This window comes from Paenibacillus sp. FSL R5-0407 (assembly GCF_038009185.1).
Taxonomy (GTDB): Bacteria; Bacillota; Bacilli; order Paenibacillales; family Paenibacillaceae; genus Fontibacillus; species Fontibacillus vini.
In genome coordinates, this window is sequence record NZ_JBBPAX010000001.1 from 2,662,501 (window position 1) to 2,893,186 (window position 230,686).

At 50.1% G+C, this 230,686-nt stretch carries 207 protein-coding genes, 1 pseudogene and 1 riboswitch (2 of these 209 running past the window's edge); of the genes and pseudogenes, 40 read left to right on the top strand and 168 right to left on the bottom strand.

What is annotated here, in order from left to right; genetic code table 11:
* From NYE70_RS12940 to NYE70_RS13030, 19 genes are all read right to left on the bottom strand, one after another.
* On the bottom strand, positions 1-1,211 hold the 5' portion of the coding sequence (locus NYE70_RS12940; RefSeq protein WP_341046254.1) for a glycosyl hydrolase family 18 protein. Its footprint begins 514 nt before the window's first position; the window shows 1,211 of its 1,725 coding nt (coding positions 1-1,211); it begins with the start codon at positions 1,209-1,211; its stop codon lies beyond the left edge, outside the window.
* 91 nt (positions 1,212-1,302) lie between these two features.
* Positions 1,303-1,728, bottom strand: coding sequence for a Fur family transcriptional regulator (locus NYE70_RS12945; RefSeq protein WP_211026121.1), 426 nt, complete (start codon positions 1,726-1,728; stop codon positions 1,303-1,305).
* A gap of 124 nt (positions 1,729-1,852) precedes the next feature.
* Positions 1,853-3,697: a DUF4097 family beta strand repeat-containing protein gene (locus NYE70_RS12950; protein ID WP_341046256.1), complete on the bottom strand. Its 1,845-nt coding sequence runs from the start codon at positions 3,695-3,697 to the stop codon at positions 1,853-1,855.
* Between the two features lie 179 nt (positions 3,698-3,876).
* Positions 3,877-4,344 (bottom strand): GNAT family N-acetyltransferase, encoded by a 468-nt coding sequence (locus NYE70_RS12955; protein WP_290406636.1) that lies wholly within the window; start codon positions 4,342-4,344, stop codon positions 3,877-3,879.
* Between the two features lie 42 nt (positions 4,345-4,386).
* The gene (gene gatB / locus NYE70_RS12960; protein WP_211026115.1) at positions 4,387-5,826 is read right to left on the bottom strand and encodes an Asp-tRNA(Asn)/Glu-tRNA(Gln) amidotransferase subunit GatB; all 1,440 of its coding nucleotides are present in this window, start codon (positions 5,824-5,826) and stop codon (positions 4,387-4,389) included.
* A gap of 24 nt (positions 5,827-5,850) precedes the next feature.
* Positions 5,851-7,305, bottom strand: coding sequence for an Asp-tRNA(Asn)/Glu-tRNA(Gln) amidotransferase subunit GatA (gene gatA / locus NYE70_RS12965; protein WP_213655861.1), 1,455 nt, complete (start codon positions 7,303-7,305; stop codon positions 5,851-5,853).
* 46 nt (positions 7,306-7,351) lie between these two features.
* On the bottom strand, positions 7,352-7,639 hold the full coding sequence (gene gatC / locus NYE70_RS12970; RefSeq protein WP_211026111.1) for an Asp-tRNA(Asn)/Glu-tRNA(Gln) amidotransferase subunit GatC: 288 nt from the start codon (positions 7,637-7,639) through the stop codon (positions 7,352-7,354).
* 215 nt (positions 7,640-7,854) lie between these two features.
* Positions 7,855-7,983 carry a DUF6254 family protein gene (locus NYE70_RS12975; protein WP_244861613.1) on the bottom strand — a complete coding sequence of 43 codons (129 nt, stop codon included), beginning with the start codon at positions 7,981-7,983 and terminating at the stop codon, positions 7,855-7,857.
* 110 nt (positions 7,984-8,093) lie between these two features.
* Positions 8,094-8,477 carry an ATPase gene (locus NYE70_RS12980; protein ID WP_211026109.1) on the bottom strand — a complete coding sequence of 128 codons (384 nt, stop codon included), beginning with the start codon at positions 8,475-8,477 and terminating at the stop codon, positions 8,094-8,096.
* 83 nt (positions 8,478-8,560) lie between these two features.
* Positions 8,561-9,211: an MgtC/SapB family protein gene (locus NYE70_RS12985; protein WP_341046258.1), complete on the bottom strand. Its 651-nt coding sequence runs from the start codon at positions 9,209-9,211 to the stop codon at positions 8,561-8,563.
* A 76-nt stretch (positions 9,212-9,287) separates the two neighbouring features.
* Positions 9,288-10,064 carry an ABC transporter permease gene (locus NYE70_RS12990; RefSeq protein WP_211026105.1) on the bottom strand — a complete coding sequence of 259 codons (777 nt, stop codon included), beginning with the start codon at positions 10,062-10,064 and terminating at the stop codon, positions 9,288-9,290.
* On the bottom strand, positions 10,061-10,984 hold the full coding sequence (locus NYE70_RS12995; protein WP_341046259.1) for an ABC transporter ATP-binding protein: 924 nt from the start codon (positions 10,982-10,984) through the stop codon (positions 10,061-10,063). Before NYE70_RS12995 ends, NYE70_RS12990 begins: the two co-directional genes overlap by 4 nt.
* On the bottom strand, positions 10,981-11,184 hold the full coding sequence (locus NYE70_RS13000) for a PLDc N-terminal domain-containing protein (protein WP_247682072.1): 204 nt from the start codon (positions 11,182-11,184) through the stop codon (positions 10,981-10,983). Before NYE70_RS13000 ends, NYE70_RS12995 begins: the two co-directional genes overlap by 4 nt.
* A gap of 40 nt (positions 11,185-11,224) precedes the next feature.
* On the bottom strand, positions 11,225-11,455 hold the full coding sequence (locus tag NYE70_RS13005; protein WP_211026101.1) for a hypothetical protein: 231 nt from the start codon (positions 11,453-11,455) through the stop codon (positions 11,225-11,227).
* Positions 11,445-11,783: a YxlC family protein gene (locus NYE70_RS13010; protein WP_341046260.1), complete on the bottom strand. Its 339-nt coding sequence runs from the start codon at positions 11,781-11,783 to the stop codon at positions 11,445-11,447. The genes NYE70_RS13005 and NYE70_RS13010 overlap by 11 nt, the downstream gene beginning before the upstream one ends.
* The gene (gene sigY / locus NYE70_RS13015; RefSeq protein ID WP_341046261.1) at positions 11,773-12,309 is read right to left on the bottom strand and encodes an RNA polymerase sigma factor SigY; all 537 of its coding nucleotides are present in this window, start codon (positions 12,307-12,309) and stop codon (positions 11,773-11,775) included. The genes NYE70_RS13010 and sigY overlap by 11 nt, the downstream gene beginning before the upstream one ends.
* Before the next feature lie 293 nt (positions 12,310-12,602).
* On the bottom strand, positions 12,603-13,229 hold the full coding sequence (locus NYE70_RS13020) for an MBL fold metallo-hydrolase (protein ID WP_341046263.1): 627 nt from the start codon (positions 13,227-13,229) through the stop codon (positions 12,603-12,605).
* 6 nt (positions 13,230-13,235) lie between these two features.
* A complete protein-coding gene (locus NYE70_RS13025) occupies positions 13,236-13,802 on the bottom strand; it encodes a thioredoxin family protein (protein WP_341046264.1) in 567 nt (188 codons plus the stop codon).
* Positions 13,803-14,417, bottom strand: coding sequence for a DedA family protein (locus tag NYE70_RS13030; RefSeq protein WP_211026090.1), 615 nt, complete (start codon positions 14,415-14,417; stop codon positions 13,803-13,805).
* A gap of 167 nt (positions 14,418-14,584) precedes the next feature.
* Here NYE70_RS13030 and NYE70_RS13035 point away from each other — a divergent pair, with 167 nt between their 5' ends.
* Positions 14,585-14,896, top strand: coding sequence for a dehydrogenase (locus NYE70_RS13035; RefSeq protein WP_341046265.1), 312 nt, complete (start codon positions 14,585-14,587; stop codon positions 14,894-14,896).
* Positions 14,897-15,052: 156 nt separating this feature from the next.
* Here NYE70_RS13035 and NYE70_RS13040 read toward each other — a convergent pair whose 3' ends face one another.
* Positions 15,053-15,859, bottom strand: coding sequence for a hypothetical protein (locus NYE70_RS13040; protein WP_341046266.1), 807 nt, complete (start codon positions 15,857-15,859; stop codon positions 15,053-15,055).
* A gap of 225 nt (positions 15,860-16,084) precedes the next feature.
* Here NYE70_RS13040 and NYE70_RS13045 point away from each other — a divergent pair, with 225 nt between their 5' ends.
* Positions 16,085-16,549 carry a hypothetical protein gene (locus tag NYE70_RS13045; RefSeq protein ID WP_341046267.1) on the top strand — a complete coding sequence of 155 codons (465 nt, stop codon included), beginning with the start codon at positions 16,085-16,087 and terminating at the stop codon, positions 16,547-16,549.
* Here NYE70_RS13045 and NYE70_RS13050 read toward each other — a convergent pair.
* Positions 16,494-16,946: a hypothetical protein gene (locus tag NYE70_RS13050; RefSeq protein ID WP_341046269.1), complete on the bottom strand. Its 453-nt coding sequence runs from the start codon at positions 16,944-16,946 to the stop codon at positions 16,494-16,496. The genes NYE70_RS13045 and NYE70_RS13050 overlap by 56 nt on opposite strands.
* 270 nt (positions 16,947-17,216) lie before the next feature.
* On the opposite strand from NYE70_RS13050, the gene NYE70_RS13055 reads away from it, so the two are divergent.
* Positions 17,217-17,408 (top strand): hypothetical protein, encoded by a 192-nt coding sequence (locus NYE70_RS13055; RefSeq protein WP_341046270.1) that lies wholly within the window; start codon positions 17,217-17,219, stop codon positions 17,406-17,408.
* A gap of 144 nt (positions 17,409-17,552) precedes the next feature.
* Here the strand turns inward: NYE70_RS13055 and NYE70_RS13060 are convergent, their stop codons facing one another.
* Together NYE70_RS13060 and NYE70_RS13065 are read right to left on the bottom strand one after the other, a co-directional pair.
* Entirely contained in the window at positions 17,553-18,773 is a 1,221-nt protein-coding gene (locus NYE70_RS13060) for a class I SAM-dependent methyltransferase (RefSeq protein ID WP_341046272.1), read from the bottom strand.
* 88 nt (positions 18,774-18,861) lie between these two features.
* Positions 18,862-19,521: a DUF6483 family protein gene (locus NYE70_RS13065; protein WP_341046273.1), complete on the bottom strand. Its 660-nt coding sequence runs from the start codon at positions 19,519-19,521 to the stop codon at positions 18,862-18,864.
* A 559-nt stretch (positions 19,522-20,080) separates the two neighbouring features.
* Here NYE70_RS13065 and NYE70_RS13070 point away from each other — a divergent pair.
* Positions 20,081-20,248, top strand: a complete 168-nt coding sequence (locus tag NYE70_RS13070; protein ID WP_341046274.1) for a hypothetical protein — start codon at positions 20,081-20,083, stop codon at positions 20,246-20,248.
* Between the two features lie 85 nt (positions 20,249-20,333).
* Here NYE70_RS13070 and NYE70_RS13075 read toward each other — a convergent pair whose 3' ends face one another.
* A complete protein-coding gene (locus NYE70_RS13075; RefSeq protein ID WP_341046275.1) occupies positions 20,334-21,137 on the bottom strand; it encodes an alpha/beta fold hydrolase in 804 nt (267 codons plus the stop codon).
* A gap of 89 nt (positions 21,138-21,226) precedes the next feature.
* Positions 21,227-21,766, bottom strand: coding sequence for a spore protease YyaC (gene yyaC, locus NYE70_RS13080; RefSeq protein ID WP_373316837.1), 540 nt, complete (start codon positions 21,764-21,766; stop codon positions 21,227-21,229).
* Positions 21,767-21,897: 131 nt separating this feature from the next.
* Here yyaC and NYE70_RS13085 point away from each other — a divergent pair, with 131 nt between their 5' ends.
* The gene (locus NYE70_RS13085; protein ID WP_213655848.1) at positions 21,898-22,122 is read left to right on the top strand and encodes a DUF1128 domain-containing protein; all 225 of its coding nucleotides are present in this window, start codon (positions 21,898-21,900) and stop codon (positions 22,120-22,122) included.
* A gap of 14 nt (positions 22,123-22,136) precedes the next feature.
* On the opposite strand, the gene NYE70_RS13090 is transcribed toward NYE70_RS13085, so the two are convergent.
* Positions 22,137-22,850, bottom strand: a complete 714-nt coding sequence (locus tag NYE70_RS13090) for a pirin family protein (RefSeq protein WP_341046277.1) — start codon at positions 22,848-22,850, stop codon at positions 22,137-22,139.
* Between the two features lie 204 nt (positions 22,851-23,054).
* On the opposite strand from NYE70_RS13090, the gene NYE70_RS13095 reads away from it, so the two are divergent.
* The 3 genes from NYE70_RS13095 to NYE70_RS13105 all read left to right on the top strand — a co-directional run bounded on the left by NYE70_RS13095 (position 23,055) and on the right by NYE70_RS13105 (position 24,171).
* The gene (locus NYE70_RS13095) at positions 23,055-23,498 is read left to right on the top strand and encodes a YtxH domain-containing protein (protein WP_211026066.1); all 444 of its coding nucleotides are present in this window, start codon (positions 23,055-23,057) and stop codon (positions 23,496-23,498) included.
* A gap of 87 nt (positions 23,499-23,585) precedes the next feature.
* Positions 23,586-23,906, top strand: coding sequence for a DUF5665 domain-containing protein (locus NYE70_RS13100; RefSeq protein ID WP_247682070.1), 321 nt, complete (start codon positions 23,586-23,588; stop codon positions 23,904-23,906).
* Between the two features lie 40 nt (positions 23,907-23,946).
* Positions 23,947-24,171, top strand: a complete 225-nt coding sequence (locus NYE70_RS13105; RefSeq protein ID WP_211026064.1) for a hypothetical protein — start codon at positions 23,947-23,949, stop codon at positions 24,169-24,171.
* Between the two features lie 79 nt (positions 24,172-24,250).
* On the opposite strand, the gene NYE70_RS13110 is transcribed toward NYE70_RS13105, so the two are convergent.
* From NYE70_RS13110 to NYE70_RS13160, 11 genes are all read right to left on the bottom strand, one after another.
* Entirely contained in the window at positions 24,251-25,225 is a 975-nt protein-coding gene (locus tag NYE70_RS13110; protein ID WP_341046280.1) for a magnesium transporter CorA family protein, read from the bottom strand.
* Between the two features lie 31 nt (positions 25,226-25,256).
* Complete coding sequence (locus tag NYE70_RS13115; RefSeq protein ID WP_211026060.1) at positions 25,257-26,033, bottom strand: sigma-70 family RNA polymerase sigma factor; 777 nt, start codon at positions 26,031-26,033, stop codon at positions 25,257-25,259.
* Positions 26,030-26,482, bottom strand: a complete 453-nt coding sequence (rsbW, locus tag NYE70_RS13120; RefSeq protein ID WP_341046281.1) for an anti-sigma B factor RsbW — start codon at positions 26,480-26,482, stop codon at positions 26,030-26,032. The genes NYE70_RS13115 and rsbW overlap by 4 nt, the downstream gene beginning before the upstream one ends.
* Before the next feature lie 16 nt (positions 26,483-26,498).
* Positions 26,499-26,837: an STAS domain-containing protein gene (locus NYE70_RS13125; protein WP_211026056.1), complete on the bottom strand. Its 339-nt coding sequence runs from the start codon at positions 26,835-26,837 to the stop codon at positions 26,499-26,501.
* Between the two features lie 59 nt (positions 26,838-26,896).
* Complete coding sequence (locus NYE70_RS13130) at positions 26,897-28,546, bottom strand: response regulator (protein WP_341046282.1); 1,650 nt, start codon at positions 28,544-28,546, stop codon at positions 26,897-26,899.
* A gap of 18 nt (positions 28,547-28,564) precedes the next feature.
* Entirely contained in the window at positions 28,565-29,440 is an 876-nt protein-coding gene (locus tag NYE70_RS13135) for a CheR family methyltransferase (protein WP_445323774.1), read from the bottom strand.
* 122 nt (positions 29,441-29,562) lie between these two features.
* Entirely contained in the window at positions 29,563-33,228 is a 3,666-nt protein-coding gene (locus NYE70_RS13140; protein ID WP_341046283.1) for a response regulator, read from the bottom strand.
* Positions 33,225-34,394: a PP2C family protein-serine/threonine phosphatase gene (locus tag NYE70_RS13145; RefSeq protein WP_341046284.1), complete on the bottom strand. Its 1,170-nt coding sequence runs from the start codon at positions 34,392-34,394 to the stop codon at positions 33,225-33,227. Before NYE70_RS13145 ends, NYE70_RS13140 begins: the two co-directional genes overlap by 4 nt.
* A gap of 217 nt (positions 34,395-34,611) precedes the next feature.
* Positions 34,612-34,956 (bottom strand): general stress protein, encoded by a 345-nt coding sequence (locus NYE70_RS13150; RefSeq protein ID WP_211026048.1) that lies wholly within the window; start codon positions 34,954-34,956, stop codon positions 34,612-34,614.
* A 112-nt stretch (positions 34,957-35,068) separates the two neighbouring features.
* A complete protein-coding gene (locus tag NYE70_RS13155) occupies positions 35,069-35,620 on the bottom strand; it encodes a hypothetical protein (protein WP_341046285.1) in 552 nt (183 codons plus the stop codon).
* Positions 35,621-35,716: 96 nt separating this feature from the next.
* Positions 35,717-36,226: a DUF948 domain-containing protein gene (locus NYE70_RS13160; RefSeq protein ID WP_211026044.1), complete on the bottom strand. Its 510-nt coding sequence runs from the start codon at positions 36,224-36,226 to the stop codon at positions 35,717-35,719.
* Positions 36,227-36,500: 274 nt separating this feature from the next.
* Here NYE70_RS13160 and NYE70_RS13165 point away from each other — a divergent pair, with 274 nt between their 5' ends.
* Positions 36,501-36,665, top strand: coding sequence for a DUF1328 domain-containing protein (locus NYE70_RS13165; protein ID WP_211026042.1), 165 nt, complete (start codon positions 36,501-36,503; stop codon positions 36,663-36,665).
* Between the two features lie 94 nt (positions 36,666-36,759).
* On the opposite strand, the gene NYE70_RS13170 is transcribed toward NYE70_RS13165, so the two are convergent.
* Positions 36,760-37,332, bottom strand: a complete 573-nt coding sequence (locus tag NYE70_RS13170; protein ID WP_341046286.1) for a hypothetical protein — start codon at positions 37,330-37,332, stop codon at positions 36,760-36,762.
* Positions 37,333-37,466: 134 nt separating this feature from the next.
* Between NYE70_RS13170 and NYE70_RS13175 the strand changes: the two genes are divergently transcribed.
* A complete protein-coding gene (locus tag NYE70_RS13175) occupies positions 37,467-37,793 on the top strand; it encodes a hypothetical protein (RefSeq protein WP_211026038.1) in 327 nt (108 codons plus the stop codon).
* Between the two features lie 80 nt (positions 37,794-37,873).
* Here the strand turns inward: NYE70_RS13175 and NYE70_RS13180 are convergent, their stop codons facing one another.
* Together NYE70_RS13180 and NYE70_RS13185 are read right to left on the bottom strand one after the other, a co-directional pair.
* Complete coding sequence (locus tag NYE70_RS13180) at positions 37,874-38,905, bottom strand: C40 family peptidase (RefSeq protein ID WP_341046287.1); 1,032 nt, start codon at positions 38,903-38,905, stop codon at positions 37,874-37,876.
* 296 nt (positions 38,906-39,201) lie between these two features.
* Complete coding sequence (locus NYE70_RS13185) at positions 39,202-40,086, bottom strand: cation diffusion facilitator family transporter (protein WP_211026034.1); 885 nt, start codon at positions 40,084-40,086, stop codon at positions 39,202-39,204.
* A 199-nt stretch (positions 40,087-40,285) separates the two neighbouring features.
* Between NYE70_RS13185 and NYE70_RS13190 the strand changes: the two genes are divergently transcribed.
* Positions 40,286-40,474, top strand: a complete 189-nt coding sequence (locus NYE70_RS13190; RefSeq protein ID WP_211026032.1) for a hypothetical protein — start codon at positions 40,286-40,288, stop codon at positions 40,472-40,474.
* Positions 40,475-40,556: 82 nt separating this feature from the next.
* Here the strand turns inward: NYE70_RS13190 and NYE70_RS13195 are convergent, their stop codons facing one another.
* From NYE70_RS13195 to NYE70_RS13210, 5 genes are all read right to left on the bottom strand, one after another.
* The gene (locus tag NYE70_RS13195; RefSeq protein ID WP_211026030.1) at positions 40,557-42,182 is read right to left on the bottom strand and encodes an ABC-F family ATP-binding cassette domain-containing protein; all 1,626 of its coding nucleotides are present in this window, start codon (positions 42,180-42,182) and stop codon (positions 40,557-40,559) included.
* Between the two features lie 1,417 nt (positions 42,183-43,599).
* Positions 43,600-44,547 carry an MBL fold metallo-hydrolase gene (locus tag NYE70_RS13200; protein ID WP_213655836.1) on the bottom strand — a complete coding sequence of 316 codons (948 nt, stop codon included), beginning with the start codon at positions 44,545-44,547 and terminating at the stop codon, positions 43,600-43,602.
* A gap of 152 nt (positions 44,548-44,699) precedes the next feature.
* Positions 44,700-44,801: a cytochrome bd oxidase small subunit CydS gene (gene cydS, locus NYE70_RS26020; protein ID WP_373316835.1), complete on the bottom strand. Its 102-nt coding sequence runs from the start codon at positions 44,799-44,801 to the stop codon at positions 44,700-44,702.
* Between the two features lie 7 nt (positions 44,802-44,808).
* Positions 44,809-45,840 (bottom strand): cytochrome d ubiquinol oxidase subunit II, encoded by a 1,032-nt coding sequence (locus NYE70_RS13205; RefSeq protein ID WP_341046289.1) that lies wholly within the window; start codon positions 45,838-45,840, stop codon positions 44,809-44,811.
* A complete protein-coding gene (locus NYE70_RS13210; RefSeq protein WP_341047590.1) occupies positions 45,837-47,204 on the bottom strand; it encodes a cytochrome ubiquinol oxidase subunit I in 1,368 nt (455 codons plus the stop codon). The genes NYE70_RS13205 and NYE70_RS13210 overlap by 4 nt, the downstream gene beginning before the upstream one ends.
* Before the next feature lie 283 nt (positions 47,205-47,487).
* Here NYE70_RS13210 and NYE70_RS13215 point away from each other — a divergent pair, with 283 nt between their 5' ends.
* Both NYE70_RS13215 and NYE70_RS13220 read left to right on the top strand, forming a co-directional pair.
* The gene (locus NYE70_RS13215; protein ID WP_211024375.1) at positions 47,488-48,627 is read left to right on the top strand and encodes a virulence factor; all 1,140 of its coding nucleotides are present in this window, start codon (positions 47,488-47,490) and stop codon (positions 48,625-48,627) included.
* A 128-nt stretch (positions 48,628-48,755) separates the two neighbouring features.
* Positions 48,756-48,950: riboswitch (Lysine riboswitch) on the top strand.
* Between the two features lie 165 nt (positions 48,951-49,115).
* Positions 49,116-50,585 (top strand): amino acid permease, encoded by a 1,470-nt coding sequence (locus NYE70_RS13220; protein WP_341046292.1) that lies wholly within the window; start codon positions 49,116-49,118, stop codon positions 50,583-50,585.
* Between the two features lie 50 nt (positions 50,586-50,635).
* Here NYE70_RS13220 and NYE70_RS13225 read toward each other — a convergent pair whose 3' ends face one another.
* A complete protein-coding gene (locus NYE70_RS13225; protein WP_341046294.1) occupies positions 50,636-51,769 on the bottom strand; it encodes a transglutaminase domain-containing protein in 1,134 nt (377 codons plus the stop codon).
* A 308-nt stretch (positions 51,770-52,077) separates the two neighbouring features.
* Here NYE70_RS13225 and NYE70_RS13230 point away from each other — a divergent pair, with 308 nt between their 5' ends.
* Positions 52,078-52,275 (top strand): hypothetical protein, encoded by a 198-nt coding sequence (locus NYE70_RS13230; protein ID WP_211024367.1) that lies wholly within the window; start codon positions 52,078-52,080, stop codon positions 52,273-52,275.
* Between the two features lie 287 nt (positions 52,276-52,562).
* On the opposite strand, the gene NYE70_RS13235 is transcribed toward NYE70_RS13230, so the two are convergent.
* The 23 genes from NYE70_RS13235 to NYE70_RS13345 all read right to left on the bottom strand — a co-directional run bounded on the left by NYE70_RS13235 (position 52,563) and on the right by NYE70_RS13345 (position 80,607).
* Positions 52,563-52,799: a glutaredoxin family protein gene (locus tag NYE70_RS13235; RefSeq protein ID WP_213655831.1), complete on the bottom strand. Its 237-nt coding sequence runs from the start codon at positions 52,797-52,799 to the stop codon at positions 52,563-52,565.
* A 48-nt stretch (positions 52,800-52,847) separates the two neighbouring features.
* A complete protein-coding gene (gene trxB, locus NYE70_RS13240; protein ID WP_341046295.1) occupies positions 52,848-53,798 on the bottom strand; it encodes a thioredoxin-disulfide reductase in 951 nt (316 codons plus the stop codon).
* A gap of 156 nt (positions 53,799-53,954) precedes the next feature.
* Complete coding sequence (locus tag NYE70_RS13245) at positions 53,955-55,913, bottom strand: heavy metal translocating P-type ATPase (protein ID WP_341046296.1); 1,959 nt, start codon at positions 55,911-55,913, stop codon at positions 53,955-53,957.
* A gap of 336 nt (positions 55,914-56,249) precedes the next feature.
* A complete protein-coding gene (locus tag NYE70_RS13250; protein WP_341046297.1) occupies positions 56,250-57,542 on the bottom strand; it encodes a homocysteine synthase in 1,293 nt (430 codons plus the stop codon).
* Positions 57,543-57,748: 206 nt separating this feature from the next.
* The gene (locus NYE70_RS13255) at positions 57,749-58,594 is read right to left on the bottom strand and encodes an ATP-binding cassette domain-containing protein (RefSeq protein WP_211024355.1); all 846 of its coding nucleotides are present in this window, start codon (positions 58,592-58,594) and stop codon (positions 57,749-57,751) included.
* Positions 58,591-59,451, bottom strand: coding sequence for a hypothetical protein (locus tag NYE70_RS13260; RefSeq protein WP_341046300.1), 861 nt, complete (start codon positions 59,449-59,451; stop codon positions 58,591-58,593). Before NYE70_RS13260 ends, NYE70_RS13255 begins: the two co-directional genes overlap by 4 nt.
* Positions 59,435-60,055 (bottom strand): RNA polymerase sigma factor, encoded by a 621-nt coding sequence (locus NYE70_RS13265; RefSeq protein WP_290406669.1) that lies wholly within the window; start codon positions 60,053-60,055, stop codon positions 59,435-59,437. Before NYE70_RS13265 ends, NYE70_RS13260 begins: the two co-directional genes overlap by 17 nt.
* Before the next feature lie 35 nt (positions 60,056-60,090).
* Positions 60,091-60,807 (bottom strand): hypothetical protein, encoded by a 717-nt coding sequence (locus NYE70_RS13270; protein ID WP_341046301.1) that lies wholly within the window; start codon positions 60,805-60,807, stop codon positions 60,091-60,093.
* Positions 60,791-62,971, bottom strand: a complete 2,181-nt coding sequence (locus tag NYE70_RS13275) for an ABC transporter permease (RefSeq protein WP_341046303.1) — start codon at positions 62,969-62,971, stop codon at positions 60,791-60,793. Before NYE70_RS13275 ends, NYE70_RS13270 begins: the two co-directional genes overlap by 17 nt.
* The gene (locus NYE70_RS13280; RefSeq protein ID WP_341046304.1) at positions 62,964-63,854 is read right to left on the bottom strand and encodes an ABC transporter ATP-binding protein; all 891 of its coding nucleotides are present in this window, start codon (positions 63,852-63,854) and stop codon (positions 62,964-62,966) included. Before NYE70_RS13280 ends, NYE70_RS13275 begins: the two co-directional genes overlap by 8 nt.
* A gap of 94 nt (positions 63,855-63,948) precedes the next feature.
* Positions 63,949-64,290, bottom strand: coding sequence for a hypothetical protein (locus tag NYE70_RS13285; RefSeq protein WP_341046306.1), 342 nt, complete (start codon positions 64,288-64,290; stop codon positions 63,949-63,951).
* Between the two features lie 322 nt (positions 64,291-64,612).
* A complete protein-coding gene (gene deoC / locus NYE70_RS13290) occupies positions 64,613-65,290 on the bottom strand; it encodes a deoxyribose-phosphate aldolase (RefSeq protein ID WP_211024340.1) in 678 nt (225 codons plus the stop codon).
* A 16-nt stretch (positions 65,291-65,306) separates the two neighbouring features.
* Complete coding sequence (gene def / locus NYE70_RS13295) at positions 65,307-65,888, bottom strand: peptide deformylase (protein WP_211024338.1); 582 nt, start codon at positions 65,886-65,888, stop codon at positions 65,307-65,309.
* 90 nt (positions 65,889-65,978) lie between these two features.
* A complete protein-coding gene (locus NYE70_RS13300; RefSeq protein ID WP_211024336.1) occupies positions 65,979-66,338 on the bottom strand; it encodes a hypothetical protein in 360 nt (119 codons plus the stop codon).
* Positions 66,339-66,430: 92 nt separating this feature from the next.
* On the bottom strand, positions 66,431-67,177 hold the full coding sequence (locus tag NYE70_RS13305; RefSeq protein ID WP_244861610.1) for a sulfite exporter TauE/SafE family protein: 747 nt from the start codon (positions 67,175-67,177) through the stop codon (positions 66,431-66,433).
* A 68-nt stretch (positions 67,178-67,245) separates the two neighbouring features.
* On the bottom strand, positions 67,246-70,824 hold the full coding sequence (locus NYE70_RS13310) for a glycosyl hydrolase 53 family protein (RefSeq protein WP_341046308.1): 3,579 nt from the start codon (positions 70,822-70,824) through the stop codon (positions 67,246-67,248).
* Positions 70,825-70,930: 106 nt separating this feature from the next.
* Positions 70,931-73,012, bottom strand: coding sequence for a beta-galactosidase (locus tag NYE70_RS13315; RefSeq protein ID WP_341046309.1), 2,082 nt, complete (start codon positions 73,010-73,012; stop codon positions 70,931-70,933).
* Between the two features lie 56 nt (positions 73,013-73,068).
* Positions 73,069-74,661, bottom strand: coding sequence for an ABC transporter substrate-binding protein (locus tag NYE70_RS13320; RefSeq protein ID WP_341046311.1), 1,593 nt, complete (start codon positions 74,659-74,661; stop codon positions 73,069-73,071).
* 70 nt (positions 74,662-74,731) lie between these two features.
* Positions 74,732-75,628, bottom strand: coding sequence for a carbohydrate ABC transporter permease (locus NYE70_RS13325; protein WP_244861615.1), 897 nt, complete (start codon positions 75,626-75,628; stop codon positions 74,732-74,734).
* 66 nt (positions 75,629-75,694) lie between these two features.
* A complete protein-coding gene (locus tag NYE70_RS13330) occupies positions 75,695-76,615 on the bottom strand; it encodes an ABC transporter permease (RefSeq protein ID WP_211024327.1) in 921 nt (306 codons plus the stop codon).
* A 174-nt stretch (positions 76,616-76,789) separates the two neighbouring features.
* Positions 76,790-78,544: a response regulator gene (locus tag NYE70_RS13335; RefSeq protein WP_341047591.1), complete on the bottom strand. Its 1,755-nt coding sequence runs from the start codon at positions 78,542-78,544 to the stop codon at positions 76,790-76,792.
* Positions 78,522-80,249, bottom strand: coding sequence for a sensor histidine kinase (locus NYE70_RS13340; protein WP_211024324.1), 1,728 nt, complete (start codon positions 80,247-80,249; stop codon positions 78,522-78,524). The genes NYE70_RS13335 and NYE70_RS13340 overlap by 23 nt, the downstream gene beginning before the upstream one ends.
* A 100-nt stretch (positions 80,250-80,349) precedes the next feature.
* Positions 80,350-80,607 carry a YqkE family protein gene (locus NYE70_RS13345; protein WP_211024323.1) on the bottom strand — a complete coding sequence of 86 codons (258 nt, stop codon included), beginning with the start codon at positions 80,605-80,607 and terminating at the stop codon, positions 80,350-80,352.
* Between the two features lie 191 nt (positions 80,608-80,798).
* Between NYE70_RS13345 and NYE70_RS13350 the strand changes: the two genes are divergently transcribed.
* Positions 80,799-81,368 (top strand): type II toxin-antitoxin system PemK/MazF family toxin, encoded by a 570-nt coding sequence (locus tag NYE70_RS13350; RefSeq protein ID WP_211024322.1) that lies wholly within the window; start codon positions 80,799-80,801, stop codon positions 81,366-81,368.
* Between the two features lie 284 nt (positions 81,369-81,652).
* Here the strand turns inward: NYE70_RS13350 and NYE70_RS13355 are convergent, their stop codons facing one another.
* Together NYE70_RS13355 and NYE70_RS13360 are read right to left on the bottom strand one after the other, a co-directional pair.
* On the bottom strand, positions 81,653-82,222 hold the full coding sequence (locus NYE70_RS13355) for a TetR/AcrR family transcriptional regulator (RefSeq protein WP_213655818.1): 570 nt from the start codon (positions 82,220-82,222) through the stop codon (positions 81,653-81,655).
* Positions 82,200-82,970 (bottom strand): MBL fold metallo-hydrolase, encoded by a 771-nt coding sequence (locus tag NYE70_RS13360; protein WP_213655817.1) that lies wholly within the window; start codon positions 82,968-82,970, stop codon positions 82,200-82,202. The genes NYE70_RS13355 and NYE70_RS13360 overlap by 23 nt, the downstream gene beginning before the upstream one ends.
* 172 nt (positions 82,971-83,142) lie before the next feature.
* Here NYE70_RS13360 and NYE70_RS13365 point away from each other — a divergent pair.
* A pseudogene (locus tag NYE70_RS13365) lies at positions 83,143-83,774 on the top strand (LysE family transporter).
* Here the strand turns inward: NYE70_RS13365 and NYE70_RS13370 are convergent.
* On the bottom strand, positions 83,771-85,153 hold the full coding sequence (locus NYE70_RS13370; protein ID WP_445323775.1) for an amino acid permease: 1,383 nt from the start codon (positions 85,151-85,153) through the stop codon (positions 83,771-83,773). The pseudogene NYE70_RS13365 and the gene NYE70_RS13370 overlap by 4 nt on opposite strands.
* A 206-nt stretch (positions 85,154-85,359) precedes the next feature.
* Between NYE70_RS13370 and NYE70_RS13375 the strand changes: the two genes are divergently transcribed.
* Entirely contained in the window at positions 85,360-87,000 is a 1,641-nt protein-coding gene (locus tag NYE70_RS13375; protein WP_341046314.1) for a GGDEF domain-containing protein, read from the top strand.
* A gap of 72 nt (positions 87,001-87,072) precedes the next feature.
* Here NYE70_RS13375 and NYE70_RS13380 read toward each other — a convergent pair whose 3' ends face one another.
* Positions 87,073-89,307, bottom strand: a complete 2,235-nt coding sequence (locus NYE70_RS13380; RefSeq protein WP_341046315.1) for an MMPL family transporter — start codon at positions 89,305-89,307, stop codon at positions 87,073-87,075.
* Positions 89,308-89,658: 351 nt separating this feature from the next.
* Here NYE70_RS13380 and NYE70_RS13385 point away from each other — a divergent pair, with 351 nt between their 5' ends.
* Together NYE70_RS13385 and NYE70_RS13390 are read left to right on the top strand one after the other, a co-directional pair.
* Entirely contained in the window at positions 89,659-90,276 is a 618-nt protein-coding gene (locus NYE70_RS13385; RefSeq protein WP_290406679.1) for a TetR/AcrR family transcriptional regulator, read from the top strand.
* A gap of 38 nt (positions 90,277-90,314) precedes the next feature.
* On the top strand, positions 90,315-90,617 hold the full coding sequence (locus tag NYE70_RS13390; RefSeq protein ID WP_211024307.1) for a hypothetical protein: 303 nt from the start codon (positions 90,315-90,317) through the stop codon (positions 90,615-90,617).
* Between the two features lie 106 nt (positions 90,618-90,723).
* Here the strand turns inward: NYE70_RS13390 and NYE70_RS13395 are convergent, their stop codons facing one another.
* Positions 90,724-92,160: a SulP family inorganic anion transporter gene (locus NYE70_RS13395; protein WP_211024305.1), complete on the bottom strand. Its 1,437-nt coding sequence runs from the start codon at positions 92,158-92,160 to the stop codon at positions 90,724-90,726.
* Between the two features lie 184 nt (positions 92,161-92,344).
* A complete protein-coding gene (locus tag NYE70_RS13400; RefSeq protein ID WP_341046316.1) occupies positions 92,345-94,567 on the bottom strand; it encodes a PAS domain S-box protein in 2,223 nt (740 codons plus the stop codon).
* Positions 94,568-94,876: 309 nt separating this feature from the next.
* Between NYE70_RS13400 and NYE70_RS13405 the strand changes: the two genes are divergently transcribed.
* Together NYE70_RS13405 and NYE70_RS13410 are read left to right on the top strand one after the other, a co-directional pair.
* The gene (locus NYE70_RS13405; RefSeq protein WP_211024301.1) at positions 94,877-96,142 is read left to right on the top strand and encodes an MFS transporter; all 1,266 of its coding nucleotides are present in this window, start codon (positions 94,877-94,879) and stop codon (positions 96,140-96,142) included.
* A 56-nt stretch (positions 96,143-96,198) separates the two neighbouring features.
* Positions 96,199-96,480 (top strand): hypothetical protein, encoded by a 282-nt coding sequence (locus NYE70_RS13410; RefSeq protein ID WP_341046317.1) that lies wholly within the window; start codon positions 96,199-96,201, stop codon positions 96,478-96,480.
* Between the two features lie 329 nt (positions 96,481-96,809).
* Here NYE70_RS13410 and NYE70_RS13415 read toward each other — a convergent pair whose 3' ends face one another.
* Complete coding sequence (locus NYE70_RS13415; RefSeq protein WP_213655810.1) at positions 96,810-97,742, bottom strand: manganese-dependent inorganic pyrophosphatase; 933 nt, start codon at positions 97,740-97,742, stop codon at positions 96,810-96,812.
* A 204-nt stretch (positions 97,743-97,946) separates the two neighbouring features.
* Here NYE70_RS13415 and NYE70_RS13420 point away from each other — a divergent pair, with 204 nt between their 5' ends.
* Both NYE70_RS13420 and NYE70_RS13425 read left to right on the top strand, forming a co-directional pair.
* Positions 97,947-98,633, top strand: a complete 687-nt coding sequence (locus NYE70_RS13420) for a response regulator transcription factor (RefSeq protein WP_213655809.1) — start codon at positions 97,947-97,949, stop codon at positions 98,631-98,633.
* Positions 98,630-100,216 carry a sensor histidine kinase gene (locus NYE70_RS13425; RefSeq protein WP_341046318.1) on the top strand — a complete coding sequence of 529 codons (1,587 nt, stop codon included), beginning with the start codon at positions 98,630-98,632 and terminating at the stop codon, positions 100,214-100,216. The genes NYE70_RS13420 and NYE70_RS13425 overlap by 4 nt, the downstream gene beginning before the upstream one ends.
* Positions 100,217-100,519: 303 nt before the next feature.
* On the opposite strand, the gene hflX is transcribed toward NYE70_RS13425, so the two are convergent.
* Positions 100,520-101,833 carry a GTPase HflX gene (gene hflX / locus NYE70_RS13430; protein WP_341046319.1) on the bottom strand — a complete coding sequence of 438 codons (1,314 nt, stop codon included), beginning with the start codon at positions 101,831-101,833 and terminating at the stop codon, positions 100,520-100,522.
* A 455-nt stretch (positions 101,834-102,288) separates the two neighbouring features.
* Complete coding sequence (locus NYE70_RS13435; RefSeq protein ID WP_290406685.1) at positions 102,289-103,896, bottom strand: glycoside hydrolase family 43 protein; 1,608 nt, start codon at positions 103,894-103,896, stop codon at positions 102,289-102,291.
* Between the two features lie 241 nt (positions 103,897-104,137).
* On the opposite strand from NYE70_RS13435, the gene NYE70_RS13440 reads away from it, so the two are divergent.
* Together NYE70_RS13440 and NYE70_RS13445 are read left to right on the top strand one after the other, a co-directional pair.
* Positions 104,138-105,181 carry a LacI family DNA-binding transcriptional regulator gene (locus NYE70_RS13440; RefSeq protein WP_290406686.1) on the top strand — a complete coding sequence of 348 codons (1,044 nt, stop codon included), beginning with the start codon at positions 104,138-104,140 and terminating at the stop codon, positions 105,179-105,181.
* Between the two features lie 177 nt (positions 105,182-105,358).
* Complete coding sequence (locus tag NYE70_RS13445; protein ID WP_290406687.1) at positions 105,359-110,125, top strand: carbohydrate binding domain-containing protein; 4,767 nt, start codon at positions 105,359-105,361, stop codon at positions 110,123-110,125.
* 61 nt (positions 110,126-110,186) lie between these two features.
* On the opposite strand, the gene NYE70_RS13450 is transcribed toward NYE70_RS13445, so the two are convergent.
* Genes NYE70_RS13450 through NYE70_RS13470 form a run of 5 tightly spaced genes read right to left on the bottom strand, consistent with a single transcriptional unit; the run spans position 110,187 to position 116,802 of the window.
* The gene (locus NYE70_RS13450; protein WP_290406688.1) at positions 110,187-111,956 is read right to left on the bottom strand and encodes a glycoside hydrolase family 2 protein; all 1,770 of its coding nucleotides are present in this window, start codon (positions 111,954-111,956) and stop codon (positions 110,187-110,189) included.
* The gene (locus NYE70_RS13455; RefSeq protein WP_290406689.1) at positions 111,953-113,734 is read right to left on the bottom strand and encodes a glycoside hydrolase family 2 protein; all 1,782 of its coding nucleotides are present in this window, start codon (positions 113,732-113,734) and stop codon (positions 111,953-111,955) included. Before NYE70_RS13455 ends, NYE70_RS13450 begins: the two co-directional genes overlap by 4 nt.
* A gap of 30 nt (positions 113,735-113,764) precedes the next feature.
* On the bottom strand, positions 113,765-115,195 hold the full coding sequence (locus NYE70_RS13460) for an ABC transporter substrate-binding protein (RefSeq protein WP_341046320.1): 1,431 nt from the start codon (positions 115,193-115,195) through the stop codon (positions 113,765-113,767).
* A gap of 53 nt (positions 115,196-115,248) precedes the next feature.
* A complete protein-coding gene (locus NYE70_RS13465) occupies positions 115,249-116,082 on the bottom strand; it encodes a carbohydrate ABC transporter permease (protein ID WP_290406691.1) in 834 nt (277 codons plus the stop codon).
* 15 nt (positions 116,083-116,097) lie between these two features.
* Complete coding sequence (locus tag NYE70_RS13470; RefSeq protein WP_341046322.1) at positions 116,098-116,802, bottom strand: carbohydrate ABC transporter permease; 705 nt, start codon at positions 116,800-116,802, stop codon at positions 116,098-116,100.
* A 561-nt stretch (positions 116,803-117,363) separates the two neighbouring features.
* Here NYE70_RS13470 and NYE70_RS13475 point away from each other — a divergent pair.
* Positions 117,364-118,386: a GntR family transcriptional regulator gene (locus tag NYE70_RS13475; RefSeq protein ID WP_341046323.1), complete on the top strand. Its 1,023-nt coding sequence runs from the start codon at positions 117,364-117,366 to the stop codon at positions 118,384-118,386.
* Between the two features lie 83 nt (positions 118,387-118,469).
* On the opposite strand, the gene NYE70_RS13480 is transcribed toward NYE70_RS13475, so the two are convergent.
* From NYE70_RS13480 to NYE70_RS13530, 11 genes are all read right to left on the bottom strand, one after another.
* Positions 118,470-119,471 (bottom strand): aldose 1-epimerase, encoded by a 1,002-nt coding sequence (locus NYE70_RS13480; RefSeq protein ID WP_341046325.1) that lies wholly within the window; start codon positions 119,469-119,471, stop codon positions 118,470-118,472.
* A gap of 24 nt (positions 119,472-119,495) precedes the next feature.
* Complete coding sequence (locus tag NYE70_RS13485) at positions 119,496-120,359, bottom strand: MBL fold metallo-hydrolase (RefSeq protein ID WP_341046326.1); 864 nt, start codon at positions 120,357-120,359, stop codon at positions 119,496-119,498.
* A gap of 55 nt (positions 120,360-120,414) precedes the next feature.
* A complete protein-coding gene (locus NYE70_RS13490; protein ID WP_341046327.1) occupies positions 120,415-122,925 on the bottom strand; it encodes a family 43 glycosylhydrolase in 2,511 nt (836 codons plus the stop codon).
* Positions 122,926-123,027: 102 nt separating this feature from the next.
* Positions 123,028-124,791: a glycoside hydrolase family 2 protein gene (locus NYE70_RS13495; RefSeq protein WP_341046328.1), complete on the bottom strand. Its 1,764-nt coding sequence runs from the start codon at positions 124,789-124,791 to the stop codon at positions 123,028-123,030.
* A gap of 27 nt (positions 124,792-124,818) precedes the next feature.
* The gene (locus NYE70_RS13500) at positions 124,819-125,850 is read right to left on the bottom strand and encodes an acyltransferase family protein (RefSeq protein WP_341046329.1); all 1,032 of its coding nucleotides are present in this window, start codon (positions 125,848-125,850) and stop codon (positions 124,819-124,821) included.
* 17 nt (positions 125,851-125,867) lie between these two features.
* Positions 125,868-126,674: a carbohydrate ABC transporter permease gene (locus tag NYE70_RS13505; protein ID WP_211024260.1), complete on the bottom strand. Its 807-nt coding sequence runs from the start codon at positions 126,672-126,674 to the stop codon at positions 125,868-125,870.
* A 2-nt stretch (positions 126,675-126,676) separates the two neighbouring features.
* Entirely contained in the window at positions 126,677-127,564 is an 888-nt protein-coding gene (locus NYE70_RS13510; protein WP_211024258.1) for a carbohydrate ABC transporter permease, read from the bottom strand.
* 79 nt (positions 127,565-127,643) lie between these two features.
* Positions 127,644-128,999 carry an ABC transporter substrate-binding protein gene (locus tag NYE70_RS13515; RefSeq protein ID WP_341046330.1) on the bottom strand — a complete coding sequence of 452 codons (1,356 nt, stop codon included), beginning with the start codon at positions 128,997-128,999 and terminating at the stop codon, positions 127,644-127,646.
* 283 nt (positions 129,000-129,282) lie between these two features.
* The gene (locus NYE70_RS13520; protein ID WP_211024254.1) at positions 129,283-130,221 is read right to left on the bottom strand and encodes an ArsR/SmtB family transcription factor; all 939 of its coding nucleotides are present in this window, start codon (positions 130,219-130,221) and stop codon (positions 129,283-129,285) included.
* 237 nt (positions 130,222-130,458) lie between these two features.
* A complete protein-coding gene (locus tag NYE70_RS13525; RefSeq protein WP_341046331.1) occupies positions 130,459-131,424 on the bottom strand; it encodes a glycoside hydrolase family 43 protein in 966 nt (321 codons plus the stop codon).
* A 31-nt stretch (positions 131,425-131,455) separates the two neighbouring features.
* Positions 131,456-134,224 (bottom strand): glycoside hydrolase family 2 protein, encoded by a 2,769-nt coding sequence (locus tag NYE70_RS13530; RefSeq protein WP_341046332.1) that lies wholly within the window; start codon positions 134,222-134,224, stop codon positions 131,456-131,458.
* Positions 134,225-134,369: 145 nt separating this feature from the next.
* Here NYE70_RS13530 and NYE70_RS13535 point away from each other — a divergent pair, with 145 nt between their 5' ends.
* Positions 134,370-135,305 carry an ArsR/SmtB family transcription factor gene (locus NYE70_RS13535; protein WP_341046334.1) on the top strand — a complete coding sequence of 312 codons (936 nt, stop codon included), beginning with the start codon at positions 134,370-134,372 and terminating at the stop codon, positions 135,303-135,305.
* Positions 135,306-135,628: 323 nt separating this feature from the next.
* The gene (locus NYE70_RS13540; protein ID WP_341046336.1) at positions 135,629-136,063 is read left to right on the top strand and encodes a DUF2500 domain-containing protein; all 435 of its coding nucleotides are present in this window, start codon (positions 135,629-135,631) and stop codon (positions 136,061-136,063) included.
* Between the two features lie 97 nt (positions 136,064-136,160).
* On the opposite strand, the gene pgmB is transcribed toward NYE70_RS13540, so the two are convergent.
* The 7 genes from pgmB to NYE70_RS13575 all read right to left on the bottom strand — a co-directional run bounded on the left by pgmB (position 136,161) and on the right by NYE70_RS13575 (position 144,211).
* On the bottom strand, positions 136,161-136,835 hold the full coding sequence (gene pgmB, locus NYE70_RS13545; RefSeq protein WP_290406701.1) for a beta-phosphoglucomutase: 675 nt from the start codon (positions 136,833-136,835) through the stop codon (positions 136,161-136,163).
* A 2-nt stretch (positions 136,836-136,837) separates the two neighbouring features.
* Positions 136,838-137,716: an alpha/beta hydrolase gene (locus NYE70_RS13550; RefSeq protein ID WP_290406702.1), complete on the bottom strand. Its 879-nt coding sequence runs from the start codon at positions 137,714-137,716 to the stop codon at positions 136,838-136,840.
* Positions 137,717-137,731: 15 nt separating this feature from the next.
* Positions 137,732-139,435: a glycoside hydrolase family 3 protein gene (locus NYE70_RS13555; RefSeq protein WP_290406703.1), complete on the bottom strand. Its 1,704-nt coding sequence runs from the start codon at positions 139,433-139,435 to the stop codon at positions 137,732-137,734.
* Positions 139,436-139,467: 32 nt separating this feature from the next.
* Positions 139,468-140,448, bottom strand: a complete 981-nt coding sequence (locus NYE70_RS13560) for an ABC transporter permease (protein ID WP_341046338.1) — start codon at positions 140,446-140,448, stop codon at positions 139,468-139,470.
* Between the two features lie 66 nt (positions 140,449-140,514).
* On the bottom strand, positions 140,515-141,663 hold the full coding sequence (locus tag NYE70_RS13565) for a sugar ABC transporter substrate-binding protein (protein WP_341046339.1): 1,149 nt from the start codon (positions 141,661-141,663) through the stop codon (positions 140,515-140,517).
* 25 nt (positions 141,664-141,688) lie between these two features.
* Positions 141,689-142,642, bottom strand: coding sequence for an ABC transporter permease (locus NYE70_RS13570; RefSeq protein WP_341046340.1), 954 nt, complete (start codon positions 142,640-142,642; stop codon positions 141,689-141,691).
* A 21-nt stretch (positions 142,643-142,663) separates the two neighbouring features.
* Positions 142,664-144,211: a sugar ABC transporter ATP-binding protein gene (locus tag NYE70_RS13575; RefSeq protein ID WP_290406707.1), complete on the bottom strand. Its 1,548-nt coding sequence runs from the start codon at positions 144,209-144,211 to the stop codon at positions 142,664-142,666.
* Positions 144,212-144,637: 426 nt separating this feature from the next.
* Here NYE70_RS13575 and NYE70_RS13580 point away from each other — a divergent pair, with 426 nt between their 5' ends.
* Both NYE70_RS13580 and NYE70_RS13585 read left to right on the top strand, forming a co-directional pair.
* Positions 144,638-147,157 (top strand): GH39 family glycosyl hydrolase, encoded by a 2,520-nt coding sequence (locus NYE70_RS13580; protein ID WP_290406708.1) that lies wholly within the window; start codon positions 144,638-144,640, stop codon positions 147,155-147,157.
* A 31-nt stretch (positions 147,158-147,188) separates the two neighbouring features.
* Positions 147,189-149,288 carry a methyl-accepting chemotaxis protein gene (locus NYE70_RS13585; RefSeq protein ID WP_290406709.1) on the top strand — a complete coding sequence of 700 codons (2,100 nt, stop codon included), beginning with the start codon at positions 147,189-147,191 and terminating at the stop codon, positions 149,286-149,288.
* Positions 149,289-149,372: 84 nt separating this feature from the next.
* On the opposite strand, the gene NYE70_RS13590 is transcribed toward NYE70_RS13585, so the two are convergent.
* Positions 149,373-150,266, bottom strand: coding sequence for an SDR family oxidoreductase (locus NYE70_RS13590; RefSeq protein ID WP_341046341.1), 894 nt, complete (start codon positions 150,264-150,266; stop codon positions 149,373-149,375).
* Positions 150,267-150,396: 130 nt separating this feature from the next.
* On the opposite strand from NYE70_RS13590, the gene NYE70_RS13595 reads away from it, so the two are divergent.
* Positions 150,397-151,374, top strand: coding sequence for a helix-turn-helix transcriptional regulator (locus NYE70_RS13595; RefSeq protein WP_341046343.1), 978 nt, complete (start codon positions 150,397-150,399; stop codon positions 151,372-151,374).
* A 28-nt stretch (positions 151,375-151,402) separates the two neighbouring features.
* Here the strand turns inward: NYE70_RS13595 and NYE70_RS13600 are convergent, their stop codons facing one another.
* The 18 genes from NYE70_RS13600 to NYE70_RS13685 form a co-directional block, all read right to left on the bottom strand.
* Positions 151,403-152,029, bottom strand: coding sequence for a TVP38/TMEM64 family protein (locus NYE70_RS13600; protein ID WP_211024242.1), 627 nt, complete (start codon positions 152,027-152,029; stop codon positions 151,403-151,405).
* Between the two features lie 117 nt (positions 152,030-152,146).
* Positions 152,147-152,752 (bottom strand): response regulator transcription factor, encoded by a 606-nt coding sequence (locus NYE70_RS13605; RefSeq protein ID WP_213655794.1) that lies wholly within the window; start codon positions 152,750-152,752, stop codon positions 152,147-152,149.
* 14 nt (positions 152,753-152,766) lie between these two features.
* Positions 152,767-153,897 carry a sensor histidine kinase gene (locus NYE70_RS13610; RefSeq protein ID WP_211024238.1) on the bottom strand — a complete coding sequence of 377 codons (1,131 nt, stop codon included), beginning with the start codon at positions 153,895-153,897 and terminating at the stop codon, positions 152,767-152,769.
* Positions 153,898-153,985: 88 nt separating this feature from the next.
* Positions 153,986-155,068, bottom strand: a complete 1,083-nt coding sequence (locus NYE70_RS13615) for a fatty acid desaturase (RefSeq protein ID WP_213655793.1) — start codon at positions 155,066-155,068, stop codon at positions 153,986-153,988.
* An 82-nt stretch (positions 155,069-155,150) separates the two neighbouring features.
* A complete protein-coding gene (locus NYE70_RS13620; RefSeq protein WP_341046345.1) occupies positions 155,151-155,387 on the bottom strand; it encodes a hypothetical protein in 237 nt (78 codons plus the stop codon).
* Positions 155,377-155,817 carry a hypothetical protein gene (locus tag NYE70_RS13625; RefSeq protein WP_213655791.1) on the bottom strand — a complete coding sequence of 147 codons (441 nt, stop codon included), beginning with the start codon at positions 155,815-155,817 and terminating at the stop codon, positions 155,377-155,379. Before NYE70_RS13625 ends, NYE70_RS13620 begins: the two co-directional genes overlap by 11 nt.
* Positions 155,810-156,862: a discoidin domain-containing protein gene (locus NYE70_RS13630; protein ID WP_341046347.1), complete on the bottom strand. Its 1,053-nt coding sequence runs from the start codon at positions 156,860-156,862 to the stop codon at positions 155,810-155,812. The genes NYE70_RS13625 and NYE70_RS13630 overlap by 8 nt, the downstream gene beginning before the upstream one ends.
* A gap of 25 nt (positions 156,863-156,887) precedes the next feature.
* Complete coding sequence (locus NYE70_RS13635) at positions 156,888-157,442, bottom strand: putative phage tail protein (RefSeq protein ID WP_341046348.1); 555 nt, start codon at positions 157,440-157,442, stop codon at positions 156,888-156,890.
* Between the two features lie 13 nt (positions 157,443-157,455).
* On the bottom strand, positions 157,456-158,517 hold the full coding sequence (locus tag NYE70_RS13640; protein WP_341046350.1) for a baseplate J/gp47 family protein: 1,062 nt from the start codon (positions 158,515-158,517) through the stop codon (positions 157,456-157,458).
* Between the two features lie 2 nt (positions 158,518-158,519).
* On the bottom strand, positions 158,520-158,933 hold the full coding sequence (locus tag NYE70_RS13645; RefSeq protein WP_341046352.1) for a DUF2634 domain-containing protein: 414 nt from the start codon (positions 158,931-158,933) through the stop codon (positions 158,520-158,522).
* Positions 158,933-159,382 carry a DUF2577 family protein gene (locus tag NYE70_RS13650; protein ID WP_341046354.1) on the bottom strand — a complete coding sequence of 150 codons (450 nt, stop codon included), beginning with the start codon at positions 159,380-159,382 and terminating at the stop codon, positions 158,933-158,935. Before NYE70_RS13650 ends, NYE70_RS13645 begins: the two co-directional genes overlap by 1 nt.
* Entirely contained in the window at positions 159,382-160,398 is a 1,017-nt protein-coding gene (locus tag NYE70_RS13655; RefSeq protein ID WP_341046356.1) for an XkdQ/YqbQ family protein, read from the bottom strand. Before NYE70_RS13655 ends, NYE70_RS13650 begins: the two co-directional genes overlap by 1 nt.
* On the bottom strand, positions 160,395-161,054 hold the full coding sequence (locus tag NYE70_RS13660) for a LysM peptidoglycan-binding domain-containing protein (RefSeq protein WP_341046358.1): 660 nt from the start codon (positions 161,052-161,054) through the stop codon (positions 160,395-160,397). The genes NYE70_RS13655 and NYE70_RS13660 overlap by 4 nt, the downstream gene beginning before the upstream one ends.
* Positions 161,054-163,234: a phage tail tape measure protein gene (locus tag NYE70_RS13665; RefSeq protein WP_341046359.1), complete on the bottom strand. Its 2,181-nt coding sequence runs from the start codon at positions 163,232-163,234 to the stop codon at positions 161,054-161,056. The genes NYE70_RS13660 and NYE70_RS13665 overlap by 1 nt, the downstream gene beginning before the upstream one ends.
* 213 nt (positions 163,235-163,447) lie before the next feature.
* On the bottom strand, positions 163,448-163,846 hold the full coding sequence (locus NYE70_RS13670; RefSeq protein ID WP_213655783.1) for a phage tail assembly chaperone: 399 nt from the start codon (positions 163,844-163,846) through the stop codon (positions 163,448-163,450).
* Between the two features lie 118 nt (positions 163,847-163,964).
* The gene (locus tag NYE70_RS13675; RefSeq protein ID WP_211024213.1) at positions 163,965-164,399 is read right to left on the bottom strand and encodes a phage tail tube protein; all 435 of its coding nucleotides are present in this window, start codon (positions 164,397-164,399) and stop codon (positions 163,965-163,967) included.
* 40 nt (positions 164,400-164,439) lie between these two features.
* Positions 164,440-165,495: a phage tail sheath subtilisin-like domain-containing protein gene (locus tag NYE70_RS13680; RefSeq protein ID WP_341046361.1), complete on the bottom strand. Its 1,056-nt coding sequence runs from the start codon at positions 165,493-165,495 to the stop codon at positions 164,440-164,442.
* 16 nt (positions 165,496-165,511) lie between these two features.
* A complete protein-coding gene (locus NYE70_RS13685; RefSeq protein WP_213655781.1) occupies positions 165,512-165,958 on the bottom strand; it encodes a hypothetical protein in 447 nt (148 codons plus the stop codon).
* Positions 165,959-166,220: 262 nt separating this feature from the next.
* Between NYE70_RS13685 and NYE70_RS13690 the strand changes: the two genes are divergently transcribed.
* Positions 166,221-166,808, top strand: coding sequence for a response regulator transcription factor (locus NYE70_RS13690; protein ID WP_211024207.1), 588 nt, complete (start codon positions 166,221-166,223; stop codon positions 166,806-166,808).
* A gap of 6 nt (positions 166,809-166,814) precedes the next feature.
* Here NYE70_RS13690 and NYE70_RS13695 read toward each other — a convergent pair whose 3' ends face one another.
* The 8 genes from NYE70_RS13695 to NYE70_RS13730 form a co-directional block, all read right to left on the bottom strand.
* Positions 166,815-168,287: a sensor histidine kinase gene (locus NYE70_RS13695; protein ID WP_213655780.1), complete on the bottom strand. Its 1,473-nt coding sequence runs from the start codon at positions 168,285-168,287 to the stop codon at positions 166,815-166,817.
* Positions 168,288-168,430: 143 nt separating this feature from the next.
* A complete protein-coding gene (locus NYE70_RS13700) occupies positions 168,431-169,402 on the bottom strand; it encodes a ring-cleaving dioxygenase (protein ID WP_341047593.1) in 972 nt (323 codons plus the stop codon).
* 26 nt (positions 169,403-169,428) lie between these two features.
* Positions 169,429-169,851, bottom strand: a complete 423-nt coding sequence (locus NYE70_RS13705; protein ID WP_247681968.1) for a MarR family winged helix-turn-helix transcriptional regulator — start codon at positions 169,849-169,851, stop codon at positions 169,429-169,431.
* Positions 169,852-170,021: 170 nt separating this feature from the next.
* A complete protein-coding gene (locus NYE70_RS13710) occupies positions 170,022-171,314 on the bottom strand; it encodes an MFS transporter (RefSeq protein ID WP_341046365.1) in 1,293 nt (430 codons plus the stop codon).
* Between the two features lie 104 nt (positions 171,315-171,418).
* On the bottom strand, positions 171,419-172,585 hold the full coding sequence (locus NYE70_RS13715; RefSeq protein ID WP_341046366.1) for a winged helix-turn-helix domain-containing protein: 1,167 nt from the start codon (positions 172,583-172,585) through the stop codon (positions 171,419-171,421).
* Between the two features lie 172 nt (positions 172,586-172,757).
* On the bottom strand, positions 172,758-173,957 hold the full coding sequence (locus NYE70_RS13720; RefSeq protein ID WP_213655776.1) for an MFS transporter: 1,200 nt from the start codon (positions 173,955-173,957) through the stop codon (positions 172,758-172,760).
* 165 nt (positions 173,958-174,122) lie between these two features.
* Complete coding sequence (locus NYE70_RS13725; RefSeq protein ID WP_341046368.1) at positions 174,123-174,716, bottom strand: TetR/AcrR family transcriptional regulator; 594 nt, start codon at positions 174,714-174,716, stop codon at positions 174,123-174,125.
* Positions 174,717-174,875: 159 nt separating this feature from the next.
* Positions 174,876-175,604 (bottom strand): ThuA domain-containing protein, encoded by a 729-nt coding sequence (locus NYE70_RS13730; protein ID WP_211024193.1) that lies wholly within the window; start codon positions 175,602-175,604, stop codon positions 174,876-174,878.
* Between the two features lie 224 nt (positions 175,605-175,828).
* Between NYE70_RS13730 and NYE70_RS13735 the strand changes: the two genes are divergently transcribed.
* The gene (locus NYE70_RS13735) at positions 175,829-176,704 is read left to right on the top strand and encodes an AraC family transcriptional regulator (RefSeq protein WP_341046374.1); all 876 of its coding nucleotides are present in this window, start codon (positions 175,829-175,831) and stop codon (positions 176,702-176,704) included.
* An 11-nt stretch (positions 176,705-176,715) separates the two neighbouring features.
* On the opposite strand, the gene NYE70_RS13740 is transcribed toward NYE70_RS13735, so the two are convergent.
* Entirely contained in the window at positions 176,716-178,437 is a 1,722-nt protein-coding gene (locus NYE70_RS13740; RefSeq protein ID WP_341046375.1) for an ABC transporter ATP-binding protein, read from the bottom strand.
* A 261-nt stretch (positions 178,438-178,698) separates the two neighbouring features.
* On the opposite strand from NYE70_RS13740, the gene NYE70_RS13745 reads away from it, so the two are divergent.
* Entirely contained in the window at positions 178,699-179,091 is a 393-nt protein-coding gene (locus NYE70_RS13745; RefSeq protein WP_211024187.1) for a CopG family transcriptional regulator, read from the top strand.
* 328 nt (positions 179,092-179,419) lie between these two features.
* Here NYE70_RS13745 and NYE70_RS13750 read toward each other — a convergent pair whose 3' ends face one another.
* From NYE70_RS13750 to NYE70_RS13815, 14 genes are all read right to left on the bottom strand, one after another.
* A complete protein-coding gene (locus tag NYE70_RS13750) occupies positions 179,420-181,180 on the bottom strand; it encodes an alpha-glycosidase (protein WP_290406729.1) in 1,761 nt (586 codons plus the stop codon).
* A 161-nt stretch (positions 181,181-181,341) separates the two neighbouring features.
* Positions 181,342-183,516 carry an ATP-dependent helicase gene (locus NYE70_RS13755; protein WP_290406730.1) on the bottom strand — a complete coding sequence of 725 codons (2,175 nt, stop codon included), beginning with the start codon at positions 183,514-183,516 and terminating at the stop codon, positions 181,342-181,344.
* A gap of 114 nt (positions 183,517-183,630) precedes the next feature.
* Positions 183,631-183,960, bottom strand: coding sequence for a YnfA family protein (locus tag NYE70_RS13760; protein ID WP_213655769.1), 330 nt, complete (start codon positions 183,958-183,960; stop codon positions 183,631-183,633).
* A gap of 129 nt (positions 183,961-184,089) precedes the next feature.
* Positions 184,090-184,263 (bottom strand): hypothetical protein, encoded by a 174-nt coding sequence (locus NYE70_RS13765; RefSeq protein ID WP_211024181.1) that lies wholly within the window; start codon positions 184,261-184,263, stop codon positions 184,090-184,092.
* A 75-nt stretch (positions 184,264-184,338) separates the two neighbouring features.
* Positions 184,339-185,163 (bottom strand): class I SAM-dependent methyltransferase, encoded by an 825-nt coding sequence (locus tag NYE70_RS13770; RefSeq protein ID WP_290406742.1) that lies wholly within the window; start codon positions 185,161-185,163, stop codon positions 184,339-184,341.
* Positions 185,164-185,188: 25 nt separating this feature from the next.
* Positions 185,189-186,109 (bottom strand): ketopantoate reductase family protein, encoded by a 921-nt coding sequence (locus NYE70_RS13775; RefSeq protein WP_290406731.1) that lies wholly within the window; start codon positions 186,107-186,109, stop codon positions 185,189-185,191.
* 22 nt (positions 186,110-186,131) lie between these two features.
* The gene (gene thrS / locus NYE70_RS13780) at positions 186,132-188,045 is read right to left on the bottom strand and encodes a threonine--tRNA ligase (protein WP_290406732.1); all 1,914 of its coding nucleotides are present in this window, start codon (positions 188,043-188,045) and stop codon (positions 186,132-186,134) included.
* Positions 188,046-188,448: 403 nt separating this feature from the next.
* Positions 188,449-189,399, bottom strand: coding sequence for an alpha/beta hydrolase (locus tag NYE70_RS13785; RefSeq protein WP_290406733.1), 951 nt, complete (start codon positions 189,397-189,399; stop codon positions 188,449-188,451).
* 148 nt (positions 189,400-189,547) lie between these two features.
* Positions 189,548-190,552: an RsiV family protein gene (locus tag NYE70_RS13790; RefSeq protein ID WP_341046378.1), complete on the bottom strand. Its 1,005-nt coding sequence runs from the start codon at positions 190,550-190,552 to the stop codon at positions 189,548-189,550.
* Positions 190,542-191,063, bottom strand: a complete 522-nt coding sequence (locus NYE70_RS13795; protein ID WP_341046379.1) for an RNA polymerase sigma factor — start codon at positions 191,061-191,063, stop codon at positions 190,542-190,544. The genes NYE70_RS13790 and NYE70_RS13795 overlap by 11 nt, the downstream gene beginning before the upstream one ends.
* Before the next feature lie 134 nt (positions 191,064-191,197).
* Complete coding sequence (locus NYE70_RS13800; RefSeq protein WP_341046380.1) at positions 191,198-192,151, bottom strand: SDR family NAD(P)-dependent oxidoreductase; 954 nt, start codon at positions 192,149-192,151, stop codon at positions 191,198-191,200.
* A gap of 72 nt (positions 192,152-192,223) precedes the next feature.
* Positions 192,224-192,877 (bottom strand): hypothetical protein, encoded by a 654-nt coding sequence (locus tag NYE70_RS13805; protein WP_341046381.1) that lies wholly within the window; start codon positions 192,875-192,877, stop codon positions 192,224-192,226.
* Positions 192,878-193,048: 171 nt separating this feature from the next.
* Complete coding sequence (locus NYE70_RS13810) at positions 193,049-193,327, bottom strand: DUF6171 family protein (protein WP_213656574.1); 279 nt, start codon at positions 193,325-193,327, stop codon at positions 193,049-193,051.
* Positions 193,328-193,334: 7 nt separating this feature from the next.
* Positions 193,335-194,831 (bottom strand): alpha-N-arabinofuranosidase, encoded by a 1,497-nt coding sequence (locus tag NYE70_RS13815; protein ID WP_341046382.1) that lies wholly within the window; start codon positions 194,829-194,831, stop codon positions 193,335-193,337.
* Between the two features lie 180 nt (positions 194,832-195,011).
* Between NYE70_RS13815 and NYE70_RS13820 the strand changes: the two genes are divergently transcribed.
* Positions 195,012-195,935, top strand: a complete 924-nt coding sequence (locus tag NYE70_RS13820; RefSeq protein ID WP_213656576.1) for an ArsR/SmtB family transcription factor — start codon at positions 195,012-195,014, stop codon at positions 195,933-195,935.
* A 29-nt stretch (positions 195,936-195,964) separates the two neighbouring features.
* On the opposite strand, the gene NYE70_RS13825 is transcribed toward NYE70_RS13820, so the two are convergent.
* Positions 195,965-196,789, bottom strand: coding sequence for an AraC family transcriptional regulator (locus NYE70_RS13825; RefSeq protein ID WP_341046388.1), 825 nt, complete (start codon positions 196,787-196,789; stop codon positions 195,965-195,967).
* A 124-nt stretch (positions 196,790-196,913) separates the two neighbouring features.
* Here NYE70_RS13825 and NYE70_RS13830 point away from each other — a divergent pair, with 124 nt between their 5' ends.
* Positions 196,914-200,024: a glycoside hydrolase family 2 TIM barrel-domain containing protein gene (locus NYE70_RS13830; protein WP_341046390.1), complete on the top strand. Its 3,111-nt coding sequence runs from the start codon at positions 196,914-196,916 to the stop codon at positions 200,022-200,024.
* 74 nt (positions 200,025-200,098) lie between these two features.
* On the opposite strand, the gene NYE70_RS13835 is transcribed toward NYE70_RS13830, so the two are convergent.
* The 6 genes from NYE70_RS13835 to NYE70_RS13860 form a co-directional block, all read right to left on the bottom strand.
* Positions 200,099-201,949 (bottom strand): methyl-accepting chemotaxis protein, encoded by a 1,851-nt coding sequence (locus tag NYE70_RS13835; RefSeq protein ID WP_341046393.1) that lies wholly within the window; start codon positions 201,947-201,949, stop codon positions 200,099-200,101.
* Complete coding sequence (locus tag NYE70_RS13840; protein WP_290408452.1) at positions 201,946-202,110, bottom strand: hypothetical protein; 165 nt, start codon at positions 202,108-202,110, stop codon at positions 201,946-201,948. Before NYE70_RS13840 ends, NYE70_RS13835 begins: the two co-directional genes overlap by 4 nt.
* A gap of 68 nt (positions 202,111-202,178) precedes the next feature.
* The gene (locus NYE70_RS13845) at positions 202,179-202,523 is read right to left on the bottom strand and encodes an STM3941 family protein (RefSeq protein ID WP_341046396.1); all 345 of its coding nucleotides are present in this window, start codon (positions 202,521-202,523) and stop codon (positions 202,179-202,181) included.
* A 405-nt stretch (positions 202,524-202,928) separates the two neighbouring features.
* Positions 202,929-203,663 carry a hypothetical protein gene (locus NYE70_RS13850; RefSeq protein ID WP_341046398.1) on the bottom strand — a complete coding sequence of 245 codons (735 nt, stop codon included), beginning with the start codon at positions 203,661-203,663 and terminating at the stop codon, positions 202,929-202,931.
* A gap of 161 nt (positions 203,664-203,824) precedes the next feature.
* On the bottom strand, positions 203,825-204,199 hold the full coding sequence (locus NYE70_RS13855) for an MmcQ/YjbR family DNA-binding protein (RefSeq protein WP_341046400.1): 375 nt from the start codon (positions 204,197-204,199) through the stop codon (positions 203,825-203,827).
* A 50-nt stretch (positions 204,200-204,249) separates the two neighbouring features.
* Positions 204,250-204,744, bottom strand: a complete 495-nt coding sequence (locus NYE70_RS13860; protein WP_211025857.1) for a glutathione peroxidase — start codon at positions 204,742-204,744, stop codon at positions 204,250-204,252.
* Positions 204,745-204,861: 117 nt separating this feature from the next.
* On the opposite strand from NYE70_RS13860, the gene NYE70_RS13865 reads away from it, so the two are divergent.
* Positions 204,862-205,308, top strand: a complete 447-nt coding sequence (locus NYE70_RS13865) for a MarR family winged helix-turn-helix transcriptional regulator (protein ID WP_280520404.1) — start codon at positions 204,862-204,864, stop codon at positions 205,306-205,308.
* Between the two features lie 80 nt (positions 205,309-205,388).
* On the opposite strand, the gene NYE70_RS13870 is transcribed toward NYE70_RS13865, so the two are convergent.
* From NYE70_RS13870 to nagA, 10 genes are all read right to left on the bottom strand, one after another.
* Positions 205,389-205,859, bottom strand: coding sequence for a DinB family protein (locus NYE70_RS13870; protein WP_341046403.1), 471 nt, complete (start codon positions 205,857-205,859; stop codon positions 205,389-205,391).
* 200 nt (positions 205,860-206,059) lie between these two features.
* A complete protein-coding gene (locus NYE70_RS13875) occupies positions 206,060-206,914 on the bottom strand; it encodes a carbohydrate ABC transporter permease (protein WP_341046404.1) in 855 nt (284 codons plus the stop codon).
* Positions 206,907-207,890: a carbohydrate ABC transporter permease gene (locus NYE70_RS13880; protein ID WP_341046405.1), complete on the bottom strand. Its 984-nt coding sequence runs from the start codon at positions 207,888-207,890 to the stop codon at positions 206,907-206,909. Before NYE70_RS13880 ends, NYE70_RS13875 begins: the two co-directional genes overlap by 8 nt.
* 62 nt (positions 207,891-207,952) lie before the next feature.
* The gene (locus NYE70_RS13885) at positions 207,953-209,368 is read right to left on the bottom strand and encodes an ABC transporter substrate-binding protein (RefSeq protein WP_247682059.1); all 1,416 of its coding nucleotides are present in this window, start codon (positions 209,366-209,368) and stop codon (positions 207,953-207,955) included.
* Between the two features lie 202 nt (positions 209,369-209,570).
* The gene (locus NYE70_RS13890) at positions 209,571-210,149 is read right to left on the bottom strand and encodes a hypothetical protein (protein ID WP_341046412.1); all 579 of its coding nucleotides are present in this window, start codon (positions 210,147-210,149) and stop codon (positions 209,571-209,573) included.
* Positions 210,150-210,381: 232 nt separating this feature from the next.
* The gene (locus NYE70_RS13895; protein WP_341046414.1) at positions 210,382-211,185 is read right to left on the bottom strand and encodes a DeoR/GlpR family DNA-binding transcription regulator; all 804 of its coding nucleotides are present in this window, start codon (positions 211,183-211,185) and stop codon (positions 210,382-210,384) included.
* Between the two features lie 114 nt (positions 211,186-211,299).
* Positions 211,300-212,229 carry a 1-phosphofructokinase family hexose kinase gene (locus tag NYE70_RS13900; RefSeq protein ID WP_341046416.1) on the bottom strand — a complete coding sequence of 310 codons (930 nt, stop codon included), beginning with the start codon at positions 212,227-212,229 and terminating at the stop codon, positions 211,300-211,302.
* Complete coding sequence (gene fba / locus NYE70_RS13905; RefSeq protein WP_290408442.1) at positions 212,226-213,092, bottom strand: class II fructose-1,6-bisphosphate aldolase; 867 nt, start codon at positions 213,090-213,092, stop codon at positions 212,226-212,228. Before fba ends, NYE70_RS13900 begins: the two co-directional genes overlap by 4 nt.
* Before the next feature lie 43 nt (positions 213,093-213,135).
* The gene (locus NYE70_RS13910; protein ID WP_341046417.1) at positions 213,136-214,098 is read right to left on the bottom strand and encodes an ROK family protein; all 963 of its coding nucleotides are present in this window, start codon (positions 214,096-214,098) and stop codon (positions 213,136-213,138) included.
* Positions 214,095-215,339, bottom strand: a complete 1,245-nt coding sequence (gene nagA, locus NYE70_RS13915) for an N-acetylglucosamine-6-phosphate deacetylase (RefSeq protein ID WP_341046420.1) — start codon at positions 215,337-215,339, stop codon at positions 214,095-214,097. The genes NYE70_RS13910 and nagA overlap by 4 nt, the downstream gene beginning before the upstream one ends.
* 258 nt (positions 215,340-215,597) lie before the next feature.
* On the opposite strand from nagA, the gene NYE70_RS13920 reads away from it, so the two are divergent.
* Complete coding sequence (locus NYE70_RS13920; protein WP_341046422.1) at positions 215,598-216,641, top strand: SIS domain-containing protein; 1,044 nt, start codon at positions 215,598-215,600, stop codon at positions 216,639-216,641.
* A gap of 186 nt (positions 216,642-216,827) precedes the next feature.
* Here the strand turns inward: NYE70_RS13920 and gnpA are convergent, their stop codons facing one another.
* The 5 genes from gnpA to NYE70_RS13945 form a co-directional block, all read right to left on the bottom strand.
* On the bottom strand, positions 216,828-219,002 hold the full coding sequence (gnpA, locus tag NYE70_RS13925; RefSeq protein WP_341046423.1) for a 1,3-beta-galactosyl-N-acetylhexosamine phosphorylase: 2,175 nt from the start codon (positions 219,000-219,002) through the stop codon (positions 216,828-216,830).
* A gap of 15 nt (positions 219,003-219,017) precedes the next feature.
* The gene (locus NYE70_RS13930) at positions 219,018-219,200 is read right to left on the bottom strand and encodes a DUF6903 family protein (protein ID WP_211025881.1); all 183 of its coding nucleotides are present in this window, start codon (positions 219,198-219,200) and stop codon (positions 219,018-219,020) included.
* A gap of 6 nt (positions 219,201-219,206) precedes the next feature.
* Positions 219,207-220,100, bottom strand: coding sequence for a carbohydrate ABC transporter permease (locus NYE70_RS13935; RefSeq protein WP_213656599.1), 894 nt, complete (start codon positions 220,098-220,100; stop codon positions 219,207-219,209).
* Between the two features lie 11 nt (positions 220,101-220,111).
* A complete protein-coding gene (locus NYE70_RS13940; protein WP_290408439.1) occupies positions 220,112-221,005 on the bottom strand; it encodes a carbohydrate ABC transporter permease in 894 nt (297 codons plus the stop codon).
* A 97-nt stretch (positions 221,006-221,102) separates the two neighbouring features.
* Positions 221,103-222,473 (bottom strand): carbohydrate ABC transporter substrate-binding protein, encoded by a 1,371-nt coding sequence (locus tag NYE70_RS13945; protein WP_213656600.1) that lies wholly within the window; start codon positions 222,471-222,473, stop codon positions 221,103-221,105.
* Between the two features lie 252 nt (positions 222,474-222,725).
* On the opposite strand from NYE70_RS13945, the gene NYE70_RS13950 reads away from it, so the two are divergent.
* Positions 222,726-223,565: an AraC family transcriptional regulator gene (locus NYE70_RS13950; protein ID WP_211025889.1), complete on the top strand. Its 840-nt coding sequence runs from the start codon at positions 222,726-222,728 to the stop codon at positions 223,563-223,565.
* A 160-nt stretch (positions 223,566-223,725) separates the two neighbouring features.
* On the opposite strand, the gene NYE70_RS13955 is transcribed toward NYE70_RS13950, so the two are convergent.
* The gene (locus NYE70_RS13955; RefSeq protein ID WP_341046424.1) at positions 223,726-224,703 is read right to left on the bottom strand and encodes an alpha/beta hydrolase family protein; all 978 of its coding nucleotides are present in this window, start codon (positions 224,701-224,703) and stop codon (positions 223,726-223,728) included.
* Between the two features lie 75 nt (positions 224,704-224,778).
* Positions 224,779-225,192 carry an Lrp/AsnC family transcriptional regulator gene (locus NYE70_RS13960; RefSeq protein WP_290408437.1) on the bottom strand — a complete coding sequence of 138 codons (414 nt, stop codon included), beginning with the start codon at positions 225,190-225,192 and terminating at the stop codon, positions 224,779-224,781.
* 138 nt (positions 225,193-225,330) lie between these two features.
* On the opposite strand from NYE70_RS13960, the gene NYE70_RS13965 reads away from it, so the two are divergent.
* Positions 225,331-225,789: a hypothetical protein gene (locus NYE70_RS13965; protein ID WP_341046426.1), complete on the top strand. Its 459-nt coding sequence runs from the start codon at positions 225,331-225,333 to the stop codon at positions 225,787-225,789.
* A 136-nt stretch (positions 225,790-225,925) separates the two neighbouring features.
* Here the strand turns inward: NYE70_RS13965 and NYE70_RS13970 are convergent, their stop codons facing one another.
* A protein-coding gene (locus NYE70_RS13970; RefSeq protein ID WP_341046428.1) for a putative Ig domain-containing protein crosses the window boundary here: on the bottom strand, positions 225,926-230,686 show its 3' portion. The gene runs 2,061 nt beyond the window's last position; 4,761 of the gene's 6,822 nt are visible here — the last part of the coding sequence; the start codon falls outside the window, past its right edge — the gene reads right to left on this strand; the stop codon is at positions 225,926-225,928.

Consider the following 230,686-nt stretch of genomic DNA (forward strand, 5'->3'; position numbering starts at 1 on the left):
CTGTTTGATTTCGGCGTTACGTCGATGGATACCACCAACCCGTATTCCATGGCAAGCGGTCTTAATTCCCTCATAAACTGGGTCAGATTCGGCCCGTCTTTTGTATGGACATTCTCATAATCGATATTGATGCCATCCAGATCATAGAGCTGAGCATAGTGAAGCATCTGCAAAATAGTAGTCATCCGATTTTCGAAGCTCGACAACGCCTCAGTGGTCAATTCGGGCTCGAAGCTGTTGCTGAACAATCCCCATACCTGCATCCCCTGCCCGTGCGCCCACTTAACGTAAGCAGGATCGGCCTTGCTTTTGACATTGCCTTTACCGTCTATCAAAGAAAACCAGGTCGGGCTGACCACGTTGACACCGGGGAGCTTTCCAATGGAGGAAGGCTTAGGCGCAACCTGATAAACTGCCTCCCAAGTCATATTAATCGCTTTGGAATGCCATTTCTCCTTCGCAGGCGATAGTACGGGCTCAAGCTCCGGAACAACTCTGTTCTCTCCCGCAACCGTATCCTTTTGTTTTACAAATCCCGTATATCCGTTATAAAGCTGGACATGATACCAATCGTCCACAGTATCCAAAATACGCAGCTTCGTTCCCGGCTTCATATCCTCCAGGATCGGAGAATGAATGCTGCCGCCTTCACGCAGTGGAACGGTAAAGTCTTTTTTTCGCGAAGATTCCCTTACGCTGGCATGTTCCAGACTTTCTCCCGGCTTCATAAGGATTACAGAGCCCGAACCCGCGTCTTCATGGATTTCCATACCATAAAGCTCTTCGAGCAGATGGGCCGGCAGATACAGGACTCCATCCTTTTCCTCCGGCGCAAACCGCAAACTCACCGGCTTATTGTTGATTTTCCCTGTCTTCTCATCCGTTTTTAGCAATACCAGTTTCTTCGGGGTCGTCAAAATCACCGTCTGACTGTCCTGCTCATAGCGAATGTTGGGGTCAACAACTGACTGTACTATCGGAAGCGGCAATTTTAGTCCGTCTCCCTGACCGATCGCCGTTCCGTCCAAAATCTCTCCCTTTATAAAAACAGGTTTATCATAAGTGCCCTTCCACTCGGGATCAATATGCTCGCGGTTCGGTAAATATTGCGAAGAAAACCAGTACGCTCCGGCAACAATAACAATCAGCGCGAGCCACCATTTGCCGCGGCCCTTGCGCCTGTGTCTAGCATGTACCTCTCTTCTACTCATCGACAGCCATACCTCTCTCCTTAAAAATAAAAACGTGAAGAATTCCCGAAGGAATCCCGCACGTTTCCCACAACCCGCAGGTCATTTAAAATTATTGATTACGGCAGGTTTCACAAACCCCGTGCAGCTCCAAACGGTGTCCATGGACCACAAAACCGGTCATTTCCTCCGCTTTACGCTCTACATCGGATAAGGAAGGATATGAGAAATCCTTGATCTTGCCGCACATCTCGCAAACGATATGATAATGATCCGATACATCGGCATCAAAACGGCTGGAATTATCGCCGTAAGTCAGCTCCCGGACCATATTCGCTTCAATCAGCATTTTGAGATTGTTATATACCGTAGCCACGCTCATATTTGGGAAACGGGGCTCCAAGGCCCGGTAAATTTCATCCGCGGTCGGGTGTCCCATCGACTCCAAGAGATACGTTAGAATGGCATGGCGCTGCGGCGTAATGCGTACACCGTTGTTTTTCAACTGATCAAGCGCATGCTGTACGCGAGTAGCCATTATGTCCACCGCCTTAAAAATACAGATTAGAATCCTTACAATTTTCATTGTACTTTTATCATATTTCTTTTGTCAACGAACGAACAACCTGTACAAGGCCGGATTATTTACAATTTGTATGAATTCAGCTTTTGGTCACAATTAGATTGCTGTTGCCGTCAACCTTGATCTGATATTCCCCGCTGCCCAGAACACCCTTAATCTCTTTATTTTCCACGATAAAAGGCAGATCGGTAACAATGTCGCCATAACCGCTGGAACCTTCAAGCTTATAATCGCCCATGTCGGGAAGCTCCAATTGCATCTCGCCCACCGCGCTGTATACGCTCCAATCCCCGCCGATTTGATCCGCGGAAATTTGAATTTTCCCGTTAAGCGATTCGGCTTGCAATGCGGCCGGCGCGCCGTCGACTTTAATATTACCGTTCTTGGTGCTCGTTTTGATGTCTCCTTGCGCATTAACCAGGGAAATATCGCCGACCATCGTGGAAAGGGAAGCATTGCCGCTGATTCCTTTGGCCTTCAGGTTGCCGCCTTGGGTATCCACATTGACGTCGCCAAAGATCCGGTATAATTCCGCATCCCCGTTTAAAGTCTTGGCGGATATGTCACCGACTACATCCCACATCCGCAGATTCCCGTTACCCGTCTGCAGCTTGATCTGTTTCAGCGCTTGCACGCCAGTCAGGGTAATTCCGCCGCTGGAAGTACTGATATCGATATCCAAGAACCGGTTTTCCGGCAACACAACGGTTAAATTGACACGAGGGTGTCGTTTGCCCGAGGCTCCATAGGTCCGATCTTTTACCGTAACGGCCAGCGCTTTGCCTACCGACGTATCAATGGAGGTCTCCTCGGCAACCGGCTCGGCCTCTTCCATCGGAATCTGGTCAACCCATACGGTAGCCCGTATAATCACGCCTTCGACCTCTGCACGTCTGACCTCGATATTACCGTTTACGCCGTCGATTTTAATCTGTTCGGTATCCAGATCGATCGGAACCTCCAGAGCGGGCTTCTCCACATGAAAACCTTCCTCGCTGCTGAAATCCGATCCGGCCGCCGCCAGATCCAGACTGACCCGATTCCACAAGTGTAAATATTGCTCCTGCTGGGTTACGGCAAAGACCGACAATCCGATGCATACCGACAGCAGCAACCCCCTTAGATCCACACGCATCCGCCGCTCAGGCCGCAATGTATGTCGTCGGTTCCAGATCAGCACAATAATATGCTCTACTCCGCCCGCCACCAGAATAATCGGCCACCACTTCGGCAACAGCCAAATCAGATCATGTCCCGAAACCCGGTCAATTAGCAGCAAGATCCCGATTGCGATAATCAATGCGGAAGCTGTAAAGCGTCCGGTCCGGATAATACGTCGACGGCTCTCCCGCCAGATCAGTATCGCTCCCGTCAGTATGAGAGCTCCCGATACGGTGTATCCAGCGGACCAATGTATAAATCCTTCGAGCCAAGGCGGCTTCTGGCGAAACAGGAAAATAACAGCCCCACCGCATATCAGCAGGATGCCGGCTAATACGCCTTTTCGTGCCCCGGTGCCCGTTTGGGTCCCGTTGGCGTCAAATGAGGGTTCCGCTTCTTCCCCGGACGCCGACCGTTTAATCTTCGCATTGATCACATCGGTAGATTGCAAGACATCATAAATGCTATAAAAATAGATTACTGGAATGAGCAGGCCTAATAAGATCAAAAAAGGAACATTAATCCCGGATCGAACCGAAGAAAAATAAATTAGCGCAGAGGCATCCAGCAGGACGAAATAAATCAAAGCCGCGCCCTTCAAAAACATTTTCAGATAGAGATGGCCCAAGCCGGGGAAAACGGCTGCCAGCAGGCAAGCTATGAACTTACGCTTTCTCCTTCTTGGCCGGAAGCCTTTGGTCCGAGCTGCGAGCTGCAGGGCCCGTCTGCCCTGCAAATTCAGGGGTGTTTTCAGTTCCGCCATCTCCCTTCTCAGACTAGTAGAGTTTTTCACCATACTAGTAGATTTTTCAATAGTATAATAATACCCCATTATTGATTACTTCGTAATGGAATGAACTGGACTCCGGCTCCATCGTACAACGAATAAACAAAAACACACCTCATCTTAACCCTAAAGGTTAATCGAGGTGTGCCCGTTCTCTATGGCCGATGATAACGAAAAACCGTGAGGCCGGCGCCCGTGGATGAGGTGACACTCTCTCCGGGTAAGAAACCGAATTTCCGGTATAGGGAGACCGCCGGTACGTTAAGCGTTCCGGCGGTAACAACGAATGACCTGATATCGGGATGGTGATCGATCACATATTTCAGAAGCGAAGCCCCTATTCCCTGCCGCAAGTGATCCGGATGGATCATCAGCCGGCTAATCTCAAGGCAGGCCGGGGAGGCTGCCGGGGTTGTGACAATCGCCCCAAGCAGTTCCCCGTCCGCAGAAACCTCGCCGTAAAAATCCTCATCTACGCTGCTGCGCAGCGAATCGAATGTCTCAGGCAAAGGCGGGTATTCCTTCAAACCGATCGCAGCCGCCTCCAAACGGTAGGCTACATGCTGCAAACTCCACAACTGTTCCACCATATCATGGTCTTGTAGTGACAATCTTTCGATCATCCCTGTTTCCCCCTTGGGAAAACTTCTCCCATTTGTTTGAGATTAGTCCTTCAACACTTCAACCAACAGCTTGTTCGCAAGTCCCGGATTGGCTTTCCCTTTGCTCTGCTTCATAACCTGGCCGACCAGGAAGCCGATCGCCTTGTCTTTGCCTGCTTTATAATCCTGAACGGAGGCCGGGTTGTTCGCTACAACTTCCTTAACGATCGCCAAAATAGCACCCTCATCGCTAATTTGGACCAATCCCTGCTCCTCGACGATCTGCTGCGGAAGCTTCCCGCTTTGCAGCATTTCCTTGAAGACGGTCTTGGCAATCTTGGAACTGATTGTACCTTTTTCAATCAAGTTGATCATTTCGCCGAGGCCTTGTCCGGACAGTTTCACTTCCGCAAGCTCCAACCCGCTGCTGTTCAGATAACCGAGGAGGTCGCCCATAATCCAGTTGGATACGGCCTTCGCATCCTTGGTATAACCGAGGCTGCTTTCGAACAAATCAGCCAGCGGCTTGGAAGACGTAATTACGCCAGCATCATAGTCAGGAAGCCCATATTCCGAGGCGTACCGGGCTTTGCGCGCATCCGGCAATTCCGGAATAGACGCTCTGATCCGGTCCTTCCAATCTTGGTCGATATGGATCTTCACCAGATCGGGATCCGGGAAATAACGATAATCATGCGCTTCTTCTTTGCCGCGCATGGAGAACGTTTTGCCTTGGGCTTCGTCCCAACGGCGCGTTTCCTGAACGACCTGCCCGCCGTCGTCCAAAATCTCCGCCTGCCGGTATTGCTCATACTCCAATCCGCGCACTACGCCGCGGAAGGAGTTCATGTTCTTCAACTCGGCCCGGATACCGAATTCCTTCTGGCCCTGAGGACGAAGACTGATGTTAGCGTCACAGCGCATCGAGCCTTCTTCCATTTTCACGTCGGAAACATCGCAATACTGCATAATGGCCCGCAGCTTCTCAAGATAGGCCCGCGCCTCTTCCGGCGAAGAAAGATCCGGCTCGGACACGATTTCAACGAGAGGTGTTCCGACCCGATTGAAATCGACAAGGGAAGCATATCCGCCGTCGACGTGTGTCAACTTGCCAGCGTCTTCCTCCAAATGCAAACGGGTAATTCCGATTCGTTTCGTCACGCCGTCGACTTCAATGTCGATATAGCCGTTCTCTCCGATGGGCTGATCAAACTGCGAGATTTGATAAGCCTTCGGCGAATCGGGATAAAAGTAGTTTTTGCGGTCGAATTTGCTGACATCGCCGATTTCGCAATTCAGCGCCATGGCCGCCTTCATGGCGTAATCTACAGCCTGACGGTTAAGCACAGGCAGTACACCCGGATGTCCAAGACAAACCGGACAGGTATGACTGTTGGGAGGAGCGCCGAATTCCGTGGAACAGCCGCAGAAGATTTTCGTCTTCGTATGCAGCTCCACATGCACTTCCAACCCGATCACTGTTTCATATTTGGATGTTGACATGTTGACCCTCCTATATATGACTCATTACAACGCCGGGCGTTGTTTGTGATGGTCCGTTTGAGCTTCAAACGCATGAGCTACACGAAGCACGCTGCTCTCGTCGAACGCCTTGCCGATGATTTGCAGGCCGACCGGAAGTCCGTCCGCGAATCCGCAAGGAACGCTGATAGCCGGAACCCCTGCCAGGCTGACCGGAATCGTCAGAATATCGTTGAGATACATCGTCAACGGATCATCAACCTGCGATCCCAATTGGAAAGCGGTCGTCGGCGCTGTAGGTCCGATAATGACGTCATATTTTTCGAATGTCTGGTCAAAATCGCGCTTAATCAGCGTACGAACCTTCTGAGCTTTTAAATAATACGCGTCATAATAACCGGAGCTAAGCGCGTACGTTCCCAGCATGATCCGGCGCTTCACTTCCGGGCCAAAGCCTTGGCTCCGTGATTCAAGATACAGGTCCAGCAGGTTGCCCGCATGGTCCGAGCGCACGCCGTAACGAACGCCGTCAAAACGCGACAAGTTAGAGGAAGCTTCCGAAGAAGCAAGCAGATAATAAGCCGCGACCGCATATTCCGTATGCGGCAAGGACACTTCTTCCCAGACAGCCCCCATGCCCTCAAGCACCTTCAGCGCTTCCATTACGGAAGCTTTCACTTGCGGATCGACGCCTTCCAGGTATTCCTTCGGCACCGCGATCCGCAGGCCTTTGATGTCCCCTGTTAAAGCTGCCAAATAATCCGGCACATCGACATTCGCAGACGTAGAGTCCTTATGATCATGGCCAGCGATGGCCTGCAGCACATAGGCGGAATCTTCGACGTTTTTCGTAATCGGTCCGATCTGATCCAACGAGGAAGCAAAGGCTACCAGACCGTAACGGGATACTAGACCGTAAGTCGGCTTCAAGCCTACGACGCCGCAATAGGAGGCCGGCTGACGGATGGAACCGCCCGTGTCGGAGCCCAGCGTAAAGTAGGCTTCTCCCGCGGCAACTGCTGCGGCCGAACCTCCGCTGGATCCGCCGGGAACGCGGTTTAAATCCCAAGGATTGCGCACCGGATGGAAACTGGAATTTTCATTGGAGCCGCCCATGGCGAATTCATCCATGTTCAGTTTGCCGATCGTCACGGCCTCCGCCTGCTTAAGCTTCGCTACCGCCGTTGCATCGTAAATGGGATCATAATTGCTTAAGAACTGGCTTGCGCACGTCGTCCGCAGCCCCTCGGTCACCATATTGTCCTTGATGCCCACCGGAAGGCCGAACAGCAAGCCGCGTGCCTCCCCTCCGGCCAGTTTATTGTCGAGTCTCGCCGCTTCCGCGCGAGCCCCTTCCTCATTCAGCGTCAAATAGGCGCCGACACGCTCATCCCGTTCCGAGATTTTGGCGAACGCCTCGCCGACTAAATCGGTGACAGACAACTCTTTCTTGCTGAGCCGATTATGTATTTCCTGCAATCGCAAATCAAACAGCGTCACAACCGCGTCCTCCTTTCAAATTGTGCAAAGTAATGATATTCCTCATTTATTCCAGTACAGCCGGCACTTTGAATTGTCCGTCCTCTTCATCCGGCGCATTCCGGAATACTTTCTCCTGCGGGAGACTCTCATGCACTACATCCTCGCGCATCACATTGCTGATATGCAGCACATGCGTCGTCGGCTCCACACCTTCCGTATCCAGCTCATTCAATTTCTCGGCATATTGTAAAATAGCGTTCAACTGCTCCGTGAACATTTCCCGCTCTTCGTCAGTCAAGTTCAACCGGGCCAGCTTGGCCACATGCTCGACGTCCTTCACCTGAATGCTCATTTTGCCCTTTCCTCCTTCGTTTCCCCTGAGGGACTTAACTTGTCCATTCTAACATGTCGATTCGGATGAATAAAATTATATTGTAGAATGGGATGGAGTTCAATCCATTAACGCGAAACAAGACGAAAGCTGCCGGATTCTACCTAGCCTCGCCCGTCTTGAAACAGCAAAAGGCCGCCGAATGAAATCGGCAGCCTTTTGCTTTGGGGTTAAGCTTAAGTTGTAGTATGTTCCGCGTCATACTCGTCGGAGAGCTTCTTCAGCGAGTTGATTTTACCATGGGGGTGCTGCTCCTGCTTGCGGGCCTTCCAAGCTGCTTCTTTTCTGCGCTTTTGCTGGCTCATTTAAGGTAGCCTCCTCTGGAATTAACGTCATGTACTACAGTTATTAGATTGTTGATTATCGTAACGATTCATTCGCAGCAGCAAAAAAAAGAACCGGCATCGCCGGCTCTTTATATCCACGCTCGCAAGTTCACCTGCTTGATGAACTCCGCCTGAGACATTACTTCCTTTGTTGGTTCCTTCTGTTCGTCCGCATCATTCTCTTCGCCATTCAACACATGCAGAAACAGCTTTTCGTTGTGCGTTGCCAGAGCGTAATCGATGAGTGCCTCCTGAGTGGTCCGCTCCGCTTCATACTCCAGGAGCAATTCCTCGGATTCCACATCGCTCGAAGGGACGTAATAATTACGTCCTGTCTTCGGAGCACGGATCACGTAATCAAACGCATTATCCGGATTACGGTCGTAAGCAATAACGTACCCATATTCCCCAACAGGAAGATTCTGCTCAAAGGCATCTCCGACGATTACGACTCTTTCTCCCAATTGCAGCATCGTCTACCTCCCTGATTAATTCAATAAGTTATTTTACTATCCTACTAAAAAAATCAGAGATGGGCAACATCAGGTTGATAGAGTTATTCCACCTTTATCCGCTTTACATCTTCCCCCATGGATGACAGTAAAGTTTCCATCGTGGCCCCTGCCCTAAATTTCACGGTAAGCGTAAGGACGATCTCCTCTTCCTGGCGGTCCGCCTCAAAGACAAGCACGGAAACACGATGCTCTTCCAAACGTTTCAGAATGCGGTCGATGGCGCCTTGCTCCCTTTCCAGTACGATGACGATCTGTTCGGTTTTAGGGGAGGTCAGCCAGCTGATTCGGCCATGCAAAACGATCTGCCCCAGAAAAATCAGCAGCGTAACCCCGATGCCTATAAAATACAACCCGGCTCCGATGGCCATCCCGATCCCTGCCGTTGCCCAGATGCCCGCAGCCGTGGTCAGGCCTTTGATCGTCTGCTTTTGCATAAATATCATGCCCGCACCAAGAAAGCTGACCCCGCTAACCACCCCGGCCGCGATTCGCGACGGATCCAGAGACAGGTTGTCCCAGCCGATCTGATCCTGAAAGCCGTATTTGGAAATGATGATCATCAACGCGGCGCCAACCGCAACGACATAGTGGGTTCTTACGCCCGCTTCCTTCATCCTGTTCTTTCGTTCCAAACCGATAATCACGCCGCATACGCCCGCAATCAGGATTCTCAATAACAGTTCATATTCCATTTCCAAGCCCCCGATCAATCAAGAATAGCGATATTACTATCTTAACAAAACCGGGGAAAGGAATGAAATCAAGCGTTCAATCCGAAACGCCCTGCCGACGTAGACTCCAGGAAGATGCAGAGATAAACAAAACAGATAACAGCAGCGTAACCGCAACCGGTACGACAGAGTTCTCCGTGGCCTGCGGCTCGGCCAGATGTCCGGCGGCTACCGTCAATAAATGCGCAGGACTCCAAGCCAGCCAAGTTGGAACGAGACCATGTGCCACCGACAGAAGCCCTATCACCAGCAGAGACACTACCGCAGCCGCACTGCCTCGAAGCAGCGTGCTGCATAGAAGCGTGAGCGATACAGCGAATGAAAACCAGATCACGTACAGCCCGCCCGCCGCCAAAGCCTCCCGCCAAGGCACGGTCCCCTGTAACAGCGAAGTATAATACCAGGCCGATCCGTAGCTGAGAACAAATGAAATCACGACCAGACTGAAATACCCCGCCCATTTGGCGATAATAAACTGGGCTGATTTGACCGGACGAACCAAAACCAATGCCGCCGTTCCTCCGTAAAGTTCACCCGCCACCAAGTTCATCCCGGCTATGACGATCAACAATAACCCGATCAGGCTGTATTGACTGAGTACTTGAATCATCACTTCAGACGGTCCCGGAACAGGAAAACTGTCCACCAGTTCGGCGGGAATCTGTCCTGACATCTGAAGCAGCTCGGGCAGATAATAAGAGCTCAACGGTTGCGTCACTCCCAGTAGCACAAAGACGACCGGAATCCACAAGAGCTTGTAATTGCGCAGCATTTCCAACATTTCCTTGCGGTATATCAGTAAGGTTACCTTCATGAGCTGACCACCTTCATAAACATTTCTTCCAGGGAAGTCGCTCCCGCTTCGAAGCGAAGCAGCGGCATGACCTGATTTCCGGCTTCCTGGAGAATGACTTCCCGTGCGGTTCCCATATCCGAAACGGTAAGTAAAGCCGTGTCTCCCCGCAGCTCCAGTTCATTGACAAAGCTCCTCTGCCGAAATGATTGCAGCCAGGCGAGCGCTCGTCCTTCCGGATCTCTCTCCACTTGAATTGTCAGCAATGGCTGCCGGTACTTGGATGACAGCTCGCTAATATTCCCCTGCTCAACGATTTCCCCGTTCCTGAGCATAATGATCCGGTCGCAAACCTCCTCGGCGTCATGTAACACATGGGTCGATAACAGGATCGTCGTCTCTTGCCGGAGCTGCTGCAGCAAATCCATCACTTCACGCCGGCCCAACGGATCAAGGGCGGATACCGGTTCATCCAACAGCAACAGCCGGGGACGGTGCACCAAGGCCTGAGCCAAACCAAGCCTCTGCTTCATTCCCCCGGAATAGCCTGAAATACGCCGCCTTGCCGCGTCTTTAAGCCCGACCTTTTCCAGAATCATGTCCGCTTCAGCCGAGGCCTGCTTTCCGTTCATTCCACTCAGCCCCGCTGCATAAACCACATACTCTTTACCCGTCATCCAGCCGTAAAAAGAAGGATGCTGCGGCAAATAACCGATTTGATTGCGCGAAGCGATCTCCGAAGTTCCCTTTCCGTCGATCGCTACACTCCCCGAAGTAGGGGACAGCAGCCCCGCTAGCATACGAAGCGTCGTCGTTTTGCCCGCTCCGTTCGGGCCGAGCAATGCGGTACAGCCGCCTTCCTCCAGTTCAAATGAGATCCCCTTCACTGCCGTGCGGGAACCGAATTTCTTGATTAATTGAGTAACACTTAGTCTGCTCATCCCCGTTCCCTCCGGCCTACAGCAAAGTAGACAATGCTTCCGATGATATTTCCAAAGAGAATGATGATAACCCAGACCCATTTAGGACCTCTCACCGACTCGGGTTCCGCTTTGGCCAAGGAGATTAAGCCGATCAACGCAAGAATCAACTGTAAAATAACGACGGGTAAAATGAGACCCCATTGAATTTGAATATCCATTCTTTTTCCTCATTTCTTATGCAAAGTGCGATTCATATCCTCAAACCGGCGGCTTGCCGCCTTTTTTCGTTCTGCGGTACTCCGGTAACACCACGACGAGCAAATATACCAGCAAAGGAGTTGGGATATTGAACAAACCCCAGATCCCCCAAAACCATGCCGACACGCCTTTTCCACGCTTACGGGCGTTTCGGAACAACCACATCCCTTGCGCAAGCACCAGCATAGCCAACAAAATCCATATCCCCAAAGGCAGTTGTTCAGCTTTCATACCGTCTTCCCTTCCGCGAATAAACGGTTACCGCAATTACGCCGGCGGCCACGGCCAACCCCAGTCCTTGAATAATCGCATAGACATAGGGGTAACTGTATACAAACAAGCATCCGCCTATCACGGTCAGTGCAATCAGCAAGAAGAGAAAGTCTTCTCTTTTTCTCGCCCGCTTCTTTTCCATCCATACCCCTTGAATTCTTTGTTCCCATGCTGCGGGCGGAAGATCCATGCTCGGCGGAACCAACTTGTCCATCCGGCTCCATTCTCCGGATAACTCCTGAATAAGCCGCTCTTCGAACTCGTCGTCGATTTCGTTACTTTTCATGCCGTCCGGCCTCCTTCCTTAATTCGGTCAATCCGGTGGATACCCGGGATTTAGCGGTACCGGCAGGTATGCCTAATAGAGTCCCGATTTCATCATAGGTGTATCCGTAATAATGCTTGAGCAAGATAGCGATCCGTTGATCGGCCGGTAAACGGGACATGAGATCCAGCAGATCGGTCCAATCTTCTTGCTGATTCTCATAATTCCAGCGCAGTCTTCTGGCGCCCTCCTCCTGTTTCATCCAGCTGTTTTCCCGTTTTTTTCGACGGGTCTTGTCGATAAACAGGCGGGTAGCGATCGTAATCAGCCAAGAGGAGAATGAAGATGATCCATCGTAGCGTTCTATGTTTTCCATGCACCGAATCATCGTATCCTGAGCCAGGTCCTCCGCCATCTTCGGGTCCATCGATATTTTGACCAAATATTTAAATACAAAAGAATAATGCTCATGAATCAGCGATGCGAGGGCTGCGGAATCTCCTCTTTGAGCTTGTTGAATCAGCGCCCTTTCCCTTTCCTGTGACATTTCACACCCCTTTTGCTTCCGTTAAACATATGTAATACGACTGAGACTAGGAAATCGTTCAGAGCAAAATAAAAATAATAAAAAAAGACCGCCCTGATCGGCGATCTCCTTCATTCTATTGACTTCGACATAAAAAAGAACGCAAACCGGGATGATTCCGCAGCTTGCGTGCTTCGCAAAGGTTACAAATATTTAATGACTTGATTTTAGCAAAGTGAAGCGTTGTTGTCCAGCATTTTTGCACTTTTTGTGCAAAAATTTGTTGTAAAAGCACTTTATACGTCAGGATAGCGTCAGGACACGTAAGGATTGTTCGCTTTTTCGTAGCCGATGGTAGTTTTAGGCCCGTGGCCCGGATACACTTTCGTATCATCTGGAAACCGGAAAAGTGTTCCTCTGATCGAATTATACAGGTCCACCTCACGGCCGCCGGGAAGATCGGTACGCCCGACGCCCATTTTGAACAGGCAATCACCCGAGAACAGGTCGTTGCCGCACAGAAAACTCACGCCGCCCGGCGAATGGCCCGGCGTATGATAGACCGTGAATTCATAACCAATCAGGGAGAGCTTCTGTCCCTGAGCCAAATCGAATTCGGCGGGATCCGTGACGACCGGTCCTGTTACGTCAGGCCACATTAGTGAGCCGTTCAATTTCGGCGTCGTCAGCCACTCGCTTTCCAACGGATGAAGATAGACGGGACAGCCCTTCAGCTTGCGGATTTCATCCACGCTTCCGATATGATCGAAGTGGGCATGGGTCAGCAAAATCGCTTCGATCTCCAGTCCCTCAATCTTACGAAGCAGCGGTCCCGGATTCGACCCCGGATCTATAATCACAGCACGGTTCTCATCTTCCCCCCGCAGCAGGTAAGCATTGGTCTGAAGCGGTCCAAGGGAGAAACTCTCTATCTTTAGCATGGCGTCCTACATTCCGGAGATCAGTGTGCGAAGTTCGGTAACTACCGATTTCTTTACCCCGGCTCCTTCCTCATATTTTTCAGCCATCCGTTTCCGGACGATTCCGATTTTTTCTTCGTAATCCGAGGCTTCACGATCCGGATTGGCTTGTTTGAATTCAACCATCAATGCCTGTACATGCGCAGGACGCGGACCCCATTGACCCAGCACATGCCCGCCCGTATCCGCGAAAATGATGATCGGAACGGAACGGCCGCCCATCGTCAAAAAGTGATCCATCAGATCCTGATGATCTTCCAGAATCAGCACTTCCGTCTTTAAGCCCGATACTTCAAGCGCCCGAAAAACGACCGGCACGCTGCGCACGACATCGCCGCACCAATCGGCGGCCAGAATCAGAACGCGAATATCATCGCGGAAATTCAAGCTTTCGAAAAATTCGCGGTCCTCATCGCTAACCCAAGCAAAGTTCTCATATCCTTGCGAGAAAGCCTCCTTGTTCCGCTCCATCCCCTCCATAAATTGACGGGGAGTTATTCCTTTACCGAATTTGTAAGCTACATTTACGCTCATTTAGGCATCTCCTTTCTTTCTGGAAGAACCAAACCATTTCACCAGCACGTACACAATCAACAAGGCCAGGGCGACAAGAAGAATCGGCATAATATACGGGCCTGCCTTTTCATCGATATGCTCCCAGTTCTCGCCGAGCAGCATGCCCAAGTATACGAAAAGTATGGACCAGGGAATGACCGCTAACGTGGTCAACATCAGGAATTTACCCACCGGCATTTTGGCCATCCCTGCGGGTATGGAGATCGCATGTCTGGCAACCGGGATGAACCGGGCCGTAAAAATTACGCCGGGGCCGTATTTCAGGAACCATGCCTCGGAAACATCGATATGCTTTTTTTGAATCAAAATATATTTGCCGAACCGCTCCAATATAGGCCGTCCGCCATATCTTCCGATCCAGTAAATAAACAGCTGGGCAATCACCCCGCCGACGACGCCGAAGAATACGGCGCCCACAAAATTGATGTGACCCCCATGAACGAGATATCCTCCGTAAGCAAGCACGATCTCACTTGGAATGACCTCGATCATAAGGCCGAGCATAATGCCGAAATACCCCAATTGCTGAATCCACTCGAATAATGTTGCAACTACACTAGAAATCCACTCCACCGCGAAGTCCTCTCTCCCTAAACGTATTAAGCATATTAAGCACGTTCAAAAACCTCTATTCTCCAGTCTATTCTATCATAGCCGGGGACATGCATTCTACTTTGGATAGAGTGACTGGTGTCCCGCCTTGCGGCCTCAGCATATGTTGGGAGAAAGGAGGCAGTCACATGAATAACAAGCCCGGAAAGCACGCTTCTCCGCTCCCTACGCCGCGTAAAATCCGCCGCGGATGCAGCAAAGAGCTGTATCGGACAGTTAAGCGGCTCGGTGTGTACATCCCCGAGGAACGGATCCGAGAAGGAGAAGAGCTCTATTACAAAAAAGTGATCGGCAATCTTATGTGGATTGCTGAACACACCAGCAACCGAAAGGTGCTCGCCGACTGGTGGGATGAAGCGGTCTGCCCCGAGCTGGCCGATCTATGGCAGGTTGACCGCGAAACGCTCTCCCGCGCTTTCCGAAGCGCATTCGGCGGATAAAAGATAGCGGAAGTACTGAGGGTACAATCAGGGAACAGACGGCTGGGCCGCCCGGCGATGATCGGTTAGTCCATACCAAGCGGGTTGCCGATGAAGCGATGGCCGAATTCAAGCTTCGATGCCGGGCAGGTCTATACCGCTTCTAAATCAAACCTCTTAAAAGCGATCCGAAAGGCTCTCCGCTGGCTCTGGAAAATATGAACTTGGAACGCCCCCACGCGCCTCCAGCAATATCCCCAGGGAAACCGCCTCACGGGTTAGGCGGAAATCACGGTCATCGCGGCCCTCCCTAGCTCGTTCGGCCAGCAGGACATAGCTGCGGTAAGCCTTTATGCCTTCGGCTGCGGCCTGGCGGGACTGTTCCGTCCTGCCGTCCGCGTCCAGCCTGTCAACCAGCAGGCTGATTCCCCGCAGCGCAGCCGTCTGCACGGCACGGCTGTACCGGTCCAGTTCCGCGGCCCGGCGGAGATGAGCCAGAGCCGCGGGGTCGCCCTGCTTCGCGAGGGCCAAACCGAGCGCAAGCTCCAAGCCGGGATGGCCTCGTTCATAGGCCATCCCGCGGCGAAGCACTTCGGCCGCCTCGGCCGGAGGCAAGGCGGCAGCCAGGGCCAGGCGGGCTTGCGCCCGCGCAGGAGCCAAGGCGACAGCCCGCTCCAGCAGCCGGACTGCCTCGGCCGGACGGGTGGCTTCGGAGGCTGACGCAGCCAGGCGCTGCATGCGCAGGCTTTCCGCTTGACGCAGTCCGCTGATGCCGCCGGCCAGCAGAACCAGCGCTAGGAAGGCCATCATCACCGCACGGAGGCGGGCCTTGGCGGCATGCGAACGAACAAGAGAGGGGACGAGGACAAGCCCTGGACGATTGGATCGGAATAGCTTGGAATCACGCGAAGGCCGCTCCGGCGAACTGTTCGTCCTCCATGCCGCCAGCCATAAGATCAGCAGCCAAAAGAACCCGTAGCTCATATCAAAATCAATGGCGCTGTGCAGCAATAGCACACAAAGGGCCGGCAGGAGGCGCCGGTCCGACCGGTATACAGCGTCGGCGATGACGCCCAGCCAGCAGAGCATAACCGCAAGGCCGACAGTGCCCAGATCCAGCGCGAAATCGAGGTAGCCGCTGTGCACTTCGCTGCCCACGTAAGGGCGGCTCTGGATGCTGCGGAACATCGTCCGCCAGACATCCCCTCCTTGCCCGAACCAGGGGGCTTCGCGCAGCATCCGCAGGGCGTCGGCGTACAGCTCGCCGCGCGCGAACAGCGTGGCGGCGCGGGTGAGCCGCCACGGCAGGCCGCCGGCAGCCGCCAGCACGGCGCCGGCCGCAAGCGCCGCGGCGCCCAGCAGCGCTGCCGCCGCGTGGCGCCGGAGCCGCCGGTGCCGTGGCATGGCGCGGCGGTGGCCCGCGCGCTGCCCGCGGGCACGCCCCGGCGTCGCGGCGCGTGCCGCCAGCCCGGACAGCGCGATCGCGGCCGCCAGTACGGCGGCCAGCGACAGCAGTCCGGGCAGCGCCGGCGGCGCCAGCTGCGCGGCGGCGAGCTGGGCGGCGAGCAGCGCGCCCGCTCCGGCGGCCACGCCGGACTGCAGCGCATAGCGCAGCCGTTCACGGCCGCGCAGCAGCAGGCAGCCCGCCGCCCAACCGGCGGCTGCTGCGGCTAGCGCGCCGCGCGATTCCGACAGCAGCAGGCAAAGGGCGAAGACCGGCCCCAGAACGCCGGTCCAGTAACCCCGCCAGCCTGCTGCCCGTGTAAAGGCCGCGCTGGGCAAGCGGCCCAAGGCGGTCAGCCGCTCCAGCATCGCGGCAGCCATGACAGCACCGAACGTGTTCGGGTACTGTAATAGACCGCCCAGCCTGGCCCCCGCCGCCGCCAGTTCGCGATCTTCCGTGCGCAGGATCGCGCCAGGTAGCGGCAGCCCCCCGTAGACGGCGGCCAGCGCGGTAACGGCAAGTCCGCCGGTAAGGAGCAGCCAGCCTCGCTCCATAAAACGCCCGCTCCCCGTTCGAATGCCTAAGCTCCTTAGCGCGATTCCAAAGCAACCAAAGAACAGCCAGCATAGAACCGACATCATTGTCGCCTGATAAGACACCGGATCATTCAACAATCGGACAGAGTAAAGCAAAGCGATCACAAAAGGACCGGATACCAGCCCTAATTCCCAGATTGAATTCCTTTCCCTCGTTGGAAATGGTAATGGAGATGGCAAAGGCGACGATAATGGCAGCGACTCCTTGTATCCGAGCGTTCCGGAGATCCTATATCCTGTTGCTGCCCCTGCCGCTATTGCTCCTGCTATAAGCCAAAGTGAAACCAGTAGAAGTATGTGGATGGAATCAACAAAGAGCATTCCGCCGGTAGCGCAAACAACGATAGACGTAATCAAAATAGCCGCAGGCAGCGATATCGTTCCGAGCTTTGAAAAGATTACTCCCCGCATTTACTCCACTCCGTTCACAGCGCTTTTTTTTAATTCTCATCCAGCCCGTTATTCGTTCTCCCCTGACGGGCAAATCCGCTAACGTTAAAACTTATTAATTCTATAACCAAAAAAGGCCAACACTCAAAGTGTTGACCTGATTCATTGGACGCAAACCGCAAACCGATCCCGGAAAAGACTTCTCATCTTCTCCCATCGTCTTGACCGGGATGAGACATATTCTTTTTTACAGCTGGCCCGTCCGGTCTGCTTCAGACGCTGCAGGAGTCGCAGTCGCTATCTCAGCTACTGGAAGCAAATCCTTGCAGGCTTTTTCCAGATAAGGCTCAGCTTTCAGAAAATCCCGGAATTCCGTATATTCGCGCCATAACCGGTCCGTATCGGTAGTTTTGGCTTTTACCGCACGGATTAAAATATTTTTTGGGGTATGTTCCATGTCTATAAATTCAAGCAATTGTGTTTTGTAGCCCATAATATCGAGCAGCTTCGCCCGAATGGCATCCGTCGCCAACGCGGAAAAGCGCTCCTTAAGAATTCCGTGCGACAAAAGCGGATCCAGCACCGGGCTATTAATCTGTCCGAACAATTCGTGCTGGCAGCACGGTACGGACAAGATGACGGAAGCTCCCCAACGGACGGCCTTCTCCAACGCGGCATCGGTCGCCGTATCGCACGCGTGCAGCGTCACGACCATATCGACCTGGTTCAGTTCGTCATAATCCGCGATGTCTCCGACAAGGAACCGTAAATTTTGATAATTCAGGTCTTTCGCCAGCATTCCGCAGTGTTCGATAACATCCGCCTTCAGGTCGAGTCCGACCACTTTCAACTCTTTTCGCAGTTCTACTGACAAATAATGATACAACGCGAACGTCAAATAGGACTTACCGCAGCCGAAATCCACGATGGTAAGAGGCCGTCCCTCCGGCAAATGAGGAAGCACATCCTGAACCATCTCGAGAAATCGATTAATCTGCCTGAACTTGTCGTATTTTTTTGCCAGTACTTTGCCCTCGGAATTCATAATGCCCAGCTCGATCAAAAAAGGAACAGGCTTGCCCTCTTGCAAAATGTACTGCTTAGCCCGGTTATGCGTGAGGACGCCCGGCTTTTTGGTCGGCGATTTCGTTAAAATCGACACTTTATATTTCTTGCTGATCAGAACTTGATAATCCGCTTCGGCGGTGCATATCAACCCCTGTCGGAATGTCTCTTCGAACAGCTTCATCAACCCGTCTTCCAGCGAATCAGCCGGGATGTTCTCATGAACAACCTTGTTGCTGGAATGGTTGGCAAACTGGTAGTGCAGCGCCCCCTTCAGCAAGACCGGCTTAATGACGGTTTTAGTGTATCCGTCCTCTCCCGCTTTCCGGCGCTGACTTAATGTAGCGGAGATCAGTCCGCCTTGTTCCGATATTTGGTGAATGAGATTACGTAATCCTTCCATAATTCTGTCCGCTCGCTTTCATGTCGAATATAAAAAGGCAGCGGCTTCTTTCCTGTTAGAAACCTGCACGCCAAGTCCTTAGTGCATCTTAATTCTCTTCGTGAGCCGCCGCCATCCAGGACTGCAGCCCCTCCCGAACTTCTTGCTCGGGCAATCCGCCCTGTTCCAGTCTTTCCCGGTCAATTAACAGCAAACGCTCATAAAAAGCGATACCTTCTTCTTTAGTCGCGACTCCATCCTGAAACAAGCGGTAGAGAGCATTTTCCGCCTGATCATATCTTCCTTCGCTTTCTTCATAAGAGAGCAGCAACCGCTCCGTATCCGGAGGAAGCCGGTAGCCTTGAAGCCGGGTCAGCAATTCGCGGACTTCCCCGTCCAAATTCCATAGGGTACGGTCTGTCCCATATTGTCCCGCTGCTAAATATAAATGCAATGCCTTCATCAGGCGGAAAATGGATTCATCCGATTGTCCCGTTTGACTATAGATCTCTCCCTCTTCCTTCACCAGGCGGGCCAGGCTTTGCAATTTATCCGCCTCCACGGTCCCTCCGGTTCGCAGCAGCTCCACTATATCCTTTGCTCCAAGGGATCCTATAAGACGCGAATTCAGCCGGAATTGCTTTTTATAAAGCTCATCAAGCTCCCACAAAGCTTCGATCCATTTCTTCTGCTGCTTCAGATCAAATACTTTGCCGATGATCTCGGTCATTTCTTCAATCATGCGGACTAAATAATCTTTTCTCAGCATCCGGCCCCACCCTTCCTTAAGAGGTAGTTCAAAAAGTCATCTTTTGATCACGAAGCATTTCAAGTCGTTAAATCGACGTCGAATCTTGCGTTCATCCTCGAAGTCCGGTACTCATGTAGGTTTTGCCTACACTCCGTTCCTCCTTCTTCGGGTTCTCGCAACCTTCTCGGTGCTGAAAAGTCGACTTTTTAAACTTTCAATTTATGAGGTTGTTCAAGAGGTTGTACTGTAATGGATCATCAGAATCAAATTGTAAGCCATTTTTATCTCAATTTCCAGCAAAGGCGGTTCCGCAGCAAGCCAACTCCACTTTGAATTCCTGCTATTAACATTAAGAAAAACGTCTAACGGCGTCCTTTTACCTATTTGGGATCAACCATAAGGGCTTACGGACATAAGAGGCCTTAACTAGCTGTTTTTTGCAGCCTAAGCATTCTAAAGGACACAGGAGACCTTATTCACGCGAATATGTCCATTTTCTTCGAATTTCCGCACGAATAAGGGCTCTGGTGTCCTTTAGGATAGTAAATCCCCGTTTTTGGGAAGTTTAACGGCTCTCATGTCCGCTAGGATAGGAAGCAACTTTACTTTACACCAGAAATCGAAACGCGAGACTATGCCGCCATCGGCCAATACAGCCAATACAGCCAGTGCATCCACTGTAGCCAATGTAGCCACTGTAGCCACTGTAGCCACTGTAGCCAGCGTAGTCTACTCAGTCGGCTAAGTCTGCTCAATCAGCTCAGACAGCTCAGTAAATGCAAAAAACCGGAGTTCTATGAACTCCGGCAGCTCTTTACTTGATGTGAAACTTAGGATGGTGCGGATTCGGAAATCCCGTGCAAAAAGTCGCTGATCACGGATGACAGTTGGTCAGGAGCTTCATACATGCTCATGTGACCGGCACCCTTGATAACGGCCTTGGTTACGGAATCCCCTTCGGTCGTGAATGCCCGCTGCAGCGGAATGACCGAATCATTCTCTCCAGCGACCAACAGCACCGGCAGGACGGTTGCCGACAGGACATCCCTGCGGTCAATCCGTTCACGCATGGCCATCGCCGCTCCCGACGCTCCTTGCGGCGGCGTTTTGTAACCGATCTCCTTGACCCGGTTCACTTCGGAAGACAAGGTATCACGCAAATCCGGCGCGAACAAGCCGGGAACCAGCCCATCAACGAATGCGGTAATTCCTTCACTCGCGATGGTCGCAATCGCTTGAAGCCGTTTCTCCTTCGCTTCTTCACTATCCGGGTATGCGGTGGAATGGATCAGACCGAATCCATTTAGACGTTCACTGTATCGTTGAAGCAAAGATAATGCGACATAACCACCCATCGAATGACCAAGCAGGGTGTAGCGCTCGATACCGAGCGTTTCCAATAACCGGGCCACATCGTCAGCCATCTGCTCGATGGTGTAAGATCCCATAGGGGCATCCGATGAACCGTGCCCCCGGAGATCCGGTGCAATGATTCTGCAAGAGGAAGCCAGAAGAGGCATAACCCGCTCCCAGTATGCGGAACTTCCGCAGAAACCATGGAGCAGCACGACCGTTTCTCCTTGTCCCTGTTCTTCATAAGCCATTGTGAATCCGTCAATCGTAACTTTCTCCATAAGCTTCCCTCTTTCCTTCAATGATAAGATGGACTGATCCATTTCAATAGTACCTCTTATCTGTTCTGATTCTATTTATTTAAGCCAAATTACTGCCCTCTGAAACCTTGAACGATAGAATCCGCCAAAACGCCCGCCATCTCCATGACTTGATGAAGCGAAGTCATTTGCAGGGTCCAATACGGCTTGGGACCGTTTACGTTTACGACCGCTGCCACGCTATAATGGCCTACCGCCGGTAAGACGGTGCCGACCGATTGGGCGGGAATGAGCGGAAGTCCGGATACCAGGTAATTTCCGACGGAGGAAGCGGACCCCAGACAGGCATCGATCGCCACGATGATATGTTCCTCCGGAATGACCGACATGCGCATTTCCAGATTAGCCGCGTCGCAAGGAAATTTCAGAGTTCCGATTACGCTCGTAAATCCCTTCTCTTCGAGACGGGTGCCGACGAGCGGGCCGAGGGCGTCCCCGGTGGAGCGATCCGTGCCTATGCATAGAAAGGTAATTTCCTGGCCCGGATGCCTGGTCCTGATTCCGCGAAAAAAACCGGCAAGCTCGTTGCCGGCCACTTTTTTCCTTTTAAAACCTTCAACCGATAAAACGCTGCTTTCATCCACCGACAACCGTCCCCCTCTCTGTTCCAAGGTACCCTGATTGTACCGCAAACCGCCCCGTCACCGCAAAACATAGTGTGCGTTCTCCGCCCCTAACATGGTACAATGTCCGGGACACGTAATGAGAAAGGATGAGCACAATGGACTTAACGCAAAAGAACCAGGAAAACGTGGAATATATGATTGAAGCCATTAAAACGAAGCTGAAAATGGCGACCGGAGCCGCCATGAACGCTTCTGCCTTTCATGTAGACCAATATGACGATATTCTGGATATATACGAGCTTGTCACAAGCAAAGAACGTCTCAGCATCTCTGAAGTCGAAGCCCTGGCCCAAGAGCTTGGAAAGCTGCGCAATAAATAAGGAACGGAAGTCCGTCAAGGTAAATCGATAATCATGACCTCAGACGGCTCTTCTCCTGTTTTACGGAAGCTCAGGGCCTCTTCGCGCTGAATTCGGGCCGCATCACCTGGCCCCAGGGTAAACCGCTGTTTTCCGCAACTAAACTCGACATGTCCTGAGATCACGAACAGATGCTGCCTGCGATTCCGGGTCGGAACGGAGATTTCCCTGTCGTCCTGTAGGACTGGGATATATACTTCTACGTCCTGATGGATCTTTAAGGGGCCATTGCCACCCCTCCCGGTCACGACCGGCTCCATGCTTCCCATCCGCGACTCACGGGGAATCAGCAGGTCCTCTCTGGTCGGAGGCAAGCTTCTGCGTTCGGGAAGGAACCACAATTGAAGGTAACGGACCGGCTCCAACTCCGAGGAGTTATACTCTTCATGACTAATTCCGGTCCCCGCACTCAGCACCTGAAAGCTGCCCTCTTTTAAAATCCGGGCTTGGCCTGAATCATCGCCATGACCCAATTCACCCGATATTACATAGGTTAAAATCTCCAGATCATGGTGCGGATGGGCATTCATTTTCTTACCGGGCGCCAATGTATGATCATTCAATACCAGCAGACAGCCGAAATGGGCATTGCCGGGATCGTCATAATCGGCAAAGGAAAAGCTGAACTCGCTTTGGACAGGACCTTGTTTCACTGTATGGCGCTCTTCCGATGTAACCACCTTAATCATCCTAATCCTCCTCGCTCTCTATAAAAACCTTCATGGATTTGCTATTTTTTACCCTCTTCCCAAATTCATTAATCAATTCAATACGACCCACTATTTGTTTCACGCCTAGCAGTATCGTTTAATTACGAAGTAAGAAAAGCAAGCTTCAAGGCAGCTTTTAATTGGTTTAACAATACAATTCTATATAAAAAGGAGCGATCGATCATGAATAAAGCAGAAACGGAATATCCAGTACAAAGCGGTGGAACGTTTACGAAAGGTTTAGTCATCGGGGCATTGCTCGGGGCAGCAGCAGCACTGTTATATGCACCTAAGCCGGGCCGGGAGTTGCGCAGCGATCTGTCGGATAAAATTGGCGTCGCTACGGACAAATCGAAAGAACTCGCCTCCGTTGCTTGCGAGAAGGGTTCTGAACTGGCTAAGAACGTTGTTTCCAAAACAACGGATTTGGCAAAAACCGTAAGCACCAGTGCCGGTAATATCATGTCCAGCGTCAAAGAAGCCTCTGCCGACGTGTCCGAAGACATCAAGGAAGAAGCTAAGGGCGTAGCCAAAGAAACCGAGGATACTTCCAAAGACTTGATGAAAGACGTGACAAATACCAAGGATGAAACGAAACGCGAATTCGGGTCCTCCCTGAATTCCTAATCTCCTGGGGCTGTCCCCTGAATCGCCAGCTCGGGCAGCTGGCGATTTCTATTTTCATCCCACAAAATCACGGCAGGGAGGTGCCAAATGGCTCGCATGAATCCATATGATACCAAGGAGCATCCGTTTGAACTCAGGCATGAAGTGAAGCGTTTGAACGGCAGGCTTGACAACATTGCCGATATGCTGGAGAAAGCGGACTTCAAGGATATCCTGGAAAATTATACGAACCCGAAAAAACGGATTCTCACCAATTTTATGGCCGGTCTTTCGCGCGGTTTGGGGCTCAGTGTGGGAACCTTCGTGATTCTCGGTTTGCTCGGCTGGGTGCTAAGCCTGTTCGTCGACCTTCCGATGGTAGGCGACTACATTAAGAATCTCCAGGACTACATTAAATCCAAACCGTAACGGGAGAATAAGGATAACCACTTACTAAGGAGTGATTCCTATGGCATCTAAAAAAGCGGAGGAAGAGCAGCAGGAGTATGTAGAGAAGCAAATTCGCGAAGCCCGGGAAGGCGAATATCCCGAGCATAAGAGTATTTCCGTCGCGGAGAACGGCTCCATGGTCAACGATATGGAGGATCTGAAGCAGCTCGGCGAGGATATGGAGGAAATGTCCACAAATAGCGAGGACCATGAGCAAGGGATCGTTGCGGATCCCGAGCAATAAACTCACAGTGGCACTTTTCAGTCAAAACAAGATAAAAAACCTGAGCGGCTTTTTCCTGCCGCCCAGGTTTTTTATCTGTCTATAGATTCGAATCTTCCTCTTCCACCTCAAGCAAATCGCCGGTCCACCCCTTTGCCTTGATCCAGACATAAAATCCGACCGTCGTAAACAGGGTCAGTCCGGAAATCAACAAGAAGCCGAAAATACCTTGCTTGACCCATGGGAGAAAGTTAAAGTTCATCCCCCAGATCGCTCCGATTACGGTTGCCGGAGTGAAGATCGCGGTCATGATCGTTAAGGTCTTCATGATATCATTGCCGCGAAAAGCGGAAACGGCGTCATCAATGGAAATCAGCGTGTCTATTTCCTTCTCATAATGCTTAACAAGCCCTCTCATGCGTTCCGCCCGGTATGAAAACCGCTTGAACGGCACACTTTCGTCCATTTTATCCAGATAAGCCTCACGGGCCGCCGTGATCAACTCCATAAACGGAATGAACAGGTTAGACCAGTAAAGCAGCTCGAAGCGGGCGCTCAATATCCGGTCCATGAGATGCTTGTGGTTGCGTTTCTTCATGGTTTCTTCCACGCGGCGCAGCTTCTGTTCGAAGCGGTCCATCCCGCTATGGAAGTAATGCAGGATCGTCCGGGTTAGTACGAACAGGCCGTCGATCGGCCGTGAACAGGAATACAGCATGGCTCGATGATCCTGCTGTTCCATCACCCGGCAAGTATTTGCATCCAGATTAATCGTGATCAACGCATTCTCGCCAACAAAGAAATGCATCATTTCGCAATCGCTGGTTCCATCCTTGATTTCTTCCACAACTGAATAAAGCAGGGAGCCGAATATGATCGGCTCCCTGCCGTCCGGAAATCTTACGGACAAATAATTGGATTCTACCTTCGGAAGCATGTCCAGCCATTCCGCGGCAAAAGGATAGTCATTGTTTAACTGCCGGACTTCGGGGTCGTCCCAATTCTTTACTTCAAGATCAATCCAGGACCATCCCTGGTCGATTTCGTTTACCCGAATTTTTCTCCTGTCATCCATGAAAACGGGCTCCTTCGTCGTAATAAAAACGTTAAAAAGCCGAGTTTGAATTGGACATAATCTGCTTCAGCTTCTCCGTCGCCCTCTTTTGAATCCGGGATACGCTCATTTGGGATACGCCCAGCTTCTGGGCGATAGCCCGCTGGGATTGACCCTCTTGAAAAGCAAGCAACAGTACCTGTTGCTCCTGTTCTTTGAGCTGACTGAGCGCCTGCTGCAAATCCATCCGCTTCTCAACAGTGTCGTAATCATCCGCTTCCGAACTGATCAGCTCGCCCAGGGTTGCTGCGCTTTCTTCCTGGGATAGCGGCGAATCCAAGGAAACGTAATGGTAACATTCCCTGCCGGCAAGAACTTCAACCGTTTCTTCCACGGAAAGCTCCAAGAAATCGGCGATTTCCTTGACGTCCGGGGAACGTTCCAGCTTGACGGTCAATTCGTCGATCGCCTGCTGGACCAGAGCACCCTTTTCCTTGATTCTTCTCGGAACTTGTATATACCAGGACTTGTCCCGCAAAAAGTTCTTCATATGTCCGATCATGCTCTTCATCGCATAGGGCTCAAACGGAATCCCCATTTCGATATCGTATTGCTGAAGCAGCCGGATTAGAGCCATTTGTCCTACCTGATACAAATCTTCATAAAGATCGGGACGGTTGCGGGCGATCTTTCCCGCCGCCATTTTTACCATGGGTTCATACTTTTGAATCAGGACCGTTGCAATATCATTGTCCTTAGTTTGTTGATATTCCCAGATCAAGCTGGTGGATTCATTCAAAGACTCGGGGGGAGTCAATTTATCCGTCATACTTTCTCCTCGCTCTTCATTAAGCGGCGAGTCATAACCACCTTGGTTCCTTTTCCAGCGTCATTCACGACGCTGACTTCATCCATAAGCGCCTGCATAAGATAGAATCCGAGTCCGCCAATTTGGGCTTCATTCAATTCTTTATTATGCAGCGCTTGCCGTTCTCCGGCCATGCCCCACGAATCAAAGCTCTCCCCTTCATCTCTGACCGTAATGGACAATGCATCGCCTACAATTTCAAAGGTGACTTCCATCATTCCATCGCTATCTTTGTATGCGTACAAGACGGAATTATTACACGCCTCGGAAATGGCGACTTTCATATCTTCAATTTCTTCATAGGAGAAACCCATTTTAGAAGCAATACCATACAGATTCAACCTAACTATATCGACATACTCCGCAGTCGCCGGCAAACTGATTACAACTTTTTGCACTTCGTCTATCATGTTACTCTTTCCTTTCCTATTGGGAATTCTCCTGTGTGACAAAAAACTTAGCAATTCCGGTCATATCGAACAGTTTCTGAATTTGTTCCGGCACTTCTCTTACCAGGAAACCGGCCTGCATTCCGTGTCTTGTCTTCAAAATCGACAACAGAATTCCAATACCGGTACTGTCAATGTACTTCAAATCCTTTAAGTTAAGCACCAGGTCCTGTTTGTCGTTAAGAGCCAATGGCTCCATCACCTGGCGAAAATCAGGAGCAACGGACAAGTCCAACTCACCGCGCAAAAAAACTGTGCATGTGCCGTTCTCCACTTGCGACGTAGCTGTAAACTTCTCATTTTTATTTGTATTCATAGACACTCTCTCCTGAAATATGTTTTCTTTATAAATAACCCGTCATACCGGGTCATGAATCAACGAATCGAAGATTCTGCAATAAAACTATTGCTATATTTGGATAAAATTGTCTTTATGGTGCTTAGTTTTAATGGTTTGCTTACGTAATCATCCATTCCCGCTTGCAGACATTTGCTCTTAATGCCGTCCATCACATTAGCTGTCATCGCTATGATTTTCGGTTTTCTGCCCGGTTTATGGAGCTCACGAATCCGCTTGGTGGCTTCCAGACCATCCATGACCGGCATCTGCAAATCCATAAATATAAAATCGTAGCCATGTGAAAGAGCCATATCTACCGCCTCAACGCCGTCTTCCGCGATCTCTGTTTCATACCCCAGTTTCCTTAGCATGCTTACCATTAGGCGCTGATTTACAGGGTGATCGTCGACAACCAGCACGCGCTCCCTGTGCTCGGGATCTCCAACAAACGAAATTTCCTGCGCCGTGCAGGCCATTTCCTCCGTGTCATCCTCATACATACTTACGCAAATCGTAAAGACAAAGGTCGCTCCTTCTTCTTCCAGAGGCTCTACTCTGATCGTACCGCCCATCATATGGACAAGGGTCTGACAAATCGCCAGACCAAGCCCGGTTCCGCCGTATTTTCTCGTCATGGACGAATCCAACTGTGAAAAAGGCTTGAATAAGCGGTCGACCTTCTCAGGCGAAATCCCGATGCCCGTATCCTTCACCGTAAATTCAAGCATAAACTTGCCATCATCCATTTCTCTGCTGGATACGACAAGATAAATTCCGCCCTGTTCGGTAAATTTCATCGCATTTGCGATCAAATTAATGAGCACCTGGCGCAGCCGCCCCATATCCCCGTAAAGCAGCGCAGGAATTCGTTCATCGACAAACGAAACGAACTCAAGGCCCTTTCGGCTCGCATCCAACGAAAACAGACTGCTGACTTCCTGAATCGTAGCCCTTAACTCAAACGGACTTTCTTCCAGCTCCATTTTTCCGGACTCCATTTTCGTAAAATCCAGGATGTCGTTGATGATCGTGACCAGCGTATCTGCGCTGCCCCGGATAATCTCGGCATATTCCTTCTGCTCGTCTTGAAGCTCCGTCTCCATCAACAGATCGATCATCCCGATGACACCGTTCATCGGGGTACGAATTTCATGGCTCATCATAGCCAAAAATTCCGTTTTCGCCTTCGCGGCAATTTCAGCGGCTTCTTTGGCCCTTACGAGTTCCTCGTTAGCCCGTTCGAGCTCCAGCGTTTTTTGCTGTAGGAGCATGCTTTGGGTTTTAAGCCGCTGATTGGTCAAATACATGTCTACGAAGCCTTCGATTTTCGATCTTAGAATTTGCGGAATAAATGGTTTTACCATGTAGTCGATTGCACCGGCGGAGTATCCCGCGAACAAATGCTCCGCCTCCTTGCTGTTGGCAGAGATGAAAATAATCGGAATATCCTTGGTCTTATCCCGGGCTTTGATCAGCTTCGCGGTTTCGATTCCGTCAAGTCCGGGCATTTGGACATCAAGCACGATTACGGCAAAATCATCCTTCAATAAAAACCTCAAAGCTTCTTCGCCCGACGTCGCCTTAATTAAATGATATTGTTCACTTTCCAGCACCGCTTCCAGGGCCATCAGGTTCTCTGGGCGGTCATCTACCAGCAAGATATGAATCGGTTCTTGGGCCCCCATGGAATCCTCCCGCATCCTTCATTTGATCTTTCGGTAAATCTTCTCCACCTTGTCTAAAGGTTCGTAACAATCGTCATAATCCGTAAAATGAATGGACTCTTTTGCTCCCAGCACAAGTACCCCGAAATGGCTCAAACTATCGTGAAAAAGCGAATGAACCCGGTTCCTCAGTGTTTCATCAAAATAAATCATGACATTTCGACAAAATATAACATTAAATTCATTGAATGATTGATCGGTCGCCAGATTATGCTCGGCAAAAATTATGTTTTTGCGCAAAAAAGGCTGAAATATTACGGAATTGTACTTTGCCGTATAATACTCGGAGAACGAGCGTGTCCCGCCCGCCTCTTGATAGTTCTTCGTATAAAGCTTCATTTTTTGAATTCCGAAAATTCCCTCTTTGGCCACCTGCAGTGATTTCCCGTTCATGTCGGTTGCATAAATCCTCGATTTATCATATAGACCTTCCTCATGCAGCAGAATGGCCATCGAATAAACCTCTTCCCCTGTAGAACAACCGGCATGCCATATGCGGATATAGGGATATGTCCTTAGCAGTGGAATGACCTTCTCCCGGAATGTCCGAAATAAGGGCGGATCCCGGAACATCTCCGTAACCGGAATGGACAGGCTGTATACAAGACGTTGAAAACAGGCCCGATCATGCAGCACCTTTTCCTGCAAGCCTGATATGGTCAAGAGATGCTCTGCATGCACCTGGTGCCATATCCGCCTCCGCAGCGAGGGAAGGGCATAATTGCGGAAATCATAGCCGTACAACCGGTGAACCCCTTCAAGAAGCAGCTCGATTTCGAGCAACTCCCGTTCACTTTCTACAGGCTGGCTATACGATTCCATATCCGAAAACTCCGTAAATTCACTGGGTGCCATAGATTCAACTCCGATTATAATACTATGAAATCACACTTCTCATTTATCGCCTTGACCTGCTTCGTCATGGAAAGATGACTTTTTGAACGTCCTCTTACAGTTCTTTTACCCTTTCTACCGGATTACGAATACAACCATACCCGCATTAATGACAGCAATTGATCGGTCTGGATCGGTTTCTTCACATAGTCGGAAGCTCCCGCATCAATACATTTCGACCGATCGTCCTTCATGGCCTTCGCCGTTAGGGCAATAATCGGCAATTTCGCATATTCCGGCATTTGGCGAATCTGCCGCATGGCCTCATATCCGTCCATTTCCGGCATCATCATATCCATCAGAACCATATCGATGTCATCCTGTTCCTTGAGGAAGTCGATGGCCTCCCTGCCGTTCTCCGCATAAATCACATTCATGCGGTAGCTTTCAAGAACGCTGGACAAGGCGAATACATTACGCACATCGTCATCCACAAGCAAAATTTTCTTGCCTTCAAACAGTTCTTCCTTGTTATGAAGCTTCTGCAAAATCTGCCGCTTGTCCTCCGGCAAGTCCGCTTCGACGCGATGAAGGAACAGTGTCGTTTCATCAAGCAATCTTTCCGGAGATTTCACGTCTTTAATAATGATCGATTCGGTATATTTACGCAGGCGCAATTCCTCCTGCTTATCAAGGTCCTTACCTGTATAAATAATGATCGGCAGATCGTTCAGATCCTCGTCATCCCGGATCTGGTCGAGCAGATCGAAGCCGGTGATATCGCTCAGCATCAGATCCAGCACCATACAATCGTAATGTTTCTCCCGCAGTTCCTGTAACGCTTCTCCGCCGGTAGAAACCGCCGTAATTCTTACATCATCGTGACCGATCAGTTCAATAATGGAATTCCGCTGAACATCATCGTCTTCCACAATCAGAAGATGCTTGAGGCTCTTCTCGGTAAACGACTCGATATGGGAGAAGGCACGCTCTAAATGCTCACGTGTAGAAGGCTTGCGCAAGTAGGCGATGGCTCCCATCATAAGTCCCTGCTTCGCCTCATCGACTACAGAAATGACATGTACCGGAATATGCCTTGTGGCGGCAGTGCTTTTCAGTTCGTTCAAGATAGACCAGCCGTCCATGACAGGAAGCTGAATATCGAGAATAATCGCATCCGGCTTGTACTCCATCGCCATCTGCAATCCCTTATCCCCCTGGATCGCGATCAGGGTTTTGAAGCCATGACTGCGGGACATGTCGAGCAAAATCTTCGCAAACTGGACGTCATCCTCAATGATGAGCATGACCTTGTCGCCTGCCTCGATCAATTCCCGGTCGTCATCCATCGGATTTAACGAGGTTACCGGCTCCTCAACCTGACGGACATAGGATCCCTTGCTGCTGAAGTAAGGAGCAACCGTCGCACTGGTCACCGCGGCTTCCTGATCGGCAATAAACAACTGGGACGGAGCATCCTCCGGCAGATAGAGTGTAAAGACACTGCCCTCCCCTTCCGCGGATGTAACGGTTATTATGCCGCCGAGCAATCCCGCCAATCCTTGGCTGATCGACAGCCCGAGTCCGGTACCGCCGTATTTGCGGCTGGTTGTGCCGTCGACCTGTTGGAAGGCTTCGAAAATAAGATCCATTTTGTCGGCAGGAATCCCGATTCCCGAATCCTTGACGGACATTTCCAGGTATCCCCGGGAAGAATCCAGAGCCGGCGGCAGCTGGTCTATATCGGCAGTTCTGATACTTACCGCAATCTGTCCGCGGCTCGTAAACTTGAATGCATTCGAGAGCAAATTACGGAGAATCTGCTTCACCCGATGCCCGTCCGTCTGAATTTCTTTCGGCACGTTCTCATCCATTTCGATCCGCAAGTCGATTTTGTTACGCTGCGCTACAGGACCGAAGTTTTGCTCCACGAACCGTTTAATTTCATCAAGTCGGACCGTTTCCTGGTTAATTTCCATTTTGCCCGCGTCGACCTTGGACAGATCCAGAATTTCATCGATCATTTTCAAGAGATCGGCGCCGGACATATGAATCGTATGCGCATATTCGATCTGTTTATCGGTCAGGTTGCTTTCCTTATTTTCATACAACAGCTGTGAAAGAATAAGCAGACTGTTGAGCGGAGTCCGCAGCTCATGAGACATATTGGCTAAAAATTCCGATTTATATTTGCTTGTTACAGCCAGTTGGGCCGCATGACGTTCCAGTTCGATCTTTGTCTTCTCGATTTCGTTATTCTTCTCTTCAACCTCTTGGACCTGTTCTTCCAAAGCACGCGTCTTGGCGATCAATTCCGTATTGAAATGCTCCAGTTCCTCCTGCTGACGCTGCAGCAGTTCCTCTGAGCGCTTCAGCGCCACGGTCTGTTTCTCCATGCTTTCATTCGACCGGCGCAGCTCTTCTTGCTGGGTTTGCAGCTCTTCCGATTGAACCTGGAGCTCCTCGGTCAACGCCTGGGATTCGCGCAGCAATTCTTCTACGCGCAGACGACGATTGATATTATTCAGAATAATGCCAAGGTTTAACGCCAGACCGGACATCAAAGTCTCTTCAAGCGGCGTAAACGGATCAAACCCGGCGTACTCAACTACGCCAAGCACTTCGTCTTCAAACATGATCGGATAAATAAGAATGTGATTCGGCTTGGATTCCCCAAGAGCCGATCTAACCGATACATAGTCGCTTGGAGCATTCTCCAACGAAATCGGCTTCTTATCAAGGGCAGCCTGTCCGATCAGCCCTTCGCCGACTCTAAAGGTGTCCGGGGACTTAATGTCATGATTACTTGCGTAGGCGCCCGCCAAATAGAGCTTATCCGGACTCTGATCTTCATTACGGAGATAGAGGGCTCCATACTGTGCTCCAAGCAGTGGGGTGAATTCGCTGATAAACATTTGTGAAATCTGCTCTAGAGAATTAACTCCATGCAGCAATTCCGTAATGCGCGCAAGGTTGGAATCGACCCAGGATTGATCCATCTGCAGCTGCATATACTTTTGCTCGGTCTCCTGCTTCTCTTGTAAATCTATGGAGATTTCCTGGAAGACCTGCGCCATCTCGCCTATTTCATCCTTCGAATGGATAGGTACTTCTTTAATCGCATTGAGTTCGTTCTTTCCAAAATAACTCATCATCCGATTGACTGTATTAAATCCTCTGGATATGCTCGGAAGTATCCAAAGCACGACACCTAGACCAACCAGCAAGCCTAACGTCATAATGACGATAGCCATTTGTATAGAACGCTCGTAGGCCTCTCCGGCACTGGCTACAGCCATATCGATCTGGGCATTATAGTAATCCCGCATATCATTTAAGGAATTTAGCAAGGTATCCTGAACATTTTGCCCGGTCTCCAACCGATATTGGTTCGCGGTCTGATAGTCCTTCCGGTTCATCAGTTCAAGTACTCGCTCTTTATAGCTCTCAAAATCCGCGATAACTTTATCGGTAGTGCTTATGACGCGTTGTTCTTCAGGGGTTGTCGCCTTGCTTTTGATCAATTCATAATATTTTAAGGCGGATTTGTTCATCTCGGTCAATTTAGACAGCTGCGAAGCTGTGTATTCATCGTCTTGCTTTTGCAGCATATTCGTCAAAGTTCGAGCTATATCGTTATATTCGCCGCGCATACCGGTTGCATTCTTTATAATGAAATATTTATTGGAAGATATGTTGTCCAGTTCGCTATTCATATATTTCAGCCGATCATAGCTTGTAAATGTCAATATCAGCAGAATAACGATCAGCGAACTGAAACCTATCACCAGTTTGCTTCTAATCTTCATTCCTTGCCTTCTCCTCCTTTTAATGAGATCCACACCAGGCATTTATCATCTTCGCGTTCCTGTGGGAGATCCCCATCAAACAACACTCGCTCTGTCTCTTCCTTATTAAAAATATGGCTTCCCCGCAGCTTTTGCTCCAGGTAATCCAATTGCTCGTCCTGAGTTCCTTCCACCGCTTCGGTAAGTCCGTCGGTATAAAGGACGAGATGTCCGTCGCCTTCATAATAAATCGTCTGGGTCGTAGCTTCGATTTTGTCGAACAACCCGACCGGCGGGCATACGGCGTTCAACTTAACGACAGGGTTATCCTGCTGGTAAAATAGCGCTGGAGGATGTCCTGCATTGACGTAATCGATTTTCTTATATCTTGTGTCTACCACCAGGTAAATGGCCGTAAAATAGTATTGGACAAGCTGACTGTCGATGTACAGCAGATTGAATCTCCGGTTCAGTTCCTGAATAACCTTTTCCGGTTCTACATAGGTACTGACGGTGTCTTTCAGGACGGAGGCAATAAACATGCAGAATAAAGACGAGGAGATGCCATGGCCCATCATATCAAGCAATATAACCCCGTATCTGCCTTCGCCGAGCGGATACCAGGAATACAAATCGCCCGCGAGTTCAAATGAGGGCTTATAGAGTGCGTCGATTTCAAAAAGAGGATCCTGAATCGGTGAGCTTAAGACGGCATTCTGAATCATAGCAGCCAGCTTTAATTCTTCCTGGATTCTCTGATCCCGTTCCTTATGCCAGTCCTTCTCTTGCTTCAGCCGCAAAGCAAGCCTTATTCTGGCCATCAGTTCCACTTTATTGATCGGCTTTGTCACATAGTCGACAGCACCGGCATCGAGCGCTTCAGCCAGTTTTTTCGAATCCCCTACCGCTGTTACCATAATGATAGGAATATCCTTCAAATTTTCATATTGCTGCAACAGACGGCAGGCTTCAATTCCGTCCATCTCCGGCATCATCATATCCAGCAAAATCAGGTCAATATCGGAGACCCCGGTTTCCGTGAACTGCCCCGGAGTTTCAACACCTAAACGCTCAAACATTTCATGAGCGGATGAAACAGCTGCTGTATCCCGATAATCCTCCTTTTTCAATATTTCCCGAATAATTATGATATTTGTTGGATTGTCGTCAACGATTAAAATTCTCATACAACTCTCCTTAATCATTTTAAATAATAACGGAATCTTTCCTTCCATTTAGGATAACATGTTTCGGGCTTCTATCGACACAAAATGACGATTTTCTTCCTGTTTAGTCAAGATTTGCATCCCCTTCCAAAAACATAGATAAGGAATGGGGCTTTTTCTCCCATTCCTTATCTATGTTTTTGATGTATCGGACCCTAAAAGCCCAGCTTAAAATAAATCAGTCGGTTCTTCTTGCGATGACCAGCACTTTTCCAAGATCCAATTCTTTTTCATAGAACGCCGCCTCGGTTTCCGTAAAACCAAGCGAAACGATTTTTGCCCGCAGCTCATCACCCCGGGAGCGGAATAAATTGGCGATTGCCGCAAACATACCCTCTTCTTTAATCCCAATTTCATTAGCGTTTGCCGCTTCCGCAATTCTGTCGCTTCGATCCTGATCGTGTGCCAGTACGAAAATATCCTCGGCTGAATATCCGGTGGAGTGAAGCTCTTGGACGGTCTCAACAGCCTGTACACCGTTTTGGACTACTTTGGCATATGATTTGTTGTCGATCGTGCTCATGATACCACGCTCCTTAGTTATAAATTCACGCAAGTTAAAGTTAAAAGCTAGAGTATATTACCCTATAAGCAGTTTTTTGAATCAGTTTTTATCGTTATTCCCTGATATACATTTATGAAGCCGCATCATCAAACAGGTCGACACCTGTCACCTCTCCCGACAAAGGATCTCTGTAGACCTTAAGCGCTGCATTTCCCCGGATATAAACATCCCCGTCTTCCGCCACAAAATCCGGTTCCCCGAAATAGTGACGGAGCCAAACCTCTTGCAACGGAATCGATATCCCGTTTAAAGACATTTTTTCCGGAGACGGACCGGTATGCACGTAATAAACAAGGCCTTCATATAGACCAATCATCAGGCCGTCATAACGGAATTCCGTATAGCCGGTATAAGGATCCTTATCTGCTGAATCCGGCTCTCCCTTTTTAGACAGGACACTCTTGTAGTCGTCATACAGGGTAATCCCATCCATGGAGTCGAAGGAATCCATAGAGGTGATCTTTCCCCAAGTATCGTCCGCCGCTTGGGCCGGAAACGAGGGTTGCCAAAGAGCAAGGCGGGCTGTAGACGGCAACGGTAAATCGGCAGTCGCCTGCATTCCGCCGGCAAAGGGGGAAAGAAGTCCCAACAGCAGCAACAGTGCATTCAACATATTTCTCACCCTTCCTGAAGTTTGCATGCCTCCGGCAATCCCTTGCGTTTCCGTGCGGACCCTGCCGCAGCGCTGAATCATTTAGATTCTATGTACCGTTCTTAATTAAGAGCGGTACTTTTGCCAAATCCCGGCGGCGACGTCTACCCATTTCATCCATCCCGGAGGTTGAGTTGCGGGTTTGGGCGTTTCATATGGTAAAGCATAGGCCCGCATTTCTTCGGGCGTTTGCGCTACCGCAGGCTGGGTCTTTGCAGCTTCGGAGACCTTGGGATGCTTAGGCTTAGGCGGGCTTTTAATTCTGTCAATAAAAGCCGTGGAAACCTGCTTGGCGGCCAGAGTGACCTCATTCAGCACATCCCCGACATTTTTAACCGATTCGAGCACCGGATCGATTTGCTCCATTTTATGCTGCAAATCTCCCGTAATGTCGTTAGCTTGCCTAACCACATTTTTAACTTCATAACTTAGCTCATCGATAGTCTTCTGGACTTCCTGCAGGGTTTGGGTCGTTTTATCCAACGACTTTTCCGCTGCTTTAAGGGTTTTAATTAGAAATACAACTAGTACGGCAAATGCTACGGCTATAAGTGCAACGCTTATTTCCCAGATCATTCCGTTCCCTCTCTTTCTGTAAAGGATTCATCGTTCAATACTCCTTAGTTACCCTAAGCCATAAGGCCCGAAACAAGCGCCAGGAGCGCTCTCCCGAAGGAAATTATTGTTCTGTTTCAAGCCAAAATACCCGGGTTAATTAAGGCTACGAGCGAAGCGTTTCACTCAGGCTTCTGCCCTCCGCATAGGCAGATAGCCGGTCATGGAGAACGCTCGGTAAGTGCACCCTCAGTTACACTATACAATAATTTAATATGAAGGGAAGATGATTACCATGTTGAAATGGTCTATGATTTTTCTGGTTGTAGCTTTGATCGCCGGCATCTTCGGGTTCTTCAATATTGTGGCCGCAGCCGCCTCGATCGCCAAAGTTCTGTTCTTCATATTCCTGGTCCTATTCGTAATCTCGTTGTTTACAGGAAGAAGACGCTCATTGTAACCTGCTGATTCTCTTTCGAATCAAAAAAACAGCAAGCCTCCATTTACTTGGGGCTTGCTGTTTTTTTGATTCTTTTGAATTTTAGTTTGTGATGCTACAACAAATCCAAATATCTGGCGACTTCGATCCAATCCAGCTTAAAGCTGATTCGGAGCGCCTTCTCCTGGAAGTTCACCTCTTTAACCTTCACAACCTCGGGGAGATACTGGCCTAAATCAATGGAAATAGGCTCAAGTCCGAAATTTGCCGGAGGGAATGAGAATCGACGGATCGACAAAGTCTCCGGAACAAGCAGCAGCTTCCCTGAGGAATATTCCATTAGATACCCGGCCTCCACACCCGCTTCAATCGCTCCCCAAGCAACATTTAAATCGGCCGTAAGCCGATTTCCGTTCAAACGAAACTCGGCCCCTGTAACATTTACCGGAAGCTCTTGTTCCGCAACATATTGATTCAGCTCTTTCTTCGCCAACTGATTAAGCTCAGATTCCGAAAGATTCAGCGCCGGTTGACGGGTCTCCGCCATAACAAGCAGCTTCTCCTTCCAGTCTATCGAGGAGTATCGTAAATCAAGGCTCTTTGCAGGACGGATATACAACACTAGGGCTACCAGCAAAACCACGATCAACAAAAGTACAAAGCCGACGAACAGCCTGCGTTTTCCCATCGGAAGCTCCCTCCTTTAACAGATATTTTTGAAGTTACTAAAAAAAATAAACTGGAAAATGATTCTTAGGTAGCTTGACTGTTTATTACATGTATACGAACACATTACAATCCGATTGAAGGAGGAAACACATTATGAAAAAGCTAGCAGCCCTTTCCGCATCCGTTATTCTTACCGCCGCTTTTGCTACGGCAGTATCCGCAGATCCTGTCGTTGAGCCCGTTGCCCCTGTAGTCGAGGAGCCTATCGTTGAGGCCGCAGATGTCATCATCGCACCGAATCCGGTAACGCTTAAGGAAATCACTTATTTCTATAATAACCCGAACGGCGTGGCGTTGAGCGCATTAGCGCCGCAGGATGTACATCCTACCGGCCAAACGGTCGATGACTGGGTAGAAATTTACACTTGGCTCGGCAAAGCTTGGATTTACATCCCAGGCTACGTTCCAACCTACTTCTAAATGTATAACAACATCGCTCCGCAGGCAAAGGGCTCTCCCTCATCCTGCGGAGCGATTTTTATTAGAAAGAACGTATAGACTTATTTAAGCACGCTTCCCCCATAGAGGAAACGGTATTTCCACGAACCATCCAACTTATCGATTCGTACTCCGCCTGAACTTGAAGAGTAGGTATGAAGCATTTGACCATTGCCAAGATAAATAGATACATGCGTAATTCGTTGGTTGTTCGGGTCAATGTTTTGATAAGAAGAGGCCTTTGAACCTCTATACTCCATGAAGAACACCAAATCGCCCGCCTTCAAACTCCCGGTATCATATACGACCGTCCCGTTATCGCGAATCCATGTCCCTTGCTTGCGGGAATCGGCGGGAAGCACGATCCCGAGCGCATCGCGGTATGCCTGGCGAACGAAATCGGAGCAATCGAAAGTCGTTGTCGTGTTTCGATCGGACCCATATTCATACGGGGTGCCAAGATATTTTTTACCCGCCTTGATTACGAGATCCACCTTAGCCTGAAGAGATGAAGGCAGTTCCGGTTTCGGTGTCGGGGCAGGCGTTGGAGACGGTCCGGCCACCTTACCGCTGATTTCCAAGTATTTATCCGAAGTGCTGACATAACCCGTCTTGCCTTTCTCGGTAACTACTTTGTAAAAATAATCGTTGCTCCGCTCCAGAACCGTAACGTTAGTTCCTTTGCTGAGCATGCCAAGTATTTTCCCCGAGGTAGAGGGTTGATCCCTCAGATTAACGCCGAAAACGACAACCCCTGCGGTTCCTTGCCCCCCTCCGTTAGGAGTCGTGGCTGCTTGGCCAACGCTTATGTATTTCTCCGAAGCGCTGACATATCCTGTTGCTCCATCCTGACTTTTAACCTTATAAAAATAATCGCTGCTTCGCTCCAAAATCGTTACATCCATACCTTTTTTCAGAAATCCGACCACGTTGCCGGAAAGCGAAGGCTTATCGCGTAAATTTACACCGTTTTCAATATGTCCTTTGAGTACGCTTTGAACCGACTGGGCTGCAGCCGATACCTGTCTTGGTATTGATGTATAAGAGCTAAGTAATACAGCACTCATCGCTAATACGGCAATGCTTCGTTTCATGTTGTGCCTCCTTGAAGATAATCTTGGTGTCTATAGGCTAATCTTGTGTCGTTCCCCCTTTCTTTGGGCTTCCTCCCATTATAGCCCATGTCGAAGTTTGTCTAAATCCGTCGATTCTCACAGTTATCAAGCTATCGTCCTACAATCTGCCTAGTACCTGAGCAACAAAAGAGGCCCTATTCCCTATTGGGAATGGGCCTCAAAACTCGTTTGCGCATACCGAAAAACCGCCAGAGCAAGTCTGCCGGTTTCCATCCAACTTATGGTTAGTCTTTTGAACTAGCTTACTACAATGACTACGAATTAACGGGTTCAGCCGATTTCGGCTCCACATGAACATGTACGTGCATTACATTTTGGGTCTTTCTCATTCGTTCTTCTACCCGATCACTGATATGATGGCTTTCAATGACGGATAATTGCGGATCAACCTCAATGACGACATCGACGAGCACATGGTTTCCATGCACGCGGGCCTTTAAATCTTTGATCCCTTCCACACCTTGAATTCTCGCAATCGTCCCCCGCAGGTCGCTGAGCTCTTTCTCATCGAATCCGTCGGTCAAGCTGTGAGTAGAATCCCGGAAAATTTCCCAAGCCGTCTTGCAGATCAGCAACCCTACCAAAACAGCGGCGACTCCGTCCAGCCAAGGGAGCCCGAACTGGGCCCCGACGATTCCGACCGCAGCACCCACGCTGACCATAGCATCCGACAAATTGTCTTTGGCGGCAGCCATCAATGCTTGGTTATTAATCTGCTTGGCCAATTTCCGGTTATACGCATAAACACCGCCCATGGCTACGGCAGAAATAAGCGCCACTCCGGCGGATAATATATCAGGCTCGGTATGCTGTCCTTCAATCAATGAGCGCACTGCGCTAATAATGACCTGAATACCGACCATAGCCATAATAAATGAAGCCACCAACGCAGCGATGGTCTCGGCCCGTAAATGGCCGTATGCGTGATCCGAATCCGGCGGTTTCTGTGAAATACGCAGTCCGATCAACACCGCTACCGAAGCTACAATGTCCGTAAGATTATTAAAACCGTCCGCCAATAACGCGCTTGAGGCGAAAAAATAACCGCTGATCAATTTAAAGGCGGTCAGCACTAAATAGGCCGTAATGCTGACCCAGGCTCCCCGTTCTCCTTTGCGTATATCATCATAGATATCCAAGCATTTGCACCTCCAGCTCTCTCCCCAACATGAAGTTTTCAAAGTCGTTCCATCATAGTAGCAAACAGAATCCGTGTAAGTCCAGAGAAACAGTGTTGCACTAGGCAAAAGCAACCCCTGATCATTATTCCCGTTGTACGGATATTTAAAAACGTTTAAAATAGGAACAAGCCCCCTTCAATATGAGGAGATGATCATGATGACGGAAAATAACGAACCCCGTAAAATCGACCTGGCCGAAGCTATGCGCCAGAAGCTGCAGCAAAAAAAACAGCAACAACAAAATTCGGGCAAACCGGGAATGCAGGGTAACCAGCAGACCAAGGCGCTAAAAAGTCAAAACAACAAAAAACCGAATAACCAGCGCCGGCGGACCGGAGGCTCGTAGGCCCCGTCCCCGAACAAAAACAAGCCGCGGCTGTCTATCGACAGCTGCGGCTTGTTCGTTGTTGCTATGAAAAAAGCTATGCTTATACTTCTTCCGGATACATGGTCTTGCGCAGGTTTTGAATTTCTTCGCTCTCCAGGTATTCGTCGTAGGTCATAACGCGGTCAATGATGCCGTTCGGCGTAATCTCGATAATCCGGTTGGCAATCGTCTGGATAAACTGATGGTCATGAGACGTAAATAGAATCGTTCCGTCAAAATCGATCAGACCGTTGTTAAGCGCCGTAATGGATTCGAGATCCAGATGGTTCGTAGGCTCGTCGAAAATAAGTACGTTCGCGCCATTCAGCATCATTTTGGCCAGCATACAGCGGACCTTCTCTCCCCCGGACAGCACGCTTGCTTTCTTGAGCGCCTCTTCCCCGGCAAACAGCATCCGTCCCAGGAAGCCGCGCAGGAAGGTTTCGTCCTGGTCTTTGGAATATTGGCGCAGCCAATCCACCAGATTGATGTCTACCCCGTCAAAATAGCTTGAGTTATCTTTAGGGAAATAAGCCTGGGAAGTCGTTACGCCCCAGCTGTACTCGCCTGCTTCGGCTTCAAGCTCGCCCATGATAACTTGGAACAACGTCGTCTTCGGCAAGGAATGAGGCCCTACAAATGCGATTTTATCGCCTTTGTTTACCACGAAGCTAAGATTATCCAGCACTTTCTCGCCGTCCAAGCTCTTGGTCACGCCATCGATCGTAAGCAGCTGCTTGCCCGCTTCGCGCTCCGCCTTAAAGTGCAAGAATGGATATTTCCGGTTGGAAGGACGAATGTCTTCCAGCGTAATTTTATCCAACTGCTTTTTCCGGGATGTCGCCTGTTTGGATTTGGAAGCATTCGCCGAGAAGCGCTGAATGAAGGCTTGCAGCTCCTTGATCTTCTCTTCCTTCTTCTTATTGGCGTCCCGCTGTAACGTCAGGGCCAATTGGCTGGATTCATACCAGAAGTCGTAGTTACCGACATACATCTGAATTTTGCCGAAGTCGATATCGGCAATATGCGTGCACACCTTGTTCAGGAAGTGACGGTCATGAGATACCACAATAACGGTACCTTCATAGTCCATAAGGAAGTTCTCCAGCCACTGGATCGACTCGAGGTCCAAATGGTTCGTAGGCTCGTCAAGCAGCAAATTGTTCGGACGTCCGAACAGCGCTTGGGCAAGGAGTACACGAACCTTCTCGTTACCGCTGAGCTCCGCCATTTTCTTGTCGTGCAAATCACGCGGAATACCAAGACCGATCAGCAATGCCGCAGCGTCCGGCTCAGCGTCCCAGCCGTTCAATTCGGCAAATTCGCCTTCCAGTTCACCGGCACGCATACCGTCCTCTTCCGAGAAATCGGACTTCGCATACAGGGCGTCCTTCTCTTTCATAATAGAATAGAGACGCGAATGGCCCATAATGACTGTTTCCAGAACCGCGAATTCGTCGTATTCGTAATGGTTCTGTTTCAAGACAGCAAGACGTTCGCCAGGAGTCATGCTCACTTCGCCTTGGTTGGCTTCAATCTCGCCGGACAAAATTTTAAGGAAGGTCGACTTCCCCGCTCCGTTGGCACCGATAAGTCCGTAGCAGTTTCCCGGGGTAAACTTTATATTTACATCTTCGAAAAGTGCCCGTTTTCCGTAGCGGAGCGTTACACCATTTGTACTGATCATTTAAATAATCCCATCCTTTATGAGTTATCACGCTTCTGGCTCAATATTATAGCACATATCGTCCGGTAAGTTGAGTCATCCTAATAACTAGCACTTGAAAAAGCCACCTATGGATCGGGCCCGTTTGCGGACCGCACCACAAAATTCGTGTTTCCAGTTCCTCAGTTTAACGGGTTTGACCGGCTGCTGGCACGGTTTATGAGGCGCGAGGATTGCCCGATACCTTCTCTTAAAAGTATGACTTCGCATATTATTAATCAAACCTTCTGGTACAACACTGTAGCGTTAGAAAACCGAAATCTCCCCGTTCTCCAGTATTAACTTCGTATATGAACCAAACCTTTCCGGCACTCCCCTGTTGCGTGGATGGATTAACGTGAAGAGGTGGCTGTTTTGGTTGACCACCGTCATTTGACTCAGAGCACCGCGCTGGGAGCTTCGCTCGGTGCGAAAAGAAATAGTGTGTGAGGCGTGCAAGTTTCGTTTGGGATAGTAGCTACAAATTAACTGGATTTTCTACAGCTAATTTGCTCCGTACAGAACATCAGGAACATTTAACTGTAAAACCTACAGCTAATTTCGCCGATACCGCTTAATTTGACTAAAAACTTGAGAATTAACTGTAGGTTTTGCAGCTAATCGGAGAAAAACGAGGGATTTATATAAATTAACTGTAGGATTTACAGTTAATTCGGGGAGGCTGGCTGGCGCTTGGCGCGATGAAAAGCAGCCAACACCATGGAGAATGGCGAAAGTTACTAGGTTGGCGACACGTCGATTAGAAGTGGATATGGTGGATCCGGCGAATGGGAAGCAATATAGCGGTCTTATATAGCGGTCTTATATAGCGATCTTACTTGGGCGGGCTAATGTCCCCGGCTAACAAGGAGCGAAGAAGTACATCGGCAAGTTGGATAGATAGATATGGAGAGGTCGTGTTTGAGGTAGGATGAGGTACGTGACGTAGTTTGTGACGTAGTTTGTGACATAGTTTGTGACGTAGTGCGGTGACGTAATGCGGTGACGTTGTGTGTGACGCGTGCGAGTTACATTTGGGATAGCACCAAAAATTAACTGGATATTCTACAGTTAATTTGCTCCGTACAGACCATCAGAATCATTTAACTGCAAAAACTACAGCTATTTTCGCCGATGCCGCTTAATTTGACTAAAAACTAGAGAATTAACTGTAGGTTTTACAGCTAATCGGAGATAAACGAAGGATTTTCTTAAATTAACTGTAGGATTGCAGTTAATTCGTAAAGGCCGGCTGGCGCTTGGCGTAATGAAAAGCAGCCAGCACAAACAGAGTCATCCGGCCGAAAACGGCAGGATGACTCTGTTTCCAAATAGCGGCCGCTGCGCTCGGCCTAGCGAGCGCGGCATGCCTACGCCGCGCCCAGCCCCGCTAAGCGCGTCACGCCTCGGGGAAGCGCAGCGTCTCCCCGTGCAGCAGCACACGGATCGCCGACTCGGCGATGCCGCGCTTCTGCCGGTCCGCCTCCAGGCGGTCCAGCGCTTCGCGCGCCGTGTCGTCGGCCAGCCGGAACGTGCCGTAATGCATCGGCACCATCAGCTTGGCCTTGACGTCGACGAACGCCTGCAGCGCTTCTTCCGGCGTCGTATGCTGGCTCGTCATGAACCACTCCGGTTCATACGCCCCGATCGGCAGCAGCGCCACGTCGATGGCGAAGCGCTCCCCGATATCCGCAAAGCCGCGGAAATAGCCGCTGTCTCCGGCAAAATAAATCACCTGATGCTTCTCCCCCTCACGAGGAGTTGCCGGCTCCAACACAAATCCGCCCCAGTGCGAGGTGTTCGTATCGAACGGCGTACGCCGCGTCCAGTGCTGGGTCGGAACAAACGAGATGCGGGCGTTCCCGATCTCCAATGACTCCCACCACTTCATTTCCCGAGTGCGCTGGAACCCTTTGCGATTCATTTTTCGTCCCAGGCCGGACGGAACCACAATTTGAGTTCCATTCCCGTAAAGACGACGGATCGAAGACACATGCATGTGGTCATAATGCGAATGAGAAATCAGAATGACATCGATATCCGGAATGTCCCCAATAGGGACGCCTGGAGAACCTAAGCGGCGCTGAAATCCCATTCGTGAAGCCCAGACCGGGTCCGTCACGATATTCAGCCCTTCATATTGGATCAAAAAAGTGGAATGCCCGATCCAGGTCAGCGAGACTTCTTCCCTGTTATTGAGCAAATAATCGATCTGAGGCGGCGAATTCGGAATAATGTATGAGTAATCTTTTCTTTTTCTGCGGCGTTCTTCTCTCCACTGCTTAAATTGCTTCAATGTTTTGTCCGTGTTGACATTATCCATGTTATTGTAACGCGTTCTCGGCATACCGAGGATTCCCTCCTTCCATTCCTCTCCATCTTATGACCTCTCCAGCCGAGAGGCCCCGATTTCCAGTCATGTTAATCGCCGGATACCATCCTATTGAAATGTTTGTTTATCATTGTAAAGCATCGCGCGGGCCATGCCAAATTTCCTGCCTAGTCCACAGGATCCTTATACACGCCGGCATAAATAAAGAGAAATACGAGCGCCATTACGATGACCAGTCCCGGCGCAATCATCATGGTGAAATGTTCCACTCCGACCTCATCCTTTCTTCGGCGATTCGCCGCGCACATACTTGGCATCAAACAAAAACAGCCGCATAATCAACACGAGCGAAGGGATCAGCACCACCAGACCGGCCACAAATGCCGTAATTAGCGCCACCGCCATCGTTTCATTCGTAAAGCTTTCATAGATGCTGACCTGCTTATACAGAATATAGGGCAGATGCGATCGGCCATAGCCATACCAGGCAAAACCAAACTGCAAGATGACAAGAATGAACGACCACCCGAGATTTTTCTTTTTCCATATAAAATAAACCGCCAGAAGAAAACAAATCAGCGAAGCGATAAACATCCACGAGATGTCCAGCATATTTCCAAAATGCTCCGGATTTTGACGGTTAATCTGAAAAAAAGCAAAGACGCAGGCCAGAATCGTCGGTCCGCTCCATAACAGCGCGTAGCCGCGAAGCACCTCGAAGGCGTCTTTATCCCCGGCCTTGCCCGCGTAAAAAGCCAAGAACATAGCCGAAATATACAGCACGGACACGAGAGCCAGAATGATGACGGACCAGGTGTAGGGATTGCTGAAAAAGCTCGCCCAGTGCAGGATCACTTTTCCGCCCTGCTCCTGAATAATGCCGCCTTCGGAAATCGCCAATACGGTAGACAACGCTGCCGGAATCAATAACCCGGTCGCTCCGTAAACCGCCATGTACGCCTTATTGTTCTCTTTGCTGCTCCCATAAGTGTTGTAAGCATAGTATGCTCCCCGCAGCGCAAGCAAAACAGTGGCAAGGCTGCCGGGAACGAGCAGCGCAGTACCGTAAAAATAGGCTGAATCGGGAAAAAATCCGACCAACCCTACCACGAAAAAGATGAGAAACACATTCGTCACTTCCCACACCGGGGACAGGTAGCGTTGGATAATGTTATGCACCTTATTCTCATGACCCGTGAGCACGCTGTAATAGCTAAAAAAACCGGCCCCAAAATCCACCGACGCCACAATCAGGTAACCGAACAAAAAGGTCCACAGCACGGTAATGCCGACAATTTCATAGCTCATTTCCGCTCACCTCCACTGATCCCCAGCTCCCGCATTTCATCGTCCACGCTTTTTCCACGGAACAGCTTGACGAGCACCGTAATGCAGGAAGCGCAAAGGACGAGATAGAGAATAATGAACAGGATCAGCATCGAGCCGACGTTTTGCGACGTCGTCGCCGCTTCCGATACCTTCATGTAGCCGCGCACGATCCAGGGCTGCCGTCCGAATTCCGCAAACATCCAGCCAAGCTCGATCGCGGTCATCGCCAAAGGTCCGAGAGCGACAATGCCGAGCAGCAGCCACTTCGGATAACCGCCTTTCCCCTTCCCCCTGTTTTTCCCTTTCGGAAGCCAACGACGGAGCAAGTATAGAAAAGGAATCAAAACGAGCAGCACCCCGATCGTTACTTTTAAATCGAACATATAGTGGATCAGGAGCGGAGGCCGTTCATCCACGGGAAACTCGTTAAGTCCGATAACGTTCGTGTTCGGAGTGCCGCCAGCCAAAATACTTAGCGCATAGGGCAGCTCAAGCGCGTATTTAACCTCTCCGTTCTCCCCCAGCACACCGCCGTAAATGAGCGGCGCCTTCGTCATCGTCTCGAAATGCCATTCCGCGGCGGCCAGCTTTTCCGGCTGGTAGTGGGCAAGAAATTTGCCCGAGAAGTCGCCGATAATCGCGGTAGAGACCGCAAAAACGAACGCTGCCGTCGCGGTCAGCTTCAGCGCCTTTTTGAAGTAAACGCCTCTTCGCCCCCGCAGCAGGCTAAAAGCCGCTATCCCCGCCAGTAAACCGGCGCTGAGCGTATACGAGGAGGCAAGCACGTGGGACACCTTCGTCGGCGTTGCCGGATTAAACATGGCCACCAGCGGCTGAAAGTCGGCGAACACGCCGTTTTTCAAAGTGAAGCCTTGCGGTGTATTCATAAACGCGTTCAAAGTAGTGATGAAGAACGCAGACGCTGAGGAGCCGATCGCCACCGGAATCAGTAGCAGTAAATGCAGGATCGGCTTCTTGAACCGGTCCCACGTGTACAAATAGATGCCCAGGAAAATCGCTTCGATGAAAAAAGCAAAGGTCTCCATGAACAAGGGCAAGGCGATCGCCTGTCCCGCGACGCGCATAAATGTCGGCCAAAGGAGGCTGAGCTGCAGGCCGATCGCCGTGCCCGTCACGACGCCTACGGCGACCGAGATGACGAAGCCCCGGGCCCAGCGGCGGGCCAGCAGGGTGTAGTGCGGATCTTTTTTCCGGACACCCCTCCACTCGGCAAGCGCGATCATCATCGGGATACCTACGCCGATGGAAGCAAACACAATATGTACAAATAACGTCAACCCGGTAAGCACCCGGCTTAATGTAACGGGATCCCAGGACAGCATGCTTCCCATCAACTCCTCACTCAAAAGATGACTGTTTTTGAACAACCTCTAATAATACTGCATAAAGCGAAGCACGCTCTTAATGAACGCATACAGCATAATGACGGCGACAACCAGGCATACAATGATCAGTGTTCGTTCCTGTTTTTTAAACATACGAGGGCCCCCTTTTTTGACGTTTGTCGCCTGGAGAAAATGCCTTGTTTTATTGTGTCGATCCCGTTCCTTTTTATTCCTTGGGGCTTAAGGTAAAATAAGATACGGAAGGAGATGTGAACAACTTATGAAAATTGTATTTATCGAGCCGACACCGAGTCCCAATTCCATGAAGCTTCATCTGGACGAAACCTTGGAACCCGGGATCCGCAAAACATACACACAGGACAACGCCCGCTCCGCCCCTACGTGGATCCGGCAAATGCTGAATATTCCGGGGGTAAAAAGCATTTTCCATACAGCGGATTTTATCGCGCTGGACCGGAAGGGCAGCGCCGATTGGGCAGCCATCCTGTCCGAAGTACAGGAGCAATTCGGACAGGAGCAGGTGGAATCCGCCTGGGACCCGGAGGCGGCCGAAGCGGCCGGCTACGGCGAAGCCCAGGTGTTCGTGCAGTTTTTCCGCGGCATCCCGATGCAGATCCGCGTGAAATCGGGGACCCGCGAGGAGCGCATTTCGCTCTCCCAGCGGTTCGTATCCGCCGTAACCGAGGTGGCGAGCGCCACGCTCATCAAGGAGCGCAAGCTGAGCGATTACGGCGTCCGCTACGGCGAGCTGGAGGAGATCGCCCGCGAGGTCGAGCAGGAGCTGGAAGCGGCGTTCCCGCCGGACCGGCTGGAGGCGATCCAGGCGCAGGCGATCGCGCACGGCCGCAGCGAAGCCGAGTTCGTCGAGCAGCGTCGGGCGCTTAGCCTGGACGAAGTCCGCGAGCGGATGAAGGACGCGGACTGGCACGTCCGCTATGCGGGCCTGGAGGCGCTGCAGCAACCCGGACCCGAGGCGCTCCCGCTGCTTGCGGACGCGGTTCGCGATCCGCAGATGCAGGTCCGTCGCCTCGCTGTCGTCTATCTCGGCGACGTCCGGACGCCGGAAGCGATGACGCTGCTGTTCGAGGCGATGCGCGACAGCTCGGCCGCCGTGCGCCGCACCGCAGGCGACACGCTGTCCGACATCGGCGATCCGTCCGCTACGGAACCGATGATTGCCGCCTTGTCGGACAAAAGCAAGCTAGTCCGCTGGCGGGCAGCCCGCTTCTTGTACGAAGTCGGCACCGACCAGGCGCTTGAAGCGCTGCGGGCCGCCGTGGACGATCCGGAGTTCGAGGTCGGTCTCCAGGCCCGTATGGCCGTAGAACGGATCGAATCCGGTGAGCAAGCCGCAGGGACGGTATGGCAGCAAATGGCGAAGCGCGAACGAAACAATTGATCGGCTTAAGCAAAGAAAGCTAATAAAGGCGGGACAATGTCAATAATTAGACATTGTCCCGCCCCTTTTCTTGCTATATACTATAGAACTGTATCTTAGGAAAACTGAATAATAGCCTCATCATTTCCAGATGAGGTAGAGGTCGCGATTGTGAAGAGTACACCGGAGGAGGCGCTGGAAGCCGCCGATGAATCCCGTGGAAAGGCACCGTCGCCGAAGCTTGTCACCCCGCTTCAACGGCGGCAGGCTGGGGCTGTTCCCGAAAGGGACAGAACTGTCATGCTTATCCTTCACCGGGAGAAGCGTGTTGAGCTATCTTATGCAAGAATGGTGGGGTGCACGGTATAAATATAAGGCCGCGGACTCTTTCCGCGGCCTTTTTGCATGGTGTGACAGTCATTCGATTACGACAGCAGCTTAACTTCACGCCAAATGAGGATAATATATGGCAGGGAATGTTTGTCTAAATTTTAAGGAGTTGTATACACATGAGTAAAAAGAATAGCACCGCAGCACAAAATTTAAAGCCCGGCCTAAAAGCCCGGCATATGACGATGATTGCGCTCGGTGGATCGATAGGGACGGGACTTTTCCTGGCCAGCGGCGGCGCCATCGCCTCCGCCGGACCCGGCGGCGCATTGCTCGCCTATGCTGCCGTCGGCATCATGGTCTACTTTTTGATGACCAGTTTAGGAGAGCTCGCCACATATATGCCGGATTCGGGCTCTTTTGAAACCTATGCCTCGCGTTTCGTCGATCCGTCCCTTGGCTTTGCCATGGGGTGGAACTTCTGGTACAACTGGGCGATTACGATTGCGGCCGAGCTCTCCGCCGCCACGTTAATTATTAAATACTGGTTCCCGGACAGTTCCTCTCTCTTGTGGAGCATCCTGTTCCTGGCCCTCATTCTGGGCCTCAATGTTCTGTCCGTCAAAGGATACGGTGAATCGGAGTATTGGTTCGCCATGATCAAAATCGCTGTCGTTATCATTTTCCTGGTCGTCGGGGTCCTCATGATCTTTGGCATCATGGGCGGCGAAGCCATCGGCTTCAAAAACTTCACAGTGGGAGACGCGCCTTTCCACGGAGGATTCTTTACCTTCCTCGGCGTATTCATGGCGGCCGGCTTCTCATTCCAAGGCACGGAAATGGTCGGTGTTGCAGCCGGCGAAAGCCACAATCCGCGGGAGCATGTTCCGCGGGCCATCCGGCAGGTATTCTGGCGGATCCTGATCTTTTATATTTTGGCGATTCTGGTGATCGGCCTGATTATTCCCTATACAAGTCCTAATTTGCTAAAAAGCGGCCTGGAGAACATCGGCGTCAGCCCGTTCACGCTAGTGTTTGAAAAAGCAGGTATGGCTTTTGCCGCTTCCGTCATGAATGCCGTCATCTTGTCCTCCGTGCTGTCGGCCGGCAACTCAGGGATGTACGCTTCCTCACGGGTCCTTTACTCGCTGGCAAAACGGGGAAAAGCGCCGAAGTTCCTAGCTAGACTAAGCCGCCGCGGGCTACCCGTCAACGCCCTGCTATTGACGACGCTGATCGGGATGTTTGCCTTCTTCGCGTCGCTGTTCGGAGACGGGGTCGTTTACAACTGGCTGCTGAACGCCTCGGGAATGTGCGGCTTCATCACCTGGCTCGGCATCGCGGTCAGCCATTACCGTTTCCGCCGGGCATACACCGCCCAGGGCCGGGATCTGAAAGATCTTCCTTATAAAGCAAAATGGTTCCCGTTCGGTCCGATTTTTGCCTTTGTTCTCTGCTTTATCGTTATTTTGGGACAAAATTTAGCCGCCTTTTCAGGCGGCCAGATCGATTGGTATGGTGTTATAGTTTCTTATATCAGTATTCCTTTATTTCTGGTAGTATGGCTGGGGTACAAATGGACAAAACACACTAAAGTCATCCCGCTTAAAGAATGTGACCTGGATTCCCCTGCCCAGACTAATGAATAAGACGATCAGTATTTAACATCCGGAAGCGGATCGGAGCTAATCGGAGCCTCTCACCGGGTTTCCCAATGGATCTCGACCCGCAAATCCTCGGTCCCTTCCAACGGCTTTGAAAGGTATTGGATATTATCTAAAGATGCGGACAGATCATAAAGACTTTCCAAATCCTGCAACAGCTCCTGTTCGGTTCCGGAATACCGGACTGTTACCGTAAGGCCTCCGGATTGGAGTTCTTGCCTGACCTTAGTCTGGAGCCCTGCTGAACTGCTGACAGCAGCAGAAGGGTCGTACAAATGATAACCCAATTGCTTTTGCAGCTTTTTGTAGCCGGAAGACTGGGCTCCTCCTTTGTTGACCAGCGTGCTCAAGGTTTCGCGATAAAGCGAGGATGCCGCCGGATATTTGGAGATCCACTGATGATCCTGACGCATTTGTTCATCCGTCCGTAAATAATACGCATAGCTGATCTGTTCTCGCGGAGCCGAGATGGGATCGTCCCAAGTGGTATCGAGATGATACCACTTCTTTTCTAATTCCACGAGGTTCCAGGCATGCAATTGTCCGCCTGCCGTGCCTTCTACGATCAAATTATTGATGCCGGCTCCTTCCAGCAGCTTGTAGGTCAGCAAAGTGTACCCCTGACAAACCGCTTCTCCGGTCCGCAGCCCCTCATAAGCTGTATATTTCTTCAATCCCTCATCGTATTTCAGGTTTTGCACCACGAAGTCATGGATCGCTTTTACTTTTTCATGATCATTCATCCCGGGGGAAATGATATCTTTCAATATTCCCGAGACGCGATTGGTCACATAGGCGGACTGCTCGGCGTTTTCCCGGTAAGTCACGCTAAGATTGATCTTGGCGGAACCGCTCGTTCCCCGCCAGGAGTAGGTGTACCGGTCCACGATATATTTCGTGTACGGATCGCTGTCGAGCGCTCCATTTATCGCTTTTTTCAGCAGACTCTCCAGGTTTTTCGTATTTCCCTTATATTTTATAGTCATGAAGGTTTTGCGCGCTCCCAGCCCTTCGGCCATTTCTTGCTGCACTTCCTTGACTGTCGTCACATAGGCATTGTCCGAAGCGGCAAATACCGTGATCGTATTCCAGTCGGCAGGCACCGTCCCCATCAGCAAGGCCCCCAGCAATCCTGCCGTTATCCAGCGTTTAGGCATGCTCTGTCCCATGTTCCCACAGCTCCCTTACTATAAAATTCCGGTTTCAAGAAATCTGGTTGAAAGTGAACTGGCGTTGTTAAGCCCATTGTAGCACAGCCTGTCCTGCAAAGGCTTTCTAGTTTTGTCGAGCAGACACGAACCCCGCCGGTAAAGGGTATTTATCATTTCTTCACCCAAAAAAAGACGTGAAATAGACTTATTTTAGGAAAATCCTTTCGCCAAATTAAATCCCGCTTTGATATAATAAAAAACATATTGTTGTGATATAAATCATTGCTAAATTAAACCTGACAAGAACGGAGAGCGACCAAAAAGCTATGACAATCGTCAATCTTTCGGATATTTCCATTGAATTGTTCGTTGCCGTCATGTTCTTTCTGCTCATCATTGCTCCCTTGGTAAGCTTAGGGGTACTGCGTTTGTTCCAAGGCAGAAAGAAAGCGGGGCTTAGCCTCATCGGCGGCGGAGTTATCGGGTATTTCGTCTTTCAGCTTATTGCGGGTATGTTTAGCTAACCGTAATATTACATCGTTGCCAATACATCATCTGATTATATTCCGCAGTGAGGAACATTAAACCTAACATTGAGCCACTGTTCTTCACAAAGGGGACTTCCTGAATGGGTCAAATTTGACTTGATGGAAGTCCCTATTTCATTGGTTTTAATGAAAAAGGCGGTGCAAGGGAATCCATCCATCCCTGGCACCGCCTTTTCGTTATTATGTTAAGCGAATCAATCGCCCAGCGGACTGCTTTGGGAACAAGCCCTTTGAATTATCTCCGTTTAGAGAGTAAAAAGATATTAAGCCTGTGAGGCAAGTGCCTTTTCAAACTGGGTTTTGTTCATGCCGAGAATACGGTGTTCACCAATCAAAGTTACTGGGACAGCGCGCATTCCCATATCCCATACTTGCTGGGCGTATTCCTCGTTTTGCTCAATGTTACGCTCTTCAAAAGCTACGCCCTTCTCGCCCAGAAAGCTTTTGACTTGACGGCAGTGAGGGCAGTTCGTACTTGTATATACGATAACGTTCTCCATGATGTCGAAATACTCCCTTCAAAAGACTGAGATGTTAAATCCGTACAATTAATTAACGGCAGTAGCCGTAGCTTGATGTTCCAGGTTCTCAATATATTTCTCGCAATCGATCGCCGCCATACATCCGCTGCCCGCAGCCGTGATAGCTTGACGGTAACGTGTATCTTGAACGTCTCCGCAAGCGAATACGCCGGGTACGTTAGTTTCCGAAGTTCCCGGTTTCACCACGATATACCCGTTCTCATCGGTATCGATTTGTCCGCCGAGGAAGCCGGTGTTCGGATGGTGGCCGATCGCTACGAATACGCCGGAGGCGGTAATAACTTCTTCTTCGCCCGTTTCATTGTTGAGCACTTTCAATCCTGTCACGCCGTTCTCGTTGGTCACAACCTCAAGCGGTGTACGGTTCAATGCCCATTCCACTTTTTCGTTGCCGCGTACACGATCCTGCATGATCTTGGAGGCACGTAGTTCGTTCCGGCGGTGTACCAGCGTTACCTTGGATGCGAAGCGCGTCAGGAAGCCCGCTTCTTCCAAAGCGGAGTCTCCGCCGCCCACGACGATAATTTCTTTACCGCGGAAGAAGAATCCGTCACATGTCGCGCAAGTGCTTACGCCGCGTCCGACATTATCGGTTTCTCCCGGAATTCCCAGATACTTGGCGGTAGCTCCTGTGGACAGTACGAGCGTATCCGTTACCAGTTCTCCGAGTCCTTCCACTTGAAGCTTGAACGGACGGGAACTCATATCCACGCTGTTTACCCAGCCGGTGCGGAATTCCGCACCGAAACGTTCAGCCTGCTGACGCATGTTGTCCATCAGCTCCGGCCCCATGATTCCTTCCGGAAAGCCCGGGAAGTTCTCCACTTCCGTAGTCGTAGTAAGCTGTCCGCCCGGTTGCGGACCTTCAATGACAAGCGGCTTCAGGTTGGCGCGAGCCAGGTAAATTGCGGCGGTCAATCCCGCAGGACCCGTTCCGATAATAATGGATTTATACATATATAGCATCCTCCTTCAAGGCATGTTACGAAAAATAGATTATGAGATTAATTATGTGGAATCCCCGGCGTACTGTCAACAAGGGTACCGGGAGGGTTCGGTGAAGGTTAAATGAAGGAATGATGAATTACTTGAATTTATAATGGTAACGCACATTTATAGTGCAATCCGGTTTCGCAACAGGCGCAGGCCGTTTAAAATGACGAGAATCGTGCTGCCCTCATGACCCACGACTCCAAGCGGAAGCGGAATGCCCTGAATGAAATTGCCGGCGATCAGAAGCAGAATAACCGCTCCGGCAAACGTCAGATTTTGCATTACGATTCTTCTCGCCCTTACGGCCAGTTGGATCGTTTCGGCTACCCGCTCGAGGTTATCGTTCATCAGCACCACATCCGCTACCTCCAGCGCCGCACCGCTCCCCTTGTCACCCATCGCGATGCCGACGGTAGCGGCGGCCAGCGCCGGTGCGTCATTGACGCCGTCGCCCACCATAACCGCATGGCCGTATCGGCTCCGCAGTTCGCTGACATGCCGGACTTTATCCTCCGGCAGAAGATCGCCGTACACCAGATCGATGCCCGCTTCTCCGGCAACCGCCCTAGCCGTTTCGCCGCGATCCCCCGTAAGCATCGCCGTTGCGATTCCGAGCTTCTGAAGCTGCCGAATCGCCTGCTTCGCCTCCGGTCTGACCTGATCACGCAGCGCAAGAATGCCTGCATATTCGTCTTCCCGCCGTATAACAGAGACGGTATTCCCCTCATTCGCGAGTCTTTGAATACTCTCCTTCAGATCATCAGGCAACCCCGGTTCCGAAGCATCGGCCTTGCCGATCCGCCAAACCTTCCCATCAATCCGGGCTTCAATTCCCCAGCCCGGCAAAGCCTTCATTTCTTCCGCCGTATCCAGCTCAAGCCCTTCTTCCTCCGCATGCGAGACGATGGCTCGGGCCAACGGGTGCTCCGACAACCTCTCCGCAGAGGCGCAGGCTGCGAGCACCTGATTGCGGTCGAATCCTTCCGCCGCCACCACTTCCGTCACCACCGGAGAGCCGGAAGTCAGCGTTCCGGTCTTGTCGAACGCCACGACTTTGACGCCTGCCAACAAATCCATATAGGCGGCTCCTTTAAACAGTACGCCCTTTCTCGCACTCCTCGACATCGCCGACAGCATGGCCGGCATGACTGAGGAGACCAAGGCGCATGGGGAAGCCACAACCAGAAACACCATCGCTTTATAAAACGTCAACGACCAGGACCAGCCCAGCAGAAGCGGACCCGACAACAGCAGGATCGCGGTCATCGCCACAACCCCTTTGGCATAACTGCCTTCAAGCCGCTTGATAAACCGCTGAGTCCGGGGCGCTTCATTTTCCGCTTGCTCCACCAATGCAATAATTTTGGCAAACAGCGTTCCTTCAGCCGGGCGGGTGACTTCCACATACAGAGCGCCTTCTCCGTTTAATGTTCCGGCGAATACTTCGTCGCCCGCCCCCTTATCTACCGGAATGGACTCCCCGGTTATAGCCGACTGGTTGACCGATGAACCGCCGCTCGAGACCACTCCGTCCGCCGGAATGATCTCCCCCGGCTTCACGAGTACGAGATCGCCGATGATTAATTCCTCAACGGCTACGGTTCTCATGCCGCTTCCGTCCACTTTTAGCGCGGTTTCCGGTTTCAGGGCCACCAACGCGGAAATGTCCTTCCGGCTGCGGTCGCTAGCAAAGGATTCCAGCGCGCCGCTGAGCGAAAAAATGAATATCAGCATCGCTCCTTCATTCCAGTAGCCGATGGAGGCGGCACCAAGAGCGGCTGCAATCATCAACAGATTGACGTCCAAGTCTTTGTCCCGATACAGTGTCTGCAGCCCCTCCCGGGCTTTTACAAATCCGCCTAAACCATAAGCGGCGATATATAAGGCAATCGATAGTGTTCCGGACCATGCCCCGGCTCCCCAGCCCGCAAGCATGAGAACACCGCTCCCCAGAGCGAGCAGCATTTCACGATGCCGAAGCAGCCGAAGAATAACAGTTCTCCGCGGTGGCCGCGGTTGGGGTTGGTTGGCCTCTTTTCGAGTCATCGATACCGGATTATGGACAGCTTTAGCTTGCATTATTGATTCCTCCTTTTGCGAATGCACAATGAACCGGCAAATTTGATCCATTGAGAATGAAAATTATTGTTAGCCCCCTTAAAATGACACATGCTGCTTCGGGAATGATCCCGAAGCAGCATGGAATTGAGAATGATAATCATTTTTGTACTAGAGCAATAAAATTGCTCAAGGGAAACTTTATGTTTATTTTATACCTATTTTATGCAAATGTAAACAATCTGCCTGCCCATTCTATGATGTTCTGCTTCAGCCGGTCCTTTTCCCGCGGAAAGAAAAAGCCTCTACTCGGTACTCCGAATAGAGGCTCACTCTTTAACTATTAATTAAATATGATTATGCCTGGCTTGCGGCGATCGCTTGCTCCAGATCGTAAATGATATCGTCGATGGACTCGGTGCCGACCGATAGACGGATCAACTCCGGATTAACGCCAGCTGCGATTTGATCCTCTTCCGACAGCTGCTGATGCGTCGTGCTTGCCGGATGGATGATCAGCGACTTGGAATCGCCGACATTCGCCAAGTGCGAGAACAGCTTCACGTTCTCGATCAGCTTGCGGCCCGCTTCGACGCCGCCCTTAATTCCAAAGGTTAGAATCGCTCCTTGACCTTTCGGCAAATATTTTTGAGCCAGTTCATAGGACTCGTGACTTGGTAGCCCTGCATAACTTACCCATTCCACATGCTCATGCCCTTCCAGGTACTGCGCGACTTTGAGCGCGTTTTGGCTGTGGCGTTCTACGCGCAGATGCAGCGTTTCTAGCCCTTGAAGCAGCATCCATGCATTGAACGGGGATAACGATGCGCCAATGTCGCGTTGGAGCTGGACGCGAGCCTTGATAATGTAAGCCAGCGGTCCGACGGCATCGGTGTATACTACGCCGTTATAGCTTGGATCCGGCTGAGTTAAGCCGGGGAATTTATCATTCGACTTCCAGTCGAACTTCCCGCCGTCGACGATAATGCCGCCGATTGATGTTCCATGCCCGCCGATGAATTTGGTTGCCGAGTGTACGACGATGTCCGCACCGAAGTCGATCGGACGAAGCAAATACGGACTCGGGAACGTATTATCGATGATCAGCGGAACTCCGCTTTCATGCGCAATGGCGGCAACCGCTTCGATATCGAGCACATCACCCTTCGGGTTTCCGATGGACTCGGCAAAGAATGCCTTCGTTTTATCGGTGACCGCAGCCCGGAAGTTTTCCGGATTTGACGCATCCACAAATCTTACTTTAATGCCGAGCTTAGCCAGCGTAATCGCAAACAGATTATATGTACCGCCGTACAGAGTAGAGGAGGATACGATTTCATCCCCGGCTCCGGCAATATTCAAAATGGAGAAGGTAATCGCCGCCTGCCCCGAAGCCGTCGACAATGCCCCGACACCCCCTTCGAGCGCTGCGACACGTTTTTCGAACACATCGTTGGTCGGATTCATGATACGGGAATAAATATTGCCGAATTCCTTCAATCCGAACAAATTGGCAGCGTGCTCAGTATCGCGGAATCCGTACGACGTCGTTTGATACAGGGGTAGCGCACGGGAATAAGTAGTTGGATCAATTTCCTGTCCTGCGTGAATCGCTAGTGTTTCCGGTGCAAATTGACGTTCTTCAGACATGGGTGATTCCTCCTTTAAAATGGGTTCAATAAAATAGGTACATGTTTGTTTTTCACTATTCTCTCACATAAATGGTCTTTTGAAAATAGTAAATCCGATAAAACTAGTATGAATAATTATTTTTGTTAAAAATAAAGCAGCACCAGAGTTTATCGACTTTTTCTCCGATGCTGCAGATATCTCTTATGAAATTAAATTAAAGTCTTTCACCGACCGCGTTGACGAACGAAGTAAGCATCCTCCATCGACGGCTCTGCTTCGGTTAATCCCCGGAAAGGCCGCTCCTTTCCGACCAGCCGAATGTACATGCCTTCCGGCACTTCGCGGAATAGGATCAGATTCCGGTCATTGACGTCATCGAAATTTTCCTGGGAAATGACGCCCTCCCATACCTTCAGCGGCAGTTCGCGCGTCCACCTCTCTCTCTCACCCTCGAAACGAACCTGGCCCTGGCCAAGCCATATGATATGATCAGCCGCCCCTTCCCATTCGTTCAGTTCGTGAACGGCCGCCAATACGGTTTTCCCCGTCGCGTAGCGCGACAGATAGGAAATCGCCAACTTGCGTTCCGCGGAATCCATCGCATTCAGCGGCTCATCCAGAAACAGAAAATAAGGAGCGGCGAGCAAGGACTGTACGAGCGCAATTCGTCGTCGGACACCGAGCGAGAGCGACTTGATCTTTACATTCCGGCTTTGCTCCAGCCGGAAATCCCGCAGCAAGCTTTCCACCCGTTCCAAACGAAATACACCTTTCAGTTCAGCCAAGTAAACAAGCAGCTTATATACCGTCATTTCCTCGTACAGCTCAATCTCCGCCGGAACATACCCGATTTGGCTCCGCAGGAGCGGTAAATCCTCGGCCGCGGATCGCTGGTGGTAAAGAATGCTGCCCCGGCGCGGCATTTGGAGCGTGGCGAGCAGTTCCAGCAGCGTCGTTTTGCCCGCCCCGTTAGGACCAACCAGGAGCGTCAGCCCTCGATGAATGCGGAGGCGCCCAATTTGCAGCGTGAATTCGCCAAGGGGCTGACAAACATTTTCCAGCACGATCATACTCTGTCTCCTCCGCCTAATCCATCATTCATTTTGAGATGGCGGCTGCGGTAATAAGAGCGAAGAATCAGCAAAGTTCCGGCAATCAGCATAAGTCCATCCGCCATCGTTCGGGATGACGCCGTCCATCCATGTAAACGGGATTGGTCTTCAATCACGAACCACAGAATATAAACCACCGAAGCCGCAACGCAGGCCAGGGTCATTCCTTTTCGGAACAATACGTACATGGCCGCTCCCGCCGTGAACATTGAAATGCCCAGCCATTGGAGCAGAAAAGGAATAAACGGCATGCTAACCTCTCCCGCCGCCGTTACTCTGAGGCCGACGATCACGGAGCTGAGCAAGGCCCAACTGACCACAAGACCAATGACCATCAGCATCCGGCTGTAGATCACCAGGGCTGGAGGATACGGGGTAATACTTCCCACCGCTCGCATGCCCCGGTCCCAGGAACGGTAGCTGAATAGCATGGAAGCAATGAGCATTAACGGCGTAATGACCGGAAACAATCCGCTGGGAATGGCATCTCCCAACAGGAAAGTTCTAAACGGCCTTTCCGGGTCGACCAGCAGAATCAGCATCAAAAATACCGCAGAGCCCGACAGAATGAGCGATTTCCGGTTTACCCGGAACTGGCTCCAAAGCAGCTTGCGCAAGGACGGCGCCTCCACCTGCGGGTTGAAGTCAAGCGCAGGCACGACGGCAGCGGCTTTAAGCGCGTCAAATTCAGGCTGCAGCGCCGCGATCAGCGTTGCGGTTTCCGACGGGGACGGGGGTGGCAGCACCGCCTGACGCAGCGGTTCGCGCAATTCCCGTTCCAATTGCTCCAATTCTTTATCAATGGAGGGGTTCATGGGATGACACCTCGCTTTCTTGTTTATCCTTCAGTTTTGTCCTGAACCTGGGTGACGAATAATCCGACGATTTCGTCAGTACCCGCTTCAGCTTTCGCAGCGCCCCATATAAGTGGGATTTTACCGAACTTAGCGGCAGATCCATCAACTCGGCAATTTCTTGCAGCTTCAGCTCATGAAAGAATCGCATCCTCACCACGTCCTGCTGCACTTCGGGCAGCCAGGCGAGGGACTCCGCAATCTGTTCCACCGCCTCCTGCCGCTCTAGAAGTTCTTCCGCTCCGGGAGAGGGGTCGGCGTCCTCCGGCATTTCATCCGCGGCCGCATGCTCGGAGCGGTAAGCAGAGCTCCTCCAATAATCCCGGCACAGGTTGAGAGCCACTTTATACAGCCAGGGGCGGAGCTGGTCAAGCCCGCCGTGCCTTTCCAAATGCCGGATGAGCCGGATGAAGGTCTCTTGCACGAGATCCTCCGCCTTTGCGCGGTCACCGAGCTGCTGCGTGATATAGCTAAGAAGCGGCCCGTGATAACGGGTAACCAGAAGTTCAAAAGCCTCTTGCTCTCCCTGGGCCATACGCTCCGCCAATTGTTGATCGGAAATCAATTCCGTTCCCCCTCTCCCGTTTCTTTATTTCAATGTTATTCTTCTTCCTCAATAATCCAGCGTTCCCTCTTCCCGATGAGCCACACGGCTGCAGCAAGCAGCGCGGCGGCGGCCAGCATCAGCATGACCCGGTTTAACGGAAACGATGCCTTCTCCGGCAGAAAGGCGGTGTACAGCGTCCATCGGGACAACCAGCTCCCGCCGCTGACCGTATCAACCATCCAAACCGCAAACCCTAACGCCAATCCCCCATAGGTTTTACGGAATATAACCATTCCTATCAGCGTTATAGAGGCGAGCAGCATGAAAGCGGGCATCGTCTGGAGCATTAACGGGAAGATCCCCGTCACTCTTTTTGCGCCTTCTCCCCCACCCCAAGGATACATGAATGTGGAAATCCGCCCGAACTTCAGCAGATAAACCGCCATCCATCCTACGTTTAGCAAAGATGCGTATAACAGCGCCATCACCCATTTGCGTACGGCGATCAACCTCAGGGAAACCGGGTACGTGGCGATCATCTCCATGCTCCCTCCCCCGATTTCCCGCTGGAACAAGAGCAGCATAAGCATGATGACTAGCGGGTACATCCCCATTTCCGAAAAATAGTAGACGGTACGCGGTTTGTCGCCGAGCATGATACTAATCAGATAGAGGATAAATACAAACAGCACCAGAGCCGCGACCGGCTGTTTTTGCAGTTTCAGATCAAAGGAATATCCGCGCCGCAACTGCTCAATTGCCGTTTTCATCGCCCATCACCCTCTTCCATTCCTTTTCCCATTCCGTAAACGGAATTTTGTTATCGGCAATCGCAGGCTCCACATTCGGATCGGGAACTTCAATTCCTTTGGCGTAAAAATAATTCAACACTTCTTTGACTTGTTTGTATTTGCCTTCATCCAACGCTTGCGCAACCTGTTTTACCATTTGCAATCCAACGCGATCGGGATCAGTCCCCTCATCTCTTGCATATAGTTCCTGGATCAAGTATCCATTTCCAGACCCTTGCCAAATTTCTTCGTCACTAAAGCCTTCTTCTTCCCGGGTATACAGGTACCACATCAGCCCCCGGATTTGCAGGCGGACATCCTCGCTCATATTTTCGATCAAATAATCGCCTTTACGGCTTCCCAGGAGCATCTGATTCATTAACATTTTGGAAGCATAATCCTTGTCAAAAAGATAGATCATCACATAAGTCTGATTTTCCACACTATATTTCACATAATTCTCATTTGGAAGGAACAACAGCTGGTCGAGACGGGATTCAAAAGGATGGATCCATCCGGAAAAATAAGCGTACATTTTCTTCCACTGTGCCAGAATATCCTCTCCAAGCTTGGCGTTATAAGGCGTCGTTACCGCTTTACCCGGAAAATCCCCCGATTCCAGTTCCAAAAAGTCCCCGCCGAACAACGAGAGACCTTCGCTCACTTGACCTTCGAAAGCTTGCTTGCCTTGCTCGCGCCCGGTTTCCGGCAGACTGGTATATAAAGGGCGATCGAATCCGGCCAGACTCAATTTGAAAGCGGTCGAATAAGGAGCATGAGGGATAAACACCGACCCAAGCTGTATGCCGGAACCGTCCATTTCCTTCACGTAAACTGGTTGGTGTCCCGCCAGCGGGTACCAGGCGATATAACCGGGGAGAAACAGGTCGTCGCCTTTAACGAAGGCATAAAACGAACCCTGACCCTGAAATCCCGGCGCGTAATCCATCATGGTCCCCGCATAGGTAATTTCAACCTCCAGCAAACCTTCAGGTTTTAAGGCAGGAAGTTTGATATCCAGCTGATCCCCTTTGCGCGAAAAGGAAGCTTCATTGTCACCGACCCTGATTTTCTGCACATTAAAATTGCGGTTCAGCGTTAAGTTCAGTTCCCGGTTCCCCGCAGCCTTCAAATCATCGCCAGGGATCGTAAGCTTTGCCGTGATCCGCAGACTGTCATTGGGTTCCCTCACTACATTTAGATCATACTCCGTGATCTTAAACAGATCGGAAGAATTCCATTCCGGAGATTCATCCAGGCTCTTGAGAGTCTGATCGGCAAGCTTGGCGTAATAGCCCTCATACCGCTGCTGCCAGATTTGGCCGTAAGGCACGAATGCCAGGGCGGCGAGTAGAACCGCAAACGCGCTAACACTCCAGACCGCCAGTTTGTGCTTCGTCGGACGGATCCGGTTCAACACCGTAACGCCGGCAACCAGAAGCAATAAGACAAAGGACAATACGAACAGGCGCGAATATAGCAGTTCATCCCCGATTAGGCGGAAGCCCCAAGTATCGTTAGGTTGATTCGTAACCAGGAACAAGCGGCTTAAATGAAAGGTCTGCAACGGATAAAGCCTCGCTTTGTCGATCAAAAAAATATCCATGAAAAACGTTCCGAACATCCACGCGCAAAAACCGATCAGATAGACGACCCGGTTAGGAATCGCAATCGCCAGCAGCATGGCTAAGGCCAGCGTTACCATATATGAAATCTCATAGGTCACGGCAAAATACAACGCATATTCAACCGTAATTTCAGGAGCAATCCCCCGTTGAGCCGAAAACCAGGCAAACACAGCCGCGGCGATCAGCGTAAAGATCGAAAAATAGATTAACCCGGCTAGATACTTGGCTGAAACTTTCGTGGCGTATGGAACCGGCAGCGCCGAACTCCACTCGTAGGAGGAACGGCGTATATCCCTTCGCACCGACAATATGCCTACAAGCATAACAAGCCCCAGCGTCATCGTATGGACGAAAGCATGAAACGTATAGGCCTCATTAAACAAATTTGATTCGGGCGCTACACTGCCGATCGTCCACACATTCATCACCGCAAATGCCAGCGGCAGAGCCAGCAGCCACAAGTTACGAAAAATCATGTTCCATTCAAAACGGAACTGGCGAAGCCATTTATTCATAACCGCGAGCACCTTCCCTCTGGCTCGTCCGCAGCAGCGCCAAGTATCCGTCCTCCAAAGTTGGACGGACCAGAACGCCGTCCGAACCGGATGGAGGCGCCTCGCCGATCACCCGGCACAACAGCCCCTGCTCGCTCCGGCGTGTGGATACTACGGACATCGGGTCCAACCTGGCAAACTGCTCCTCACTGACGATGCCTTCCCACACCTTGCCGCGCCCGTAATCCTGCAGCTCGGCCAAATCGCCGGACATTCTGACCCGGCCCCGGTCCAGCACGGCGATTTGCCGGCAGTTGCTTTCGATGTCCGCCACGATATGGGTGGACAGAAGCACGATCCGGCCCAGGCTGAACCGGGTCAGTAAGTTGCGAAAGCGAACGCGCTCTTCCGGATCGAGGCCGGCCGTTGGCTCATCGACGATCAGCACCTGCGGAGATCCCAGCAGGGACTGAGCGATACCAAGGCGCCGTTTCATCCCGCCGGAGTAAGTCCTGACCCGTTTGCCCGCTTTATCCTGTAAATTGACCTCTTCCAGCAGCCGGTCGATTTCCGCCTTGCGCCGTTTCCGGTCATTCATGCCTTTCATCTCGCCCACGTAATCCAGATACTCGACACCGGTCAACTGAGGATATACCTGGAACTGCTGCGGCAGATAGCCGATCATGCCCCGGATATCCTCGGCTTTGCGAAGCGGGATCCCGTTGATCGTCGCTTCGCCCGCCGTTGGCGGCACTAAGGTAGCCAATATACGCATTAACGACGACTTTCCGGCCCCGTTGGGCCCAAGTAAGCCGACCATGCCTTCATTCAGCGTCAGGGTGACATCGTTGAGCGCCCATCCCCCACGCCGGTACTTTTTGGATAAATGGCTGATTTCTATCATAAAACATCCTCATTCCCAGACTGTATTCGATAACCCGCGCGGTTACTATCTGTACATGTAACGGGAGGCATGAAAAAAAAGTTGATACCTGTTTCTAGAAAAATAATTTATGCCTGGAGATGCCCGGGAGATGCCCGTCGCCTTCCCTCATCCCAGCCATGCCAGCCGTGCCAGATAATCCAGGCAATCCAGACAAACCAGGCATCCAGGCAATCCAGACAATCCAGACAATCCAGACAATCCAGACAATCCAGACAATCCAGACAATCCAGACAATCCAGACAATCCAGACAATCCAGACATTCCAGACATTCCAGACATTCCAGACAACCCTGGCAATCCAGGTATTCCAGGTAATCCAGGTAATCCAGGTAATCCAGGTAATCCAGACAATTAGACTATTTAGGTAATCCGACATTCCAGACAACTCTGGCAATCTAGGCAACCCATGAAATCCTCACCCTCCAGGCAGATTAACTGGAATTTCTACAGCTAATTTGCCCGTCTGCCCCCGTTTTTCACAAATAGCTGTAAAACCTGCAGCTATTTTCGCTCTTTCTTCTCTTTGATAGCCGATAACGACGGATTAGCTGTACGTTTTACAGTTAATGTCCGAAAAATCTTAAACCACAGAAAATTAACTGTAGGTTTTGCAGTTATAGAGCCGTTGAATCGCGCTGGAGATCCATCAAAAAAAGCGCTATTCCCTTTTCGTTGGAATAGCGCTTTTGATACAAGCTTATTAGCCGCTTACTTTATTAATAATCACTCCGGCTGCTAAGCCCTTGAGCGATCGCCACGCCTGCGCTCGTACCGAGCCGGGTTGCTCCGGCTTTGATCATCTCTTCAGCATCGGCAAGATTCCGGACTCCTCCGGATGCTTTGACTCCGATGCCTGGCCCGACCGTCTTCGCCATCAATGCTACCGCTTCGACCGTAGCTCCGCCCGTTGAAAAACCGGTTGACGTTTTAACAAAATCAACGCCAGCCGCAACCGCCAGACGACAAGCCCGGACGATCTCATCCGGGGTCAACAGGCAGGTCTCAAGAATGACCTTGACCAAGGCTTTGCCTGCGGCGCTTTCGACAACACCAACCATATCGCGGACAACCGCTTCGTCGTCCCCATCCTTCAGCGCGCCGATATTAATGACCATGTCAACTTCGGTAGCCCCGTCGCGAATGGCTTGAACGGTTTCAAAAGCTTTTGCCTCCGGTGCGGACGCTCCTAGCGGAAACCCGATAACCGTGCACACCTTCACATTCGGCGTATCCTTAAGCGCTTCGGCCGCGGTCTTTACCCAGTAAGGGTTCACACATACGGAAGCAAAGCCATACTCTTTTGCCTCGGCGGCCAGTTTAAGAATGCCTTCTTTTCCCGCATCCGCCTTCAATAACGTATGATCGATCCGGCTTATTACCGATTTCGTACTCATCCTTAATTCCTCCAATTTAGTATAAGCTTGTGATTTGCACGCCTTCAGGCAGCTTGAACGGGTGTTCCTTGTTGATCCGGTCATAGAACATAACTCCGTTCAAATGGTCGAGCTCATGCTGCATAACAATAGCGTCGAAACCTTTGAAGCGCAGCTTCACTTCTTTGCCCTTCTCATCGATAGCCTTGACCTGCACCTTCTCGTAGCGGGGTACAAACCCCTGCACTACACGGTCCACCGACAGACAGCCTTCACTTTCCGGCAAATACACCATCGCCGTCGAATGGCTGACGATTTTGGGATTAAACAGAGCTACTTCACGATCATTACCCTGATCGTCCGACAAGAGTGCGGCAAACATCCGTTTGTTCAAACCGATCTGGTTCGCGGATAACCCCACTCCGGCCCGCAGCTTATATTTTTTTGATAATTCCGGGTCTTGGCTATTCTTCAAAAAGGCCATCATCGACGCCATTTCCTCACGGTCCTCCTCCGTCGGAGGCACGCTGACCGGCTCGGTCACCACCCGCAGGATAGGATCGCCTTCCCGCACAATATCATCCATCGTAATAATGTAGTCGCTTTTGAATTTACTCATGAGTGAATCCTTCATCCACCTTCACATGCAAAATTTGCGCTTAACTTAAGACCAGCCCCAGCGTAGCACGCAGCCGGAGCATTGTCAAAATCAGCGTCTTACTTTCATTCCCCAGACGTCATCCTTCGAATATTGGGTCGCGGCCCGCAGCTGTTCCAACCGGCCATCCTGCGGATAATGCTTCACCAGATAGGTCAAGAAAGTCTCCCGAAGTCCAATTTCCTGGTCAAGTAAATTATACTCGTTCGGATGCCGTTCCAGTTCCTTCAGACCGGATTCCCAGAGCACCAAATCCCCGGCAACGGATTTATTTTCCCGTGTCTTGGCCGCCAGTTCCTTAAGTTCCCGGTAGGCCGTTCTCACTTTGCCGGAATATCTATGTTTGTGACTCAGCCAACCCAATCCGACAATGGCGAGAAAGAGCAGAATCCATAATTCTATATGATCCAATTAGTCACCTCATTCATGCCTAAAGTATCATAGCCGCAAAAATAATGTCAAACCATAAAATCGCAATGGGTTAGAGACGGGTGAGAGCAGAGTTACAGTCCTTTTATAGCGGTCCACAACGTCCAGCAGCCCGACACAAGAATCAAGATCAAAGTCAGCTTTTTGAAAACAGCCTCGTTCAGCTTGCCTCCTGCCCAGATTCCAAGCAGAACCCCCGCAATCATTGCCGGAATCAGCCATACCAGAGTCTCTGAAACCGCCTCATCAAGCAGACCGCCATATATATAGGATATGATGGTCACGGCATTCAATAGGAGCGCATAGAAGGTCAGATTTCCCCGAAAAGCCCCCTTATCCGTTCCTTGATTGGACAGAAACAACGCCACCGGAGGTCCGCTCATGGATATGCTCCCGTTCAGCAAACCGCTGGCCAGACCGACCGTTACGAAGCCCAGCCTTTCTCTCGTGACCTGAAATGTCTTCCCCGACATCATGACCGCCGAGGACAGCACGATAAGGCCGCCCGCGGCAATTTTTAACGCCGTTTCGTTTACATACAGCAGCAAGTAAGACCCTAGCGGCGCCGCAACAATGCCTGACAGTGTAAGCAACCCGATTTTACGGATTACGACATGTTTATAACAATTAATAAAAATTGCTATATTCGTAAAAAAACTGAGGATGACGATCAGAGGAACCACCTGTCTCAGCGGGAGAAACAGAGTTAGCAACGGCAGCGAAACAAGTGCAAACCCGAAGCTGGTTACCCCTTGTATGAAACCGGCCAGCAAAATAACGAGCATGCCAAAACCCAGCCAGGATGGGATCTCCATAATCATATGCATTTATCCCCCCGATATACAGATAAGCCGGCATTCAAAATGCCGGCTTAGGCTTTATTTATATATTATAATGCAATCCACAATTGATAAACAGCTTGTGCCGCTTCAGCCCGGGTGAGAGGTTCAGTCGGAGCAAAGCCCCCGTCTCCCCTGCCTTGTACCAATCCAAGGGCCTGCGCGTTTTTTATGGCTGAATTCGCCCAAACGGAAATTTTGTCTTCATCCGCAAATGAACCTGACTGAAGCGTACCTTCGGATGTCCCTTTCAGTGCATAGGCATTCATCAGCAAGACCGCCATTTCCTGACGGGTAACCGGAGCGTTTGGATCAAACAGCATACCGGCGGTTGCGGCTCTACCTTTTATGATTCCCGCATTATAGGCAGCCGACACAGCACCGGAGTACCACACGTCCGAAGCCACGTCTGTGAAGCCTGCCGCTGCACCCGGCTTGAGTCTCAGAGCGCGGGTAAGCATAGCGACAAACTCCGCCCGGCTTACGGAGCGGCCCGGTTCAAATGCTCCGTTTGCCGTTCCCTTAATGACTTGCTTGGCTGCAAGTCCTGCCACTGCTTCAAATGCCCAGTTCGTGTCGGAGACATCTACAAACTGCTTGGTGACTTGCAGCACCGCATAGGGACTGAAATGACTCAATTCCGCAGTCACTTCCCCATCAATCCAACGCCCGCCTGCAAATTCCAGGTTACCGCCTTCGGAAATATAATAGATACCGGTAGTATTTTTATGGACTCCCGTATTCGGTTTGATAGAGATCGTTACGGGTTTTACGAACCGGTCCAATACGGTCTCGGTGCCATCCGGGCCTAATAGTGACAGTTTAAAATCATACATCGGTCCGGCATATTCGATCGAGGTAAATTCAGTCCTTGCAGTTCCCTTGCCCAGCGCTAATTCCAGGGCTTGCTTGTCGCCTTGGGCGAATTGCAGGGAGACCGAATAATCAGCAGACTTCACTGTCTCCCCGATAAGCTGCTGCAATACTTCGATTGGCAGATTCAGCTTCAGATTCCCGTTCGAGACTTCCAGAGCACTGCTTCCAAGCGATTTAACAACTTCGCCGGTTAAGATCAGCGTAGACACCTGTTCACTTACGTCAATCGATACGATTCCGTCTCCATTTCGCTTCATTTGGTCAGGTTTAATGGTTAGCGTTCCAGGCTTACTTTCAGGACCTTTCACACCGGGATGGCCTGTATTCGAGCCCAACCCGCCCGAAGTACCTCCGCCTTGCGGGTTAGAGGGCTCCGCTGGTGTGGTAGGGTTGGTAGGCTTCGTCGGCGCCTCTGCGGTTTGGATCAATTCGACGTCATCAAAATATCCCCAGATTTCTTCGGGTGCTTCAACCTCGAATCCAATCGTCAAACGCCCGTCTTCAACCTGAATATTCTCTACGGCATACTGTTTCCAAACATTCCAGCCCGTGTTGAGCATATCGGTCCCTTGCATTTTGCCTGAAGAATCCGTGGCAAAGAGCTTGAGTTTCGTTTCGCCTCCGCCTCCGGACGCCCATGCTTTAAGAGTATAGGTTCCGTTCGATAACCCGCTGACATTTTGGGTCAACTGATAACCGTAAGGCTCCCCGTACCAGTAATTGAACGCATGGCTGCCCGAATGGGCATTTCCTGCATTTTTCTCGACTTTACCGGTGGCGCTGATTCCCGAAATTGTCCAGTGAGTCAGATCTCCGCTCTCGAAGCCGGGATTTTGAAGCATGTTCGCTTTTTCCAATACGGTAATTTCAATCCTGGCCTGCTGCTCTATACCGGCTACCTGGCCATATACCGTAAACTTCCCAGGCTTAGTGAGCTGTTCTTCCGTAATGCCGTCCCATTGTACATCGGTCGGTCGAATGGACCCTTCGTTATACAGAACATTCACTTTTGCCGGAAGCACCGGAGCCGATCCTTTAGAAACGGTGATCCCATCTGCCGCATATACCAAGAGCGGGAGCACCTCAGTGATGCTGCCCGGAACAAACCGGAATGCATCCAGGGATTCCAGGGCATTGCCGCCAAAATCAAACATCGCCTGATTTTCCCAAGCATTGCCTTCTCCCGCTTTCCAGCCGACGCCCGGCAGCCAGGCCGGTTCCCAATAAAACACACCCAGACCGTTATGGCCGTCGACGCTGGCTACCGTGTTTAATACGGTTTCGGTCACTAGTTTTTGATTGGCCACCGAAGCGGGGAATCCGGCGATGTCCGTTTCGGCTTCGCCTGCAATATTTCCGTGATCGTCCCCGTCTTCATAGGTATACGGATAGGCTGTCTCCGCAACGACTACTTGTTTTCCGTACCGGGCTACGAGATCATTCATATTGCTCTTCAGATCTTGAAACGTTCCGTGCCAATATGGATAGTAGGATAGTCCGATCACATCGTAATCGACGCCGCGTGCTTTGATTTGATCAAAGAAGCTGCGGAATTTGCCGTTGCTTCCCCCTTCAGCCAAGTGAAGCATAATTTTCGTTTCCTGCCCTTCCGGCGTCGTATCCCGGACCGCTTGGCTTCCTTGATTCAGCAGTTCAGCCAAATTATCGAAGTTAGCGGTCGATCCTTCAGGATGAATCATGCCGCTATTGATCTCGTTGCCGATTTGTATCATATCAGGGTACGCATTGAGATCCCCCAGTTCGGTCAATACATCGGAGGTATAGTCATAAACCACCTGTTTAAGCGCCGGAAAATCCAGTCCTTCCCATGCCGCGGGCTTGACCTGTTTGCCGGGGTCGGCCCAGAAATCGGAATAATGGAAATCCAGCAACAATTTCAACCCTACGGCTTTGACCCGAGTCGCCATCTCTACCGTATGCTCCCGGTCATTGAAGCCGCCCGCTTCAACCGGGTCGTTCCAAAGCCGCAGCCGAACGTAGTTCACGCCATGGTCTTTAAGGATGGTCAGCAAATCTTTGCTCGAGCCATCGTCATAAAACTGGACACCGAGTTCTTCTAGTGCCTGTAGGGTGGAAATGTCTACGCCTTTAATGAAATTATTAGGATCATAAGCTTCTTCCCCCGATTTCACCAGTTGGATATCATCGAAATATCCCCAGTAATCGGCCGGTGCTGCCACCTCAAAACCAATGGTAACACGGCCGTCGGTTACCTGAATGTCCTCTACTTTATACTCCTTCCATACATTCCAGCCGTTGTTGACGATCTTCGTGCTCATGGTGACTCCAGAGCTAGAGCCCGCATCTTCTCCCCCAACTTCGTCACCATCAATGACGCCTCCCGTTTCGGCGAACAGCTTCGCTTCCAGTTCCTCGTCTTTGCCCGAAGCCCATGCCCGTAATTCGTAGGTCCCGTTCTCAAGGCCGCTTAACGTTTGGGACAACCTGAATTCATAGCCATGATCCCCATACCAATAATTGAATGAATGACTGCCTGAATGGGCGTCTTCCGAGTTGTTTTTCACCATTGCGGCATAGGTGGCCCCTGTTACCGTCCAACCCGTCAGGTCTCCGAGTTCAAACCCCGGGTTTTCCAGAGTCAGTCCCGATGATAAGGCGGAACCGGCGGCGGCTGTCACAGAGGGAGAGTATGTAATCATTAAATTTGGAAGCGCTAACACAAATGTTAAAACCATCAGTAATCTTTTATTCATCCTTGGTGGAATCTTCATGTCCATCTACCTCCCTAATCAAGAATATAGATTCCGGAGGAGGCATAGGGATTCCCTCCCTTTCCTGCCTCCGGATCAGCTTTACGGTTGACTGTCAAACTTGAATCTAATCCCGATCATGTTTCCGCTTCAGCACCAGCGAACCGTATAACGGAAGATCCAGCGTCCCGGACAAAGATTCGCCGGTTTCAAGATCCACGTATTCCCTGCTGTCCAACTGGACCTTCGCCGTTTTGCCGGTGAAATTAAGCAGGAATACATAATCATGATCGCCATCACACCGAAGCTGGGCGGTAACGCCTTCAGGCAGTTGGCTATCCAGCGTGCGGAGTACCCCGGTTTCTTCGACCAGCTTGCCGTAAAGTGCGTCGTAAAAAGCATCTTCACTAACGCGCGCAGCCAAATAATACGCCCGGCCCGATCCCGCCGACTCCGGCCGATTCAAGGTCAACACCGGCTTGCCGGCATAGAAATCGTCCCCGTAGGTTGCCAGGACTTCCGCGCTTTCGGCATGAATTACCTCGCACAACTCGCGAATTTCATAACTTCCCTCCAGGCCAAGCTGGTTCCCGGAAGACATGACGAGCGAGTTGCGGTCATGGTCATGCAGCCCGTCGATCTCCTCCGCCCAGATGCCAAGTACATGCCGTAGCGGCCCGGGGAATCCGGTCAAATGGCATAAATCATATTCATTGACGATGCCGGACCAGTACGTGACCAGTAAAGTTCCGCCCTCGTTCACGAATTGCTCCAGTCTCGCACCCGTTTCTTCCCGGAGCAAATAGGCCATTGGAAGAACGATTAATTTATAAGGAGTGAAATCGTCATTAGATCCGATAATATCCGTTGGCACGCCCTGTTTCCAAAGCGCCCGGTAATGCTGCACGACGGTCTGCTCGTAATGCAATCCGCCATTGCGCGGACCCTGTGCGTCATGAATCGCCCAGCGATTATCCCAATCAAACAGAATGGCTGCTTCCGCCGGAACATTCGTGCCGACGACCTCGGTCATTCTCGACAAGGTTTCGCCCAATGCCGCGACATCACGAAATACGCGGGTATGCTCATTTCCGACATGGTCGACGACCGCTCCGTGGAATTTTTCGCTGGAACCCCGGCTTTTGCGCCATTGGAAATACTGAACCGTGTCCGATCCGTGAGCGACCGCCTGCAGCGAAGAAAGACGGTGCATGCCCGGCCGCTTCAATTTGCTGACCGGCTGCCAGTTCGTCTGGCTCGGCGTGCTTTCCATCAGCATGAACGGTTTCTTCTTCAATGTACGGAACAAATCATGGTTAAAGGCAAACCATGAAGCGATCCCGATCTCCGATTCCGCTTCATGCCAGGTCGGATAAGCGTCCCAGGAAATGATGTCAACGGCTTTGGCAAACTCCCGGTAATCCAGCCCGTAGAATAAATCCATCATGTTTGCCGTGCAAGGCAGATCGGGATTTATAGCCTTCAGCGGTGTGATTTCATGCCGGAAGAAATCGATTGTCTGGTCGGACACGAACCGTCGCCAGTCCAGATTGTGGCCATGGACCATCATTTCTCCGTGCGGGGCCGGTGACTCGACCTGCGACCAGGATGTATAGGTGTGGCTCCAGAACGTCGTCCACCAGGCCTGATTCAGCGCCTCCAGACTGCCGTATTTCCGTTTCAGCCAAGCCCGGAAGGCCTCCTGGCAGTAATCGCAATGGCATTCCCCGCCATACTCGTTGGAGACATGCCAACCGATGACAGCCGGATGAGCGGAATAACGCTCCGCCAGCTTAATGTTCATGATCGCAATCTTCTCCCTGTACACCGGGGAGGTGAAGCAATGGTTGTGCCGCATGCCGTGCAGATTACGACGGCGGTTGGCTTCCACCCGCAGCACTTCCGGGTATTTCTCCGACATCCAGGACGGACGCGCGCCGCTCGGCGTCGCTAACCAGGCGTAGATTCCGTTGGCGGCCAACCGGTCCAGTACGCGATCCAGCCAATCGAATGTGAATGTCCCTTCTTCCGGCTCCAGCGCCGCCCAGGAGAAAATCCCGACGGACATCACATTGCAATTCGCGAGCTTCATCAGCCGGATGTCTTCCTCGAGCACGGCCGGGTCATGCAGCCACTGCTCCGGATTGTAGTCCGCTCCGTGCATCATCACAGGCAATTTTTCGCTAATCGGTGGCAATTTGTTCATCATGTTGTTCTCCTCCCTTAAGAAAAATCGCCGGAGCCATGACTCCGGCGATGATTGATTTATTGCTGCGCGGCCAGGAAAGCATCGATCTGGCTTTGCAGTTCCTCTTGGATCTTGCCGATGCCGGCGGAATTCAACTGCTTGATCAGTTCCGCTTGACCTTTATCCAGGTCATCGATCAAACCGTACTCCAGCGGAATGGCATAGCGGAGCATCACATTACCGACGTTGGACACCTCGTTCTTCACCTTCGAATCGTCAAACACGAAGGTTTCCAGCGCGAAGTGATGGACTTTGGGCTCCCAGTCTTTAAGAATCTCATCCGCTTCAACCGGATACGACGCATCCTTGCGGTTCAACGGGGAGTTCCAGCCCCAATTGGAGAAACCGGTGTAATTGGCTGCGCTAGGTCCGGCCGAGAATCGATCGTCGCCAACCGGTTCATAATGCTTGCCTGCGATGCCGTACATCGTCAAATCATGAATTTCTTTATCGTTCTGCAGCAAGTCGATCAGCATAAGAGAACGTTCCGCGTTTTTGGATGTAGCATGGATCGCCATCCCGTTTTGCGTCGAAATGGAGGCGATTTTTTTCTTGTCCGGCGTCAGATCGACGATGGCACCTTCATATTCCGGTTTATCCCGGCGCATTTCCGCTAGATTAGCTCCGACCGTTCCGAGCGTTTGCGCGTAAGAACCGACTTTACCGGCCTTCATGTCCTGCCAAACGTCATTTTTGTTGCTGACGATGTTTTTCGACCAGCCTTTGTTATCTGCAAGATCTTTATAAAAGGTGAGCAGTTCTCTGAATTCAGGAGTGTCGTACACATTAAACAATTGGCCCTTTTCGTCAGTCAGCTTATAAGCCAGCGGGAAACTGTAATCGATAAGATTCCATTCGTTTTGCTGCTCGAGCAAAGCCTGGTCCAGCTCATGCCATTTCCATCCATCGGCAGGTTTGGCGCCAAAAGCGCTCACGCCCTTCTCGTTTGCGCCGACGGCTTTCACATAAGCGGCATAGGTTTCCGGGCTGTTGATCGGCTCCAAATTGTATTTTTTGCGCAAATCCTCGCGGATGATTACGACTTTATCCGTTACTTCCATGTTATTGTTCGGCACCATATACAGCTTGCCGTCGACCTTGGCTTGGTCCCACGATACTGCCGGCATGGCTTCCCACGTTTTCGGCATGTACGTTTTCAACATGTCTTCCGTCAATTCCAGAAAACCGCCTTTGCGTGCCTGATCATTGTAAAAAGCCCAGTTTGCCGTATAAACGATGTCAAAATCCTCATTCGCTGCAAACTTCAGCGGATATTTCTGCGTCCAATCCGCCCAATCCAAAAATTCAGTTTCCACGGTAGCATTGATTTTTTCTTTAAGCAGCTTGTTCAGTTCGTCGAACACTTCGTCATAATCGGCCGGCTTGCCGCCCACCAGGAGCATCTTCAGCTTCACCTCTTGTGAGATGTCCGGTCCGGCTTGATCCCCTCCGCTATTCGCTGAATTCACGGCTGCATTGGAACCGGTATTCGCATTTTTGGCACCCGAGGCATCTTTACCACCGCCGTTGCCTCCGCAAGCGCTCAACAAGGCGGACACTGCGAACACCATCGCCAGCAGGAACATGAATCTTCTCTTTTGTTGTTTCATGACTAAACCTTCCCCCTAATTTGTTATATTTGAATGGTTCGAATCTATCGATAACCAGGTTTCCCTGTGGTCATCCTTTCACGGCTCCAATGGTAAGACCCTGCACGAAATATCGCTGGATAAACGGATACGCCAGCAAAATCGGCCCTGTAGCCACGATGGTCATCGCCATTTTCAGGCTCTCGGTCGGCAGGTTGATATTCACTACGGCTCCCGAGGCCATCATCGCTTTGCGCATACCGTCCATATTGCCGAGCAGCCGGTATAAATAATACTGCAGCGGCATCAAATCGGAATTTGAAATAAAGAGCAGCGCATTGTACCAATCGTTCCAATATGCCAATGCGATAAACAAGCCGATCGTCGCCAGCGCAGGTTTGGACAGAGGCAGGATAAACCGGACGTAAATCTGGAAGTCCCCCGCTCCGTCGATCTTCGCCGATTCGATGATCGCTTCGGGAATGCTGCTCATAAACGATTTCATTACGATAATATAGAACACGTTCATCAGCATCGGCAGAATAAGGACGATCAGCGTATCCTTCAGCTGCAGGTAGTTCACGATGAGCAGATACCAAGGCACCAGCCCGCCGCTGAACAGCGTGGTAAAGAAGAAGAAAAACGAAAACTTGTTGCGCCATTTAAAGTCTTTTCTCGCCAAAACATAGGAGGTCATGGAGGTCAAAAACAACCCTAGCAGCGTCCCCAGTGCGGTGACCGTGATTGTTATGCCATAGGCTTTAAGCATCTCCGTCGGGTATTTGAACAAAATTTGATAGGCCTCGGTGGAAAAAGAGGTAGGAATCAGTTGAAAGCCGTTCTCTATGATCTTGCTTTCCTCCGTCAGCGAGGAGGAGATCACCAATAAAAACGGAAAGATGCAAAACAAAGCCAAAATCGTTAGAGCCGTATACCCGATGGCCGCCAAAATCAGCCGGTCTTTAGGTTTCGGCTTCCTGGATTTCATGCGAACTTCGGGACCCAAGTTGCCGGTGGTTGTTGCCGTTGCGTTCATATTCGTTCCCTCCGTTTATCAGAACAAAGCATGATCTTTGTCGTATTTGCGTACAGCGTAGTTGGCGAGCATAATCGTTGCAAACCCGAGAACGGATTGATAGAACCCCGCGGCAGCGGACATCCCGATTTCGTTAGACGTAATCAAGGACCGGAACACGAAGGTGTCAATAACGTCGGTCGAAGAGAACAGCAGGCCATTGTTGCCGACCATGTTGTAGAACATCCCGAAGTCTCCACGGAAAATGTTGCCGATCGCCAGCAGAACGAGAATAATGATCGTCGGCATTAAGTTCGGGATCGTAATTTTCCGGATGCGTTGAAAAATGTTAGCCCCGTCGATTTCGGCTGCTTCATACATTTCCGTATCGATGCTGGTGATGGCCGCCAGATACATGATTGTGCCGTAACCCAGCGCCTTCCAGGCGGAAACAAGGACCAGTATCACCGGCCAATAGGCGGCCGTATTGTAAATGTCGATGGATTCCATGCCGATTTTATTCAGCAGGACATTAATCGTTCCTACGTCGTAGTTGAACAAATTGTACGCAATCGCTCCCACGACGACCCAGGAAATAAAGTACGGCAGAAACATTACCGTTTGGGTGATTTTACGAAACCATTTGCCCGCGACCTCAAACAGCAAAATCGCTGCGAAAATTTGCAGCAGGTTGTTTACAACGATAAAGGCAATGTTGTAAAGCGCCGTATTTCTAGTTACGCGCCAAGCGTCCCCCGATTCGAAAAAGAATCTGAAGTTGTCCATCCCGTTCCAGGGACTTCCGAAAATTCCCCCGCTGTAATTGAATTGCTTGAAAGCCAGCACGATCCCCGCCATCGGAATATAGGCAAACAGCAGGAAAAACAATACGCCCGGAACTAACATCAGCAGCAACGTTCTATATTTCTTTACATCGCTCCAAAAGCCGTGCCCTCTCATCTAGCATCTTTTCTCCCCTCTTGTTGTCTCTTCCCTAATTATAAAAGAGGAGATTCATTACTGTGGATTCAGCGAACCAACTAAAAGTAATACATTTTCCACGATCCCCAAACAAATTGCGAGCAAGCAAAAACCGGAACCTGCCACTTAAAGGCAAATCCCGGCCCGTAAGACTCATATCTTGTTCTTTTTCCGGTATTCTCCTGGTGTCATGCCTAGCGTCTGCTTAAACTGTCTGTTGAAGTAAATAATATTTTTGTAGCCCATTCGCTCGGCGATCTCATAAATTTTGAGGGTCGGGTCGGACAAGAGCTCGCAAACCCGTGCCGTTCTCCGCTCATTCAGGTAATCGCTGAAATGCGTCCCCGTCTCCTCTTTAAACAGGTATCCCAAATAATTCGGGGTAAAATCAAACTGCGCTGCGACCTCCTTCAAGGTGATTTTCTGCTCCAGGTTCTGTTCGATGTACACCATGATTTCTTCGATCAGCTTACGCTTCTGCCTTTGTTTCTTAACATACAGCAGTTCGGACAACTCGAAAAATCGGCGTCGCAGCCAAGACTTAATGTCATGGACGGTTTCGAACTGAAACAGGATCTTCGGCTGGTTCGTATCCCACTTTAGCAATTCATGCAGGCTCTCCCCCATTTGGCGCAGATCGGCATGAAGTTTGTTTGTGATGCGGAGAATCAGGTCGTATACTTCATTCTTCCGGGAAAGAAGCTCCCGGCGGCCAAAAATCTCTTCCAGACAGTCATCTACGGCGACCAGGTCGTATTCCATGATAGCCCCCAGCATCCGTCCCAAGACCTCGTCTACGCTGGGCGCGGGCAGATGTCCGCCAGGGGCCCATTCAGCGACATCCAAACGGATGAGTTGGTTTTTACCGAGCAGCCATTTGAAGCTCAGGGCAGCTTGTGCCTGATGATAGGATTCGCGAAGCTGATCTTCATCCCGCGCCGATTTGCCGATGCCGACCGTCACAGTAAACGGGAACGACTTCCCTACCGCTTCGATCAGCCCTTCCAGCAGAGCCGGAAATTCCTGTTCAGGAACGGATGACAATATAAGGCACCTCGTCTGCTGGCTTCTGAAAAAGGTGCCCAACATGTTCTCCTCTACGTAGCGGCGGATAAACAAAGTAAGCTGCTGAACCTGTCCTTGTCTCTCCTGCTCGGTCAACTCGCTTGTTTTCCATTCCAGATCATCGATCTCGACTATGGCTGCAGCCGTTCCGAAGCGAAGCAGCGGATGGACGATTCCCATGGCATGCGGTTCCAGCTTGCCAGGAGTAAGATCGTTCAACCAGCGGATCAACAGTTCCTCGCCAACAAGACTCCAGACGGCGGATACCGAGTTGTTCCTTTCCCGTTCCCGCTCCACCGCTTCGCAAAGCGATAACAGCATGTTGCGGAGTTCCTCGTCTTCAACCGGCTTGAGCAGATAGCCCGATGCGTTCAGCTCGATCGCCTTTTTAGCGTACCCGAAATCTTCATGACCGCTGATGAAGACTATTTTCACCTGAGGATGGATTTCCCTGGCCCGCCGTGCGAATTCCGTACCCGACATGATCGGCATCCGGATATCCGACAAAATGATATCTACCCTCTCTTGCTCCAATATTTTGAGCGCGTTGAAGCCGCTATTGGCCGTTCCCACCAGATGCAGAGGGAATGGAAGCGCACTCCCGGCCACGCGCCGCCGCAGCCATTCCAAATCGACAGCTTCATCATCTACAAGAAGAATATTAATATTCATAAGCAGCGCCCTCCGGTTGCAATGACTGGTTCCTTTTTGAATAACCTTATAAATGATATCTATAAACAATCCATTCGAGCATAGCTTACCGAGTCCGGCCTGAACATGGCGGTCTTCAATGAAAACCCATACTTTTTCACCGATTCCCCTATACTTGCCCGCCGGATTCATCAATTAAGATTGGATCCTCCGCAGGGAGAAGTATTCTCACCGTGGTTCCTGCCCCGTATATGCTGAAAATGGAAATCCCGTATTCTTCCCCATACCGGAGCTTGATCCGTTCATCCACATTTTTAACCCCATAACCTCCCGAAAGGCTGGGTGCCGAGAGCAGTTTCTTGACAATCTTGGGCTTCATGCCGATTCCGTTATCGATTACTTTCAGTTCAATGCCGTCTGCGATCCGCCTCCCCGTAATCCGGATCGCGATGGACTCGCCGAACCAGGCATGCTTGAATATATTTTCCACAAACGGCTGGAGAATCAGCTTCATGACCGGAACCTGCTTGATATCGTCCGCGATATCCACGTACACCTTAAATCCGTCCGCATACTTTACCCGCTGAATATCCAGGTAAGTCTCCACCTGCATCACTTCATGCTCGAGCAGCGTGAACACTTTGCCCTGATTCAGCGTCAGCCTGTAGAATCGTGAAAGACCCTGGACCATGTCCGTCACCTTTCTTGTTTCGCCCAGATTCGCAAGACTGCTAATGGTTGACAGCGTATTGTACAGAAAATGCGGATTGATCTGCGCCTGCAGCGCTTCAAGCTCCGCCTGCTTCCGCTGGAGCCCTTGAACATAAACGCTGTTGATCAGCTCTTGGATATTCCCCGCCATCACGTTAAACGCTTCGGCGATATGCACGAATTCATCATTTCCCGAAAAGGCGATCCGTTTTTGAAAGTTGCCCTCCTGGAAAGAACGGACCAGCCGGACGATACGGGCCATCTTTCTGCCTGAAATTCGTGCCACCACCGAGCCGATGAGGGACATGCCCGCAAAACTAAGGGCACATACTGCAAAAATGGACTTCTGCAGCTTTGCGGTATCTTTCGTAAGGTAAGCATGAGGAACCAGCGTCTCAATAACAAAATCCGCTCCCGGAATCGGCTCGTGCAGGATCAAATAGTTGGCTTCACCGGCTCCAAGGCCCGCTTCTCCCCTTTGATATATCACCGTTCCTCCCGAGGCGTTATCGTTCAGGCGCAGCGTGATCCCTTCCTCAACCGGAAACGTGGCAAAATTTCCAAACAGGTCATCGAGGGACACCGTAATGCGAATGTAACCGATTATCGTCTTATAATCACTGTAAGATACCAGCTTGCGAATATGCGAAATATTTCCAAGCCGTTGGTCGGTATCTATTTGTAACCAGATGTTGTCCAGCTCGGAATCCTTATATTTCCTGTACCATTCTCTGTTTTCAATCTCTTCTAGGGGTAAAATATAATAATCGCTACCTTCGATCGGTGCTTCGAGGTCGTCTCCCGATACGAGGTTAAGATCCTCGTTCATCGTATAGAGCATGAGCCGGATATTATTCCCGAACAGCTTGAGCGGAGCCGTGATTTGGGGGACGATTTCATCCAGCATAACCAGATAGATTTGATAAGGCTCCCCTTTGGCTTGAAGAGCCCGCTGAAATGAAAGGCTGCTGAACAGGGTATCCGACATTCGCTGGATTTCGTCCATTTGGTAGCGGATATTGTTCCGGGCTTGTTCCATCCCTGTCCGCACGTTCGTCTCGGCCATTTCCGTCCGGGACTGAATCAGCATCGTATAAGAGATATATCCGATGATCATGTCCGTAATCAAGACCAGAAGCAAATACGGGACAAGCATTTTATAGGTGAAGGGCATGTATTTTCTCATGATTTTCTAGTTCCTCATTCTATAGGTTAGCGCTTACAATCAAGCCGCAAAAAAACCGGGAACTCCGAAGCTGCGGCCCCGGTCACTCCCGGCTGTTCTTCTATTTGAATTTATGCCAATCCATCTTGCTCGTATTCAGCAGATGCTCAAAATCGTTATCCAGTCTCTTTTGCTCCGCCTTGCGCGCCTCATCGGCTCTGACGCGTGCCTCTTCCTTCCGCTGCTCCTCTTCCTTCTTGAGTTCTGCAGCCTGTTCCTTAAGTTTGGCAAGCGTATCCTTGCCGAGCAGATCCTTCAATGTAGCCGGTTTATCCTCCGCTTTAGCAGCGTGGGCAGGGTTGGATTTTCTTTTGGCCATATCTCGTTCACCTCGATTTCAAGCCTAAATTATCACGAGGAAAAAATGTTGTCAACTCGCAACCAGAACGATTCGAGATAGGCGGGAGAACGTTATTTTAATAAAAATACGTAAATTTTGTTTTATCTCTATGTAAATACGTGTAATTCAAAGGTATAAATGTTTACTACTGCCAGCTTGGAGGAGAGCTCATGAATAAAGATCGGGAACAGGTTGAACGTGGCCAGGCACCGGAGAACCGCACGCGAAACAAACGGATAGAGTACGCGAAGCAGCAAAAAACACAGCAAATCAACAATTGGCTCCCGCTCAAAATCGAGATGGCCCATTATTGGATCGAGCATGAAAAGACTCAAATGAAGCGTAATATGACTCGCGGAGCCGTTCATTTCTGCCATTTCGGCGAAAATATCGGATGCGAGCAAAATGAGGAGCGTCCCGTAGTCATCGTCTCGAACAATACGGTGAACTCTACCTCCGGTAATGTGCTCGTCGTTCCGCTTACCAAAAACTTAAAGATCCGCACAGTTCCAAAAACGGGACAGGCGGTTCTGACTAAGGACGGCAAACCGATTCCCCGGTTTCAAAGCCATTATTTTCTTTTTAAAAGCAAATATGATTTTCTCGCTTTCGATTCCGCAGCTAAAACGGAAGAGACCACTTCCGTCAGCAAAGTCCGGCTGAAAGAGCATTTGGGGAACCTGGATGAAGAGGATATCAACCGTCTGGAAAACCGGCTCAAATGGTCCTTCGGCATTTAAGGTTGACAATACTTTAACGACGAGGTAGTATAGTAGCAAAGATATGATTCGTTAAATACTACGTCATCCACCCCGTCGTGGATAAACTCACACGTGCCCGCGTGTTATTGAGTCTAAGAGGAGCCTTGTGCTCCTTTTTCCATTCATTGAACCCTATTTACTATAACTATAACGATATGTCGCCCACCCCGGTCGTGGGCAAATTCACCCCGCTGGGAATCCCGGCGGGGTTTACTGTTGTGCCTTGATTCCTCTTTGTTACCAATTACCCGCTGCACGGATTCTTAACCAGTTTTCCCCCGCAATCCTTTCAAAATAAGGCTCAAATTAAAATCCAGGCTGTCTTTCACATCCAGAGGCAAACCGAAGCCTCCTTGTCCCTCCAGGGAGGCGAAGCCGTGGAATAGGCTGCGAAGCCCTCTCACCGTATGCAGCGCTTCTTCCTCCGAAAGATCATAATCTCCGAGAAGGCTCACGATAAGATCTACAATCCTGCCGCTGGCCTCCCCGATTTCCCGGTCACCGGGGTCCGGGGCAAGCTGGACAATCTCGTATAATCCGGGATGCTCCCTGACAAAACCAAGATAAGCGTCCGCAAAGGAACGGATGGCTTCCTCTCCCCGCTTGCCTTCACCGGAAGCCACAATCGAGTCGTGCAGCTGTTGAAGCGCATAGGCCGCCACCATTTTCCGCAAATCGTCCATGCCGCTGACATGGTTGTATAGTGAAGGAGGACGTATCCCCAAATACTGCGCTACAGAGGAAACAGTCACGGCTTCCGCGCCCTTGCCGTCCGCGATTTCAACAGCAGCCCGAAGTACGGCTCCGGTATCAATTCCCACTCTTGGCGACATAGCTCTCTCCCCCCTCTCCCTTAGTTCGGGAGGGAGTAACCCCCAGCTTTCGTTCGGCTTGTTCAATTGCCTTTGCCAATGCGCCGGCCGGATCTCCGATCATCTTGCCGTGGCCTGCCGCAAGCAGCGACGGCTTTAAGGCTGCCAGCTTTATGGCACTCTCGAGAGCTGTCTCGGCATTCCAGGTGGCCATGGCCGGAAACGGAAACAACGGCCGTATGATCCCGCTGACAGCGATTCCTCCCCGGGTTTGGAAGGCATCGCCCACCACCAAGGCGCCGTCGCGGGTGTCCAGCAGCGATATCGAGCCCGGCGTATGCCCCGGCGAAGCCACCACCTGCAGGGAGCCGACCCGATCCCCGTCCGCCAAGAGTACATCGGCGCGGGTTGCTACCTTCTTCGGAACTCCACCGCGGATCGGGGTTTGCGGTTCGGATGGATCCAGCGTCACGTCCCCTTCGAGCAGACGCGCGTCCCGAGCCGAAATATATACCGGAATATCCGGATATTTCGCCTTTATTGCATCCAGTGCCCCTACATGATCATCATGGGCATGGGTAAGCACAATCCGCGTCAGCGGCTTGCCGGCCGTCTTGGCGGCGGCCTGTATGATCCCATCCGCACTGTACGGCAGTGCGGCATCTATAAGCGTAACGCCATCCTCCTCTTCCACCAGATAACAATTGACCGGAAAAATCCGTGGCAAGAACGAAACTTGAATAAGCCGATTTTTTCGAATGATTCTCATATGGATTAATCATCCTCTCCAACAAACTAAATGTATTAGTTAAATAATAAACTAATGATATTAGTTTTACAAGTCCTTTTTTTAGTCGTACAAGCGGACTTTTGCGAATAGGATGGTACAAGTAGTTATGCCACGGATTACATTCCATTATCATTCCTTGGGGGTATGTCGTTTGAACAGTATGCTAGGCTTTGTATTTCTCGGTTTGTCCCTTTCCGCGCCGATCGGTCCGGTAAACGCGGCCCAGCTGGACAAGGGTATCCGGGGCGGATTTCTGCCCGCCTGGCTAGTAGGTCTTGGCGCCATCGCGGCCGATATCATCTATATGCTCCTGGTGTATTTCGGAGTCATTCACTTTTTGAATACCCCGTTCATGAAATCCTTTCTGTGGCTGTTCGGCTTTTTCATTCTCACGTATACCGGAATCGACAGTCTTAAACAGGCAGGCAAACTCAGCTTAAGCGAAATGAGAGGCCGCGAGCCGCTAATGAAGTCGTTTATGTCCGGTTTCATGATGTCTTTGTCCAATCCGCTATCCATTTTGTTCTGGCTCGGGATTTACGGTTCTGTCCTGGCCCAAACCGCAGCCGCGTCAAATGCCAGGGATCTGGTCATTAACAGCTGTGCTATCATCGCCGGGGTCCTGCTTTGGGATGTGACGATGGCCGGATTCGCGAGCATATTCCGAAAAATTCTAACCGACCGCGTCATTCGAACCATCTCCGTTTGTCAGGGCTTTCCTTAATCGGATTCGGGTTGTACTTCGGTTACGAAGCCATTCTGCTGCTATTGGAACGCCTCTAGTCAAGCCGCGGCCTGCGAATTAGTACTGCTTTGCGGCGGCGTTTGGCACCCAACTTCCGCTTCTTCCATACTCCGAACTGCAGGATTAGAGTGACCCCGCCGATCACGCCGATAAACGCCAGGCTGCCCCAAAACCCGGGGCGGCTTGTTCCGTGGGTAAGCGTCCCCGACACAGCGAGTAGTATAAGCACCATACCTGCATAGCGTTTGACTTGTCCGAACACGCTCAATTCCAGCAGCTTGCCTGAAGTAAGCAAAATAAACAGCCAGTTATACAACAAAAGCAGGCCCGCCGCTGTCGTAATGTATTCATAAATCCGGCCCGGCATAGCCAGGGAGAGGATGATGGAAGCGGCTAAGCCGGCGGCCGTCAACCCGATTGCGTACATAGGACGCTTCTTCAACGCCTTCTTGGCGAACAATGGAGGGGCGTCTTTATCCTCCGCCAATGTTACCAGCATCATGGTGACCGCATACAGGGAGGCCACCATCGTAGAGAAGCCGGCGATAATCAGCACGGCATTGAACAAATGCGGAATAAACGGCATATGAACGCCGTCCAACGCCGTGATAAACGGGCTTTTCTTAGGCACAATGGATTTCCACGATATCAAAGTCACAACGAGTCCAATCGACAAGACGTAAACGACTGTCAGGAGCAGCAGCATAATTTTCCCGGCTTTCGGAGCTTCCTCCGGTTTCTTTAGCCGAAACGCCATCATCCCCATCACCTCAATTCCGCCAAATGCATAAAAAGCGAAGATCAAGCCAGCCCATAGTCCCATTGCGCCGGTAGGGAATATCTGCCCCATCGTCCGTGGAAAAGCGCGAGCTTCCCCGCCGGGGATCCATCCAAAAAGTGCGGCGCCCGCAATTCCGAGAAACATTAAAATCGCTGCGATCTTGATGACCGAGAGCACATTTTCAACAGAATCGAATCCTTTGTTCCCAATAAAAATAACGAGCAATCCGAGCAAGGCATATCCGGTCGCAAAAACCCACATCGGCACCCCGGGAAACCAGAATCGCGAAAAAAGCGACAATGCCGTAAGCTGGCTGCCCATAATGAGAAGTTCAGAGGACCAGTAAACCCAGCCGCTGCTGAATCCGGCCCATCTCCCGAACGCCTGCTTGGCGTAAGAACGGAATGATCCTTTCTCCGGGCGTTTGGCCGTCATGCGTGCCAATGCTTCAAAGACGTTATAGGTCCCAAGTGCAGCAAGAACAAAGGCTATAAGAATCGAGGGTCCGGCCATAGTTATTCCGATTCCCGAACCCAAGAAATACCCTGTTCCGATCGTCGATGCCACACCCAGCAAGGAAAGCTGCCACCATTTCAAATTCCCGCCGCTCTGTTCCTTCTCTTGCCTCCCGCCCAAGATTAACTCCTCCTCGCTCTAATTGCTACAACTCATAATGAGATCCATTTAAATTAGGATGCTTGAACTTATTGAAAGTATTCAGCAAACCAATAACTCTTTATGTTAGGTATAACCACCAGGCGATCAGCTTCCGATAAACGTGTTATATGCATCGTAACCGCTTGGTTAAAATACATACTGCATAACAGAATTACGGAGGTTTCATGATTAAACTGCGCACTTTTCTAATGATAGCTTTTTCAGTGTTCATCATCCTTCTCGTTACCATATTAAGTATCATTATGGGCCGGCACTCCTCGCGCCAAATCGAAGGCGAAATCGGACATTCCTTATCGGGCATTGCTTTTCAAATGTCCGACAAACTGGATCATTTCATGTGGGCCCGCTCCGGGGAAATCGAACTGGTCACCACCCTGGAGACATTGAAACAGCCCGAAAGACCGGAAGAAATCCGGCATTTGCTTGAACAGCTGAGAACAAGTTTCCCTTCCTTTTCATGGATCGGTTATCTGGATGACAAAGGCAATGTGGTAGCTTCAACAGATAAAATTCTGGAGGGAAAGAACATTGCGGAGCGCCCGGTTTTCAAAGAAGGCATTAAGGGAGAATTCATCGGCGACGTCCACGAGGCGGTCTTGCTCTCCAAGCTGCTCCCGAATCCCAGCGGAGAGCCTCTGCAATTCGTCGATATCAGCACGCCCGTAAAAGGTGCGGACGGCCAACCGATTGGCGTACTTGCCGCCCACCTGAGCTGGGAATGGTCCAAGGAAGTACAGCGGACGATTCTGACTCCCCAGTTGGAACACTTTCGCGGTCTCGAACTATTCATCGTCAGCAAATCAGACAATACCGTTCTCCTCGGACCGGAGGAGATGGTAGGACAGCCGCTGCCTCTGGTCAGCGTGAAGCAAGCGCAAGAGGGTCGTAACGGCTGGGACCTGATTACATGGCCTGACGGGAAGCGCTATCTCACCGGCTATTCATACGGGAATGGTTATCTCGATTATGAGGGATTGGGCTGGACCGTACTTGTCCGCCAACCGGAAGCTGTCGCGCTGGCCCCCTTGAAGGATCTCAAAAATTATTTCATTATTGCCGGAGCCATTGCCACGATTTTCTTCGCTTTCCTCGGCTCCTTGCTGGCGGAGCGGATTTCAAGGCCGATACGGGGACTGACGGAGGCGGCGGATCAATTGAGGGCGGGAGATGACGTAAATATTCCGGAGTACCGGACCTTCCATGATATTTATAGCCTGTCGACGTCCTTGCGCAGTCTGGTAGATTCTTTAAGCAAGACCGAATCAGCGCTTGGAAATATGAAGACTCTTGCACACAGCGACCAGCTTACCGGTCTTCCAAACCGGGTCGCTCTTGAAAAATACCTCGAAGACACATTACCGGGCATGGATCCCGCCAAGGGCAAGCTTGCCTTTATGTATATCGATCTGGACGGATTTAAAGCCGTCAATGATTCACTGGGACATCAGTCCGGCGATTTGCTGCTGCAAAAGGTTGCTCAGCGGCTGGATTCCATCCGGCAACCCGGAGGACTTGCGGTGCGTCTGGGAGGAGACGAATTCCTGTTCATCTCACCGGCTTCCCCGTCCATTGAAGAAGCCCGAACCGAAACGGAACGCCTGGCCAACGAACTGATTGCCCTGTTAAACCAGCCTTTCGTTATCGAGCTGCAGATGGTGACGATCGGCTGCAGTATCGGCGCCGCCTTTTATCCGGATCACGGCGCCCATCCTAATCAGATTATCCAGGCGGCAGACGACTGCCTCTACCTTTCGAAGCAAGCCGGGAAAAACCGCGTGACGTTTGCCGAAACGCCGCCGGAATGAAACAAAAAAAGAGAGGCAGTCACCGACATTCTGAAGCGGTGACTGCCTCTCCTTAATTATGAATCAGTTTCTTTATACATTCACATGTTCTTTCATTGGCGTCTCATCGTGGTCTATCGCACCGCGACCCGGCCAAAATGCCCATTTACCAAGAAGCATCGTAATTGACGGCACCAGGAACGGACGAACGACGAACGTATCCAGCAGCACCCCGATGGCCGTAATGATGCCGAACTGCACGAGAACCTGAATCGGAAGCGTCGCAAGAACGGCGAAGGTTCCCGCGAGAATAAGGCCGGCCGAAGTGATGACGCCGCCGGTTTCCGTTACTCCTTCCCGGATGGCATCCTTTAACGGCATCGTTTTGCGCTTCTTCCAGATGCTTGAGACAAGGAAGATATTGTAGTCCTCTCCCAACGCAACCAGGAACACAAAAGCATATAGCGGAATCAATCCCTGAATCGCGTCGGCCCCCATAATATCATGAACGAAGACCCAGCCCAGACCAAGTGCCGAGAAATAGGACAGCACGACCGTCAAAATCAGGTAAATGGTAGCCACGACAGACCGAAGGTATACGAGAAGCAGGATGGCTATCAGCCCGATGACGATCGGAATGATGACCTTGGCATCCCGGTTATTGGTCATTTCAGTATCGTACTGGGTTGCGGGCTGCCCGCTGATCCAGGTTTTCGCTTCCGGGGCGCTGATGCCTGCGTCCGCGAGAGCCTTCTCGGCCGCTTCCCGCAGGTCCGGAATATGATTGACCGCTTCCATCGAATAAGGATTAATGTTGAACTCGACATCCACGGCGGATATATTCGGGTTGTTCTTCCCTGCGGCAGGTTCTGAAACCTTGCTCACATAAGGGAGTTCCTCAAATGTTTTCCGCAGCGGAATATCCTGCCCTTCCGTATCCACCATAATCTTCACAGGTGCCAATTCTCCGGGCGTGAATTTCTCGCCGATCACGGCAAACCCTTCACGAGAAGGTGAATCTTCGGGGAAAGATGACAGCAAATCCACGGTATACTGAATTCGGAACGAATTGACGGCAGCTGCCCCCAGAAAAACCAAAGTCACGATCACGACCAGCCAAGGCCGCTTTGTAACAATAACTCCGATTCGTCCACCGACCTTGTTTTTCTTTTTCGTTTTGACAGCCGTAGTTTTGCCTTTTGCCCGTTTGTGCTCCGCTTCCATCTCCGGGGTCCGGGGAACAAAGGGATAAAAAGAGGTACGGCCCAAGATTGCAAGGATTGCCGGTACTAGCGTCAGACTCGCGATCGCCATAATGAGAATCGATAAGCTGAACGGAACCGCAAAACGGTGAACCGCTCCATATTTCGCCAGAAGCAATACAAGCAGCGCGATAACCACGGTAAATCCGCTCATTGCAATAGCCCCGGACGAATCCTTGAGCGCCCCAAACAACGCTTTGGACTTATCCTTTTCGACGGTGAGTAATTGACGGAACCGCGAAATCAGGAACAGACAGTAATCCGTACCCGCCCCGAACAAAAGCACCGTCATGATTGAAATAGCCTGTGAGTCCACCGTGATCCAGCCCAGCTCCGCCATTTTGCCCAGAATCGGACTGGCCGCCCCATAAGCGAATCCTACGGCGATCAAAGGAATGATCGCCAGCAACGGCGAACGGTAAATCAAGAGCAGCAGAATCAGCACCAGCAAAACCGTTGCGATCATCAGCGAAACGTCAGCATTGGAGAACAGGCCGACGGCATCGATTGAAATGCCCGCAGGGCCTGACACGCGGGCGGACAGTTCTCCCTTGTTCAGGTCAGCCGCAAATGGGTCCGCGCCAAACAGCGTTTCAGCTTGCTTCCTGATTTCTTCGGTTCCTTGCTTCATCGTATCGGAATCCGCCGTTTTCCCGAAGAAGAAAGGCAGTACAAAAGCCGCTCCATCCTCCGAAGCCTGCTGCTGCAACACCGGCAGCGGCAGTTTATCGAACGGAGGCAGCGCCCCCTGACCGGGTACCGGATGCTCCGCGAAATAGGCGGTTAATTTTTGAATTCCGCCGTAATCCTCTTCGGTTAATCCTCCCTCCCGGTTCCAAACGATCAGCGCCGGAATTCCGCTTTCTGCCGGAAACTCCGTCTCGGCAACCAGCCCGGCTTTTACCGAAGGCTTACCTGAATCCAGGTTGGCCGCATTGTTTTTTTCCATCTGATTAACACCGGGCCACACCGCACTCAACACACCAACGATGATGACCCAAACCGCAAGCGTAATCCACTTCGTTCTTTTTCCCGCGACCCATCGGCCCATTTGCTTTAACAGCATCCCAGGTTCCCCTCCATCTTCATTCTAAGAAAATATATGTTAGTGATATTCATCATAATAATTATATATACCGGAAGGTTAATTATCAATCAGGTAACCCGTCCCTTTGTTGCCATGAATTCGCTTATGGTGCGTGTTCAAAAAGTCAGGTTTTCAGGACCAAGAAGGTTGGATGAAGCTAGGGACTGAGTAGCGGAGCGTACAGAAGGTACGTGAGCAACGGAAGGCCCGGCTGAATTCAAAATTCGACGTCGAATCCTCATCATGATCTGCTTCGTCATGGAAAGATGACTTTTTTAACAACCTCTTATGGTATAATGATTCGACAGAACTAGGTGTTGAGGTGATATAATGAGCACCCCGAACAAGCGGCCTTTGGGACGCCCGGTTCAGCAGCAGGACGGGTTGCCGATGTCAGTGCATATTTTGCAGACCGCCTCCAGATTGTTTATGGAAAAGGGCTTCGAGTCCGTCTCCATGAACCTGGTCGCTGAACAATGCGGTGTTACCAAAGCCACAATTTACTATTATTATCCGGGCAAAACGGACCTGTTCGTCGCTTCTATTGCGAAGACATTATCCGTAGTGAATGATCGGATTCGCGGAATCCTCAGCCAATCGGGATCTTTTCGTAGCCGGCTGATCAAGATCACGGAGAATTATTTAAGGATTCCCCAGGTTCATATGAACGATATGTTCGATAAAGTGAAGCAGCATTTAACCGAAGAGCAGCAGCAAACGCTGATTCGATATGAGAACGGATTGTACGAAGCGCTTAAGGAAGGCTTTGACGCAGCGGTACAGAACGGGGAAATTGCTTGCGAGGATACGATGATGGCTGCTCATATTTATGTCTCGATGCTGCGGGTCGGCGAGCGGCAATATGACCGGAACCAGGTGTTGTTTCCGTCGGAGCGGGAAGCGGCGGAGTCGATCATCGCTTTTTTGTGGAGAGGCATTCATGTGTAGCAGGTTGTAGAACTGCGGACGGAAAGGAAGAAACGGACATGGCATTCGGAATCGACAGAAACGAGTTAAACGCATGGAAGGAAGCCGTGTCCCGGGGGGAAATCGCGTATTTGACCCACTACTGGCTGGACCCCCGATTCCCTGGAACCAAGACGGTAACCAAGGTCGGTTGCTCCGACCTGGACCGTCTGACCGCTTGGTGCGAAAATCACGGGCTGAGCCCCAAATATATTCATCTCCGCCCTCCTTTTCCTCATTTTGATCTCCTGGGACCCAAGCAACGGGAAATTTTAGTGCAGGAGCAGCAATGGGACCAGTTGAAGCGATTCCGGATGCTCTAGGCGGTATCGGCAGCTTCATCCGCTAAATCCATAGTTACAAGTCAAAAACCTCCTTAAACAGCTGTTTGCGTGCTGCTCTAAGGAGGTTTTTTCTGAGTGTCTTATTCTAAGATAATCCCATCCGTTCGACGAGACGCGTGCTTTCCTCATTCAACCCGGTAATAACTACTTCTTTATTCACCTGCCGGTATTTGAAGATGACTTTCGAAATCGCGTTTGCCGCGGAATGATCCCATACATGAGACTTGGAAAAGTCGATTACGATCTTCTCGGGATCGTTGGCCGGATCGAACTCGCTCAAGAAATTCGTGACAGTTCCGAAGAACATCTGTCCTGATACCCGATAAGTTCTAACCTCATCGGCTTCTTCATGCATAATGCGGATTCTGGCTATTTTCCAAGCGAACACCAGCGCGCTCAACAGTACGCCGATTCCCACACCGATGGACAGGTTACTCGTAGCCACTACGGTAACTACCGTTACGATCATAACCAGGGCATCGGACTTCGGAATTTTATGCAGCGACCGGAGGGAATCCCATTCAAACGTTCCGATACATACCATAAACATAACTCCGACCAAAGCGGCCATAGGAATTTGTTTGACGACTCCGCCCAGCACAATGATAAGGAAGAGCAAACCGACACCGGAAACCAGTGTCGACAGCCGGGTGCGGCCGCCGGATTTCATATTGACCATCGATTGGCCGATCATGGCGCAGCCCGCCATTCCGCCGAAAAACCCGGTCACGATATTGGCCAAGCCTTGCCCTTTCATCTCCCGATTCTTATCGCTGGTCGTGTTGGTGATATCGTCGATAAGCGTCGCCGTCATCAAGGATTCCAGTAAACCTACTACCGCCAAGGATAAAGAAACTGGAAAAATCGTCTTCAGCATATCCCAGGACAAAACGACGTCAGGCAAGTGGAAGACCGGCAAAGAGCTCGTAATCGCCCCCATATCGCCGACCGTTTTGACATCCAGATGCAGCGAAATGCTCAGAATCGAAACGATGATGATAGCAACGAGTGCCGAGGGCACTGCTTTGGTGAAGCGGGGAATTATATAAATGATCGCCAGCGTAAGCGCGACGAGACCGTACATCAGCCATCCCTGGCCAGAAAAATGACTTAATTGCGCCATGAAAATCAGAATGGCCAAAGCATTGACGAAGCCGGTCATGACCGAGTGCGGCAGAAAGCTGATCCATTTTCCAAGTTTAAGCTGGCCCATCACGATTTGTAATATACCGGCCAAGATCGTCGCCACGAATAAATACTCGATCCCATGATCCCTGACCAGGCCGCCCATCAGCAAAGCCATGGCTCCCGTAGCCGCCGAGATCATACCCGGACGTCCTCCCGCAAAAGAAATTACGACAGCGATGCAAAACGAGGCATAAAGGCCAACCATCGGGCTCACCCCGGCCAGGATGGAAAAGGCTATCGCTTCGGGAATCAGCGCAAAGGCCACCGTCAGGCCGGACAACACGTCGGTTCGCGTATTCGAGAACCAGCCTGCGGAGTTATTTAGTTTTAACAATGAAGTATTCCTCCTTCTAATCAATCCATGGATATCTATCAGTAAAACAGGTCCGGTGCAACGCTCACGGTCTTGATTATATGAAAAAAGGCCTGATGACCTCAATGAGGTCACCGGCCCGTAAAAGCGTTATCATCGTAACGATACTTTTATTTACTGAATTATGCTTGTATATTCTCTCAAATTAAAAGTATTTACTGATCACTTCAGCCACTCTCGAGTTCTTAATCGGCTTGCTTAGATAATCATCCATCCCGGCCTTCAGACAGTTCTCCCTGTCGCCCTTTAATGCGTTGGCCGTCACCGCCACAATAACCGGACATTTCTCCGGCGGAACCGTGCTCTTAATTACCTCGGTCGCCTCAAGCCCGTTCATCTCCGGCATATGCACATCCATGAAGATCATATCGAACGATTCATAGGCAATCGTCTGGATGACCTCCTTCCCGTTTCTCACAATGCGGGTGGAGTGCCCCAGCTTTTCAAGCATCTTCTGGAGGACGATTTGATTAATTTCATTATCTTCCGCGATCAGAATATGGAGCTTGCGGCCAGGCGGCTGCTCCTCTCCGCCCTCCACCTGGCAGTCAATCTTGTTCGTGTTTCCTTTAAGACTGATATCAAATATAAAGGTCGCCCCGGGGCCATCCTGAGGCTCTACCCATATTTCCCCGTCCATCAGCCCGACCAGCTTTTTGGTGATGGCAAGTCCAAGTCCGGTCCCTTCATAACGGCGGGTCATGAAATGATCCAGTTGGGAAAAAGGTTCGAACAACAGCGGGATCTTCTCCCTTGGAATACCAATGCCGGTATCCGAGACCTTAAAACGCAGACGGATCAAATTATTATCGCTGGGAAGACGGTTTACGCTGACCGTTACTCCGCCCGAATAGGTGAATTTCACGGAGTTCCCAACCAGGTTAAGCAGAATTTGCTTTAAGCGCTCTCGGTCGCCGAACAGCATGCCGGGAATGTCCGGGCTGACGAAATAGTTTAAGGTAAGTCCTTTTTTGTTTGCCCGGGCCATCAAAATATCCAGCGTCTCCGAAATGGCCTTCCGGAGATCAATCAGCTCCTCATGCAGCTCTGCCTTACCGGATTCTATTTTTGCAAAATCAAGTATATCGTTAATGATAGCCAGCAGCGTATCGCCGCTCTTGCGGATAATGTCCAGGTACTCCCGCTGAGTATCCGATACTTCAGTCGTTTCAAGCATCAAATCGGTCATACCGATCACGCCGTTCATCGGAGTGCGGATTTCATGGCTCATCATGGCGAGAAATTCGCTTTTGGCCTTATTCGTGCTTTCGGCGGCTTCCTTCGCAATAAGCAGCTTTTTCTGTTCGCTTATATCTTTGGCGATGATATAAAAGCCCACGTTCTTCTGGTTGATGATGATCGGGGCAATCGTAGTCAAAACTTCGGTCTCTGTGCCGTCCTTCGTCTTGATTTTGTCGATTCCTTTTTCGATCGTAGCATCCGTAATCGATGCGGACAAAATATTTTGCAAATGTCGCTCCTCAATAAACATGGAGAATCGTTTACCGGTCATTTGCGGGATTTTATAGCCTGTTAATTTTTCAGCCATTACATTGGTATTGATAATATGACCGTTTAAATCCAGTGAAAATACGGCGTCGTGGTTGTACTTCTTAAGGGAATTGTATCTTTCGACCGTTTCCTGAAGCTTGCGTTCCACTAGTTTCCGTTCGCTGATATCCTGTACGGTTCCGCTTATTTTTAAGGGTTGTCCATCCTCGTCATAAGTCACGATCCCGCGAATATGCAGGTATTGAAAATCTCCAGGCTGAAATTCATGCTGGAACTCAAAATCAAAGTTCCCCACATCCATGGCTTTGGCGACTGTCTCAACCAGCCGTTCCCTTTCGGAGGGATGCAGCAGTTGCAATGCATCGGTCGGAGACATTCGCTCCTCTTTCTTTTCGATACCGAACATAGGATATAGCTGATCGAACAAAGCGACCCGATCTTCCGCCACATTCCATTCCCAGCTTCCGATCCGGGCAATTCGCATCGTTTCTTCCAACATCAGTTCATCGTACTTCCGCTTGGAGATTTCCCGGCCAATCGCCAGAATCTTAGAATTCGGTTGTCCTGCATCCGCCAAACGCAGAGAAAATTCAAACCAAAGATAATGGCCTTCTTTGCTCTTGAGTCTAAGCTCGACGATACTCCTATGATGGCGCAGCAAATCCTTGCTGAGGGGAACATGGATATCCTCGGGATGACACCACTCCGAAAACTTCACACCAATTAGTTCCTCGGGGACATAACCAAGCCAGTGTGTTACCGAATCGGAACAATACAAGCCCGTTCCTTCTAAATCGCAGCAATATACCAGATCATCCATATGACCAAGAATAAACTGGTTCCAATCCATATTCATAACAAGCCTCCGTCCCATGATACATGATAGTAGTAAAGTTAATTCGGAAGGAACCTGCAATTCTTCAAATAAGTTGTTAAAAAATTCACGATTTGCTCACAAATGAATCGTTTCCTTTTGTAATAACAAACATTAATTTAAAAGTCAATTTGAAATATGGTTTGCCGGAAAAGCGGAAAAAACCTGAAATAATTATACTTAACATTTCCCTTTTCATAGCCGCCCTAATCAAGTAATCTTTAGTATGGGAATTTTTCGCCCTGCTGGACCCGTTTCTATTAGAGAGAAAACCATATTGAGGTGATGTTGATGTCCATTCAAGCACATGCTTCGCCCGCGAACACGAGTTTGTTCCGGAACCGTTTCTACCAGACCATTCTGATTTCAAACATCTTTTTGCAGATCGGGATCTGGGTCCGGAACTTCGCGATTTTGATGTTCGTAACCGACAAAACGAACAATGACCCCTTGGCCATTTCACTGATTTCCGTAGTTGAATTCGCTCCGATCTTCGTATTCTCCTTCATCGGAGGCGCTTTCGCCGACCGCTGGAAGCCGAAGCGAACGATGATCTGGTGCGACTTCCTATCCGCAGTATCCGTATTCGCCGTTTTATTGACGTTGTTATACGAGTCTTGGGAGGCCGTTTATTTCGCCACCTTTATTTCGGCGATCCTGTCACAGTTCTCGCAGCCTTCCGTCATGAAGCTGTTCAAGCAGCATGTTCATCCGGATAAGCTGCAGCAGGGCATGGCTTTGTTCCAATCCCTGGTCGCCATTTTCATGGTGCTTGGCCCAACGCTCGGCATTTTTGCCTATCACCAGTTCGGAATCCATATCTCGATCGGCGTGATGGGCGTTGCCTTCCTTCTCTCCGCCATCGTCTTGTTCCGGCTTCCCGCCGACGAAGAGCAAGAAACGAAAACGGAGCGGACGTCGAAACTGAGACAGGAGCTGGCTGACGGCTTCCGTTATGTCTGGCGCAGCCCTGTGCTGCGGGTACTCGGCGCGACATTCGCCATTGCCGGTTTTTCCGTAGGTACCATTCAGACGCTTGGATTGTTCGTCGTAACGGAACGGCTTGGACAGCCAAAAGAATTCCTGCAGTTTCTTCTCATGGTCAACGGCGTCGCCATGCTGATCGGCGGAGGCCTGATTATGACCTTGTCCAAAAAGGTGAAGCCGCAGGTGCTGCTTGCATTCGGCATGGCCGTCAGCGCCGTGTGCATCGCTGGCATGGGCTTCTCCACCAGCATACCATTAACCTTGGTACTACAGTTTTTAAACGGGCTTACCTTCCCTTGTATCCAAATCGGAATCAATACCCTGATCCTGCAATCGACGGAGCAATCCTATGTCGGCCGCGTAAACGGGGTGCTCAGTCCGATGTTCATGGGCATGATGGTCGTCATGATGTCGCTGTCCGGCGTACTCAAAAAGCTGTTCCCTCTAGTGAGCATCTATACGTTCTCCGGAATCGTCATGCTGATCGGCGCGGTCATCCTTGTCCCTATCTTTAAACATAAAGCCGCCCCAATCCCGGTTCCAGGTACAGAGGAGCCTGAGGGCGCGTAGGCATTTGTAGATGCTGATGCAGTGCTGATGCGGTGCTGGTGCTAGTGCTAGTGCTAGTGCTAGTTCTGGTGCTAGTTCTGGTGCTGGTACTGGTGCTGGTACTGGTGCTGGTACTAGTGCTGGTACTGGTGCTGGTGCTGGTACTAGTGCTGGTACTGGTGCTGGTGCTGGTGCTGGTGCTGGTGCTGGTACTAGTAGTTCTAGTGCTGGTGCTGGTGCTGGTACTAGTAGTTCTAGTGCAGATGCAGGGGCAGTTTGCCCCTAAGATCCATTTCAGTAATTCAGCTTGTGTAGTGGGCTGGGGCTTGCTATCGGACCGGCGTCTTGTTGAACTTTAACGGACACAGGAGACCTTATTAGCCACATTTTAGTGATCTCGGCAATTTAACGGACATGAGGGACCTTATTCTTCGAAAACAAGCCTTTCACAGCGTCTTTTGGTCAACTTAACGGCTGTGGTGTCCGTTAGATTTGGAGATCGGCCATTTTCGGTCTTTTAAGGCCCCTGGTGTCCGTTAGCGTCCGCCTCATTCTTCATCCGAACCAGACCCGGACTTCCTTTCTGCCCATCCGGGTCCGGAGCACTTATCATAAACAAAAGAGTCCTGAAGCTTGCCGTACGTTGGCGTTGCTTCAGGACTCTTTACTGTTAATTCAGGATATTGAATTAGCGTTTGTTAAAAATATCAGTTAGTACAGGCACGATTTGCGATTTACGGGAAACAACGCCTTTCAATACGGCTTGGTTATTCTCCAGCTTCACGCCATAGGCTTCTTCTACTGCATCAGCCGATTTACCCAATGCCAGACCGACCGAATCGTTGTTCAAAATGTCAGTAACCACGAACAGGAACAGATCCAGACCTTTGCTGTCCACGATGCCGTTCAAAGCAGCTTCAAGCTCGCTTTGACGTGCCAATACGTCGTTTACATCAACCGCATTGACTTGAGCGATTTCCACTTTTGCGCTGCCCATGGCAAACTCTTTCGCATCCAGGGAAATCAGTTGCTCAATGCTCTTGTCGCTGAGATCAGCTCCGGCTTTAAGCATGTCCAGCCCGTATTCTTCAGGGTTCACACCGGCGATGTCCGCCAGTTCACGAGCAGCGGCAACATCCTGCTCCGTGCAGGTTGGAGATTTAAACAGAAGGGAATCCGAAATGATGGCGGAGAGCATCAACCCGGCAATGTTTGCGGGAACGGCGATGCCGTTTTCTTTGTACATTTTATTAAGGATCGTTGCCGTGCAACCTACCGGCTCGGCACGGTAATAGAGCGGGCCGCTGGTTTCGAAATTGGCAATCCGGTGATGGTCGATGACTTCCGCTACACGGACCTGTTCAATGTCGGAAACGCTTTGCTGGCGTTCATTATGGTCGACCAAAATAACGTCCTTCACTTCTCCGGCAGCCGACTCAATGACGCGCGGCGCCTGGAAACCGAAGCGGTCGAGCGCAAATTTCGTTTCCCCGTTGACCTCGCCTAAAGCGACTGGCTCAACATTCCATCCCAGCTTGGATTTCAGGTCAGCATAAGCAATTGCGGAGCAGATCGTATCCGTGTCCGGGTTTTTGTGTCCGAAAATCAATACTTTATCCATTTGTTTACTCTCCCTTTCGTCATTTAACTTAGAAAAGTATATCCCAGAACCAGATTCACAATCAAGGGTCAAGCGTGATAGGATCAAAGAAAACCCCCGGCCAAGCTGAGGATTTCAGGTCTCCCTCAGGGGACGTTCAGCCGATATTCAGCGTAATCCCGGATAATATAATTATAATCGGCAATCGTACTGGAGGCTTTTTACATGAAAAATCTACAAGGCGTCAAAGTGATGTTAGTTGACGATGAACCTCATATCATTCAATTTTTGGAGCTTGGACTTATGAACGAAGGGTTTGAGATTCAGACTGCAAGCGACGGCATGACCGCCGTCAATCTCGCTCTCGAGTTTCAGCCCCATGTCGTCGTCCTGGACGTGATGATGCCGGGAATGGACGGCTGGGAGGTCTGCCGGCTGCTGAAAAAAAACCTTAGCAACGTAGCGATCATTATGCTGACGGCGAAAGACGAGGTGGAGGATCGGGTGAAGGGGCTCACAACGGGGGCGGACGATTACGTGGTAAAGCCGTTCAGCTTCGAGGAACTGCTCGCCCGGATCGGCGCGCGGCTGCGCAACCAGTTCCCCGCCCTGTTCAGCGAGGTGACCCTCGGTCCGTTCCGGCTGGATGACCGCCGTAAAGAAATCCAATACCAGCAGCGGATCCTGGAACTATCCCCAACCGAATATGAACTGCTGAAATATTTGGTTATCAACCATGGCATTGTGCTAAGCAAGAGCAAGATCCTGGATCAGGTATGGGGCTACGATTTCGGCGGCGAAGAGAATATCGTTGAGGTTTATATCCGCTCCCTGCGAGAAAAGCTGAACGACAAAGAGCATCGGTTGATCCGGACGCTCCGGGGCGCGGGCTATCGCGTCGATCTGCCATGAAGCTGAAGAATTGGGGCGGTGCTCTGCGCAAACTAGCGTTTCCCCGCTCGCTTCGTTCCCAGCTTCTCTCCCGTTCCCTGTTTATTCTTGCGCTTCTTCTGCTGTTGATCGGCACGGTCCAATTTGTCGTGATGAAAAATTTTCTATACAGCAATCAGGCTGAAACCCTGTTATCCCAAATCCGCAGTCTTCCTAAAGAGCTGCTGATGAACGGCAACGTATTCCCCGCACGCAGAGTGCGGGACGAAGCCGCAGCCCCGGCGATGCCGCAACCGACGCAGCCTGCGGACGGCTCCTCATCGTCGGAGTCGCCTGGGATTCCCGATCAGTCTTGGCTTCCCGATACCTCCGGCATCGGCGAGCGCGGACCATTTCTTTTTTTGCCGGATACATCCTTGGCATTGATCAGCAAAGATGGCGAGTTTATAAGCCGATCAAACGAATCCGGCCTCCCGGCACCGCAACTGAGCGAAGAAGAATACGCCAGCATCCTGAAGCAATGGGAGAATAAAAAGGCCGTTGCCTACAAAATCGCCCAAGATCACAAAGGAAACGAGCAGCTGCTGGTTTTCCGGCCCGCGGAAGGGCCTTGGGACTGGGACCGGCTGATTCAAATGGGCATCGCCACCGCCCCGTTAAAAGCAATCGCCCTGCGGCAGCTTTCGATCTTCATTATCCTGTCGCTGCTCGCTCTCGGCGGCGGACTTATGCTGTACCTTCCCGTACTCCGCAAAACGCTAAATCCGCTAGATCGGATGGTCAATACGGTGGAGGCTCTGGATGCCGGCAATTTGGATCGGCGCTTCCCTTCCTCGCTGGGTCAAACCGAAATCGACCGGCTGGCGAAATCGTTTAACGGCATGCTGGAGCGGCTGCAAACCTCCTTTGCAACCGAACGGGAAGCCAAGGAGCAGATGCGCCGTTTCATCGCCGATGCCTCACATGAGCTGCGGACGCCGCTAACGTCCATTCACGGCTTTCTGGAGGTGCTGCTACGCGGCGCCGCCGACAAGCCGGAGCAACTGAACGCCGCACTAAACAGCATGCTTGGCGAGGCCAAGCGGATGAAGAAGCTGGTCGAAGACCTGCTGATGCTGGCCAAGCTGGATCGTCAGCCGGTCGTCAACCGTACCGAAACCCGCCTCGATACACTTGTGGAGGAAATGGAGCCCCATCTGCGAATGCTCGCCGGTGACCGTACAGTCAGCTTTAGCCTCACCCCGGACTTCAAGAGCATGGTCGATTGCGATAAAATCAAGCAAGTTATTCTGAATTTGTTTCACAATGCCGTCCAGCATACGGATCCGACAAAGGGGGCAATCACGGTCTCCTTAACCATGCCGGCGAAGAATCTGGCACGTTTAAGCGTACAGGATAATGGCCCCGGAATACCGGCAGAGCACCTTCCGCATGTATTCGAGCGCTTCTACCGCAGCGAAATTTCTCGTACACGCAAACAGGGAGGCGCGGGTCTCGGGCTTTCCATCTCCCAATCGATTGTGCAGGCCCATGGGGGACGGATCGACGTGCAAAGCACGGCCGGAACGGGCGCAACCTTTTGGGTCGAGCTACCTGTTCTGTAATAAGGCAAGCCCTTACTCCAGCCGCAGAAATGAATTTAGATGTTTTTGCTTCCTCCTTGTTTCAAGAATTTCAGCAATAATGCAGTATTCTGATGCTCAGAAAAGGCTTAAAGGATAAAATCCTGCGAAAGTGCAGGTTTTTATCCCTTTTTTAGCAAACGGGGTGCACAACGTGGAATATTAATGTACTTTTGCAGGAAGTCATCTTCAGATTGGCCATATTTAAAAGGAAAGCTGCACTTTCGCAGCTTTCCTTCTTTTTAACATCCCCATGGTGATATCGGGGTTTATTAACTATTTACTTTAGTCGTTTACTCCGCTCTCATCGCCCACCGCGCTCGCACTTTCTTCGGTGCCTTCCAGCGCGTACTGCTTATATTTTCCGTAATCGCTCTGCTTGCACTCCATCGAAAGTTTGGTCCCTTCAGGCTCATAGCTCGTTTCAAAGATATGGGCATGCTCGTTGAAATATGAGACGACCGCTCCTTGATCGTAAGGAATCAACATTTCGCAGCGGATGTAGTCCTTAAACACCCGCTCCCGGATTAATCCGATCAGTTCCTGAATGCCTATTCTTGGTTTGGCCGCAAGGAACACTTTATCTCCCTGAACCTCGGGGATCGCTCGCTCGGCCAGGTCGGACTTGTTATAGGCGTAAATGACCGGAATGTCCGTAATTCCAATCTCTTTCAGCGTTTGGTTCGTAATGTCGATCAGCCGCTCGTATTCCGGATTAGAGTAATCCACCACATGGATCAGCAGGTCCGCTTCAGCCACTTCTTCCAGCGTGGAACGGAATGCCTTAATCAAATGATGCGGCAGTTTGCTGACGAATCCGACCGTATCCGTCAACAGGAACGTTTTGTTATCTTCGAGCGGGATGCTGCGAACCGAGGTTTCCAGCGTCGCGAACAGCATATCTTTTTCAAATACCTGCTTCTCCTGCTCCGGGTTAAACCGCTCCATCATCGCGTTCATGATCGTCGATTTGCCGGCATTGGTATAGCCGACGAGCGAGACGACGGGCACATCGTTCTTCTTGCGCTGTTTGCGCTGGGTTTGCCGGTGCGCTACGAGCGTCTCCAGCTCTTTGCTCAGCGCGGTGATCTTCTCCTCGATCCGCCGGCGGTCGAGCTCCAGCTTCGTCTCCCCTACGCCGCGGTTTTTGGTGCCAACCCCGCCGCTCTGACGGCCGAGCGATTCACGAAGCCCCACAAGCCGCGGCAGCATGTACTTGAGTTGGGCCACTTCCACCTGAAGCTGGGCTTCCCTCGTCTTGGCCCGCTGATCGAAAATATCGAGAATCAGTATGGTCCGGTCGATAATTTTACAATCCAGATCGGCTTCCAGATTGCGAATTTGGGAAGGAGACAGCTCATCATTGAAAATGACGAGATTGCCATCGTTCGCTTCCAGGAGTGCACGTACTTCTTCAATCTTTCCCGTTCCGATGTAGTGGGAAGAGTTGATTTTCACCAGATTCTGGGTGAGCGTCGCTGTGACTTCAATATTGCAAGCTTCGGCCAGATTGGCCAGCTCCTCCATCGAGTATTCAAAATCCTTTTGATGATTCAAATTAACTCCGACCAGGACTGCTTTTTGCTGTAGTTGTTCCATATATAAATTCCTCCCTTAGGAAAAATAAGATCGTCCCCGCAAAGAGACCACAGTGCTCACTGTACCTAGCTTCTCCCAATTCATGGCGGGGACACCGGAAGAAACAAAAAAACACAGGAAGGATTCCCTGTGTCGGTTCAAACGAAAACGTCGCAGACCTCCGCTTGGCTACGGCAAACAAACGTCTCCCGTAAAGCGGCGCCCGCAAAGTCGGCATATTCTATTCAAAAGATGAGTCCCTTCGTCATAGCATACCTATCCCGTTTGCCCTGCACAGGTGCAGAGCCTTTGAGCACTATTCAATTAGCCGCGCAAAGTGGAAAAACGGAATTTAATATTAATCACGAGGAACCCTCCGTTCGCTTAAGATAGTTCTACTGTAACATAAAGCGTTGCTCATGACAATTTGAGTCCATGAAATTTATGGCAGAGAAGGAGCCCGGCTAGAGGCTAGCCTAGAACTCCTCCGTACTCCGGCAGATGAAATAATCGAAGTCCGCCGCTTTCTTTTCCCCGCTCAAGTCTTGCACGCATAGCCCGACAAATGCACCCGTAAAGCCCCAATCCGTAAAGAAGCCATCCGTCATCCGGGTCGCATATTCATCCGATAAATGCCCGAATTGAAGCGGGCCGCCGACCAGAGTCCAGTTCTCCCGGTCCGGGGAAGCTAAGAACTGCACCTCGTCTCCTTCAATCCGAACCTTCAGGAAGCACTGGTCCCAATCCTCCACGGAAAGCTCTTCGGACAAGGCCTCATCATAAGCTCCGTTATCGCCGACCAGCACATTCAGCGTTTTTCCTAGCTGCTCATCCCGGCTGATCCGCAGATAATAGTAGTTCTTGCTGTTGTAATAGCAAATTAGTCCGGCCATTTGCTGGAAATGCTCCGGCTCGAATTCGACCGCCGTCTCCGCTTCGAACGAAAAATGCTGAATCCGTTTGGCAACAAGACTTTGGCTAAAGTGAGAGTTCAGCGATTGTCTGCCGTAGAGACGAAGGTATCCCTGGCGTTCCGTCAGGCTCAGCCAGGAAGCATCGGCAGGCTCCCGCAAAGTGGAGTAATCAGCGCTTAAGGACGGCTCATCAAAATGATCGCAATCCGCTGGTATGGAAACCGGAGCGGCAGGCAGATCAGGAGCCTGTACCTCTAATTGCGGACGCTGTCCGTTTACAGGTCGAATCCATCCGTCTTCGGTCCATTCGCATTTCTGGATCGCCGTCTCTCTTCCTAGCGGGGATTGCTGCAGCCCAGGGAGCGGCCTAGAGCACAAGTGAACCAAATACCATTCCCCGTTTTGTGTCTCTACGAGACTGCCATGACCGGCCTTTTGCAGGGGCAAGCTCAGGTCGCCGTGGGACGACAGGATCGGATTCCCCGGATCTACTTCATACGGCCCGTTCAAGGAGCGCGACCGCGCTACGGTCACGGCATGCTCGTAACCTGTTCCTCCCTCGGCAGTCATCAGGTAATACCATCCGTTTCTTTTATAAATATGCGGCCCTTCCGTACACCCAAGGTCAGTCCCCTTGAAAATCACCTCTTTGGGGCCGATCAGCTTCCCTTCCGATTCCGAATATTCCTGCAGCACAATACCGTGGAACGGATTACGATTCTTCCGGTGGTCCCAGATCAGATTGACAAGCCATTTGCGACCGTCGTCATCATGGAACAGAGACGGATCGAAGCCGCTGCTGTTCAGATAAACGGGATCCGACCACGGACCGCGAATATCGGTCGCCGTCGTTAAATAATTCGGCGTATCCTTAAATGCACCGGCCAGGCTTTTAACATCGGTATAGATTAGATAAAATACACCTTCATGATAACTGAGACAAGGAGCCCAGATCCCGCCGGAATTCGGATTGCCTCTCATATCAAGCAGGCGGCGCTCGTCAAGCGGATGTCCGATCAGCTCCCAATGGACCAGATCCTTAGAGTGATGAATCTGTACCCCGGGGAACCACTCGAATGTTGATGTGGCAATATAATAATCGTCTTCAACGCGTAAGATCGACGGATCGGGATTAAACCCTTTCAGAATCGGATTTTGAATAGTTGTCATGGCGATTGCCCTCCTGTTTGCGCATATTGTTCTATAAGTTTCACCGTGCCGGTCGTTATTCCCTTTTTAAAGCTATAAATACAACAAAAAGATATGAAGCGTGAAGAGTGCAAAGACAGCTCTAATCGTAGCATATTCGGTCCCGTAAGCCGCATCACGCATGGATGTCTCGTTCTAATTGACCCGGCCCGGTCTTTATTGTATTTTGGACATAACTAATCAGGACAGGACGATTCTTTCTATGAATATTTTCGACATTGCTAGAATAGCCGGCGTCTCCCGGAAAACAGTTCAACGTGTGCTGAACAACTCCGCCAGCGTCAGCCCAAAAACCCGCGAGAAAGTGCTCGGGGTCATGGAAGAATACCATTATGAACCGAACTCGGCCGCCCGCAAGCTTTCCTCCAAAAGAACGCATACGATCGGCTTGTTTATTATTCAGGATAAAAGCAACTATACCTTATACTCGGATGACATGTACTACGGGGCCGCGATCGGGGCCGTTATCAGCCATTGCTTTGAGCGTGGTTATAATACACTGGTGACGATTCTGGATGTCTCGGATACTTCGGCTCTATTCAGCCAATACAAGCAGAAGAACATTGATGGCGGGATTGTCATCAGCTGGTCGAATGTTCAGAAGCTTATGGAGCAAATCAAAGAAGCAGGCTTTGAAATCTGCGTGTTTGACCCCAACAATGCTCCGGACGGGGGCTTGTCCGTTCCTGCACCAAAGATTGACAATCGAAAGGCCACTTATAAAGCTATTGAATATTTGGCTGCACTGGGTCATACGAATATTGGAATGGTTACGGGACTGCTGAATAATCCGTCGGGTCTGGAACGCTACGAGGGGTTTATGGAAGCGATGCAGACTCGGAAGCTGCCCGTTTCCCAAGACCGTATTTTCCATGGCGACTTTACTGAACAAAGCGGGAAGGCCGCCGTTGAACAGTGGATTTCTGAAGGCACCTTGCCCACCGCAGTATTCTGCTCAAACGACCTTACGGCGATCGGAGCCATGAAGGCTTTGGCCGCTCATAAACTGAGCGTCCCTGACGACATTTCTGTCATTGGCTTTGATGATTTGTTAATCTCGCAGTATCTTCATCCAGCTCTAACAACACTGCGTGTTCCGCGTGTGGATATGGCCGTATCGTTAGTGAATCAATTAATATCCGTACTGGAGGAAGACGGCAATGCGGCTGAGGAAACCCTCTTTGAAGCGGAGCTTATTGTAAGAGATTCATGCAGCGCTACGAAAATAGCCGGCAAATTTTCGTAGCCGCTATGCATTGACACTCAAGTAGCAGAATACTATATTATATTTATCTTTGTCCCATGTGAGACAAAATTAATGTAAGCGAATTCATGGGAAAGGAGTAAAGCTGGTTCAAGGCATTGAATTAGTATGCGCAGTATAGGACACGAGCTACTAAAATCTAAGAGGGAGATGCAGAATATGAGGAATCGTTTGGTCCGCAAAAGTACATCCCTGGCATTGTCTCTGCTCATTGTGACGAGTGCGGTATCCGGAGTAAGCTCCGCCCAGTTCGCAAGCGGGCAGACTTCGGCAGTTGGGGTGCAGCAGCAATTTAACGATTTGTCCAAGAATCACTGGGCAGCCAATTCTATTGCCCGTTGGATGAATCATGACATCATTCAGGGGTACGGAGATGGGACCGTTCGTCCGAATGCTCCAATCACAAGAGCAGAATTTACAGTCATTATGAACAAGGTGTTTGGCTTGACTCAGAAGTTGAACCAGTTCATCTCAGATGTCCCAGCTGGGACATGGTATGAAGCCGACATTTCCAAAGCGGTTCAAGCCGGATATATCAAGCTGAATGCTGCGGGAAAATCAAACCCTCATGCTCCCCTCAGCCGGGCCGAAGCCGCTTTTGCACTGGATAAACTGTTCAGCTTCAGCCAAATGGGCACAGATTCATTGGATACCGCGCATTTCAGCGATTTGACGGGCATGAATGCCGAAATGCTGGAGGCCGTTAATGCGCTCGCGGCTGCCGGATACTTGGAAGGATATTCCGATTCGAGCTTCAAACCGCAAGGAACGATGACTAGAGCGGAACTCATGACATTAATAGATCGTGTTATAACAGGTTATTTCGACAAGAAAGCGACGTTGTCCGAGGGCACGGTGAAAGGCAATGCACTGATAAATAAGGCCGATATTACGTTGAAGGATACCGTGATCGAAGGCAACCTGTATTTAACTGCCGGAATTGGGGATGGCACGGCTGTACTTCAAAACGTTGTAGTCAAAGGAACAAGCTTTGTACCCGACAGCAATGCGGGAATTCAATTTAACGGCAGCTTCAAGCAAATCGTTGCCGTTCCGACAGGCAATCATCAGCCTACCATCACGATTTCGGGGACTGTGGAGGAACTGAAGCTGGACGGAAACGCCAAAATTATTTTGGCGGAGGGCGCGGTAATAAAGAAATTGACTGTTGGTGAGCATGCCGGCAAAGCAGTTATCGAAGGGAAAGGCAAAGTGGAGACGATTACGAACAAGTCGGACGGTTTGACGATGAACGGAAGCAAGGTTCCGAAAAGTACGGGCAGTACTTCCGGCAGCGGAACCGTGAATAATGGCGGCAGTACGCCGGGCAGCGGTTCGCCAGGAAACAATAATGGCGGCGGCACCCCAGGAGGTAACAACGGCAATCCGAATCAAGATTGGACGCTGACCTTTGCCAATGAGTTCAACGATCCTTCCGATTTGCAGAATTGGACCGCTGAGATCGGCACCGGCAACGGCGGCTGGGGCAATAACGAGCAGCAATATTATAAAGCGGAGAATGCGACTGTGGAGAACGGCCATTTGGTCATTACCGCGAAAAAAGAGGAAGTCGAGGACAGCCAATATACTTCCGCCCGGCTTGTGACCAGAGATAAGTTCTCCCAGACTTACGGCAAGTTCGAAGCCCGGATCAAGCTTCCGGGAGGCACCGGGTTCTGGCCGGCATTCTGGATGATGCCGCAGGACAGCACTTACGGAACCTGGGCTTCGTCAGGCGAAATCGACATCATGGAGAGTCGGGGGCGTTTACCTGAAATAGGGATCGGCACTCTCCATTATGGCGGGGAAGCACCTAATAACGTGTATACCGGCCAGGAATACCCGCTTCCCAACAACGGGACGGCAACGGACTTCCACACCTATGCCATAGAATGGGAACCCGGGGAAATCCGGTGGTATATTGACGGCATTCTTCTTCAAACCCAGAACGACTGGTACAGCATAAGTAAAAACCAAGCGGCGAATAATGCCTATCCGGCTCCGTTTGACCAGGACTTCTACATGATCCTGAACCTGGCTCTTGGCGGAAACTTTGATGGCGGCAGACCGATCGACGAAAGCTTGCTCCCGGGCAAAATGTATGTGGATTACGTTCGAGCTTATAAGTTGACCGGACGGCCGTATCGGGAACCTGTTCCTCCTGTAATCGCAAAAGAGCCTATTCCCGCAGATGCGCAAGCTCCTTTAGCGGACGGAAACCTGCTTTATAACAATAATTTTGATCAAGACGATACAACTAAACCGAATTTGAAATACCTGAATGGCACCGGATCTTCCACAGAGGTTCCGAATACGGACTATTGGTCGCTGTTTGAAGGCGACGGTGGCGCTGGAAGCGTAAATATTGAGAAGATCGGCGAACAAAATTACGCCAAAATCGGCATTAAAAATGCAGGTGTCCAAAACTATTCGGTTCAGCTGCTTAACACGGCATCGCTTGTAAAGGGACATTTCTACAAAGTCTCTTTTGACGCCAAGTCAGATGCAAACCGCAACATGATGGCCAGAATGACAGGCGGAGAAAGCCGCGGATTTGCCGCTTATTCCCCTGCAAATATTTTCGATTTGACCGATCAGATGCAGCGCTTCGAATATCAATTCCAGATGAAGGCGGATACGGATATTGCTGCACGAACGGAATTTAACGTAGGCTTAAACACAAGTCCGGTATGGATCGGCAATGTTCGTGTGGAAGAGATCGATACCATTGCTATCGACGATGATATGCGGAAAGAACCGCTCGACGGCGACGGAAATCGGGTATATAACGGAAGCTTTGATCAAGGGCGTCAGGACCGGATGACGTTCTGGCATGTCGTAACAGCGGACAATACCAACGCAAAGGCATCGGTCAATCCGGCCACTCGTTATCTCGGTGTGAATATACTGAATGCGGGCAACGGCAATGCCAATGACGTAAGTGTACTGCAAAGAGGTATTTTACTTGAGGCGAACCAGACCTATGAATGGACTTTTGACGCTAGCGCTTCTACGCCAAGGGATATTCAAGTTGAGCTGGTGAGTAATGATGGATCTGAAACCTACTTTAGTAAAAAAGTATCCCTGGGCAGTGATGATGTGCATGCAGCAAGCTCGAAACATACTATCGACCTTACGATGACAGGAATAACCGATCCTAATGCAACGTTGGCCTTCCGTTTAGGCGGCGCTGACGGAACGGTCAATCTCGATAACGTCAAGCTCATTCAGACATCAATCGTTTATGATCCGGATACGGTATTCTTCCCCCTAACGAACGGCAGCTTTGATAGCGGGCTTGCGCCTTGGGAAGCGGCTGTTGATACCGGAGGAAGCATGACAGCTTCTCACGAGAACCAGGCTGCAAAGCTGTCGGTAAGCGCCCTTGGGCAAAAGCCGTGGAGCAACATGTTTATGCAAAACAACATGAATTTGACGAAGGGTGCCATCTACGAGCTGTCCTTTGACGCACATTCTACTATAGAGCGCAAAATGGAGATTGATATTGAAGACAGCTCCTATACTCGCTACTTTGATGAAATCGTTGATCTTGGAACATCCCCTCAAAACTACAAGTTTACATTCAAGATGGGTAAAGATGTCTTGGGTAACCTTAAATTTTTCCTGGGGAATCTGGCCGGTCAAACAGTAAGCGGTCCGCATGACGTATTTATCGATAATGTGGTCTTCCAAATTAAAGATGCGCCAAAAATGGAGCGTTCCCCAAGTCTTGTAGCGGACACTACGTATAATGTCGTAGGTCAGCCTATTGAGATTACGTTCCAGGATGATGAGACTTGGCGTAAAAACATTTCTTCCGTTAGTATCAATGGAGCTAAGGTGTCCGAAGATCAATACACTTTTGCAGAAGGCAGAGTCACATTGGATGCGGCATTATTCCCTAATGCGAGCAGCTATAAAATCAGGATTGAAGCGAAAGATTACACTTTTGCCAGTGTGACCCAAAGAGTGATGAATTCCGACGGGAATTTGTTGTTGAACGGCGACTTCTCGAATAGAACGTCGGACTGGGAAGTATGGAGTGATGGAGGCTCATCCCTTGCAGAAAATGCGGGGGCAGCGGTTGTTACCATCCCTTCACTCGGCAGTGGCCAGGGCTGGTCTACTCAGTTTTACCAGGCAGATATTCCTTTGGAGGCAGGTAAAACCTATGAACTGTCCTTTAAGGCGAGCGCAAGTGTGGAAAGACCAATCGTATTAGAGTATTCGAACACGACGTCCATCACGCCTAATCAAGTCAAATTTGCACTCTCAACCACTAGTGCAACATATACTGCCAAGTTCACTGCGACAAAACCGGAAACCCTGAAGCTGAACTTCCTAATTGGAAATGTAACAATGGGTTCGCTGACAACGCCGGACGCACCTCATACGATTACGTTTGACGATCTGTCCATTAAGGAAACGACCGCAACCACGCCGGAAACTCCGGTTTCTCATGAATTCGTAAACGGCGATTTCGGGAATGATCTGAGCGGCTGGCAGATTCATCAGCAGGGCGTCTATGAGCCTTATGCAGGTAAGGCTGATATTTCCGTAGTGGATGGCAAGGCGAAAGTTGACATTACGGAGGTAGGCTGGTTCTGGTGGCATATTCAACTGCATCAGGATAATATCGCATTAAACCAAGGCACCTACAAACTGTCTCTGGATTTAAGCTCGGAGCAAGCCCGCAATATTTATGTTCAGCTCAAAGACTCTGACAATGACCCGATTCAAACATTTTCGGTGGATGAAAATAACAAGACCTATGAAGCCATCATCGAAATTCCAAGTGACGGGATATATCAACTTATCATTGGTCTCGGCAGAAATGGGGAAACAGAAGATCCGATTTTGAATACCCCTTACACAGTCTGGATTGATAACATTTCGTTGGAGCCATACACGAACCCCATCAACTGATATTGAAGTCTCACAAATGCAAACGCACTTGTCCCTTTGGGGGCAAGTGCGTTTTTTCGTCTTAAAAATCAGTCTGTCCTTCATTAATTCTCTTAATGATATCCAGCGGTACCTTAGGTTCTCGGTTCCAGGTCAGCAGGCCGCAGATCTCCGTTTCCGTGTCGGTCAACTGCGTATAGCAGTACCCTTGAACCAGCTTGGATACGACGAATGGATTGATGACATCCACCAGTTGCTGCACAAACTGATCCCCATTCTCCGCCTTGGGCTCTACAACGGGAGCGGCAGATTCAGAGTGGTAGTTCACACCCCCGAACTCGGTACATAGCACCGGCTCTCCTCCATAGGAAAATCCGGGATTGTAAATAAACTTACGGCCTTCCAGCCCCGGCATATCCGTCAGGATATTTTCAATATTGGAGTAACGCTTATGCAGAACTTCCGGGTCTTTGCCATAGTCGTGCACGGTGCACAAATCCGACTTGCAGTGCTCCCAGCCGTCGTTGGAAATCACCAGTCTGGTCGAGTCCACAGATTTGGTAAAATGGTACAAAGACTGGGCATGATGCTGCTGCTTCTCGTTGTAGTAAATATCGGCGACGCCCCAGCTCTCGTTTAAAGGTACCCAGACTACGATGGAAGGATGATTATAATCCCGCTCGATGACTTCCTTCCACTCATCCATCATCCGATGGGCATACTGCTCGCTATATACATATGCGGCCGCCATTTCGCCCCATACTAAAGCCCCCAGCTTGTCGCACCAGTAAAGATATCGCGGATCAGCCACCATCATATGCTTCCGCAGACCGTTAAAGCCCATCGCCTTGCATAGTTCCACGTCCCTGCGAATAGCTTCATCCGTCGGTCCAGTCAGCAAGCTCTGCGGAAAATATCCTTGATCCAGCACAAGCTTCATCTGATAAGGCCGATTATTAAGGCATAGTTTTCCGTTATCGACGGAAATTTTCCGCATTCCGAAATAGCTTTCGATTCGGTCAACAATAACTCCATCCGCCTTTAACTCAAAGGTTACGTCATATAGATTAGGCTTCTCGGGCGACCACCAGCGGCCCATTCCGTGATCATTAAAATCACGCAAGTTTACGCGCCAGGACTCCACGCCAGCAAAAATCCCTCTACACTCTTCCGCAATCTTCTCACCGTTGAATTTAATTGAAGTCACCAGTTCAAGCCGGGCCCGCTCGTTCCAGCCTTCGACGAAGGACTGGATCTCGATTTCGTTGGTATCCAGATGCGGGGTGAAACGCACCTTCTCCAGATGAACTTCTTCAACAAACTCCACCCAGACGGATTGCCAGATTCCCGTCATATTCGTGAACCACATGACCTCGCCTTTTTCTTTCCAGTATTGCTTGCCTCTCGGGATCGTCAGATCCGTCAAGTAATCTTGTGCCATCACGGTAATCACGTTTTGATTACTTTCGATCAGTTCGGTGATATCCATCGAAAAGGAGGAAAAGCCACCGCGATGGTTCCCGGCCCGCTGGCCGTTTACCCAGACCCGGCATTCGTAATCGACCGCCCCGAAATGTAGAATCACCCGTTTTCCGGCGTACGCTTCGGGAATGTCGAACGTTCTTTGATACCAGACCCGGTCATGATTGCTTTTATCTTCAACTCCGCTTAATTCGCTCTGGTAACTGAACGGAACCGTAATTGCAAGCGGGAGCTTGCCGGTGCTTTGATACCACTTTTCTTTTAAACCAAGATTATGGTCATCGAACGCAAAGGACCACGTCCCGTTCAAGCTCTGCCACGAATCCCTTACGAATTGGGGGCGGGGATAATCCGGTCTCACAGCTGTCATAAGTTCTCTTCCTCCTCCCATTCAAACTTACCTTCATTCATCGCCCGAATCGTCTCGAGTGGAATTTTTGGTTCGCGGTTAAAGTCCAGCAACCCGTTGATTTCCTGTTCCACATCCGTTAATTGGGTATAGCAGTATCCCTGGATTAGCGACGAATCCTGCATAGCTTTGATTACGGCATGTACCCGCTTCTTGAAATCCGCCTCATCGGTAGCTCCCGAATAGCCCCAGCCGCTTGTCTCACCTTTTTGGAAGGAAATCCCGCCAAACTCCGTCATCAGGACCGGCTGGCCTTCATATTGATAGCCTTTGACATAGACATCCCGGTTTTGCGGAGCATCTAGCGCGGACTCAATGTGACTGTATTTCTCCACCAGCTTGTCATAATCCCATTGATAATCATGGATCGTGCACAGATCCGATTGAACGTGCTCCCAACCGTCATTGGAAATAACCAGCCGGGTCGTATCCAACGATTTCGTCAAGTGGTACATGGCCATCGCGTGCTGACGCTGCTGATCATCCACCTTAATATTCGGAATCCCCCAGCTTTCATTTAAAGGAACCCATACGATGATCGAAGGACTGTTAAAATCACGGTTCACCGCTTCGATCCATTCCGAAGTAAACTTCTGCACGTAAGCTTCGCTAAAGGCAAAGGCATTGGCAGCCTCACCCCAGACCACGAGTCCCAGTTTGTCGCACCAGTACAAAAAGCGGGGATCTTCAATTTTCTGATGCTTTCTCACGCCGTTAAAGCCCATCAGTTTGGTTAGCTCTACATCCCTTTTCAATAAGTCATCCGAAGGTGCGGTAAGAATGCCTCCCGGAAAATATCCCTGGTCCAGAACCGCTTTCATATAAAAGGGCCGGTTATTCAGGCACAACTTTCCGCTATCGACCGAAACTTTACGCATTCCAAAATAACTGCGTACCACATCGGTCTCAATGCCGTTGACGTAAACCCGATATTCCACATCATATAAATTCGGATGTTCCGGACTCCACCACCGTCCCATGCCATGATCGTTAAAATCATGCAGCTCAATACGGCGTTTTTGTTTGGCGGCGATAATTTTGCACTCTTCATCCGCAACGACTTCGCCTTCAAAAGAAATAAGAGTCCGAACCTTAATATCCGCCTCGTCCGACCAGCCGGCAATCACATATTGAATGCCGATCTCATTGCAATCGATGTCCGGATAATAAAACGCGCCGTTCAAATGAACCGGTTCCACCGCTTCGATCCACACTGACTGCCAGATCCCTGTCGTCGAAGTGTAAAAAATCAATTCGGATTTTTCTTTCCAGAATTGTTTGCCGCGCGGTAAAGTTACGTCTTTGCTGTAATCTCTCGCCTGCAGCGTAATTTCGTTGGAGTCATTCTGACTTAGAAGACTTGTAATATCCGCCGAAAAAGGAGTATGTCCACCTTCATGGGCAACTGCCAGTTGCCCGTTTACCCAAACCCGGGCCGAGTAATCGACGGCTCCAAAATGCAGGATGATCCGCTTTCCTTTCATTTCCCGGGGAATTTCGACTTTTCTTTTATACCAGACTGTATCGTGAAATTCCGGTGTTCCTATGCCGCTTAATTCGCTTTGGTAGCAGAAGGGAACCTGAATCCGCTGTTCCAATGTCTTTTCCCCGTACCATTGTTCATCTAGTCCAATTTGTTCATCGTCGAATTGAAATTGCCATTCGCCATTGAGGCTCATCCATGATGACCGTTCAAATTGGGGACGGGGGTATTCCCCCCGCGAATATATGCTACTCATGGTGTTCTCTCTCCTCACTCAATCAATCAATCAAAGACTCAACCCGACGGCTTTGATTTCTTTTATAAAGTTTTGTTCCATATCATCAAGCGCGGCTTGTGGAGTCAGTTCTCCCCTCAGTACGCCCTGAATCGCGTTTTCCATAATATCGTTCAGCTTGGCAGAGACGAACGGGACGTCAGGATCGACCAAAATCTGAGCTGCCGATAAGGATTCAAGCAACGCCGGATACATTGGACTGGATGCAAGTACTTCTGGACGGTTGTAATTGGAAGTCCGGGTTGGATCCATGGTGTTGTTGATTTTCAACAATTCACCATCCTTGGATGTTACGTATTCAAGAAATTTGTAAGTGGCTTCCGGGTTTTTCGCCGTGTTCGTCATCGCGATCGCCCAGCCGCCCATCGTTGGGGCTCCACCCGGTGTCACACCAAAGCCCACCTTGCCTTTGACCTTCGATTGATCACCCTCAATCGTGCTGTACAGCCCCGGCCATTGCTCCATCATGGCAACCTCGCCGCTTGCGAACAAGGCATTCGCTTCATCCCATCCCAATTGCAGCCATTCGTCCGGCGCGAACTTCTTCAGTTCAAGCATGGTTTGCATCGCTTTCAGCCCCGCTTCATTATTGAAGGCAGGCTTAAAGTTCTCATCTACATCTTTACCGCCGAAAGCGGCCAAACGATTCTGCCAAATCAAGCGGCTGTTCGTTTTGGAAGCCATAGAGCTATAACCGTATTTGGTTGGAGAATCGGGATTGGTTTTTTTCGTGAAAAACTCGGCTACCGACAGGAAATCCTCCACCGTGGTTGGAACCGCTAAATCTTTTCCCGTTCTATCCTTATATTGCTTTTGAATTTTCGGATCTTCGAACAAATCCTTACGGTAGAAAAACAATTGCGAGTCCGGTTTGTAAGGGAAGGCTACCATTCTTCCTTTATAGATACCGTAGCTTTTCCATAGACTCGGAATAAAATCATCGATATCCAGATTCGGACTGGCGACGGAATTGATGAACGGCTGCAGGTCCTGGATAAGACCGCCTTCCGCATAGCCGTGAACATTCGCGACCGGCATCAGTACCGCATCGAAATGATGGCCGGTATTCAAATCCAATTGGATTTTCTCAATATCGTTTCCGGCAGGGAAGCTTTGAATTTCAACGGTAGCCCCCGAGGCCTCTTCAAAATATTTCGCGGCATTTTTCAAGGCGTCCGCAAAATCGCCGGTCCGCGTGGCAACCACGATCTTCTGTCCTTTATACTGGCCGCCCAGCGTACCGCCTCCATTCAAGTCGGTCAATTTGATCCCGAGGACATCCGGAGCCTCTACTTGCGCTTCCTTAAATTCGCCTTGCGGCTCGGCAGCTTTGCCGGAATCGGCACTTTTGGAGCCGCATGCGCTAAGCACGAAGGTTAGAGTCAAAACACACAAAAGCATGATACTGAATTTTTTCTTCATGATATATTCCTCCGAAATCATTAAATTAGAACGGGTGGTTCAGACCCGATTTTTTAGCCTTTTACCGCGCCTGCCGTAATTCCCGCCTGCACGTATTTTTGAGTCGTCAGCGCGAGCACGAGCGCAGGGATAAAGGCGATCGTTCCCGCCGCGGCCAGCGTTCCGAATGGTGTATCCTTTTGCAATTGGATCATTCCGCTAATCCCAAGCGGAAGCGTTTTGTTTTGATCCGTAAAGATCAGAACCAACGATAGGCTGAATTCGTTATAAGCGGCCAGGAACACTAGAATAGCGGCAACGACAATCCCTGGAACGATGAGTGGTAGCGCGATTCTCCAATAAGTGCCGAACTCGCTGCAGCCATCAATCTTGGCCGCTTCGAACATCTCGGTCGGCAATTCGTCAAAGAATCCCATAAACAGCCAGATCGCCAGTGGAAGTGCTGCAGTAATATACACGATAATGAGCCCGAACAAGGTGTCCAAAATCCCCAGCTTTTGAAAAATAATATAGTACGGAATGATGAATACCAGCCCGGGAACCATCCGAATCACGATAATGGCATATTGCCAAAAGGCACGGCCCCTGAATTTAAAACGTGAAAATCCGTACCCGGCGAAGGTTGCGACCATGATGGCGCACAACGTGGTAGTGACAGCAACGATCAGACTGTTGATAAAATACGTACCGATCTGATGTTTTGTAAAAATCTCGACGTAATTCTGCAGATTCCAGTTAGAAGGAAAGAACTCCGGCGGTACCTTCATAATTTGTCCCGGCGTTTTGAACGATGTCGTTACGGCCCAATAAATAGGGAACAAAAATACGATGACGAACAGAGCAAGCAGCAAGTAGAGCGCGAATTTTTCGGCATTATGTTTTTTCATATGTTCTCCCCCTTGCTACTGCCGATCATTTCGGATTAATTTCAGGAATATTAGCGTAACCACAATGATAATAACAAAGAAAATCATAGCTCCCGCCGAACCGGCGCCCACATTCATGTACCGGAAAGCAGTCTTATATATCATCGTTCCCATCGTTTCAGTCGAGTCACCGGGACCACCATCGGTTAAAATCATGATGGAATCGAATATTTTCAAGGCATCCATGACCCTTAAAGAAACTACGAGAGCGATGAAATTACGGATTAGGGGAAGAGTTATTTTGAAAAAGACTTTAAAGCGATTTGCCCCGTCCATAAAAGCACTTTCGTAAATATCCCGCGGTACGGTCTGCAAAGCGGCGATCAGAATTAACATACAGAAGGGTGTTGCACCCCAAACATCGATAATGATGACCGCAATTTTCGCCGGCAGCGTTTCTCCAGTCCAGGCGACCGCCGGAAGACCTAATGACTGCATAAGGTAATTAATAGGTCCATAGATGGCCCCGAACATGATTTTCCACATCGTAGTCGAAACGACGGGGGCCAGCATCATAGGCAGAATAAACAAACTCTTGAAAATCTTTGTCCGTTTGCTAACCTTCTCATTGTTCAACATAAGCGCGAGAAGCATCCCCAACGTGACATTCAGCAATACGGTAAAAAAGGTAAATACCAGCGTCCAACCGATAGATTTCATAAAAGGACCGTTGGTCAACATGTATTTATAGTTGTCTAACCCGGTCATCCTGATCATCGAACTGGGCAAAGAAAGGTTATAATTCAACAGACTTATATAAAGGGAGTAAAACAATGGCACAATGGCCAATAATGTGATGAGTATGACGGCAGGTCCTATGAAAATATAGGGTAATGCCCTGTCAGATAGTCTTTTGACAACCACCGTGTCACGCTTCATGAAAATACACCTTCAATCCTCTTTAGATAACGCTTTCAGATTCTACAATTGATCATATCCTTCAGTTGTTCTATCGATGTACACTCTTCTCCCCTTTCATTCAAAACGTTTGAAAACTTAATTTAGATGCAGTTGAATTATATAACTTATACTAATATACTTTTTTATAAATATATATACTAAATAAAGTATAAAGTTTGATATAGAACCCGCCAGCCTTTATTTATAATGTACTCTCCTTTAATTAAGTCAATATACCAACATCATCAATTAACTGGTAGACTTTACAATACGCAAACTATATAATCTAGTTAGTATAAAAATATATTTCGGGTGTGATCATTCCATATGAAAGAGCAGCCTTTGTATAAGCAAATCCAAGAAAAGATCAAGGAACAAATTAAACTGGGCATACTTCGTCCAGGGGATCGGGTCGGTTCTGAAAAAGAGCTGTCAAAGTTGTATAACGTCAGCCAAATCACAACCAAAAACGCTCTTATCGGACTTGCGGAGGAAGGATGGGTGGAACGCATACAAGGAAAGGGATCCTTTGTGTCCGACCTCTCCTCTCAATTACGTCCGGCCATGGCTAAACCTGTTTTAATCGGGGTTGTCTTTCCGAGCATGAAAACCATGATCGATCAACAATTGCTAAACTATATCGAACAATATGCATACGAGGAAGGCTTTCAAATTTTGTTGCGCATTACAAGAGAATCCGCGGAAAGAGAGACGCAGTCCATCCGAGAATTAATGGAATTAGGCATCCAAGGTTTGATCGTGTTTCCAACCGAAGCGGAAAACTATAATGAATCTATCATTCAACTTTCATTCGACAAGTTTCCGGTCGTGCTTGTTGACCGCTTCTTCAAAAATATCCGGGTCGCCCATGTTGTTTCCGATAATATAACGGGTACTTTTGATGCCATCGATTATTTGTTGAAAAAAGGTCATCGGCATATCGCCTACATCTCTCCCGAAATCACGAATTCCGTCACGGAGGATCGGGCAATTGGCTATGAGAAAGCCTTTACGGAGCATCAATTGCCCATAGATAAAAATTTATGGTGCATGTTGAGGTTGAATACGATCCAGCAGAACGCGGCCGAAGAAATTGCGGATTTCCTTAAGGGCAAGGATAATGTAACCGCAATATTCACCGTCAACGTTAAACTTGCCCATATCGTCCATGCCTACTTAAGGAATCATCATTTATTGGACAAGATTGAACTCGTTACATTTGACCGTCCCGATTTGCCGGAAGTACCCTATGTCGCGCAAAACATTGAAGCCATCAGCAAAAAAAGCATAGAAATTTTGAAGGAACAATTCGCCGGGGAATACGTGCCTCATCAGCACCTGGAACGCGTAACTCTTTGTCTGTAATGCTGATAAATCCGCTTGATAAGCACAAAAAACCGCCAGAGAGCATCAAGACTCTCTGACGGTTTTTTTGTGAATCGATAGGCCTATCCCCGCACGTACAAGCGGCTGCTCTCCTCCCAAATCTCACCCGGCTCCAAACTGAAGAGTCCGATTTCGTCTGCAGGCAGATCCACATGCGGAGCGTTTACCAGGTTGATCTGCGGCTCGGGGCAGAAAAAGCCTTCCTTTGCCCCATTGTTCCAAATCATCCACTGTTTGTAGGACGTCCCCACATCATAAACCAGCGTAATTTGCCGGCTCAGATCGGTCAGCTCCATCCGGTTTCGGCCGTTTTGGGCCGCGGAGGTATAATGATTGTCCATGCTTTCGAAGAAAGGATAAACGCCTGCGCCTTGCATCAGCAATTCCTGATCGGTCAATGGCTGAAACTCGCCGGTAGGCAGCATCCGTTCATTCAGCTCCCACCGCTCTCCGATCGTCAGCTTCAGACGATAGTCCGCAGCCGCGCTTCCATCGGCAAACGGCGCATTCACCGAGGTGTGGAACGCCAACAAGCACGGCATCTTCTCGCTGCCTTCATTAACCACCATAACCTGCTGGGAAAGACCGTACGCACTCAGGCCATACCGAATTCGAACCTTATATTTATAAGGAAAATAGCGATACGATTCATGCCGTTCGTCTACGGTAACCGAAACGGATACGAAGCTCTCCCTTTCGGTATGTCCGAACTCCTCCACCTGCCAGGGAATGTTGTACAGAAAACCATGTAGATGGTTGCCGGTCGCACTTTCATTGACGGGAAACTCATGAACCTTACCATCCCACGGAAAACGTCCGTCTTCATACCGGTTCGGCGGAAATAACACGGGAATTCCGTGAATCATCGGCCGGTTCTTGAAGGACTCCATTTCCTCCGGACCGGGCTCATGCAAAAACTTCAATCCGCGCTTCGCATCCCGAAACGCGATCAAATTACCACCAATGGCGGGGAGCAGCGCCGCTTCATAACGGCCCGCTTTCAGCCAAATCGCTCTCTCTCCCTGATACTCGCCCTCATATGCTTGAAATTCTGATGTGCTCATCGATTTTGTCTCTCCCTATGTCCTTTAGTCACGGTCCAGAAATGCCTGCCCGGAAACGTACACGAACCGTTCTCCCCGGGCCATGACGTGGATTTTCTGCTCCGGAAAATGCTCATACATATAATCCACGAAGTTCCCCGGCTTTTCCGCATTGCCCGCAAATACGTCATAATGCAGTGGAATCGCCGTTTCAGCTCCGACCCTGACGGCCAGTTCGGCGGCTTCCCGGTAATTCATATTACCGACGATGCCGCGCTCCCGGCGGAAAAAGTCCCGGCCGTTGATGGGCAGCATGGCTACATCGGGCTTGATCTTCTCAAGCCGTTCCACGAGCCCCGGATAAATTACCGTATCTCCCGCGTGATACAACGTTACACCATTCAGCTTGAGAACGTATCCCACGCTGCGATGGAACCCGTCTCCGTCTTGCTCCAATTGTTCGTGAGCGGCGGGAATCACCGTGATTTCCAGCTTGGAGAACAGCTCGGTCTGCCGGCTGTTATCCGCCACCAGGATTTGCGATTCCTTTACACCCATTCGAAGCAAAGGCACCTTGCAGCAAGCCGGCGCCATGATCGGCGCTCCACCGTTTTGCTCGTGAAAAATCGGCAGCGTCCCTGCATCCATATGGTCCTCATGCTCATGTGTAATCAGACAGAGGTCCGCCCCTACGATATCCTCCGGAACGATCGGCGCCGGGTAGGAGCGCACCGGCCCGTTTTTGTCCAGATAATCCGATACATAGGGATCAATATAAACCGTTACTCCGTCCCCTTTAACGATCACGCTCTCTTGTCCTAGGAACCAAATAGCCAAAGTTCCGTAAGGGACATTGGTCCGGTTTACTTCGCTGATCAGTGAGGCTCCTTTTCTTTCCGGTCTGTTCATGGTTGTCCTCCTTGCGTTTCCGTAAAATTAGCTTACCGTTACTATTAACCTGTCTTTACTGTAACGGCTCGACCTTCACCCGGTCAATTCGGACCGCGACATCCGAGCTTTGCAGGCCGATGCGCCCCTGAAGATACGGATTGGCACTGCGATCGGTATAAGAGAGAACCGGTTGGCTGGATTCTCCCGCATAAACTTCGATCGTTGCGCCTCGCGCGTATACTTTTAAATGAAGCTTGCCGTCCGCTCCGGGGAGATTCATTCCCCAAGGCACGCTGATTAATGAGGTGGTGGCATAGTTGATTTTATCGAGATGCAAGCCCTCTGCATCGGCATATACGTAATACCCGCGGACGAAATCGGATCGGTTCTGATTCTGATCGAGTCCGTTAGCAGGCTCCGAGGCACGGATGAGCAGTCCGGCGCGGCCCGTATTCTCCATCCTCTGCAGATCCGCCTCAACGAAATAATCGGACCAACCGGGCTCGCCGGTCAACGATTTGGCAGGTGACACCGATGATGCCCGCAATTCCTCGTCCTTTACGGACCACATGCCTTCAAACCGGGTCCATCCAAAGTCGTTTCCGTCATCAAAGTTGTCCTCCCATGTCTCCACGGCCTGGTAACGCCCCGCCCGGAACCAGTCCAAGTCCAAAGTTCCAGCCGTGATCTCCAGCCTCCAACGTTGTTGTCCCGCAGGCAACTCTACGCCCTGCGCGGAAACCGTCTGCCATTCTCCCGCTTTCTCCTGAGTCGCCTCAAACGTTGCAATCTCCTCATCATCTTCACTGATTAATTTTAATGTTGCGCTCTCTGTCATAGGTCGAATTCGAAAATGAATTGAGTATCTCCCGGCTTCATCCAAATTCACCAGGTAATTCGCCCATTCCCTCTCCTGCAACCCGGACAAAACATAGCCGCCGGCATCATTGCTCTCCATACTCAAGGTTCCGGGGCGGTAAGGAGACGCGCTGCCACCTTCCACTTTTTTAACGGCCTTATAGGCTTTGCCCTCTTCACCTTCCTCGAAGTGAACTGCCTGCACCTGACCCGGAAGCGGCTGATAAGACCGCCAGTCGCTGCTGCCGTTCACGTCATTGCTATAAGCAATATAGCCAAAACGCGCATCTAAACCTGAAGCCGCATAACCGATGGAGCCTCCATCCGTCGCCGACGAACCGGCGTATTTCTGCATTTCGTCAACATAAACGCGCAGATTGGCGTGTCCGCCGCTCCCGGCATCCCCGGCGGTGGCATGCTCGATCCGGATCTTATGCCACTGGCTATAGTCAAAGTCCGCAGGCAGATCGGCTTCGCCAAGAACCTGCTCTTTCCCGCCGGACAGTTCGGTCACTTCCATTCGGCCCGCCGCCGGATTCAGCCAGACGGTGCCGTAATTTTGTTCATCGCGATACGAGAACACGGCCCCGACCCGGGCTTCCGCCTTCGCTTCGCTCTCCGCGCGAACGTGGAACTCCGCCGTATACCCCGGCTCGGTCTTGGACTTCGTCCGCAGCATGGCTATGCCGGATGCATCCGCAGTCCGGACGCCAGCGCCTTTTTCGGGATGGACGCTCCAGTCACCTTTGCGGGATGCCACCCAGGACTTGCCGAGCTTATCCCGTTCGAACCGGTCGGCAAACGCGGGCAGAGCCGGAGCCGGCTGCGGCGTGTCCGTCGGCCCGGCCACCGCGAAGCCGTTCCCGTTCCAGAAGAGCCGGTCCATGTTCATATGCCGCAGCGGCCCGACAATACCTGGGCCCTCCAGGTTATGATAGATCATGTACATGGAATCGAGATCCGGTCCCGTTACGAGCGAGTTATGGCCGAGTCCGACCGTCTTCCCTTCCGTCCTGATCAACACAGGGTTACCTTGAAACGCCTCAAACGGCCCCAGGGGCGATTCGCTCACCGCCGCGTCAATCCGGTACCCGTTGCTGAAGACGTGATTCCCGGTATAGGTCATGTAATATAAGCCGTTTCTTTTGAATACCGTCGGCCCTTCGGTCCAGCCATCCATATAGGCTCCGGTGGGCGAGCCGGGAGCCGTTACGGACAGCGGTGAATCCATCAGGGCGGCATCGATGCCGCCGGTTCCAGCGTAGTAGAAGTACCAGGTGCCGTCGTCGTCCACGAAGGTCGAGGCATCGATCGTTCTTCCGAAATTGCCCGTTACCACCCGGAAAGGTCCGACAGGAGAATCGCTTTCTAGCACATAATGGCCGTTTCCGGCCGGAGAAGTATACATATAAAATTTGCCGTTCCAATATCGGACCTCGGGCGCATACGCCGCCGTCGTAAGGGGATCTTCCGTACACAATCCGCGATAGGTCCAATCCACCAAATCCGGCGAGCTCCATACTTTAATCCCTGCGTCGGTATCCCGCGTGCTTACGTACAAGTAATAATATCCATTGAACGAGAAAATAAAAGGATCACCCAGCCCGTACTCTTCCCATTCATCCGCTAATGACACGGGATTGCTCCATGTCCGGACCGGCTCCCGTTCCACAGGCGAGCAGGCCGCTGTTACTAACAGCAGCATGATCATCAACCATTTTCCCAAACGCACAACCACTCTCCCCTTTCAAAATAACCCCGCGAAAGCTCTCCGTCTCCCAAGAAAAAACGGCAGAACCGACGGATAACGTCATCTGCCGTTTTTAAATTATTTTCGGGTTCCCTCTACGATTGCGCGGATCGTCTCCAGGGGAAGCTTCGGCTTCCGATCGTAGGTCAGCAGGCCGTTAATCTCCTGTTCCACATCAGTTAATTGCGTATAACAGAACCCTTGAATGATCGGCGATTGCAGCATCGGTTCTACGACATTTCGGAGCCGCTCCGTAAAGTCCTCTTCATTCACCGCGCCGGAATATCCCCAACCTTCCCACTCATTCTTCTTGAAGGAAATCCCTCCAAACTCGGTTGCGAGAATCGGCTGGCCTGAATAAGGGAAGCCCGGAACCATAATCCAGCGGTTCCCCGGTTGAGCGCTCAGCGCCGCCTCCTTAGTCGCATAGCGGTCCGTCAGCACTTCGCGCCGCCATTCATAATCATGGACGGTCACCAAATCCGTGTTGACCAGCTCCCAGCCGTCATTGGAGATGACCGGGCGCGTCAGATCCAGCGACTTGGTCATATGGTAGAGCGATAAGGCGTGCTGTTGCTGCTGCTTGTCGACCAGAATGTTGGGCACGCCCCAGCTCTCATTAAGCGGTACCCATGCGACGATGCAAGGATGGTTATAATCCCGCTCCACCGCCTGAATCCATTCCTTCGTGATGCGTGCCACATAAGGCCCGGAGAACTGGTAGGCGTTCGCCATTTCGCCCCAAACCAGCAAGCCCAGCCGGTCCGCCCAGTACAAATAACGCGGATCTTCGATTTTTTGATGCTTGCGTGCACCGTTAAAACCCATCTCCTTGGTCAATTCCACGTCCCGGCGCAGGTCGTCATCACTCGGGGCGGTCAGGATCCCCTCCGGGAAGTAGCCTTGGTCGAGTACCATTTTCATGAAATAAGTCCGGTTATTCAGCAGCAGCTTTCCGTCTTCAATAGATATTTTTCGCATTCCGAAATAACTGCTTACCGTATCGGCAACTACGCCGTCCACGCTCAAGGTCAATTCCAGATCGTATAAGTTCGGTTTCTCGGGGGTCCACCAGCGTCCCAGTCCATGATCGTTGAAATCTTCGAGATGAATGCGCCGGCTGGCCGACTCATGTCTAAACGAGAACGTATCTTCCGCTACAAATTCACCGTTAAAAGTGACAACCACTTTAATGCCGACTAGTGCGCCCGGGCGATAGCCGGACAGAAAAACGTCCAATGCGATATCATTGACGTCGATATCCGGGGTCAGGCGAATTCGTCCGATATAGGTATCCGAAACCGGCTCAAGCCATACGCTCTGCCAGATGCCGGTAGTGCGCGTATAGAAGATTCCTGCGGATTTTTCTTCCCAAAATTGTTTACCCCGCGGCAGTGTCACATCCCGGCTGTGGTCAACTGCCTTCACAACGACGGTATTATCGCCTTCGGCAAGAACATCCGTAATATCGGCATGGAACGGGGTGTGGCCGCCTTCATGAAGAGCTACCAGTTTGCCGTTCACCCATACCTTCGCCTCATAATCGACGGCGCCGAAATGAAGCAGCAGTCTGCCTTTTCTATAAGCTTCAGGTACGGAAAATACTTTGCGATACCATACCGTATCATGAAATGCCGTATCGCCGATTCCGCTTAACCGGCTTTGGTAACAGAACGGCACGATGATTTTGCTGGTGAAATCATGTTGTTCTTCGTACCAAGCCTCCCGCTCGCCGATCCCCTGATCGTCGTAATCAAAATCCCATTCCCCGTTTAAGCTCATCCATTCCTCACGGACAAATTGCGGACGGGGATATTCATTGCGTAGCAGTTGGTCAGTCATAGCTTCTACTCCTTCTTTATCCCGTTGTTATATTTTTGTGTCATGGTTTGAAGTAGCGCGGCGCGCAGGTTTGGTAATAATCCATATGCCGTACCCGATGACGGCCAGCAGTCCCAGTTCCATCCACAATGCATCCAGCAATCCCGCCAGCAACAATGGCTGATTATTTTTCAATGCGAAGATGAGCACATTGCTCATCACCAGAAACCAAAGTACATTTCGACCCATGGCCTCCAGCGGGACAAACGGCAAGGGATATTTCTCCATCAGCCGGGACAAAAGATAATAACCGTACAGCAGCAGAGCAGGACCGAGGATCCACCAAACCGATGGCGGAAAACGTTCAGGCAACGAAGTTTCGGGGTTCGAGAGCCACCTCCAGACAAACGCGCCGGATGCAAGCGCCGAGCCTGCCAGAACCCTCCAGTCAAAGCCGATGCGGTACCGGGCAAACAGCATGCCTAGCAAATAATACGGGAAATATTGCACCACCGGAAAAGAGGCGAAGTCCCTGGTTCCAAAGAGCGGAGCCCATATCGGCTCATGAATCGATCCATAAGGAATCCATGTGGTGAGAAGCAGAAGTCCCGCCGCCGTGAATCCGGTCCATTTTCGCTCGACCAGCCATTTTAAGGGTACAAACAACAGCAGCCCCAGCACGATTAAATAAGTAAATGAAGCCAGAAATTCGGACCAGCCCGGCATATCGTTCAGCAGCAAAATCGGTCTGATCGTCTTCCATTCCAGCGGCCGTTGATCGATAAACAATCGAAAGGCTGTCCCGGAAATATAAAAAGCCAACAAGGTTTTGAACGCCGTTGCGAGCATGCGGTGCCAGACCTTCGAGAACGCCTTGTTATAATATGCCAGCTGGCACACATAACCGAAGCTGAATACAAATCCCGAGAAGGTGATTAAGTTAATGAACTCAATCCATTTCTGCCCCTGCGGGAAAATCATCGGATCACTGAAAAATTGCAGGGTATGGCAATACACCATTCCGAGCACCAGCAGACCCTTAAAAATATCGATCGCTCTTTCACGCTGACGCACAGCCACAACCGTTGCTCCTCCACTCATCCTTTAATTCCCGACAGGCTGACTCCTTTAATAATCTGACGCTCGAAAATCAGGAACAGAAGCATGATCGGCAAGGAAGCTACGGTATTGATCACCATCGGCTTCACGTAATCTTCCGTGTACTGATTCATCAAGGTAGGAATCCCCATCGGCAGCGTGAACAGGTTATCGTCGGTAACCGACAGGAACGGCCAGAGGAAATTGTTCCAGGAGCCGATAAACGTCAGAATTGCGATCGATACGAGCGCGGGACGGGTAAGCGGCAGCATGATATTGAGAAAAATCCGCCAGATGCCTCCTCCGTCGATCTGAACGCTTTCCAGCAGGTCGTTCGGGATTCCGTCAAAGAAGCTTTTTAACACGATAATCGCAAAGGGTGAAGCCAGCGCGGGAAATATCAGACCCATGTATGAATTCAGAATCCCCATATCTTTGGCGACCTGGTACAGCGGAATGAGAATCGCTTCCCCAGGAATAAGCAGCCCGGCCAAGATGAAGAAAAACATAAAAGTTCTGTAGCGGAACGGAACCTTCGACATCGCAAACCCCGCCATCGCAGCGATAATCAGCGTCAACAGTGTCACGCATATTGCGATAAAAAAGCTGTTCCACGACCAGTTGATCAATTTCGTGCCGGTGATGATTTCATGATAGACCGCGAAGGAGTAAGGAGGCGTGAACCAGTCCACGACGGACGTGATTTTCATGCCTTCTTTTTTCACGGAAACTACGAGCATCCAAACTAACGGAAAAGCAAACAGCACGGCCATGAACATGGAAAAGATCCGATAAAACCATTTCATCTCTAGTTCGCCTCCTTCCGGTTATTGATCCAGTATTGCAGCCCGGACAGCACTAGGAGAATGACGAACAGCATATAGGACATGGCTGACGCATACCCGAGATCGTTTTTGCGGAAGCCCGTTTGCCAGATCAGCTGGATGACGGGACGAGTCTGATCGAGAGGTCCCCCGCCGGTCATGACATAGATCTGCATGAACACTTTAAATGAAGCTATGATTTGCAGCATGGTTATCGTTTTCGTAATCGGGCTGAGCAGCGGAAGAGTGATCCTCCAGAACAGCTGGGCATCAGTCGCCCCGTCCAAGCGCGCCGCTTCATAAACTTCGTCCGGCACGTCCTGCATCGCCGATAAGTACAAAATAAAGTTAAAGCCGACCGTCCACCATAACGTCAATAGCGAGATGGCGATCCAGGCCAGATTCGTTTCCGACAGCCAAAAGATCTCCGAGCCCTCAGGAAGAAGCTTTACTAAATGAAGCAAAGAATTAACAAGACCGGTATAAGGCTGGAACACAAACAATCCCAGAAAAGAGGCAACCGCCACGGAGAGAATGCTCGGAATAAAGAACACGCTCCGGTAAAACCTTTGCAGCCTGGAGTTGCGGTTGGCGATAAGCGCCAAAACAATGGCCAAAATAATCATTAGCGGCGTCGTGATAATGACAAAAATCGTAGAATGCCAGATGGACGCCCAAAAATCATGATCTTGAAACATCCGCTCATAATTGCCGAGTCCGACGTATTTCATCTTCTTGATCAGCGTCCATTTATAGAAGCTCATCTCCACGCCCTTGATCATCGGCCAGATGGTAAACAGAAAATACACGACCAAGAAGGGGAGCAGGAACAGGAGTGCCTGCACGTCTGCCCTCAATTTGTTTATTTTCATAAGCGTCTAACCTCCCCATATGACCGGCAGACTTCACGGCAAATGCCGCAAAGTCCGCCGAATTCACTGCCTTGATCTTCTATTCGCTTAATACCTTCTGCACTTCATCCGACATTTTGGCGATACCGTCCGCCGGGCTTAATTTGTTCGCCCAGACTTCGTTCAAATATTTGAACATAGCCAAGTCTCGGATCTGCCAGTTCTTAGTAGACGGCTTGTTGAATTTAACGGTTGAAGCTACGGATACATAATCGCTGCGGTATGGAAGGTCTTTGAATTCCTGTTTCTCAAAAACGGACGGCTTGGATGGAATATGCCCCGCCTTCGCCCATACCTGGCCATTGTCCGCAAGCCAGTTGGCGAACGTAATCGCCGCTTTCCGCTTAGCCGGATCTTCTTTCTTCGTTACCGGAAGGATTACGGTATGCGAATCGCCCCAAGTCGCTTCCTGATCAAATACTTTCGGGATCGGCATCGCACCGAATTCAAGATCCTTCGTGGATTCCCAGGTTCCGGTTGCCCAAACCCCGGTCATCATGATCGCTGCCGTACCGCTTTGGAAGTTTTTATAAAAGTCCGGATCGTTCAATTTAATCACTTTATGTTTATGGAATAAGTCTTGGACATACTGGGCCGCTTTGACCGCTTTGTCGGTATCGATTTGCGCCGAATTCAGATCATCGGATACTACGTCGTTACCGCCAAGCTGGGAGTAAAGCGCCCACCACAAACGGAACGGGTCATCATTGGCGTTCGACATGGCGAACGGGGTTACTTTCTGAGGCAATTTCTCTTTAAGCGTAGTCAGGAAAGTCACGAACCCGTCGGCTGACTGCTCCATAATCGGCTTGCCTTCGTCATCGAGCAGCCCCGCTTCTTTCAGCAGCTTCTTGTTGTAGTACATAATGAACGGATGCGTATCGATCGGCACCGCATAATGCGCTCCGTCTACAATAGACGCCTCCAGAATGTTCTGGTTAAAGGTGGCCCAATCCACGCCGGCCTCTTCGGCCACATCGTCCAGCTCCGATACAACCCCTTGGTCGATCAGGTCAGGCAAGCGGGAAATATGTGAGATTCCGACATCGGGGCCGTTACCGTTACCCACTGCGGTAATCAGCTTTGTGTAGTACTCTCCCCACTCCAGCTTCGTATTTTTGACTTGAATATTCGGATGTTCCTTGTTAAAAGCGTCGATCATCGCCTGCATATTATCGCCGTCGCCGCCCGAGAAGAGCGTCCAGAACGATAATGAAACCTTCTCTCCGCCACTGTCATCTGAAGCGCTTCCATTTCCTTGATTTCCAGTTCCCTCATTCGTGGTGTCTGTTCCTCCGTTATTGCCTGATTTGCCGCTGTTGCTGCCGCCGCATGCGCTTAAGATCAAAGACAACGAAAGAAATAAGGCGAGCACAATCCCAAAACTTTTTTTCATGTAGACCTCCCCTTTACCTTTTGATGAGGCACAAAACATCATTATTGTTTTATTACATATTTTTTGTACCTTTGAAGCTAATATAATGCCCGTTTTTCCAAATGTCAACGGTTTCAAACTATTTTATTGTAATATTTTATCATTTAGGTCTTTTGTTACAGTTTTATTGTAATAAATAACTTGTCCCTTAGCCCCAATATAAAATATTGGGACAACTTTCCCTCTCGCCAGATCTCCTTCCCAAAATAAAAACCATCATTTCTTGGAGAAATGATGGTTCCTATTATTCCGTCTCTTCCTGAGTATAAGATACCCGCATGACTATATCCTGATCGTAATCCCCGAATTGCTTGCCGAAGAGATTAACGCCGCCCTTGTGTACCGCATCCGGATCGACCCCGATCCGCAGCCGCAGGCTGGGGCGCTGATTAAGCTGCAGATCTTGTAACGTCACATCGGACACCTTTTGCATATCCAGCGTCGTCCGTTCATGGTCGATACGCCATGTTTTCAACAAACCGTATTGCGTCGTCCAATCCAGCCACCATGCCGGATTGAGCGCGCCCCGCCGGTCACCGAAATCCCCCGGACTGGTCCACATTCCGATTTCAACGCCGTTGATCCACACCGAAATGTCCGATGGCCAGTCATTGTCGTAATTCGGCGCTTCCGAACACATTTCCATGGATAGCTCGATCGATTGAATACTTGCATTCTGGGGAATTTCCAAGGGAAGCAAGTATTCCACATAACCTTTGCGGAACCAGATAATTTGCGCACCCACATGCTTCGGATGATAAAAACTGGCCGGTTCATCTTCCCTCACCAGCATACCCTCGTGAGTCGCCATGCCGCAGGTCGGATGGACTTCGCAATCGCTATAATGTCCGATCGGCATCTCGACCTCATAAAACTTCATCCCGTCCTTGGTGGAACGGACGCTTGAATTTAGTGAAATAAGAATATCGTCATAATTCCGGCTGCACACCTTCATTGCTCCACGAACCGCCGGCAGCAGTTCCGTATTGATCAGTTTAGCCGCTTCGAGCACCTTCACGTTGTTAGCGACAGTGGAAACCGGAAGCTGCAGGGCCTCGGCAAGTTCAATCACGTTCATACTCCGCGTATTCAGCAGGCGAAGAATATCTACCCTGGAACGCGTGGATAAGGCATGAGCCACTTGAACCAACTTCTCGGCTTCATGGATACCGACTTCCAACATAAGAATCCTCCTACGGATTTTTACAAGAATTTTACATAAGCAATCTCTAATGTACTTTACTACACTAAGCTGTATTAAAGCAATAATATTAATTATATTAAACGATGCGCTGCCCGTATGCTTTTTTTACTATGTAAAATGTGTGACAAGCAAGCAAAATAAAAAACCGGCAGTGGACCATGCCGGTTTTTTTGAGTATTTATGCCTATTTAAACAATCGGAACGTGCTCTCCAGCTTCATTCCCCCGACGGCAGCGGAATGTTCACATCCGTGGCCAGCGGAACGCCAAAATCCGGCGTTCCGTCCTCTTTCCAGCCGAACTTTTGAATCCGCGTGCTTCGTGGGCCGCCCGCCGAGCGATCCTGTTCAGCTTCGGAGTAGGAATAAGCGTGGTAAACCAGCCAATCCTCCGAACCGTCCGCCGAAACGGTAAAGCTGTTATGACCGGGCGCGTACACGCCCGCTTCCGGATTCTTGGCAAAAACCGGCCCTTCATGTTTGGTCCATGCCTCCGCAACCAACAGCTCCCCCGATTCAGAAATCGTCGTCATTCCCAGACAATATTCGTCAGACCAAGTTGCGCTTGCCGAAAAAACAAGATAGATCTTCCCGTTTCGCCGCAAAAATACCGGTCCTTCATTAATGGCCATCCCGCCTTGCTTCTCCCAAGGCTCGGTCGGTGCCGATATAAGCACATTCGGCCCGGTTAAGGTCCATGGATTAATCATGCGGGCGGCATAAATGGCCGAACCATAATCGGGAAAATGACCGTAGCCGGAATAAAAAAAATACAACTCCCCCCGATGCTGCAATACCGTTCCATCCAGACCGGGAAATTCCGTATTGACGGCTGCTTTAAATATCCACTCGTCGTTCATGGGGTCGTCGCCATTAAGCTGAAGGACACATACCCGCCTGGTGTCGTCTCCCCCGCCGTCGTTCGCCGTATAGTAGATATACCAATGATCCTCGATATAGTGAAGCTCCGGGGCCCATAAGTTATGGGAGTACGGGCCTGCTGCGTCCGGTATCCATACGGTTTTTGGAGAGACACTGCCCAGTCCGGTCATGGTTTTGCTATGCCAAAGCGCGATTCGACTCCCCAGCGTAACCGTCATGTAATAACTGCCGTCCTTCTGCTTTGTGATCCATGGATCGGCACCGTTCTGCAAGATCGGGTTGCTGAATGAATTACGGATCATGGAATCCCCTCCTTTTGTCCTGTGCAAGGAACTAAGCCTGGCCTTTGTAGCGGATTTGCAGATCCACCGGATATCGTCCGGCATTGCGGCCGTACAAGGCAACGCCGCCGCCCTCCTCCACCTGCAGTTCCAAGCGGAAAGCACGGCTGTGGTTCAGCCTGGTCGTCAATTGTACCGGGACGCTCAGCTTGCATAGATAGCCGTACGAGCCGGCTTCATCCAATTTGTTCGGAACCGGCTGATAATGCCATGACAGCACGCCCCGGCTGTCCGCCGGATCGTCCGGCAGAACTAGAGAGCCGATGCTTTCGCCATCAATTAGCACGTTTAGGCGGGAAGGATGCTTTTTCTCATCGGTCATGTAATAAGTGTTAGGGTTATATTCCACCTTTGCATCAGCTCCATGCATCGCCCCGATCCCCATGTCGGTATTTACCGAGCCTTCGATATTCCGGGCCAATACCCGCTTTGCGCCGGCTTCGAACACAATTTCGATCTCGTGTATAGCGGCCTTCTCCGTGATGTCCGGCAGTGTTATGTCATAACTGAACCGGCCCATTCCCGCACCGCTGACTTTGGCATGTTGAATCGAGCTCCAATGATGCTCAAAAGTCTGCTCTACATAAGAGCTCACCGGGATTGGAATAATACCGTCACCCGCTGCGTGTTCTCCGTCAGTTTCGCCGCTTCTCACATCGAATGTAGTGAAATTCCGCGTAATCCCCTCTCCCGCTTCATTCACAAGGGAAACCGCCAGCACGGCTACCGCGTCCCCATCAGGCATCGTCAAGGACAGCAGGGACAACGGTGAAACGCCGTAACCATCCCAATCGACTTGGACCTCACCGCTATCCGTCACCTTGCGGGTGCCCAGGTCGTCATGCCAAAGCTCCCATTTCACCATCAGCTTCTGCCCATGGTAACGGTCACTGAAGCTCGATCTCAACAACGGAACAGCGACCTGTTCCTGAGCGGAAACCGTCCGGCACGGAGGTGCGTCGATGACGATGAAATCCGGCGAATGCAGGTCGGCAATTCTCATGCCGGGCACAAAAGCATCATAGCCAAAGTCTTTGCCCGTTCCATCCAGACGATAATATCCGTTGAATTCATTCGTTACGTCGCGGAACTCCGTGAACACAAAGCCGCACAGCTTGTCATGCTTCCGGAACTCGTTCAGCATATACCGGTAATGCCAAGCCAGATCACTGTCGCCGGCACCGCCTTCGATCCCCCAAACATTGCCGCATTCACTGTTCATCAGCGGTGCGTCGGACTGGACATTGCCGCCGATGCAATTGAAGGCCGAGCCCGGATAGGTTTTGTTGACGACCTCGTCCAGATGACCGCGGACCTGTTCATAACCGTTGATATAGAAGTGCCATGTATTGATATCGGTCTCAACATGATCATAATTGCATGGCGAGTTATCCTCGATGATTCGGGTCGGATCGATCTGCTTCGCCCAGCTGTATTTCTCCCGCACCCATTCCTGGGTCTCCGGCAAATAGCTGCTCTGCTGCCCGGCATTCCCCGTAACTCCGGCTTCCTTAGGGTCTGTCTTAAGGCCCCATGTCTCATTGAACATCACCCAGGAGAAAATCGACGGATGGTTGTAATCCCGTTCGATCACCTCAAGCGCCTCACGTTCATAAGCGCTGCGTGCCATTTCGTCCGGGTTCCCCCAGAAACAAGGCATATCCTCCATCACGAGAATGCCCAGCTTATCCGCCCAATACAGCTTGCGCGGCTCTTCCGGCTTGATGTGAATCCGTACGAAATTGAGCCCAAGCCGCTTCATCAGGTAAATCTCGTCATGCATTTCCTCATCGGTCGGGTAAGTAAAATAACCGGTCTTATGGTAAGACTGGTCCAGCGTTCCGTTCAAATAAACCGGCTTGCCATTAAGCGTAATCCAGCGGTAACCGCGGTCGCCGAAGGCGGCCGTCGCGATTTCCCGGATGCCGAAGTAAGTACTGACTTGATCCAAGCCAAAGGATCCGCTGAGCTTAAGCGCCCCCTCATACAAATACGGGGTTTCCGGGCTCCACAATTGCGGGTCATTCACACTAAACGAGGTATTCACTTCATTTTCACCGGCCAAAAGATTCACAGTCACCTTATGCTGAACGGCATGATCCGCAAAATCCATCGCAAGCTCGGCTGATCCGGCTTGATCCGCAACGATTCTCGCCGCTACCTCAATCCGGCCGTCCATGAAGGTTCTGAACTTGGCGTCTTTGATATAAGTTTGCGTACGGGCTTCCAGCCAGACCGGCTGCCAAATGCCGCGAATTTCACCATAGCCTTGTTTGCCGCGCGCTTGATAATTATGATCCTGATCCTCGGTTCGTACGATGATCGTATTATCCCCGTCCATCCGCCAGACGCCGGTAACTTCAAACTCAAACGAGCCATAGCCGCCTTGATGAGATCCGACATGGGATCCGTTAATCCAGACATCGCACAAATAATCCACCGCTCCGAAACGCAAAAACAGGCGTGAACCGCCGGCAGTCGGAAGACTCCAGGTCACCGTGCGCCGATACCATCCGATTCCTTTGATGTCCTTGCCGATTCCGGACAAAGGGCTGGCCCATGAAAAAGGCACCCTGATTTCCGCATCAAAAGGTACTTCACTATCCTTATTCCAGTTGCTGCGAATTCCCTCATCGTTAGGATCAAAGCGAAAAGACCAGGAACCGTTTAAATTCAGCCATTGCTGTCGCTGCCAATGCGGATGAGGAAATTCCGGACGAGGAATGACCAGATTCTCCGCGTTCATAATGGAGGTGCTCATGAGTATACACGACCTTTCGCAAGAGGTTATGCGCCCATTTTAGCACCGGTATATGATTTTTACAATGTTTATTATAGTTTTACAATACACATTCTTCATTGTACAATTAGGTCAATAATCTTGTATATGAAAAGGAACTTTGACGATGAATGAACCGATCCAGGATATGATCCGCTACCCGGCTTCAAGAATTCTTGACGTAGCCAAGGCGTTGTCGGGGGACCTTCGGGTCCGCATTTTGGAGGCGCTTGGGGAAAAGCCTATGAGCGTCAGCCAATTGGCCGAAGCGCTCGGCGTCGCCCAACCGACCGTTTCCATCAACGTCCAGACGCTGGAGCAAGCCGAGCTCGTCACCTCCGTGCAAGGAGCCAACCGGGAAAAAATATGCTCCGTCACCTGCCGCTCCATCCAATTGGAGCTTCCGTCCAAACCGGGGGACGGCCTTCATCCCGTAGAGAGCATTCATATGCCGATCGGGATGTATTCGCATTGTTCGGTGAAGCCCTCCTGCGGCATGGCCGGCAAGGACGGGACCTTGATCGGCTCGCAGGATGATCCCCGGGTCTTTTATATGCCCGAACGGGTCGACGCCGCGCTTCTCTGGTTTGCCGAAGCCGGTTATATCGAATACTTTTTCGCCAACCCGCTGCCTCCAGGCGTCGAGCTTGATGAATTGCGCATTCGTGCCGAGCTGTGTTCCGAAGCCCCCTCCTTCCGTGCCGACTGGGCCACGGATATTACGGTCACGGTAAACGGACTGGAGGCCGGAACTTGGACCTGCCCTTCCGATTTCGGGGACCGAAAAGGAAAGCTGACTCCCGAACGCTGGAAAAGCGGAACGGAATACGGCATGCTGACGGAATGGCGGATCAGCCATCAGGGGAGCTCGGTAAACGGAGTTCCTGCCGCCGATACCTCGATCGGAATGCTTCATTTGGCGTATAACCAGCCCATTTCTATCCGGTTTGAAGTAAAGGAGGAGGCGGCCAACAAGCGGGGGCTTAATCTGTTCGGGAGCCAGTTCGGGGATCATCCGCAGGATATCGTATTGGAGTTCATACGACGCGGCGGGGATAGCTGAGTTTAGAAGAAACAAAGCCTTCCTTCGCTTTTAAATCAAAACTTAATGAAACAAATGTCTCCACCGAGGCGTAAATATAAGGAAAGGACGCAAGTTCGGAATTCGGATGTCCTGAACGTACATAAAAGTGCGTGTTCAAAAAGTCAGGTTTTCAGGACCGAGAAGGTTGGATGAAGATAGGGACTGAGTAGCGGAGCGTACATGGGGTACGTGAGCAACGGAAGGCCCGGCTGAATTCAAGATTCGACGTCGAACCCGCTACATGATCTGCTTCGTCGTGGAAAGATGAATTTTTGAACAACCTATGAAAGGAGGCCTCGGAAATGAACTTCGGACCTGATCCTTTTCCGTTTGGCGGCGGGAGCGCTGGTTCTGGTTTTAATTTTATGTTTACGCTGGTACCCATCTTGATCGTGATCGTGTTTGTTATCGTCATTATCGGATTTATTAGCAGCGGCGCAAAGTATGTGAAGAACGCCAGCTCACCAAAAGATTCACGTTACGCCCGCATCGTATCCAAACGAATGGACGTGAGACATCACTCGCACAATATGAATGATTCCATGCATAACTCTTCGCGCACCTATTATTACATCACGCTGGAGTTCGATAACGGACATAGACAGGAATATCTGGACGTAAAAAATCTGTACGGCCTTGTGGCCGAGGGAGATGTCGGATATGCCGCAGTCCAGGGAGACTGGATCGTGGCGTTCGAACGGAATGCAGGCCAGGCGGAAAGTGGGAGTCGGTTCTAAGGAACCCGTTGGAGAACAAATCAGAACTCGGCCTTATTATAACGAAATAAACCCCATTCCTTTGTTCATTAGGAAATGGGGTTTATTTCTTCCTTTATTATCTCAGCGTTTGTTTCTCAAATGCTTCAATTATACCGCTGAACGTAAGCCTGGCCGTATCATTAACAAGATACTTTGCTTCTCGTAAGTCATCCGGTGAACCGATTCCAACCGAGAACATGCCGGCCGCGTTGATCGCCTCTATCCCCGCTTCGGAATCTTCCACACCTATGCAAGCTCTATAGGGGATTCCGAAATGATCAGCGGCATTCAGGAAGGTTTCGGGATGCGGTTTGCCGTTTTGAACCTGGCTTGCATCTACAATATAATCAAAGGCATCCATAAGGCCTAGTCTCTCCAGCACGAAATGAGCATTTTTACTGGCTGATCCCAGCGCAAGTCTCATCCCGCCGTTCCGGATGTCCTCCAGAAGTTTACCCATACCTGGGAGCACATCGGTTGGCTGAATTTGATCGATCAATTGCTGATATTGCTTGTTTTTATCAGTCGCCAATCGCTCCTTCTCAGCAGCGGAAAGGTGGATAGGTGTCAATGAAGCCGCTAAGACCCGCTCAAGAGATTCCATACGGCTCACACCCTTCAGGCGTTCGTTCAGTTGACGATCCACCGTGATCCCTAGACTCTCGCCAATCTGCTTCCAAGCCATATAATGAAACTCCGCAGTATCGGTAATGACCCCATCCAGGTCGAATATGAACAATTGGGGCTTCATACTTATCTCCCCTTCTCTTGCGCAAGCCATTTCGCGCTCAGGTCGACCCATGCACCAAGGCTAAGTCCATTCACTTGCTCGGGCAGCTTGGCCGAAGCGTCGCCAAGCGACATGCCATGCGGCCCTTTTTCGAACAAATGCAGTTCACACGGCACTTGGTGCTCGAACAGTTTGGTCGCTAAGCCTAGGAGATCCGTCGGCAAAATCACGCTATCTTCGTACGTCCCCCAGATAAAAGTTCTAGGGGTCTCCTCATTAACATAATGCAGCAGATTCAGAGACTCCTTTTCTTCATCCGTTAAATTTTCCTTGCCCATCAGAATCTCGCGAATATCCGGGCCGCGCATGTCCGGCATTAGTCCCTTTTCCATCAATTCAATAATAAATGGCGGGGTTTCAGTAGAACGAGGCGTCAACGTAATCGCAGGATATCCTAGAATCAACTGATTCGGTTTGATCTGGTCCGCACGAAGACCAATCTCTCTGGTAATTCGCTCGTCCTTGAAATATACGCCCAAACTCATGGCCAAATTTCCTCCTGCCGAAAAACCTGCCACAGATATATTCTCTGGATCAACCAGCCAATCGGTTGCGCGCTCACGAATAATCGAGACGGCTTTAGCCAGCTCTTTCAACGCCGTAGGAAAAGGATTATTGATTTTTACAGAATAATCCAATACAAAAGCATGATAACCTAATCTGGCAAATGCCAAGGCCACCGGCTCGCCTTCATTTTGAGAAATAACCGCATACCCGCCCCCCGGGCAAATGAGGACAGCCGGGCGAATCAGACCTTTTCTATCAAATTCACCGTCATCCAGCAAATAGGTTGTCAGTGTAGCCGAGGAATGCTCAAACAATTGTATCTTCTCATGAATCACAGAAGTTCCGCCTTTCTATAATCGAGTGTCCCATTTACCGCAGAAAGGATCCACAGGACTCTTCCCAATAAACTCAGACCGGCCTGTCAACTTCCGGACCAGCATTGGCAAAGTATAATCGTTGACACCGTAGGTGTTAATGTATGTTTTTACCCGCGGAACATCCAGTAAGTGGTATGGATTTTCCGTCGAAATAAATATCGTAGGAATCGCTTCAGGATAAATTGGTACGTTAACCCCCATGGGATTCATCCATTCGATCCGAACCGTGGTCTGATTCGATTTTGTCGCCAAACTACAAATATAAATAATCAAATCATACGTATTCTTCATTTCCGTAAACGAACTCTGCAGTCCCTCATAAACTCCGCTCGGCTCGAAGCGGGTAACTTCAAAGCCTTCTGCTTCCAGCAGAGGAATAAATGAAGCTGCAAGCCCGTTGGACTTATCGTATCCAAGCGCGTTGGCTTCACTCTCGATATCATATACAAGGATCCGTTTATAACGCTCATTAGTAACCGGCAACACGCCTGATTCTTCCTTGACCAGTGTGATGGAGCGATCGCTGACCTGCTCCGCAATCGCCAAATGCTGCTCATTCTTCAGCTTGATTGCTGCTTCTTCTTGTGAAGGGAGGTTGTTCATCTTGTGAAGATTCAGCGATGCTTTCAGACCAAGGATTCGCAGAACGGCTTCGTCCAACCTTTGCTCGGAAAGCAGACCTTGTTCTAGCCCGTCCCTCATAAATGCAACGTCCTCGTCAAGATTTTTGGTAAACAGGAACATGTCGCATCCGTTTTGAATCGACTTCGGCACCAATTGATTTCGCGGCATAGCAATATTCATACCGGCCATGGTGGTTGCATCCGTCATAATCAGACCATTAAAGCCCAGCCGCTCTCTCAGCAGCCCATTCAGCAACTCTTCGGCTAGGGACGCCGGGAGAATCTCGGCATCTCTCAGAGCCGGATTAAGCTTCTTGGAATACTCAGGCAATGAAATATGTCCGACCATGACAGTCTTGGCGCCTTCATCGATCAAGTGCCGATAAACATCACCGAAGGTTCTGTCCCATTCTTCCGGCGATAAGGTATTTACTGAAGTAACCAGATGCTGGTCCCGCTCATCGATGCCGTCCCCGGGAAAGTGCTTTATGGAGGTCGCTATTCCCTGATCTTGCGCTCCTTTGACATAAGCTGCTCCCATACGTTTAACGCGCTCCGGATCACTGCCAAAAGTACGAGTGTTCGTAATCGGGTTTCGGAAATTGTAGTCAATGTCTACCACAGGAGCAAAGGCATAGTTGGCGCCTACACTTTTGCCTTCAATTGCGCATACCTTCCCCAATTGATAGGCCAGCTCTACATGATCTGTAGCCGCGATCGCCATATTCGAGCCGATTTTGGTACCGTCCTTGGTAATCCCTTGCCCCCCTGCTTCCAAATTCGCGGCGATCAGCAAAGGGATTCTGGCGGAAGATTGCAATGTCGTCACCGTTGCCATAACGCTCTCTTTATCCATAGAGCGGCACATTAATCCGCCGATGCCTATTTCACCGGAAAGCCGCTTCAGGAACGGCTCGTCCTGTTTGTAGCCGACCATAAAAAACAGTTGGCCGATTTTTTCTTCAACCGACATTTGCTTAAAGGCTGTCGTTACCCATTGGATGTCATCCTCTTGCAAGTTAAAAGGCTTTTCTCTAAGCAAATTGATGTCCATAGTACGTTTCTCTCCTTTTACTCATGCTGCTCCTAAACCTGTGCCCGGCTTCCGCCCTTCGATCGGCGGTAGAAATAGGCCCGAATTGCATCCTGGTTCGAGGTATATCCCATAAACCCAACGATAAATACGCCTATAATAACCGTCTGCAGGGAGCTGTTGACTCCCAGCACAACCATCCCGTAAGATAATGCGTTCATTCCCAGTGCACCGGCAAAGATCCCTAAGGGCAGATTCGAAAACCGCGCCAGATACAGCCCGACAAGTACAGGACCCATGGAAGAAAACATCAGGGATGTTGAGCTCAAATTACTCGCCGGAGTTACCAACACGGTAGATGCGTTTATGACCGCAGCTACTCCAAGCAGCACACCAACCACGAGATAGGTTAACAATATGTTTTTCTTCTCATTGACGCCCATGTTAATTGCAAGCCGCGGATTCGCTGAAAGAGACCGGGTGTCATAACCGAACTTGGTGTACGCAAGCAGGAAATGAAACAGCACCATAATCACTGCAAGCACGATATAAACCCAAGGCGTTCTTGCAAATATTGTTAAATCGGGGTACATGAATAATTGGGTTCCCGAGCCGCCGAATACAATCCCGGAAAGCGCCTCATACATCATAACGACGCCTAGCGAAACAATGATTGTCGGCACACGAATCCACAGGTAGAGCAGTCCCTCCAGCAGGCTGAACACAACCGCAGCCACTATGGTGAGCATCAGCAGCAGTATGGGGCCGCCCCCCCATTGTATTGCCAGATTACTCCCCACGATGCCCGACAGGATGATAATAATGCCGGGGGCAAAGTCCCATCTGGCTCCGGATAAAGGCAGAGCGATCGCATAGGCCGTAATGGTGGTCAGCACGCTTCCCCTGATTATTCTGTCAAAAGCCCCTGCAGAAGCATAACCGCCCTTACTCATAAGCATCGTTACGATCAGAATAAGCAGATAGATCGCAATCGGAAACAGGAACGTTTTCAGCAGGTTCGTTATTTTTCTCATTACCGAGACTTGCATATTTTCACTCCATTCCGGTTTACCCAAACTTCGTACTTCCGGCAAACGCGGTTAGTTTCTGGCCGCCTTAATCTCTTCCAACGTTCGGTTCGTCAATTTTTGCAGCGACTCCCAAGTTGCGGACTCATTGAAGCTCATCATGACTTCCTTCAATTCGTCAACCGTTACTGGACCCTTGGATTTATCTTCAGGAACAACGTAATTTTTGAAGTCTTGCAGCTCTTCAGGAGTAGCAAACGTCACGTAATTTACAAAACCGTTACTCTTTGCATCCGGATAGGTCTTGCCATTCAAGCGGTCATAGAGTTGCGCGAAACAGTTAGCCATGATTTCGCCGTAGTTGTTGGTACCGGCCATGATCACTTTTCCATCCTTGATGCCCGCTTCCGTCGAATCGTTATACCCCAGAGCGAGCAGACGGATATCAGGCTTTGCGCTGTTCAGAATCGCCGGGTAAACAAAGTCCATACCTGAACCCAGACCGAAAATCGCATCCACTTCAGGATGTTCGGAAATAATTTTGGTAACGGCATCTGCCGCATTATCCGGTGCGAAGGAATGGAATTCCGTAGGGTATACGGTTACTTCCCCCTTTGTATCCAGTTCAGCCATTTTATCCGCGAATCCCTTGATAATAGATGGACCGTCTACAAAGGCGAATTCCGGAAATGAAGTAACTCCGATATGTTTGACACCGGAGGCATAGGCCTGCTCCGCATATTTTGCACCGAGCTTTTCCGGATTTTCGCCAAATTGCTTGATTCCCCCAACAAAGTAATCACTAGTAACACTCTCGTCAGCATCTCCAAGCGCTAAAGCATAATAGACGCCGGCTTCTTCCGCGAGACTAACGCTTTGCTTGAGGGCCGTGTCGTAACCGCTGATCACCGCGTCTACTCCTGAAGCAAGCAGGTTTTCGAGCCCGCTGATATGGTCTTCTTCACTTGAACCAACGGTAGCAAAGTTGAATTTAACGTTGAAGTTATTTTCCAAATAGGAACTGTAAGATTTGATTTGTTGTCCTTGAATGTCCGTATAATTGTAAAGCATGACTCCTATGGAATACTTCTTGCCTGAGCCTTCATTAGCCTTTCCGCTATCTTGGCCCTCTTTGTTCTTTCCGCCGCCGCACCCGGATAACACCAGGCCTGCCGTCAGTATTAATGCAACCAATGAGAAAACCCATCTTTTGTTCTTCATGTCTCATACCCCTTTTATTTGTTTGTTATCTTGGCATTGCTTCTCCGCCGGGTCTTCTCAATAGAAGGAACACGACGATGAGGAAAATAATTCCCTTAACCAGCGAAACGATTTCCGGCGCAACCCCGACCATTACCAATCCATTATTCAACAGGACAAGCGTGATGCTTCCTACGATGGCCGAGCTCATCCTGGAACGGCTTCCGCCGTTCAACGCCATTCCGCCCAGAATCAATGCGACGATCACATCCATCTCCAGTCCCATTCCTGTGTTTTCGCTTATCGAGGCCGACCGGGACAAAGAGAGGATCGATGCCAGACCGACCAGAGTGCCCGCCAGGATATAAGCGACAACCTTCATGCGGTTTACTCTTACTCCGCTCTGGGAAGCAGCCAAAGGATTGTCTCCAATCGCTTTGTTCTGCTTACCGACCTTGGTCAGGTGAAATATAATGTAGCCGATGACACTTACAACAATGATAATGGTGAGAATGGCTGGCGTATTTTTCCCTAAATCGCGTAATGTTTTTGAATTCTCAAGGGTGATTTTGGTTGTCGATGTAGAGACTTGATAGGTCACTAATCCTCTAGCTACAAACATTACTGCCAATGAAGAGATAACTGCCATTATCTTGAACTGGTTTGCGATCAACACGTTGGCCGTATAGCAGACCACGGATACGATCACAGCGATCAGCGCCCCTAAAATAAGCGGAGCTCCTGCATTCATCGCATAAATCGCGGACATAGAGCTTAAGGCCAAGACTGCCCCAACCGAAATATCCATGCCACCGTGCGAAAAAACAAATGTCAAGCCTACTGAAAGTGTCAACAATACAACAAGTTGTTTGAGGACCGTGCGAATATTAAAATCCGATAACAGCGCCCCGTCCGTCATTAACGTAAATATCAGCAACACAAGCAGCAAGCCGGCGTATTGAATCAACGTATTCTGATACTTACTTAAGAAGAGTCTCATAACTTAACTTCACCGCCTTGCCTAAATCATGTAGTCAATCAGCATGGATTCATTCAACTGATCATCACGTAAAAATTCTTTCTGGATTCTTCCATCCTTCATCACCAGAATCCGGTCACTCATGCCGATCAATTCAGGAAGTTCCTCGGAAATAATCAGGATAGCGTATCCCTGTTGTTTCAGTGAATACAGGAGCTGATACATGGTGGTCTTCACCCCGACATCCACCCCGCGGGTCGGGCTGTCCAAAATGAGGATTTTCGAGTTATTCCCGATCCATTTACCGAAGGAAACCTTCTGCTTGTTCCCGCCCGACAATTCACCTACACGCTGGTTCATTCCGCTAGCCTTGATGTTCAACCCGTCTATTTGCTTCTTGGCAAAACGCTTCTCGGCACCCGGAAGAACTAGGCCAAATCTCGATAGCATTCCAAGTGCGGATAGTGCCAGGTTATCCTTTATCGAAGCTTCCAGAACGAGCGTCTCCTGATCGCGGTCCTTTGATACGTAGCCCACTTTATGAGCAATAGCGGTCTGCACATCCTTCACAACATGAGGCACGAGATTCTCACCGAATGGCTCCTGCCTTGTGCTGCGGGGCTTTTTATCTCCGAATACGATAACCTGGCCCCGCTCCGGCTTCAGCTCTCCAAAGATAACCTTGCCCACCTCATGCATGCCGCTTCCCGACAAACCGCCGATCCCCAAAATTTCCCCTTTATGCAAATCAAAATGAATATCCTGCAGCAAGGCGGTGTGCACATGGTCCAGAGTAACCATCACTTGATCCTCCCGGGTAGCCTTCGAATCGCTGCGATAGTAATCCCCTTCGATAACGCGTCCGACCATCGATTGTTTAATATGATTCTCATCAAAATCCGATTGCTCAATCGTTGTGATCAAGTCACCGTCGCGCATAATTGTAAGCACGTCGCAGACTTCCATCAGCTCGGGCAGGTCATGAGAGATGAACAGTACAGCTTTGTTCTGATCCCGCAGCTTCTTCATCAACCGGTGAATCAGCAGCCTCCCGTCATGCGACAAAGCGGTAGTCGTCTCATCCACGATGAACAGATCGGGATCGTAATATAAAGCTCTCGCGATCTCTAACAGCTTGCGCTGCTCAAAGTTCAACGTCAAAGCCGGTCTAGTCACATCAACCTTGCCGAACTCGACAAGCTCCAGTGCTCTTTCCGCTTCCTCATGCATCTTGCTTCGATCAACAATACCGTTCCGGACAAATCGCCCTTCATCTCCCAAAAAAATATTCTCCGCTATAGACAACGGGCCGATCGTCCCAGTCTCCTGTACGATCATCGATATTTTTTTGTCACGAGCATCCAGCGGACTTTTGGGTGCGTAGGGCATGCCTTCGACAAAAATCTCCCCATCCGTCTTCGGTAGCAAGCCGCTGATCAAGGCAGAGATCGTGGACTTCCCGGAACCGTTCTCACCAATCAGCCCCCGGATTTCCCCCCGGTAAATTTGTAAACTGACCTTATTTACAGCCAGAACCTCACCAAACCTTTTGACGATACTATTCGTTTCCAAAAAAACGGGTTTCTCCATAAACTACCTTCCTTTGGTCCTTGTTATCGCTTTCTTCCCGCTGACTCAGTTTAGCATGATTAAAATACAACTTTAACTGTATCTCTTATCTTCATTAGGGCAAATATTTAACCAAACTTTCCGGCTATCCCCTGGAAACAGCCTTTATACATTAAATAATCCACTTATCTGGATTGGTTAAAGAGACAAATATAGTTGTGATAAACCTTTTATATTAAAATCAATAATTTAACAGATTAAATATTTCAATTTATCATACACGAGATTAAAAAATAACTGTGTTTTTTAACCTCTAAAGAGCAAATATTTAACCATTATCTTCGATTTCCAACATTTCTCTCCAAACTATTGTGGATTGGATTAAGTTTTAGTACACTCTGAAAAAAGCAATACATAAAAAACCTTCCATTTGAGGGGTGCTTAGCTTTGGAGTTCCGTCATGAAATTATTAACTTTCCCAAAAAGCTTCCTATCAATTTCTTCCTGCACCGGATCGGCAATGTCAGCAGACATTGGCATCAGTCGTTAGAACTGATCGTGGTCATGAAGGGGGAAGTTGACATTAATGTCAACAACGTGGCCTATCGCCTGGAAGCAGGAGATCTTATTCTCATTAATTCTAATGAAGTCCATGAGCTGCATTCCGAAGACGCCACTATGGTCGCACTGCAAATTAAGCTCGAACTGTTGAAGGAAGTCGTCGTCGACATCAAAAAAATGTATTTTGACTGCAATACCGCAAATACGGATCATCCCGAAATGTTCAGGAATATCAAGCGAATTGTTGCACAAATTCTACAACATAATATCAACGCTTCCGAATACGTAGATTTGATAAACGCATCTCTTGTCTATGAACTGATTTTTGAGTTATGCAGTCACTTTAGCAGTGATGAGCAAGATCGGGGATACCAGCCCAAGGAAAGCCTGGATAGATTGCGCCGCATTCTTGATTACATCAATAGTCATTATGCCGATAACATTTCGCTCCAGGAAGTAGCCAAGAACGAGTACTTATCCGTGCCCTACCTGTCGAAATACTTCAAGAAAAAATTAGGTCTTCCTTTCAGTGAATATTTAAAGGATTTAAGACTGCATTATGCGGTAAACGATTTGTTGAATGAGTCCTTGACGATCGACAAAATCGCAACCAAAAACGGCTTCCCCAATGTGCGATCCTTTGTGACTGCATTTGCCGAAAAACACGGAGAACTCCCGAGTATCTGGAGGAAGAAGCATGCCGAAGAGGTCTCCGGAAGTATCGAGACCACCAAGGAAAAATCGGTGAACTATTATCAGGATGAGCCGCATTCCTATTACGAAGAAATATCCCGATTCATTGAAAATAATCTTGGTCCGCATGCCCAATATGCTCTTCCCGAAAAAAACAAAGAAAGCCTCTCATCGGCTTATCAGATTGATCTGTCAAGAACCGGAGAGAAGCTGCACCATCATTTCAAAAAGTTTATCGGGGTCAGTCGTGTGAAAGAAGTTTTGTATGCGGACGTACAAGAAGCATTACGAATCACTCAGCAAGAAATAGGATTCGAATATATTAAAATGCATGGGCTTCTGGATGACGATCTTATGGTCTACCATGAGGATTCCGCAGGCAGGCCCTCATACAATTTTCAGCTGATCGACAAGGCTTTTGATTTCCTGCTTTCCGTTGGGCTCAGACCGCTCGTGCAATTTTCTTTTATGCCTGCCAAATTGGCAAGCGAATCATCCAAAACGGTCTTTTATTCCGAGATGAACACTAGTCCCCCCAAGGATATGAACAAATGGAACAAGTTGATTGAAGCGCTGACCATTCATTTGATTAACCGCTACGGAATCGCTGAAGTACGGAATTGGCTGTTTTGTGTGTGGAACGAACCCAGCTCTTCCAACCTCCTATTTGGCTTCAAACGGGATGAAACCTTCTTCTCGCTCTATAAGAACACTTACCAAACGGTGAAGAGTATCGATCCATCGCTTCTCTTCGGCGGGCCGGCTGCGTTCTCAACCTACAACAAAAATGAGGATTGGCTATTTTCGTTCTTGGATTTCAGTCGGGATCATGAGTGTTTGCCTGATTTCATTACGATTCACTACTACGATATCGATCTGATGACACACGACGACAAGCTAAGTATGGATAAACAACTCAACTTAAGCCCGGTGACCGATTCTTTCAAACAGTTTATCGACCGCCTTCAATTTCGTCTTCAGGAAGTTCACCTGGCTGATTTGCCGGTTTATTTAACCGAGTGGAATTCGACGGTTTCTCATAAGGACTTGATGAGCGATACATGCTTTAAATCTTCCTATGTGATCAAAAATATTACTGAGAATTATGACCGTCTGGATTCGTTCGGCTATTGGCTGCTGACCGATCTGCATGAGGAGAATCGGCTCCCGAGCCAGCTGTTTCATGGCGGGTTGGGCCTGTTTACCTGGAACAATATCAAGAAGCCCGCCTACTACTCGTTTTACTTTCTGAACCGGCTCGGCAATGAGCTGGTGGATCGGGGTGACGGCTACTTCATAACCCGACAAGATGACTGCTATCAGATTCTTCTTTATAACTATCACCATTATGATGACGTATATTCGAAAGGCATTTCGATCAGTATTTCATCAAGAGAACGTTACTCGCACTTTCCGTCCAAGACCAGGCGGGAGTTCAGATTTGATCTTGGCCCCTTATCCGGCGACTTCCAAATCAAGCATTCCTTCGTGAACCGGAGCTACGGAAGCGCCTACGATAATGCATTAAGTATTATTCAGACAGATGAAGCCACATCCAGCGATATCGATTATTTAAAGCAAATCTCTATTCCGCGCATCGAGAAAGAACTCGTGACATCATCTGATGCGTTAACGGTTCAAGCTACTTTGGAACCTTTCGAAATCCGTTTGATCGAAGTGTCCGAAATACTCAAATATACACCAAATTCATAATCTAAAATGACCAAACCTCGGAGGAGCACAAATGCTTACATGGTTTTCTCATCAAAAAGTTATTGTAAAGTTTATAGCCTTGACTTCCCTTATCTTGGCAACCGCCCTTACCATATTGATTAGTTGGAACCTTATCGTGCTGAACAAGGTCAGCATGGATCTCGGCATGGCGGAGGCGCAGATCACGGGACAAAATTATGCGGACAAGAACACGTCCATAATGCAAAATACCGTAGCTTCTCTTGCCTCCCTGCGCTCGATCTTTACGGACGAGGCGGTTCAGGGGGTAACGAACCGCGATGGAATGATCAGGAATATAGAACATCTATTGAAAGGCAACGAGTCTGTAAGTTCCATATTTACGATTTGGGAGAAGAATGCGTATGGCAGAGACGCCGAATTCGCTTCGCATCCGCTGTATTCCGTAAATGAGGGACGCATGGCATCCATGGCCATCCGTTTTGACGATGGCAATATCATGTCCGTTCCCTTTGGAGGTCTGGATACGTTTACTGCCTATGAACAAGTGAAGACGTCCAAGAAAGATATGGTCTTGGAGCCTTACAATGCTCCTACCGAGAATGGTAAGTCGGAGCTGTTGACTATGATCGTACTCCCCATAATGGATAAGAACGATAAGTTTTTGGGCGTTATAGGCGGGGCCTTTTTGCTTGATACCTTTCAACAATCCGCCGAATTGGAGCACCCGCTGGGCGGGAATGTCTCTTTGCTCTCCAGCGGAGGTCTGTATATAGCAAACGGGGAAGATTCCGAGCAAGTCGGGAAAACCTTTCTCTCATCTGAAGACAATAATAAATTGTTCGAAGAGGTTAAGAAGGGAAAACTAACCCATGAGGCCTCCAACTCGGCCGGTAAGACAGTGATTCGCGCGTTCAGGCCGATTTCGATTACAGGCAACGAGTCTTGGTATGTGCAGACTGTAATACCTAAATCCGAGATATTAACAACTTATACGACCAATCGCAATGAATCCATATTAATTGGTCTTGCTGCGCTACTGTTCCTCGCCCTTGGCATCTGGATGCTGGCCAAGATGATTGTAGTTAATAATATTAAGAAAATGATGGGTACACTGCAATATATCGCATCGGGTGATTTAACTCATTCTGCGACGATTCGTTCGAAGGATGAATTCGGGATTATGGCAGAGCATCTTAATATCGCGGTGGGAAATTTGCGGACGATGTTGGCACAAACCGCCGAGACTACCCTGACCGTTAGCGCAACTTCACAGGAGCTTACCTCCAGCGCCGGGGAGACATCATCGGTAGCGCACACGATATCTTCTTCCATGGAGAAAATGGCGGAAGCCATTCATGAGCAGAGCTCCGAGGTAGCCGAAACCGCCTCAAGGATGGAGGAAATCGTGGAAAGGGTACACCGCGTGGCGTCATCCGCCGAAGCTGTGTCAGACTCCACGGATGAAGTGATCGGGCAGACCGAACAAGGCGACAAAGTCGTTCAACAGGCAATCGAGCAAATGAACACCATTTACGCTTCTACGAATGAATCGAACGAGGCCATGAAGCGGTTATCCAAACGCTCCCAAGAAATCGAGAAGCTTGTCGACTTAATCTCTGGCATCTCGAATCAGACGAACCTGCTGGCCCTGAATGCCGCTGTAGAAGCTGCACGTGCCGGCGAACAAGGAAAAGGGTTTGCCGTCGTGGCCGCTGAAGTTCGCAAATTGGCGGACCAGACTAAGAACGCAGCCATCCAGGCTCAGGTCGGCATCGCCGAGATTGCCGCAGACACTGAACACACCGCAGAACTGATTGCCAATACGGCGATCGAGGCTGACCAAGGACGTGAAAGCGTGCTGGAAAGCGGACGTCTATTCGCTTCCATCATGCAAGAGATGAAGAAGGTTGGGGAACTGGCCCAATCGGTTTCATTTGAAGTCAAGGAAATAAACGGAGGATCCAACTGGATTGCAGGATCCGTCCGGCATGTATCCGATATTGCCTTAACGTCGTCCGATGAGGCCGCCCAAGTTGCCGCGGCAGCGGAGCAGCAATTGGCCACGATGCAGGAAATTTCAAATGCGGCCAATCATTTAAGTCAACTCATCTTGGATCTTGCAGAGCAAATGGGGAATTTTAAAGTTTAGATCAGGATTAAATAATGAAGGGGGTGTCCCAAAAGTCATCGAAATGACTATGGGCACCCCCTTTTACTTGTGTTATTTAGAGTGTCAGTTGAGCGGCAGCCCCTGCTTTTTCGCATAGTTACCCCAATGCGGCTGTCTGCCGTCGACATCGCTAAATCCGTACTCGTCGGACAAATCCCAGCTTGTCAGTGCACGGCCGGACTTTTCATGGACATTAGGATCACCGGCAAGGGCAGCCACGGCTTTGCCGACAAAGTAAGGCGTTTCCGATTCAATGTAATGCGGTTCCTGGGCAACCGCATCCCGCCAGTTATCTTCTCCCACTCCAAAATGATCCAGCATTTGTTCGGACCGCAGGAATCCCGGTGTAACCGCGAGGGCGGTAATATGATGCGGGCGCAGCTCCTCCGCCATAGCCGCCGCCAAGTGGATCGGCGAAATTTTGGCGAGACTGTAGTACAAATTACCCCGGTAATTATAAGTGGATCCGTCAGTAACTTCTATGATCAGTCCCTCTCCCCGTTTGATCATTAAGGGAGCCCCGTAGTAGCTCGTGATCAAATGGGTCTTGATCGCCCGCTCCTGCATGAGCAGCGCATCGCCTAAAGGCTGCTCCCAAAACGGAGTACCCCAATGCGTCAACTGCTCTCCGCCCCAAATATCATTGACGAGGAGGTCGAGGCGTCCTTCTTGTTCCTTGGCGATCCGCTCGAACAAAGCCTTAACTTCCTCTTCCTCCGTATGGTCACAGCGGATCGGAATACCGATTCCGCCGCGAGCGGTAACCATCTCCGCCGTATCGTCGATCGTTTCGGACCGGTTGATGTCCGAGGCGCCGCCCCGGACGCTGCGTCCCGTGCAATAAACGGTGGCCCCGGCCGCCCCCAGCATGACGGCGATTCCGCGGCCCGCTCCCCGCGTAGCTCCGGCTACCACGGCAATTTTCCCGGCCAATGGCTTCAAAGTCTTGTTTTCCATAGATGGATCATCCTCCCGATAACTTCTGTTTCTAATGACATTTTCAGTTTACCCGTCAAATATGACATCCATTGTCTTATATAAATGATACAATTCAAACTAGGAAAAGAAGAGGAAGGAAGGGATGTACATGAGAGCGGATCGGCTGCTGTCCATTTTGCTGCTGCTGCAGAACGGCGGCAAATTAAACTCGCGCCAGCTTGCTGAAAAACTGGAGGTCTCGGAGAGGACGATCGTGAGGGATATGGACGCTTTGAGCTCCGCCGGTATTCCGGTATATGCGGAACGCGGTCCTCTTGGCGGATGGATGATGGCGGAGAATTACCGGACAAGTCTGACGGGGATGAATCAGGAAGAAGTTCTCTCACTGCTTTTGACCAGTTACAGTCATCTGCTGGGAGAGTTAGGAATTCCGAAGCGGAGTTTCGAAGCCGCGTACCAGAAGCTGCTCGCTTCCTCTCCTGCCCCTGTCCGGCAGGATGCCGAAATGCTCTCGGAACGCATTCATATCGACGGAGCCGGCTGGCATACATCGGGAGAAAGCTTTCCGCTGTTAAAGATAGTGCAGGAAGCGGTCTGGGGACAGCGCAAGCTGGACATATCCTACCGCAAATCGGACAGCGATGCCGCCAACGCCGGTGCCATCTCCAGACGGACCGTTCATCCTTTAGGCCTGGTAGCTAAACGAAACGTCTGGTACCTGGTGGCGGAGGAGAACGGAGAGATTAAGACCTTCCGCATCTCCCGGATCACGGAGGCCGCTGTGTTGGAAGAATCCTTTCAGCGCCCGAACGACTTCTCATTGAGCGGGTACTGGGAGCAATCGACCGCGGATTTCAAATCCGCTCTGCCGCGGTACCCGGCACAGATCCGCATCACGGAGCGGAGACTGGCCCGGCTGAAGCGGGAGCGCTACGCCAAGGTACTTAGCGCCGAGCCAGAGAATGGCCAGCCTGGCTGGATGCGCGTAAGCATCGAGTTTCACACGCTGGATTCGGCGTGTGAAATTTTGCTCGCCTGCGGCCGGGAAGCCGAAGCACTGCACCCGCAGGAGCTGCGGGAGTTGATCGGCGCCGAAGCGGCGGCAATCTCGGCGCTTTACCGGTGACAGCCGGCAAGCGCCGGCAACGCCTGCTTTATTCCGCCGGCTCGGCTGCTGCAACGGCAACCGACGTAAAATAAGCCTGCAGCTTCCGGTTCAGCCACAGCGAAGCTGCGATAAACAGCGCGACGCCGAGAAATTTGGCCGGCTGGTCCACAAAATCGGACAAATGGGTCCCGATGTAGGACACGCAGAAGACCATGACCGCCTTGCCTAAAGCCACCGCCGCCGCAAAGGTTCTCACCGGCATCCGCGTCAGCCCCGCGGCCATGTTGATGACTACGAAAGGTCCCACCGGGAGCATGCTGAGCAGGAATACAAAGCTGAACCCGTTCTTCCGGGCCCAGACCATCGCTTTCTGCACCTTGGGCTTCTCGGCCCATCTCCGGATGAGAGCGGAACCGGCTGCTTTGCGAATGAGCAGAAACGTGAGCAGGCTTCCGGCTACGAGACCGATCCAGGAATATAAGAATCCCTGCCACATACCGTAAATGGCTGCATTAGCCCCGACAATAATGATCGTAGGCAGCGGCGGGACGAAAGATTTCATAAACGTGAGCAAAATTCCGGGCAGCGGCCCAAGCGATCTGAACCTGTCCAGAAACAGCTGAATATTTTGTTCCGTAAAATAATCCATGATACTGAGCTCTGCATCAAGCATTTGTTCACCTCTTCTAATAGGGGTCACTATATTATACTATGAGCGAACCGGAAACCTTAAAGTAATATTCGACAATCCTATTATGAATGAGGATGACCCCCGACCCCGTGATTTCGATTACTTATTCCACCCCTTTTCCTTAAATCGCGCAATAGCCTCGATCCGGTTCCCCACCTTCAGCTTTTCTAAGATCGTTGAAATATAGTTGCGTACGGTTCCCTGAGAGAGGTAAAGCTCCTCCGCAACCTCCTTTGTCTTCTTGCCCTCGGCAACAAGCTCCAACACCTGGATTTCGCGGTTCGTCAACGGATTCTCGCTATCATCCTCATAGACAAAATCCACAAGCTCCGGAGCATAAATACGGCGGCCTTCCATAATAATGCGAATCGAAGCTATTAATTCCTCAATGGGACTGTCCTTCAGTAAATAACCGCGGACCCCCGCTTTACGCGCACGCTCAAAATAACCGGGACGCGCAAACGTGGTTAAGATAATGATTTTGCAGTCGTTATCCAGAAGCGCCTCCGCGGCGTCCAAACCGGTCTGGATCGGCATCTCGATATCCATAATGCAAATATCCGGCTGTAATTCAATCACCAGCTTAACGGCTTCCTCGCCGTTTCTGGCAATGCCGACTACTTCAAAATCTTCCTCCATGTTTAACAAGGATTGCATGGCACCGAGCAGCATCCCCTGATCTTCCGCTATCACAATACGAATCATATGGTCTTCCCCCCTTATTGGTTTGTAATCGTAACCGGGACAGAAATAATCATGGTCGTACCTTTGTCCGTCTTCATATGAAAGGAACCGTTAATAAAATCAATTCGTTCCTGGATTCCTTTCAAGCCGTTGCCGCCTTCAAATCGTTTGACATTCGGAAAACCGATTCCGTTATCATGAATCGTCAGCTTAAACATTTCATCACTTTGATAAAAACTGATGCGACAGATCGTTGCCTGACTATGCTTCACGATATTGGTTACCGCTTCTTTCAAGCACATACTTACGATATTTTCAGCAAAAACCGGCATATGAATCTCACTGGTATCCCCGTTTAAACGGAATTTAATCTGCGCGGCCTTTAATATCTGTTCGACACGAACCAATTCATCCGCCAGATGGATCGCGCGTATATCCGCCACCAGCTCACGAACTTCTTTGAGAGCAATGCTTGCCGTTTGACGAATATCCCTGATTTCCTGGATGGCCTGTTGCGGATTATTCTCTACTAAGCGTGTCGCCAAATCACTTTTCAATCCGATCATGGATAGCTTCTGACCCAGCGTATCATGCAAATCGCGTGCAATACGCTGGCGCTCCTCATGCACCGTCAGCTCGGAAATACGCTCGTTTGCCGTTACAAGCTCCCCCTCCAGATTCTCGCGTTTCGACTTGGAATATAGAGCAAAGGGCACTAATACTACACCTAGAGCAGTAACGATAATGAAAGGCGTTTGGGATATAAACAAATCCTGGAAGAAAAAATACCCCACTTCGATGGTGACCGTTGTAAACAGAATATTCAAACCATACATGATATAAAAGCCAACAGCCTTCTTGAAATTAAAACCGATCAAAATCGCCGTAAAGAGGACAAAATACGCATAACCAAACGAAAGCGTCATTAGAATATTCAGCACCATTTGGAGGCTGATCCACATGTACTTCAGGCCCGTCCGTGCACTGAACGAAAAATAGTAGCTTAAAAAATATAGGATAATCAATAATACCGCTACGCTAATGAGCCACAATGAAAACGAATGGATAATATGGATAATAAAGTAGAAGGGCATAATGCAGACGATGATCCACAGATAGATACTTAACATCGGACTTTTAGGAATGATACTGTACCACTTTTGCATAACAGCCTCGCTTCTTATGTTCGCTTTTTCAATCATTATAACTCAAAAAGGGCACCTCTTACCTATGTAGAGGCACCCTTCCAAAAAGCTAGCTGTATTTTTTAGTCAATACCACTTTATTGCGAGTCACTTCTAACTTTGCAGCCTCTTTAAACGTTACGAATTTATGCCGTTCAGGGTCATAGAGCTTATAACGAATCGACTCTAAACTCGTCTTTAGCGTGATCGTGGTTGCCTGTTGTAATGGCGGAATCGACTCATGAGCATCCTCCAGCTTATAGTTCGGTACGCGAGGCGCCAAATGGTGAACATGGTGGAAGCCGATGTTACCAGTTACCCATTGCAGTAATTTTGGCAGCTTATAGTAAGAACTGCCTTCAACGGCTGCTTTGACATAATCCCACTTCGAATTATGTTCAAAATAAGAATCCTCGTACGTGTGCTGAATATAGAATAACCAAATCCCCATCGACCCTGCGATCAATAACGTTAGACCATGCACAAGTAAGAATGCAGTCCAGCCAAATGCCAGAATGAGTGCTGCACAGACAGCCAACAACATGATATTAGAAAAATAAGTATTCAACCGCTCCTTTTTACGTACCCCACTACGGTTAAATCGATTTAATACAAGCACCATGTATAGAGGGCCTAATCCAAACATCACTATCGGATTGCGGTATACACGATACCCTAGGCGACCAAGCTTCGATTTGGCCAAATACTCATCCACAGTCAGCATATCGATATCGCCGATCCCGCGCTTATCCAAGTTCGAGCTTGTTGCGTGATGAAGCGTATGCTCGCGTTTCCACTTTTCGTAGGGGAAGGAAGTCAGGATCCCTGTAATATTTCCGACAATATCATTGGCTCTTTTGCTCTTGAAGAACGACCCGTGTGTACAATCATGGAAAATAATAAATGTACGCACAACGAAGCCTGATGCAATAACGCTACATAATACGGTGTACCATGGTGAATAAGGCAATACCGCATAGCCGGCTCCCCAAATGAGTAACAACGGCAGTATGGTATTGATGATTTGGTTAATACTGATTCGCGTATCAGATTTGGCAAACGGTGCAACATCATTATGCAACTGCTTCGTCTTGTTTGCATCTGTGTTAATCAATATGATTTCCCACTTTCTCTGAGCTTCTATATTGATCATATAAAAGATCAGAAATCAGGGGTACTCTCAAATATCATTATTTTCATATGACACTTGTCATATAGGCAGCATTACGGAGAGCTCATTTTACGTTTTTACGTATCCACTGTTCCAGAATCTCTTGCCTCTCAAGCACGTCTGTTAGCATGCTATAGAGAGTTTCCAGCGTCACCGCGTTCTCCTGCACTCCCTTTGCGGCTCGAAGCCCCTGCTTTTTTCTGTCCAGGCTCCGTGCCCGGATCTCCTCCGATTTAACCCTTAGCGGGTCAGCCGGAATATGAAAATGAGGCGTTTTGTTCACAGGCTTTTTAGTTGCCATCCGTAACCACCACCTTCAGCTCGCTATTCCGGTCCAGGCCGGCAGTCTTCAACACAAATTGTCCCGGCTCGCTGCTGCTGATCGTGATATCCGCCGTACCCTTCGTCAATTTCAGGCTTTGCCGCATTCCGTTCAGTTCGACTTCCAGCTCCTCATTGTATGCTTTCTGCACTTTCCCCTGCCAATCAGTCACGGTAACCTGAACCGTCAGCACATCTTCGCCATCCGGCTTGATGGCCGGTTTGTCTGCCTCTATCACGGCAAACAACCCTTGAAAATCGCCATCGACATACCTTGTATGCATCAGCCTGCGGTCCTGATATTGCTCCTCGCTGATCGGGATCAGGTGATCGTGCTTAACCTCTCCGGCCAGCTCGCTGAGCGTGAAAACGCGGCCATCTTCATCAATTTGCGCATAGTAATTAGGCAAACTCGATCACCTCCCAGGAAATCTCTGCATAGGCTTCATAGAAACCCTCCATAAAATTAAACCTTACCACGTTATTTCCCACGAGTCTGGCGCAAACCGATCCGTCCATCAGGGGCGAGCCTTGGGACCAGTGGGACAACCCGGATGTGGTAATATTGACAAATGTTTTCTGCGGATTTACCGCAGTGATCGCCACGTCTCGAATCAATGTTCCGTTTCCGTTCGGATAGAAATACGAGATACTGGTTGCTCCGCGCTGTACGCTTTTAATCCCCACACCTTTCCACCCCGATCCGTCATGATATTGCAGCAGCCCTTTTTCCAAGCGAAAGTCGGGGCTGCTCTCCTGCGAAGCTCTACTGTAAACGCCGAAGCCGGCGATAATGGCATTTCCCGTCTGATCGTTTGGGGCCGTAACCGTCAATCGGACATAGGACCCGTTCATTGCCTGATCGAACGGGTGATATCTCGGGAATTCTTCGGAACCACTGCGCGTATAGGAATAGGCTCTGCGCCAATTCACATTGTCGCTGCTCACATCCACGTAGAAGCCCTTGGGATCGGAGTTCCAGCCTTTTTCAAAGCTGACTCCTTCCATATCGGCATATTCCGCTCCCAGCGCCACGGTCATGGACTGGGGAAACGGATTGTAGGCCGAGTAAAGAGCCCAGAAATTATCGTTCAGACCGCTCTGAAAATACGGAACGGTCGGCAATCCGCTAAGCTGTCCGGCCGTCACCGTAACCTGTTTGTACTTGGCAATATTTCCGCTGATCCGGCCCGATTTCAAATGCCGGCGGCATAGCGTATAGCGCGCCACTTTGTCTCCGGTAACGGCAACCGCAGCGATCTTGTCGGTCGTCACGGCCCCTCCGGCGATCCCCTCGCTTCGGATCTGCGGCGCGTCGCCGGCCTTCCCCGTGTGGTGATGGCCGCTCGTGCCGTGAAATAACGCGTCGGTCGCTTCAATATTCTCATTTTGCGCGATTCTTCTGACGGTGTCGGAAGGCTCGAACGTTTTTAACCCGGTTGGCAATTTAGGCATCGTATATCGTGCTCCCCCTTTCTTGTTACAACTTCTTTTCCTCGGGCTTCCAGACTTCCAGCTGGTCCCAGGTCATGCTTAGAGCCTCAAGCTCATCCCAATTCAAATTCGCTTTATCCAGCTCTTCCCATCTCAAATAGGTGTATTCGAACCGGATGCTTAAATGGGCCGGAACGATTTCGCGAAGCGCCGTTCTTACATCATTCAGATTCGGCGGAACGCCGCGCTTCCCAATGAACGTAATCACTACTTCATATTTCGCGAAGTTTTCCTGGAGCTGGATTTCCCCGTTTTCAAACGAATCCACCACATTCTTAATGACGGCTAGGGTTACCGTTCCGGCTCCCCGCAGCTTCGACTTAATGACGGAACGTCTCTGCTCCTTAGGTTTGTTCTCGTCAACGGGAATCCCGCAAACATTTTCCCAATAGGACAACCCCCAAACCGCGGTATCGACAAAAAACTGTCGCAGCACATCCTGAATCCGGTCCTGCAGCTGTATTATTTCTTCCGCTTCCTGGGCGGTCAAATTTCTTACTGTGCGGGAGTCGCCATAGTAACGGGGCAAATAATCAAGCATATCGCTCTTTATATTACGAGACAACGAAATTCACCGCCCCGGCTACGGCCACTTGATCCTCATGGATATGCAGATTCTCCGGAGCTCCATTGATCTTCAATTCTTTAAAGTCGGTGACCGCTTCTATATCAAGCAAAAGTCCGAACACCCGGTTATATGGAACCACGGTGCTATGAAAAGCTAAATCCGCCAAATAACTCTCCAATTCCTTGGCAAACTGCACTTTCACGTCCCCCAGAACCGCACCGGGAGCCAGTGTCAAGCGCGCCGATACGTCAATCTGCACTTCCTCCGCGGGAGATACGGTAACCAGGGCGCCAACCGGGCGGCGCTCTTCCACCGCTTCTTGGACATGCTTGATGATCGCCTGTCCTGGAGCTCTTTTATCTGCCGACAGGATGGACAGCTTCACGGTGCCCCCGCCATTCCATACGGGAAATACCTTCACGTCGCCTACGCCCCGAACTTCCAGCGCCCATTGTCTATAATGCCAAGCGTTGCCGCTGGTCGCCGGTCTGCGCACGCGGTCGAAATATCTTACCAGAAGCGATTCGTCCGATTCGATTTCCGCCCCGTTGGCAAAAGGGTCCGGGTTCGTTACGGTAACGATGCCCGATTGATTGCCCAGTACCAGTGTAATCCGGCTTGCCGCTACATTCCCCCGGCTGCCGCCCAAAACCGCATTAGCCTTCACAACGGCTTTGCCCTGTTTGATGATTCCTTCCTCGGAAGTCACAAACACGACCGCTTCCTCTTCATCCGTAGATACGGCGGTCCCAAGCGGGATGACCGTATTCTCATCGCCACGGAAGAGGAGTTCCCCCTCCGCCTTGACGCTCGGAAGACGGGTAAGGCCGAATTCGCCCGCACGCAAATCAAGAAATTCACCCGGCTGCTGCGGGCCGGCAAAACCGAATTTCAATACATTATCAAGCTCAATATAGGCATGCGCGAGCTCGATCGCGGCGGGGGAGAGCAAGTCAAAGGTGACCGATCCCTGACGCTTATCCAGCTCCACCGGCGTAGCGTCCAGCATCCGCTGCAGTATCGCTGCTTTCGTCTGATTTTCAAACACGGTTAAATACTCACCTCCTGCTCAATGATTCCTTCGCTGGTGTGGACCGTAAACGTGACGAACAATTTATCGTTATCCCTTGTAATTTGAAAATTGAGAACCTCTTGAATCCGGTCGTCCTCCAGAAGCGCTTCGGTAATGACCCGGCCGATCTCACTTTTTAACAATTGCTGCGAAATGTCTTGGCCCAGCAGGCTTTCAAGCTCGCAGCCGTATTGGCCGTTATAGATCAAATAACGATAACGCGCCGTTTGGATCGCTTTGCGAATGGACTGGCATACCGCCTCTTTGCCGTCCACCATACGTTCGGCCACTTCGCCCGATTCCAAATCGAGGCTGTATGTCCGCGAAGGAGACGGAACCGGCTTCACTTCCACGTAACGGTCTTCCTTGCTTTGAAGCGGAGATAATCCCATTAATACATCACCGCCCGATCCAAAATAATATAGGTCTGCCCCTGCTGAATCCCGGCGACGATGACCCGGTCGCCTTCCTTGAGCTCGTCGATAAATTCGAGTTCAACTTCTTTAGCGACAAATTTTGCGGAGGCCATTCCAAAGGAAAGGAACTTAATGCTTCCCGTTCCTTGCGATAAAGTTAAAGCAGAGGACTGGGAGATGGAGGATGAGGAGATCTCCGCTTTATTCTCGGTGCTGAGGTTCGCTTTCCGCGTATACTTCGTCAGCGACTGGGCGACGATCAGATCATCCTTTTCGAGCTCCACATTCATATGATCCACCTTGATCTTCAAGTCGGGAGGTTTGGCCGTGACGGTCGCAAGCTCGAAGGTAATTTCGCTGTTGTATCCAATCTTGCGGATCAACTGCACCAGCTGGCTTGCTCCCGAGCCTTCAATGCGTTCCATTACTTGGCCCCCTTCTTTTCTTCCTTGTATTCCATCTTCGGAAGGTCATCGGTCGCCGACAGGGTCAGCGACATCGTATGGCTTCCGTTCTGGAACCGGTGTTCATCGGCCGAGACATAGTATCCGCCGAGAATCCCCGTTATCGATTCCTTGACGTAAATACAGGAACCCGCAACCACATCGGGTATGCCTAGACAATCGATGCGGGCCTGATCCTCGATCGTTGACAAATCCTTCAGCAATTGCTTCGCTCTTTGCTCCATTTGTGATTTGGTCATCTCATTTTCCGGCTTCTCCAAATGCTGCATGACTCCGAACCGTTGGATCAGTCCTCCATCCTTCGCGTTTGCGGAGATTTCCTTTTTCTTCGCGTCGCCGCCGATGACCTTGATCTGCGTGCGGGTATCTTCGATCGATTGGGAGTAGCTGGCATCCAGCAGGTTGACCCCGTTTTCCAAAACCCACTTGCCTTCCTGCTCTTTCCGGGCCAACAGCTGCAATTTCCCTTCCTTTGAGGTGATCCAAAAATGCTGTCCGTTTTGCTTCTGGGTTTCGGTGAGCGCGGTCACCATCATCTCAAAGAGCGTTTTCTCGCGGAAAACCAGCTTCGGAATCACATAACCCGTATCGTGTATTTCTCCCGTCGGCACGGAAAACTCATTGCACAGCCGCTTGATGATAGCCGATGCGGATTGACCGCGAAAAATTTTCGTATCCTTGCTTTTGGTCAGATAAATATTTTCGTCATAAGCCGTTAAGGTCATTTGCCCCTTGGCGTTAATCTGATCCGCAAACAACACGCCGCGAAACAGCTCCTGCTTCTCATTCAGAATGAATCGCAGCTCCGCGCCTTTCTCAAACGTCATGAACAGTTCCCGAAGATCTCCCGTATTGGACAGTTCCACAACCAGCTTGCGTGAAGCCTGCTTGATATCGCCGGACCACTGAATCGACTTGACGATATGATCCAAATAGACGTTTTGGTCCGCATCCTTGTAAATGACATTCCAGTTCATTTAGGGATCACCAGCTTCTGTCCGGGGGTTATCCGGTTCGGATTTTTCCCAATGACGGCTCCGTTGGCCGCATAAATTTCCTTCCACCGGTCTCCGTTTCCTAGCGTCCGCTGGGCGATTTTCCATAACGTATCTCCGGGAACGACGATATAGGAAGCGGGAGGCTTTCTGGTATCGGGGCGGTGTTCGCCCGTGATGACCATTGCTTTACCGGACCCCGAGGTTTCCACCTGGCGGAACTGGACCTCTTTGAATTCCTTCAATTCCAGATCATAGTACACGTCGCCCGGATTTCCCGCGCGTTCGCTATATTGGAAGGAACGGATCGTGACCAGCCCTTTGATTTTGGTACCGGTGATGTCCAGACGGACGGGGCTTCGCCTTTTCATCCATTCCTCAATCTTCTCCACGGTGTCCCAAGGAACCGGAAGGTCTTCATATTCGCAGTATCCGGGATGATAATCGCGAGGAAAAAAAGACGAAAAGGAATATTCCTTTAATGCGGCTTCCCCGATCACCGTGTATTCACCCAACCCCGTAACCTGCACATCTTCATAACCATGCGATGTTTTGACGGAGACCCGGTCCGGATTGACCGGCAGCCAGAGCCATTCCTTCTCGTCAATCGTTTTGAGCCAGAATTCCAGCGATGCCATTATGCCATCAATCCTCCTGCCGTCTTGATTTCGCGCGCCAACGCTCTGGCAATGGCATCGATATCGGATTCCTGACGGACGTTAAACGTATTGCCCGTAATCGATATCGTTCCCCCTTTGCCGCCTTGGGAGAATTCCCGGTTTTCGCTCGCCGTCATGATCCGTTCGCCCTTATGTAGCCGGGCCATCATGCCATCATAAGGGACGTAGTCCATCCCGTGATATTTGCTGGTCGGCGGACCGCCGCCCGCGGTTGCCTGGCCCGCGGCGTTTGTATTCAATTGGACGGTAGCCTGAGTGCTGATGCCAAGGCCTAATAACGACTTGAGCGAATTGATCTTTTCCATTACATACTCCCAAACCGAAAGAAGAGCATTCTTAATTCCGTCCGAGACCCATTTGAACGCGCCTGCGATGGCGCCGGTTATCGTATCGATGATTCTTTGAATGTCGTCCATATGGTACTTGACGAGGTAAGCCAGTAAACCGAAGGCCGCCCCGACCAAAGCGACAATGGCGATCAGCGGCAAGAATGGAAAAACCAATGCCCAGGCTCCCATGGCCGAAGCCCATAGCGCGGTAACGGAAGCCCACAGCGCAGGGGCAAATGCGGTGATCAACACGGCGCTCATGCCTAAAAGCGCAGCCCCCATAATATCCGCATATTTCATCACGAACTCGAGCGCGGCGACCATGCCTTCCCCGAACGGAAGCAGCGCTTCTCCCAAAGGTGCGAGAGCTATCGTGATCCGGTTCTTTAAGGTATCGAAGCGATCCCCAAAGCTTTGCAAGGCTTCGGCATGACCCATGATTCCTTCTTTGGACTGGTTCATGGCCCCGAGCATTCCATTGAAATCCACTTGCCCGCCTTTTAACGCGGCCGCCAGTTCTCCTCCTACCAATGGGCCGAAATTATCCAGGGCGAGTTTGGCCAATTCCGCGGAAGTCGAAGCCTTTCGCATATCTTCCGCGATCTTGGCGAATCCGCCATCCGGTATTTTTTTCTTGAGGGCGTCCTCAATCGGGTTCATGCCCTCCTTCTGCCATTTGGCCATCAGCACCATGGATTGCTCGAAGCTGAGACCCATTTGCTGCATCGGCATGCCGAACTGGGCCATCCGTTTCATCAGATCACCCATATTCACGCCTCCGGCGCGGCTCGCGGCAAAAAACTTCTCCAGCATCTGTCCGCCGTCCTTCGCGGCAACTCCCCATACGCTCATCGCCTTTGCTGCTGACTCCGCGGCTACTGCACTGTCCGATCCCGTAAGCCTGGAAGCCGTTAAGAGCAACCTGGACAAGTTCTCCAGGCCGGTTCCCGTCAGCGTGGTATCCCGCTGCAGTATCCCCATTGCTTTTCCGACTTCGCTCAAGCTTTGAGGCACTTGCCCCCCCACGACTCTAAAAGATTGAAGCAAGCTCTCCATCTCCTTCTGAGAGGCCCCCGAGGTGGAGCGCAAAACGACATAAGCGGCATCGAATACTTTGGCCGCTTCCAAGGATTGATCCTTGGCCGAACTTAACCAGCTTCCGGCCGTGCTGAACGCGCTGGCGATTTTGTCCCGCGGACTTGCCGCGGCGTTTGCGGCACCAGCCGTTTTTTCCTTGGCGCTTCCCGCCTTGGCCGGCAAGTTCGGCTTCAACCACCACGATTGCAACGGATTGTTGCCAAAGTTCCCAAGCGGATGCCGAAGCCTTTTGTAAAAGGCCGCAATCTTGCCCTTCGGCTCCTCAAACTTCTCGCTGATCCGTCTGCGGATGCTGTTCGGATCGGCTTTCTTCCTGGCCGCTTCCGCTTGAATCGCTGCAGCCTTTGAGGCCCTCGCTGCCTCGGCAGCTTTCTCCCTGGCCTCCTTGGCCGCGAGCATTTTCCTCAGACTCTGTTTGGCTTTCTTCCCCTTGTTCTGGGTTAGATAAGCAATCGTAGCCTTCTCGGCCGCCTCTTCGGCGGCTTTCGCTTGTTCCGCCGCCAACTGAGCCGCCCTTTGCGACTCCTTCCGGACTGCCGCAGCCTGATCGTTGAAATATTTCTTAATCGTTTTCTTGCTTGTGAACTTGAATGCCAGTTCAATACCTATGGTCTGAACCGTTCCTCTTGTCAACTTTGAGAGATCCGCTTTCGCCTGTTTGATGCGGTTGGACAACTTCTCCAACTCCGAGAGGCTGGAACTCGTACTCAAAGCCATTCACCCCCTGGGCCTGACTTTACGGCCTCGTTCTGCGGGCAGCCCTTTCCTGCTCCTTGCGCATCTTTTCTTCTTCTTCCAGCTGAAGCATCATCGAAGCATACATGAATCGCTTCACATTCTCGTCTTTGTTGTACATCTCGTCCGGAGAAATATGATGCCTCTGAAAAATAAGATGTAGCAGAAAGGCCTCACCGCCCGCTTTGATCAGTTTTTTATTTCGTCTTCATCGCTGTCGAAGCCGCTGATTTCCAAGATTTCCGTCGACAGCTTCGCGATTTCGCCCGCGAGCAGCAAGCCCAGGATCGCTTCCGTCGGTGTTCCGTATTTCTCGATCAATTCCTTGGCCGACCAATCCGGAATCAGGCAGGCTTTTTGAATGACGAGCGCTCCGAACTGCTCTTCGTCCATGACCTTCTCCCGTTTTTGTCCTTTTCCCACATAGTGCGTGCATTGCTCCTGAATTTTGTTGATCGTCTTTCCGTCCAGGGCCTGGATTTGGAAATCAACCCCCAGCCGTTTCATTGGAATATCCTTCGTCGGTTTGCTGTCCGCGCTTAAAAGTGCCTGAAGTACGCTGCTTTGTCTGTTCTCCGTAATTGCCATTCGTGATCCATCTCCTTTTTTGGTCATTTGCGTTTCCGCTTGATAGGAAAAGGCCAGGAACCCGGACGAGTATGTCAGGTGACAAGCCGGGTTCCCGCCAATTCCGGACTTAGTTGATTTATTCAGCCACGAGCTTATCCATTAGCTCATAACCGGTGAAATTAAACGGAAGCTCTTCCTCTACAATGGAGCCGACTTCGAAGTGCATCAGCGGCACTTTGTCGAAAGTAACGCCCTTCAGACGCACCCGGTAGGCACCGTAGGATTCCGGATCCTCCAGCTTCAAAATCAATTCCGTGGTAAACGTCCCCTTGCTGTCGTCGGCAATTTGGCCGATGAGCTCGACGAATTCGGAAGTTACCTTGTAGCCGGTGATCGTACCGGATCCGCTGAGCCCGGTCACTTTATGCGCCGTCCAGCGCGTGCCGGAACGTTTAATCTCCTCCTTGGTGATTTCCACGTTCGCTTCCGCCGACTTGATATTGGTCAGCCATTTTCCATCGTAATACACGTATCCGTAAGTCCCATTAATTACACGGGTTGAATCCAGCACATGAACCCCTCCTAATTAAATAAAAATGAGAAACTGTAAACTAAACTTTGATCGTCAGGAATATCCGTTCCATACTGTCGATTTCCGTAAAGCTGATCTGCAGGAATACCGTATCTCCTTCGGACTTCCGGTCGGGATCGAGCGTGACGACGATATCGGTCAGCACATTGTTCAGCTCGAGGCGTTCCAGATAGGCCTTCACGGCGGAAATGAGTGCGGCCTGCCCGTCGGCGTTATTATCCAGCTTGCCTATGTAAGACTCGGCAGCCGCTTTGGGAATGTCGGTCGAGATCGCTTGACGCGCCCGGATGGCGCGGATCTTTCTTTTGCTTGTTACGAGACCCTGCTCCACTTTTACTTTCTCCCCGTCGTGCACAAGCACCAACGAGCCTTTTTGCAGCGCTGTATTGATTTCGCTATTCTTTAATCGCTTAATCACATCGTTTGCACGTACAGGCGTGTACGTAATCGATTTGTTGATTCCGGTTCCGGCAATCAAACCGGCAATATACGGAGCATACCTGCCCGAGCTGTATACGTTACCGCCAATATTGACACCGGAAATGAGATTAACTACATAATCATCCGCCAAATCAACGGTACGTTCATTGCCAGCTGCAGGATCGGCGTCATCTTCGGCGGAGCCGCCAAATACCGTCATGAAATGTTTGCCTTCGTCTTCCCGGTTGTCTTTGCACCATAACTGAGTCGCTTTCTGCTCTTCTTCGGAAATCTCATCCGGAAATACGAACACATTGAATTGCCGGGAACTGAATGCATCCCGAATCGCGGTATACGCCGCGACGTTCCATTTACCGTCTTCTCCTTTAGGAACCGTATACACGAGCACCTCTTTAGCACCGCCTTGCAAGACGAGGCGAATCGGCTCTATCGCTGCTGCGCCGAACAATTCAATCGCTTCGGATTCTTTTTCAATCGTGTAGAATTTGCCCGCTTCGGCTCCCGCATATTGAAACAGCGGTAAACCTACCGTTCCGCGTGCGCCGCCTTTGATTTGCGCGGCAGCCGCCTCCACAAAATTAATATACAGACCCGGACGCACCGGTAAACTAATTGAATCCCATGTTCCACCCATGATTTCATGCCACCTTTCAAATAGTTGTCATGCGCGTTTCTACCTTGCCTATTTTTTCATAATTCTCGAAAGTAACGGACTCCCTGGCACGAACTAAAACCGTACCAATGCATCTCTGAAGACCGCCGTCCAGTTTTTCCGGGGCGTCGATGCTGACCGACTCCGCCCGTATAGGTCCCGAGGATACCCCTTTGCCATCCACGCCTTCGTTCATAATGCAGCGGCTTAGCAATTCCATGGTAAGGATCGCCGTTTCCGCATCCTCGGCATAGCAGACCATCGCATACTGCCGTTCGACCAGCGTATGGCTTCGTGTTTCGCTCCGTCGGGTCTCCTGTTTCACACTGACCGCAAATTCTCCCGCCGCTGGATGAGCCGGCTCTTGGAATCGGTGAACGGCAGCTTCGGGGTATTTAGCGGCGATCAGCTCTACAAACTTGCCTACTTCTTCGGCCAAAAACATATCATCCCGCTCCTTTCGGCCGTTGTTTCTAATACAACAACTTTCGTGCTACGCTTTGAAATTAATCCCCCGCCTTCCGCCTCATTGTTCAGCCGTTCAACTTGCTGGCCGCATTTCGGATTATAGGCCGGGCGTGAAACGACGAATAGGATGAACTTTCTTCACCTGGGGGTGAAGAAGGTTCATCCTACCTTTTTGTAATTTTCGCTGATATACTGGGTTTAATTGTAAACCTTTGTAAGATGCGGAGGGATTTATTTTCATGGAGCGAATTCGGGTCATGCTGGTGGAGGACGATTCCTTTTGGCGGGATCATATCAGTGGGGATTTAGCAGACGAGCCTGACATCCAAGTGGCCGGGGTTGCCGCAACCAAAGAGGAAGCCATTGAGCTGGCTTCGAAGCAGGATCTGGACGTAATTCTGATGGACATTAATCTAACCGGCAACAATTTGGACGGACTGGATGCCGCCGAGCAAATTTTGCATCAGGAACGAAACCGTTCCGTAAAGATTATCATGCTGACTTCCATCACCGAAGCCGAAGTCATTATGAAGTCCTTCCGGCTTGGCGCCATGAATTACATAAACAAATCAAGCTACCGGGATATTCTGAATGCAATCCGCGAGGCCAATAGCGGCCGGGCTTCCATTCATCCGGATGCCGCCAGAGCGATGAGAAGCGAAGTTCAACTGATGGAGCTGTCGCCTACTGAACGGGAAGTGTTTGAACTGCGCCGGAGCGGGATGAGCAAACGGGAAATTTCCGAACGCCTGCACAAATCGACCAATACGATCAAAACTCAGCTGCGCAGCATCAAAAACAAGCTCACCCATTTTAAGATGGATTAAGATAGATTAAGAAGGACTTAGAGGGTCCAATCTTCGGTGTTCCCGCGGTAATTTAAGGCTAGGCGCAGGAGACTCCGGTTTAAATTTGTATTTTGGAAAATGAAGCATAATCGTGGTTCCTTTGCCGGGTTCAGACTCTGCCACAGAAAGCCTGCCTCCGTGTTTGGACATCACGCTGCTGCAATAGGGAAGTCCGAGCCCGTAATTGAGCGCGTTTTTCTTGGTGGTAAAGAACGGTTCGAAGATTTTTGCCAGATGTTCCGGGGGGATGCCGACTCCATTATCTCTGACCTCGATCCTGAATTCCTTCCGGGTAGCCGAGGTATACAGCTCCACCGCTCCGCCGCCGGGCGGCATAGCATCGATAGCATTGCGGATCAGGTTCGAAAGAGTCTCCCTGATATGTACCGCATCACAGGTCAATAACCCCTCAACTCCATAGGCAACGGACAGGGTAACCGTACCATTCTCCGTAAGCGTTCCGCTGGAAGCTATAACGTCATCCAGCAGCTTTCGGACCTCATGCTCGTTCTCATCCAGCACCACATCCTCCGCTTTTTCCTTGATCCGGTTTACCATATGAAGCAGATGAGCTGTCAGCCCATGAACTTGACCGATCGTTTGAACAGCCTTTTCCGATTGCCCCGTCGAGAGCAAATTCCTGCTTTTCTCCGCCAGATAGTCTATTTTTTGAATTTCGTTCTTGATGGAATGATTCAGAATGGACACGCCCATCGTAAGGGTGCGGATGGAATAATCAATTCTTTCCCGCTCGATCCGCAGCTTGATGCCGAGAAATCCGTAACGGATCGTGAAGAATAAAACGACAGCGACCGTGCTGAGAATCACGATAAAATTTGCCTGCCACATCCCGTTGCTCCTCAGGTCGAATGACCACCACCCCAGTTTCAGATGATCGAAACCTACGTAATCTGACATAAACGCCCAGATCATCACCAGGGGAAACAACAGCGTTCTTCGTTGACTTCGCCTTCTTAATTCGTTTTTTTCACGGAAATAAGCCAGCAAATAAAAGAAACATCCAATTCCAACAAACAAACCGTCCCACCATCGGAACTGGCCGATATTAAAGACGTTCCAGGGACCAGCACGCAAGTGGGCTCCCAACAACAGAACCATTCCCATAAAAAGCAGCCCCGTCAAACCCCATTTCCAGCGGGAAGACATCTTGTCGTTAAGCCATAACCCGCCCATACTAAACACGTAAGGCAAAACAAAGAAGTAGATGTTCATTCCAACCACCGTTGATAAGTACAGAAGTCGGCTAAGAAACTGAGGCATCCATGCGGCATCCGCAAATACCGGCATAATGGACAAATGCATGCTGAACGCGTAACTGGCCGACCCCCCCAGCAGAATCGTTAACCCGATCCAAAGATTGGACCGGGTTCGGTGTAGTAAGATAAACAACCCCAAGGACCACAACGACAGGAACATTAGAATATAAATAATCCGCACTTTACTTACTCCTTTAAATCGCAGATTTAGCTTTAATTTCTAATTATTCCCTGTAACTTTCATGAATTCCTGCTTGGAATTAACAAAAATCTTATGGATTCAAGCGTTTGTTCCAGATAAGCTTTCTCCATACGAATTTCCTTTTATTGCACAGTATCCAGCGGCTTCAAGTGGGCTTCAATTTGTGCGCGCTTCGGCTCCAGGAAAGGCGGGAGCGCCAGTGACTCGCCGAGATGAGCGAGATCTTCATCCGTGGCAAAGCCAGGTCCGTCGGTCGCAACCTCGAACAGGATTCCGTTTGGCTCACGGAAATAAAGCGACCGGAAATAGAAGCGGTCCACGAATCCCGAATTCGGGAAACGGGCCCCGCGAATTTGGGTGATCCAGGCCCGCAGCTCCTCCTCGTCCTCCACACGGAATGCGACATGGTGCACCCCGCCCCGTCCCAATCGTTCAGGCGCAAGGTCGGTTCTTTCCTCCAGATGCACTTCAGCACCGGTACCTCCTTCGCCCGTCTCAAACACGATAATGTCGGGCTGGCCTTCCACGAATGAAGGATACTGCCCTTTCCGGCGGAAGCCCATCAGCTCCGTCAGTACCGAGATCGTCAGGTCAGGCTGGGCGACCGTCAATTGGACCGGCCCTAAGCCCAGGATGGCGAACTCCGCCGGAACCGGGCTCCGGTCCCAAGGCTTGCCGCCGGGTACACCGGTATTATTCTCATCCGATACGAGAACCAGACGCTGCCCTTCAAAATCCTTGAACGCCAGCGTCGCACGACCCGCCCGCTGCTTCACTTCCTCATGCTCGACTCCAAATTCATCCAGACGCCGGGTCCAGTAATCCAGAGCCTGATCATTTGGCACGCGCAGCGAAAGCGCCGAGATGCTGTTATTCCCGTCGACATTCCGCCCTGCGTTCGGAATTTCGAAGAAGGTCAATTCGGTTCCCGGATTGCCGACTTCATCCCCGTAAAACAAATGATAGACGGAGATATCATCCTGGTTGACCGTCTTTTTAATGAGTCGGAGGCCCAATACTTTCGTGTAGAATTGAAAGTTTTCCGATGCCGTCTTAGTTATGGCCGATACATGGTGAATGCCTTTGAATTCCATCTTCATAGTGAAATCACTCCTTTAATTTATTGGTTTCTTTGAATTTTCCGAAGCAGCCCCAGTAGCTGAAGCTTCTCCTCTTGGTTTAATCCGGCGAACTGCGAAGCCTGATACTGTTCCTGCAAAGGAACCGCTTCATGATAGAGTTCCCATCCCAGCTCGGTTAGCGACAGCCATTTTTTCTTCCATTCCTGCTCCCGCGCGATCCATCCCAGCTCTTCCATCTTCGTCAACAGCTGCGTTATATTTCCTTTCGATACCAATAATTTGTCGGCCAGCTCCTGCTGGGTCAGCCGTTGATGGCTGCCAATCTGGACCAGCGCATCGAATTGGGCAACCGAAAGATTCCATTGCTTAAGATGCTGGTTTGAGGCGCGAAGGCTGCGGTTATAAATCCGCGAAAGACGGAACCATACTAGCAAGCCCAATTTCTCTTCCCGCCTGGACATGGCTTTATATCTTCGTTCTTCGTTTTCCATTTGCTCTCACCTCATTTGCTGTGATTGTTATCAGTTTAGCACTAAACTGAAAGAAAAGCAAACAGACTGTCGAGAATTTCTTCCCAACAGCCCTTATGGTCATTTCGATATTCAATCGTAAAATCCCCTGAGTTCCCGCGTTAGTTCTGGGTTAGCGTGCCTGCTTCGGTTCCGGAAGAGCCGGTTGCGATGACTTCCATTTGGGGCCAGAGCTGACGGCGGAACAAAACTCCCAGCAGTCCAAGCACTACCATCACCACGCCGATGGACAAGAAGGCTGCACCGACGGAAACCGCCCGGATCAACAAGCCTCCGACCAGCGGCGCAGTCAACATGACCAAGCTGTTCATCGTATTCTGAATGCCGAACACGCGCCCGACGACATCCGGGGAGGTTTCTTTTTGCAAAATATAATTCTGGGTCAAAATATACGCTCCGTTGCCGGCTCCGAGCAACAAGCCGAATCCCAACATCGTTGCGAGATGGGTTCCCGGAGGGCAAAAGCCCAGCAGCGCCACGCCGAGGCCGATCAATCCGCAGCCTCCCCCAAGTCCCAAGCCATAGTTGATCTTGCCCAGCCGGTTCAAAATCATAAGCGCGCCTACGGCTCCCGCCCCAATTGCGGCAACGACCTGGCCAGTCAATGCTTCATTATGGGGCGAGATCGACTTGAACAGAGTCGGAAACTGATAATCGACCATCAAGATTGCCGCCAACCCGATAAAGCCGAAGATTACCGTGTTCAACACCACTTTACGGTGCCAAAGAAATGTCCAGCCTTCTTTCCATTCGCTCCAGAAGCTTGGTTTGCGGATCCTTTCCTTGTCCGGGTTTCTATCCTGCCCGGCCGTACTATGAGGCAGCCTCCATAATCCAAGCAGCAACAGGGCGGACAACAGTCTCGCTCCCATGTTAATCAGGATACAGGCCTGCGGGGACAGGACCGCGAGCGTTACCGCGCCCAGCAGAGGCCCGGCTACCTTTGATCCTTGGCCAACCAGGCCGTTATAAGATGTCGCCTGCAGCAGCAGATCTGCCGGAACGATCCGGCGGGTCAGCGCCTGTTGAGCCGGCACATGAAACACGCCGGCCATGGCCCGAAGCGCCAGCAGCGGCAGCAACCATGCAAAGTTCGGAGCGAACAGTACACCTACCGTCAAGAGAACGGTCAACAGATCACAGAATATCATCAGTTTGGCCTGCTGCACCCGGTCCGCCAGCGTGCCTGCAAAGGAGCTGAACAAGACGGACGGCAGCGCCATACAGACCGGAATGAGCGCAATCATAAACGGGTCGATCCCCCAACGGTACACGACCAAGACCTGAATCGCGAGCGCGTCGAACCAGTCGCCGAACGAGGCAAGCGCGTAAGCGGAAAACATGCTCCGGTAGCTGCGGATCGACCACAGTCCGGAGCGCATTGCTGATGCCATTTCATTTCCTCCATCCATCACACATCGGTTTCGTTTTCTTTCCTAGCAGATTAACCGATGAATGTCAGAGGATTATCAGATGAGAATATGAATCCCGAACGGACTTACTCTTTTTTGCCTGTTTCAACTGAAAGAATATCCATAATGCACTGTTCCATTGCGGGACGAAGCTCTAAAAGGTGGTATTCTTTCTCCGTCGCTTCAAACAACGAAGCAAACTTATGCACTAATGTACTCTCCGGGTAACGGCGCCGTAAAAACAGATTGATCTGGTTAATCGCGGCCAGATAGAGCGGCATGTGCAATGACATGCTCAGCACTTCCAGCCCCTCATCCAGACACTGCTCCGCTTCCCGTTCGCGTCCTTCCAAGAGAAGCCGCAGTCCTTTTAAAACCCCGAATCTGCCTATCTCCCTGATATAAGGCTCTTTCTCGAGCAGCCGTTCCAGCCTGGCCGCCGTCTGATCGGCTTCATTCCAGTTCCCGGCAACCAGATGAACGTACATTTCCATCAAAGCAACCGGCATAACGAAGCCCGTCAATCCGTCTTGCTCCACCACGCGGCGGGTTTGTTCAAAGCGTTGAATCGCCTTCTCGGGCAACCCAGCGTCAGCGTACACCTCGAGAATATTCAGGATTTCCATTTCTCTGTGCTGTATCGGAGGCAATAACCCTTGTTTCAATGCCGTCTCGCAGTAGCCGAGTACCCTGGTGGAATCGGGCGTTATCCCTGCTAAAATAAGGAGCAGCCCGTATAGCCGTTCCCCCGGCTGAAGCTCGTTCGTCTCCACAAACCATTTGATGTCAGCCTGCAAAAACCGGATATATCTCCGGTAAAAAGCATCGATCTCAAATCCCAGAACCTCGTGCTGGGCCGCCAGTGCGATGATCGATTTTCCCTGTCCAAGCAAATGATATTTCTCAAACAGACCGGTTACGGCGGACTGAATCTCTTCATCACGCATGGACGGATTATCCACACCTTTAGGTTCGGCTATGCTCAGGCTATATCCGTACCCCCGGATCGTACTGATCCGGACATGCCCCCAGCGATGGAGCTTTTTGCGGAGGCGGTAAATATGGTCGTCGACCGTCCGCTCCACCGGGTATTCCAGCACCCACACCCGGTCCAGCAATTGCTCGCGCGAAAACGCTTTGCCCCGGTGCTCATATAAAAACTGCAGTAAGGCGAATTCCTTGGCCAGCAGTTCCACGGACTCCGTCCCTTCGGTCACTGTATATCCCGCCGGATCAAAGATGAGTTTTGCCATGAGGATTCTTCCTTTCCAGATAAAAAACATGTTCCGTTGATGTCCATTTTAATACATAACACAGCTAATAATTATATGAATTTTGAGGTTCTGTTTGGTTACAAAAGAAAAAGACGCCCGCAGGCGTCTCTATTTTCAATAAATCTTATTCATGGGCAGCTTGAACTTAATATCAGTTTCCGGATGACAAACCGCGAGCCTTGCCGGCTCTAAGGGAAAGTGCAAAACAAAGGAGCAGGACAATGGCAGCCGCCACGTATGGGAAGTTGATGTCAATATCAAACAGGAAGCCCGCGACGATCGGTCCGGCGATATTGCCAAGGCTGGTATAGGCCGAGTTCAGTCCGGCGACATATCCTTGCTGTTCTCCAGCCATTTTGGACAACTGTGTACCCACGGCCGGACGCAAAATATCGATCGACAAAAATAAAATGAAGGTCACTGCGACGATGAGCCAGTAACTGGACACAAACAGCGTAAGGACCACGAACAATCCGGACAAAAACAGGCAGACCGAGATCACGCGTTTCTCTCCGAAGCGGTTCAGAATCCAGCCGAATATCGTAACCTGTACCACAGCGCCTGAAATCGAGCCGAACGTAATGATAAAGGCGATATCTTTTGGCGTGAAGCCGAATTTATGATCCACAAACAGTCCGAACACCGTCTCGTAATTGGCTAATCCGAATGCCAGCACAAACACGATGATTAAATTGAAAAAGTAGCGTTCCCGGCCGGAATTCAACAATTGCGTAAGGAGGCTCTGCTTCTCTGCAGGATTCGAACGGGATTCCGCCCGCTGTTCCGCCGAAACGGATTCAGGCAGGATGAATAACGTGATTATTGCCGCTATCGCTCCAGCCACCGCTGCAGCATAGAACGGAACGCGAATGCCGAATTCCGCAATATAACCCCCGATCCCCGGGCCAATAATGAAGCCGGTCGTGATCGCGGCATTGATATATCCCATGCCCCTGGCTCTCTCCTCATTCGAGGTTACGTCCGCGGCATAAGCCATGACGGCCGGCATGATCAGCGCCGCACCAACCCCACCTAACATTCTCGCTGCAAACAGCAGCACCGGTGAACTGACGGCTCCGAACAACCACTCGGAAAGGGCGAAAACGACCATCCCGGCAACAATGATTTTCTTCCGGCCCAATGTGTCGGATAACCTGCCGGCAAAAGGGGAAAACAATAGCTGGGTAAGGGAGAACGCCGCAACGAGCAGCCCTACCATACTTCCGCTGATATGGAGCTCGGTCATATAAGTAGGCATAATCGGAACTACGAGACCGATCCCTGTGAAAACGAGAAAGATATTTAACATGAGCAGGAGCATAGCTCCTCTGTTTCTTATTAAAAGCGACATTTCATTTTTCCTCCTGTATTGTGCATAAGGATCAGCCTGACGATAAATGGGAGGTTGATCAAAATATATACATCTTTATACTGAACGTTCGTTTTGTATTATGAAGCAATAGTACATGCAATGGTATTTTCATTTAAACCTAATATTTAGAATCCGCCTGCAGTCTCAGCTATCCGCTATCCCATACAAGAACACCTTCATAGCCTGCTTATAAAGTTCTAATATCTCATCCGGCGATTTCTTCCTCGACATCTGGCTAAGACCTATCAATAAGCTCTCAAGAATAACAGCGTGTTCTCCAGCGCTTCCCTGTCTAAATTCGCCGTTGTCGATGCCTTGCTGAATCAAACGTTGATTCCATTGGAGATGCCTGTCGACCAACTCGCCCACACGCTCTTCAACCTCGGTAGTCTTATCTTCGCTGTTGAAAAATTCATCCGCGGCTTTGGTAAGCGGGTGATTCAGATCATCATGCACGAGCAATTCGGCAAAACCGTACAATTTTTCCGTCGTCGTTTTGTATAGCGGCTCTTTCTCCTGCCATTTTTCTTCCCATTCCCGGTCCCATTCATCAATCAAATAGAGAAAAAGGCCTTCTTTGCTTTTAAAATGATAATAAAGATTCCCCTTGCTGCTTCCCGTTGCTGCTACAATGTCTTCGATGGAAGTGGCCTTATATCCCTTTTGGGCAAACAGTATTCTTGCTGCTTCCACAACCCGCTTTTTAGTTTGTTCGCTTTGCAGCTGTTTTTTATTCACTCCGCTTCCACCCCATTCAAATAAATTGGCAGCTCTTATTTATACTGAACATTCGTTCTGTATCTTATCAAAAACTAAAGCCGCATGCAAGTGCGGCTTTAGTTTAACAAATAAGGAGAGTGTCGGTTCCAACGCTTAACACTCTCCGGAATTCCCTGCTTAACGCACGGGCTCCAAAGGAGCCACACGTCCATAAGAGACTTTGGCGATCTCGCTTTTCGCGGCCCAACGTACCCCGTTAGTGATTACCTGAAGCACCTCAGGCTGATGGTACACCGGGAATGTTTCATGGCCCGGTCTGAAGTAGAAAATGTTGCCCAGGCCTCTTTTGTAGCAGCATCCGCTGCGGAAGACTTCGCCTCCCTCGAACCAGGAGATGAACACCAGTTCATCCGGAGCCGGAATTTCAAACCGTTCCCCGTACATCTCTTCCTTCGGAATTTCGATATATTCTCCAAGGCCCTTTGCGATCGGATGACCGGGCTCGATGACCCAGATTCTTTCCTTCTCGCCGTCATCGCGCCATTTCAACGCTCCGGTATTCGTGCCCATAAGGGCACGGAAAATTTTCGATGCGTGCCCCGAGTGAAGGACGATGAGTCCCATGCCGTCCAGTACTCTTTGCCGTACCTTCTCAACGACCTCGTCGCTGACATCCTCATGAGCCAAATGCCCCCACCAGAGCAATACGTCCGTCCGAGCCAGTACTTCATCGGTTAACCCGTGTTCCGGCTCATCCAGTACGGCCGTATGAACATCCAACCCTTCCTGGGTGCTCAGATGATTCGCAATCGCCATATGGATGCCTTCCGGATAAATGGCCTTGACCTGTTCATTATGTCTTTCGTGCCGGAATTCATTCCACACGGTAACGTTAATATTAGACATGATAAGAAACCTCCTGTTTGTTTGACAAATCCTGCGCCGCTCCTCACCACGTTGAGTTCGGAACCATTATACGAGAGCTGTTTTACTAAATCGGTTGCATACAACCCCAGTATAGATTGTGGTAGAATGGACGGGAATGGCGAAAAGATACTCTTTTTGTACAAAAACTACTTTCTCGAGATTCGCCCGGAGGGATAATGATGCTTGCTATTAACGTGGAACTGATGCCGAAAATCAAGCTGATGGGATTCGTGTCCTATAAACAGCCATGGATTCATTTCAAAAGAACGACGCATGAATGCATTCTCTACTTCATCAAAAGCGGCGAACTCCATCTCCGGGAAAACGGTATCGACTATATCCTCAAAAAAGGGGATTTCCTCGTTCTGGAGCCGAATGTGGAGCATGAAGGAACGAAGAGGCATGTTTGCGATTACTATTACATTCACTTCGAACACCCCGATTTGAAATCGGTAGAGGTGAAGGACATGCTTACCCTAGCCAGGCACCTCATACTCGAGGAAGGGACACAGCAGGCCAGGCAGGATCATCCGATCTGCTATTTTCCCAAACATTATACTTTGTCAAAAAAAGACCGTCCTCTCTCCTTTACCGCCATGAATGAGATGCTTCAACTCTACAGACGGAAATACTTCAATCGCGGATTAACCGCCCTGAAGTTTACCGAATGGCTGATCGAGGTGTCACGGGAGCATTTTATCGATGTCCTCCAAGGCTATGAAGGGAGCAGTTCCAAATCTTCTATTAAAGTTCATGCCTTGCTTGACTATATTCACGAACACTATGCCGGCAAAATCACCAGCACAGACATTGAGCAGGAATTCGACTGCAATTACGACTATATCAACCGCATTTTCACCAAGCTAACCGGCCAAAGCATCATGCGGTATGTCAACCGCGTACGGATCGACCATGCGAAAGAACTGATCGAGGCCACCCATCTCAGCTTCAGCCAAATCGGTTATTTGACCGGACTGGAAGACCCTTATTATTTCAGCAAGCTGTTCAAGAAATACGAAGGTCTCTCTCCCAGCCAATATTACAAAAACGTGCGGGAGCAGGGAAGTGACAAGGATTAAACGGTAAGGTGTTATTCAATGCCGGAGTACAATTGGCGGTAACGCCCTTCTGAGATGATCAGTTCCTCATGAGTACCCCGATCCGTCACTGTTCCGTTGTCCATCACAAGGATTTGATCCGCATTGCGGATCGTAAATAAGCGATGAGCAATGGCGATAACGGTTCGTTTCGACTTGAGACGTTCCATGGCCTCCTGTACTAACCGTTCAGATTCGTTATCCAGAGAGGCGGTCGCTTCATCCATCAGTAAAATCGGAGCATCGCGCAGCAGCGCCCGGGCAATGGAAATGCGTTGTCTCTGTCCGACAGATAACCGGGAACCCCCTTCTCCGACTTCCGTATCGAATCCATCCGGCATCTGCCTGATAAAATCTATCGCGTTTGCATCCGTTGCCGCCCGAATCAATTCTTCCTCTGTCGCATCCGCTTTACCGTCTGCGATATTGTCACGGATCGTTCCGGAGTACAAAAAATTCTCCTGCGGTATTAATGAAAAGAAACTCCGTAACCGGTTCAAGTTTGTTGCCTGAATCTCCTCTCCATTGATCATTATTTTGCCCTCCTGCGGTTGCGACAATCCAAGCAACAGGTTGAACAGCGTCGATTTTCCGCTCCCGCTCGGACCTACAATGGCCGTTGTCTTTCCTGCCTCTACATCTATCGATATCTCCTTCAAAATGGGCTGATCCGGGTCATACCCGAAAGATATTTCCCGAAGCTCGAGACTTTGAAAATCCGATTGTGTGCCGGTCTGTTCAGGAATAGCAGGATACTCCTCCTTTTCATCGAGCACTTTAAAAATCCGGTCAGCCGCGCCAATGGCTTGCTGAAGCTCTCCCCAGAGCGCGGCTATCCCCGTGAATGGCCAGGTGAGATGATTCATCAACTGAATGAACGCAATCAGCCCGCCAATCGCCATCATACCTTGGGACACAAAATATCCTCCGACAATAAAAGTGATAATAAAGGCCAATATTCCGATTGCTGTGGCTGCCCCATTAACCGTAGCTTGTATTCGCCCGCCGCGAATTTCAGTTTCGCTTACTTCGTTACTCTTCATTTGAAAGCGTTGAAACAGCTTTTTTTCCAAGCCAAATGATTTGAAGACCATACTGGAACCGAGAGTTTCCTGGATCTGCGAGGTCATGCCGGCAATCCGGTGCTGCAGCTCATTGGAGTTTTTACGAATCATATTGCCGAAGAGCCCGCCAATGATCAGTGTCACTGGCCCGATAAAGATACAAATAAGCGCCAACTTCCAGTTAATCGTCAAAAGATAAATAAAAGAGAGTAGTGCCATCAGGGGATTGCGGATGAGTGAGATTAAGGTATCGCTGCAAGCCTGGCCAATTGCCTGATTATCACTGGTTAGGCGGGTAAGCAATTCCCCGGAATGATGACTTTGATAATATTCTCCAGGGAGACACAGCAGCTTCTTAAGCGTTCCAAGCCGAATGTCATTTCTGATGGAGGACGAGACTCGTGCCTTGTAATAGGTATCTGCATAACCGTTAATTACTGTCAGCACAAGAATTAAAACTCCCGTCCCAATGAGAGACGGCCAGACTGAGGAATCTGCTTCCACTGCAGCATTGGTAATCCGGTTTAAATACCAAGCGATGCTTAAATCAAGCGTTACGCCGGCGATCATCGTGATCAGCAAAATCAGATAGACGGATTTATACGGCCTCGTGTACCCCAACAAACGCCGAAATGTGCTTTTTGATTTCAATTGCATTCTTCCTTTCATAAAAGTTTAGGTAAGGTATATGGATCGTAATGGCTTTAACAACATTCGTAAGCCATCCTTGAAACATCCTTAGACCATCCACATACCATCCGATCGGAATCCATACTACCATAATCCCCCAGGTCACGCAACTCCTCTTGATGGGGAATGGTGTTGACAGAGTGAAAAGAATTCATGCATATTAAAGAGACTTGTTGTTTCTATGGAGCTAATGAAAGTCTTAATGATAGGAGGATATGTGAAATGGCAGATTTGGAAAAAATCACGATCAATGTAGGGCCTGTCGATTTGGGACAAATCGATTTGCTCGTTGACCAGGGCTTTTATTCGAATCGGACGGATTTCATCCGTATTGCGATCCGAAACCAGATTGATTCTCACAGCCATGAGATCAATCAGTACAAGCAGGAAAAATACTTTGTGTTCGGTGTAGCGGAATTTAACCGCAGCGAATTGGAGGATCTGAAAAGCCTGGGGAAACGGCTGAATGTAAAGCTGGTGGGCGCACTTGTTATTTCTAGCGATGTCACTCTGGAATTGGCTAAAGAGACGTTTGAAAAGGTAAAAGTGTTCGGGATGATCCGCGGACCGGAACCGGTGAAGAAATGGTTAAGGGAGCTGCAGCAAGAGTCGTAAGCGCATCCTAAAAAAGCAAAAAAGGCGGCAGTTCATTGGAATTATCCAATGGGCTGCCGCCTTTTTCGGTTAAATATTGTTTTCATTGGAAAAATCCAATGAAACTCCCTCTCAACTCAAACATCTAAGTTAGTTATGCACATATCCGTCGGCACAATCGCAATTAATCCAGCTTCGGGAACGGATTTTACCGCCAAATTCAAGATGATCTTTGGGATATCTATGAATTACTCCTGTTTATCCACAAAGTTATCCAGATATTATTCAAAGTTATCCAGTTATTCAACCTTGTACACAACCCGGTATGTGAATAATGTGAATAAACTGTTTATTTGTTGATAGCAAAAATCCGGAACTGCATCGGCTCCAGCGCATAAGACGCGGTTTCCGCACCAACGGCAACCTTCTCGCCGCTCCACAGATCGACCCCATGTTGCCCGTGCCATTTCGAAGGCAAGCTAAACGCAGACGGCTCTTCCCCGTTATTCAGAGCGACCACGATTTCCTCGTCGCCTTGGCTTCTCGAGAAGACGAACAGGCCGGAGGCGTCATCCGCTTTAAGCACCTGAAGATGACAGTTTGCGGTGATGGCCGAATGGCTCTTGCGGATGGCAATCAGCTGTTTGACGAAGCTCAGCAATTCCTGATCCTGCTTCGCCGGATCCCATTCCATGCACGCACGGTAGTAAGCGAAATCATCGCCGTCTCCCTTGAGGCCGAGTTCGTCGCCGTAATAGATGCACGGACTGCCCGGATACGTAAAGAGCAGCAGGAACGCCAGCTTCAGCTTGGCGGTATCATCCCCGCACTGGGTCAACACACGCGCCGTATCATGGCTGCCCAGCAGATTGAACAACACTTCGTTGACATTTTCGGGATACAGCTGAAGATGACTCGTAAGCAAATTTCCGAAGCGGGAAGCGCCAATTTTGCCCTTGGCGATAAAGTCGATGACCGCCTCAGTGAACGGATAGTTCATGACCGAATCAAATTGGTCCCCTTGCAGCCATGGCATCGCGTCGTTCCAGATTTCCGCCACCATATAGACATCGTCCTTCACGGCTCTTACGGTGTTTCTGAATTCGCGCCAGAATTTATGGTCCACTTCGTTCGCTACATCCAACCGCCAGCCGTCGATATCGAACTCCTCGATCCAATACTTCGCAACGCCCAGAAGATACTCTTTCACTTCGGGATTGCTCGTTTTCAACTTGGGCATGTTATCCGTAAAGGCAAAAGACTCATATGTCGGATGATCCCCTTCTTCCTCCCCGAAGCTGAGCATATGGAACCAATCCGCATACCGGGATTTCGCGCCATGCTTCAACACATCCTGGAACGGGGCGAAGCCGTAACCCGAATGATTAAACACGGCGTCCAGCATAACGCGGATGCCCCGGGCATGACATTCTTGGACTAACTTCCGGAACGTTTCCTTATCGCCGAACTGCGGATCTATTTTCATATAATCGATCGTATCGTATTTATGGTTGGTCGGCGCCTCGAAGATCGGAGTCATATAAATGCCGGAAATCCCGAGCTCCGCCAAATAGTCCAGATGCTGAATGATCCCCTCAAAGTCACCGCCAAAGAAGCTGTCCGGTTTCGGGGTGTCTCCCCATACACCATTTGTATTTGTTTTACGGCCGGGGTTTCCGTTCGCAAAACGTTCCGGGAAAATTTGATACCATACTGTATCCTTTACCCACGCCGGTGCATCAAACACATCGATTTCATTCAAATACGGGAACCGGAAAAAGCGGTTGTCCTCCAAATCCTCCGTGAATCCCATTTCGCCCAGAACCCAAGTCTCGTTGCCGTCAGTCACTTCGAACTGATAAACAAACCGGTTATTTTCCGGCGAGATCGCGATAAACCAATAGTCGAACAATTCATCGGACGTCGTCTTTGTCATCGGAACCTTGTCCGACAGCATATGCCCTTCCGCCCAGCGGTAAGGATCCCCGTGGATCAGCTCCACGCTCGTCAAATCATCCTTTTTCGCTCTCAGCCGAATATGCAGTGTGTTAGCGTCGTAGGCATAGGCATAACTGTTTTTTGGACGGTGAAAAATCGCTTCTTTAATCATTTGTTTCTTCCTCCTTCGTCAATTAAAAAAATAAAAAAGAGCACATCCCCAGATGCTCTACGGGGTTGTGCTCTTCATTCGCTTCGGATGAAAAGTCAGGCATTGCCCTTATGTTGATGTGCTCCATTTAATTGGTAGTATAGATCGGCTTGGTCCGGGTGTCAATCGCTATTCGAAGAGATCACATCCAGCAGTCCCATCTCCACGCAGGTTTGGAGGGACAAGGTCTTTATCCCTTGGTCGAATGCGATATCGATCAGATCTCCATGCCGACCGCGAACTTCTCCCTGCCCGAAAACCTTATGCCGGACGCTGTCCCCTGCCGCAAAGGCAGCCGCTAATTTTTCACCTTCGCTGCTATCCTCCGCCGGCTTTACGATGGTTCGGATGTGAGAGAGAAAACGGGATTCGGCGACCTTTTCCCCGTCCCGCTCCTGATACGTCAATAGCTCCAGCCGCCGCTTCGCCCGCGTCATTCCGACATAGAACAGACGGACGGCCTCCTCCATCAACGCCTCATCCCCCGCTGAATTCTTCTTGATATCTTCGGAAGAAGGTATAATGCCGTCAACCAGATCAATCATGTATACTTTCTCGAATTCCAGGCCTTTTGCACTATGAAACGTGGACAGCGTGACGGCATGGTCTCCCTTGTTTCTTTTCGAGGTTTTTAGCGCCGATTCCAGCACCTTCAGCCGGTTCGCAAATTCCTCCATCGTCGCCAGAGTATCCGCGATTTCCTCCAGCGTATTCAGGATCCCGATCAAAAACTCCTTGCGAAATCCGAGCCACTCGCACATTTTGTCCAGCGCCTTCTCGTAGCCGAGCCGCCCCCGGATAACCCGGATCGCTTGCAGCGGCGGCATGCCGCTCATCTCCCGGAACGTGTCCCGGTTGGCCACAATCGGCCCCCGCTGGTAATCCTGCAGCTTCACATAGTTCAGCAAATTGTCGAAAACGGACTCGTTGTTCTGGATCTCCTTAAGAGCCGCCATCTGCTGTTTGCTGATGTATCCGGCCATCTTTAAATGAATCTTTTCCAGAATGTCCGTCCGTTTATCGGTATACGTCATCCTCATAAAATTCAAAATGTCCTCTACCACCCAGTGGGAAAAGAACCGGTTATCCGTATCCTTCATATAAAACGGGATCCCGGCTCTGTCGAGCGCATTCATTAAAGCGATAGAAGAGGAGTTATTGCGGTACAGCACGGCGACCTCTGAGAGCTGGTCCGACTTCGCGATTTCCTGTACCACATGCTTGGTTTGCGATTTATAATCCGCAAAGGTCCGGATTCCGATCGGCTCTCCCTCTTCTCTCCGCTCCGTAAACATGTTCTTGTTATACCGGTTTTTATTGCGTCGGATAAACTGATTCGCCGGGTCTACGATACTAGTAGTGGAGCGGTAGTTTTGCTCCATAAACAGAATCGCCGCATCCGGGAAAGCCTCCCGGAAGTTCAGCAAATAGGAGGGCTCCGCTCCTCTCCAGCTGTAAATGGACTGGTCATCATCCGCCACCACGCAAAGATTGCCATGTCTCCGGACCAGCTTTGCGATGATTTCATGCTGAACCAGCGACGTATCCTGACTTTCATCCGTCAACATATAATCGTACTTTCCCTGGTATTTCCCCAGCAGCGCTGTATCCCGCTCGAGAATCTCGTTCCCCAAGGTCAGCATATCGTCAAAATCGACCAGCAGCTTCGGATGGCCTGAGCGTTTGAAGTCTTCATACTCGCGCAGGATCGACTCCGCCTCCGGGACCCCGGCCTTCACGGTTCCCCATTTTTCCGGCGGAAGCATTTTATTTTTGACATAACTGATATAGGTCGTCAGCTCGTCCATTTGATCGTCCGTCATATTTTCCCCGGTTAGGGATTTGAAGATTTGGCGCAAAATAACCTTTTTATGCAGCGGTGCATGTTCGGCTCCTTCTTCCTCCGCCCGTTCCAGCTCTCCGCCCCCTTCGATCATTTGATAGTTGATCCCCGTTTTGCGGAAATGCTCCCGGACCACCTCGTAGGCGAGGCTGTGAATCGTAGAAAACTGTACAGGCGGTAGCCCGGGAAAAAATCGCCGGTACCGCTCCTTCATATCATTGGCGGAAGCACGGCTAAACGTCACTGCCTTGATTCGGGCAGGCTGCACGCCTTTCTCCTCGATCAGATAGCCGATCCGCATAATGATCGTGGTCGTTTTCCCCGACCCGGGAGACGCAAGAAGCAGGACAGCCCCCTCGGTATGGAGAACTGCCTGCTTCTGAATATCGTTTAATGCGACGCCGAGCTCGCTTTGCTTACGTTCAAAAAATGCTGTCTTATAATTTACGCTCATTCTCGATGTACCCTTTCACAAAATGCGGCATGAATCACTTTATCATACCACGTTTTTTCAGTCAGGGGCGCACGGATGATCATCATCCGGCTTCCAAAAGCCGGCACTAATCGCCTAGGATGGCCGCGGCCACCACAGCATGACGGACACCCCGATCAGACAAATCGCCGCTCCGATCCAGTCGAACATATCCGGCGTCTTCTTATCCACAGCCCATCCCCAGAATACCGCGAGGATAATGAATACACCGCCATAAGCCGCATAAACCTTGCCGAACGAAGGGAATTTCTGCAGCGTGGGAATAATGCCGTAAAGCACTAGAATTAGAGCGCCAACGATGCCGAGGCCAAACGATCTCCCTTCCCGCAACCATAACCAAACCAGATAACCGCCGCCGATTTCGGCGATGCCCGCCAAGATAAATAAGATGATGGACTGCAACATATAATTCACTTCACCTTTTTCTGAAAATATATCGTCTACAGGCATTATACTTTCAATCCGCAAGCCATCAAAGAAAAAAGCCGTTCCGAACCGAATAATTCCGATTCTTAACGGCTAATAGAAATGTAGTTATATATTCTCAGCATTCTTCAAGGCATGTTCCCAGCTTGGAAAATAAAACAAAGCGCTTCGCATTAATTGAGGATCGGACTGCTTAACTTGCTTCTTGCTGATAGACACGCCGTTTCTTTGCAGTTCCCTGATCCGGTTAATCACCTGGTCTGCGTCGAGTGTAATATCCATCTGATCACCCCCTCATTTCCCATACTTGCCATTTAGGGGGTGATCTATGCAGCAGGTTTCAAGGAATGGCCTGCCTTATTTGATCCCCAGACGCATTCGGTAACTGAACAATATCTCCTTGATCTCGCCGTTAAAGTATTCCTCCACGTGGTTGCGGAAGTCTTCAATCTCCGGATGGAGTTCCGACGAACCCTGTTTCAATACCGTCTGGAGTCCGCCTTGACTCAGGGCAAGGCCCGTATAGCGTTCAGCGTCGCAGGTTTCCTTGTTATGAAACACAATTTCACGGGTATAGCGGAATACCCCGTTGTCCTTCAACACCTTCAGGTGCTCATTCTTATTTCGCTTGACCGCCCGGTCTTCTCCGTCCGTTAATTGCTTAGCCAGCAGATCGGCCTTTTCCAGCAGTTGAAGATATTCCTTTTCCAGCTTCCAATGAATGGTCGGAGGCCAATCACAGTCGTATGCCGCAAACGCGCCGCCTTCGTTCAATACCCGACCCGCCTCCTTCATGGTGCCGACCGGCTCCATCCAGTGAAACGACTGGGAGCAGGTAATAATATCGACCGATGCGTCCCCGATGTCACCCAAGGAGTTGGAATAGCCGGGAACAAAAGAAATGTGAGCTGCACCCGGGAGTGCCTGGCGCTTTTTCTCTGCTTTGCTTCTCATGTCGTCATTAGGCTCAACTCCAATGATTCGATCCGCATAGTCCTTCCATATGAGGGTGGATAAGCCCGTTCCGCAGCCCAAGTCCAGCACCAGTCCAGGTCTCTTTTCCAAATAGGAGGTCAAAATGTCCACAACGAGTTTCGGAGCTTCCGGACGAAATTGATCATATAGATCCGCAAATCCGGTAAAGCGCTCCACATTGCCTTTCAAATTTCCATCAGGTATCATCATTGCTTCCACACCTCTCCCATTTTTAATCTTTTCCTGCCGTGATACCGTACACCTTCAGATTCTGATAAATCGCTTTGAGCAGCGGAGTGTCGATTTGGTGATCCGCCGCGATTTGCAGCAAGTAACCGTGCAGGTGATCTCCTTCAATGGAGAACCCCTTCTCCATATCCCGCTGCATGGAGGATTTCATCTCATAAGACATCTTCCCCATCGTTGCCATATGCTTGTTTACGATGTCAGGATCGAGCGGAGCTCCGTGCGTAAGCATTACGGATTCAATCTCCCGAAGGACGCTGCGGAGGAAGTCGTCGCCGCCGCTTTCTCGGATCGGGCCCATAGGAGCCCGCATCAGCGTCGTCACGCCCGCCATCGTCGCGATGAATAAATATTTATGCCAAATATCCGTTTCAATATGGCCGCTGCGGACAAAAGAAGTCTTCGTCCCGCTTAGCGCTTCTTCGATCCGGCGAATCCTTTCCGTATCCTTCTGTCCGAATTCTCCGAACACAACGTAATGATTCGGACTGGAATGGAGGACGTGTCCTTCGCTATTTAATGTAGTTTCTATGAAGCAAAGGCCGCCGATTACTTGATCGGCTCCGAACTGCTCTTGCAGGATGGGATAATGCGCCACGCCGTTCAGCAGCGGCAGAACCACCGTATGCTCTCCGACGAAAGGCTTCAAATCCGTGATTGCGCTTTGCAAGTGATAGGCTTTGGTTGAAAACAGCACCAGATCATAGGCGCTTGCCGGGTCCGAAGCCGTAATCGTCTTCGACTGCAGCGTGATGTCCCCGGCGACGCTGCGGATGACCAGGCCATCCTTCTCCAGCTGTTGTTTGCGCTGCTGGCGGACCAGAAATGTAACGTCCGCTCCCTTTTCCGCCAACCGCCCGCCGAAGTATCCGCCTACCCCTCCTGCTCCAAGCACTAAAATACGCATATCTCGTCCTCCCCTTTCCGGTTTAATTTCTCGAGCGAATTTCTTCGCCAATCTGGTTGGCGATTTCCGGGATGGTTCTTGAACCGCAGTCTCCTTCGCCCCGTTTTCTTACGGAAACGCTGTCCGAGTTCTTCTCATTCTCACCCAGGACTAGCATGTACGGAACCTTCTCCAACTGGGCCTCTCGGATTTTATAGCCAAGCTTTTCATTCCGGGCATCGATTTCGACACGGATCCCTGCTTCCTCAAGCGACTTTTTCACCCGGTAGGCATAGTCGACATAGTTCTCGGAAACAGGCAGCAGCTTGGCTTGAACCGGTGCCAGCCACAGCGGAAACGCCCCTGCGTAATGCTCGGTCAGCATCCCGATGAACCGGTCGAGCGATCCGTACACCGCACGGTGAATCACGACCGGCAGATGTTTTTGATTGTCCTCGCCGATGTAGGAGAGGCCGAATTTCTCCGGCATTTGGAAATCGAGCTGAATCGTTCCGCACTGCCAACTGCGTTTGAGGGCGTCCGTAATGTGAAAGTCGATCTTGGGACCATAAAACGCCCCGTCGCCTTCATTGACGCGATATTCGATGCCGCGCCGGTCCAGCACATTTTTCAGCGATTGTTCCGCCTGCTCCCACAGCTCCTCCGAACCCATGGAATCCTCCGGCCGGGTCGATAATTCAATCTTATATTCAAATCCGAAGATTTGGTAGATATGGTCAATCAGCGCTATGACGTTGCCGATTTCCTCCTCAATTTGTTCCGGCAGCACGAACAGATGCGCATCATCCTGGCAAAATGTGCGGACCCGCATCATTCCGTTAAGAGCGCCGGAAAACTCATGGCGGTGCACCTGCCCGTATTCCGAAATCCGGATCGGCAAATCGCGGTACGAACGCAAGCTGTTTTTGAAAATAAGCATATGTCCAGGACAGTTCATCGGTTTAAGCGCATAGGTTGTGTCGTCCACGTTCGTGAAATACATATTGTCCTTGTAATGGTCCCAGTGCCCGGATTCTTCCCAAACCCGATTGTTCATCATCAGCGGAGTGCGAACCTCGTCATAACCTCTTTGCCGCTGAAGCTCGCGCTCGAAATTTTCCAGCTCCGTACGGATCGTCATTCCTTTGGGCAGATAAAAAGGCATGCCGGGCGCTTCTTCCGAGAACATGAACAACTCCAATTCCTTGCCCAACTTGCGGTGGTCGCGTTTTTTGGCTTCTTCGAGAAAATGCAGATGCTCCTCGAGCTGAGCCTTCTTTGGAAACGCCGTTCCATAGATCCGCTGCAGCATCTTGTTGTTCGAATCTCCGCGCCAATAGGCCCCTGCCACGCTGAGCAGCTTGAACGCTTTGATCCGCCCGGTGGACGGAAGATGCGGCCCCCGGCATAAATCCAGAAATTCGCCTTGCTCATAGACTGTAATTTCCGCGTCCTCCGGCAAACCCTGAATCAGCTCTAATTTGAGCGGTTCTTCAAGCTTTTCAAATATTTCCGTCGCCTCTTCCCGGCTGACTGCACGGCGAACGATCGGCAGATCCTCCTTGATGATCCCTTCCATTGCTTGTTCAATCCTGGCCAGATCATCGATGGATAACGGCTTTTCGATATCAATGTCATAATAAAAACCGTCCGCGATTACCGGCCCGATACCGAGTTTAACCGCCTTGTCCCCGTAAATTCGCTTGATCGCCTGGGCCATGACATGCGCCGTGGTATGTCTGTATATCTCAAGCCCCTCTTTGCTGTCCAGCGTAATCACCTCAATGGTGCTATTCTGGCCGATCGGGCAGTTAAGGTCTGCGAGCTTCCCGTCGATCTTGCCGGCGACAGCATTCTTTCCGAGTCCGGTACTGATGGACCCCGCGACTTGGGCAAGGGTGGTTCCTTTCTGATACCTCCTAACAGTTCCATCTGGCAAAGTAACTTCGATCTCCATGATTTAGCCTCCATTTCTTCAGTGATTGAACGCTGATTCCGAAAAAAGAATGCAAAAAAACGCATCTCATCCGCCAAGGGACGAGTGCGTTCAACTCGTGGTTCCACCCTAATTCGACCTCCGTCCTTCATCGCCCGGCATTTGCTCAAGGGATGGGAATGGAAGTCCTTATTAGAATCCGGTATCGGGGATTAGTCGGTGGCACATACTGCCGCTATCCAGTGGATCGGCGGGTTCAATGCCACGGCTGCAAAGGGGTAATTCCACGTCCGTAACAGGAGAAGCTTTCAGCTTGGGCTTCTCTCTCTGGGCAGTCCGTGATGGGAATCATGTCTTTGGTCATCACCTGGTATTTGTTATTGGCTACAACAATATTACAAAGTCATCCTAAAAGTCAAGGGCCTTATTTTACGTAGGCTCCAATAAATTCGGATACCTCATGATCATAAGCCTCCGGATTCACGAATCGGGCAAGACCATGCCCGGCTCCCGGTACAACCACGAGCTTCTTCTCCGACGGGCCGTTCTCGTACAATTCATGCACCATTTCGGTCGGCACGAACAGATCCGCATCGCCATGAATGAATAGAGTCGGGGTAACTGATTTTTTCACTTGCTCCAGGGCGGATGCCTCCCCAAAGAAATATCCAGCCCGCAATTTCGTCAACAGACTGGTAGTCTGAACTAACGGGAAGGACGGAAGATGATACATTCGTTTCAATTGGTAAGCTAACTGATCTTTGGCTGACGTGTAGCCGCAATCGTCTACGATCGCCTTCACATTGGCCTGCAGTTTCTCCCCGCTGGTCATCAGAACGGTTGCCCCGCCCATGGACACGCCGTGCAGCACGATTTGCGTCTGATTGCCCGAATGCTCGATGACCCGCTCAATCCACCGGACATAATCCTTTCGTTCCGGCCAGCCGAATCCGATATAATTTCCTTCGCTTTCACCATGTCCGCGGGCGTCCGGCAGAAGCACATTGTAGCCCAGCTTTTCCCTGTACATTTGCGCCAAATTGCCCATATCCGCAGCTTTGCCGCTGTATCCGTGCGCAATAATAACGGTTTTATCACTTGGGATTTCTGCATCCAGGTAGAAGGCGTGCAGCATAAGTCCATCATCCGACTTCAGGCTCCAGTCCTCAAAAGCCTGCTGCTCCCACCAGTGTTCATTTTTCGAATAAGGGGTCTCATCGGCGCTGACACTGACCTCCAGGTCCGGGTTGCCGTTCAAAAACTCCTTGTCGGCGCGGGCGACTGCAACATTGTAGAAATAGAAGCTTGCAGCGGTGAGTACAAGAAATACAAGAATAATTACGGAAGCAACCACCATAAACACCTTTCTCTTCATCAAAATTTCCTCCGGCTTGCCTTTGAATTACATTACATAACATTATACCGTTTTCAGACCACATCACATGATGATAATTTATATAAACTGAAAAAAAAACGCCCCTTCCCGTATGGAAGGAGCGGCAGTGCGCAATCACTTGGCTGAACTATTTGAGATATACCTGACTCGCCAACACGGATGAGAGCTCTTCGGTCGGGATGACAAATTCCACGACGCCCATATAACCTGGGGCCACTTCGTATTCGTCGAATGAAATGACGAGCTGGTTCGATGAATTAATATAGAAGTTCTGATCCTTCGCGATTTTCACAAAAGCGTCCGGCATATCCTCCGACGGCTCCGCCCAGTAAATTTTGTTCGGATCCTCCGCCATTTGCTGTTTCATCTGGGCTTTAATATTTTCGCTGATCACATCGATGTAGCTGTCGTCTTTAAACAAGCTCGGCAAGGTAAGCAGCACATGATTCTTTTTATCCACCGTATCATATTGAATGCTTGTAGCCGAGGAACCCGCCGTCTCCTCTACATAACGTCCGATGGACAGAAGTCCCTCGGTCTCCGTCTTGATGACGACGCCGCTGTCCACGCTGAAATGTCCGTCTTCGCCGACCGCCTGTTGAGCGTTCATTTCGGCCATGAATTTATCGTACAGTTCCTGACCCTCCGCCAAATATTTTTCATTCAGGCTGCTTTCCAGCGACGGATCGCCCAAATCGCCAACTGAAGGTACTTTGATATCCGCCTCGTAATTGCCTTTGTCGGCTTTGTATTCCCTGACGGTCAGAACGTCTACCAAACTTCCGAGCACGGGGACTTCGGATAACGTTCGGGCAAATGCCGGACTCGTGTTCAGACCGGCCACGAAAACCGCAACCGCAGCTACCCCAATGACCCAGGAACGGCGCAACCGGGAGCGGGAACGCGTGCGGGGACCTGCCTGTGCTCCCACGTCCGAATGCGATCCACTCTGTACTCCCGCGCCCGTCATATCCCGACCTCCAGTATGCGGCTCAAGGTGCCCGTTACCGGAATCGGCTTGGCGTCCCGTCTGCAATGCGGATTTCACGATTTGGTCCAGCTCCGGGGGAATCGGAATGGATGCGTATTGTCTCTTTAATTCGTCCATGTTTCTAACCTTTTTATCGTCCATATTTTGGCGCCTCCTCGATGTTTACCTCTACCTCTACCATTTCAATTCGCAGCAGCTTTAAAGCTTTATACAGCCGGGTTTTAACGGTATTCACATTCAGACCAAGCACCTCGGCGACTTCCTCAATCTTTAAATCCTCAAAATATCTGAGTACGACGACGCTTCGATAATCGGGCGGAAGCTCGTCCAGCGCCTTTTCCAGATCCATATCCCGGTAATGATCCTCTTGCCCGGAATCCCGATACTCCAGCTCGGCGTCACTTGCGACGGCAACCCTCTTTCTCCGCCGCAAGAAATCGAGCGCTGTATGAACCACGATCTTGTAGAACCAGCTCTTAACCGCTGTCTCGTCATGCAGCGTGTCCGACTTGATCGCTTTGTGAATGGAGTCCTGCACGATATCGAGCGCATCCTCCGGATTCAAAACATAGCTGTATGCCAGCCGGTAAAAATTATCTTTGTTATGCATAACAACATCCGTAATAAGTTCGTACTGCCTAGGCTTGTTCATCTTGCCACCACCTGATTTCCTCTCGTTAGCTAACGTTGCAATCAGTAAATAGACGCACGAGGTGCGGTAAAAAGTTTGCGGACGCCCAAAACAAGAAAAAACGCCTTGCGGCGTTTTCTATGAGTCGTGTTCTGTTATTCTATTTCATTCCCAGTTAATTCGACGCCCAAACTCCACATTCGCTCTAAATTCCGGACATCTATCGCATAAGCGGGGTAGGTTTTTGCACCGAAAATATTGCCGATCTGCGCCAGCCCCTTCTCGTTGGACGCAGGCTGCACCAGCTCCCGCTTATGATTGATCAACCGGCCCGTCACCTCGCGCCATTCCTCCGAGGTGCAGATGTTGAAATAAGTTTCGGCCATACCGGACGGCAGCGGGTTGGTCCAATTTTGAGCTCTGGCCATGAGTCTCCAGCGTGGGCTCATCTTTTGGATCGTCTCGTCGGACAATTTGACGCGGTTGATTTGCAAAGCATTGACCTTGATGGGAACTCCCCTGCGCTCATAATCCTCCGCCATTTTGATGGTCAACAATAGCAGAGCCATTTTCGAATCGCCATACATCTTATAGACGCTATAAGGCCGGCTGTCGCGGTATTCGCCGCGCAGATTATCAAAGTCAATTTCCCGCTTGGGATCAAAAAAATGCTTGATGTTCGTTGTGCAGGCATGCAGGATTCGCGGGTCCTGCGATTTGACCAGATGTTGTTCCAGTAAACGGGTCATCAGAAAGGGTCCGAACGTATTCGTCGCAAACGACAATTCGATACCATCGGCGCTGAGCAAATACTCTTTTTCCCCGTGATTCAAGTAAGCTGCATTATGTATTAAAATATCCAAACGCGGGTATCCGGCTTGATATGCGGAGCAAAACGCACGGATTGAATCGAAGGACGAAACGTTAAGCTCCATCAAATCCACCTTAGCTTGGGGCGATCGGCTTATAATTTCTGACTGAACGGCTCTCCCCTTCTCCATATTCCGGCAAGCCATAATGACATGATATCCTTCCGCCGCGAACTTTTGCGCAGCCGCCCTGCCGATTCCTGAATTCGCCCCCGTGATCACCACATACTTCTTTTCCATATCATCCTCCCGGATTCATTCCCTTTTAACAACTATCTTACTGCATCTGCCCCAGTCTGTGATCTACAACTTTTATTTAGATGTAAAATAGTCCGCGATCTCGTCCGGAAGCTTGCTCTCAATATGAGAAAGTCCAAACCGGCCATCCTTCTCTCTAAGCCCATAGTTGTAGCCTAACGGTTGATCACCGATAAGTACTATAGTATATATCGTTCCATCCCCGGCTTGAAATTCGTTATGAGGCCCCTGTTGGTTGAATAGGCGGAGAAACGCATCCACATCTTCACCTTTCAGTTCTCTCAGTAAATCTCTCCCCTTAAAAATTTGGATCTGTGTAAATTGCTGACCTGCAATCTCAGGATAATGAGATTCTCCATTCTCCTCTTGCTGTACATAGATGAGATAACCGGAGATATTCGTTACCAACCCAGTATTATTGCTGTCGGTCTTTACGGCAACCACATCCTGCTCAGGGTAGCCTGGAATTTCATAAACAGGCGTGCCCTTCGATATTACGGATGCGCGTTCAACTTTGCCAAATTTAATAATTTCAGGTGTATTATTTACTAATGCCAGTTCCCAAGCTTGGATGTAAAACTTATCGCCAACCTGGATATAATCCGGATAATCCGATTCCGAATTAGGCCCGAAAATTGACTTGAGATTAGATTGCGAGCAGCCTGTTGTCAAAGTTGCAACCATCAGCAAAATGTATAAAAGCTTCATCACTACACCTCCATTACTTAGACGTATATTTAGACGCAAAGCGAGTGGATATTGTTTCCTGGCTGCCCAGGTTCAGACTAAATGAAACGAAAAAAAGACAGTTGAGTAAACTCAACTGTCTTTATACTTAAGCCTCATATGTGCATTCCACAATACGTTCACCGTCAGGGATCATTCGCTAGCCTTAACCGCACTCCACAAACCGCCGCCCGGCAGCGGGCATGAACGTTCCTTCAGCCAGGCGATCACCGGGATGATGCAGCCGCAGGCCGTACACGTCACCCCGTCCCGCAGCTTAGGACAGGAACGGCAGTGCTCCAGCCGGTCTTGGTACTCCGCTTCGCTAACCCGCCGCTCCGGTGCGAACATCGACGTTTTGAGCAGTCGTTCCATTTGGGCATCGGTAACTTTATAATCGTCGCGGCAAGCTTTGCAGGAGGTCTCCGCCATGGTGATCCTACGCTTTGACCGCCAGCTCCAGCGTCGTCACCGACATGGCCGGAAGCGTTACGGACAACGCACCGTTTTCCAGGGAGAAATCGTTGAATGCTTTCGGCGCAACGGCCTCCGGCTGCTCGAACGTGTTGTGGGCATCGATTTTGTCGCCGGCCAGCGTGCTGCCCGTAATGCTCAGGTCGCCTAAAGCCAGGCCGCGCAGATCGAGCTTCACTTGACTTGCCGAATCGGCCTGGAGATTACAGAAGCTGATATGAATGGCCCCTTGTGCATCGCGGGACGCCGTAGCCGTCACGGCCGGAATCTCCTCGTCGCCCAGCTTGTAACTGCCGCCGTCGAGCGACAGTTCCAGCAATTCTGCGTCCTGATGGACCTTATACATATCGAACACATGATAGGTCGGCGTCAGAATCATCTTCTCTCCCTCCGTCAGAATGACGGCTTGAAGCACGTTGACGGTTTGGGCGATATTCGCCATCCGGACCCGGCCGCTGTGCTTATGGAAAATGTGGAACGTCAACCCCGCTACCAACGCGTCGCGGATTGTGTTCTGCTGGTACAGGAAGCCCGGATTCGTTCCCGGCTCTACGTTGTACCAGGTTCCCCATTCATCGACAATAAGTCCGACCCGGCCTTCCGGATCATATTTATCCATAATCGTGCTGTGACGGGTGATGAGCTCATCCATATACATCGCCTTTTTCAACGTCTTAAACCAGGCCGCTTCGTCAAATCCGGTCGCTTCCCCTTTGTCTGTCCAGTCGCCGGTAGGAAGAGTGTAGTAATGGAGCGTAATGGAATCCATGAACCGTCCGGCCTCGCGCATCAGCACTTCCGTCCAGTTATAATCGTCCGAATTCGGACCGCAGGCGATCCGGTGGATTTTATTGTCATCGTAATTCCGGACATAAGTTTGGAAGCGGCGGTATAAATCCGCGTAATACTCGGGACGCATATTTCCTCCGCAGCCCCAGTTTTCGTTCCCCACTCCGAAGTAGGTAACCTTCCATGGTTCTTCGTGCCCGTTTTGGCCGCGAAGATCGGACATCGGCGATTTGCCGCCGAACGTCAAATACTCAACCCATTCGGACATTTCCTGAACCGTACCGCTGCCCACATTCCCGTTGATGTAAGGCTCGCACTCCAATTGCGCGCACAGCTCCATGAATTCGTGGGTCCCGAAATGATTGTTCTCGACCACGCCACCCCAATGGGTATTGATCATCTCTTTACGAGCTTCCCTCGGACCGATGCCGTCCTTCCAGTGATATTCATCCGCGAAGCATCCGCCTGGCCAGCGGAGCACCGGAATTTTAATTTGCTTAAGCGCTTCCAAGACATCGTTGCGAATTCCGTTCGTATTAGGAATAGGTGAGTCTTCGCCAACCCAAATTCCTTCGTAAATACATCTTCCCAAGTGTTCGGAGAAATGCCCGTAAATATTGCGGTTAATGCTTCCTTGTCCGAGATCGGCGTTAAGTACACCTTGCAGCGTCATGAATGATTCACTCCTTGAGTTAATAATTTTATTAATCAGTTTATATTTATATAAACATTATAGTCAGCATACATTCCATTCGTCAATCGGGAAAATGGAAAATTTGACGTTAAAGCTTGCAAAAGGGGTTTAATTTGATTAATATATTTGTTAATCAAATGTCTATAAGGTGGAACTCAAATGAATCTTGATCTTACGGAAGCATCCCTTCCCGTATATGAAGCGCTCGCCAGTTCGGTACGACTGCATGTCCTGCGACTGTTGACGGAGCGCCCGATGAATATTAAAGACTTGGCAAGCGCGACCGGATTATCGAGCGCGATTATGACGATGCATGTCCGCAAGCTGTCCGAGGCCGGACTCATTGCAACACAAATGATGCCCGGAAAAAGCGGCTTGCAAAAGGTCTGTTCCCTCGCCATGACCGGCGCGGAAATTCAAATCCTTGCGGGCGGTCCCTCCGGGCGCAAGAGCCATCGGGTCGAAATTCCGGTCGGCCATTATTCCGATTTTCATATCGAGCCGACCTGCGGTCTGGCTACCACGGACAAAATTATCGGCAGCTTCGACGACCCCCGTTATTTTTGGGATCCGGAGCGTACCGATGCCTCTGTCCTTTGGTTCGGCAAAGGTTTCGTAGAGTACAAGGCCCCGAATTACTTGCTGTCCAGCGAGCAGCCGACGGAGCTTGTGCTGACCATGGAGATCGCATCGGAGGCGCCGTCAACCAACAATAACTACCCGTCCGACATTACCTTCAAGTTTAACGGAGTTACTGTCGGCACCTGGACCAGTCCCGGGGATTATGGCGACCGGCAGGGCAAATATACGCCTGATTGGTGGCCTGCCTATACGAACCAGTACGGTTTACTGAAGCAGCTGCGCATTACGGAGGAAGGCACCTTTATGGATGGGCTCAAGTTGTCGGACGTAAAGTTGCAGGACCTTAACTTGAAGCGCAAAGAGTGGACGTTCCGTTTATCCGTCGAGGATGATGCGGTTCATATTGGAGGATTAACTTTGTTCGGCAAAGGGTTTGGAAATTACAATAATCATCTGGCGCTTGAGCTGTTTTATATGGAGGCGGGGGGCCGAATTTCGTAACTAACTCCGGGGCGGCTCTGCCTCTTCGATTATGAACTTAACCCGTGCAATTTTTTGAAGTCCTCCGGACTCATGCCGGTATGACGTTTAAACACCGCGCAAAAATAACTCGGATTCTCGTAACCGACCTGGTGGGCAATCTCGTATATTTTTTTGTTCCGTTCGATGAACATCAGCTTTTTGCTTTGACTGACCCGCTCCTGGTTCACGTAATAGAGCGGCCTCATTTTCATCGTCTTCTGAAACAGCCTGCATAAATATTGGGGCGAGACCGAGGCAACTTCGGCCAGTTCGGCAAGAGGCAAAGGCCGATGCAAATGTTGCGCGATATGCCGGAGCACCGGCTTCAACCGTTCCAACTCCTCATTTCGGCCAGCCGGCTCGATGAGGAGTTTTTTTAGGTCCAGGAGTACGGAATAGAGCAGCTTCGAGCATTCCGCTTCAAAATCCGCCGCTTCTTTCCCTTCCATCAAAAGCATCTGCTCAATTCCTTTTATGAGAGTCTTGGAGCGTAATTTGCCTACCCCGGATCTGTCGATTCCCGCATAGGAGAGTAGATGGCTCGCCTCCCTTCCGTTAAACGACACCCAGGCGATTTCCCATGGCGCGCTGACCGGCATATAACGATGCGGGACACCAGGAAAAAGGAAGAATATGTCGCCCGGACCCATCACATATTCTTCTTCCCCGAGCACCAGTTTGCCTTGGCCGCCGAGGACCTGGTGTAACTGATAATCGGGAAACCCCGATGGCCGGTCGGTCTCCGATTGATGCTGCCAATACCCCACCGTCGTCATAAAGACGGGAAGCCCTGCGGCCTCCTCCGTGTGGGAAAACAGGAACGCATCTTTCATCCCGCGCTCCCTCCTTTAGTTTCATATTTTGATATAGAATACTCATATTCTTTATTTTGTATGGAATGGTTCGATCGTATAATGACAATATAATTATATCATTGAATAAGAAAGGTGCTTATCGATGCGTAAAAAACTGGTTTATTCGCCTCCCGCTAACGGTTATCCCGAATGGAACAACAATCCGGACATTTTCCAGCTTGGCCGGCTCCCGGCCCATGCTCCGATGATGCCCTTTCCGTCCATATCGGATGCTCTTGCCGGCGATCCGGCTTCGTCTCCTTACTATCGTTCCTTGAACGGGGTTTGGAAGTTTGCGTTTGCTGAAACGCCGGAGCAGCGGATCAAGTCCTTCTATGAAACCGATTATGATGCCAGCAGCTGGGGAGATATGCCCATTCCTTCCCATTGGCAGCTCCAGGGGTACGATTACCCGCAATATACGAATGTCCGTTATCCTTGGGCGGAATCAGAGCCTGAACTGAGTCCTCCTTTTGCTCCAACTGCTTACAATCCTGTCGGTTCGTATCTCCGTACGTTCACCGTTCCCGAAGCTTGGGCGGACCGGCCGGTCATTCTAAGCTTTCAAGGCGTGGAATCCGCCTTTTATGTGTGGGTCAACGGAGAGCTGGCCGGGTACAGCGAAGATACGTTTACGCCAGCCGAATTCGATATTACCCCCTACCTGGTTGATGGAGAGAACAAGCTGGCTGTCGAGGTGTACCGCTGGTGTGATGCGAGCTGGCTGGAGGATCAGGATTTCTGGCGGCTTAGCGGCATTTTCCGGGACGTCTATTTGTACTCGCCCTCCCCGGTTCATATTTTCGATTTCTTCGTCCGCAGTGAACTGGATGCCCAATACCGGGATGCGGAGCTGCTGGTGGACATAACCATAGATGATGTACGCGATGGGGAAAAGTTCGGAGAATTCACGGTCGAGGCCCAGCTGTTTGACGCAAGCGAACAAGCCGTTTTGGCACATCCGCTGTCCTTCGCTTTTTCCGTTCATGGCGGGGAATCCCGTACGGCGCAGCTAACAACTACGGTTCATGATCCGTTGAAATGGAGCGCGGAAACGCCCCACCTGTACACGCTGGTCTTGTCCTTGAAGGACCGAGAGGGCCGCGTAGTCGAAGCTGTCAGCTGCAAAACCGGGTTCCGCAAGTTCGAGCTGAAGGACGGATTGATGAAAATCAACGGCAAGCGGATTGTTTTCAAAGGCGTGAACCGGCATGAATTTTCACCGGAAACCGGCCGCGCTTTGGGCAGGGAGGACATGATCCGGGATATCGAATTAATGAAGACGCATAACGTGAATGCTGTCAGAACCTCTCATTATCCAAATCAAACCCTCTGGTATGAGCTTTGCAACGAATACGGTTTGTATGTGATCGATGAGACCAATCTGGAGACGCATGGCACTTGGCAATACAATCAAAAGGAACTGAACGAATTCAATGTACCGGGCAGCAGACCCGAATGGCGCGACAACGTCCTCGACCGCTGCAACTCCATGCTCCAACGGGACAAAAACCACCCGTCCATCATCATTTGGTCGCTGGGAAATGAATCGTTCGGCGGTGATAACTTTATCGCCATGCACGATTTCCTGAAACAAGCCGATCCTACCCGGCTCGTCCATTATGAAGGCATCTTCCATTACAGAAAGTCGGAAGCGGCGAGCGACATAGAATCCACGATGTACGTGAAGCCGGCGGATGTTGAACGTTACGCGCAGAACGATCCGCAGAAGCCGTACATCCTGTGCGAGTACAGCCATGCGATGGGCAATTCCTGCGGCGGGCTCCACCTGTATTGGGAGCTGTTCGAACGTTATGAAATCCTCCAGGGCGCATTCATCTGGGATTGGGTCGACCAGGCGATTCGCACGACGACGCCGGACGGCACCGAGTATCTCGCTTACGGGGGAGATTTCGGGGAGTCGCCGCATGACGGTACTTTCTGCGGCAACGGCCTAATCTTTGCCGACCGGACGGTGACGCCGAAATTGCTGGAAGTGAAGAAATGCTATCAGGATGTAAAAGTAGAAGCCGCCGATTTGCAGAACCGACTGATTCGGATCACGAACCGGTTCCTGTTTACGGATTTGAGCAACTATTCATTGAATTGGGAATTGGCGCAAGACGGGTTAGTCGTGCAAAGCGGCATCCTGGAAACTTCGGTTCCGCCGGGAGAGTGTGCTGAAATCACGATTCCTTTTGAGCTGCCGAATGATTTCGCCAAAGAATCGGTGCTCACGATCTCCTTCAAAACGACAAGAGATCAGAAGTGGGCCCAGTCCGGACATGAAGTAGCCTGGGGACAATTTGTTTTGTCGCCTCGCCTCCTTCCATTGCGCACCGTTTCCCTTGATGCTCCGGTGCAAACGGAGGAAACGTCGGAGGAACTCCTTCTCACATGTCTGGATGCATCGATACGCTTTAACCGGTCCACGGGAGAACTTACGTCTTATTCCAGAGCCGGTAAAGAACAGCTGCTGAGTCCGGTCAGACCGAATTTTTGGCGGGCCGTCACCGACAACGATCGCGGCAACAAGCTGGCCGATCGGTGCGGCTTCTGGAGAAGCGCCCCTGCCACCCGCCGGTTGATCCGGTTTGACTATCGTATGGATGGGGCCGATTGCGTCGTTACAACCGATTACATGTGGACGAATCAGCCTGCTTGCACTCTGTCCCTCGTCTACCGGATCCATCCGGACGGTTCGATCGACGTCGAGCAAACTCTTGTTCCGGCCGAAGGCCTGCCGCAGCTTCCGGAGTTCGGACTCTTGCTCGAGCTGAGCCAAGATCTGGACACGGCCGCCTGGTACGGCCGGGGGCCGCATGACAGCTACGCCGACCGTAAAACGGGTGCCCGGCTTGGGCTCTACTCCGGAGCGGTTCGGGACCAGTACGTCCCGTATTTGAGACCGCAGGAATGCGGCAATAAAACCGACGTCCGGTTTGCACAAGTTACACAGGGAACTGAAGGACACGGCCTGCGTTTCGACTCCGCGGTTCCGTTTGAATGGAACGTCCTCCCTTGGACGCCGGAGGAACTTGAGGACCACGATCATGTATACATGCTGCCCGTCAGCCATAAAACCGTGGTACGGGTGAATTACATGCAAATGGGCGTGGGCGGTGACGACAGCTGGGGAGCACCGACGCATGAAGCCTATACGCTGCCTTCCAATCGGCCTTACCGTTTTACCTTTACGCTGCGTCCGATTTGACGGAGGCTGCCGAACGAACAAAGCCGGAGCACCGCAATATTGCGGGCGCTCCGGCTTCTTTTGATGGGTCAGGTTTATATGCTGAATTTCTTGATCATTTCCTGTAATTCCGCAGCCATTTGGCTTAACGATTGGGAGGAGGAAGAAATCTCTTCCATGGCTTGATGCTGCTCTTCCGCCCCGTTGCCTATTCCTTTCAGCTCGGTCAGTGACTCCCGTGAAATGGCGACCATTTCGTCCATGGAAGCCGAAACCTGCTCGGCACTGGCCGAGAGCTCTTCGGTCGCCGCAGACACTTCTTCAATCTGGGAAGTAACGCCTCTCACAGCCTCTTGAACCGTGTCGAACACGTCCTTTACTTTAACCATTTGGACTACGCTTCTTTCAACATCGGCAATTCCTTCCACAACCGCTTTTCCGCTGTCCGAGGCCGCGCCTTGAAGATCCAATAGAATGGCGGTCACATTACTTGCTGCCGCGGTCGTCTGCTCGGCCAGCTTCTTCACCTCACCGGCGACTACGGCGAATCCTCGCCCATGCTCACCGGCCCGGGCAGCCTCAATCGCTGCATTCAACGACAAGATGTTTGTTTGTGCGGCAATCGCGGAAATGTAGCCGACGATTTCGTTGATTTCTTGCGATTTCGACTCCAATGCCTGCATCATGACAACCGATTTGCTCACGCTGTCTTTCACGCTGCTGACGACCATAACGGCCTCATCCACCACTTGTTCGCCGGTGGCAACTTCACTGTACATATCCTGCACCTGTTGATTCACTGCTCCTGCCGATTCGGCGATTCGCTGAATGCCGGCCGCCATTTCCTCGATCGCGACAGCCGATTGCTCGGAGCTCTCCGTCTGCGTCGTCGCGCCCTTAATCATTCCCTCTACCGATTTAGCGGTATTTTCGGAGGTTTGCACGGAGCTCTCTGCAATAGCAGACAGTTCCTCGGACGAGGCCGCTGTATGCTGAATCGAATCGGTGATCCGTTCAATCATATGTGAAAAGGAATCCAGCATCCCGTTCATATTTCGTTTTAACTGCTGAAGTTCATCATGGCCTCTCCCTGTTTCCAACCTTTCGGTCAGATCACCGACGGCCACCCTCTGCATCAACTTCGTCATTCTTATAATCACCCTCATAATGAAGAAGGAGATCAACAGCGCGATTACAGCTAGCGCCACCGTACAGATCAAAATAAAGAGATCGGCTTTCTTCTGACTTTTCTCCGCTCCGCTCATCAAGTCATGCTTATTGCCGGAGACGATAACCTTCCAGCCCGTCAGTTCCACCTTGGCAAAAGAAGCGATCTTAGCTGTGCCGTCCTCTTCGACATAATCGACGGTTCCCGAATCTTTGGCCAATACCTGCTCCTCGTAAGTTTTGATCTTCGCAGCATTGGCGTAGTCTCTGAAATCTTTGCCAACCTTCTCTGCTGTTAGGTGGGACATGTATACCCCGGAGGAAGATAACAGGTAGGAATAGCTGGTCTCGCTCATCAGATTAAGATTCAATTCCTTCTGAATATTACCCGGCAACAGAATGGCCTGGATCAAGCCCCGGAACTCTCCACTGTTATCCGTGATCGGGATGTCAATGATGATGCTTTGTTCGCCGCTTGTCGTATCCATCAGGATGTCAGAGATCCCAAGCGTCTTCTCTTGCTTAATCCGCTGAAAGTTAGAGAAACCCGATAAATCCAGCTGCGTTCCTTTCTGGTCAAAAGACTGCCCATCTGCCGTTGAATACGAGATCGACTGTACGTCCGGATTCAAAGCCTTCATTCCTTTAAGGAGCGGCAGGATCTGTTCCTGATCCCCGGAAAGCAGCACCGGTTGGTACTCCTTGACTGCATTTTCAAAAGCGCCTATTTTCCCCTGCAGCATGTCATTCAAGGCGTCCGCATTAGCTTCGGCTGTCATTCCTGCTGCTGCTTCACTTTATCCCTTACCACATCGGTAAAACTGGTGCCGAGCAACATGGAAACGACATACAAAGGAATAATGGACAGCACCAGCAACAATACGGGTAATTTCAATTTCAATGTGTCCAGCTTGCGCCAAACCCCGGTGAATGATTTCATAATGATTTCCCCTCTTATTCTCACGATATACAATCTATGATATTTTATCGACATAAACGACATTATCATTAGATCTCTGCCCGGCTAAACCTGATTTTTCGAAAATAAATAAAAAACGCAGGAATACTTCCTGCGCTTCGTCGTGAAATGTTGACAGGAGCCCCTGTCAGCTTCTGGTTGACCGAAATCAACCAGCGCTGGATACCATTCTTGCTGTCCAAAAAAGCTTGGGGATTCCGTAAACGGATGCCGATCGTCAACTGGTTAGCAACATTAAAGATCGAGATCGACTCAACTTCACTCCATAGGATCCGGCCGCCTGCAACATAGGAGGTGCGGTCGAGCAATCCTCCGTCATCGATTTCCAGCACCGGCGAGGTATCAAACAGGACCTCCATTTTCCCATGATTCATGGATAGCAACATCCTTTCGAAGCAGCATTGCCTTACGGGCAGCTTTGCTATCCAGCTACGGGCATGCTAACAACCGGCGATTCGTCTTAGCTAGTTCGATCTCAGACACATGGGTCCAGCCTGCGATAGTCTCGGCTAACGGACACCACGGCCCTTAAAACGCCAAATTCATGACATTTCAAACTCTAACGGACATGACGGCCCTTAAATGCCGATTGAACGCATGTTTTCGGGTCAATCAACTTAGTTAAGGTCCTGTGTGTCCGTTAGCTTTGCAAAGTAGCCGTTATCGATCCAATAGAGTCCCTGGTGTCCGTTAGACTGGAACTGAGAAGGGCTGGTACTGCCGAATGGAAATGAAAGTGTCGAAAGGTACCGGAACCGGAAAAACAGGAGAGGAGCTGGCTAGGGCTTTAACCAATTACGGATTTCATCCTTCACAAGTCGGGTGTCCCAAGGGTGGAAGAACACATGAACCCCATCATCAGCGAGCGAATAGGCATATCCGAGTTGCCCATTTTCCATGAAGAAGACCATTTGATAATAGTCAGGATCTCCATCTTTGTTCTCAGGCGAATAGCCCGGCTTATCCGTTCCATGATCCAAGAGTTCTATGAAACGCTCCTTATCCCGATCCTTCAGTGTATTAAACGGGGCGGTCTCATCGAACCGGTACAAGGCGACGCTGGCCACCTGATCTTTTGGTATATCCTTATACCGTAGTCCAAGCGTTCGGGCATGATCTTCTCCTGCATATAGACGATGTCCGCCAATGGATGTCTCGTCCTTCGCAGCGATCAATTCTTCCTTGGCAAAGCCTTTGACCTGATACAGCTTCGTGCCGATTTCCAAAAAAGCGGCATCCCCGGGCTGGGTCTTATAATCAGGATTCGTAACCACATCCCCTACCTTGAACTTCACCTCTCCTACAACCTCATCTGTGACATCGTCGGGATCACTCAACACCAATTCATACATGCCTGTGTAGGTCTGATCGTTCAGCTTCACAAAGTCGACCCAATCAATAATCGAATTCCCTTTAATCGGATTCGAATTTGAATTTGGATTCGGTTGGATCTTTCCAGCAGAGCATCCGCCTATAATCATTGCAAAACCAAGCAGCAACGTGAATAATTTCATGTTAAGCCCCCCCTTTTGATACATAGACGATGGCAAGGAGCAATTTGTTCTAAGACCCGCGGCGAATTCATCGAATTGAAAAATGAGAAGGGCATTTCATATGGAAGGTAAGGCAAACATGAAGACATGAAGGTATTAGAAAAGGGAAGGAGGAGCAGGAATTACCTGCTCCCCCCTATTTTTAGAAGAACCGTTTCACGAGCCGCTTTGGTTAAACTGGCGAGCACCAATTCATAGGAATGATCGATCATCGCTTTCAGGTCATCCACGGCGAGGCTGCCGTCGGCGGCTACGGTGTTCCAGTGCTTTTTGTTCAGATGATAACCGGGCCGAACGCATTCATGCTGTTCCCTCAGATTGGCTGCGATAACCGGATCGCATTTCAGCGAAATTTGAACTTCATCGTCGGCTTCCGCCCGGGTAATCAGTGCAAACATTTTGCCCCCTACCTTCATAACCAGCGGCGACGGCCCGAACGGATAATCCTCTACAGCTCCTTTCTTGGAAAGGCAATAAGCGGTGAGCTTGCTGTACACAGGTATCTCTCCTTATATTCTTGATAAACGAAATGACTCGTCATCATTAATTATACACGCGCCGACTCCGTTAGCAGCTGTATGATCTCATTTTCGATTTTTTCCGGGGTTTCGTTCGGTCCAAACCGCTTCAAGACATTGCCTTCCCGGTCGATCAGAAATTTCGTGAAGTTCCACTTGATCGACTTCGATCCCAGCACGCCCCGCGCCTTATCGCTTAGATACTTGAATAGCGGATGAGCTTCGTCCCCCTTCACGTCAATCTTTGCAAAAAGAGGAAACGATACGCCAAAGTTCAGCTCACAAGCCTGGGCGATCGCTTCGTCCCCCTCCTCTTCTTGGTTCGCGAACTGGCCGCATGGAAAACCAAGCACCGCGAATCCCTGGGCTCCATATTCATCATGCAGTTGTTGCAGGCCTTTAAACTGCGGAGCAAATCCACACTTCGTCGCAGTGTTGACGATCAATAGCACTTGCCCTCTATACTCGGCCAGCGTTTTCTTTTCCCCGCGAATCGTCTTTACCTCGTAATCGTAGACAGACATTATGATCTCCTCCGGTTAGGTTTTATAAATTAAATTTTATACAATTTAATTTGATACGTCAAATATAAGCGTGTTATAATTAGATCCAATTATGTATGTAAGGAGAATTGTTCCGTGATACCCGAAGACGAACTGCTCAAGCTGGAGAATCAACTATGTTTCGCTTTCTACGCCTGTTCCCGCGAGATAACGAAGCTGTACCGCCCGATCTTATCCAAACTTGGGCTTACGTATACGCAGTATATTACCCTGCTCGCGCTGTGGGAAAAAGACGGCATCGGCGTCAAAGAGCTTGGCGCCCGCCTGTATCTCGATTCAGGAACGCTTACGCCCCTGCTCAAGAAGCTGGAATCGCAGGGCCTTTTGACCCGCACCCGCAGCAAAGCCGATGAGCGCAACGTCATCATCGAGTTGACCGACGAAGGACGCGCGCTCAAGACGCGTGCTGCGGAAGTTCCCGCCCAACTGTATTCCGGCGCCGGACTCCGGCAGGAGGAACTCGAACCGCTCCGTGCGCAGCTTCAGTCCCTGCTCCGCAAGGTCGATGAAGCGGTGGAATCTTAAAGCGAGGCCCCTTATTTCAACCGGAAAGAGAAATAAGGGGCCATCTATTGTTTCCGGAGTTCAATCACCTTTTCAATATATCAATCCCAAATCTTCGGTCTCTTCACTCCCGCGCTTCTCAAATAATCTAAAAGTTGCCCGGTATGAACCGCTTCATGGTAGGCAATTCTCAAAAGCATATCCCCTAAAGCTCGGATATACCCAACGTCGCTTCGATCGATCTTTATGTTGGATAGATCCTCCGGTGAGTAAGATCTTACGGTATCCATAAAGGCTTTCCGATATGGCTCTGAAAAGCCAAGCTCCTCTTTAAGGGTCGTAAACTCCCTTTTGTCATAGGGGGATTCATAATCAGCCACGCTTCCTTCATTCAATAAGGCAAGATGATAATAACGTTCACTATCCAAAACGTGCCGGATCATATCTTTCACGCTCATGGCATCAGAATCCGGTCTCCAATCCAAGTATTCGGCAGGAATGCTCTCCCAAACAATCAAACTTCTGCGGCGAATCTCTTCCAAATTCCAAACTACACCCTCTACAGCATTCATTAACTTTCATCCTCTCAATCCAAATGTTATCTCATTATTTTATCAGAACTTATGTTCGCAAAACAAACTAAAAGCAATCCGTGAGGTTCGTAGCTATCCTCAATTATAGAAACGGCAAATAAGGATGCCCCGGAAGCATTAGCTTCAAGACATCCTTAGTAAAGTCGGTGTAGTATCGGCCGGATTAACGGCTTGATGGCTTATTCCTTGACGCCTCCCAGCGCTACGCCTGCGATAATATACCGGGATAACAGGAAGTACACCACAAACAGCGGTAATGCCGTCAAGGCCAGCCCCATATAGATCGAGCCAAACTCCGTCTTGTAAATATCACCGCGCAGCAAGCTTACCATAATCGGCATCGTATATTTTTCCTTCTGAGTCAGGAGAATCAGCGGCATGAACAGGTTGTTCCAGTTTGCCACAAAGGCAAAGATGGCCTGGGTCGCCACGGCCGGAATCATCAGCGGCAGAATAATGCGGTTGAATGTCTTGAATTCACCGGACCCGTCCACACGCGCTGCTTCCACGATCTCTATCGACAGAGTTGCGAGCAGATACTGACGCATGAAGAAGACTACCGCTGGCGCTGCAATCGCAGGAAGAATCAGCGGAAGAAAGTTATTCGTCCAATGCAATTTATACATGAACTGATAAAAACCGATGGCGCTTGCCTGGGATGGAATCATCATCACACACAGGATAAAGGTAAAGAATGGCTTACGCAGCTTCCAGTCATAAGTCACAAGTCCATAGGCGGCTAACGATGAGAAATAGACCGTCAGGATCGTTGCCGATCCGGAAATAATAAACGAATTCAGGAACCCTCGAATCGGGTCGAAACTCTTTTCAAGCAGTACCTGCAAATTGCTCATAAAGTGGCTTGAAGGCAGCAGAGAGAGCCCGCTTTGGATCTCCGCCGTAGAGCGCGTGGCGTTTACAAACATGATCCAAAACGGAAGGATGCTTAGGAGAGCCAACAGGATACAGACGATATAAATAATCGTCCTGCTTATTTTTAAATTCACGGCTCCACTTTTCGAGCTGTTATCCATGATGTATCATACCTCCCTCTTTGTTGCTTCTTGCAGACTTTCTAAGCTTCTTTTCCGCCTTCTTCAATCTTTCAGCATCACGGTCGCGCATCAGGTAGAACACCACTGCGGACAATATCCCTGCAATAACGAACATAATCATGCTCGCTGCTGCAGCGCGATTATACAAATAGCTGCCCTTGAACGCTTGCCCGTAGATAAACATAGACGTAGTAAGCGTAGATTCGTCCGGTCCGCCCAAAAGGAACAACTGCGGAATATCGAACATGGTCAAACCACCGATCATCGATGTGATGAGGGTGAATAGCAAAATCGTCCGGAGACTCGGCAGCGTGATGCGGAAGAAGGTTTGAAACCCGCTTGCTCCGTCAATCGCCGCAGACTCAAATAGGGCGGGATTAATACCCATAACGCCCGCAATAAGGATGATCATAGTGTTTCCGTACCACATCCAGAACTGAATGAAGGCAACAATTCCTCGAGCAGTCGTCTTGTCCTGAAGAAAGTTAATTGGAGCATCGGACCATCCCAGCAATTGAATCAAGCTATTTATAGGTCCCATTGGATAGGCAAATAGTGTGCCGAAGAGTATGGCGATCGTACTCGCAGTAATAATATTCGGCATATAAAGCAGTACTTTGAACGCCCCTTGCCCCTTAATGTTGAGCCGTTTGTTCGTGAACCAAGCCGTTAGCAGGAGCGCGAGAAGGATTTGAGGAACGAAATTGACGATCCAGAGCAAACCCGTGTTGAGCAGAGACTTCCGGAAAGAGACGTTATCAAAAAGGAGGTCTTTAAAATTTTTAAAAGGATCATCCAGAATATGAATCGGTTTTGGAATTAACCCCTGCATATCGGTGAATCCGATGGCTGCGGTATATAAAATGGGATACAGCGAGAAAATCAAGAATGCCAGGACGAACGGCAAGGTAAAGATATAGCCGAATTTCGAGTAGTTCACACCTTTGCGGCGCATGCTCTCACCTCTTTAATGGATATGAAGGGGCGGGATAATCCCCCGCCCCCTAGACCGATTTCTTATTCGCTATCGATGTTAAGTTGGTCTTTGACCTGTTGTTTGAAGGTGGCGAGGGCTTCGTCGCGTGTCTTGTTGCCTGCGGTGTATTCGCGTACTTGGTCGCGCCATATCATGTTAATCGATTCGTCATACTGGGTTAAGTTCTTACCGGATGCATTGGCATTCGCCGGAACGAACACGTCGAACATGTTTTGCCCGCCGAGCAACGGAATCTCGCCGTTGGACTTCGACATGACGACGGAGGATGCAACGCTATCCTTCGTGCCTTGCTCGCCTTCCTTCATCGTGCCGTTAGCCCAGAAATATTGGAGTCCGGTTTCGGAGGTATCGAGCGTTACCCAGTTGATAAAGTCAGCAACAGCCTTTTTCTTGGCGTCGTTCTTGGTTACATCCTTGTTGGCGAGCAACCAAGTGCCACCCCAGAAGAAACCAGTCGGCGGCTCGGTAACAGCCCAGTCGCCATTCGTGTCTTTCACTTGATCCTTCATCGTATAGTTAATGAGCCAGGCAGGACCGAAGAAACCGAAGATTGGTTGTGCACCGGTGCCGGACATATCAGCGAACCATGACTCCTGCCAGTCACGCGTATCGTTATGATACCCGTTATCTTTCAGCTTCTTGGCAAGATCGAGGAACTCTTCGCGCTTCGGATCAATATGAAGCTTTCCGTCGACAATCCATCCTTTGTCGGAACTATTCTCAATTGCGTGCCATATATCTCCGTCGCCGGAAATGATGCCGTATCCTTTGGCTTTCAGCTTCTCGGCTGCTCCGAAAAACTTGTCCCAGCCAGGTCCTATTTCATTTTTGATCGTTGCCGGATCATCCGTTCCGAACACATCCTTGGCAAGCGAGCGCCGGTAGATAAAGGCGCCGCCGGTCGCTTGATAGCCAAGGGCCTTCACTTCGCCGTCTTTGCTGCCGATATCAACCGAGTATTGAGCAATCCCCGCATCCTTAACCTTTTGAGCGTCAAGGCCCAGGTCCGCATAGTTTGCGGCATAGCTGGATGCATCTCCCTGCGTGTACTTGAGGACGAACGCCGCTTCGGCTGCATAAATATCCGGAGCGTCTTTTCCGCCACCCGCCAAGGCTTGGTCAAGAGCAGGCTGATAAGCGCCATCGGTAGTTGCGATTACTGTAGTTTTGAATTCCACATTTGCGTCGGGATGGACTTCCAAATACTTTTTGGTCATGTTCGGAATCTCATCCGTAAAGCTCCAGAGGTTAATAGTGACCTTCTCGCCACTGCCCTTGGATTCTCCGGAAGTGTTGTTGGTTTTTGCGGGTTGGTTGGAGTCTGCTGTGGAATTGGTAGTTTTTGAGTTACCGCCACATGCCGCAAGAGCGGATGTCATCACGAGCATTGCAGAAATTACGATTAGAAAACGTTTCATGCCTTTCATGCGTTTCATACTTTGCCTCCCCCTTTATATTTGTTCCTCGGTTTTTTGTAACCGCATTCATAATTATATTGCCGATGGTTCTTAGACATAAGGGAACGTTCATTGGGAATAATTCCACTATTTTTAGATTCCGTTACTCCCTCTGAAATGAAGAATAGCCTCACCCCCAGTGAAAGAGGGTGAGGCTATTCTATAAGACTGAGGAAATCTATTAATCATCCAGCTCTACGCTTTGAATATTTCCGTCCGCATCGACGTTCCACTCGATTTCAACGCCTTTATTCAACCCGAGATGGTCATCGTCTTCAATCACAATCGTGTCCGGAATTGTAATTGTTTTCTGTTCTCCCTGATCAACTTGAACAGTAACCTTTTTGCCGTCCGCCTTCAGGATCGTTCCTTCATATTCCAGATTCAGCACGACAATACCGCCGTTGGCATCCGTAATCTTTACCCGCTTGCCGCCGTCGGTAAGCAGTTCGATCTTTTTATGATAATTATTTTTCAGCGTAATATCTTGAATTGTCTTTTTAACCTTCACGCCTGAAGGGAGACCTTCCGTTTCCAAGGTAGCTGTCTTGTCGTTCTCCTGCGGATTGGACTGTTCCGCCGAGTTATTGGCATTCGATCCGCTCGTGGCCGGGGCTTCCGTAGTAGGTGCTGACGCCTTTTCCGGTGCCTCGGATTGCGGCTTATTGGTGCAGCCGGCTAGAGAAATACTGGCACAAATAATCAGAAGAAGCGTGGCTGTTTTTAAACCTCGTCCAATGCTGGATTTAACTTGTAACATCTTATACCTCCGTAGTGTTTGGCATGGTGTATTAACAAAATTAGTCTTTACCTAATTTTAAGTATTATATATGAAGTCGTTTGAAAATAAAAAAAGAGGACCGCCCTTTGACATCCCAGACCACGATTGAAAGTCATAAAATAGTTCACACGAATAGCTTCGTCCCAGCAAAAACAAAAGGGCTCCGTCAGGACGGGGCCCCTCTTATTCTATAGTTACGCAAACGGGCGAGCTAAGCTTGTTGGACAACATCTTCAACCGCTGTATAGATCGCAATCTGCTGCTCATTGCATGCCTCTTCAAACCAGCCTTCCGGCTGCTTGTTCGTGATAATCCCCGTTGCCCGCTGCAATGGAATGATTGTGAAGAGTGCGCTCTTCTCGAGCTTGCTTTGGTCGAATACGGCATATACTTCGCTTGAGCGTCCGATCAGAAGCTGGGCAATGCGGGCTTCCAATTCGGAATGCATCGTAAATCCATGCGCCTGAGAGACTCCGTCTACACCAAGAAACATCTTCGTAATGTTAATCTTTTCTATGACACTTTCCGCTAGCGGACCGCTAAGCTCGTAACTCTTCGCACGCATGACGCCGCCAATGACGACGACTTGAACCCCGTCGGCATCCGCCAGCTCGGAAGCGATATTCACCGCATTGGTGACAATCGTGATGTTCCGGTGCTTTTTCAAAGTTCTGGCGATAAAAAAGGTGGTCGTACCTCCGGTAAGGCAAACGATGTCTCCCTCTTCGACGAGTTCCGCAGCCACCTCAGCAATCCGTTCTTTACCTTGCCGATGAAAAAAGCGTTTATCCGCAAAGGGCAATTCCGACGTCGACTGCATGAGCGACCCTTCATAAATGGCGCCCCCGATCGTACGAATGATCTGCCCCGATTTCTCCAATACATCAAGATCGCGTCGTGCGGTAGCTTCGGAGCACCCAATGTTTTCGATAATTTCCTGAATCGATATTTTCCCGTGCAATTTAATGAGTTCCAGAAGTTTGGACCTGCGCAACTCACTCTTTGAGTATTCCATGACTCTCTCCTTTGATGACATTGCGTCATCCATGCTAATCCTAATTTTGTAGGATGAAGGACTAAATTGCAAGTAGGCCAATTCGATTGCAAAATTACGAGCGAACCATAAGGATTATAGAGCTGTTACCTGCACCTGCTTCACGTAATCTTGAAAAAGCTTATAATCAATATGGCCTGCTTTGTCAGACATCGCATTGGCAGCCGCCGCCGCAGAAGCAATACGTAGCTTCTCGGCAGGTGCATCTCCGCGTTCTTCTGCAAACGCCATACCTGCAACAAATGAATCTCCGCAGCCTACCGTATTTACGGCACGAATGGTTGGAGGAATGACACGGTACCCTTGTCCATCGATGAATGCAATAGCTCCCCGGTCACCAAGGGTGACACAGACTTGCGCGATCCCCTCAGCCGCCAGCTTCTGTGCTGCACCAGCCCATTCAGACTCGATAAGTCGGTCTTGTCCCAGCCACCCGGCTAGCTCATGTTCATTCGGCTTCACAAAATGTGGCCGGGCTTGAAGTCCGCTGCTCAGCGCAGCGCCGCTAGTATCCAGGAATACCCGTGCCTTAGTCGACTGGATGATCCCGATAAGATCCGCATAAAGATCAGCAGGCGCCCCTGGAGGCAAGCTGCCGGACAGCACGACAACACTACATTCCAGGGCAAGCCTGTGTATCGTCTGTTTCATCTCAGCGATTTGATGGCCATCAATGACGGGTCCCCGCTCAAGTAACTCTGTCGAGGTTCCCTTGGACTCGTCAATGATGTTCAGGCAAACGCGCGATTCTCCACCAACACGTACAAAGGAAGTTTGAATGCCCCGGCTGATCAGGCTGCTCTCAATAAAAGAACCGCTGCTGCCGGCGACAAATCCACTTGCCGTAACATCGCCGCCGAGTAACTTGATCACTTTGGCCACATTGTTGCCTTTACCGCCCGGTTCGGCAATTTGCCGGGCGACGCGCTGAACGCCGCCTAGCTCAAACTGATTTACATAGTAGGTTTTATCTATGGCCGCATTAAGCGTAACCGTTGTAATCATCGAAGATCTCCGGCTTTCCCGATACATCCGCAAAGCTCCATTTTTTCCATCGCAAGAGTCTTCACGGCTTCCTTAGCAGGAACCATATATTTACGAGGGTCATTCTCTTCCACATTGACAGCAAATACATCTTTAATCGCATTAGAGAACGCAATGCGCAGTTCTGTAGCGACGTTCATTTTAGCCATCCCCAGAGATACCGCTCTCTTCACCTGCTCAGCCGGAATTCCTGAACCGCCGTGCAGTACCAGCGGAACATCAACGGTCTCCGCGATTTTTGCGATACGGTCAAAGTCAATGTTTGGCTCCCCTTTATAAATCCCGTGAGCCGTACCGATTGCCGGCGCCAGTGTAGGCACACCCGTAAGCTCTACAAACCGTCTGCAATCTTCCGGATCGGCAAGCATCGCTTCGTGGTCGGCTACAACGATATCATCCTCAACGCCACCGACTTTACCAAGCTCCGCTTCGACGTTTACACCAGCGGCGAGAGCGATTTCCATTACTTTAAGCGTCCGCTCCACATTCTCTTCAAACGCAAACATGGAAGCATCGATCATGACGGAGGTATAACCCGCACGGATACACTGAACAATTGTCGAAAAATCCGTACAATGATCCAAATGCAGGGCGATCGGCAGTCCGGTACGATCTGCAGCGACCTTGGCTGCTTCCGCAATGTAATCCGGACCTAAGTGTTTGACGGTTCCAACCGTGGATTGAATGATGAGCGGGGACTCCGTTTCGACGGCCGCTTCCACTACCGCTTGGAGCATTTCCAAGGTATGAACGTTGAACGCACCTACAGCGTATTTGTTTTTACGGGCAATTTGCAGCATTTCAGTAGAAGAAATAAGAGACATAATAAGTTCCTCCTCAAATTTTGTATGAGCTATGTGTGATGAATTAGGCTTGTTTATTGCATTGCAGCGCCCAAAGCGCGCTTCCGATAATGCCGGCATGGTCGCCAAGCTCTGCACTCTTGATGGCAAAATGATTGCGATAATCCTGAAGCAACAGGTTATTTAATTCATCCTTCATCGGTTCAAAAAGGAGTTCGCCGGCTAAGGCGCCGCCGCCCCCGATCACAATCACGTCAGGTGAGAGCGTCGGTACGACCCACGCGAGTGCCCGGCCGAGCTCCCGTCCCGTCTGTTCGAGTACATCCCGCGATAGAGCGTCACCTGCCAGACACGCACGCGAAACATCGCTTGAGCGAATGTCCTTAACGTCAGCAAACCACTCTTGAAGCAGGCTGGTCTCGCCTTGTTCGATCCGCGTCCGGGCTTGCTTGGCAATCCCTGTTGCCGATACGATCGTTTCGAGGCAGCCGGTTCTTCCACAGCCGCAGGCAAAACCTAATGGATTGACGGGTACATGCCCGATCTCCCCCGCCATGAAACGGTGTCCGCGGTGTATCTGCCCACGTTGTACAAATGCGGCAGCCAGGCCTGTACCGATGGTTATTCCGTATACGTAATCGTAGCCGCGGCCAGCGCCTGCAGCCGCTTCTCCGTATATATACAGGCGCACATCATTATCAATAAAGACCGGCTTACCTGTAAGCCCCCTGAGTTTGGCCGCCACAGGAATTTGGTTCCAGTTCAGATTCACGGCCCGAAGACTGACGCCTGCCTCGGGATCAACAAGCCCCGGAATTCCTAACCCGATGACCTCGACCTCATCCGCAGGAATTCCGGCATCTTCTCTAAGCTGTTCAATCGTCAAAGCGATACTCTCCAAAATAACGTCCACGCCTTGTTCAGAGCGGGTCGGATATTTTCGCTTAACGAGGATGTTGCCGAGTTCATCCAATATGCCGCACTCAATGTTGGTACCTCCCACATCCACGCCGACTGCATATTTCATGTAAGGTCCCTCCTCTCCCTGTATAAGTCATCAAGGCACGAGCCCTCCCTGGCGTAGACCCTGTTGCCAAGCACAAAAGTTTGGCACACTTGAAAATGCTCATTCACGATAATCAGATCTGCATCCTTGCCTGGCTCGATGGTTCCCTTGGAATGGCTTACGCCGATTTGCTCAGCGGGATGAATCGTTAGGGCGGGAACAAGCTCCGCAATGTCCATCCCTGTAAACTTAACGGCGTTAGCCAAAGCCTCGATCATCGTAAGCGAGCTGCCAGCCAGACCGTCTTCCGTTCCGTCTTCTTGTTTCAAATACACCTTGCCTTGCTTCATAATGACCGGCAGCTTGCCAAGCAGATATTCCCCGTCGGGGCATCCGGCCGCGCACATACTGTCCGTGATCAGAAGTACCTTGCCCTCCGGCTTGATGTCGAAGGCCCATTTGATCAAGCCGGGATGTACGTGAATGCCGTCACAAATCAGCTCGACCGCCAATGGATCCAGCATCAGTGCCCCCCCAGCCGCACCGGGTTCCCTGTGATGCAAAGACCTCATCCCGTTGAACAGATGCGTTACTTGTGTTGCGCCCCACTCCGTCGCCTTCTCCATCGTTGCGAAATCCGCATCGGTATGGCCCAAGGAAATAACGACCCCTCTGCTTACGGCATGACGGATAACTTCTTCTGCATGGCTCAGTTCTGGCGCAATCGTCATAAGCTTGATGGTTCCTCGCGAAGCTTCCCAGAAGGCATTAAATTCTTCAATCGAGGGATCGCGAAGATCCGCCGGGTTTTGTGCCCCGCATCTGGCTGCATTCAGAAACGGACCTTCCAAATGGACCCCTAACAGGTTAGCTCCATCAGGTTCATTTCCCGTCTTAATGAGTTGCCCGGCACATTCCAGAGCCGCAATGATTTCTTCATGCGTCGCAGTAAGTGTCGTTGCCAGCAATGAAGTTGTGCCATTAGATGCGTGAAACCTGCACATCCCCTGAATATGTTCCGCGCTTCCCAGCATGGCATCGTATCCGCCGCCTCCATGGACGTGAATATCGATAAATCCCGGAAGTAAAAGCCCTCCGCCGGCGTCCACACGCCGAACTTCCTCACCCTCATCCAATGCATTGATCTCAGAATCTGCAATCTGAGCAATCTTTCCATCGTTGATGAGTAAGCTGCCATTTTCAATCCAGCCATCCGGCGTGAGAATACGGGCGTTAAAAATTACAGTTAATTTATGCTTCATCAACATTTCCCCCTTATATGCGGCGAAATCAGTCTGATGTTTTACTTCATTTCATGATTATAATAATCCTGTTTATTGTTATTTTCAATCATTAATTGATTAAATCGATAAAAAAACAATCAAACTCGTCTGCAAACAACGTAAATTTGACTGAAATAATCACATTTTGATTTTAATTTTCTTTTTATGATTGAAATTGCACTCCGATTGATTTACACTCACATTAGTTACACAACCATCGTTAGGAGGCTATTATCCATGAGCTTGACTTATAGCGAAATCAAGCAACAATACACGGCTCTACAGCAAACCTATGACTACATGCTATCTAAAAGACAAGAAATCGTTGACTTTGCACAAACGGAATCGATCACTTCCCTTACCTTTGTCGGCTGCGGATCCAGCTACTGCTTAAGTGAATCCGCCGCATTCTCTGCCCGTCTGCGTGCAGGACTTCCGGCAAGCGCACTAGCCGGTGGCGATCTCATGCTGAACCCTGAACGTTATAGTTCCTTATTAAAGAACACCTTGTTGGTAGCCCCGTCGCGTTCCGGCAGCACCAGTGAAGTAGTCGAAGCACTTCGATTGCTTCAAAATGATAAGCCTGTCCCTGTACTGGCCCTTTCCTGCGTAACGGATTCTCCGCTATCGAAGAAGGCGGATCTATCGCTGGAATTGCCTTGGGCATTCGACCATAGCGTCTGCCAGACCCGTACCGTTACCAATCTTTATGTAGCCAATCTCATGTTGGCCGCCTTCCTCGGCAACGACGAAGTCGTTATCGCGGATATCCAGAAAGCCATCGATCAAGGCGAAGCCTATATGGAACGAGTAGAAAATGATATCCGTAAAGCAGCCGATTTCGCATGGAGCAATGCCGTGGTGCTCGCAGACGGCGAACTTCAAGGCCTCGCTTCCGAGGGAGCAATCGCTTTGACCGAAATTGCAAAAGTACAAGCACACTCCTACCATCTCCTGGATGTCCGTCATGGTCCGATGGTCACTGTTGGTCCCGACACCCTTGTAATTGCCGCGATCACCGGCAATGGCACAGAGCACCAGCGCAACCTGATGCGTGATATCAAAGGCAGAGGCGCAACGATCATCGCGTTCGCGGATCATGCCGAGGCCATAGCGGCAGAGCATGTGGATTTGGCTGTCATCTCGGACAACAAACTGGATGTAGCCGTACAAGGTATTCCATTTATCTTCATCCCGCAAATCGTCGCTTTGACAAGCGCCGATCGCCAAGGTATTAACCCCGATCAACCGGACGGTCTGGTTGCTTGGGTCAAATTGTAGAGCATCTAGCCGGCATACGGCGGTTCATAAAGGTTTAACTCATAAGCCCTTTCGCTTCCTAATAGGAGGCCGGAAGGGCTTTGTTTTTGTTTCAGGGCATTTCCAAAGCCCAATTCTGATGTCAGCGAAAAAAAGCAAGCCTTGGATTTACTCCCAAGGCTTGCTTTCCAAGAGTCATCATCAAAATTAAATCTCGTACCACTTGATCTCGTTCGCTTCCAGCTTCAAGGAGAAGCTGGAGCCGTCGCCGCGATATACGAGCGTTTCCTGCGGCTCATACGTATTGTTCACCACGCAGTATTTGCCGTTCTTCACATAGGCGTGAACTTCCACATTGTAGTTCTCGCTGAACCAGCGGTTCAGCTCCCCATCGCTGTGGGCGCTCCAGAGGATCGCACGGTACAGCAGGCGGCTGTTCTCGAAGCTGTACGGCAAACCGCTTATATAAACGCTTCGCCCCGCGCCGAATTCGTTCACCGCAAGCTGGACTTCCTGATCGATTTGGCGGAGAATCTTAGTGCCTTCGAGAGCAAAAATACTCTTCTTGCCTTCGCCAAAGTCGATTTCCTTGCTTCCATTACTATTCGTTTTGCAGTCCGCCGTAATGAAATGATCATGCTCATCCCAGTTATACTTATCGTATCCCAGGGTAAAGCCGCGTTCTTCCTCTACGCCGAGAACATTGGCCAGCTGGAAGAAGCGTCCTTGAGCTTGATGCGCTGTAGGCTCGCCAACACCGATAAATCCGCCGCCTTTATGAACAAAGCCTTTAATCGCGGTAACGATATCGGTATCGAGCCACCACTCTCCGCCCGTGTAGGCCGTATCCGCATCCCCAACATTTAATATGACATCAATTCCGTCTAATACGGAAGGATCTTCTTTGATATCGTCGAAGCTGATGAATTTCACATCAAAAGGCGCCCCGGAAAGTGCTTCAATAATGCCGGCGTAGCTGTAATTTTTCTTATAGTAGAGCGCATGATGGACCATATGGTTGCCCCAGGCCCGCATTTTGCCCCAACAGTTAAGCACGGCTACCGTCTTAACGCAGTATGGCGTCGTTCCCTGTACGTTGTCATAAAGGGTGCGGAACTCGTCCGTAACGCTTTCTACATAGTCGATAAAGTCCGGGAAATCCAGGGCAAGCTTCAGGTATCCGCCGTATCCGATCCGATCAATCGGTTTGCGAAGGATCGCGCGTCTGGCGGTAACCCAATTAACTTTGGCCTCTTTTACAGGGTCCCCGCCTTCATGGAAGGTATCCGGAAAGAAGTAAGGCAAGAAACGACCTTCGGTGTATTTAACGCCAGGAATGTCGCTGATCAATCTCAGCGTAGAACCATTGCCCACACTGCCGACAACGGCATCCAGGCCAATCGAAGCGAATTCCTCCATGAACGGCTCGGTACCGATCCAATGATCGCCCAGGAACATCATGGCCTCTTTACCGCATTCATGGGTAATATCGACCATTTCTTTCGCCAGCTTCGCCACTTCGCGGCGCTGGAATGCTTGGAAATCGCGGAACTCCTTGCTCGGAATCCGGTAATTGTTGTTGTAATAGCCCTGATCGATAATAAATTCAGGTCTGAATTTATAACCTGCCTCCTCCTCAAACTGTTCGAGGATATAAGGGCTGACGGAGGCTGAATACCCGTACCAGTCCACATATTTTTCACGAGCGAGCTCATCAAAAACGAGGGTGAATTGGTGGAAGAAGGTTGTATAACGGATCACATTCACATAGGGATGTTCCTCGATAAATTTGCGAATGCGCTGCATCGTAAATTCGCGGGTCTTCGGCTGACGAACATCAAACGTAATTTGATGCTCTACATCCTGCCAATCATTGGTGACCGCATTGTACATATGCACCGGATCCCACATAATATAAGCCAAAAAACTAACGGTGTAATCATGGAACGGATGAGTTGAAATGGTCACATCGCCGGTTTGCTCGTCATAGCTCCATTGTTCGGTCGGCACGACCTCTCCCGTCGTACGATCGACAACTTCCCACCAGCGCCGAATATCGTCGCGGCTGTTCACTTTGAGCATGTCCGGATAAAGCCCCTTCATGAGGGTAATGGACAGACTCTCACCTTCCGCCGTATAAATCGGTGTCATCAAATACATTTGTTGAATCTCGTCCGGATTCGCCTTGGCCCATACGTTATCCTTCCGGGTTGTATAGTAGGTAGAATAGACCTTGGCATCGACATCCTGCAGCTCGGCCGGAAATTCAGTACCGTCGCAGTCGCGCACAGCGTCCGCGCCCCAGCGCTTCATGATCTCCAGCGTTTGCGGAATGACGTCTGTATCAGTAGGTATCGTCACACGTCCTCTTTTTGCACTCATGGATGAAAAACTCCTTTATTTATATTTACGATTGTATAACCACAGCAGAGTGATCAGCATGGTTAGCCCCAGCAGCATTAGCCCAAGCCCGGGAGCACCGATGTCCCTTTGCCCGACAATAACCAATCCGACCCCGACGATAAAAACAATCAGCATCAACAAAATGCGCAGATAATTTTTCAGAAAATCATTCATCATAGCACCTTATCCTTTCAGCCCGCCCATCGTCATTCCCTGGGTAAGCTTCTTTTGTACCAGAATGTATATAATCAGGGTTGGAAGCATGACGAGCACCAAGCCTGCATACATCTGACCGTATTGAACAGCGGATTTTTGCGCTGCCATCAGGTTCATTAAGCCGACCGGCAACGTTTTGAAGGTCGGTTTGGTCAGAAGCGTCATGGAAATGATATATTCGTTCCAGTAGGACAGGAAGTTGAACAGAATCACGGTTACGATGCTAGGTTTAGCCATCGGCATAATGATTTGCACCATCGTACGGAAGTTGCCCGCGCCGTCGACGGAAGCCGCCTCCTCGAACTCTTTGGGCAGGGATTTGAAATATCCCGACATAAGATAGATGGTGAAGGGCAGTGACATCGCCGCATATACGACCGCGAGAACAAACAGGTTGTTCAGCAAAACGGGATGACCCAGAATGCCGCGGAGCGCCTTGTCGCCGTTGTTCAGCATCAGAAAGATAGGAACTACGATATAGTTGACGTTAATAAAGAGGCCCGCCATAAACATCATATTCAAGAATGCGTTCCCTCTAAATTTAAAACGCGAAAGTACATAGGACGCCGGCAAAGCCACAATGAGCAATAACCCCAGCGCGATCGCCGTCACCAATACGGAATTGAGCATGAATGAACCCATTTTTGCCTTCAGCCAGGCATCGGCAAAGTTCTGCAGATGTATTCCGAGCGGCAGGGCCCAAGGGTTGCCGTAAAACTCACTGTCTTGTTTGACGGAAGCCATGAACGCCCAGAGTACAGGAATGAGGATTATAACGGCTAAAGCGATCAGTACAACATAAATGAAGCCTTTATATAATTTGTCGCTAACGCCTCGCCGTGAGCGGTTGTCTGTAATCATGTTATCCCCTCCTAATATTCCAAATGCTCTCGTCTAGTAACTGCGTTCAGAATCCCGGCCAGCGCGAAGGAGAACAGGAACACAATTACGCCGATGGCCATTCCGTAACCATACGAGGAATTCGTATAAGCTTCTTTATACATATAGCTGAGGAACACCTCGGTGGCTCCGTCGGGACCGCCGCTCGTCATCGTCATTACGAACAGGAAACTCATGTTGATCGTACTGATGATAAAAAACGTGAGAGTGGTTCGGATGTTCGTCCAGATTAACGGGATGGTGATCTGAAAAAACTGCGTCATCCGGCCAGCACCTTCAAGTCCTGCGGATTCATATAAGCTCTCCGGAATATTGGCCATACTTGCCATGTACATAACCATGTAATAGCCGATCGCCTGCCAGATCATCGCGCCCGCCAGACTGAAAATGACGATCTTTTGATCACCTAGCCATAAAATGGGCTCTGCTTGAAATCCGCGAAACAATTTCAGGAATGCGTTCAAAAGCCCGCTGTTCGGGTCGAAAATCGCAGAAAAGATCGCACTGATAACTACTACGGACAGAATATTCGGAATATAGAAGACGACTCGCAAAAAGTTCTGCCCTTTAAGCTTTTCACGGGTGAGCATCGAGGCAAACAAGAGTGCGAGAGCAAACGTCACGATCGTCACGATTACAATGAGTAAAACGCTGTTCTGAAAGGTCTGATAAAACTTTTCACTTTGAAAAAGCTTGCTGAAGTTCTGAAACCCTACGAAGGTTTTGTTATCGGTATAGCCGCCCCACTTGTACAATGACATTCGAAAGACATCAATCGTGGGGATAATCAAGAAAATTACGAAAAGGAGAACGGCGGGTGCAAGACAGAAAAATATAAAACGTCCTCTTCCTTTATTCGTGTCCATGGGTTTTATCTCTCCTTCCAAAAGGTCAGAACAATGGTGGTCAGCACGTGCTGCCCACCATTGTTCTTAGGACATTCTCAAGAAATCGGGATCGGTATTATTTCATAGCCGCTCTTAAGGCATCGCTTGCTTTAATAATTCCGTTGACCCAGTCTTCCTGCGACTTGGCACCAGTCACCAAGGAGTCAATCGAGCGGAATACGGTATCGGAAATGTTCACACCTTCAACAGGATCCGTTGTGGCAAATGCGCCCATTGCGGCTTTTGCGCCACTATCATAGATGCTGTAGAAGAGCTTGTTGTCGCCATCCAGCTTCTCGGACATTCCCTTGATCGGTTGAACCGCACCGACTTTTGCAAAAATGGCTGCGGCTTCATCGGAGTAAAGATAAGCAATAAACTGTTTGGCCAGGTCGGCATTTTCCGCTTTGGCAGGAACCCAAATTTGTTCAAAGAAAGTGTAAGAATACCGGTCTCCGCCTTCTTTCAATGCCGGCAGAGCTGTGAAGCCCCATTTGAAGCCTTCTGCGCGAGGAGCTTTGCTCATCTCGCCGACAACCCAGGTTCCGTTAGGCATAAAGAGCGCTTTATTGTCCAAAATCAGCTGCTGATTCTTAGTAAAGTTATCTTTGTTGGCATTGGCTGGAACTGTTTTTTCCGTATAGGTGGAAGTTAATTTAGTAATCAGATCAAATGCTTGCTTCGCTTCCGGAGTTTCCCAAACTCCTTCGGTGTAGCTTGTTGCTTTATTGAAGAAATCCGCTCCGCCCACTTCGTTCAGCAAAGCATAGAAGAAGGAATCAAAATACCCTGGCATTGGATAAGCGAACAACGCAATGCCTTCCGCTTTGGCTTTGTCACCTAAAGCCCACATTTCGTCCCATGTTTCAGGAACTTTCCAACCCTTTTCTTCAAACAATCCCTCGTTGAAGAATAGACCGGTAGGGCTGTAGAACATAGGCATGAGGTAAGTTTTACCGTCGTTGTAAGGATTGGTAATCGACGTATCGGTGAAGCCCGGGATCAGCTTATCCTTCACGGTAACGTCTTCACCTGGAACTGTCATGGACAATACATCTGTCAGATCAGTCAAGTTATTATCTTTAACGAAGGTTTCGGTCAAGCCTTTTTGTTGGCCCACGGCCAAATGGATGATATCCGGGAAGTCGCCGGATTTCATGCCCGGTCCAATAACATCTTCAATATTTTTATCGATGGTCGTTTCAACTTTTACGCCAGGAGTTGCCTTCTCAAATGCGGCTGTAATCTCCTTCCATACATCGGCACCGTAAGCGGTTTCCAATGCGGCTAGCTTAAGCGTGCGCGTTTCCGTAGTAGAAGTAGAGTTTGTTTTTGTGTTGTTGGATGAATTTGTTGTAGTACCAGAAGCATTTTCAGAAGAGTTGCCACAGGCTGCCAGGCTAAGCGTCAATGCTGCCGTGATTGCAAGACTAAGAATCTTTTTCATAAATCCATTACCCCTCCATAATTTTTTTCTTTTTTTGTGATTATGCGTAATCGCTTTCATATTTCCTACATCTCTAACTTATCTTATCGGGCCATTTGTTATCTACATACATGTTGCCGTTGATTTTATATATCTTGCTATTATAATAAGTTTATAATTTAAAAAAAGTCGACAGTTTTATAGCAAAAAATGTTTGATTGTGTCGAAATTAGAAGGTTGATGGAACTTTTATATTAGAAGGGACGGAGAGCCTTGGGAAATGTACGCTATTGGCTTCCCGGAAAAGGACGCGGGGAGATTCCAGCCAAGTTGATCTATGTCAGCTCCTCCATTTATGAGGGGGATTGGTTCAGCATCCGTCATACTCACAGTTTTGCCGAGCTATTTTATGTCCGCAGCGGTCAGGGGAATTTCATTGTCGAGGACGACATTTATCCGGTAAAGCAGGATGATCTTGTCATCGTAAACCCGAATGTGGAGCATACCGAGGTTTCTGTCAGCAGCGATCCTTTGGAGTATGTCGTGCTCGGCGTTGAGGGGATGAGCTTTGATTTTGGGAATCGAAGCGGAAGCCTGAATCACAAGATTATCAATTATCGGAATCAGCGGGACGAACTGCTGTTTTATTTCAATGCGATGCTTCGGGAAACGGAGAACAAGGAAGAGAACTATGAAGCCATCTGCCAAAACCTGCTCGAGGTTGTAATCATTAGCTTGATGCGGAGCTCCGGTCACCCGTTCTCTGTCGTGGCTACCCAAAGAGCCAACAAGATATGCAGCCGGATCAAACGGTATATCGACTCCAACTATACGGAAGATATTTCGCTCGACTTTCTGGCGGACAAAGCGCACATCAGCAAATATTATCTGTCCCATACCTTCACTAAATATTATGGTATGTCGCCCATCAATTACTTGAATGAGGTCAGACTTCGTACGAGCAAGGAGTTACTCGAAACCACAGACCTTTCCATCTCACAAATCGCGGAATCTTCGGGCTTCTCCTCGCAAAGCTATTTCTCGCAAAGCTTCCGCCGCAGCTGCGGCCTCACTCCCAGCGATTACCGGGTTCAGGCAAAGAGGGGACAGTGAGGGGGATTAAGTCTGCCGCACATGTAACAAAAAAGGTAGCCCTGAGGGCTACCTTTTTTTATGTTCTACAACTGGCGTTCACTTCTGACTTTTCGCCTTAGAAATTGAATTCGAAACTGTATAGTATAAGGACTATAACGCGATTCCGGGGGACTGTCTCCTACTGCATGGTAAATGATTTGGGTATGCCATACGTGTGAAGCCATTGCGTCACCTCTTGGTTCCTCTGGTCTTGATACTTATCCTCTAACCCATGCCGACCATCTGGATACAAAACAAGCTTCACGGTTTTACCCGCCTCTTCTAAATCATTTGCAAAGTCTTGAACGGTTTGCCAAATGAGACTTTCATCAGCAGTCCCTTGCAACAGAAGTATCGGGGCCTGAATGGAGGGAATTCGATCCAGAATCGAATAATCCCCTTTCGATTCTGGATTGCCATTAATCAAGCCAAACCTTACGTATTCGGCTGTCTTTCTATTTTCTTCTACAATTTGAGGTGAAATTATGTCCGGGTTTTCATCTAGCCAGCGTAAATTTACATCCCAACCCACAAAAGGACTTACAGCGACAACAGCCTTTATGTCCTGCCGCTCAGAAGCTAATCTTAAAGCCACACCGCCGCCCATTGATGCACCAAGCAGGTATACAGAATCCTTTTTTACACTTCCAGTGGACATTGCCACTTTAATTCCATTCTCTGCATCCCGCGTATTCTCCGCAATTCCTTGAACATGACCATCACTCTCCAAATACCCGCGATAAAGGGGATACAAATAGACAACTTGGTCACTCATATATCTGAACCCGAACGTAAAGCCGAAATCGTAATGAGAAAGTTCCTTACGTTCAAGAGCATATCCCCCATGAAGATGTACAACCAGCGGATATTTTCCGGGAGCCTTGGGAACCGTTAGATATGCGAGAACATTAATATCGTCACTTTTATAAAACACTTTGAATATATCGATTTTTGGATTTTGACCGGGCCCTTCTATTAGTTCTTTGGAGATGATTTCTATGTCATTATTTGGTTCATTATCGCCAGCCTGACAGCCAGATAAAGCGGCTGTAATTAAAATGAATGTAACTAGAATTAAAAAAAATGCTCTGTTTCTCCATTCACCAAGATATACCATGCTCTCCGTCCTTCTCAATAAGCCAAGTAGTCAATTACTATTAAGAAACATAACCAGATCGCTGTAAGGGATAATCTACTTAAAGTGACTAATGGAAATATTGATTTTATAGTGACCATATACCAGGATTTCATCTAACAATTTGGACAGCAAGCTATAGTCAGCCAATTGGACTTTTAGAATAAAACAGGGCTCTCCGCTAACACGATGGGCCTCTTTAATTTCATCACGTTCCATAATGAACTGTTCAAACTTCGTATGCTTGTAATCCTTCATCAGGACAGTAATGAATATACAGTAGGTGTTACCCATTAATTTTTCATTTAACTTAACGGTGTACCCTTCTATGACTCCCATCTCTTCTAAACGTTGAATCCGTTTGGAAACTGCGACCCCAGACATATGTACGATCTCACCAATCTGTTTCCATTGCATTCTTGAGTTTTTTTGTAAACAACGTACAATTTCCATGTCTATATGATCAATCACCTTATCAATTTCCTTTCACGGTCAAAGTAATTTGAGCAAACTGTTTCATGGGCGTATGCAAGCCCAGAAAATTGTTTGTTAGAATAATCATCAGAGGATCCTCAAATTCAGATTATACCAAAAAAGGTGGTTATATGGATGAAGAAATTATTCTTTACTATGCTATCACTCTCACTATTCGCACTTATATCCGTTGGATGTTCCACAAAAGAAACAAACTCAGCAACAGCAGAGCCCGCTGTTCATCAACAGTCTGAACATCAATCAATAACAGAAGCAGAAGCAGATTCAGAACCAGAAGAATCACAATATACATTAGATGCTACTGCCTACAAAGAAAATGATAGTTATTTCTTAAACATTGAAACCAATTTGAATATTTCCAAAGAAAACTATGGTATAAAAGCAGTAGAAGGCGAAGGCCATATCCATCTATACATTAACGGTTCATTAATAGGTCCGATTCAAGAGACGAGCGGATATCCTCTTCCCATGATGAAAAAAGGAACTAATGAAATCAAACTAGTATTAGCAACAAATAAACATGCCGAAAGCTACAAGGTTTCTAAAGAGCTTAGTATTGAAGTAGAAGAATAATTGAACCGCAACTCCATTAATCTAAAATCAGCATTTTTGTAAAAGTGGAACAAAAAAAATTAGAAACCCTCTAACAAAGCACCGGTTGCAGTGCATGTTAGAGGGTTTCGTGTGTAGAAGCTAATGTTAATGCATACTACTTCATAATACTAATGGATTTCGTAGTGCTGTCATAAAATACATCCGCGCCAAAATACTCGGCAATAAAGCGCAGCGGCAGCATGGTACGTCCGTCTACAAGTTCAGCGGCTACATCCATGCCTGGTGCAAGTTCACCGATTGCAAACGATAAAGTCTGATCGTCCAAGGTAATCGTTACGGTTTTCGTAACGTGATCCCAGCCTACATTTGCTCCTAAGCTCTCGGCAACGAAGCGCAGTGGCACTAACGTTCTACCTTTGACGGCCATCGACGAAACATCCATACTCCTATCGATTCCGTTTAATTTATACCCTGTCTTACCTAGCGTAAGTTCCAATTTCACTGGTTCAGGCTTACTTGTAACGTAGATATAGCCTAGCCCTTTTGCCGTGAAGGTAAACTTGCCTGTCTCACGGTCATAGTTGCCGCCTAAACGCTCCTTGTTACCGTCTAATCGAAGCAGAACACCGCTTAATCTGCTAATTTCGTTAGGCGATAATTTCTCTTTTGTCAGATCAAAGATTACTGGTATAGCTCCTGTATAATCCGTTACTTCCTGGCCATCCGCGAAGATCTTCAGCTCATATCCCCGTCCGATAACTCCGTCTCCTTTATCTACCGGTTTAATGACAACCTTCATCCGTTTGCCTGTATTCAACTGCTTCAACAGTTCCGGAGACAATTCGACGGAAATGGTATCATTCGTAACAGTTAGCGGTTTGCCGGCTTTGATCATCGCATCGATCGTATCGCGTTGAATCTCAAGCTCCTCTTTTCCGGCCGGCATCGTCAATTCAATGGAATCGCCCTTCTTCAACTGCTCTTGGATTGCAGCATCCATAGGATCCGCTACCGGTGATTCTGGCGAAGGAGTCGGCCTACTGCCTTGTCCCCCCGAGTTTCCGCCATTGCCATTGTTGTTATTGCCGTTGTTGCCATTATTGCCACCGTTGTTATTTGCCGTAATAACGATAGTCAACGCTCTCGTATCCATGCCTTCAGGGTTGGAAGCCGCAACAGTGAATTTGTATGTTCCCGCTTCAATAGGCACGCCTGAAATAACACCCGTAGCTCCTTCTAAACTCAACCCGGCAGGTAAATAACGATCGCTCACGGTCCAAGTAACCGGTTTGTTGTCGTATACCGCTAGGGTTGCCGTATAGGCTTGCCCCACTTTGCCGCTTGGCAGATTTTTAGTGATAATCTCCGGGGCTTTATCAACTGGCTGATCTTCAATAATCTCGATTCTCAATACTGACTCATCCATACCAAAGTCATTCGTTGCTGCGACCGTAAATTCGTAATGTCCTGCCTCATGAGGCGTACCCGAGATAAGGCCTGTTGCTTCATCCAGGTTCAAATCTGTCGGCAAATCTCCGTCTTTGACCTTCCAGGTCATCGGCTCGCTGCCATATACGGCTAGGGTTACCGCATATTCTTGTCCAACTTTACCGCTTGGCAGATGCTTGGTGATAATCTCCGGGGCTGTGTCAACTGGCGCCTCTTCAGTGATCACTATATTGAACGCTTTCGTATCACTGCCCGCTTCATTGGTGGCCTGAACTTTAAACGTAAATTGGCCCCATTGATCCGGTGTACCCGAGATAACGCCTGCATCTTCATCCAAGCTCAATCCCAATGGCAATTGACCTTCTACAACAGCCCATTTAATTGGCTTATCGCCGTCGGTGGCAAGAGCTTCCGAATACGGTTGTCCAACTTTGCCATCCGCAAGCGATTTCGTCGTAATTGTTGGTGCCGTACCCGTGCCTGCGTCATCAACCCATTTCGCGAATAATGCCATATCCCTCGTCACCGGATCCAAAGCGAAATTCCAGGCATCATTGAATTCGGCATCTTGATACCAACCGCCAAAAACAGCGTTATCTTTAGTCGGTGCTGTCGGCTCGGTAATTGTCCCGCCCATATCTGCGAATTTCATCATCACTTCGGTCCCGCCATTGGAATCGAAAGTTACCGCATAAGGGTTATGCGCACCGATCGAAGGCGTTCTGCCGCCTAGTGGATTGCCGAAGAAATCTGTTCTCTCCATCATATGAGGCAGAGCGTTCACGCGATCCACATAGGGGCTTATAATCTCGGCACCCGCCCCATAAGCCGGGTTATTACCTTCAGCGAGGCGGAATCCGTTCATCGCACTGTAATCCAGCTTGGCATCCACTGTTCCGCTGTTGGCAATCCAATGCTCCGGCGCTGATTTATAATCATTTAATATTGAATTCAGTTCCTCTTCCGTCACATAGCGGTTGTCTGCGGCTGTTACGCCTGCGCCCAGATAACCGCCGCCGCCTGCTTCCATGCTGCCAAAAAGATTTGCCGGATATACAATATTATTCGTAAACCGTCCGGCTGCAAATGGAGCCGAGGTTCCCCCGCCTTTCAGACCAACCTGACTGTTTGCCCCGGTATAAGCAAAGATATTATTTTGGAAGTAAATGTGCAAGTTAGAGCCTGTCGGGTCAAATATCAATGAACTGCTATTCTTCAATGGCGTGACGATCACATTGTTATAGTATAATCCGCTCGATTCCTCGCTTGTTGAAGAACCTCCCGCAAGTAATACAAGACTGTTGAAGCTCTTGTTGAAATCCGGGCTGCGACCGTCGTTCACGCTGATGTTATAGCGAACGATATTGCCCTTGGCTGCATTCATCTGTAAATACCAGCCGCCATAGTTGTTTCGGCTATAGTTGTACTCGTACACGTTGTCCTGACAATAGTTGTCGATATCCCAAGCCATACCGTCATTGCTCGCATGATAGGGGTTATCCACAGCTTCGTTATAGCGGAAGATCGTACCTTTACTTGCCATAATCCACGCTGCCGCATAGTTTTGCGTACCTAGATAGGTCGGGGTTGAGTTATTTGGCCCCCAGTTCGCAACCAGGTTACCGCTCTTATCGCTTAAATAGCTGTAACCGCTGTCTGTGACCACATTTCGTTCCACTAGGGAGTTGTTCCCACCCGACAGGACGATTCCATCTCCAACCGAACCAGAGATCCAGTTGTTTTTGAACACTGCTTTTGATGCCCAAGGATAGCTGGAGTTACTCCAAGTGATACCTGTGTTATTAGTCCCTGGACTGCTTGGCCCGTAGGCATTATTGCGAATACCTTCGTTATCGCAGCGAAGGGTTTTGTTACCTTCAACCAATATATCTACATAACCATTAATAATGATGCCGCCGGATACCTTATTTGCTCCATTGGCTTGGTGCAGCCCATTCACATCATGAACATAGTTATCTCGAATGACGATTCCTTGCATGCGGGCATCGGCATAATCTTGAATGTTAAACTGACCTTGACCCAGCTTGGAAATGCGTGACATTACAGCGATACCGGAACGGCCGTCGCCTGCTTTATTCCCGATGTTCGTTACTTCAATTCCACTGACTACCCAATAATTAACGTCGTATAATTCAATCGTGCCGTTTAAGGAAATGCCCGATGGGCTCGACGCTGTTCCCCCGCCGTTAATGATCGGACGTTGGTTAGGATCGGTCGTGTTATATTTCGTAAGCGTAATCGGATTACCTTCCTGACCGTTGCCGCGCAGTCTGATTTGTTCATTCCACACGCTATTCGCATCCAGATAAATGGTTGAACCCGGCATAAATACATATTCATTGATCTTGGAAATTGATTTCCATGCCGTAGCCGGTGTGCGTCCATCCGCTTGATCGTCCCCGTCATTGGAGAAATAATAATCGCGGACTTCAAGGGGCACAATGTTCAATTCGAATGTGATTTCGGCAGGATTCAGATCAAGTCGAACGGTGTATTTTCCCGGCACGATGTTGTTTCTGGCGAATGATTCTTTGTGGATTTTCAAAACATTGCCGCTAATCGTATAATCCACATCCCGCTGCAGAGCTACAGCCCCGATCTCCACACCGGCCAGATCCTCTAAATCAGGATTTACGGTGATATTGTAGTCCTCCAGACCAATAACATAGGTGCTATCTTCCAGGTGACTATACTCTTTAGGTAATAGTTTCAATGTAACGGAAGCTGTTCCGGTTTGCGCGGTTATTCCGCTATCTACAACATATACGTCATCGATAAAGTGCCTGTTCTGCATATCTTTAACCGTTCCGGGCTTGTTGCCCCAGTTGGTAGCAAGCTGTAAGGCATCTATCTTGGTGATGTTGTTCTTCACCGGAGTATCAAAATTGCCGCCGTCAGTTGATTGCCTTTGAAGATCTTGTCCATCGATTTTATAAGTTGTTCCCGTGGATGTAACGAACCATTGAAACTTATGCCAGCCTTCGCTTCGCTGGACATCTACAGGATAGAACCTTCCGGTCGAACCGGGTCTGACAGCGTAATTGGTCAGATTCGCCGCCCAGTCGCCGTCCCCATTCCCATAATTTATTGCGATATGTTCATTGGACGATGGGGTTAAGCCAAAGACAGCGTGATCATTGGAAGCCCCTCTGCCATCATCATAGTACCAAGCGGTGACGATGGTTGTCTTACCAGCGGCAGGGGTGTAATTATAGGTACCAGGAACGGTAGCCACTTGACCTGCACCGCTGGTTGTCGCAGCCTTTGCCCCGGTACGGGACATCACATCGCTGTGGACATATCCGTTCGCCCCATTCGAAAATTTCTTCTCCCCTTCAAACCCATCGTAAAACAGGGTGTTCGCCTTATTGAAGTAATCCACGCTCACCTCAACGGTGACCTCTTCGTTCCCAGTCGGAACAAAGCCTTTCTTAACTGTTACAAA

Excerpts from the sequence above, each read along its gene's own strand:
- NYE70_RS12945 (WP_211026121.1), bottom strand. The coding sequence starts at position 1,728 with ATGGCTACTCGCGTACAGCATGCGCTTGATCAGTTGAAAAACAACGGT.
- NYE70_RS12950 (WP_341046256.1), bottom strand. The coding sequence starts at position 3,697 with ATGGCGGAACTGAAAACACCCCTGAATTTGCAGGGCAGACGGGCCCTG.
- NYE70_RS12955 (WP_290406636.1), bottom strand. The coding sequence starts at position 4,344 with ATGATCGAAAGATTGTCACTACAAGACCATGATATGGTGGAACAGTTG.
- gatB (WP_211026115.1), bottom strand. The coding sequence starts at position 5,826 with ATGTCAACATCCAAATATGAAACAGTGATCGGGTTGGAAGTGCATGTG.
- gatC (WP_211026111.1), bottom strand. The coding sequence starts at position 7,639 with ATGAGCATTCAGGTGAAGGACGTCGAGCATGTGGCCAAGCTGGCCCGG.
- NYE70_RS12975 (WP_244861613.1), bottom strand. The coding sequence starts at position 7,983 with ATGAGCCAGCAAAAGCGCAGAAAAGAAGCAGCTTGGAAGGCCCGCAAG.
- NYE70_RS12980 (WP_211026109.1), bottom strand. The coding sequence starts at position 8,477 with ATGCTGCAATTGGGAGAAAGAGTCGTAATCGTCGGAGATGCCTTTGAG.
- NYE70_RS12985 (WP_341046258.1), bottom strand. The coding sequence starts at position 9,211 with ATGGAATATGAACTGTTATTGAGAATCCTGATTGCGGGCGTATGCGGC.
- NYE70_RS12990 (WP_211026105.1), bottom strand. The coding sequence starts at position 10,064 with ATGAAGGTAACCTTACTGATATACCGCAAGGAAATGTTGGAAATGCTG.
- NYE70_RS12995 (WP_341046259.1), bottom strand. The coding sequence starts at position 10,984 with ATGAGCAGACTAAGTGTTACTCAATTAATCAAGAAATTCGGTTCCCGC.
- NYE70_RS13000 (WP_247682072.1), bottom strand. The coding sequence starts at position 11,184 with ATGGATATTCAAATTCAATGGGGTCTCATTTTACCCGTCGTTATTTTA.
- NYE70_RS13005 (WP_211026101.1), bottom strand. The coding sequence starts at position 11,455 with ATGAAAGCTGAACAACTGCCTTTGGGGATATGGATTTTGTTGGCTATG.
- NYE70_RS13010 (WP_341046260.1), bottom strand. The coding sequence starts at position 11,783 with ATGAAAAGTAACGAAATCGACGACGAGTTCGAAGAGCGGCTTATTCAG.
- sigY (WP_341046261.1), bottom strand. The coding sequence starts at position 12,309 with ATGTCACAGGAAAGGGAAAGGGCGCTGATTCAACAAGCTCAAAGAGGA.
- NYE70_RS13020 (WP_341046263.1), bottom strand. The coding sequence starts at position 13,229 with ATGCTAAAGATAGAGAGTTTCTCCCTTGGACCGCTTCAGACCAATGCT.
- NYE70_RS13025 (WP_341046264.1), bottom strand. The coding sequence starts at position 13,802 with ATGAGCGTAAATGTAGCTTACAAATTCGGTAAAGGAATAACTCCCCGT.
- NYE70_RS13035 (WP_341046265.1), top strand. The coding sequence starts at position 14,585 with ATGAATAACAAGCCCGGAAAGCACGCTTCTCCGCTCCCTACGCCGCGT.
- NYE70_RS13040 (WP_341046266.1), bottom strand. The coding sequence starts at position 15,859 with ATGAGCTACGGGTTCTTTTGGCTGCTGATCTTATGGCTGGCGGCATGG.
- NYE70_RS13050 (WP_341046269.1), bottom strand. The coding sequence starts at position 16,946 with ATGCTGGCTGTTCTTTGGTTGCTTTGGAATCGCGCTAAGGAGCTTAGG.
- NYE70_RS13055 (WP_341046270.1), top strand. The coding sequence starts at position 17,217 with ATGGAATCAACAAAGAGCATTCCGCCGGTAGCGCAAACAACGATAGAC.
- NYE70_RS13060 (WP_341046272.1), bottom strand. The coding sequence starts at position 18,773 with ATGGAAGGATTACGTAATCTCATTCACCAAATATCGGAACAAGGCGGA.
- NYE70_RS13065 (WP_341046273.1), bottom strand. The coding sequence starts at position 19,521 with ATGCTGAGAAAAGATTATTTAGTCCGCATGATTGAAGAAATGACCGAG.
- NYE70_RS13070 (WP_341046274.1), top strand. The coding sequence starts at position 20,081 with ATGTCCGCTAGGATAGGAAGCAACTTTACTTTACACCAGAAATCGAAA.
- NYE70_RS13075 (WP_341046275.1), bottom strand. The coding sequence starts at position 21,137 with ATGGAGAAAGTTACGATTGACGGATTCACAATGGCTTATGAAGAACAG.
- NYE70_RS13085 (WP_213655848.1), top strand. The coding sequence starts at position 21,898 with ATGGACTTAACGCAAAAGAACCAGGAAAACGTGGAATATATGATTGAA.
- NYE70_RS13090 (WP_341046277.1), bottom strand. The coding sequence starts at position 22,850 with ATGATTAAGGTGGTTACATCGGAAGAGCGCCATACAGTGAAACAAGGT.
- NYE70_RS13095 (WP_211026066.1), top strand. The coding sequence starts at position 23,055 with ATGAATAAAGCAGAAACGGAATATCCAGTACAAAGCGGTGGAACGTTT.
- NYE70_RS13100 (WP_247682070.1), top strand. The coding sequence starts at position 23,586 with ATGGCTCGCATGAATCCATATGATACCAAGGAGCATCCGTTTGAACTC.
- NYE70_RS13105 (WP_211026064.1), top strand. The coding sequence starts at position 23,947 with ATGGCATCTAAAAAAGCGGAGGAAGAGCAGCAGGAGTATGTAGAGAAG.
- NYE70_RS13110 (WP_341046280.1), bottom strand. The coding sequence starts at position 25,225 with ATGGATGACAGGAGAAAAATTCGGGTAAACGAAATCGACCAGGGATGG.
- NYE70_RS13115 (WP_211026060.1), bottom strand. The coding sequence starts at position 26,033 with ATGACGGATAAATTGACTCCCCCCGAGTCTTTGAATGAATCCACCAGC.
- rsbW (WP_341046281.1), bottom strand. The coding sequence starts at position 26,482 with ATGATAGACGAAGTGCAAAAAGTTGTAATCAGTTTGCCGGCGACTGCG.
- NYE70_RS13125 (WP_211026056.1), bottom strand. The coding sequence starts at position 26,837 with ATGAATACAAATAAAAATGAGAAGTTTACAGCTACGTCGCAAGTGGAG.
- NYE70_RS13130 (WP_341046282.1), bottom strand. The coding sequence starts at position 28,546 with ATGGGGGCCCAAGAACCGATTCATATCTTGCTGGTAGATGACCGCCCA.
- NYE70_RS13135 (WP_445323774.1), bottom strand. The coding sequence starts at position 29,440 with ATGGCACCCAGTGAATTTACGGAGTTTTCGGATATGGAATCGTATAGC.
- NYE70_RS13140 (WP_341046283.1), bottom strand. The coding sequence starts at position 33,228 with ATGAAGATTAGAAGCAAACTGGTGATAGGTTTCAGTTCGCTGATCGTT.
- NYE70_RS13145 (WP_341046284.1), bottom strand. The coding sequence starts at position 34,394 with ATGAGAATTTTAATCGTTGACGACAATCCAACAAATATCATAATTATT.
- NYE70_RS13150 (WP_211026048.1), bottom strand. The coding sequence starts at position 34,956 with ATGAGCACGATCGACAACAAATCATATGCCAAAGTAGTCCAAAACGGT.
- NYE70_RS13160 (WP_211026044.1), bottom strand. The coding sequence starts at position 36,226 with ATGATCTGGGAAATAAGCGTTGCACTTATAGCCGTAGCATTTGCCGTA.
- NYE70_RS13165 (WP_211026042.1), top strand. The coding sequence starts at position 36,501 with ATGTTGAAATGGTCTATGATTTTTCTGGTTGTAGCTTTGATCGCCGGC.
- NYE70_RS13170 (WP_341046286.1), bottom strand. The coding sequence starts at position 37,332 with ATGGGAAAACGCAGGCTGTTCGTCGGCTTTGTACTTTTGTTGATCGTG.
- NYE70_RS13175 (WP_211026038.1), top strand. The coding sequence starts at position 37,467 with ATGAAAAAGCTAGCAGCCCTTTCCGCATCCGTTATTCTTACCGCCGCT.
- NYE70_RS13180 (WP_341046287.1), bottom strand. The coding sequence starts at position 38,905 with ATGAAACGAAGCATTGCCGTATTAGCGATGAGTGCTGTATTACTTAGC.
- NYE70_RS13190 (WP_211026032.1), top strand. The coding sequence starts at position 40,286 with ATGACGGAAAATAACGAACCCCGTAAAATCGACCTGGCCGAAGCTATG.
- NYE70_RS13195 (WP_211026030.1), bottom strand. The coding sequence starts at position 42,182 with ATGATCAGTACAAATGGTGTAACGCTCCGCTACGGAAAACGGGCACTT.
- NYE70_RS13200 (WP_213655836.1), bottom strand. The coding sequence starts at position 44,547 with ATGCCGAGAACGCGTTACAATAACATGGATAATGTCAACACGGACAAA.
- NYE70_RS13205 (WP_341046289.1), bottom strand. The coding sequence starts at position 45,840 with ATGAGCTATGAAATTGTCGGCATTACCGTGCTGTGGACCTTTTTGTTC.
- NYE70_RS13210 (WP_341047590.1), bottom strand. The coding sequence starts at position 47,204 with ATGCTGTCCTGGGATCCCGTTACATTAAGCCGGGTGCTTACCGGGTTG.
- NYE70_RS13215 (WP_211024375.1), top strand. The coding sequence starts at position 47,488 with ATGAAAATTGTATTTATCGAGCCGACACCGAGTCCCAATTCCATGAAG.
- NYE70_RS13220 (WP_341046292.1), top strand. The coding sequence starts at position 49,116 with ATGAGTAAAAAGAATAGCACCGCAGCACAAAATTTAAAGCCCGGCCTA.
- NYE70_RS13225 (WP_341046294.1), bottom strand. The coding sequence starts at position 51,769 with ATGGGACAGAGCATGCCTAAACGCTGGATAACGGCAGGATTGCTGGGG.
- NYE70_RS13230 (WP_211024367.1), top strand. The coding sequence starts at position 52,078 with ATGACAATCGTCAATCTTTCGGATATTTCCATTGAATTGTTCGTTGCC.
- NYE70_RS13235 (WP_213655831.1), bottom strand. The coding sequence starts at position 52,799 with ATGGAGAACGTTATCGTATATACAAGTACGAACTGCCCTCACTGCCGT.
- trxB (WP_341046295.1), bottom strand. The coding sequence starts at position 53,798 with ATGTATAAATCCATTATTATCGGAACGGGTCCTGCGGGATTGACCGCC.
- NYE70_RS13245 (WP_341046296.1), bottom strand. The coding sequence starts at position 55,913 with ATGCAAGCTAAAGCTGTCCATAATCCGGTATCGATGACTCGAAAAGAG.
- NYE70_RS13250 (WP_341046297.1), bottom strand. The coding sequence starts at position 57,542 with ATGTCTGAAGAACGTCAATTTGCACCGGAAACACTAGCGATTCACGCA.
- NYE70_RS13255 (WP_211024355.1), bottom strand. The coding sequence starts at position 58,594 with ATGATCGTGCTGGAAAATGTTTGTCAGCCCCTTGGCGAATTCACGCTG.
- NYE70_RS13260 (WP_341046300.1), bottom strand. The coding sequence starts at position 59,451 with ATGAACCCCTCCATTGATAAAGAATTGGAGCAATTGGAACGGGAATTG.
- NYE70_RS13270 (WP_341046301.1), bottom strand. The coding sequence starts at position 60,807 with ATGAAAACGGCAATTGAGCAGTTGCGGCGCGGATATTCCTTTGATCTG.
- NYE70_RS13275 (WP_341046303.1), bottom strand. The coding sequence starts at position 62,971 with ATGAATAAATGGCTTCGCCAGTTCCGTTTTGAATGGAACATGATTTTT.
- NYE70_RS13280 (WP_341046304.1), bottom strand. The coding sequence starts at position 63,854 with ATGATAGAAATCAGCCATTTATCCAAAAAGTACCGGCGTGGGGGATGG.
- deoC (WP_211024340.1), bottom strand. The coding sequence starts at position 65,290 with ATGAGTACGAAATCGGTAATAAGCCGGATCGATCATACGTTATTGAAG.
- def (WP_211024338.1), bottom strand. The coding sequence starts at position 65,888 with ATGAGTAAATTCAAAAGCGACTACATTATTACGATGGATGATATTGTG.
- NYE70_RS13305 (WP_244861610.1), bottom strand. The coding sequence starts at position 67,177 with ATGATTATGGAGATCCCATCCTGGCTGGGTTTTGGCATGCTCGTTATT.
- NYE70_RS13310 (WP_341046308.1), bottom strand. The coding sequence starts at position 70,824 with ATGAAGATTCCACCAAGGATGAATAAAAGATTACTGATGGTTTTAACA.
- NYE70_RS13315 (WP_341046309.1), bottom strand. The coding sequence starts at position 73,012 with ATGATGAACAAATTGCCACCGATTAGCGAAAAATTGCCTGTGATGATG.
- NYE70_RS13320 (WP_341046311.1), bottom strand. The coding sequence starts at position 74,661 with ATGAAACAACAAAAGAGAAGATTCATGTTCCTGCTGGCGATGGTGTTC.
- NYE70_RS13325 (WP_244861615.1), bottom strand. The coding sequence starts at position 75,628 with ATGAAATCCAGGAAGCCGAAACCTAAAGACCGGCTGATTTTGGCGGCC.
- NYE70_RS13330 (WP_211024327.1), bottom strand. The coding sequence starts at position 76,615 with ATGAGAGGGCACGGCTTTTGGAGCGATGTAAAGAAATATAGAACGTTG.
- NYE70_RS13335 (WP_341047591.1), bottom strand. The coding sequence starts at position 78,544 with ATGAATCCGGCGGGCAAGTATAGGGGAATCGGTGAAAAAGTATGGGTT.
- NYE70_RS13340 (WP_211024324.1), bottom strand. The coding sequence starts at position 80,249 with ATGAGAAAATACATGCCCTTCACCTATAAAATGCTTGTCCCGTATTTG.
- NYE70_RS13345 (WP_211024323.1), bottom strand. The coding sequence starts at position 80,607 with ATGGCCAAAAGAAAATCCAACCCTGCCCACGCTGCTAAAGCGGAGGAT.
- NYE70_RS13350 (WP_211024322.1), top strand. The coding sequence starts at position 80,799 with ATGAATAAAGATCGGGAACAGGTTGAACGTGGCCAGGCACCGGAGAAC.
- NYE70_RS13355 (WP_213655818.1), bottom strand. The coding sequence starts at position 82,222 with ATGTCGCCAAGAGTGGGAATTGATACCGGAGCCGTACTTCGGGCTGCT.
- NYE70_RS13360 (WP_213655817.1), bottom strand. The coding sequence starts at position 82,970 with ATGAGAATCATTCGAAAAAATCGGCTTATTCAAGTTTCGTTCTTGCCA.
- NYE70_RS13375 (WP_341046314.1), top strand. The coding sequence starts at position 85,360 with ATGATTAAACTGCGCACTTTTCTAATGATAGCTTTTTCAGTGTTCATC.
- NYE70_RS13380 (WP_341046315.1), bottom strand. The coding sequence starts at position 89,307 with ATGCTGTTAAAGCAAATGGGCCGATGGGTCGCGGGAAAAAGAACGAAG.
- NYE70_RS13385 (WP_290406679.1), top strand. The coding sequence starts at position 89,659 with ATGAGCACCCCGAACAAGCGGCCTTTGGGACGCCCGGTTCAGCAGCAG.
- NYE70_RS13390 (WP_211024307.1), top strand. The coding sequence starts at position 90,315 with ATGGCATTCGGAATCGACAGAAACGAGTTAAACGCATGGAAGGAAGCC.
- NYE70_RS13400 (WP_341046316.1), bottom strand. The coding sequence starts at position 94,567 with ATGAATATGGATTGGAACCAGTTTATTCTTGGTCATATGGATGATCTG.
- NYE70_RS13405 (WP_211024301.1), top strand. The coding sequence starts at position 94,877 with ATGTCCATTCAAGCACATGCTTCGCCCGCGAACACGAGTTTGTTCCGG.
- NYE70_RS13415 (WP_213655810.1), bottom strand. The coding sequence starts at position 97,742 with ATGGATAAAGTATTGATTTTCGGACACAAAAACCCGGACACGGATACG.
- NYE70_RS13420 (WP_213655809.1), top strand. The coding sequence starts at position 97,947 with ATGAAAAATCTACAAGGCGTCAAAGTGATGTTAGTTGACGATGAACCT.
- NYE70_RS13425 (WP_341046318.1), top strand. The coding sequence starts at position 98,630 with ATGAAGCTGAAGAATTGGGGCGGTGCTCTGCGCAAACTAGCGTTTCCC.
- hflX (WP_341046319.1), bottom strand. The coding sequence starts at position 101,833 with ATGGAACAACTACAGCAAAAAGCAGTCCTGGTCGGAGTTAATTTGAAT.
- NYE70_RS13435 (WP_290406685.1), bottom strand. The coding sequence starts at position 103,896 with ATGACAACTATTCAAAATCCGATTCTGAAAGGGTTTAATCCCGATCCG.
- NYE70_RS13440 (WP_290406686.1), top strand. The coding sequence starts at position 104,138 with ATGAATATTTTCGACATTGCTAGAATAGCCGGCGTCTCCCGGAAAACA.
- NYE70_RS13445 (WP_290406687.1), top strand. The coding sequence starts at position 105,359 with ATGAGGAATCGTTTGGTCCGCAAAAGTACATCCCTGGCATTGTCTCTG.
- NYE70_RS13450 (WP_290406688.1), bottom strand. The coding sequence starts at position 111,956 with ATGACAGCTGTGAGACCGGATTATCCCCGCCCCCAATTCGTAAGGGAT.
- NYE70_RS13455 (WP_290406689.1), bottom strand. The coding sequence starts at position 113,734 with ATGAGTAGCATATATTCGCGGGGGGAATACCCCCGTCCCCAATTTGAA.
- NYE70_RS13460 (WP_341046320.1), bottom strand. The coding sequence starts at position 115,195 with ATGAAGAAAAAATTCAGTATCATGCTTTTGTGTGTTTTGACTCTAACC.
- NYE70_RS13465 (WP_290406691.1), bottom strand. The coding sequence starts at position 116,082 with ATGAAAAAACATAATGCCGAAAAATTCGCGCTCTACTTGCTGCTTGCT.
- NYE70_RS13470 (WP_341046322.1), bottom strand. The coding sequence starts at position 116,802 with ATGTTGACCAACGGTCCTTTTATGAAATCTATCGGTTGGACGCTGGTA.
- NYE70_RS13480 (WP_341046325.1), bottom strand. The coding sequence starts at position 119,471 with ATGAGCACATCAGAATTTCAAGCATATGAGGGCGAGTATCAGGGAGAG.
- NYE70_RS13485 (WP_341046326.1), bottom strand. The coding sequence starts at position 120,359 with ATGAACAGACCGGAAAGAAAAGGAGCCTCACTGATCAGCGAAGTAAAC.
- NYE70_RS13495 (WP_341046328.1), bottom strand. The coding sequence starts at position 124,791 with ATGACTGACCAACTGCTACGCAATGAATATCCCCGTCCGCAATTTGTC.
- NYE70_RS13505 (WP_211024260.1), bottom strand. The coding sequence starts at position 126,674 with ATGAAATGGTTTTATCGGATCTTTTCCATGTTCATGGCCGTGCTGTTT.
- NYE70_RS13510 (WP_211024258.1), bottom strand. The coding sequence starts at position 127,564 with ATGAAAATAAACAAATTGAGGGCAGACGTGCAGGCACTCCTGTTCCTG.
- NYE70_RS13515 (WP_341046330.1), bottom strand. The coding sequence starts at position 128,999 with ATGAAAAAAAGTTTTGGGATTGTGCTCGCCTTATTTCTTTCGTTGTCT.
- NYE70_RS13520 (WP_211024254.1), bottom strand. The coding sequence starts at position 130,221 with ATGTTGGAAGTCGGTATCCATGAAGCCGAGAAGTTGGTTCAAGTGGCT.
- NYE70_RS13525 (WP_341046331.1), bottom strand. The coding sequence starts at position 131,424 with ATGATCCGTAATTCATTCAGCAACCCGATCTTGCAGAACGGTGCCGAT.
- NYE70_RS13530 (WP_341046332.1), bottom strand. The coding sequence starts at position 134,224 with ATGAGCACCTCCATTATGAACGCGGAGAATCTGGTCATTCCTCGTCCG.
- NYE70_RS13535 (WP_341046334.1), top strand. The coding sequence starts at position 134,370 with ATGAATGAACCGATCCAGGATATGATCCGCTACCCGGCTTCAAGAATT.
- NYE70_RS13540 (WP_341046336.1), top strand. The coding sequence starts at position 135,629 with ATGAACTTCGGACCTGATCCTTTTCCGTTTGGCGGCGGGAGCGCTGGT.
- pgmB (WP_290406701.1), bottom strand. The coding sequence starts at position 136,835 with ATGAAGCCCCAATTGTTCATATTCGACCTGGATGGGGTCATTACCGAT.
- NYE70_RS13555 (WP_290406703.1), bottom strand. The coding sequence starts at position 139,435 with ATGGACATCAATTTGCTTAGAGAAAAGCCTTTTAACTTGCAAGAGGAT.
- NYE70_RS13560 (WP_341046338.1), bottom strand. The coding sequence starts at position 140,448 with ATGAGAAAAATAACGAACCTGCTGAAAACGTTCCTGTTTCCGATTGCG.
- NYE70_RS13565 (WP_341046339.1), bottom strand. The coding sequence starts at position 141,663 with ATGAAGAACAAAAGATGGGTTTTCTCATTGGTTGCATTAATACTGACG.
- NYE70_RS13570 (WP_341046340.1), bottom strand. The coding sequence starts at position 142,642 with ATGAGACTCTTCTTAAGTAAGTATCAGAATACGTTGATTCAATACGCC.
- NYE70_RS13575 (WP_290406707.1), bottom strand. The coding sequence starts at position 144,211 with ATGGAGAAACCCGTTTTTTTGGAAACGAATAGTATCGTCAAAAGGTTT.
- NYE70_RS13585 (WP_290406709.1), top strand. The coding sequence starts at position 147,189 with ATGCTTACATGGTTTTCTCATCAAAAAGTTATTGTAAAGTTTATAGCC.
- NYE70_RS13590 (WP_341046341.1), bottom strand. The coding sequence starts at position 150,266 with ATGGAAAACAAGACTTTGAAGCCATTGGCCGGGAAAATTGCCGTGGTA.
- NYE70_RS13595 (WP_341046343.1), top strand. The coding sequence starts at position 150,397 with ATGAGAGCGGATCGGCTGCTGTCCATTTTGCTGCTGCTGCAGAACGGC.
- NYE70_RS13600 (WP_211024242.1), bottom strand. The coding sequence starts at position 152,029 with ATGCTTGATGCAGAGCTCAGTATCATGGATTATTTTACGGAACAAAAT.
- NYE70_RS13605 (WP_213655794.1), bottom strand. The coding sequence starts at position 152,752 with ATGATTCGTATTGTGATAGCGGAAGATCAGGGGATGCTGCTCGGTGCC.
- NYE70_RS13610 (WP_211024238.1), bottom strand. The coding sequence starts at position 153,897 with ATGCAAAAGTGGTACAGTATCATTCCTAAAAGTCCGATGTTAAGTATC.
- NYE70_RS13615 (WP_213655793.1), bottom strand. The coding sequence starts at position 155,068 with ATGATCAATATAGAAGCTCAGAGAAAGTGGGAAATCATATTGATTAAC.
- NYE70_RS13620 (WP_341046345.1), bottom strand. The coding sequence starts at position 155,387 with ATGGCAACTAAAAAGCCTGTGAACAAAACGCCTCATTTTCATATTCCG.
- NYE70_RS13630 (WP_341046347.1), bottom strand. The coding sequence starts at position 156,862 with ATGCCTAAATTGCCAACCGGGTTAAAAACGTTCGAGCCTTCCGACACC.
- NYE70_RS13635 (WP_341046348.1), bottom strand. The coding sequence starts at position 157,442 with ATGCTTGATTATTTGCCCCGTTACTATGGCGACTCCCGCACAGTAAGA.
- NYE70_RS13645 (WP_341046352.1), bottom strand. The coding sequence starts at position 158,933 with ATGGGATTATCTCCGCTTCAAAGCAAGGAAGACCGTTACGTGGAAGTG.
- NYE70_RS13650 (WP_341046354.1), bottom strand. The coding sequence starts at position 159,382 with ATGGAACGCATTGAAGGCTCGGGAGCAAGCCAGCTGGTGCAGTTGATC.
- NYE70_RS13655 (WP_341046356.1), bottom strand. The coding sequence starts at position 160,398 with ATGAACTGGAATGTCATTTACAAGGATGCGGACCAAAACGTCTATTTG.
- NYE70_RS13660 (WP_341046358.1), bottom strand. The coding sequence starts at position 161,054 with ATGGCATCGCTGGAATTCTGGCTCAAAACGATTGACGAGAAGGAATGG.
- NYE70_RS13670 (WP_213655783.1), bottom strand. The coding sequence starts at position 163,846 with ATGGCAATTACGGAGAACAGACAAAGCAGCGTACTTCAGGCACTTTTA.
- NYE70_RS13680 (WP_341046361.1), bottom strand. The coding sequence starts at position 165,495 with ATGGGTGGAACATGGGATTCAATTAGTTTACCGGTGCGTCCGGGTCTG.
- NYE70_RS13685 (WP_213655781.1), bottom strand. The coding sequence starts at position 165,958 with ATGTTTTTGGCCGAAGAAGTAGGCAAGTTTGTAGAGCTGATCGCCGCT.
- NYE70_RS13690 (WP_211024207.1), top strand. The coding sequence starts at position 166,221 with ATGGAGCGAATTCGGGTCATGCTGGTGGAGGACGATTCCTTTTGGCGG.
- NYE70_RS13700 (WP_341047593.1), bottom strand. The coding sequence starts at position 169,402 with ATGGAATTCAAAGGCATTCACCATGTATCGGCCATAACTAAGACGGCA.
- NYE70_RS13705 (WP_247681968.1), bottom strand. The coding sequence starts at position 169,851 with ATGTCCAGGCGGGAAGAGAAATTGGGCTTGCTAGTATGGTTCCGTCTT.
- NYE70_RS13710 (WP_341046365.1), bottom strand. The coding sequence starts at position 171,314 with ATGGCATCAGCAATGCGCTCCGGACTGTGGTCGATCCGCAGCTACCGG.
- NYE70_RS13715 (WP_341046366.1), bottom strand. The coding sequence starts at position 172,585 with ATGGCAAAACTCATCTTTGATCCGGCGGGATATACAGTGACCGAAGGG.
- NYE70_RS13720 (WP_213655776.1), bottom strand. The coding sequence starts at position 173,957 with ATGTCGCTTTTAATAAGAAACAGAGGAGCTATGCTCCTGCTCATGTTA.
- NYE70_RS13730 (WP_211024193.1), bottom strand. The coding sequence starts at position 175,604 with ATGTCTAATATTAACGTTACCGTGTGGAATGAATTCCGGCACGAAAGA.
- NYE70_RS13735 (WP_341046374.1), top strand. The coding sequence starts at position 175,829 with ATGCCGAAAATCAAGCTGATGGGATTCGTGTCCTATAAACAGCCATGG.
- NYE70_RS13745 (WP_211024187.1), top strand. The coding sequence starts at position 178,699 with ATGGCAGATTTGGAAAAAATCACGATCAATGTAGGGCCTGTCGATTTG.
- NYE70_RS13750 (WP_290406729.1), bottom strand. The coding sequence starts at position 181,180 with ATGATTAAAGAAGCGATTTTTCACCGTCCAAAAAACAGTTATGCCTAT.
- NYE70_RS13755 (WP_290406730.1), bottom strand. The coding sequence starts at position 183,516 with ATGAGCGTAAATTATAAGACAGCATTTTTTGAACGTAAGCAAAGCGAG.
- NYE70_RS13760 (WP_213655769.1), bottom strand. The coding sequence starts at position 183,960 with ATGTTGCAGTCCATCATCTTATTTATCTTGGCGGGCATCGCCGAAATC.
- NYE70_RS13765 (WP_211024181.1), bottom strand. The coding sequence starts at position 184,263 with ATGGATATTACACTCGACGCAGACCAGGTGATTAACCGGATCAGGGAA.
- NYE70_RS13770 (WP_290406742.1), bottom strand. The coding sequence starts at position 185,163 with ATGATACCTGATGGAAATTTGAAAGGCAATGTGGAGCGCTTTACCGGA.
- NYE70_RS13775 (WP_290406731.1), bottom strand. The coding sequence starts at position 186,109 with ATGCGTATTTTAGTGCTTGGAGCAGGAGGGGTAGGCGGATACTTCGGC.
- thrS (WP_290406732.1), bottom strand. The coding sequence starts at position 188,045 with ATGGAGATCGAAGTTACTTTGCCAGATGGAACTGTTAGGAGGTATCAG.
- NYE70_RS13785 (WP_290406733.1), bottom strand. The coding sequence starts at position 189,399 with ATGAAGAGAAAGGTGTTTATGGTGGTTGCTTCCGTAATTATTCTTGTA.
- NYE70_RS13790 (WP_341046378.1), bottom strand. The coding sequence starts at position 190,552 with ATGGACGATAAAAAGGTTAGAAACATGGACGAATTAAAGAGACAATAC.
- NYE70_RS13795 (WP_341046379.1), bottom strand. The coding sequence starts at position 191,063 with ATGAACAAGCCTAGGCAGTACGAACTTATTACGGATGTTGTTATGCAT.
- NYE70_RS13800 (WP_341046380.1), bottom strand. The coding sequence starts at position 192,151 with ATGGAAAAGAAGTATGTGGTGATCACGGGGGCGAATTCAGGAATCGGC.
- NYE70_RS13805 (WP_341046381.1), bottom strand. The coding sequence starts at position 192,877 with ATGAAGCTTTTATACATTTTGCTGATGGTTGCAACTTTGACAACAGGC.
- NYE70_RS13810 (WP_213656574.1), bottom strand. The coding sequence starts at position 193,327 with ATGGCGGAGACCTCCTGCAAAGCTTGCCGCGACGATTATAAAGTTACC.
- NYE70_RS13815 (WP_341046382.1), bottom strand. The coding sequence starts at position 194,831 with ATGACGCTGCAAGGTGTACTTAACGCCGATCTCGGACAAGGAAGCATT.
- NYE70_RS13820 (WP_213656576.1), top strand. The coding sequence starts at position 195,012 with ATGAATCTTGATCTTACGGAAGCATCCCTTCCCGTATATGAAGCGCTC.
- NYE70_RS13825 (WP_341046388.1), bottom strand. The coding sequence starts at position 196,789 with ATGAAAGATGCGTTCCTGTTTTCCCACACGGAGGAGGCCGCAGGGCTT.
- NYE70_RS13830 (WP_341046390.1), top strand. The coding sequence starts at position 196,914 with ATGCGTAAAAAACTGGTTTATTCGCCTCCCGCTAACGGTTATCCCGAA.
- NYE70_RS13835 (WP_341046393.1), bottom strand. The coding sequence starts at position 201,949 with ATGACAGCCGAAGCTAATGCGGACGCCTTGAATGACATGCTGCAGGGG.
- NYE70_RS13840 (WP_290408452.1), bottom strand. The coding sequence starts at position 202,110 with ATGAAATCATTCACCGGGGTTTGGCGCAAGCTGGACACATTGAAATTG.
- NYE70_RS13845 (WP_341046396.1), bottom strand. The coding sequence starts at position 202,523 with ATGAATCATGGGAAAATGGAGGTCCTGTTTGATACCTCGCCGGTGCTG.
- NYE70_RS13850 (WP_341046398.1), bottom strand. The coding sequence starts at position 203,663 with ATGAAATTATTCACGTTGCTGCTTGGTTTTGCAATGATTATAGGCGGA.
- NYE70_RS13860 (WP_211025857.1), bottom strand. The coding sequence starts at position 204,744 with ATGTCTGTCTACGATTACGAGGTAAAGACGATTCGCGGGGAAAAGAAA.
- NYE70_RS13870 (WP_341046403.1), bottom strand. The coding sequence starts at position 205,859 with ATGAATGCTGTAGAGGGTGTAGTTTGGAATTTGGAAGAGATTCGCCGC.
- NYE70_RS13875 (WP_341046404.1), bottom strand. The coding sequence starts at position 206,914 with ATGGATAACAGCTCGAAAAGTGGAGCCGTGAATTTAAAAATAAGCAGG.
- NYE70_RS13880 (WP_341046405.1), bottom strand. The coding sequence starts at position 207,890 with ATGCGCCGCAAAGGTGTGAACTACTCGAAATTCGGCTATATCTTTACC.
- NYE70_RS13885 (WP_247682059.1), bottom strand. The coding sequence starts at position 209,368 with ATGAAACGCATGAAAGGCATGAAACGTTTTCTAATCGTAATTTCTGCA.
- NYE70_RS13890 (WP_341046412.1), bottom strand. The coding sequence starts at position 210,149 with ATGTTACAAGTTAAATCCAGCATTGGACGAGGTTTAAAAACAGCCACG.
- NYE70_RS13895 (WP_341046414.1), bottom strand. The coding sequence starts at position 211,185 with ATGGAATACTCAAAGAGTGAGTTGCGCAGGTCCAAACTTCTGGAACTC.
- NYE70_RS13900 (WP_341046416.1), bottom strand. The coding sequence starts at position 212,229 with ATGATTACAACGGTTACGCTTAATGCGGCCATAGATAAAACCTACTAT.
- fba (WP_290408442.1), bottom strand. The coding sequence starts at position 213,092 with ATGTCTCTTATTTCTTCTACTGAAATGCTGCAAATTGCCCGTAAAAAC.
- NYE70_RS13910 (WP_341046417.1), bottom strand. The coding sequence starts at position 214,098 with ATGAAATATGCAGTCGGCGTGGATGTGGGAGGTACCAACATTGAGTGC.
- nagA (WP_341046420.1), bottom strand. The coding sequence starts at position 215,339 with ATGAAGCATAAATTAACTGTAATTTTTAACGCCCGTATTCTCACGCCG.
- NYE70_RS13920 (WP_341046422.1), top strand. The coding sequence starts at position 215,598 with ATGAGCTTGACTTATAGCGAAATCAAGCAACAATACACGGCTCTACAG.
- gnpA (WP_341046423.1), bottom strand. The coding sequence starts at position 219,002 with ATGAGTGCAAAAAGAGGACGTGTGACGATACCTACTGATACAGACGTC.
- NYE70_RS13930 (WP_211025881.1), bottom strand. The coding sequence starts at position 219,200 with ATGATGAATGATTTTCTGAAAAATTATCTGCGCATTTTGTTGATGCTG.
- NYE70_RS13935 (WP_213656599.1), bottom strand. The coding sequence starts at position 220,100 with ATGATTACAGACAACCGCTCACGGCGAGGCGTTAGCGACAAATTATAT.
- NYE70_RS13940 (WP_290408439.1), bottom strand. The coding sequence starts at position 221,005 with ATGGACACGAATAAAGGAAGAGGACGTTTTATATTTTTCTGTCTTGCA.
- NYE70_RS13945 (WP_213656600.1), bottom strand. The coding sequence starts at position 222,473 with ATGAAAAAGATTCTTAGTCTTGCAATCACGGCAGCATTGACGCTTAGC.
- NYE70_RS13955 (WP_341046424.1), bottom strand. The coding sequence starts at position 224,703 with ATGGTATATCTTGGTGAATGGAGAAACAGAGCATTTTTTTTAATTCTA.
- NYE70_RS13965 (WP_341046426.1), top strand. The coding sequence starts at position 225,331 with ATGAAGAAATTATTCTTTACTATGCTATCACTCTCACTATTCGCACTT.